187 protein-coding genes (2 of these 187 only partly in view) are annotated in these 230,686 nt (G+C 65.1%); 101 read left to right on the top strand and 86 right to left on the bottom strand.

The features are described from left to right. The 5 genes from BMX85_RS15990 to BMX85_RS15975 all read left to right on the top strand — a co-directional run. On the top strand, window positions 1–505 hold the 3' portion of the coding sequence (locus BMX85_RS15990; RefSeq protein WP_229210496.1) for a carbohydrate kinase family protein. 254 nt of this gene lie to the left of the window's left edge; 505 of the gene's 759 nt are visible here — the last part of the coding sequence; the start codon falls outside the window, past its left edge; the stop codon is at window positions 503–505. 51 nt (window positions 506–556) lie between these two features. Further along, window positions 557–682: a hypothetical protein gene (locus BMX85_RS31310; protein WP_255372384.1), complete on the top strand. Its 126-nt coding sequence runs from the start codon at window positions 557–559 to the stop codon at window positions 680–682. 88 nt (window positions 683–770) lie between these two features. After that, entirely contained in the window at window positions 771–3,638 is a 2,868-nt protein-coding gene (locus BMX85_RS15985; protein WP_090319905.1) for a TonB-dependent receptor, read from the top strand. 106 nt (window positions 3,639–3,744) lie between these two features. Further along, on the top strand, window positions 3,745–6,057 hold the full coding sequence (locus BMX85_RS15980; RefSeq protein ID WP_177196777.1) for an FdhF/YdeP family oxidoreductase: 2,313 nt from the start codon (window positions 3,745–3,747) through the stop codon (window positions 6,055–6,057). 51 nt (window positions 6,058–6,108) lie between these two features. Then, window positions 6,109–6,342 carry a hypothetical protein gene (locus BMX85_RS15975; RefSeq protein WP_090319899.1) on the top strand — a complete coding sequence of 78 codons (234 nt, stop codon included), beginning with the start codon at window positions 6,109–6,111 and terminating at the stop codon, window positions 6,340–6,342. A 70-nt stretch (window positions 6,343–6,412) separates the two neighbouring features. Here the strand turns inward: BMX85_RS15975 and BMX85_RS15970 are convergent, their stop codons facing one another. Beyond that, a complete protein-coding gene (locus tag BMX85_RS15970) occupies window positions 6,413–6,649 on the bottom strand; it encodes a hypothetical protein (protein WP_090319896.1) in 237 nt (78 codons plus the stop codon). Between the two features lie 198 nt (window positions 6,650–6,847). On the opposite strand from BMX85_RS15970, the gene BMX85_RS15965 reads away from it, so the two are divergent. Next, window positions 6,848–7,162 carry a hypothetical protein gene (locus BMX85_RS15965; RefSeq protein ID WP_143067994.1) on the top strand — a complete coding sequence of 105 codons (315 nt, stop codon included), beginning with the start codon at window positions 6,848–6,850 and terminating at the stop codon, window positions 7,160–7,162. Window positions 7,163–7,256: 94 nt separating this feature from the next. Further along, window positions 7,257–9,266 (top strand): TonB-dependent receptor, encoded by a 2,010-nt coding sequence (locus tag BMX85_RS15960; protein ID WP_090319890.1) that lies wholly within the window; start codon window positions 7,257–7,259, stop codon window positions 9,264–9,266. A 24-nt stretch (window positions 9,267–9,290) separates the two neighbouring features. Here the strand turns inward: BMX85_RS15960 and BMX85_RS15955 are convergent, their stop codons facing one another. The 7 genes from BMX85_RS15955 to BMX85_RS15925 all read right to left on the bottom strand — a co-directional run bounded on the left by BMX85_RS15955 (window position 9,291) and on the right by BMX85_RS15925 (window position 20,828). After that, window positions 9,291–9,746, bottom strand: a complete 456-nt coding sequence (locus tag BMX85_RS15955; protein WP_143067993.1) for a hypothetical protein — start codon at window positions 9,744–9,746, stop codon at window positions 9,291–9,293. 225 nt (window positions 9,747–9,971) lie between these two features. After that, window positions 9,972–14,174, bottom strand: a complete 4,203-nt coding sequence (locus tag BMX85_RS31580; RefSeq protein WP_143067992.1) for a carboxylesterase family protein — start codon at window positions 14,172–14,174, stop codon at window positions 9,972–9,974. An 85-nt stretch (window positions 14,175–14,259) separates the two neighbouring features. Continuing rightward, window positions 14,260–15,333 carry a WD40/YVTN/BNR-like repeat-containing protein gene (locus tag BMX85_RS15945; protein ID WP_229210495.1) on the bottom strand — a complete coding sequence of 358 codons (1,074 nt, stop codon included), beginning with the start codon at window positions 15,331–15,333 and terminating at the stop codon, window positions 14,260–14,262. Window positions 15,334–15,415: 82 nt separating this feature from the next. Further along, window positions 15,416–16,777: a DUF1329 domain-containing protein gene (locus BMX85_RS15940; RefSeq protein WP_090319880.1), complete on the bottom strand. Its 1,362-nt coding sequence runs from the start codon at window positions 16,775–16,777 to the stop codon at window positions 15,416–15,418. Between the two features lie 13 nt (window positions 16,778–16,790). Further along, entirely contained in the window at window positions 16,791–18,494 is a 1,704-nt protein-coding gene (locus tag BMX85_RS15935; RefSeq protein WP_090319877.1) for a DUF1302 domain-containing protein, read from the bottom strand. A 55-nt stretch (window positions 18,495–18,549) separates the two neighbouring features. After that, window positions 18,550–19,317: a coniferyl-alcohol dehydrogenase gene (locus BMX85_RS15930; protein WP_090319874.1), complete on the bottom strand. Its 768-nt coding sequence runs from the start codon at window positions 19,315–19,317 to the stop codon at window positions 18,550–18,552. Window positions 19,318–19,346: 29 nt separating this feature from the next. Beyond that, complete coding sequence (locus BMX85_RS15925; protein WP_090319872.1) at window positions 19,347–20,828, bottom strand: benzaldehyde dehydrogenase; 1,482 nt, start codon at window positions 20,826–20,828, stop codon at window positions 19,347–19,349. 297 nt (window positions 20,829–21,125) lie between these two features. Between BMX85_RS15925 and BMX85_RS15920 the strand changes: the two genes are divergently transcribed. After that, window positions 21,126–22,934, top strand: a complete 1,809-nt coding sequence (locus tag BMX85_RS15920) for a sigma-54-dependent Fis family transcriptional regulator (RefSeq protein WP_090319869.1) — start codon at window positions 21,126–21,128, stop codon at window positions 22,932–22,934. 20 nt (window positions 22,935–22,954) lie between these two features. Here the strand turns inward: BMX85_RS15920 and BMX85_RS15915 are convergent, their stop codons facing one another. After that, window positions 22,955–23,875, bottom strand: a complete 921-nt coding sequence (locus BMX85_RS15915) for a LysR family transcriptional regulator (RefSeq protein WP_090319866.1) — start codon at window positions 23,873–23,875, stop codon at window positions 22,955–22,957. Window positions 23,876–24,009: 134 nt separating this feature from the next. Here BMX85_RS15915 and BMX85_RS15910 point away from each other — a divergent pair, with 134 nt between their 5' ends. The 9 genes from BMX85_RS15910 to BMX85_RS15870 all read left to right on the top strand — a co-directional run bounded on the left by BMX85_RS15910 (window position 24,010) and on the right by BMX85_RS15870 (window position 35,791). Further along, window positions 24,010–24,993 (top strand): aldo/keto reductase, encoded by a 984-nt coding sequence (locus tag BMX85_RS15910; RefSeq protein WP_090319863.1) that lies wholly within the window; start codon window positions 24,010–24,012, stop codon window positions 24,991–24,993. A gap of 70 nt (window positions 24,994–25,063) precedes the next feature. Then, the gene (locus BMX85_RS15905) at window positions 25,064–26,230 is read left to right on the top strand and encodes an argininosuccinate synthase domain-containing protein (RefSeq protein ID WP_177196776.1); all 1,167 of its coding nucleotides are present in this window, start codon (window positions 25,064–25,066) and stop codon (window positions 26,228–26,230) included. A gap of 17 nt (window positions 26,231–26,247) precedes the next feature. Continuing rightward, window positions 26,248–26,994: a sulfotransferase-like domain-containing protein gene (locus BMX85_RS15900; RefSeq protein WP_090319856.1), complete on the top strand. Its 747-nt coding sequence runs from the start codon at window positions 26,248–26,250 to the stop codon at window positions 26,992–26,994. Continuing rightward, window positions 26,991–27,692: an adenylyl-sulfate kinase gene (gene cysC / locus BMX85_RS15895; RefSeq protein ID WP_090319853.1), complete on the top strand. Its 702-nt coding sequence runs from the start codon at window positions 26,991–26,993 to the stop codon at window positions 27,690–27,692. The genes BMX85_RS15900 and cysC overlap by 4 nt, the downstream gene beginning before the upstream one ends. An 8-nt stretch (window positions 27,693–27,700) precedes the next feature. Further along, window positions 27,701–29,020 carry a diaminopimelate decarboxylase gene (gene lysA / locus BMX85_RS15890; protein ID WP_090319850.1) on the top strand — a complete coding sequence of 440 codons (1,320 nt, stop codon included), beginning with the start codon at window positions 27,701–27,703 and terminating at the stop codon, window positions 29,018–29,020. A 36-nt stretch (window positions 29,021–29,056) separates the two neighbouring features. Next, a complete protein-coding gene (locus BMX85_RS15885; protein ID WP_177196775.1) occupies window positions 29,057–30,334 on the top strand; it encodes an ATP-grasp domain-containing protein in 1,278 nt (425 codons plus the stop codon). A 92-nt stretch (window positions 30,335–30,426) separates the two neighbouring features. Continuing rightward, window positions 30,427–31,383 (top strand): hypothetical protein, encoded by a 957-nt coding sequence (locus tag BMX85_RS15880; protein ID WP_090319845.1) that lies wholly within the window; start codon window positions 30,427–30,429, stop codon window positions 31,381–31,383. 29 nt (window positions 31,384–31,412) lie between these two features. Continuing rightward, window positions 31,413–34,382 carry an amino acid adenylation domain-containing protein gene (locus BMX85_RS15875; RefSeq protein WP_090319842.1) on the top strand — a complete coding sequence of 990 codons (2,970 nt, stop codon included), beginning with the start codon at window positions 31,413–31,415 and terminating at the stop codon, window positions 34,380–34,382. 8 nt (window positions 34,383–34,390) lie between these two features. Continuing rightward, on the top strand, window positions 34,391–35,791 hold the full coding sequence (locus tag BMX85_RS15870) for an OprD family outer membrane porin (RefSeq protein ID WP_218147342.1): 1,401 nt from the start codon (window positions 34,391–34,393) through the stop codon (window positions 35,789–35,791). Here BMX85_RS15870 and BMX85_RS15865 read toward each other — a convergent pair whose 3' ends face one another. From BMX85_RS15865 to BMX85_RS15855, 3 genes are read right to left on the bottom strand one after another with little or no spacing between them, the layout of a single operon-like run. Continuing rightward, complete coding sequence (locus BMX85_RS15865) at window positions 35,792–36,262, bottom strand: response regulator (protein ID WP_090319837.1); 471 nt, start codon at window positions 36,260–36,262, stop codon at window positions 35,792–35,794. Further along, window positions 36,259–38,175 (bottom strand): ATP-binding protein, encoded by a 1,917-nt coding sequence (locus tag BMX85_RS15860; protein ID WP_090319834.1) that lies wholly within the window; start codon window positions 38,173–38,175, stop codon window positions 36,259–36,261. Before BMX85_RS15860 ends, BMX85_RS15865 begins: the two co-directional genes overlap by 4 nt. Further along, window positions 38,172–38,948 (bottom strand): response regulator transcription factor, encoded by a 777-nt coding sequence (locus BMX85_RS15855; RefSeq protein WP_177196774.1) that lies wholly within the window; start codon window positions 38,946–38,948, stop codon window positions 38,172–38,174. Before BMX85_RS15855 ends, BMX85_RS15860 begins: the two co-directional genes overlap by 4 nt. Before the next feature lie 158 nt (window positions 38,949–39,106). Between BMX85_RS15855 and BMX85_RS15850 the strand changes: the two genes are divergently transcribed. After that, complete coding sequence (locus BMX85_RS15850) at window positions 39,107–39,601, top strand: SgcJ/EcaC family oxidoreductase (protein ID WP_090319831.1); 495 nt, start codon at window positions 39,107–39,109, stop codon at window positions 39,599–39,601. A 48-nt stretch (window positions 39,602–39,649) separates the two neighbouring features. Here the strand turns inward: BMX85_RS15850 and BMX85_RS15845 are convergent, their stop codons facing one another. Next, window positions 39,650–39,973 (bottom strand): hypothetical protein, encoded by a 324-nt coding sequence (locus BMX85_RS15845; protein ID WP_090319828.1) that lies wholly within the window; start codon window positions 39,971–39,973, stop codon window positions 39,650–39,652. Window positions 39,974–40,268: 295 nt separating this feature from the next. On the opposite strand from BMX85_RS15845, the gene BMX85_RS15840 reads away from it, so the two are divergent. Together BMX85_RS15840 and BMX85_RS15835 are read left to right on the top strand one after the other, a co-directional pair. Next, window positions 40,269–41,102: a hypothetical protein gene (locus tag BMX85_RS15840; RefSeq protein WP_090319825.1), complete on the top strand. Its 834-nt coding sequence runs from the start codon at window positions 40,269–40,271 to the stop codon at window positions 41,100–41,102. Window positions 41,103–41,138: 36 nt separating this feature from the next. Further along, window positions 41,139–43,388 (top strand): penicillin acylase family protein, encoded by a 2,250-nt coding sequence (locus BMX85_RS15835; RefSeq protein ID WP_229210494.1) that lies wholly within the window; start codon window positions 41,139–41,141, stop codon window positions 43,386–43,388. A gap of 74 nt (window positions 43,389–43,462) precedes the next feature. Here BMX85_RS15835 and BMX85_RS15830 read toward each other — a convergent pair whose 3' ends face one another. Continuing rightward, window positions 43,463–45,724, bottom strand: a complete 2,262-nt coding sequence (locus BMX85_RS15830) for a PhoX family protein (RefSeq protein ID WP_090319822.1) — start codon at window positions 45,722–45,724, stop codon at window positions 43,463–43,465. Between the two features lie 188 nt (window positions 45,725–45,912). Here BMX85_RS15830 and BMX85_RS15825 point away from each other — a divergent pair, with 188 nt between their 5' ends. After that, window positions 45,913–47,091 (top strand): M23 family metallopeptidase, encoded by a 1,179-nt coding sequence (locus BMX85_RS15825; RefSeq protein WP_090319819.1) that lies wholly within the window; start codon window positions 45,913–45,915, stop codon window positions 47,089–47,091. Between the two features lie 11 nt (window positions 47,092–47,102). Here the strand turns inward: BMX85_RS15825 and BMX85_RS15820 are convergent, their stop codons facing one another. The 3 genes from BMX85_RS15820 to BMX85_RS15810 are packed head-to-tail and all read right to left on the bottom strand — an operon-like array spanning window position 47,103 to window position 50,058. After that, window positions 47,103–47,468, bottom strand: a complete 366-nt coding sequence (locus BMX85_RS15820) for an HNH endonuclease family protein (RefSeq protein ID WP_090319816.1) — start codon at window positions 47,466–47,468, stop codon at window positions 47,103–47,105. Window positions 47,469–47,518: 50 nt separating this feature from the next. Continuing rightward, entirely contained in the window at window positions 47,519–48,694 is a 1,176-nt protein-coding gene (locus tag BMX85_RS15815; protein ID WP_090319813.1) for a trans-sulfuration enzyme family protein, read from the bottom strand. Further along, entirely contained in the window at window positions 48,691–50,058 is a 1,368-nt protein-coding gene (locus tag BMX85_RS15810) for a pyridoxal-phosphate dependent enzyme (protein ID WP_090319811.1), read from the bottom strand. The genes BMX85_RS15815 and BMX85_RS15810 overlap by 4 nt, the downstream gene beginning before the upstream one ends. Window positions 50,059–50,267: 209 nt before the next feature. Here BMX85_RS15810 and BMX85_RS15805 point away from each other — a divergent pair, with 209 nt between their 5' ends. After that, window positions 50,268–50,822, top strand: coding sequence for a thymidine kinase (locus tag BMX85_RS15805; protein ID WP_090319808.1), 555 nt, complete (start codon window positions 50,268–50,270; stop codon window positions 50,820–50,822). Between the two features lie 119 nt (window positions 50,823–50,941). Continuing rightward, complete coding sequence (locus BMX85_RS15800; RefSeq protein ID WP_090319805.1) at window positions 50,942–52,117, top strand: acetyltransferase domain-containing protein; 1,176 nt, start codon at window positions 50,942–50,944, stop codon at window positions 52,115–52,117. A 140-nt stretch (window positions 52,118–52,257) separates the two neighbouring features. Here BMX85_RS15800 and BMX85_RS15795 read toward each other — a convergent pair whose 3' ends face one another. Further along, window positions 52,258–53,610, bottom strand: a complete 1,353-nt coding sequence (locus tag BMX85_RS15795; protein WP_090319803.1) for an MFS transporter — start codon at window positions 53,608–53,610, stop codon at window positions 52,258–52,260. 315 nt (window positions 53,611–53,925) lie between these two features. On the opposite strand from BMX85_RS15795, the gene BMX85_RS15790 reads away from it, so the two are divergent. After that, window positions 53,926–54,486, top strand: a complete 561-nt coding sequence (locus BMX85_RS15790) for a hypothetical protein (protein WP_090319800.1) — start codon at window positions 53,926–53,928, stop codon at window positions 54,484–54,486. Here BMX85_RS15790 and BMX85_RS15785 read toward each other — a convergent pair. The 5 genes from BMX85_RS15785 to BMX85_RS15765 all read right to left on the bottom strand — a co-directional run bounded on the left by BMX85_RS15785 (window position 54,461) and on the right by BMX85_RS15765 (window position 59,236). After that, window positions 54,461–54,898 (bottom strand): copper chaperone PCu(A)C, encoded by a 438-nt coding sequence (locus BMX85_RS15785; protein WP_090319797.1) that lies wholly within the window; start codon window positions 54,896–54,898, stop codon window positions 54,461–54,463. The genes BMX85_RS15790 and BMX85_RS15785 overlap by 26 nt on opposite strands. Beyond that, window positions 54,895–55,518 carry an SCO family protein gene (locus BMX85_RS15780; RefSeq protein WP_090319794.1) on the bottom strand — a complete coding sequence of 208 codons (624 nt, stop codon included), beginning with the start codon at window positions 55,516–55,518 and terminating at the stop codon, window positions 54,895–54,897. Before BMX85_RS15780 ends, BMX85_RS15785 begins: the two co-directional genes overlap by 4 nt. 86 nt (window positions 55,519–55,604) lie before the next feature. Continuing rightward, the gene (locus tag BMX85_RS15775; protein ID WP_090319791.1) at window positions 55,605–55,964 is read right to left on the bottom strand and encodes a DUF2946 family protein; all 360 of its coding nucleotides are present in this window, start codon (window positions 55,962–55,964) and stop codon (window positions 55,605–55,607) included. A gap of 35 nt (window positions 55,965–55,999) precedes the next feature. Further along, a complete protein-coding gene (locus BMX85_RS15770; protein WP_177196773.1) occupies window positions 56,000–58,003 on the bottom strand; it encodes a TonB-dependent receptor in 2,004 nt (667 codons plus the stop codon). Between the two features lie 198 nt (window positions 58,004–58,201). Further along, on the bottom strand, window positions 58,202–59,236 hold the full coding sequence (locus tag BMX85_RS15765; protein WP_229210492.1) for an AraC family transcriptional regulator: 1,035 nt from the start codon (window positions 59,234–59,236) through the stop codon (window positions 58,202–58,204). A 176-nt stretch (window positions 59,237–59,412) separates the two neighbouring features. On the opposite strand from BMX85_RS15765, the gene fabF reads away from it, so the two are divergent. Further along, window positions 59,413–60,681, top strand: coding sequence for a beta-ketoacyl-ACP synthase II (gene fabF / locus BMX85_RS15760; RefSeq protein ID WP_090319784.1), 1,269 nt, complete (start codon window positions 59,413–59,415; stop codon window positions 60,679–60,681). Between the two features lie 148 nt (window positions 60,682–60,829). On the opposite strand, the gene BMX85_RS15755 is transcribed toward fabF, so the two are convergent. Continuing rightward, window positions 60,830–62,857 carry a methyl-accepting chemotaxis protein gene (locus BMX85_RS15755; RefSeq protein ID WP_177196772.1) on the bottom strand — a complete coding sequence of 676 codons (2,028 nt, stop codon included), beginning with the start codon at window positions 62,855–62,857 and terminating at the stop codon, window positions 60,830–60,832. 485 nt (window positions 62,858–63,342) lie between these two features. Between BMX85_RS15755 and BMX85_RS15750 the strand changes: the two genes are divergently transcribed. The 3 genes from BMX85_RS15750 to BMX85_RS15740 all read left to right on the top strand — a co-directional run bounded on the left by BMX85_RS15750 (window position 63,343) and on the right by BMX85_RS15740 (window position 68,497). Beyond that, on the top strand, window positions 63,343–65,598 hold the full coding sequence (locus BMX85_RS15750) for a carboxy terminal-processing peptidase (protein WP_090319778.1): 2,256 nt from the start codon (window positions 63,343–63,345) through the stop codon (window positions 65,596–65,598). Between the two features lie 209 nt (window positions 65,599–65,807). Next, entirely contained in the window at window positions 65,808–66,707 is a 900-nt protein-coding gene (locus BMX85_RS15745) for a phosphatidate cytidylyltransferase (RefSeq protein WP_090319775.1), read from the top strand. After that, the gene (locus tag BMX85_RS15740) at window positions 66,704–68,497 is read left to right on the top strand and encodes a bifunctional alpha/beta hydrolase/class I SAM-dependent methyltransferase (RefSeq protein ID WP_090319772.1); all 1,794 of its coding nucleotides are present in this window, start codon (window positions 66,704–66,706) and stop codon (window positions 68,495–68,497) included. The genes BMX85_RS15745 and BMX85_RS15740 overlap by 4 nt, the downstream gene beginning before the upstream one ends. Here the strand turns inward: BMX85_RS15740 and BMX85_RS15735 are convergent. Continuing rightward, window positions 68,448–69,065 (bottom strand): CDP-alcohol phosphatidyltransferase family protein, encoded by a 618-nt coding sequence (locus tag BMX85_RS15735; RefSeq protein WP_090319769.1) that lies wholly within the window; start codon window positions 69,063–69,065, stop codon window positions 68,448–68,450. The two genes, BMX85_RS15740 and BMX85_RS15735, sit on opposite strands and share 50 nt — an antisense overlap. After that, window positions 69,062–70,324 (bottom strand): phosphatase PAP2 family protein, encoded by a 1,263-nt coding sequence (locus BMX85_RS15730; RefSeq protein WP_177196771.1) that lies wholly within the window; start codon window positions 70,322–70,324, stop codon window positions 69,062–69,064. The genes BMX85_RS15735 and BMX85_RS15730 overlap by 4 nt, the downstream gene beginning before the upstream one ends. Before the next feature lie 88 nt (window positions 70,325–70,412). On the opposite strand from BMX85_RS15730, the gene BMX85_RS15725 reads away from it, so the two are divergent. The 3 genes from BMX85_RS15725 (at window position 70,413) to BMX85_RS15715 (ending at window position 74,465) form a co-directional block, all read left to right on the top strand. Next, a complete protein-coding gene (locus tag BMX85_RS15725; protein ID WP_229210491.1) occupies window positions 70,413–71,504 on the top strand; it encodes a patatin-like phospholipase domain-containing protein in 1,092 nt (363 codons plus the stop codon). Further along, on the top strand, window positions 71,501–72,244 hold the full coding sequence (locus tag BMX85_RS15720) for an SDR family NAD(P)-dependent oxidoreductase (protein ID WP_090319764.1): 744 nt from the start codon (window positions 71,501–71,503) through the stop codon (window positions 72,242–72,244). Before BMX85_RS15725 ends, BMX85_RS15720 begins: the two co-directional genes overlap by 4 nt. A 94-nt stretch (window positions 72,245–72,338) precedes the next feature. Further along, entirely contained in the window at window positions 72,339–74,465 is a 2,127-nt protein-coding gene (locus BMX85_RS15715; RefSeq protein ID WP_229210490.1) for a gluconolaconase, read from the top strand. 4 nt (window positions 74,466–74,469) lie between these two features. Here the strand turns inward: BMX85_RS15715 and BMX85_RS30510 are convergent, their stop codons facing one another. Together BMX85_RS30510 and BMX85_RS15710 are read right to left on the bottom strand one after the other, a co-directional pair. Continuing rightward, window positions 74,470–74,640 (bottom strand): hypothetical protein, encoded by a 171-nt coding sequence (locus tag BMX85_RS30510; protein WP_177196770.1) that lies wholly within the window; start codon window positions 74,638–74,640, stop codon window positions 74,470–74,472. 8 nt (window positions 74,641–74,648) lie between these two features. Beyond that, window positions 74,649–75,074 (bottom strand): hypothetical protein, encoded by a 426-nt coding sequence (locus tag BMX85_RS15710; protein WP_090319758.1) that lies wholly within the window; start codon window positions 75,072–75,074, stop codon window positions 74,649–74,651. A 388-nt stretch (window positions 75,075–75,462) separates the two neighbouring features. Between BMX85_RS15710 and BMX85_RS15705 the strand changes: the two genes are divergently transcribed. Next, entirely contained in the window at window positions 75,463–77,292 is a 1,830-nt protein-coding gene (locus BMX85_RS15705) for a glycoside hydrolase family 16 protein (RefSeq protein WP_090319755.1), read from the top strand. A 173-nt stretch (window positions 77,293–77,465) separates the two neighbouring features. Here the strand turns inward: BMX85_RS15705 and BMX85_RS15700 are convergent, their stop codons facing one another. Further along, window positions 77,466–78,698: an MFS transporter gene (locus tag BMX85_RS15700; protein ID WP_229210489.1), complete on the bottom strand. Its 1,233-nt coding sequence runs from the start codon at window positions 78,696–78,698 to the stop codon at window positions 77,466–77,468. A gap of 123 nt (window positions 78,699–78,821) precedes the next feature. Here BMX85_RS15700 and BMX85_RS15695 point away from each other — a divergent pair, with 123 nt between their 5' ends. The 6 genes from BMX85_RS15695 (at window position 78,822) to BMX85_RS15670 (ending at window position 84,494) form a co-directional block, all read left to right on the top strand. After that, window positions 78,822–79,274, top strand: coding sequence for a winged helix-turn-helix transcriptional regulator (locus BMX85_RS15695; RefSeq protein WP_090320181.1), 453 nt, complete (start codon window positions 78,822–78,824; stop codon window positions 79,272–79,274). A 115-nt stretch (window positions 79,275–79,389) separates the two neighbouring features. Beyond that, window positions 79,390–80,580: an acyl-CoA dehydrogenase family protein gene (locus tag BMX85_RS15690; protein WP_090319749.1), complete on the top strand. Its 1,191-nt coding sequence runs from the start codon at window positions 79,390–79,392 to the stop codon at window positions 80,578–80,580. 9 nt (window positions 80,581–80,589) lie between these two features. Then, on the top strand, window positions 80,590–81,729 hold the full coding sequence (locus tag BMX85_RS15685; protein ID WP_090319746.1) for an acyl-CoA dehydrogenase family protein: 1,140 nt from the start codon (window positions 80,590–80,592) through the stop codon (window positions 81,727–81,729). After that, window positions 81,726–82,757, top strand: coding sequence for an alpha/beta hydrolase (locus BMX85_RS15680; protein ID WP_090319744.1), 1,032 nt, complete (start codon window positions 81,726–81,728; stop codon window positions 82,755–82,757). The genes BMX85_RS15685 and BMX85_RS15680 overlap by 4 nt, the downstream gene beginning before the upstream one ends. Before the next feature lie 590 nt (window positions 82,758–83,347). Further along, the gene (locus BMX85_RS15675) at window positions 83,348–83,809 is read left to right on the top strand and encodes a cupin domain-containing protein (protein ID WP_090319741.1); all 462 of its coding nucleotides are present in this window, start codon (window positions 83,348–83,350) and stop codon (window positions 83,807–83,809) included. Between the two features lie 199 nt (window positions 83,810–84,008). Further along, on the top strand, window positions 84,009–84,494 hold the full coding sequence (locus BMX85_RS15670) for a hypothetical protein (protein WP_143067991.1): 486 nt from the start codon (window positions 84,009–84,011) through the stop codon (window positions 84,492–84,494). Window positions 84,495–84,547: 53 nt separating this feature from the next. On the opposite strand, the gene BMX85_RS15665 is transcribed toward BMX85_RS15670, so the two are convergent. From BMX85_RS15665 to BMX85_RS15585, 17 genes are all read right to left on the bottom strand, one after another. Next, complete coding sequence (locus BMX85_RS15665) at window positions 84,548–85,561, bottom strand: OmpA family protein (protein WP_229210488.1); 1,014 nt, start codon at window positions 85,559–85,561, stop codon at window positions 84,548–84,550. Between the two features lie 91 nt (window positions 85,562–85,652). After that, a complete protein-coding gene (locus BMX85_RS15660; RefSeq protein WP_090319735.1) occupies window positions 85,653–86,570 on the bottom strand; it encodes a diguanylate cyclase domain-containing protein in 918 nt (305 codons plus the stop codon). Continuing rightward, the gene (locus BMX85_RS15655; RefSeq protein WP_229210487.1) at window positions 86,567–91,135 is read right to left on the bottom strand and encodes a PAS domain-containing protein; all 4,569 of its coding nucleotides are present in this window, start codon (window positions 91,133–91,135) and stop codon (window positions 86,567–86,569) included. Before BMX85_RS15655 ends, BMX85_RS15660 begins: the two co-directional genes overlap by 4 nt. Before the next feature lie 119 nt (window positions 91,136–91,254). Then, window positions 91,255–91,827, bottom strand: a complete 573-nt coding sequence (locus BMX85_RS15650; RefSeq protein WP_229210486.1) for a prepilin-type N-terminal cleavage/methylation domain-containing protein — start codon at window positions 91,825–91,827, stop codon at window positions 91,255–91,257. A gap of 55 nt (window positions 91,828–91,882) precedes the next feature. Next, entirely contained in the window at window positions 91,883–92,611 is a 729-nt protein-coding gene (locus tag BMX85_RS15645) for a hypothetical protein (RefSeq protein WP_229210485.1), read from the bottom strand. Next, on the bottom strand, window positions 92,608–93,375 hold the full coding sequence (locus tag BMX85_RS15640) for a hypothetical protein (RefSeq protein WP_090319729.1): 768 nt from the start codon (window positions 93,373–93,375) through the stop codon (window positions 92,608–92,610). Before BMX85_RS15640 ends, BMX85_RS15645 begins: the two co-directional genes overlap by 4 nt. A 31-nt stretch (window positions 93,376–93,406) precedes the next feature. Then, window positions 93,407–94,129 (bottom strand): type II secretion system protein, encoded by a 723-nt coding sequence (locus tag BMX85_RS15635; protein WP_229210484.1) that lies wholly within the window; start codon window positions 94,127–94,129, stop codon window positions 93,407–93,409. A 20-nt stretch (window positions 94,130–94,149) separates the two neighbouring features. Continuing rightward, window positions 94,150–94,902 carry a hypothetical protein gene (locus BMX85_RS15630; protein ID WP_143067990.1) on the bottom strand — a complete coding sequence of 251 codons (753 nt, stop codon included), beginning with the start codon at window positions 94,900–94,902 and terminating at the stop codon, window positions 94,150–94,152. Next, window positions 94,892–95,347, bottom strand: coding sequence for a hypothetical protein (locus tag BMX85_RS15625; protein WP_143067989.1), 456 nt, complete (start codon window positions 95,345–95,347; stop codon window positions 94,892–94,894). The genes BMX85_RS15630 and BMX85_RS15625 overlap by 11 nt, the downstream gene beginning before the upstream one ends. A gap of 140 nt (window positions 95,348–95,487) precedes the next feature. Beyond that, window positions 95,488–96,180 (bottom strand): hypothetical protein, encoded by a 693-nt coding sequence (locus BMX85_RS15620; RefSeq protein WP_090319718.1) that lies wholly within the window; start codon window positions 96,178–96,180, stop codon window positions 95,488–95,490. After that, a complete protein-coding gene (locus BMX85_RS15615; RefSeq protein ID WP_090319715.1) occupies window positions 96,177–97,772 on the bottom strand; it encodes a hypothetical protein in 1,596 nt (531 codons plus the stop codon). Before BMX85_RS15615 ends, BMX85_RS15620 begins: the two co-directional genes overlap by 4 nt. 7 nt (window positions 97,773–97,779) lie before the next feature. After that, a complete protein-coding gene (locus BMX85_RS15610) occupies window positions 97,780–98,982 on the bottom strand; it encodes a type II secretion system F family protein (RefSeq protein WP_090319712.1) in 1,203 nt (400 codons plus the stop codon). Beyond that, complete coding sequence (locus tag BMX85_RS15605; protein ID WP_090319709.1) at window positions 98,982–100,688, bottom strand: GspE/PulE family protein; 1,707 nt, start codon at window positions 100,686–100,688, stop codon at window positions 98,982–98,984. The genes BMX85_RS15610 and BMX85_RS15605 overlap by 1 nt, the downstream gene beginning before the upstream one ends. 29 nt (window positions 100,689–100,717) lie before the next feature. Next, a complete protein-coding gene (locus BMX85_RS15600; RefSeq protein WP_229210483.1) occupies window positions 100,718–102,397 on the bottom strand; it encodes a tetratricopeptide repeat protein in 1,680 nt (559 codons plus the stop codon). Next, entirely contained in the window at window positions 102,394–104,262 is a 1,869-nt protein-coding gene (locus tag BMX85_RS15595; RefSeq protein ID WP_090319703.1) for a type II secretion system protein GspD, read from the bottom strand. The genes BMX85_RS15600 and BMX85_RS15595 overlap by 4 nt, the downstream gene beginning before the upstream one ends. 62 nt (window positions 104,263–104,324) lie before the next feature. Further along, on the bottom strand, window positions 104,325–105,263 hold the full coding sequence (locus BMX85_RS15590) for an ExeA family protein (protein WP_090319700.1): 939 nt from the start codon (window positions 105,261–105,263) through the stop codon (window positions 104,325–104,327). Window positions 105,264–105,268: 5 nt separating this feature from the next. Beyond that, complete coding sequence (locus BMX85_RS15585) at window positions 105,269–105,985, bottom strand: ABC transporter ATP-binding protein (protein WP_090319697.1); 717 nt, start codon at window positions 105,983–105,985, stop codon at window positions 105,269–105,271. A gap of 179 nt (window positions 105,986–106,164) precedes the next feature. Here BMX85_RS15585 and BMX85_RS15580 point away from each other — a divergent pair, with 179 nt between their 5' ends. From BMX85_RS15580 to BMX85_RS15505, 16 genes are all read left to right on the top strand, one after another. Beyond that, window positions 106,165–107,871, top strand: a complete 1,707-nt coding sequence (locus tag BMX85_RS15580) for a GspE/PulE family protein (RefSeq protein WP_090319695.1) — start codon at window positions 106,165–106,167, stop codon at window positions 107,869–107,871. A gap of 1 nt (window position 107,872) precedes the next feature. Next, the gene (locus BMX85_RS15575; protein WP_090319692.1) at window positions 107,873–109,102 is read left to right on the top strand and encodes a type II secretion system F family protein; all 1,230 of its coding nucleotides are present in this window, start codon (window positions 107,873–107,875) and stop codon (window positions 109,100–109,102) included. Between the two features lie 17 nt (window positions 109,103–109,119). Next, window positions 109,120–109,641: a type II secretion system protein gene (locus tag BMX85_RS15570; RefSeq protein ID WP_218147341.1), complete on the top strand. Its 522-nt coding sequence runs from the start codon at window positions 109,120–109,122 to the stop codon at window positions 109,639–109,641. Between the two features lie 53 nt (window positions 109,642–109,694). Next, window positions 109,695–110,225, top strand: a complete 531-nt coding sequence (locus BMX85_RS31430; RefSeq protein WP_304529056.1) for a type II secretion system protein — start codon at window positions 109,695–109,697, stop codon at window positions 110,223–110,225. 26 nt (window positions 110,226–110,251) lie between these two features. After that, window positions 110,252–110,836, top strand: coding sequence for a pilus assembly FimT family protein (locus BMX85_RS15560; protein WP_255372383.1), 585 nt, complete (start codon window positions 110,252–110,254; stop codon window positions 110,834–110,836). Then, window positions 110,826–111,470, top strand: a complete 645-nt coding sequence (locus tag BMX85_RS15555) for a type IV pilus modification PilV family protein (RefSeq protein ID WP_090319680.1) — start codon at window positions 110,826–110,828, stop codon at window positions 111,468–111,470. The genes BMX85_RS15560 and BMX85_RS15555 overlap by 11 nt, the downstream gene beginning before the upstream one ends. 4 nt (window positions 111,471–111,474) lie before the next feature. Further along, window positions 111,475–112,392: a PulJ/GspJ family protein gene (locus tag BMX85_RS15550; protein WP_177196769.1), complete on the top strand. Its 918-nt coding sequence runs from the start codon at window positions 111,475–111,477 to the stop codon at window positions 112,390–112,392. An 8-nt stretch (window positions 112,393–112,400) separates the two neighbouring features. Beyond that, complete coding sequence (locus tag BMX85_RS15545) at window positions 112,401–112,868, top strand: pilus assembly PilX family protein (protein WP_229210482.1); 468 nt, start codon at window positions 112,401–112,403, stop codon at window positions 112,866–112,868. A gap of 136 nt (window positions 112,869–113,004) precedes the next feature. Next, the gene (locus BMX85_RS15540) at window positions 113,005–113,949 is read left to right on the top strand and encodes a pilus assembly protein PilM (RefSeq protein ID WP_090319670.1); all 945 of its coding nucleotides are present in this window, start codon (window positions 113,005–113,007) and stop codon (window positions 113,947–113,949) included. Continuing rightward, a complete protein-coding gene (locus BMX85_RS15535; RefSeq protein ID WP_090319667.1) occupies window positions 113,946–114,656 on the top strand; it encodes a hypothetical protein in 711 nt (236 codons plus the stop codon). Before BMX85_RS15540 ends, BMX85_RS15535 begins: the two co-directional genes overlap by 4 nt. Then, window positions 114,653–115,399 carry a hypothetical protein gene (locus tag BMX85_RS15530; protein WP_090319664.1) on the top strand — a complete coding sequence of 249 codons (747 nt, stop codon included), beginning with the start codon at window positions 114,653–114,655 and terminating at the stop codon, window positions 115,397–115,399. The genes BMX85_RS15535 and BMX85_RS15530 overlap by 4 nt, the downstream gene beginning before the upstream one ends. Further along, on the top strand, window positions 115,384–115,773 hold the full coding sequence (locus tag BMX85_RS15525; RefSeq protein WP_229210481.1) for an MSHA biogenesis protein MshK: 390 nt from the start codon (window positions 115,384–115,386) through the stop codon (window positions 115,771–115,773). Before BMX85_RS15530 ends, BMX85_RS15525 begins: the two co-directional genes overlap by 16 nt. A 10-nt stretch (window positions 115,774–115,783) precedes the next feature. Beyond that, complete coding sequence (gene mshL / locus BMX85_RS15520; protein WP_090320170.1) at window positions 115,784–117,565, top strand: pilus (MSHA type) biogenesis protein MshL; 1,782 nt, start codon at window positions 115,784–115,786, stop codon at window positions 117,563–117,565. A 2-nt stretch (window positions 117,566–117,567) separates the two neighbouring features. Continuing rightward, the gene (locus BMX85_RS15515; RefSeq protein ID WP_090319661.1) at window positions 117,568–118,470 is read left to right on the top strand and encodes an ExeA family protein; all 903 of its coding nucleotides are present in this window, start codon (window positions 117,568–117,570) and stop codon (window positions 118,468–118,470) included. Further along, entirely contained in the window at window positions 118,467–119,672 is a 1,206-nt protein-coding gene (locus BMX85_RS15510; RefSeq protein ID WP_229210480.1) for a tetratricopeptide repeat protein, read from the top strand. The genes BMX85_RS15515 and BMX85_RS15510 overlap by 4 nt, the downstream gene beginning before the upstream one ends. Window positions 119,673–119,873: 201 nt before the next feature. Beyond that, entirely contained in the window at window positions 119,874–122,642 is a 2,769-nt protein-coding gene (locus tag BMX85_RS15505; RefSeq protein WP_143067987.1) for a PEP-CTERM sorting domain-containing protein, read from the top strand. Window positions 122,643–122,649: 7 nt separating this feature from the next. Here the strand turns inward: BMX85_RS15505 and BMX85_RS15500 are convergent, their stop codons facing one another. The 3 genes from BMX85_RS15500 to BMX85_RS15490 form a co-directional block, all read right to left on the bottom strand. Next, a complete protein-coding gene (locus tag BMX85_RS15500; RefSeq protein ID WP_090319655.1) occupies window positions 122,650–123,630 on the bottom strand; it encodes an HD-GYP domain-containing protein in 981 nt (326 codons plus the stop codon). Between the two features lie 15 nt (window positions 123,631–123,645). Continuing rightward, the gene (locus tag BMX85_RS15495) at window positions 123,646–124,836 is read right to left on the bottom strand and encodes a pyridoxal phosphate-dependent aminotransferase (RefSeq protein ID WP_090319652.1); all 1,191 of its coding nucleotides are present in this window, start codon (window positions 124,834–124,836) and stop codon (window positions 123,646–123,648) included. Window positions 124,837–124,904: 68 nt separating this feature from the next. Then, window positions 124,905–125,354 (bottom strand): putative toxin-antitoxin system toxin component, PIN family, encoded by a 450-nt coding sequence (locus tag BMX85_RS15490; RefSeq protein WP_090319649.1) that lies wholly within the window; start codon window positions 125,352–125,354, stop codon window positions 124,905–124,907. A 52-nt stretch (window positions 125,355–125,406) separates the two neighbouring features. Between BMX85_RS15490 and yaaA the strand changes: the two genes are divergently transcribed. Further along, window positions 125,407–126,177 carry a peroxide stress protein YaaA gene (gene yaaA / locus BMX85_RS15485; protein WP_090319646.1) on the top strand — a complete coding sequence of 257 codons (771 nt, stop codon included), beginning with the start codon at window positions 125,407–125,409 and terminating at the stop codon, window positions 126,175–126,177. Between the two features lie 57 nt (window positions 126,178–126,234). Here yaaA and BMX85_RS15480 read toward each other — a convergent pair whose 3' ends face one another. Next, the gene (locus tag BMX85_RS15480) at window positions 126,235–127,035 is read right to left on the bottom strand and encodes an outer membrane protein assembly factor BamD (RefSeq protein ID WP_090319643.1); all 801 of its coding nucleotides are present in this window, start codon (window positions 127,033–127,035) and stop codon (window positions 126,235–126,237) included. Window positions 127,036–127,124: 89 nt separating this feature from the next. Here BMX85_RS15480 and BMX85_RS15475 point away from each other — a divergent pair, with 89 nt between their 5' ends. Beyond that, window positions 127,125–128,168, top strand: a complete 1,044-nt coding sequence (locus BMX85_RS15475) for an RluA family pseudouridine synthase (protein ID WP_229210479.1) — start codon at window positions 127,125–127,127, stop codon at window positions 128,166–128,168. A gap of 23 nt (window positions 128,169–128,191) precedes the next feature. Beyond that, on the top strand, window positions 128,192–128,956 hold the full coding sequence (gene pgeF, locus BMX85_RS15470) for a peptidoglycan editing factor PgeF (RefSeq protein ID WP_177196784.1): 765 nt from the start codon (window positions 128,192–128,194) through the stop codon (window positions 128,954–128,956). 17 nt (window positions 128,957–128,973) lie between these two features. Here pgeF and BMX85_RS15465 read toward each other — a convergent pair whose 3' ends face one another. After that, entirely contained in the window at window positions 128,974–129,213 is a 240-nt protein-coding gene (locus tag BMX85_RS15465) for a hypothetical protein (RefSeq protein WP_090319634.1), read from the bottom strand. A 61-nt stretch (window positions 129,214–129,274) separates the two neighbouring features. On the opposite strand from BMX85_RS15465, the gene phaC reads away from it, so the two are divergent. The 8 genes from phaC to BMX85_RS15425 all read left to right on the top strand — a co-directional run bounded on the left by phaC (window position 129,275) and on the right by BMX85_RS15425 (window position 140,245). Then, window positions 129,275–131,011, top strand: coding sequence for a class I poly(R)-hydroxyalkanoic acid synthase (phaC, locus tag BMX85_RS15460; protein ID WP_090319631.1), 1,737 nt, complete (start codon window positions 129,275–129,277; stop codon window positions 131,009–131,011). A 203-nt stretch (window positions 131,012–131,214) separates the two neighbouring features. After that, on the top strand, window positions 131,215–131,787 hold the full coding sequence (phaR, locus tag BMX85_RS15455) for a polyhydroxyalkanoate synthesis repressor PhaR (RefSeq protein ID WP_090319628.1): 573 nt from the start codon (window positions 131,215–131,217) through the stop codon (window positions 131,785–131,787). 168 nt (window positions 131,788–131,955) lie between these two features. Then, entirely contained in the window at window positions 131,956–133,338 is a 1,383-nt protein-coding gene (locus BMX85_RS15450; protein WP_090319626.1) for a GH1 family beta-glucosidase, read from the top strand. A 49-nt stretch (window positions 133,339–133,387) separates the two neighbouring features. Continuing rightward, on the top strand, window positions 133,388–134,659 hold the full coding sequence (locus BMX85_RS15445) for an ABC transporter substrate-binding protein (RefSeq protein ID WP_090319623.1): 1,272 nt from the start codon (window positions 133,388–133,390) through the stop codon (window positions 134,657–134,659). 3 nt (window positions 134,660–134,662) lie between these two features. After that, the gene (locus BMX85_RS15440; RefSeq protein ID WP_090319620.1) at window positions 134,663–135,559 is read left to right on the top strand and encodes a carbohydrate ABC transporter permease; all 897 of its coding nucleotides are present in this window, start codon (window positions 134,663–134,665) and stop codon (window positions 135,557–135,559) included. Between the two features lie 11 nt (window positions 135,560–135,570). Continuing rightward, the gene (locus BMX85_RS15435) at window positions 135,571–136,536 is read left to right on the top strand and encodes a carbohydrate ABC transporter permease (RefSeq protein ID WP_373923703.1); all 966 of its coding nucleotides are present in this window, start codon (window positions 135,571–135,573) and stop codon (window positions 136,534–136,536) included. Between the two features lie 12 nt (window positions 136,537–136,548). Next, entirely contained in the window at window positions 136,549–137,634 is a 1,086-nt protein-coding gene (locus tag BMX85_RS15430) for an ABC transporter ATP-binding protein (protein ID WP_090319617.1), read from the top strand. A 166-nt stretch (window positions 137,635–137,800) separates the two neighbouring features. After that, entirely contained in the window at window positions 137,801–140,245 is a 2,445-nt protein-coding gene (locus tag BMX85_RS15425; protein WP_177196767.1) for a TonB-dependent receptor, read from the top strand. 78 nt (window positions 140,246–140,323) lie between these two features. Here BMX85_RS15425 and BMX85_RS15420 read toward each other — a convergent pair whose 3' ends face one another. Then, window positions 140,324–141,355 carry a LacI family DNA-binding transcriptional regulator gene (locus BMX85_RS15420; RefSeq protein WP_090319611.1) on the bottom strand — a complete coding sequence of 344 codons (1,032 nt, stop codon included), beginning with the start codon at window positions 141,353–141,355 and terminating at the stop codon, window positions 140,324–140,326. 128 nt (window positions 141,356–141,483) lie between these two features. Here BMX85_RS15420 and rimO point away from each other — a divergent pair, with 128 nt between their 5' ends. The 5 genes from rimO to BMX85_RS15395 all read left to right on the top strand — a co-directional run bounded on the left by rimO (window position 141,484) and on the right by BMX85_RS15395 (window position 148,000). Further along, the gene (gene rimO / locus BMX85_RS15415; RefSeq protein ID WP_229210478.1) at window positions 141,484–142,893 is read left to right on the top strand and encodes a 30S ribosomal protein S12 methylthiotransferase RimO; all 1,410 of its coding nucleotides are present in this window, start codon (window positions 141,484–141,486) and stop codon (window positions 142,891–142,893) included. A gap of 76 nt (window positions 142,894–142,969) precedes the next feature. Next, window positions 142,970–144,139: a cystathionine beta-lyase gene (locus tag BMX85_RS15410; RefSeq protein ID WP_090319608.1), complete on the top strand. Its 1,170-nt coding sequence runs from the start codon at window positions 142,970–142,972 to the stop codon at window positions 144,137–144,139. Next, window positions 144,136–145,194 (top strand): histidinol-phosphate transaminase, encoded by a 1,059-nt coding sequence (hisC, locus tag BMX85_RS15405; protein WP_090319605.1) that lies wholly within the window; start codon window positions 144,136–144,138, stop codon window positions 145,192–145,194. Before BMX85_RS15410 ends, hisC begins: the two co-directional genes overlap by 4 nt. A gap of 149 nt (window positions 145,195–145,343) precedes the next feature. Continuing rightward, complete coding sequence (locus BMX85_RS15400; protein ID WP_090319601.1) at window positions 145,344–146,573, top strand: putative DNA modification/repair radical SAM protein; 1,230 nt, start codon at window positions 145,344–145,346, stop codon at window positions 146,571–146,573. Continuing rightward, complete coding sequence (locus tag BMX85_RS15395) at window positions 146,570–148,000, top strand: UdgX family uracil-DNA binding protein (RefSeq protein ID WP_090319598.1); 1,431 nt, start codon at window positions 146,570–146,572, stop codon at window positions 147,998–148,000. The genes BMX85_RS15400 and BMX85_RS15395 overlap by 4 nt, the downstream gene beginning before the upstream one ends. Here the strand turns inward: BMX85_RS15395 and BMX85_RS15390 are convergent. After that, window positions 147,997–148,359 carry a DUF4870 family protein gene (locus BMX85_RS15390; RefSeq protein WP_090319595.1) on the bottom strand — a complete coding sequence of 121 codons (363 nt, stop codon included), beginning with the start codon at window positions 148,357–148,359 and terminating at the stop codon, window positions 147,997–147,999. The genes BMX85_RS15395 and BMX85_RS15390 overlap by 4 nt on opposite strands. Before the next feature lie 138 nt (window positions 148,360–148,497). Further along, entirely contained in the window at window positions 148,498–149,466 is a 969-nt protein-coding gene (locus BMX85_RS15385) for an AraC family transcriptional regulator (protein ID WP_090319592.1), read from the bottom strand. Window positions 149,467–149,547: 81 nt separating this feature from the next. On the opposite strand from BMX85_RS15385, the gene BMX85_RS15380 reads away from it, so the two are divergent. Continuing rightward, a complete protein-coding gene (locus BMX85_RS15380) occupies window positions 149,548–150,024 on the top strand; it encodes a low molecular weight protein-tyrosine-phosphatase (protein ID WP_090319588.1) in 477 nt (158 codons plus the stop codon). 1 nt (window position 150,025) lies between these two features. Then, on the top strand, window positions 150,026–150,583 hold the full coding sequence (locus BMX85_RS15375; protein WP_090319585.1) for a GNAT family N-acetyltransferase: 558 nt from the start codon (window positions 150,026–150,028) through the stop codon (window positions 150,581–150,583). Window positions 150,584–150,609: 26 nt separating this feature from the next. On the opposite strand, the gene serB is transcribed toward BMX85_RS15375, so the two are convergent. The 3 genes from serB to BMX85_RS15360 all read right to left on the bottom strand — a co-directional run bounded on the left by serB (window position 150,610) and on the right by BMX85_RS15360 (window position 156,057). Further along, window positions 150,610–151,452, bottom strand: coding sequence for a phosphoserine phosphatase SerB (serB, locus tag BMX85_RS15370; protein WP_090319581.1), 843 nt, complete (start codon window positions 151,450–151,452; stop codon window positions 150,610–150,612). A 68-nt stretch (window positions 151,453–151,520) separates the two neighbouring features. Beyond that, complete coding sequence (gene mfd, locus BMX85_RS15365; protein WP_090319578.1) at window positions 151,521–154,973, bottom strand: transcription-repair coupling factor; 3,453 nt, start codon at window positions 154,971–154,973, stop codon at window positions 151,521–151,523. A 139-nt stretch (window positions 154,974–155,112) separates the two neighbouring features. Then, the gene (locus BMX85_RS15360; RefSeq protein ID WP_090319575.1) at window positions 155,113–156,057 is read right to left on the bottom strand and encodes a 5'-nucleotidase; all 945 of its coding nucleotides are present in this window, start codon (window positions 156,055–156,057) and stop codon (window positions 155,113–155,115) included. 160 nt (window positions 156,058–156,217) lie between these two features. Between BMX85_RS15360 and BMX85_RS31425 the strand changes: the two genes are divergently transcribed. The 3 genes from BMX85_RS31425 (at window position 156,218) to BMX85_RS15350 (ending at window position 158,489) form a co-directional block, all read left to right on the top strand. Further along, window positions 156,218–157,351, top strand: a complete 1,134-nt coding sequence (locus BMX85_RS31425; protein WP_304529055.1) for a GGDEF domain-containing protein — start codon at window positions 156,218–156,220, stop codon at window positions 157,349–157,351. Between the two features lie 243 nt (window positions 157,352–157,594). Next, window positions 157,595–157,765: a hypothetical protein gene (locus BMX85_RS30505; RefSeq protein WP_177196766.1), complete on the top strand. Its 171-nt coding sequence runs from the start codon at window positions 157,595–157,597 to the stop codon at window positions 157,763–157,765. Between the two features lie 43 nt (window positions 157,766–157,808). Continuing rightward, on the top strand, window positions 157,809–158,489 hold the full coding sequence (locus tag BMX85_RS15350; protein ID WP_229210477.1) for a TetR/AcrR family transcriptional regulator: 681 nt from the start codon (window positions 157,809–157,811) through the stop codon (window positions 158,487–158,489). Between the two features lie 90 nt (window positions 158,490–158,579). On the opposite strand, the gene BMX85_RS15345 is transcribed toward BMX85_RS15350, so the two are convergent. Further along, a complete protein-coding gene (locus BMX85_RS15345) occupies window positions 158,580–160,904 on the bottom strand; it encodes a penicillin-binding protein 1A (protein ID WP_090319572.1) in 2,325 nt (774 codons plus the stop codon). 216 nt (window positions 160,905–161,120) lie between these two features. Between BMX85_RS15345 and glpD the strand changes: the two genes are divergently transcribed. Next, complete coding sequence (glpD, locus tag BMX85_RS15340; protein ID WP_090319569.1) at window positions 161,121–162,656, top strand: glycerol-3-phosphate dehydrogenase; 1,536 nt, start codon at window positions 161,121–161,123, stop codon at window positions 162,654–162,656. A gap of 73 nt (window positions 162,657–162,729) precedes the next feature. On the opposite strand, the gene BMX85_RS15335 is transcribed toward glpD, so the two are convergent. From BMX85_RS15335 to BMX85_RS15325, 3 genes are all read right to left on the bottom strand, one after another. After that, on the bottom strand, window positions 162,730–163,665 hold the full coding sequence (locus BMX85_RS15335; RefSeq protein WP_090319566.1) for a lipase secretion chaperone: 936 nt from the start codon (window positions 163,663–163,665) through the stop codon (window positions 162,730–162,732). 9 nt (window positions 163,666–163,674) lie between these two features. Further along, entirely contained in the window at window positions 163,675–164,589 is a 915-nt protein-coding gene (locus BMX85_RS15330) for a lipase family alpha/beta hydrolase (protein ID WP_090319563.1), read from the bottom strand. A 227-nt stretch (window positions 164,590–164,816) separates the two neighbouring features. After that, window positions 164,817–166,316: a peptide MFS transporter gene (locus tag BMX85_RS15325; RefSeq protein WP_090319561.1), complete on the bottom strand. Its 1,500-nt coding sequence runs from the start codon at window positions 166,314–166,316 to the stop codon at window positions 164,817–164,819. 267 nt (window positions 166,317–166,583) lie between these two features. Between BMX85_RS15325 and ppnN the strand changes: the two genes are divergently transcribed. Next, the gene (gene ppnN / locus BMX85_RS15320) at window positions 166,584–167,954 is read left to right on the top strand and encodes a nucleotide 5'-monophosphate nucleosidase PpnN (protein WP_090320151.1); all 1,371 of its coding nucleotides are present in this window, start codon (window positions 166,584–166,586) and stop codon (window positions 167,952–167,954) included. Window positions 167,955–168,061: 107 nt separating this feature from the next. On the opposite strand, the gene BMX85_RS15315 is transcribed toward ppnN, so the two are convergent. The 5 genes from BMX85_RS15315 to prfB form a co-directional block, all read right to left on the bottom strand. After that, window positions 168,062–169,936 (bottom strand): glycoside hydrolase family 15 protein, encoded by a 1,875-nt coding sequence (locus tag BMX85_RS15315; RefSeq protein WP_090319558.1) that lies wholly within the window; start codon window positions 169,934–169,936, stop codon window positions 168,062–168,064. Next, window positions 169,936–170,733, bottom strand: a complete 798-nt coding sequence (locus BMX85_RS15310) for an SDR family oxidoreductase (protein ID WP_090319555.1) — start codon at window positions 170,731–170,733, stop codon at window positions 169,936–169,938. The genes BMX85_RS15315 and BMX85_RS15310 overlap by 1 nt, the downstream gene beginning before the upstream one ends. Before the next feature lie 151 nt (window positions 170,734–170,884). Continuing rightward, window positions 170,885–172,417, bottom strand: a complete 1,533-nt coding sequence (gene lysS / locus BMX85_RS15305) for a lysine--tRNA ligase (protein WP_090319552.1) — start codon at window positions 172,415–172,417, stop codon at window positions 170,885–170,887. Between the two features lie 26 nt (window positions 172,418–172,443). Continuing rightward, the gene (locus BMX85_RS15300; protein WP_090319549.1) at window positions 172,444–173,157 is read right to left on the bottom strand and encodes an HAD family hydrolase; all 714 of its coding nucleotides are present in this window, start codon (window positions 173,155–173,157) and stop codon (window positions 172,444–172,446) included. Window positions 173,158–173,162: 5 nt separating this feature from the next. Next, a protein-coding gene (gene prfB / locus BMX85_RS15295) for a peptide chain release factor 2 (RefSeq protein ID WP_143067986.1) occupies window positions 173,163–174,267 on the bottom strand; the annotation gives its coding sequence in 2 pieces (ribosomal slippage) (window positions 173,163–174,185 and window positions 174,187–174,267; 1,104 coding nt in all). Between the two features lie 279 nt (window positions 174,268–174,546). Here prfB and BMX85_RS15290 point away from each other — a divergent pair. From BMX85_RS15290 to BMX85_RS15265, 6 genes are all read left to right on the top strand, one after another. Further along, window positions 174,547–176,547: a bifunctional 2',3'-cyclic-nucleotide 2'-phosphodiesterase/3'-nucleotidase gene (locus BMX85_RS15290; RefSeq protein WP_090319543.1), complete on the top strand. Its 2,001-nt coding sequence runs from the start codon at window positions 174,547–174,549 to the stop codon at window positions 176,545–176,547. A 23-nt stretch (window positions 176,548–176,570) separates the two neighbouring features. Then, a complete protein-coding gene (locus BMX85_RS15285) occupies window positions 176,571–177,092 on the top strand; it encodes a tetratricopeptide repeat protein (RefSeq protein ID WP_229210476.1) in 522 nt (173 codons plus the stop codon). A gap of 261 nt (window positions 177,093–177,353) precedes the next feature. Beyond that, entirely contained in the window at window positions 177,354–178,511 is a 1,158-nt protein-coding gene (locus tag BMX85_RS15280; RefSeq protein WP_090319540.1) for an ABC transporter substrate-binding protein, read from the top strand. Window positions 178,512–178,606: 95 nt separating this feature from the next. Next, window positions 178,607–179,497 carry a branched-chain amino acid ABC transporter permease gene (locus tag BMX85_RS15275; RefSeq protein ID WP_090320146.1) on the top strand — a complete coding sequence of 297 codons (891 nt, stop codon included), beginning with the start codon at window positions 178,607–178,609 and terminating at the stop codon, window positions 179,495–179,497. Window positions 179,498–179,500: 3 nt separating this feature from the next. Next, a complete protein-coding gene (locus tag BMX85_RS15270) occupies window positions 179,501–181,450 on the top strand; it encodes a branched-chain amino acid ABC transporter ATP-binding protein/permease (protein WP_090319537.1) in 1,950 nt (649 codons plus the stop codon). An 11-nt stretch (window positions 181,451–181,461) separates the two neighbouring features. After that, window positions 181,462–182,184, top strand: a complete 723-nt coding sequence (locus tag BMX85_RS15265) for an ABC transporter ATP-binding protein (RefSeq protein ID WP_090319535.1) — start codon at window positions 181,462–181,464, stop codon at window positions 182,182–182,184. 54 nt (window positions 182,185–182,238) lie between these two features. On the opposite strand, the gene BMX85_RS15260 is transcribed toward BMX85_RS15265, so the two are convergent. Beyond that, a complete protein-coding gene (locus BMX85_RS15260) occupies window positions 182,239–183,114 on the bottom strand; it encodes a transposase (RefSeq protein WP_090319532.1) in 876 nt (291 codons plus the stop codon). A gap of 139 nt (window positions 183,115–183,253) precedes the next feature. On the opposite strand from BMX85_RS15260, the gene BMX85_RS15255 reads away from it, so the two are divergent. From BMX85_RS15255 to BMX85_RS15240, 4 genes are all read left to right on the top strand, one after another. Continuing rightward, window positions 183,254–184,093, top strand: a complete 840-nt coding sequence (locus BMX85_RS15255) for an aldo/keto reductase (RefSeq protein WP_090319528.1) — start codon at window positions 183,254–183,256, stop codon at window positions 184,091–184,093. A 14-nt stretch (window positions 184,094–184,107) separates the two neighbouring features. After that, on the top strand, window positions 184,108–185,181 hold the full coding sequence (locus tag BMX85_RS15250) for a DUF4272 domain-containing protein (protein ID WP_090319523.1): 1,074 nt from the start codon (window positions 184,108–184,110) through the stop codon (window positions 185,179–185,181). Between the two features lie 64 nt (window positions 185,182–185,245). Continuing rightward, window positions 185,246–187,270, top strand: a complete 2,025-nt coding sequence (locus BMX85_RS15245) for an alpha/beta hydrolase domain-containing protein (protein ID WP_090319520.1) — start codon at window positions 185,246–185,248, stop codon at window positions 187,268–187,270. 199 nt (window positions 187,271–187,469) lie between these two features. Further along, window positions 187,470–189,323, top strand: a complete 1,854-nt coding sequence (locus tag BMX85_RS15240; RefSeq protein ID WP_229210475.1) for an alpha amylase C-terminal domain-containing protein — start codon at window positions 187,470–187,472, stop codon at window positions 189,321–189,323. A 6-nt stretch (window positions 189,324–189,329) separates the two neighbouring features. On the opposite strand, the gene BMX85_RS15235 is transcribed toward BMX85_RS15240, so the two are convergent. The 5 genes from BMX85_RS15235 to BMX85_RS15215 form a co-directional block, all read right to left on the bottom strand. Next, window positions 189,330–189,659, bottom strand: a complete 330-nt coding sequence (locus BMX85_RS15235) for a DUF2288 domain-containing protein (protein ID WP_090319517.1) — start codon at window positions 189,657–189,659, stop codon at window positions 189,330–189,332. Window positions 189,660–189,671: 12 nt separating this feature from the next. Further along, complete coding sequence (locus tag BMX85_RS15230; RefSeq protein WP_090319514.1) at window positions 189,672–190,361, bottom strand: RES family NAD+ phosphorylase; 690 nt, start codon at window positions 190,359–190,361, stop codon at window positions 189,672–189,674. Beyond that, window positions 190,362–190,799 carry an antitoxin Xre/MbcA/ParS toxin-binding domain-containing protein gene (locus BMX85_RS15225; RefSeq protein WP_090319512.1) on the bottom strand — a complete coding sequence of 146 codons (438 nt, stop codon included), beginning with the start codon at window positions 190,797–190,799 and terminating at the stop codon, window positions 190,362–190,364. An 81-nt stretch (window positions 190,800–190,880) separates the two neighbouring features. Beyond that, complete coding sequence (recJ, locus tag BMX85_RS15220) at window positions 190,881–192,575, bottom strand: single-stranded-DNA-specific exonuclease RecJ (RefSeq protein WP_090319509.1); 1,695 nt, start codon at window positions 192,573–192,575, stop codon at window positions 190,881–190,883. Beyond that, window positions 192,572–193,648 (bottom strand): hypothetical protein, encoded by a 1,077-nt coding sequence (locus BMX85_RS15215; RefSeq protein ID WP_177196765.1) that lies wholly within the window; start codon window positions 193,646–193,648, stop codon window positions 192,572–192,574. Before BMX85_RS15215 ends, recJ begins: the two co-directional genes overlap by 4 nt. A 421-nt stretch (window positions 193,649–194,069) precedes the next feature. Here BMX85_RS15215 and BMX85_RS15210 point away from each other — a divergent pair, with 421 nt between their 5' ends. The 11 genes from BMX85_RS15210 (at window position 194,070) to BMX85_RS15160 (ending at window position 209,815) form a co-directional block, all read left to right on the top strand. Continuing rightward, on the top strand, window positions 194,070–198,740 hold the full coding sequence (locus BMX85_RS15210) for an SdrD B-like domain-containing protein (RefSeq protein ID WP_177196764.1): 4,671 nt from the start codon (window positions 194,070–194,072) through the stop codon (window positions 198,738–198,740). 61 nt (window positions 198,741–198,801) lie between these two features. Then, window positions 198,802–199,494 carry a PEP-CTERM sorting domain-containing protein gene (locus BMX85_RS15205; RefSeq protein WP_090319501.1) on the top strand — a complete coding sequence of 231 codons (693 nt, stop codon included), beginning with the start codon at window positions 198,802–198,804 and terminating at the stop codon, window positions 199,492–199,494. 132 nt (window positions 199,495–199,626) lie between these two features. Beyond that, window positions 199,627–200,892, top strand: a complete 1,266-nt coding sequence (locus tag BMX85_RS15200; protein ID WP_090319498.1) for a lipoprotein-releasing ABC transporter permease subunit — start codon at window positions 199,627–199,629, stop codon at window positions 200,890–200,892. Window positions 200,893–200,986: 94 nt separating this feature from the next. Further along, complete coding sequence (locus BMX85_RS15195) at window positions 200,987–202,252, top strand: lipoprotein-releasing ABC transporter permease subunit (RefSeq protein WP_090319495.1); 1,266 nt, start codon at window positions 200,987–200,989, stop codon at window positions 202,250–202,252. Further along, entirely contained in the window at window positions 202,245–202,976 is a 732-nt protein-coding gene (lolD, locus tag BMX85_RS15190) for a lipoprotein-releasing ABC transporter ATP-binding protein LolD (protein WP_229210474.1), read from the top strand. Before BMX85_RS15195 ends, lolD begins: the two co-directional genes overlap by 8 nt. 4 nt (window positions 202,977–202,980) lie before the next feature. Continuing rightward, a complete protein-coding gene (locus BMX85_RS15185) occupies window positions 202,981–203,775 on the top strand; it encodes a TatD family hydrolase (protein WP_090319488.1) in 795 nt (264 codons plus the stop codon). A gap of 95 nt (window positions 203,776–203,870) precedes the next feature. Next, the gene (locus BMX85_RS15180; RefSeq protein ID WP_090320140.1) at window positions 203,871–204,671 is read left to right on the top strand and encodes a CsgG/HfaB family protein; all 801 of its coding nucleotides are present in this window, start codon (window positions 203,871–203,873) and stop codon (window positions 204,669–204,671) included. Between the two features lie 332 nt (window positions 204,672–205,003). Continuing rightward, entirely contained in the window at window positions 205,004–207,511 is a 2,508-nt protein-coding gene (locus BMX85_RS15175; protein WP_090319485.1) for a DNA internalization-related competence protein ComEC/Rec2, read from the top strand. A 75-nt stretch (window positions 207,512–207,586) separates the two neighbouring features. Next, window positions 207,587–208,435, top strand: coding sequence for an alpha/beta hydrolase (locus tag BMX85_RS15170; RefSeq protein WP_090319482.1), 849 nt, complete (start codon window positions 207,587–207,589; stop codon window positions 208,433–208,435). Window positions 208,436–208,490: 55 nt separating this feature from the next. Beyond that, a complete protein-coding gene (gene dcd / locus BMX85_RS15165) occupies window positions 208,491–209,057 on the top strand; it encodes a dCTP deaminase (protein ID WP_090319479.1) in 567 nt (188 codons plus the stop codon). A gap of 17 nt (window positions 209,058–209,074) precedes the next feature. Beyond that, window positions 209,075–209,815 (top strand): hypothetical protein, encoded by a 741-nt coding sequence (locus BMX85_RS15160; protein ID WP_143067985.1) that lies wholly within the window; start codon window positions 209,075–209,077, stop codon window positions 209,813–209,815. A gap of 5 nt (window positions 209,816–209,820) precedes the next feature. Here the strand turns inward: BMX85_RS15160 and BMX85_RS15155 are convergent, their stop codons facing one another. Continuing rightward, a complete protein-coding gene (locus BMX85_RS15155; RefSeq protein ID WP_090319472.1) occupies window positions 209,821–211,350 on the bottom strand; it encodes a sensor histidine kinase in 1,530 nt (509 codons plus the stop codon). A 3-nt stretch (window positions 211,351–211,353) separates the two neighbouring features. Next, complete coding sequence (locus tag BMX85_RS15150) at window positions 211,354–212,046, bottom strand: response regulator transcription factor (protein WP_090319468.1); 693 nt, start codon at window positions 212,044–212,046, stop codon at window positions 211,354–211,356. A gap of 206 nt (window positions 212,047–212,252) precedes the next feature. Here BMX85_RS15150 and BMX85_RS15145 point away from each other — a divergent pair, with 206 nt between their 5' ends. Then, window positions 212,253–212,795 carry a Spy/CpxP family protein refolding chaperone gene (locus tag BMX85_RS15145; protein WP_090319465.1) on the top strand — a complete coding sequence of 181 codons (543 nt, stop codon included), beginning with the start codon at window positions 212,253–212,255 and terminating at the stop codon, window positions 212,793–212,795. Window positions 212,796–212,867: 72 nt separating this feature from the next. Continuing rightward, a complete protein-coding gene (locus BMX85_RS15140; protein ID WP_090319462.1) occupies window positions 212,868–213,752 on the top strand; it encodes a dioxygenase family protein in 885 nt (294 codons plus the stop codon). Between the two features lie 17 nt (window positions 213,753–213,769). On the opposite strand, the gene BMX85_RS15135 is transcribed toward BMX85_RS15140, so the two are convergent. The 4 genes from BMX85_RS15135 to BMX85_RS15120 all read right to left on the bottom strand — a co-directional run bounded on the left by BMX85_RS15135 (window position 213,770) and on the right by BMX85_RS15120 (window position 217,634). Then, window positions 213,770–213,961, bottom strand: coding sequence for a YqaE/Pmp3 family membrane protein (locus tag BMX85_RS15135; RefSeq protein ID WP_090319459.1), 192 nt, complete (start codon window positions 213,959–213,961; stop codon window positions 213,770–213,772). A gap of 109 nt (window positions 213,962–214,070) precedes the next feature. Continuing rightward, window positions 214,071–216,329, bottom strand: coding sequence for an arginine/lysine/ornithine decarboxylase (locus BMX85_RS15130; RefSeq protein ID WP_090319456.1), 2,259 nt, complete (start codon window positions 216,327–216,329; stop codon window positions 214,071–214,073). Between the two features lie 211 nt (window positions 216,330–216,540). Next, window positions 216,541–217,107 carry a DUF4337 domain-containing protein gene (locus BMX85_RS15125; protein WP_090319453.1) on the bottom strand — a complete coding sequence of 189 codons (567 nt, stop codon included), beginning with the start codon at window positions 217,105–217,107 and terminating at the stop codon, window positions 216,541–216,543. A 32-nt stretch (window positions 217,108–217,139) separates the two neighbouring features. After that, complete coding sequence (locus tag BMX85_RS15120) at window positions 217,140–217,634, bottom strand: dihydrofolate reductase (protein WP_090319450.1); 495 nt, start codon at window positions 217,632–217,634, stop codon at window positions 217,140–217,142. 163 nt (window positions 217,635–217,797) lie between these two features. Here BMX85_RS15120 and BMX85_RS15115 point away from each other — a divergent pair, with 163 nt between their 5' ends. After that, window positions 217,798–220,683: an insulinase family protein gene (locus tag BMX85_RS15115; protein WP_090319447.1), complete on the top strand. Its 2,886-nt coding sequence runs from the start codon at window positions 217,798–217,800 to the stop codon at window positions 220,681–220,683. Between the two features lie 124 nt (window positions 220,684–220,807). On the opposite strand, the gene BMX85_RS15110 is transcribed toward BMX85_RS15115, so the two are convergent. From BMX85_RS15110 to BMX85_RS15075, 8 genes are all read right to left on the bottom strand, one after another. Continuing rightward, a complete protein-coding gene (locus BMX85_RS15110) occupies window positions 220,808–221,518 on the bottom strand; it encodes an alpha/beta fold hydrolase (protein ID WP_090319444.1) in 711 nt (236 codons plus the stop codon). Then, window positions 221,515–222,489: a thymidylate synthase gene (locus tag BMX85_RS15105; protein WP_090319441.1), complete on the bottom strand. Its 975-nt coding sequence runs from the start codon at window positions 222,487–222,489 to the stop codon at window positions 221,515–221,517. The genes BMX85_RS15110 and BMX85_RS15105 overlap by 4 nt, the downstream gene beginning before the upstream one ends. A gap of 143 nt (window positions 222,490–222,632) precedes the next feature. Next, window positions 222,633–223,802 carry a sulfatase-like hydrolase/transferase gene (locus tag BMX85_RS15100; protein WP_090319438.1) on the bottom strand — a complete coding sequence of 390 codons (1,170 nt, stop codon included), beginning with the start codon at window positions 223,800–223,802 and terminating at the stop codon, window positions 222,633–222,635. 15 nt (window positions 223,803–223,817) lie between these two features. Beyond that, complete coding sequence (locus BMX85_RS15095) at window positions 223,818–225,365, bottom strand: DEAD/DEAH box helicase (protein ID WP_090319435.1); 1,548 nt, start codon at window positions 225,363–225,365, stop codon at window positions 223,818–223,820. 61 nt (window positions 225,366–225,426) lie between these two features. After that, window positions 225,427–226,512 (bottom strand): threonine aldolase family protein, encoded by a 1,086-nt coding sequence (locus BMX85_RS15090; RefSeq protein ID WP_090319432.1) that lies wholly within the window; start codon window positions 226,510–226,512, stop codon window positions 225,427–225,429. A gap of 33 nt (window positions 226,513–226,545) precedes the next feature. Beyond that, complete coding sequence (locus BMX85_RS15085) at window positions 226,546–228,381, bottom strand: ABC transporter transmembrane domain-containing protein (RefSeq protein ID WP_090319429.1); 1,836 nt, start codon at window positions 228,379–228,381, stop codon at window positions 226,546–226,548. A 50-nt stretch (window positions 228,382–228,431) separates the two neighbouring features. Further along, window positions 228,432–229,523, bottom strand: coding sequence for a lipocalin-like domain-containing protein (locus tag BMX85_RS15080; RefSeq protein ID WP_090319426.1), 1,092 nt, complete (start codon window positions 229,521–229,523; stop codon window positions 228,432–228,434). Then, window positions 229,523–230,686, bottom strand: partial view of an FtsX-like permease family protein gene (locus BMX85_RS15075; RefSeq protein WP_090320137.1) — the end only. Its footprint extends 1,389 nt past the window's final position; 1,164 of the gene's 2,553 nt are visible here — the last part of the coding sequence; its start codon lies beyond the right edge, outside the window; it ends in the stop codon at window positions 229,523–229,525. The genes BMX85_RS15080 and BMX85_RS15075 overlap by 1 nt, the downstream gene beginning before the upstream one ends.

The raw sequence follows: 230,686 nt of genomic DNA, 5'->3' as shown, positions 1-230,686 counted from the left end.
CACCATCGATGTCGACGCCGATGGCGTGCCGGCCTACACCTTGTACGGCGACCAGACCGCCGACCGGTCCGTGACCGTCGCGGACCTGGAGCGCGTGCCGCCGGATGCGGCGGTCATCCATGTCGGCTCGTATTGCATGGCGATCGAACCGGTCGCATCGACCTTGCGGACGCTGGTCACGCGCCAGCACCGCCGCAGCCTGATCGCCTTCGATCCCAACGTGCGGCTGACGATCCAGCCGGACCGCCAAATATGGACCGACGCCATCGCGTGGATGCTGCCGATGACGGACCTGTTGAAAATCAGCGACGAGGATATCGGCCACCTGTATCCCGGCCTGCCGCCGCGCGCCTTCATCGACATGGCGCTGGATGCCGGCGTGGCGCTGGTGGTGGTCACGCGCGGCGGCGAGGGCGTGCTGGCCGGTACCGCGACACTGGCGCTGGAACTGCCGGCCGTCAAGGTCGATGTCGTCGATACCGTCGGCGCCGGCGATACCTTCTAGGCGGCGCTGCTGGCGCACCTGGGCGAACGGGGGCTGCTGACGCGCGCTTCCTTGAATCAACTGGACGGGCTGGCGCTGCAATCGGCGCTGGCCTTCGCCGGCCGCGCCGCCGCCATCACCTGTTCCCGGCGCGGCGCCGATATGCCACGGCTGGAGGAGGTGCGCGACCAGCGATAAAGCCCTTTACCCCTCATGACAACGTTAGACAACCGAAACTTACACAAGCCGTCGAAGCGCGGCTGATAATCATAAAAGGAGATGCGAAATGACCTATGCAATCAATCGTTATAACCGCTACATCGTTCGTTCGGCGGCCCTGGCGATCTGCCTGGCGCCCGCGCTGGTGTTCGCGCAGCAGAACAGCAGCGCCACGGCCACCCCCGCCCCCACCGCCGCCGTCAGCGGCCAGCCGGCTGCGGATGCCAACGGCGCCGATCCGCAGGCGGTCGTCATCGTCACCGGCGTGACCAAGTCGACGACCAAGAAGAACGCGACGTTCTCGATCAACACGCTGACGGCCGAGGAGATCCAGCGCCTGGCGCCGATGAGCACCGCCGACATGCTGGCCAATTTCCCGGGCATCTACTCGGAAGGCGGCAGCGCCGGCGAGGCCAGTAACAACATCACGGTGCGCGGTTTGCCCGTCACCGGCGGCTACCGCTTCGCGCCGCAGTTGATCGACGGCTTGCCCGCCTTCGAGGAGCCGGAAGCGCCGTTCATGAACAACGACATCTTCATCCGCGACGACCTGATGACCGAGAGCGTGGAGCTGGTCAAGGGCGGTCCGGGCGGCATACTCTATTCGAATGGCCTGGGCGCGACCGTCAACCATGTGACACGCACCGGCGGCGACAAACTGGCGGGCGGCTACAAGATCGAATACGCCGACTACGGCTTCATCCGGCAGGACGCCTTCGTATCCGGGCCGCTGAGCCCCAACCTGACCGGCGCCGTCGGCGGCTTCTATCGCCGCAGCGACGGCGTGCGCGACACCGGCTACACCGCCGATCGTGGCGGCCAGGTACGCGGCAATCTGGTCTACACCAGCGACGACCGCAAGACCACCTTGCGCGGTGACGCGCTGGTGATCAACGACCGCACCGCGTTCTATCAGAACCTGCCCATCTCGGTGCCGCGCTTTGCCAACCCCGGCACGCCGTCCAATCCGACCAAGATCAACCAGGACAACATCGAGCCGCTGGGCATCGACTTCGCGCACGGCACCACCGCCTCGCAGTACAACCGCAGGTTCAACATGATCGGCGAGTACGGCACGCGCACGATCGACCAGGCCGACGGCATCCACCCCGATTTCAAGATCTTCACGTTGAGCGGCTCGCACGAACTGAAGGACGGATGGAAGCTGTCCGCCGGATTGCGGCACACCACCGGCAGCAACGGCTTCAACGCCGTCTTCACCGGCAATGACACGGCGACATCGACCAACTTCCTCAACTCACGCTATCAGAACGACGTGATCTCGCCGGCGCACGGCGCGGCGCTGGCCTGCAACCTCGATAACGTCAAGCTGAAAGGCTTTTTCAACGTGCCGGCCAGCCAGGCCTGCGGCGCCTTCGCCAACATCAGCCGCGAAGACTTCATCAGGCGCTACGCCAAGGCCACCGGCGTGGCGGGACGCTATCTGAACGACGGCAGCGCGGTGCCGGCATCGGCGAACCTGAACTTCATGATTCCGTTCGTCGCCGACGTCGACGCCTCCAGCACTTCGCTCGACCTGAAGACGCAGAAGTCCTTCGAATTGAAGGGCGCGCACGATCTGACGTTTGGCGTGTACAAGAGCCGCTACAGCTACAAGCCCAACTTCCAGCAGGCGTTGTTGGTCAGCGACGTCTCGAATCAATCGCGTCCGGTCGATCTGATCGCGGTGGACGCGCAGGGCAACCAGGTCGGCCCGAGCCTGACGCAGGGCGGGGCGATCCTGCCGGGATGGGGCGGTTTTGTCAGCGACATCCACGGCGACGGCAACGCCGCCTATCTGCTCGACCACTGGGAAACCATGGGCAGCAAGCTGAAGATCGATGCCGGCGTGCGCTGGCAAAACCTGAAGGCGGACGGCGTGCGGCGCGACCGCAACGTCATCACCGATCTGACGCCAGCCAATGTGGTGGCCGGCTCGATCCAGGATACGACGGCGGACAATGAAGTGAGTTTGCCAGGCGCCGCGCAGACATTGAACAAGACGTATCACGGTTTCGGCTGGTCGCTCGGAGGTAACTACAGCTTCAGTAAAGCCTTCGCAGTGTACGGGCTGGCGTCGGACTCGTTCCGCCTGCCGAGCCTCGAGGATATCAACAACCTGACCACGGCGACGGCCACCGTTGTCAACGGCAGGACGGTGGAGGTCAGCGCGGTGGAGCATATCCGCCAGTACGAAATGGGTTTGCGTTATCTGACGCGTGGTTTTGGCGCGTCGGTGGCGGCGTTTTATAACAAATTCTCGCCGCGCAGCGCCGTCAATATCTACAAGGACATCCAGTCGTCGCAATGCACCAGCGCCGGTGGCGTCACGCAGATCAATTCGTGTCCGGACGTGGCGCAGTTGTACCAGCGCGGCATCCAGAACGTTGGCGCGGAAGTCGAGTTGTCGTGGCGTCCGGCCGCCGTCCAGGGCCTGGAGTTGAAGGGCAATCTGGTGATGCAAAATCCGAAGGTCAAGGGCGCCAATTACACCACCACGCAGGAGGACAAGGACGCGCAGGGCGTCATCACCGGTTACCACTACGTGCAGGTGAGCGAGGACGGACGCCGTCCGCGCCGTTTGCCGAAGGTGATGTTCAACTTCATGCCGTCGTTCGACCTCAAGCCGCTGACCGACATCCCGGTAAGCGTGTACGCGCAGTACCAGCATTACGGTTCGCGCTTCTCCGAGGCGTCCGACAGCAACGTGACCTTGTTCCCGTCGTATCACATCATCAACGCCGGCGCGCAGTACCAGATCACCGAGCGTTTGAGCGCGCACCTGCACGTGGCCAACCTGACCAACCAGCTGTCGTTCACGGAAGGCGACCCGCTGTTCAACGACCTGCTGTCGCCGGACGGTTCGCGCAACCGTGGCGTGGCCAGGCCGCTGTTCGGACGGACATTGCGGTTCAGTCTCACCTATATGTTCTAAGTTGACCCGGAACGCCGGCCTCGATGTCGCGGCTTCGTGCGTTGACATACAGAGACCGGCCGTCCCGGGACCTAGAATGGGCCGATACTCTTATCAAGGACGGTCCATGAAATCCACCACGCCCGAACCCTATCCACATCCCGCCGGCGGTTGGGGTTCGGTGAAAAAGGTCGCCACGGCGCTGCTGCACGAGCATGTGCCGTTCGAGGGCAGCAAGCTGCTGATCCACTTGAACAAGACCGACGGTGTCGCCTGCGTCAGCTGCGCCTGGGCCAAGCCGGCCAATCCCCATCCATTCGAATTTTGCGAGAGCGGCGCCAAGGCCACCGCGTGGGAAGTCACCGGCAAGCGCTGCGACGCCGGTTTCTTCGAACAGCACACGGTCGGCGAGCTGCTGGGCTGGAGCGACCACCAGCTGGAGGCGGTGGGCCGCCTGACGACGCCCCTGCGCTGGGATGCCGCCAGCGACCGTTATGTGCCGGTCGACTGGGATAGCGCATTCGCCGAGATCGGACGCGAACTGAAGGCGCTGGCGCCGCAAAGCGCCGTGTTCTACTGCTCCGGGCGCGCGTCGCTCGAGGCATCGTATATGTACCAGCTGCTGGCGCGCCTCTATGGCTGCAATAATCTGCCGGACAGCTCCAACATGTGCCACGAGAGTACCTCGGTGGCGCTGCCCAAGACCATCGGCGTGCCGATCGGCACGGTGTCGCTGGCCGATTTCGAGCAGACCGACTGCATCCTGTTCTTCGGGCAGAACGTCGGCACCAATAGTCCGCGCATGCTGCACCAGTTGCAGGAGGCGCGGCGCCGGGGCATCCCCATCATCACCTTCAATCCGCTGCGCGAGACCGGGCTGCTGCACTTCGCCAATCCGCAGTCGCCGGCCGAAATGCTGACCGGCGCCGAAACCGCCATCAGCACGCACTATCTGCAGGTGCGGGCCGGCGGCGACAGCGCGGCCATGCTCGGTTTGTGCAAGGCGCTGATCGCCGCCGACGACGCCGCGATCGCGCTCGGCGCGCCGCGCGTGCTCGATGCCGACTTCATCGCCGAGCATACGGCCGGGCTCGAGTCGTTGGTCGACCGCGCGCGCGGGGAGAGCTGGAGCGAGATCGAGCGCCACTCGGGCCTGTCCCGCCGCGACCTGGAGCAGGTGGCGGCCGTCTACGCCGGCGCGAGCAAGGTGATCGGCGTGTTCGGCATGGGCCTGACGCAGCACCGGCTTGGGGTGCAGAATGTCGAGATGCTGTCCAATCTACTGCTGTTGCGCGGCAATATCGGCAAGCCTGGCGCCGGCATCTGTCCGGTGCGCGGCCATTCCAATGTGCAGGGGCAACGCACCGTCGGCATCACGGAGAAGCCTGAGCTGGCGCCGCTCGACCAGCTGGCGAAACAATATGGCTTCGAGCCGCCGCGCGGGAAGGGACTGAACACGGTCGAGACTTGCGAGGGCGTGCTGGACGGCTCGGTGCGGGCGTTTGTCGCGCTGGGCGGCAATTTCGTGCGCGCCGTGCCGGACACCGTGCGCGTGGAGGCGGCGTGGTCGCGGCTGCGGCTCACCGTGCAGGTGGCGACCAAGCTGAATCGCAGCCATCTGGTGCACGGGGCCGTGTCCTACATTCTGCCCTGCCTGGGACGGTTGGAGGTGGACCAGCAGGCCGGCGGCGAGCAGGCGGTGTCGGTCGAGGACAGCACCGGCCACATGCACGGTTCGAAGGGCAGAGCGCAGCCGGCCGGCGAACTGCTGCGCTCCGAGCATGCGATCATCGCCGGATTGGCGAAGGCGACCTTGCCGGTCAATCCCAAGATCGATTGGGATGCGTGGGTGGCCGACTACGCCACCATCCGCGACGCCATCGCCGAGACGTATCCGGAGATTTTCCACGACTTCAATGCGCGCATGTGGACGCCGGGCGGATTCCGCCGGCCGCTGCCCGCCGCGGAGCGCCAGTGGAAGACGCCGAACGGGCGCGCCAACTTCATCGCGCCGACGGTGCTCGATGCCGATCCCGACCAGTTGCTGCCGCGCGGCGACGTGCTGCGCCTGTTCACGGTGCGCAGCGACAGCCAGTTCAACACGACCATCTACAACGAGAACGACACGTTTCGCGGCGTCCACGGCGGCCGGCGGGTGCTGCTGATCAACGCGGCCGATATTTCGCGTCTGGGGATGCGGGAGGGGGATCTGGTCGATGTCAGCGCCGTGACCGGCGATGGCGTGGCGCGCAGCGTGGCCGGGCTGCGCCTGGTGCGATACGAGGTGCCGGCGGGATGCGTGGCGGGATACTTCCCGGAATGTAATCCGCTGATGGCATTGGAGCATCATGCGTTGGAGAGCATGGTGCCGGCGGCCAAGTCGATCGCGATACGAATCCGCCCGGCAGGCGGCGGCGTGAACTGGCGAACATACGGATGACGCCGGCAGGCGTACACTGAATCTGTTAAATATTTTTAGTGGAATTGAAAAATGCCTTTATCAGACCGCCGAAAACCCACCGCCACCGCATCCATCCTGGACGAGGCATTGGAACTCCTTCCGCAGGAAGGTTTGCAGCCCGCAGCGGAATATGCCATGAGCCATGGCGTGCCGAGGCATGTCGTCAACAAGGTGCTGAGCGCGGCGCCGGAGAATCTGCGCAGCAATCTGTCGCGCAGGAAGCAGGATGAGGAGGGGGTTTTGGGACAGGCGGAGGCCGCCTGATCGATCCAGTCGGGCGGCCTCTTGACGCTTAGTGCTCAGTGCTCAGTGCTCAGTGCTGAGTGCTGAGTGCTTAGTGCGATGCCGGCGTGTTTGCTTGCGGCATAGGCATCGGGGCAGGGGCCGGCGCTGCCGGAGCCGGCAGTTCGTTGCCCGGCACCGGCGGCGTGATGTTGCCGGCATCCGGCGTTGCGCCGATCTTCGTTTCCGGCGTGACCGGATCGGCATCTTGCTTCTTGCAGCCGGTGACGGCGGCTGCGGTCAGGATCATTGCCAAGGCAAATTTGGCCGGTGCGGTGAGCTTTTTCATGGTTTTTCCTTATGGATGGACGTGTCCCATCTTATCCACTGATGAGCTTGGGCACTGTCGGCGTGCAAGCGGCTTGCATGTAGGACTGACCCCCCTTGCTTCGAGGCAGGCCCCTTTTTTCGTGCGTTGCGGGTAGAATGACGCCTTCGTTCCCTCACCGACCGACTCCGACCGATGCATCGCCGTCCGATCATTCATGTGTTTCTCGCATTTCTGCTGCTCTTCACGCAGCAGATCGGGGCGGCGCACGTCTATTCGCACTGGATCGACGTAGCGCAGTCCGGCGCGGAATTCGGCAGCGGGGAACAGTCCGAAACCCGCAAACGCATCGCGGTGCACAAGGTTTGCGCCGAATGCGTCACGGTCGCCCAGGTATCGGCGGCGCTGACCTCGCCGGCAATGACCGTCGCCGTGGTCGCCATCGGCGGCGGCGTGATCGCCACCCCCGCCACCCTTACCGCCTGCGAACGCACCGTTTGCGTCTTCCAGTCCCGCGCGCCCCCTCTGGCCTGACAGCCGAAATCCGTCCTGAATTTTGCGTCACCGTGGTCCGGCTCCGGCCATCCACGGTGCGACCTGTCATGTTTTTTTAGCTAGAGGTTTACCCATGAATATCCCACGCACGCTGCTGGCCAGCGCGATCCTGTCCGCCTTGTCCACCCTGGCGCACGCCCAGTCCACGCAGTCCACCACCGCCAAGCCCACCGACGGCGCCGTCCCGCGCGTGATCGTCACCGCCACGCCTTTCGGCGATTCCGACAGCGACCAGATTCTGGCGCCGGCCAAAGTGCTGTCGGGCGACGAGTTGCGCGACAAGGTGGGCAGCTCGCTGGGCGAGACGCTGTCGCAGGAACTGGGCGTGTCGGCATCGGCCTTCGGCGCCGGCGCCTCGCGTCCGATCATTCGCGGCCTGGAAGGCGCGCGCGTCAAGATGCTGGAGAACGGCATGGCCGTCTCCGACGTCTCGGGCCTGTCGAACGACCACGCGGTGGCCGGCGAGGGCGCGGTGGCGCAGCAGATCGAGATCCTGCGCGGCCCGGCGGCGCTGCTGTATGGCTCGGGCGCCATCGGCGGCCTGGTTAACGTCGTCAACGAACGCATTCCGACGGTGCTGGAACCTAAGCTTACCGGTCAACTGGAGGCGCGCGGCAGCACGGTCGACGACGGCCGCAATGCGTCCGGCACGTTGGACGGCTCGGTGGGCAAGATGGCCTGGCACGTGGACGGCAACGCGCGCAACACCGGCGACTATAAAATCCCCGGCAACCGCGTGCTGAACGATCCCGATTCGGCGTCCGGCCGCCTGCCGCATTCGGATACGCGCCAGCGCAACGCCGGTGTCGGCTCCTCGTACGTCGACAGTTGGGGCTTCGTCGGCGCGTCGGTGTCGCACCTGACCAATCTGTACGGCATCCCGAGCGACGAAGGCTCGAGGATCGACCAGAAGCAGACCCGCTACGATATCGACAGCCTGGTGAAAGCCCCGCTGGCGGGATTCGAAACGTTCAAGTTCAAGGCCGGCTACACCGACTATGAACACGCGGAGCTCAATGACGAAAACCAGCCGGAGGTGATCTTCAAAAACCGTTCGCTGGAAACGCGCGCCGAATTGACGCACAAACCGGTCGCCGGCTGGCACGGCACATTCGGCGTGCAGACCGAGAACACCCACTTCTCGGCGCTGAGCGCCGAAGGCGGCGCCGATACCGTGCCGGTCACCCACTCGACATCGACCGCCGCCTTCCTGGTCGAGGAGACCGACGTCGGCGTGGTGCGCGTCAACGCCGGCGCGCGCGTGGAGCGCGTCAAGCGCAAGCCGGTCACCGGCGTCGATCGCTCGTTCGATCTGAAATCGGCGTCGGTCGGCGGCATGTGGCCGTTCGTGCCGGGTTACGGCCTGGGCGCGACCGTGTCGTACGCGCAGCGCGCGCCGGCCACCGAGGAACTGTATTCGGCCGGTCCGCACGACGCCACCGTGACCTTCGATATCGGTAACGCCGATTTCAACAAGGAGACCTCGCGCAATATCGAGCTGTCGCTGCAGAAGACCACTGGGCTGGTGCGCTGGAAGGCCAACCTGTTCCGCAACAAGGTCAGCGATTTCATTTACGGCCAGATCACCGGCCAGCTGGTGGACGAGGAGGGCAATCCGGGCGACGAACTGCGTCAGCGTATTTTCCTGCAGGCCGACGCCACCATCCAGGGCGCCGAGGCGGAGCTGGAATACAACCCGCACGGCGCCGGCTGGTCGGGCCGCGTATTTGCCGACACCACGCGCGGCAAGCTGGATCAAGGCGGCAGCCTGCCGCTGCAACCGGCCACGCGCGTCGGCGCCAGCACCGGCTACAAGATGGGGCAATGGCGCGCCGGCCTGTCGCTGGTGCACGCGCAGTCGCAGGATCGCCTGGCGACGTTCGAGAATACCGAAACGCCGGGCTACAACCAGGTCAACGCCAATGTGTCGTACACCCAGAAGGTAGGCGCCTACGATTTGACGTGGTTCCTGTTGGCGAAAAATCTGACCAACGACGAAATCCGCGTATCGACGTCGGTGTTGAAGGATATCTCGCCGCTGCCGGGCCGTAACGTGGTGTTCGGCGTGCGCGCCAAGTTCTAAGCGCCGGCTTGGGCGGCATCGGCATCAATCCGTGATGCCGATGCCGTGGTTGATCGATTCGACGATCATGTTTTCCGCCGCGTGCGTGATGTTCTCGTGGCGGAAAAAGTTGTAGACGAAGACGCCGCTCGGCGTACCCTTCAAATCGCCGTCGCAGTAGACGCGCGCATTCCAGTCGGCGCCATGGCCGACGCTATACGTGCCCAAATACGAAAACGTCCGTCCGTCGGTGGCGCGGATGTAGCAGCCCTTGATCGGCCATTGATCGAGCCAGTAGGTCGCCAGTTCGGCCGCGTAGCGGTTGGCGTCCGGCGCCGAACCGAATTCCTCCGACGGGTAGGTCTGTTCGTGGACCATCTCGCAGGCCGACGTGGTGCCGCGATAAATACGGAAGCGCGGGCGGTACTTTCCATCCTCGGACTTCAGCGGTGTGCAGACTATATAGTGACCATCGCGTGCGAATGAACTTGACTCAGCCATGTGGACCCTCGCCTCAAAGAAACACTGGATTTTCAGTCTGCTTGTCGCGCTGCACAAGATAACGCCGCGCCCGCTTCCTACCGGCATAAAACCCCGGTTTTATGAGGGTTTGCCGGTATGTGTGCAGAAAGAGTAGCATAAAGATGCGTTGTAATTCAATCGGGACATGACATAACTACAAAAATAATATTGCAGCGCAGCATTGCTATTGCGCGGTGCGAGACTTCAGGGCCAATACGTCGGCTTTAGCATTTCCGGCCGTCCCGTGTAGCCGTGCGTGCGGGCGAAGGCCGCCAGCACCGGCTGCGCTTCCCGGCCGCCGAAGATCGACCACAGGAACATCCGGCCATACAATTCGCTGCGCTCGCGCGGATCGTTTTGCATCGACGGGTCGCGGCCCAGCGAGGTTTTCAGCGCGGCGACGCTGCCATCGTGCGCCACCATGCGCGTGCCGCCGTCCCGGCTGGTGTCGAACACCATCAGGCGCGGTTGCGACGCGTCGGCACTCCAGCGGCGCCACTCCGGCAGCGCGGCGCCGCCAGGCACCCCATGGCGGGCGAAATGGGTCCAGTAGCCGGCCATCGCGTCCGACACTTCTTTGCGTCCCGGCAGATTGGCCGCCGTGAAGGAGCGGAACGGATCGAACTCGCCATCCAGATCGCGGAACACGAACGCCACTTCCAGCACGTGCGCGGCGCCCAGCAGGATGTGCGGCTGGATCAGCGGTATCGCCGGCTGCTCGTCCCAATCGAAGCGATAGACCCAGACATCCGGATGGCCGGAGGCGTTCATCGCGCTGGCCGGGCCGAGCGCGCAGTTGGCCTGCCACAGCGCGGACATGTAGGCCGCGTGGCGCTGGTAGCGCGCGCGGTTGCGCATCAGCGGCAGCTTCCCGAACAGCATGCGCACGTAGTCGGGATTATTGGACATGAAGGTCTTGTACTCGTCGCGGTTGGTGCCGACGATGAACGGCACCGCATGATAGCGGCTACGGTCAGAAAACACCTCGGCCAGCGGCCCGGCCGGCAGCACGTAGCCGTCCTCCATCACCGTGGGCGAGTCGTAGAAATTGAGGGCGCCCTGTTCGAGCGGCGCCAACAGGGCTTGCGGCGGCAGGCCACGCGCGAACGCGTCGATGTCGGCCGCCGCCATCGACGCGATCAGCGCCTTGGCGGTGGCGCGGTCGGCGGCCCGGCCGTCCCGTTGCAGCCATTCGCACAACAGCTCCCGCGAGCTGACGGCGTGGCCCGGCCGGGCATCGTCGGTGTAGTTGCGCGCCTGGGCAAGCGTGTGGCTGGCCGTGATCGGCGACTGCGCGATCGCCTTGTGGAACAAGTCCGAGGCCAGCGGACTGGCGAGCAGCGTGTAAACATTCCAGCCGCCGGCCGATTCGCCGAAGATGGTGACGTTGCGCGGATCGCCGCCGAACGACGCGATATTCCGCTGCACCCACTCAAGCGCCGCGATCAGGTCCAGCGTTCCGAAATTGCCCGAGCGGTCGGCCGGCGTGTCGTCCTCCGTCGCCAGCTCCTTCAGGTTGAACCAGCCGAGGATGCCGAGGCGGTAGTTGGCCGACACCACGATCACCTGGTCTTGCCCCGCCAGGTTGCGCAGCGTGGTGTAGGTGGCGGCGGTGCCGGAGGAGTTGGCGCCGCCGTGTATCCAGAACATCACCGGCAGCGCTGCCGGGGGGTGTCCGGGCGCTCCGCCGGCGCGCCGCGGCGCGAAGATGTTGAGCGACAGGCAGTCCTCGGAACCGGCCGGCAGGCCCCAGCGTTCAGGCGGCAGCTCCAGCGTGACGCCGCCCGGCTGCACCGCCGCCGGTCCGCAGGCGGTCGCCTGGCGCACGCCTTCCCACGGCAGCGCGGGGCGGGGCGCCTTCCAGCGCAAAGGACCGACCGGCGGTTGCGCGTACGGCAGGCCAAGCCAGGCGTACGTGTCGTGCCTGTCCTCGCGGCCGATCACGTCGCCCGTCTCGGTGTGGCGCAGCGTTTCGGGGGCCGGCTTTGGAGGCCGCGCCGGATCTGCCTCGGCGTCCGGTGGCGACGGCTGGCGCGCCTGGTTCCCCGGCATCAGGAAGTGCGCCAGGGCAGGGACGAGCACCAGGGCGCCGACCATGTTCCACAAGAACATGAAGGCCAGCAGGATGCCCATGTCGGCCTGGAACTTGATCGGCGAGAACAGCCAGGTCGCCACCGCCACCGCCAGGGTCACGCCGGTCAGGATGACCACCCGGCCGGTGAACCGCAGCGCGTGCAGGTAGGCCGACGACAGGCTGTCGCCGGCGCGCATGCGGCTCAACATCACGCTGAGCACATACAGCGCGTAGTCGACGCCGATGCCGACGCCCAGCGCGATCACCGGCAGCGTGGCCACCTTGACGCCCATGCCCAGCACCACCATCAGCACCTCGCACAGGATCGACGTGAGCACCAGCGGTAGCACCGCCACCAGCACCGCGCGCCAGGAACGGAAGGTGGCGTAGCACAGCAGGATAACCGCGCCGTAGACCCAGAACAGCATGTCGCGCATGGCCTTCTTGACGACGATGTTGGTGGCGGCCTCGATGCCGGCGCTGCCGGCCGCCAGCTGGAACTGCACTTCCGCCGTGTTGTGGGCGGCGGCGAAGGCTTCGACGGCGTCCACCACGCGGGTCAGCGTTTCGGCCTTGTGGTCCTTCAGGTAGACGTACAGCGACAGCAGCGAGCAGCTTTGGTTGAACAGCTCGCGCGGCGCGCGGGTCTGCACGGCGCCCAGCGCGCCGGCGTTGGGGATCAGGTCAAACCACTTGAAGTTGCCCTCGTTGTAGCCGGTGGTGGCCAGCTTGCTCAGCGCCGCCATCGAGTTGGTCGAGTCGACGCCGGGCAGCTGTTCCAGCTGCCACGCCAGTTCGTCCACCTTGGCCAGCGTGCCGTATTGCGTACATTGGTCGGGCGGCGTCTTGATCATGACGACGAAGATGTCCGAGCTGGCGGCGTAGTTGGAGACCAGGTAGCCGTTGTCGCGGTTGTAGCGCGAGTCCGCGCGCAGCTCCGGCGCGCCGGGATCGAGATCGCCTACCTTGAGATTGAGGCTGTAGGCGAATCCGAGGCCGCCCAGCAGCACGCTGGCGGCAACCGTGACGGCCGCCCAGCGGCGTTGCGTGAAGCGGTCGAGGAAGATCCACAGCCATGGTTGTTGCTTGCCGTCGCCATCGGCCTGCAGACTGAGTTGCGCCGCCCTGGCGCTGACGCCGGTGTACGACAGCAGCACCGGCAGCAGCACCAGGTTGGTGAAGATCAGCACCGCCACGCCGATGCTGGCGATGACGGCCAGATCCTGGATCACCTTGATCTGGATGCTGACCAGCACCAGGAAGCCGACGGCGTCGCACAACAGCGCGGTCAGGCCGGCGGCGAACAGGCGGCGGAAGGTGTAGCGGGCGGCGACCACGCGGTGGGTGCCGCGTCCGACGTCCTGCATGATGCCGTTCATTTTCTGCGCGCCGTGGCTCATGCCGATGGCGAACACCAGGAACGGCACCAGGATGGAGTAGGGATCGAGCTCGTAGCGCAGGGTGGCGAGCAAGCCGCATTGCCACAGCACCGCCACCAGCGAGCACACCACGACCAGCGTGGTGCTGCGCCAGCAGCGCGTATACCAGAACAGCACACCGCCGCAGATGGCAATCGCCAGCACGAAGAACAGCACCACCTGCCGCAGGCCCGCGATCAAGTCGCCGACGATCTTGGCGAAGCCGGTGATGTGGATATGGACGCCTTCCTTTTCGTACCTGGCGCGGATCTTCTCCAGGCTTTCGGACAGTACGCGGTAGTCCAGCGCCTCGCCGGTTTGCGCCACCTTGTCCATCAGCGGTACGAAGACGATGCTCGATTTGAAGTTGGACGCCACCAGTTGGCCGATTTCGCCGGAACGGGCGATGTTGGCGCGCAGCTGCTCGAGGCTGGCCGTGGAACCGTCGTAGCCGTCCGGGATGACGGTGCCGCCGTCAAGGCCATCCTCGGTCACGGCGGCCCAGCGCGTGCTCGGGGTCCACAGCGATTTCATGAAGGGCCGGTCGACAGCGGGCAGCAGGAACAATTCGTCGTTGAGGCGTTGCAGGGTGTCGAGGTAGGCGCGGTCGTAGATGGTGCCGTTCCTGGCTTCCACGGCGATGCGCACCGAGTTGCCCAGGCCATTGAGATCGCCTTTGTTGGCAAGGTAGTTGACCACATACGGGTGGGCGCTTGGGATCATCTTTTCGAAGCTGGCATTGAGCTTGATGCGCGTGGCCTGGAAGCCCAGCACTATCGTCGCCAGCAGGCAAAGGAAAATGACCAGCGGCCGGTGGTTGAATAGCGCGCGTTCGCCGAGATTGCCGGAGGCGGTGTCGAAGTCCTCGAGTCGCCGTATGACCGGCTGTTGTTCCAAGTCGTTATCTGTGTTCATGATGCTCCAACCATGTTCGTATGAATAAGGGCGTGATCCCGGAGACGTTGTCCGGTCATTATTTCGCCAACGGCTTCGACTCCGGCTACGGAATCCTGCGCACCCCGCGTAATCCGGCCACCACCAGCGCGCCGTCGCCTGCCTGCGCGACGGCTGCCAGCGGCAGCGCGGTGCCGGGCTGCGGAACGAAGGAGCGACCGTCGTCGCGGCTCACCAGGACATCGCCGCCCTGGCTCACCAGCACCACCGCGCCGTCGCTCATCACGGTGCCGCCGGCCAGCGAGGACTGGACCCCGGTCTCGACCTGGTTCCACGTCGCGCCCTGGTCGGTGGAGCGGAACGCATTGCCGCGCAAGCCATAGGCCAGCAGCACGCCGCCGCGCGCCGCGAGCAGCCCGAAGTAACTGCCCTTGTATGGTGTCGGCAGGGCCTTGAAGCTGTCGCCCTTGTCGGTGGAGCGCAGCAGCAGCCCCTGTTCCCCCGCCAGGTAGATGGCGTTGGCGGTGCCGCGCATGCCGTACAGGTGCAATCCCTTAGGATTGGCGACGCGGCTTTGCCACGGGAGCCAGGTGGTGCCGCCATCGGCGGTGCGGAACATCATGTTGTACGCGCCCAGCACATAGCCACTGGTGGGACCATCGAAATACAAATCGAGGAAAGGCTTGTCCGGACCGTCGTCGACCAGGCGCTGGGCGTCCGCCACCGCCTTGTCGCGTTCCGGCCCGAAGGAGGCGGCGGCGTCGTTCAGCACCAGCGCTGCGGCCCGGACGCCGTCCAGCTGTTTTTTCCATGTGGCGCCGCCGTCCGTGGTGTGCAGCACCACGCCCTGATGGCCGACCGCCCACCCGTTCCTGCTGTCGACGAACTGCAACGCAGTGAGGCTCACACTGACCGGCACCGACGCCTGGCGCCAGGATTTGCCGGCGTCGTCGGAGTACAGGATGATGCCCCGTTCGCCGGCCGCCACCAGCCGCGCGCCGGCCGCGCCAACCGCCAGCATCGCCCCCTGCAGCGCCTTGGGTGTCACCAGCGCCGGCTGTGCAAGGGCCGCGGGCGCCGCCACCTTGGCGGCGTCGCTGGTGTCGCTGATGTCGCTGGCATCGCTGGCATCGCTGGCATCGCTGGCATCGCTGGCGCCGGCGCCAAGCGCCAACGCCATGGCCGCCGCCATTGGCGCGACGCGGATAAGCGGGAAGAGTGCATTCGATCTGACCATCGTTTACCTTTCAGTGGGCTTAGGCTTAGCGCGAGCCTTGATTTGCCAGCTCTTCAGGGCCGAAGTAGCTGGCCGGCAGGCGCGGAATGACTTTGTACTGGGTCGGCATTTCATTCGATGCCTCGTTCAGCAGATAGGCGCCGGTTTGCACGTTGTAGGTGCCCCACATGACATTGCCCAGCACCGCCGGGATGTCCGGCGCCAGCAAGGTCAGGGTGTAGTTGCCGCGCCAGATCTGGCCCTGGGCGTCATAGCCGTCCACCAGGATGATCTGCCAGGTGTCCTCGTCCAGGTAGTAACGGCGCTTGGCCACCACGTGGCGTTTGCCGGGGATCAGCGTCGCTTCCACCTCCCACACGCGGTGCAGTTCCCAGCGCACCAGGTCCGGATTGAGGAACTGCGGGCCGACCAGATCGGCGATCTTGGCGCCGCCGGCGCGGTTGTTGTTGTACGGGATGTACATCTCTTTTTTGCCGACCAGTTTCAGCTCGTGGTGGTCGATAGGCCCGAACAGCATGAACGCCTCGTCGAACAAGCCGATGCCCGAGGTGACCGAATCCGGCGTGTCGTACGACACCGACGGCGCCCGGCGCACGCGGCGCTGGCCTACCAGGTACTGCCAGATGGCGCGCGGCTTGGCTTCGTTGATGCCGTCGTGGACCAGGATGCCTTCGCCCGCTTTCGAGGCCGGGGCCCGCGTGATCAGGCGGCCGAACTGGTAGATGCCGTCGAATTTATCCAGGGCGCCGTCCTTGAAGTAGTAGGGGCGCATGAAGGTCTGTTCGGCTTCGGTGGCGGTGGCGCGCTTGCCGTCGGGCGTGACGATGACGGTCCGCAGCGGCATGATGGCCGTCTCGCCGGTCCATGCCAGCCGGTGGTTCATGATCGCCTCGTAGCCGCTCTTCGGGATCGGGAACGGAATGCCGCCGTAAGCGCCTTCGGCGCCGTAGCCGCCGTCGACCGATTTGGCGCGGGTAGCGTTCTTGAAGGTGTTTTCATAAACCCAGGCCGGCGCGCCGCCGGTGCGGTGGGTTGAATAGATGTCGAGCCGGTAGTTCGGGTACTTTTTCAGCATCGCCACCGTGGCGGCGGACAGCCTGGCGGCGTATTGGTCGACGTTTTTGCCTGTGATGGCGAGCACCGGCTTTTCGGCCGCGAACGGGTCGGCGCGGAAGTCGCCCGGTTTGAAGCCCGCCTGCACCTTGGTGTAGGCGCCTTCCCAGGCCGGAATCGAGCCGTCCTTGTTGCCGGCTTTTTCGGCGCCCAGCGGCGTCAGGGTGGTTTGCAGCTTGGCCGCTTCGTCGGCGGTGACGGCGGCGCCGGCGTGCAGCGGCAGCGCGGCAGCCAGGGTCAGGGTGGCGGCGGCCAGTTTCAGGGATGTCTTCATTTTGGTTATGTCCTTAGAAAGAGCGTTTGATGTTGAAGGAGATGTAGTCGCGGTCCTTCAATGACTGGGCGTAGCTCAGCATCGGCGTGTTGGTGGCCGGATTGTTCTTCAGGAAGGTGCCGGTCCCGCCGAGGAACTTGACGTAGCTGATGCCGAACTTCCAGTCCTGGTGGTAGGTGGCGTTGATGCCGATATTGAAGTCGCCGCCATGTTCGGCGCCGCCGTTGAAGTTGAAGATGGCGCGCGAGCGGCCGTCGATGTTGTAACCGACGCCGATCGGGATCGTCAGGTCCAGGCCATCGATGACCTGGAAGTAGGCCGGTTCGAAGATGACGCGGGCGGCGGTGGCGTCGCGCGTGGTGTTCGGATCGAGCGCACCCTGGAAGTCGACGCTGGTGGCGCGGTTCCATGCGATTTCGCCCAACAGCGAGGCGCCCTGGAAGAACGGGTTGGTCGGCATCACATAGATCGCCGACAGGTTCACGTGCGCCGTGTTGCCGACGGCGTAGGCGGGATTGGCGCTGTTGTTGGCGATGGCGCCGGTGCCGTTACGGGACAGGAAGTTGGGCGTCGGGTCGCTGACCAGCGGCGTGTTGCGGCGGATCGAGGCCTCGGCGGCGACGTTCACGCCCAGCATCACCGTGCTGGCGCTGACGCCGAAAGTGCGGATGTTTTCCGCGTACACGGCTTGCACGGTGGACGGCGCGCCCGGCGGGAAGGACGGCGCGAAGCCAAGGTAGAAGTAGGGCGACTTGTCGTGGTAGCGGGCGGCGTAGAAGCCGTATTCGACGTCGGAGTCGGAGGGCGACCATTTGAGCTGCACGCCGCCCTGGCCGGAATTCTTCGCTTTCATGTCCGGCTGCGTGATAAAGGCCGGTGCGCCGCTGTTGGTTGGCGCGACCAGGAAGGCGGCGGCGCCGGCGCCGGCGGCGTCGTAGGAACTGAGGTAGCTGCCGGCGCCCGGGATCTGCGTCGGCCGCCATTCGAACTGGTAGTAGCCGCCGATGGAGACCGTCGGCGCCACTTGCAGCTGGCCCGAGACCTGGTTGACGGGACGCAGGATCTCCTTGAACTGCGCGCCCGGTACGCTGAGCAGCTTGACCAGGTCGACCGGTCCCTGGGCGTTGGCGATGCCGTTGGCACCGAAGAACAGGCTCTCGCCATATTGCAGCGTGTGGCGGCCGGAGCGGATGGTGCCGGGCAGCTCGCCCAGGGTGCCCTTGGCGAAGACGAAGGCGTCCAGCAGTTCGGCGTTGCGGCCATGGAGCACCCTGGTGCCCTTGGCGAAGCGGTTGGCGCCCTGGCCGGTCAGCGTGATGGCATTGCTGGCGGAGGAGCCGTTGTCGTTGGTGCCCATATAGGCGTCGTCGTACCAGCCGGCGGCGCTGACGCGCATGCCCAGCGTGCGGGTGCCCATGTCGAATTCGGACAGCCAGTCGATACGGCTCGAGACGATTCCTTTCTTGCGGAAGTTCTGGTTGCCGTCGTCGAGGTTATAGCCGGTGAAGTCGCCCGGACCGGCAGCGGGATAGCCGCCCGCCAGCAGCCGCGAATCGGCGTCCTGGAGGCGATAGGCGCCGCTGTACTTGAAGGTGTTGTTCCAGCTGATCTTCAGTTCCGGATTGGCGGTTTCAAAATCGTAGGCGTGGGCGGCGGGAAGGGCCGCCGTTACCGCCATGGCCAGTATGCTCCGGCTCAGGCTTTTTTTTGTATGCATTGCTGTCTCCTGGTTTTAGTTTTATGGGTGGTTCTCGGTGCCGCGGTTTTGGATGTCAGATAAAGGTCGAGGCCAGTCCTCCATCGACAGGGATGTTGACGCCGCTGATCCAGCGCGACTCGTCGCTGCACAGGAAACCGACGACGGCGGCGATTTCGTCGGCGTAGGCCGGGCGCTTCATGCGGTGGGCGTCGCGCTGCACGCGCTCCTCGCCCAGCATGGAGACGAAGTCGCCGAGGATGGGGGTAAACACCGGGCCCGGGGCGATGCTGTTCATGCGCACCGAATGCTCCAAAAACCATTTCTGCGATTGGGCGTAGGTCCAGACGATCAGCGCCTCCTTGAAGTACTGGTAGCAGGTTTCCTCCGGCACCGGATGCTGGTCCAGCCAGGCCTGGCCGGCCGCGAAGCCCTCGGTGGCCGCAAGTTCCTTGTGCAGGTCGAGGCGCGTCGGCCATTCGGCGCCGAGGATGGAGGCGACGTTGACGATGGCGCCGCCGGCCGGCATGCGCGGCAGCAGGCCGGAGGTCAGGTAGCGCAGGCCGAGGTAATTGACCTTGGCCAGCAGCGCCGGATTGGCGGTGCCCGGCACGCCGGCGATATTGCATAAGGCGTCCACGCGCTGCGGCAGTTTGGCGATGGCGTCGTCGATGCTGCCGGTGCTGCTCAGGTCCACGGCCACGAAGCCGTCCAGCGTGAGGCCAGGATCGTTGCGGTCCATGCCGATGACGGTGGCGCCCTCGAAGCGCGCCAGCCGCGCCACCTCGGCGCCGATGCCCGAGGCGGCGCCGGTGACGACGACGGTCTTGTTACGTAACTTCATGCTGTCTCCTTGTGGTTATTGGTGTGATGTCAGAACGGGTAGCGCGGCGCTTCCGTCTTGATCGTGAGCCATTGCAGCTGCGTGAATTCGTCCCAGTCGACGTTGCCGCCATGGCGGCCGCCGTTGCCCGAGGTTCCGCCGCCGCCGAACGGCGCGTGCGCCTCGGCCAGCACGGTCTGGTCGTTGATGTGCACGTGCCCGGATGGCACGCTGTCGGCGATGCGCATCGCGCGGGCGAGATTGGGCGTGATCACGCCCAGCGCCAGGCAGCCGGTGGTGGCCGAGGCCAGCGCGATGCCTTCTTCGTCGGTGTCGAACACGGTGATCGACGCCACTGGGCCGAACAGCTCCTCCTCGAAGCAGCGCATGCCGGGGCGCACGCCGGTCAGCACGGTGGGCTTGTAGAACTGCCGGTCATAGGTGCCGCCGGCCAGCAGGGTGGCGCCGTCGCCGACGCTGTCCTCGACGATGGAATGCAGGCGCTGGACCTGGCGCGCGCTGATCAGCGGCCCGAGCGCGACGTCGCCGCCCATCGGATCGCCGACCGGCAGGTGGCGCGCCTTGTGGGCCAGGCGCTGGATCACCGCGTCGGCGATGCCGCGCTGGAGCAGGATGCGGCCGGCGCACATGCAGATCTGGCCCTGGTGCAGGAAGGTGGCCCAGGCCACGTTGGAGGCGGCGATGTCCGGATCGGCGTCGTCGAGGATGATCAGCGAGTTTTTTCCGCCCAGTTCGAGCGACATCTTCTTCAGGTGGCGCCCGGCCAGCTCGCCGACGCTGTGGCCCGCCGCCGTCGATCCGGTGAAGGCGATCATGCCGATATCCGGATGGCTGCACATGGCCTGGCCGGCGTCGGCGCCGCCCGGCAGCACGTGCAGCAGGCCCTTGGGCAGGCCGGCCGCCTCGAAGATGCGGGCGATCAGCACGCCGCCGCTGATCGGTGTTTGCAGGTCCGGCTTATGGACCACGGCGTTGCCGGTGGCGAGCGCCGGCGCGATCGAGCGGATCGACAGGATCAGCGGGAAGTTGAACGGCGAGATCACGCCGACCACGCCGTGCGGCACGCGCCGCGCGATGCTCATCGTGCCGGTGGCGGAGGCCAGCAACTGGCCCTTGGGCTGCGTCAGCATGGCCGCCGCCTCCTGCAGGTGGGCGGTGGCTTCGCGCAGTTCCAGGTCCGCCTTGGGCCGGATGGCGCCCGTTTCGCGCACGATCCACGTCGACAGCTCGTCGTGGTTTTGCGCGATCAGGATGGCCGCGCGGCGGAAGATCGCCGCGCGTTCCTTGTAGTCCGCCTTGGCCCAGGCTTTTTGCGCCGCGCGCGCCCGGACGCCGGCGGCCAGCACGTCGGCAGCGTTGGCCAGGCCGATGCGGCCCAACTGCTCGCCGGTGGCCGGCTCCGTGAATACGTGGGCGCCTCCCTGGGCGGCGATCCATTCGCCGTTGAAGATGCGGTCGCGCCAGATGGCTGGGGTGAGGAAGGCGCCGCCGGCGCCGGGGATGTCGCTCATGTCTGTCTCCTTGGTTGATTGGACGGGGCAAATCGGAACTCCCAACGCGCCGGCTAGCACGCTAGTTGCATAAGGTCCGCTTGCCGCTCTTTGCTTAGCTATTACAAGTTGCGTGCCAGCGTTATGTGGTTTTGCATTAGTGCGACGCACCATGCGCGGTTCGCCGGGCTGGCGGGCGAATTCGAAACGCGCGGTTGCGCGCCGCAGCAAAATTGCGGCGGTCCGGCCGCTTGATCAAATGATCAACCAGGAGAATTACCGATGTATGATTTGATAAAAAATGAAGAAGGCGGAGACATGAGCAAGCGTGAACGCGTTTCGCTGGCGGAGGTATCGCAGGCCACCGGCAAGATGCTGCACCGGGGAGACAGCGCCCACTTGAACGAGGGCGCGGCGCCGACCCTGGACGACATCACCCAAAGCCTGCATTTTTCGCCGGGCGATGGACGCATCTGGTTGAATGGCCAGCGCATGCAGCTGGTGCACATGACGTCACTCGGTTCGCTGCGGCGCGAACTGCTCGAGAGCATAGGGGCGGAGCGCACGCGCGGCTTGTTGACGCGGGTCGGTTATTCGGCCGGCGCGCGCGACGCCCAACTGCTGCGCGAGCGCTGGCCGGATGCCGATCCGGCGGCGCTGTTTTCCGCCGGCCCGCGCATGCACTCGCTGGAGGGCGCGGTCAAGGTCGAGGCGCTGCACTTCGAATTCGACGTGGAACTGGGCACCTATCGCGGCGAATTCCTTTGGCACCACTCCGGCGAGGACGAGGTGCATACCGCCGATTTCGGCATCGGCACCGAGCCGGCGTGCTGGATGCAGACCGGCTACGCGATCGGCTACACCAGCGCGATGATCGGCCGCCTGACGATCTATCGCGAGATCGAATGCATGTCGATGGGGCACAAGCACTGCCGCCTGATCGGCAAGCCGGCCGACGAGTGGGACAACGTCGAGGAGGACTTGCGCTTCCTGAACGCCGAGGCCTTTGTCAGCACCACCGCCTACAGCGAACCGCACGCGCACCAGAAGGCGGCGATACTGGCCGGCGACGACGAGCGGCCCTACGCGGACAAGGAGATGGTGGGCGTGTCGTCGGCTTTCAACGCCGCCTGCCATATGCTCAAGCGGGTGGCGCCGACGGCGGCCACGGTGCTGTTCACCGGCGAATCCGGCGTCGGCAAGGAGCTATTCGCCTATATGCTGCACCAGATCGGCAAGCGCAAGGAGCAGCCCTTCGTCGCCGTCAACTGCGCGGCGATACCGGAGACACTGATCGAATCCGAATTGTTCGGCGTCGAGCGGGGCGCCTTCACCGGCGCCACGCAGTCGCGGCCCGGGCGTTTCGAGCGCGCCAGCGGCGGCACCTTGTTCCTCGACGAGATCGCGACTTTGAGCCTGGTCGCGCAGGGCAAGCTGCTGCGCGCGTTGCAGGAGGGGGAGGTCGAGCGGGTCGGCGGGGTGCGCAGCGTCAAGGTCGATGTGCGGGTCGTGGCGGCGACCAATGTCGATCTGCGCGAGGAAATTCGGCAGGGGCGCTTCAGGGAGGATTTGTTCTTCCGCTTGAACGTGTTCCCGATCCACCTGCCGCCGCTGCGCGACCGCCGCGACGACATTCCGCTGTTGATGGGGTATTTCATGCGGCATTACGGTCAAAAGCATCAGCGGCGGTTGACCGGGTTCACGGCGCGCGCGGTCGACGCGCTGCTCACTTATCACTTCCCGGGGAATATCCGGGAGCTGCAAAACCTGGTCGAGCGCGGCGTGATCTACGCCAACGAGGATGGACCGATCGATTTGCCGCATTTGTTCACCAGCGGGGAGGAATCGCAGGCGTCGTATTTTTCGCTGGCGCAGACGGGCAGGTTGACCAGCCAGGGCGCAATGCCCGCGGCGACGGTCAGTTCGGAGCTGTTGGATGTTCTGCCGGGGATGCTCGGCGACGCCGCGAACGGCAAAGCGCAGGAATGGTCGCTGGACGCGCTGGAAAGCACGTTGATACTGGCGGCGGTGAAGCGCGCCGACGGCAACCTGTCGGCCGCCGCGCGCATGCTGGGCCTCACGCGCCCGCAGCTGTCGTACCGAATGAAGAAATTACAGGAAGGATGAAGCGCGGGCACATTTGATCATCAACTCGCGGTGATCGCCTCCAGCTCCGTGCTGATTTGCCGGCAGCTGTGATGCAGCGCGTCGATGAAGCGGTTGACGCTCTCCGAATCCGGCCGGAACAGCGGCGTCACCAGATTCACCGAATACGGCACCGGATGCGAGAAGCGGCGTATCTGCAGCCCGCTCCTGGCATACTCCAGCGCCGTCAGCGGATTGACGATCGCCACCCCGACACCCAGGCTCACCGTGGCGCACACCGCCGCCGCGCTGTGCGTCTCGACCACCATCCTGCGTTCGACGCCATGCTCGCGGAACGTGTTGTCGACCATCTTGCGATACGGGTCGCCGGCCGCCAGGTACACGAAATCGATGCCCGCAAAATCCTGCGGCGTCAGCGTGCGCTTTTCGCACAGGCGATGGCGCGGCGGCAGCACGCACACCACATCCATCGTCAGCAGCGCTTCCATCTTGGTCCCCGGTGGAATACCCGGCTCCTCGGTCAGCCCCAGGTGATAGCGCTGGCTGGTCAGCGACTCCTGCAAGGCGGGACTTTCGAGCGGCGTCACATTCAAGCTCACCCCGGGGAACTTGCTGCAGAAATGCTGGCTCGCGCGCGGCAGCAGCGTGCTTGAAAACGCCGGCAGGCAGGCCACGGCGATCTGGCCCTGGCGGAAATGGCGCAGCGCCTCGATCGCGTTGCCGATCCGTTCCAACCCCAGATAGCTGCGCTGGACCTCGTCGAACAGCATCAGCCCATGCTCGGTCGGCACCAGCTTGCCGCCGCTGCGCTTGAACAGCGTCAGCTGCGACAGCTTCTCGAACCGGCTCAATTCCCGGCTGATGGTCGGTTGCGAGGTGTGCAGGATTTCGGCCGCGCCGGTCGTGCTGCCCGACGTCATCACCGCCCAAAACACCTCGACGTGGCGAAAAGTGAAGCCCATAAAAGTCCCGTTTGAATTCAGATCACTGAACTATATCAGGAATGAATAGGGTGTGAACATATTGATATTATGTTTTCGTTGCTAAAACTTTCATACTAAACGCACTGGAATTTCAACGAAAAGCGGATGAGCTTATGAGATATCGTCGTTTTGGCCGGTTGGCCTGGCAGGTTTCCGACGTCGGTTATGGCATGTGGGGCGTGGCCGGCGGCGAGGGCGGATGGACCGGGTCGAGCCCCAGCGCCGGCATGGAGGCGCTGCACCACGCGATCGCCGCTGGCTGTAACTTCTTCGACACGGCCTGGATCTACGGGCGCGGCGAGAGTGAGCGCATGCTGGGCAGCGCGTTGCGCGACCATCCGGAAAAGAAGCTGTACGTGGCCACCAAGGTGCCGCCGAAAAACCGCGAGTGGCCGTCGCGCCGAGGCGACCGTATCGAGGACATCTTCCCGGCGGCGCACATCCATGAATACGTCGGCCGCAGCCTGGAATGCCTCGGCGCCGATTCGATCGACCTGCTGCAGTTCCACGTCTGGGAAGACGCTTGGGCCGGCGAGCAATCCTGGCAGCGCGCGGTCGAGGACTTGAAGCGCCAGGGGATGATCGGCGGCGTCGGCATCAGCGTCAATCGCTGGGAACCGGCCAATGTGCTCGACACGCTGCGCACCGGATTGATCGATTCGGTGCAGGTGATCTACAACATCTTCGACCAGGCGCCGCAGGACCAGCTGTTCCCGTTGTGCCGCGAACTCGATATCGGCGTCATCGCCCGGGTGCCGTTCGACGAGGGCTCGCTGACCGGCATGCTGCGCGAAACCACCACCTGGCCCGAAGGCGACTGGCGCGCCAGCTATTTCGTCCCCGAGAACCTGGCGCCGACGTTGGCGCGGGTGGAAGCGCTGCGCGCCGCGCTGCCGGCTGACGCGAACATGGCGCGCATGGCGCTGCGCTTCATCCTCGCCAGCGATTCGGTGGCCACCGTGATTCCCGGCATGCGCTCGGTGGCGCACGTGGACGCCAACCTGGCTTGTTCCGGCGCCGAGCCGCTCGACCCGCACACGCTGGAGCTGCTGCGCCGGCATCGCTGGGACCGCGAGCCGACCTGGTGGTCGCAGTAGCCCTTTAGCCGTAACCGTTTCGTCTCCCGCGGCGCCCGCGCCGTCAACCGCAACCCTCAAGGACATCATCTTGAAATTCTCAGAACTCAAAGGTAAAAAAATCGGCATCTGCGCTTCGGGCGGACTGGTTAGCTTGTTCATCACACAGCGCCTGAAGGAAGAGGGCGTGGCCTACGACCAGTTCACCGTCGACATCGGACAGCCAGGCGACGAGGGGCACGACTACTGCGCCGGCAATATCGATCTGATGCAGGACACCAAGGTGATCGACCTGAGAGAGGAGATCGCGCAAGTCTTCCTGCAGGCGGTGCGGGCCCAGGCCCAGTACGACGGCGGTTATTGGAACACCACCGGCATCGCGCGCGCGGTGACCGTAAAGGGGCTGGTCGCGGCGCTGCGCGAGCAGCAGTGCAATGTGCTGGCGCACGGCGCGGTCCACGGCGGAAATGACGAATTCCGCTTCACGTATTACCTGAAGATGTTCGCGCCGGAGATCCTGCCGTTCTCGCCGTGGGAAGATCCGACCACCGCGGAGCGCTTCCGCAGCCGCGTGGCGATGAGCGATTTCGTCGCCGACGCCGACCAGACCCTGATGCTCGGCAAGGCGCACCACTCGGTCGACGCCAACCTTGGTGGCGTCTCGCACGAGAACCGCGAGGTCGAGCTGCTGTCCAATCCGACCGACTCTGTGACGCCGATCATGGGCGTGCGCGTGGCCGACTCGCCGGACCGGCCGGAGCGCTGCTCGATCACCTTCAAGCACGGACTGCCGGTCGCCATCAACGACGTGGAGTTGAGCGCCCACGGCGCCATCGCCATGGCGAACCAGATCGCCGGCCGCAATGGCGTGCTGCTCAAGAACGTACTGGAAAACCGCATGAACGGCACCAAGGGCCGCGGCTTGTACGAGTCGCCGGGGCTGGACCTGCTGGGCACCGCCGCGCGCCACCTGTTCCAGGCAACCGTCGACAAGGACGGTTGGGAGTTGCTGCGCTTCCTGTCGCCGTTCATCGCGCGCCAGACCTATGCCGGACGGCTGTACGACCCGGCCACGCAAACCGCCATCAGCAGCGCCGAGGAATTGACCGCCAACGCCAGCGGCGTGGTGGAGATGATCTGCTTCAAAGGCAGCTACACGGTCGATCGCGTGCACGATTACGCCAAGTCGCGCTTCACCGCGCAGCAGTTCCGCTTCGCCCACGGCGGCCAGAAGTGGATCACGGAAGCGGTGGCCTGAGCGCCGGGAATTCCACCATGACCTCCACCGCACACCGTCTGTTCGTGATGTGGGCGCCACCGCGCTCGCTGTCGACCGCTTTCGTCCGCGTGATGGCCGCGCGCGGCGACTTCACCATCCTGCACGAGCCGTTGTGCGATCTGGCCGCGTGCGGCCATTTCGTGCACCGCCGCGCGGGCGCAGAGCCGCGCCGGCTCGATTCCGCACCGGCCCTGTTCGAGCATGTCGGGCACTTGCTGGGCGAAGGCCCGGTCTTCGTCAAGGATACCTGCGAGTACGACTACCGTGACATGCTTGACGGTACCGGCTACCTGCGCGACGCCATCCATGTCTTCATGTTGCGCGAGCCGGCCAGCGTGATTAACTCGCACTACCACATCAATCCCGACATGCGCTGCGAGGATGTCGGGTACGAGCACCTTGCGCGCGTCTACGATCTGGTGCGGTTGCAGGCACGCGCGCGGCCGCTGTTCATCGACGCCGAAAGGCTGGTGGCCGATCCCGCCGGGACGGTGGCGCGGTTTTGCGAGAGCGCCGGCCTGAAACACCTGCCCGAGTCGCTGCAGTGGGAGGGCGGCCACCTGGATATATGGGAACGTACCAAGCGCTGGCACCTGGATGCGGCCAACAGCAACCGCATCGCGCCGATCGATCGCCAGTACGCGGTCACCGTCGACAACCACGAACAGCTGCGCGGCTTTTACCAGGCCAACCGGCCGTTCTACGATTACCTGCGCCAGCAAGCGGGGAGCGTACAGCAATGAGCGCCTTGTCATCCCCGCTCACCTGGCATGACTTTCCGGTGGTGCGCGGCATGCGCGCCGCGCGGCTGCGCCAGAAACCATGCGTGTTGTGGTTCACTGGCTTGAGTGGCTCCGGCAAAAGCACCCTGGCGGGACTGGTCGAGGGGACCTTGTTCAGCCAGGGCTACCTGACCTATGTGCTCGACGGCGACAACCTGCGCCATGGCCTGTGCCGCGATCTCGATTTCAGCCACCAGGCCAGGAAGGAGAACATCCGCCGCGTCGGCGAAGTGAGCAAACTGTTCGTCGACGCCGGGATGATCGTGCTGACCGCCTTCATCTCGCCGTTCCGCCAGGACCGGGCGATGGTGCAAGAAATGATCGGCGACGCGCAGTTCATCGAAATCTATCTCGAGGCGACGCTCGACGTCTGCGAGCAGCGCGATCCCAAGGGCTTGTATCGCAAGGCCAGGGACGGGCAGCTACGGCACTTCACCGGCATCGATTCGCCGTACGAAGTGCCGCAACAGGCCGACATCGTGCTCGATACGTCGAGCGCGTCGCCGGCGCGCTGCGCGCAAACCATTATCGACTTTTTGCAGAAAGGCGGTTGGTTGCTGCCGCACGCGCCGGCCCAAGCACCGGCAACTGCGCCGGCGTCGGTGCCGGCGGTGAAATTCTCAACACATTTAGCAGTAAATTCAGCAGTAAATTCCTAAGGAACCAGATGGACCATTTTCATTATGTGAACGGCGAGCTGCACATCGAAGGCGTGCCGGCAAGCGCGATCGCCGAGGCGCACGGCAGCCCGGTATATGTTTACAGCGCGCAGACCTTCAAGCATCACTGCGCGGTGGTGCGGGATGCTTTTTCCGGCATTGATCCATTGATCTGCTTCTCGGTCAAAAGCTGCAGCAACCTGAGTGTGCTCAAGCTGCTGGTGGAGCAGGGCTGCGGACTCGATGTGGTCAGCGGCGGCGAGTTGTACCGCGCCTTGAAGGCCGGCGCCGCGCCGGAAAAAATCGTCTTCGCCGGCGTGGGCAAGTCGCGCGACGAGTTGACGTACGCGATCGATGCCGGCGTGTTCCTGTTCAACGCCGAATCGGAGGGCGAGCTGGCGCGCATCGACGAGGTGGCGCGGGCGGCGGGCAAGCGGGTCAAGGCGGCGGTGCGCGTCAATCCCGACGTCGCCGACGCCGACACCCACGAAAAAACCTCCACCGGCGGACGCCAGACCAAGTTCGGTGTGCCGCTGCTGCGCGCCGAGGCGCTGTTCGAGCGCAATCTGTACCGCCATGTCGACGTGGTCGGCATCCATGTCCATCTGGGGTCGCCGATCGCCGCCACCGCCACCTACCTGGCCGCCATCGACAAGGTCGAACAACTGGCGGACCGCATCGAATCCAGTGGCAGCAAGATCGAATTCATTAACATCGGCGGCGGCTTCCCGGCGCAGTACCGCGTCGACGAGGCACAGGCTTCGTGCTCGCTGGGGCAGATGGGGGCGGCGATCTGCGACCGCCTGCAGGGGCTTAAACGGCGCGGCAAGCACTTCATCATCGAACCTGGCCGCTCGATTAGCGCCAACGCCGGCATTCTGCTCACTTCCGTGGAATACATCAAGCAGGGCTGGGAGCGCAAGATCGCCATCGTCGACGCGGGCATGAACGTGCTGCTGCGTCCGACCCTGTACGGCGCCAGCCACGTGATCTGGCCGGCCAGTTTCGGCGATTTCGAAGGGCACTGGAGCGGCTTGCCCGGCCAGGGCGCGCCGGAGGGCGACGCGCAAGGTTTCGACACGATCGACATCGTCGGTCCGATCTGCGAAACCGGCGACTATTTCGCGCTTGGACGCCCCATGCCGGCGCTCGACGGCGGCGGCCTGCTGGCGATTTTCTCCTGCGGCGCCTACGGCATGAGCATGGCCAGCCAGTACAACTCGCGCGGCAGGCCGGCCGAGGTCCTGGTCGAGGGAGATCTGCAGCGCTTGATACGCCACCGCGAATCCTATGCCGATCTGGTCGCGCACGAGTTGTGCGGTATTTAATCAGCTTTTACCTCAGCCCTGGCGATGGAGTCCACCATGTCCCAACCCTTTGCAGTGATTGTCGACGCCTATTCGACCGGCGCCGAGCTGGCGCCGAAATTCGCCGCGCGCGGCATCCCGAGCATCCACGTCCAGAGCGCGGCGACGATCCCGCCCAGCTATGTGCCGAGCTTTCAGCCGGACAGCTTCGCCGCCAGCATCGTCTACCGCGACCTGGACGACTGTGTGAGCAAGCTGGCGGCGGCGCTGGGTGGCGGCCACGCGGCGTGGGTCATGGCTGGCGCGGAGACCGGCGTCGAATTGGCCGATTTGCTGGCCGCCGAGCTGGGACTGGCCGGCAACCCGGTGGCCAGTTCGCGCCGCCGCCGCGACAAATACGAGATGGCGCAGGCGCTATGCGGGGCCGGCCTGGCCGCCGCCGACAGCATGCGCACCGACGATGTCGGCGCGCTGCTGCAATGGGCGGGGGACGGGCGGCGCGGCTGGCCGATCGTGGTCAAGCCGCTGGCCAGCGCCGGCAGCGACCATGTGTTTTTCTGTTCCAGCGCGGGCCAGTTGCAGGCCGCATTCGACAGCATGATCGGAAAGCGCAACCGGATGGGCGCCATCAACCGCCAGGTGCTGGCGCAGACCTACCTGGCCGGCACGCAGTACGTGGTCAACAGCGTGTCGGTCGACGGCCGGCATTATTTTTCCGATATCTGGATCGACCGCCGCAAGACGCTGTCGGGCGCCTCCAACCTGTATGACTGCGAAGAGCTGCTACCCGCCGTGGGGCCGGTGCAGGACAGCCTGACAAGCTATATGCGCCAGGTGCTCGACGCGCTGGAGGTGCGCAACGGTCCGGCGCATTCCGAGGTGATGATGACCGAGCGCGGTCCCGTGCTGGTGGAAACCGGCGCCCGTCTGCAAGGCAGCATGCTGGAACAACCGGTGATCGGCGCCCTGGGCGCGAGCCAGATCACGCTGGCGGTCGAACGCTGCTGCGATTCGGTGGCGTTTTCGCGGCGCCTCGACCAGCCGTATGTGCTGAACCGGCACGTCATGTGCGTGGCCCTGATCTCCGACCAGAGCGGCACGGTCGAGGATATATCCGGTTTGGACAAGATACGCGGGTTGCCCTCGTACGCCTGCCATTTCCATACGCCGGAGGTGGGCGACCGCATCATGCGCACCACCGACTTGTTCTCGATTCCCGGTGTCGTCTATCTCACCCATGTCGACCAGCAGGTGCTGCGCCGCGACTACGAAACGATCCGTGAGCTGGAGCGCGGCCGTCGCCTGTTCTCGGTGCGCCAGGCGGAGGCGGCATAATGGGCGCGTCGGTTATCCGGCCCACGGCCCATGCTCCCGAAACAGCCGAACCGTCTTCGACGCCGGCGTCCCCCGCGTCCCCGGCGCCGGCCGTGTCGCCGCCGGCGACGGTATACCGCCCGCTCGCCGCGCTGTGCTTTGTCGCCGCGTATGCGGTGCTGGCCGCCGCCAACGGCGTCACGGCGGCCATGCTGCTGCAGGAAATCGACATCGCGGCGTTCACCTTTGTCAGTTTCCTGTGCGCCGCGCTGATGTTCTACGGAGTGCGCCGCTACCGCGAGCGCAACGGGCCGTCGCAGGTGCTGGCGCTGGGCCTGGGCAGGCGCGAGATCGCCGCGCTCAACGTCACCACGGGCTTGAGCTGGACGTTGATGTATGTCGCCTACGCCAACCTGGAACCGGCCGTCGCCGCCACGTTAATGTGTTCGGTGGGGCCGTTCGTGGCGATCGCGTTCGAAAACGGCAGCTCCACGCGGCGGACGCCGGCGCGTTGGGCGCTGGCGGCCGGATTTGTGGCCGGCGGCGCGGTGCTGTTCTACGGCAGCCTGTCGGGTCGCTCGGCGGTGGTCGGCTTCGAGCAATCGCGCATCCTGCTCGGCGCCGCCGCCGCGCTGGGCTGCGGCTACTTCATGACCGTCAGCACGGTGTACCTGAAACGACTGAGCGTGCGCGGCTTCCGCACCGACCAGGTGATGGCGCACCGCTTCTATATGCTGCTAGCCGTCACCGGCGGCTACGCGCTGTCTCAAGGCACCTTGATGGAGACGGTGCTGGCGCACGGTGCGTTGATCGTCGGCCTTAGCGTGGTCGGCGTGGTGATTCCGATGGTGCTGCTGCAACGGGGTATCACGCTGGGCACGCCGTTCCTGACGATGGTGGTGATGGCCGGGGCGCCGCTGGTCAGCGTCGTGCTCCAGCTGTTCGATGGCCGGCTTGCCGTGTCGCCGATATCGCTGATCGGAGTCGCCATGACCTTTGCCGTCAGTGTCGCGGCGATCCGGATCGTTCTCGCGCCCGTACCCAAAGCCGCACCCGCCCGCGCCACATAGCGTAATTCTAACTTTCTGAGGTTGACTGTATGCTCAATACCGGGTTTGACCACGCGCGCGCCTACGCCGCCGACAGCGTTCTGGACATGGTGCGCGCCGCCGCCGCAGCGCACGGCGCCGGCATCGCCGTGCGCTGCGGCGCCAGCGAAATAACGTACGCCGACCTGATGGCGGCCGCCGAAACCAACGCCGCCATGCTGCGGGAGCAGGGTGTGCGCCGCAAGGACATGGTCCTGTGCGCGCTCGGAACAGGGATCGAACTGCCGGTGGCCTGGCTGGCGACGATGATGCTGGGCGCCGTTATCGTGCCGATCGATACCGGCTGGCCGGCGTTGCGGCTGCGCGCGGTCGCCGCCACCACCGACGCGGCCATCGCGGTCGCCGGCGACGACGGCCACGCGGCGCTGCTGGCGGCGGGCGTACGGGTTGTCGGCATTCGTTTGGGACCGCACGAGGACCGGGCGACGCCGGCGGCATGTGCCGGCCCTGACGGGGCGGGCCCCGATCTGGTGTATGGATTCTTCACCTCCGGTTCCACCGGCATGCCGAAATGCGCGCTGAACCATCATGCCGGGCTGGCCAACCGCTTCCGCTACATGACGCGCCGTTTCGGTCAACGCCAAGTGGTCTACCAGAATAGCGCGCCGCTGTTCGATTCGTCGATCTGGCAGATGCTGTGGCCCTTGACCGGCGGTAGCGTCTCGGTCTTGCCGGCGCAGCGCGGCCGCTGGGACCTGGATACCGTGGTTGAAGACATTGCCCGCCACGGCGTGACGATGACCGACTTCGTACCGACGCTGTTCAAGCTCCTGGTGCGCGGCCTGGAAAGCGGCAGCGTCGCCCGCGCCAAGTTGGACAGCCTGCGCCATCTGCTGATCGGCGGCGAGGAGATCGACGCTCCGTCGGTGCACAGCTTCCGCCGCCTGCTGCCACAGTGCCGCGTGATCAACACTTATGGCCATACGGAGGCGTCGATCGGCATGGTGTTCCATGAGGTCCACGACCAGGACGGGCAGCATATCCCGCTCGGGCGGCCGATCGACAACACCCACGTGCGCATCGTCGATCCGTCGATGCGGGTGCTGGTCGACGGCGAGATTGGCGAAATCGTGGTCGGCGGCGTCTGTGTCGGCGCCGGCTACCTGAACCAGCCGCAATTGACCGCGCGCGCCTTTGTGGCCAATCCCTTCCCGGACGTCCCGGGTGCGATCGTGTACCGCACCGGCGACATGGGCCGCGTGCGCGCGGACGGACTGCTCGAATATGCCGGACGGGCGGACGACCAGGTCAAGGTGCGTGGGGTGCGGATCGAACTGGGTGAGTTGTCGCTGGCGATAAAAGCCTGCTTCGACGACGTGAGCGACGCTGTTGCCCTGATGGCGACGGCGGCGAACGGCGAGCCCGAATTGGCGCTCGCGTACGCGGCGCCTGCGGAGATCGAAGTAGCCCGCCTGCGCCGCGCGCTGGCGGGCCATCTGCCGATGACGCATATGCCGCGCCGCGTTCTGTGGCTGCCATCGCTGCCGGTTTCGCCCAATGGCAAGCTGGATCGCAAGCGCATCGCCGATACGATGACCGCGCAGAACGCGCCCGCCAACATTGCGCCTTTCGCCACGGTCGCACGGGATGGCGCGGCCGGCATGCTGGAGACGATCGTGCACTGCTATCGCGGCGTTCTGCTGATGAACGACATCGGTCCAGACACGAATTTCTTCGACAACGGAGGCGATTCGCTGGCGGCGGTGAACCTGTCGCTGATGCTGGCGCATGCGGGCGGCGTGACGGTACCGGTGACAAGGCACTATGAATATCCGACGCCGCGCGCGCTGGCGGCATTCCTGAACGCGGGCGGCAACGGGTCCGGGCGGGGTCACCTTCCGCTGCCGGAGGTCGAGTACAGCAACACCGGCGCGCCAGCGGCCGTCAGCCGCCGGGTGCTGCTGACCGGCGCCACAGGCTGCGTTGGCGTGCATGTGCTGGAATGCCTGTTGCGCACCACGACGCTGGAAGTGTCGGTGCTGCTGCGCGGCGCCAGCAGCCAGGCCGCGCTGGACCGGCTGGAGTGCGCCTACCGCGCCGCGCATCGCGGCCAGGTGCTGCCGCTGGCCCGCATCAAGGTGCTGCTGGGCGACCTGGCCGCGCCGATGTGGGGCCTGCCAGAGCCGGTGTGGGAGCATCAGGCGGCCGAGATCGACGAAGTGATTCATTGTGGCGCGGCGGTCAACTTCCTGCTGCCGGCTTCCCAGCTGTTCGCGCCCAACGTCCTGGGAACGGCTAGCCTGATCCGGTTTTGCCGCGAGGGCAGGGCCAAGCGCGTGCACCATGTGTCCTCGCTCGCGGCCAAATTGAAGGCGGTGGAGGTGCAGGCCGGCGTGCCGGCCGGCGCCACCGGCTATGGCTATACCAAGTACCTGGCGGACCGCCTGATCGTGCGCGCGCAGGCGCAGGGCCTGTCGGCGCGCATTTACCGGATAGATGATGTCATGCCGTCGATTTGTACCGGCCATGTCAATCCGCAGTCACTGGTGCATATGCTATTGAGTTGCTGCTTGCGGCTCGGTGTCGCGCCGGCCGGTTGCGGCGAGCTTGGCCTGCTGCCGATCGACGCGCTGGCGCGCTGGCTGTGCGGATTTGTCGGGTCGCAGGCCAATTTTGGCAACGCGCCGGCGTTGGTGGACGTGGTGGGGCAGCAGTTCGTCCCGTTCGATATGCTGGTCTGGGCGGTCGCCGGCAAACTGGGTCGCGCATCGGCGCCGATAGGCTACGACGCGTTTCTGGCGCTGTTGCGCCGGACCGACGATCCACGCGCCGCGCTGCTGCACGACATGCTGCCGCCCGCGGCGAGCGGGCGGGTGGCCTTCACCCACCCGCTGCCGGCCGCCGACAGGCAGGCCAGGTGCGCCGCCGTGCCGGATGGCCAGCAGTTGGTCGCCAATCTGGGCGACTTCGCGCTGTATCTGGAATCGCTGGCGCGGACGCTGGACGGGCCGGCGGGATGATAGCGGTATTGCTGACCACTGTGGCCGGCCTGTCCGGCCAGGCCGGCGCCGCTGACCCGATGGACGCTTCGGCCGCGCACGGCGCCCCGGAAATGCTGGCGGCGGCGACGCTGCCGGCGATGCGGGGCGGCGATGCGCGTCAAACCGCGCCGCCCTTCGCCGCTGCCGCTGCCGCCGCGGAGCCGCCCAGCGTGCCGGCCGGCGGCACGCTCAATATCCTGTTCAGGAACTACCGCGACAGCCTGACCATCAACGGCCACGGCACGCAGCGCGGCTGGGTGCAGGGCGCCCAGGCAAACTTCGTCTCCGGCTTGAGTTCGGGGCAAGGCGGTTTTGGCGTCGACGCTTCGCTCTTCGGCGCCGTCAAGCTCGATGGGGACGGCGCCTCCGGGGACATGGTGCACGTGGACCGCGATGGCGGCGGTGGCGAAAGGCGCAAGGCCTGGGCCTACATGGGCGGATACGCCGTGAAAGCGCGCTACGGCGGCATGCTGCTCAAATACGGCCTGCAGCAGGTGGAAAATGTATTCCTCGAGTCGAAGGACAACCGCGCGCTGCCGCCGGCGTTCCGTGGAATGACGCTGACCGGAGAACCCGCTGGTGGCGTGGGCGTGGAGGCCGGCAGCATCGATGCCGTCGACCCGCGCGGGCGCACTGGCTTGGTGGGGTTGAAAAGCGCGTATGGCGGCACGCCGATCTCGCGCCTCAGTTACGGCGGGGTGAACCTCACTTCCGAGTCCGGGAAGGTATCGGTCTACGCGGCGCAGGCGCGCGATGTCTGGAACCAGCTGTTTGTCGCGGGGAGGCATAGCGCCGGAGCGTCGGAGGCGAGCAAGTGGACCGTCAGCGGGGCGGCGTATTTAACCCGCGAGCAGGGCGCGGCCTTGCAGGGGCCGATCGGCGGCAAGGCGTACAGCGTGGCGTTGGCCAGGCAGCTTGGCGCTTCCGAGCTGGCGGTCTCGTTCCAGCATGTGATGAGCGACCAGTATCTGGACTATGTTCAGGAAGCCAACGGGCTGTATCTGGCCAACGGCATGGTGGCCGACTACAACGCGCCGCGCGAGAAGTCGCTGCAGCTGCGCTACACCGCGAACGGCGCGGATTTTTCATTGCCCGGGATGAGCGTGATCTTATGGGGCATCGCCGGCCGCAGCAAGTCGCCGCAGCAGCCGATGCGAGCGGCGCCCGATGCGGGAACCTGGCGCGACGCCTATTGGCGCGGTGGCGCCCATGTCCACGGCAATCATCACGAGCTTGGGCTGAAAGCCAGTTATGTATTCGATCGGGGCGACATCAAAGCGATCAGCCTGGCGTTCATCGCGCTGGTCCATCGTGGGTCGCCGCACTACGTCGAACCCAGTGAGCGCGAATACCGCTTGATCCTCAATGTGCCGGTGAAGGTGTTCTAGTCAGGATGCGCGGCTGCGGTAGCTTTGCGGGGCGAGGTCCTCTTTCGGCGCCAGCGCCTGCAGGCGTTTGTACAGCACCCGCGTTTCAAGCAGGTTCCAGACGCGCAGCATCGCTTCGAGCGTGTCGAACGGTTTGGTGAGGAAGTCCTTGGCGCCCAGGGCCAGCGAACGGCGCTTGGCTTCGGCGGTGGCGTCGGCGGTGATCACCAGCACCGGACGGAAGTCGTAAGGGTCGCCGCGCCGCTTGAGCCGCTCCAGCACCGCGTAGCCGTCCAGGTCGGGCATCATCAGATCGAGCACGATCAGGTCTGGATCGAAGGCGTTGAACAGATCGAGCGCGGTCCTGGCGTCGGTGGTGCCGACGACGTGGGTCAGTCCTTCGCCGATGAACATGTCCTCCAGCAGTCGCAGATTGGCCGGCTGATCGTCGATGATCAGTATGCGCGAGGCGAGGACTTCGTTTTCCATCATGGTTTTTGCTCCGTGGTGTCGAGTAGCGCGAAAAATTCCGGGATCTTCAGCGGCTTGCCCAGATGGCGGGGCGCGTCGGCGGCAAAATCGTATGCTTCGCCGCCGGCGTCGCCCGGTACGCCCAGCACGACCAGTTCCCCCGGCAGCGCGCGCACCGCGTCGTCGGCCAGCTCGCGGGCCACCAGCAGCAGGTCGGGCGGCGATTGCCGCGCCAGCGCGATGCCGCTTGCCTGGTCGGCGGCGGCCGCGACGCGCCAGTTGGGCCGCCGTTGCATCAGCGTGGCGATCAGGGCGCGGGTGCCGGCGTCGGCGTCGATGCAGATCATGCTGTGCGTGGTGGCCGCCGGCGCCGGCGTGGGCGCCGTCGGCGCGGCCTGGCCGATGGCGGCATCGGCGGGCGCGATGGCGACGGCGCCGGCGTCGGCGGCGGGCAGGGTGAGTGTGAAACGGCTGCCCCGGCCAGCCTTTTCGTCGAGGCGGATATCGCCCTGCATGGCTTGCATCAGCGCCTTGGACACGGCCAGACCCAAGCCGGCGCCTTCGGTCTTGCCACTTTCGGCGCCGAGGCGGTCGAATGGCGCGAACAGGCGCGTACGCAGCGCCGGCGTGATGCCCGGGCCGGCGTCGTCGATGTGGATGCTGACGGTGCCGGTGGCCGGATCGCTGCCGAAGCCGATGTCGACGTCGCCGCCTTGCTCGCCGTATTTGATCGCGTTCGATAGGAGGTTGAGCACCACTTGTAGCAGGCGTTGGCGGTCGGCCATGACGGCGCCGGAGATGGCCGCGCTGTCATGGCGCAGGCGCACCGCGCGTTTCTGCGCCATCGGCGCCATCAGCATCACCGCTTCGTCGATGAGCGGCGCCAGCGCCGCCGGCGCGCATGCCAGGGTCAGTTTGCCGGCCTCGATGCGGCCGATGTCGAGCACCTCGTCGATCAGCGACAGCAGATGTTGGCCGGCCTGGCGGATATGCTCGGCGTGTTCGCGCTCGCGCGGCGCCTTCAGGCCCGCTTCCAGCAATTGGGCGTAGCCGAGGATGGCGTTCAGGGGCGTGCGCAGTTCGTGGCTGGTGCGGGCCAGGAACTGGGTCTTGGCCTGGCTGGCCGCCTGCGCCGCCGACGCCCGCCCGGCCAGCAGCACGCTGGCCTGGTGCAGCCGCTCGGCCAATTGGCCCAGTTCATCCTTGGTCTCCGGCGCAGGGATCAGCGGCAGGTCGCTGTTCAGCCGCTCGGCGTTTTCGGCCGCCAGGCGCACCCGCCGCACCAGCCCGACGGTGAAGGTCAGCGTCGCCATCGCGCCGGCCAGGCCGGCGGCGGCGACGGCGATGGTCATCCACATGTTGCGGTTGGAGGCCTGCTGCAGCGCCAGCGCGCGCTGCTCCAGCAGCGCCGATTCGCGCAGGCTCATGACGCCGATTTCGGCGCGCAGCTGGTCGAGGATGCCCTTGCTGCTGCGCAGATGCTCTTGCAGCTCGGCGGGGCTGGCGTTGCGCTGGCCGCGCATGATCTCCAGGCTGGCCAGCTTTTTGTTCAACAGCGGCGTGATGCGCCGCAGGCTGGCGGCTTGTTCGCTGTCCCGCACCTTGGCCTGCAGGCTGGCCAGGGTGGCTGGCAGCTGCTTGACCGCGACGCCATAAGGCGTGAGGAAGTCGTCGCGGCCCGTCAGCAGATAGCCGCGCACACCGGTCGCCGCCTCGGCGATCTGCGTGTGCAGGCGCTGGATGTCGGCCTGCGCCTGCATGGCGCGCAGCATGTCGGCGGTGGCGGCGGCGGTTTTGCGCTCCAGCGTATAGCTGGTGGCGGCGGAACCGAGCAGCAGCGCCAACGAGGCGGCGATGATGACGCCGCCCTTGAAGCCGAGCGACCAGTGGCGGGGATGGAAGGCGCCGCCGCGCCCGCTGGCGGCGCCCGTCATGCGCCCAGTCCCAGGTCGGCGGCGCGCACCGCCGCCTGCGTGCGGTCGTTCAGATCGAGCTTGTGCAGGATGCGCTCGACGTGGACCTTGACGGTGCCGGCGGCGATGCCCAGGTGTTCGCCCATGGCGGCGTTGGTCCAGCCGCTGGGCAGCAGCGCGAACACCTGCAGCTCGCGCGGGGTGAGCACCTTGAGCATCTCCGCCGCCTCCGGCGCCCCCACGCGCGGCGCGTTTTGCGGCACCGCCAGCACCGCCGCCAGCATCGTCGCCAGTGCCTGCAGCGTTAGCAGGTCGTCGGGCGTGGGCGGGGGCGCGGCCTGGGTGCTGAGCAGCGCGAGCAGGCCGCGATTTTTCCCTTCGAGGCACAGCGGCACCAGCACTTCGAGACCGACCCGCTGTTCGCGCCCGATCCGCAGCCCGCTGGCGATGTCCTGCCGCACCAGCGGCGCGCGCGGACCCGGTTGCAGCACGGCCTGCAGCGCGGCCGCATAGGCGAGGCGCGCGCCCACCGGCGGCACCTGTCCCTGGCTGGCCAGCACTTGCAGCGCGTCGTCCTTGAGCACCAGCACGGCGCCGTCCTCCAGCGACAGGAAGGCCAGGGCCTTCGACAACGCCGTCGACAGCGCCGACGCGCACAGCCCCTCGCCGGCCAGCGCGCTGGCGGCGTCGGTCAACAGGCGCCAACGGGCCGCGCTGCCTTCGATCTGCCGATAGCGGTTGCGGACCGCGCGCGCGCTGTCGCCGGAAGGGGGCAGGTGGGTGATGTTGGTCATTTTGGCTGCGGCATAGTCGAATAAGTGGCGATTATATGCCACCCGGCATATGCGAATACCCCCGACCAGCAGATTTTCGAATCGCCCGCGACCATGATACTGGATTCATTGGCGGGCAACGGCCCGGCAAACTTCCTAAACAACGAATGGAGCATACGATGAAAAAGATTCTTATTTCCCTGGCACTGGCGGCTGCAAGCACCCTGGCTTACGCCGATGGCGCGCCGAAGGTCTACAAGGAAGTGGCGGCGGTGCCGAGCAACGCGCAGGAAGCGGAAATCGCGGGCCTGTTCGTCAAGTGGAACGCGGCGCTGGCGACCGGCGACTCGGCCAAGGTGACCAGCATGTACGCGCCCAACGCGGTGCTGGAACCGACGGTGTCGAACGTGGTGCGCTCCAATCCGGCCGCGATCAAGGACTACTTCGACAAGTTCCTGAAACTGAAGCCGCAAGGGACGATTAACTATCGGTACATCCACATGCTGGGCGCAGATTCCGCACTGGACACCGGCGTGTACACCTTCCGGGTGACCCAGAATGGCCAGCAGCAGGACATCCAGGCGCGCTACACCTATGTGTATCAAAAGGTCGGTGGCGAGTGGAAGATCCTGAACCACCACTCGTCGGCGATGCCGGAAATCGCGGCCAAGTAAGATCGGCCAGGCCTCATCGCCGCCGGTCAACAGGAGCCACCCCGGGTATCATCCCCCGGTGGCTTTTTGTTCTTCGACCGGTTCGACCGCTTCGACTGGATTAAGGCCGCTCCACGAGACGGTCGTCGCCTCGGTCACCAGCACGGACGAACCGGCGCTGATGGTTTGCGCGAAGCGGTGGATGGCGTCGCGCACCTCGTTGATCGGCTCCACGCCGCTGTAGCAAAATTCGCCCGGTGGCAGGTAGTAGCCTTTGCCGTCGTCGGCCTTGATGGCGCCGGCGATGTTGTACTTGGCCAGTTCCACCGCCAGACGGTGGTAGGTTTGGCTGTCCGGATCATCGAAGGCGACGCGAATGATGTAGTTGACCATGTCTAATCCTCAAAATTGGTGGGGAATCATGGCATAGAAAAGCGGCCGTCGACTATTTTTTTGACAAACCCCCGGACAAAGCAAAGCCCCGAACAAGCAGCAAACTTGTCGGGGCTTTTGGTCAATTACCGGAGAAAGCATTTGACTGAGACGAATCATAATGAAGAAAACTTAAAATTAACTTAGTTTCATCGCTAAACCCGGGGCTTTGGCTCGGTGGCCGGATGGTGTAGCATGTCGGACGGCGATTTGGCAGGGTGCAGTGGCCCCCGCCCGCCGGTATTCAAGGACAGATATGCAAATCAAAATTAATGAAGTGCTGCGCGCCTACATCGAACCGCTCACCGAGAGCGAGTACACGGCGCTGGAACGCAGCATCCTGGTCGAAGGCTGCCGCGATGCGCTGGTGTTGTGGCAGGACGTGCTGGTCGACGGCCATAATCGTTATCAAATATGCCAGCAGCACGGCATTCCGTTCAAGGTCACGGAGAACACCAGCTTCCAGAGCCTGGACGACGTCAAGCTGTGGATGATCGATAACAATCTGGGTCGCCGCAGCATTTCCGACTACCAGCGCGGCGTTCTGGCGCTGCGCAAGAAGGAAATCGTCGCCGCGCGCGTGGCCGACCTGATGGCGGAAGCCGCCGCCGAGGACGCGCTGATCGCGCCGCCCGAAGGCGATGTGGCCAAGGCCAAGCCGGCGGCCATGCCGCTGACGTCGCGCGAGGACATCGCCCGCGCGGCCCGTTTGAGCAGCGCGACCATCAGCCAGATCGAAAAGATCCAGAAGACGGCGACGCCGGAGCTGGTGGAGGCGGTCCGCTCGGGCACGATCTCGATCAACGCCGCCGCCACGGTGGCCTCGCTACCGGAAGCCGACCAGGTGGCCGCGGTCGCCGGCGGCAAGAAGGAATTGCAGAAGGCGGCCAAGGAGGTGCGCGAGCTGCGCGCCGCCTCGCGTCCGGCCAAGGAGCCGAAGGAGGGCAAGGACGGCGGCGATTATCGTCCGATGACCGAGGTGGACGAGCTGCGCGCCGAGAACGCGTCGCTCAAGGAGAAGAACGCGGCGCTGCGGGCGGAGATCACCGCCCTGCAACTGCGGATTTCGGAGTTGGTCGACGCCAGCTGATGTTGTAACAACCTTCCACCGCCCGGAGTCCAGTTCATGCCCAGTATGCGTTCGATGATGTGCTCCCTGCTGCCGTTGATAGGTTTTGTCTCGATGGCGGCGGCGGCGGCGCCAACGCCGGTATCTTTACCGGCGCGCGAGATGCCGGCGGTGGAGGCCAAGCGCCTGAAGGCGCAGGCGCAGCGCGTCACCATCCTGCGCGACAACTGGGGCATCCCCCACGTCTACGGCAAGACCGACGCCGACGCGGTGTTTGGCTTGATGTACGCGCAGGCGGAGGACGATTTCCGCCGCGTCGAACGCAATTACATCAACGCCATGGGACGCCTGGCTGAAGTGGAGGGCGAGGCCGAGCTGTATCGCGACCTGCGCATGAAGCTTTTCATCGACCCGGCCGATTTGCAAGCGCAGTACAAGCAAAGCCCGGCGTGGTTGAAAAAGCTGATGGTGGCCTTCGCCGACGGCTTGAATTATTACCTGGCCACGCATCCGGAGGTGACGCCGGCGCTGATCACGCGCTTCGAGCCATGGATGGCGCTCAGCTTCAGCGAGGGCAGCATCGGTGGCGACATCGAAACCATCGACCTGAAGCAGCTTGAGGCCTTGTACGCGAGCGGCGCCAGGTTTCCTCTGGCGCCGCCCGTGCTGCTGTCGTCGGCGTCGATGGAGCAGGGCAGCGACCTGGATAAGGAGCCGGGCGGATCGAACGGTTTCGCCATCGCTCCGGCACTGACCAAAAACGGCCGCGCGCTGCTGCTGATAAATCCGCACACGTCGTTCTACTTCCGTCCCGAGGTGCAGGTGCAAAGCCGGCAGGGACTGAATGCCTATGGCGCCGTCACCTGGGGCCAGTTCTTCGTCTACCAGGGCTTCAACGACCGGGTGGGCTGGATGCACACGTCCGGCGGCGGCGACGTGATCGACGAGTACCTGGAAACGATCATCGAAAAAGATGGCCGCTTCTTTTACCAGTACGGCGCCGAACAGCGCGCGCTGAAGGCGGTCGACATCACGCTGCCTTACAAAACCAGTGACGGCATGGCCAGCAAGGTGGTCAAGGTCTACTACAGCCACCACGGCCCGATCGTGTGCGCCAAGGACGGCAGATGGATTTCCGTGCGCTTGATGAACGAGCCGCTCAAGGCCCTCACGCAATCGTTCATCCGCACCAAGGCGCGCAACTACAGGGACTTTTACAAGTCGATGGAGCTGCGCACCAATTCGTCCAACAATACCGTGTACGCCGACGCGGACGGCAATATCGCCTACTTCCACGGGAACTTCATCCCCAGGCGCGATCCGAAGTTCGACTGGAAGCATCCGGTCGACGGCAGCGATCCGGCCACCGAGTGGCGGGGACTGCACACCGTCAAGGAGACCATTTCGCTGTTCAACCCAAAGAACGGCTGGATACAGAACACCAACAACTGGCCTTACACCGCGGCCGGTCCGTATAGCCCGAAGGCCAGGGACTATCCGGCTTACATGTCGATGAATCCCGAGAACCCGCGCGGCATCCACGCGGTGCGGGTACTGGAGAACAAAAAGGACTTCACCATCGCCAGCTTGATCGATGCCGCCTACGACACGCAACTGACGGCCTTCGAACCGCTGTTGCCGCAGTTGTTCGTCGCCTACGACGAACTGCCGGCCGATGACGCGCTGAAGGCAGCGCTGGCGCCGCAGATCGCCGCGCTGCGCGGCTGGGACCTGCGCTACTCGCTGGAGTCGACGCCGACATCGCTGGCGATCTACTGGGTGCAGGATTTGACCGCGACGTACGGGCCTGTCGCCAAGAGCACGGAGGTGCTGGTGCTCGATTACATCCAGGCGGCGCTGACGCCGCGCCAGCGGCTGGAGGCGCTCGAACGCGCGTCAGCCAAGCTGACCGCCGATTTCGGCGCGTGGCAAACGCCGTGGGGCGAGATCAATCGCTTCCAGCGCCTGACGGGAGATATCGTGCAACTGTTCGACGACAGCAAACCGAGTTTGCCGGTGGCGTTCGCGTCGGCCAACTGGGGATCGCTGGCGGCGTACGGCATGACGTCGAAGCAGATCACGAAGAAGATCTACGGCGAGCGTGGCAACAGCTTCGTGGCGGCGGTGGAGTTCGGGCCGCGCATCACGGCGCGCAGCGTGCTGGCTGGAGGGCAAAGCGGCGATCCGGCGTCGCCGCATTTCGCCGACCAGGCGCAGATGTACGCACGCGGGGAATTGAAGGATGTCTTGTTCTACAGGAGCGATGTGGAGAAAAACCTCGAACGCCGTTATCGTCCCGGTGACTGAAAAGGCATCCATGCTCCCAAAAAAAACCGCCCGGTCGCGCTACACGACCGGGCCGTTTTCACTTCAGATCAGCATCAGCTGCCGATACGACCGCCATCGTTTTTGGTGATGACGATGGTGGCCGAGCGTGGACGCTTGCCGGCGCCGTAACCGGCGTTCGACGGCCACTGGCTGGTGTATTTGGTCGGATCGTTGATGTTCGCCACCGACGTGGTTTCACCCGGATGCTGGATGTTGATGAACATCGTCTTGCCGTCCGGCGTTTCGGTGATGCCGGTGATTTCCGAGCCCGCGGGGCCGACCAGGAAGCGCTTGAGCGTATCGGCGGTCGGCTTTTTGCCGATGAAGGTGTCCACGGCCAGGCTGCCGCCGGCGGTGGTGGTGTAGTTCAGCGTGGACTTGGCGCCGTCGCCGACCTTGCCCGGTATCGCCGCCAGCATCATGCAGTTGGTGACATCGGTGTAGGCGCCGTCGTCGGTCTGGATCCAGCAGATGCCGGTGTATGGGCTGAACGCCAGGCCGTCGGGGCTGGAGAAGTCCTGGTCGGCGGTGAGGCTCGACAGGTTGATCTTGCTGCTGTCGGCGCCGCTCTCGGCGCCGAACAGGTACACGTCCCACGTGAAGCTGGTGGCCGCCGCCGCGCCGGTGCCTTCCTTGAAGCGGATGATATGGCCGTTCGGATTGCCGTTTTGCGCGCTGGTGCCTTTCATGTCGGTGTAGGCGCGCGGGTTGGCGCTGTCCGGGGCCAGCTGCGACGAACCGGTCGGATTGACGGTGCGGTTCGAGTTGTTCGTCAGCGTGTAATAGATCTCGCCATTGGCCGGGTTGACCGAGCACCATTCCGGACGGTCCATTTTGGTGGCGCCGACGGCGTCCGCCGCCAGGCGCGTGTTGACCATGATGTCGGCCAGGTCGGCGAACTTGTAGGCGGTGTAAGCCTGGATCAGCGCGTTCGACATCGACAGTTCGATCCACTGGCCGGTGCCGTCGGCGGCCAGCTTGGCCACATACAGTTTGCCCGAGTCGAGGTATTTGTCGCCGGTCGCCATGCGGTCGGTCGGGTTGGCGTCCGCCGCCAGCCAGGTGGCGTTGGAGACGAACTTGTAGATGTATTCGTTGCGCGAGTCGTCGCCCATGTAGACGGCCAGCTGCTGGCCGACGGCCGGCACGCTGAAGGCGGCGCTTTCGTGCGCGTAGCGCCCCAGCGCCGTGCGCTTGCGGATAACCTTGGTCTTGTCGTAGGCGTCCATCTCGACGATGTAGCCCATGCCGTTCAATTCATTGCGGTAGTCGTCGCTGCCGTCGGCCGACGCGCCTTTTTTGCTGATGTCCCAGCGCGCGTACTTGTCGTCGGTGCCGCCGGTTTCCCAGCCGTGGCGCGAGGTGGAGCCCTGGTTGCGGCCATAGCGCTTCAGCGCGACGACCGATTTGTCGCCACGGGCGGCATCGTCGGCGGCGCCGCGCGCGAAGTAGCCGGCCCAGTTTTCCTCGCCGCTCAGGTAGGTGCCCCATGGCGATTTGCCGGTGCCGCAGTTGTTCAGCGTACCGCGCATTTTGGTGCCGGTCGGCGAGTACTTGGTCACCACCAGCGCGTTGCCGCGCACCGGGCCGGAGATCTCGATGTCGCTCAGCGGGGTGACGCGGCGGTTGAACGCCGAGTCGTTGACGGTGGCCCAGGTGGTGCCGGTCTTTTTGACTTCGACGACGCTCAAGCCGTGGACGGCCACTTCCTTGTCCACTTCGGCGGCGGGACGCGGCAGCGAGGTGGTGCCGCCGTTCACGTGCAGGAAGTGTGAGGACAGTTTTTCGTCGGTGGTCGCTTCGTGGTTCATCGCCAGGATGCCGCGGTCGGCGCCGGAGGCCAGCGGCGTGCCCGTCGCGGACAGGCCGAAGTATTCCATGCCGTCGTGGTGATCGCCGGCGCGGTTTTCGAAGTCGCTGTCGGTGCCGTCGTTTTTGTAGGCCGGGGTGGCGGCGCGCAGCGAGTCGCCCAGCGCGTAGATCGCGGTGGCGGTGTAGCCGGCGGGGACCGATACCTGGTCGGCCAGGCTTTTCGGCACGGCGGCGAAGGCCAGCAGTTTTTCGGTCGCGACCGGCGGTGGCGTAGGCGTAGGCGTTGGCGTGACGGCCGGGCCGACATTGTCGCTGCCGCCGCAGGCGCTCAGGCCCATCGATCCCATGATCGCCGTGGCGGCCGTGACGGCGCCGCCGCGCAGCATGTTGCGGCGGCTCATGCGCGCGGCCAGGATCGTGTTGAAGTGTTCGCTCGGCGAGGCGTGGCTCTCGATATCATCCGCATTGAGGGAAGTGCGGACCAGATCGTTTGGCTTGTTCATTGGGTGGGTTGTCCTGTATTGACATGGTTAAAATGGCAAGCGCATGATAGCTAGCCTTTATGACGTGACCATGACAAGGTGATGACAAAATAGTGACAGTCGGTTGGTTTGCGTTCTAGCACCGAAATTAATAATGCTTGTCTAAAGGTAATGACTTAAGATCGTATTTTTTAGTCATTAAGGCGAAAATGTTAATTCGTGCGATGCAGGTGGTGGTTTTGAGCGCCTTGGCGGGCTTGTCGGCCCGGGCGCAAACGGCGGCCGATTTCCCCGCGCCGCAAGGATGTGACGTAATCGCCAAGGGCACGGGCGGTTCCACCGCCGAGGCGCGCGTTTTGCCGTTCCCGCCGACCCAGCTCGAAGTGCGCACGCCAGCGGCGCCGACGCTGTTTGCCGCCGCCGGACGCGACTATCTGCTCTACGAACTGTATCTGAGCAACTTCTCCGACGAAGCCATGACGGTGCGTGGGGTCGAGATTCTGAATGCCGACGACGACAAAATGCGGGTCGTGTCGGTGCTGGACGAGGCGCGAGTGAAGGAGCGTCTGCGGATGGTCGGCGGCGAGCCGCAAGGCGGAGCCACGCGGCTGGGCGCCGGGCAGGGGGCGATCGTTTCGCTGTGCCTTGCGTTCGACAAGACGGCGGCGCCGGCGAAGCTGCGCCACCGCGTGCTGCTCGATGGCGCCTTCGCCGACGGTCCGGCGATCGCAACGCGTTCGACCAGGCTGCAGGTGCTGGGCCCCCCGTTGACCGGATCGGATTGGACTGCCGACAATGGTCCGAGCCTTCATTCGCATCATCGCAAGGGTGTGTTTGTCGCCGGCGGCCTGGCGCGGAATGCACGCCGCTATGCCTTGGACTGGAAGATCTACCGGGACGGGGAGATCTACCGCGGCGACGCGCGTGACGTCCGCGCCTACCATGCGTATGGCCGCGACGTCATCGCCGTGGCCGGCGGGTGGGTGGTCGGCGCCAGAAATGGCATGCCGGATAATATCCCGCGCACCAAGGACGGTTTCACCCCGGCCGTGCCGATGACGATGGATAACCTCGCCGGCAATTTCGTCGTCGTCGATCTGGGGAACGGACAGTACGCGCAGTATGCGCATCTGCAGCCGGGGAGCGTGTTGGTCAAGACGGGCTCCAGGGTCCGCAAAGGGCAGTTGATCGCGCGTGTCGGCAATTCGGGCGACGCGCGGGTGCCGCATTTGCACTTCCAGGTGACCACCGGCACGGATATCCTCGACGGCGAAGGCTTGCCCTATCTGATCGACCGCTTCCGCATGCGGGTGGGCGAGGGCAAGTGGGAAGTGCGGACGCGCGAGTATCCGCTCGATGGCGCGGTCGTCGATTTCGGCGCGGACTAGCCGGCAGGCGGCTAGCTGACGATGGCCTGCTCCTGCTGGACCCATTCCAGGTTGGCGATCGTGTTGTTGCGGACGTTGCCGTCCTTGTGGCGCACGCCGGTCAGCCGCCCGGGATTGGGCAGATAGGCTTCGGCCACCAGTTCATGGACCCAGAACTCGCCCACGCGGCTGCCGCCGCGCAGTTTGACCTTCAGCCCTTCCGGATAGATCACCGGGCGCAGCACGTTGACTTTGGTGCCGCCGGCGACCATCACGCGGCCATCCCTGGAGACTTTGTAAAAGCCGCTGCCCGGGATAGGCCTGGCGCTGGCGACGCCTATCGAATAGACACAGGCGATGACGACGACGCCGATCAGGATGAAGACGAATTCCAACATGGTTGCGATCTGGTTTCAGGCATGATTGTTCACGTTGCCGATACTAGCACCTAAATCGCGTCGAGCGAACCGCGAATATCGGCCCTTAAATCCTCTATATCTTCGATTCCGACCGACAGCCGTATCAGACCGTCGCCAATTCCCAACAGCGCGCGCTGCGCCGGCGGGATGGTGGCATGCGTCATCAACGCCGGATGCTCGATCAGGCTCTCGACGCCGCCCAGGCTTTCGGCCAGCGCGAACACCTCGCAATGCTCGAGGAAGCGGCGCGCGCCGGCCAGGTCGGTGTTCAAGTCGATCGAGATGATGCCGCCGAAGCCCTCCATCTGGCGCTTGGCCAGCGCGTGCTGCGGGTGCGATTCCAGCCCGGGGTAGTAGACGCGGCGGATTTCCGGCTGCTGTTCCATCCAGCGCGCCAGCTCCAGCGCGCTGCGGCAGTGGCGTTCCATGCGGATCGCCAGCGTTTTGACGCCACGCAGCGTTAAAAAGCTGTCGAACGGCCCGGCAATGGCGCCGACCGAGTTTTGCAGGAATCCCAACTGTTCGCGCCATGCCTGCTGGTGCGCCTCGGCGCCGACGATGGCGATGCCGCCGATGACGTCGGAGTGGCCGTTCAGGTATTTGGTGGCCGAATGGACGACGATGTCGAAGCCGTGTTCCAGCGGGCGTTGCACCAGCGGGCTGGCGAAGGTGTTGTCGGCCACGGCGATGATGCCGCGCTCGCGGCAGATGGCGGCGATGGCTTCGAGGTCGGCCAGCTTGAGCATCGGATTGGTCGGCGTTTCGACCCAGACCATTTTGGTCTGCGGCTTGATCGCGGCCAGCAGGTTTTCCGGGTTGGTCAGGTCGACGTAGGTGAAATCGTGGCCGGCGCTGCGGCGGCGCACCCGTTCGAACAGGCGGTAGGTGCCGCCGTACATGTCGTCGCCGGCGATGATGTGCGAGCCGGCGTCGGCCAGCTCCAGCACCGTCGATATCGCCGCCAGGCCGGAGGCGAAGGCGAACGCCTGCGCGCCGCTTTCCAGGTCGGCGACGCAGCGCTCCAACGCCCAGCGCGTGGGATTGTGCGAGCGGCCGTAGTCCAGCCCCTTGTGCACGCCCGGGCTCTGCTGCACGTAGGTGGAGGTGGCGTAAATCGGCGGCATGATGGCGCCGGTCGACGGATCGGGCGACTGGCCGGCGTGGATCACGCGCGTCGACAGGGCTTGGGCGGCTTTTTTGTTCAAGATAGCGTCCTTCGGAGATGGTTGAGCAGGTCGAAGCGGGTGATCAGGCCGTAGAAGATGTCGCCGTCGGCCACCACCGCCGTCAGGCCGCGATCGAGCACCGCGCGCAGCGCGTGCAGGTCGGCCGACGGATGCAGCGTTTCGAGGCGGCGCGTCATCGTCGCGCCGACCGGGTTGGCGAAGCGCTCCGGTTGCGTGTCGACCGTCAGCAGCAGGTCCGATTCGTCGATGATGCCGACCAGCCGGCCGGCGGAGATCACCGGCAGTTGCGCCAGGTCGGCGGCGCGCATGCGGTTGAAGGCGATCAGCAGCGAGTCTTCCGGCGAGACGCTGACCACCTGGCCGGCGTCGTAGCGGCGGCCGATCAGGTCGCGCAGGTCGCGCTCCTGCGGGCGGCGCAGCAGGCCCTGGTCCTGCATCCAGCCGTCGTTGTAGACCTTGGACAGGTAACGGGTGCCGGTGTCGCAGACGAAGCTGACCACCCGCTTGGGCGTGGTCTGCTCGCGGCAGTACTTGAGGGCGGCCGCCAACAGGGTGCCGGTCGACGAGCCGCCCGGTATGCCTTCCTCGCGCAGCAAGGTGCGGGCGCTGTCGAAGCTTTGCTGGTCGGTGATGGTGTAGGCCTTGCGCACGCCGGTCATGTCGGCGATGGCGGGGATGAAGTCCTCGCCGATGCCTTCGACCGCCCACGAGCCGCTGGTGTCGGCCACGCGGCCGGTTTCGATGTATTCGGTCAGGATCGAGCCTTGCGGGTCGGCCAGCACGAATTCCAGATTCGGCGCGACGCGGCGGAAGTAGCGCGTCAAGCCCGTCAAGGTGCCGGAGGAGCCGACGCCGACGACGATGGCGTCGACGTCATGGCCGGTCTGCTCCCAGATTTCCGGGCCGGTGGTGGTTTCGTGCGCCAGCGGGTTGGCCGGGTTGTTGAACTGGTCGGCGAACCAGGCGCCCGGGGTTTCGGCGGCCAGGCGCGCGGCGAAGTCCTGGTAGTACTCGGGATGGCCCTTGCCGACGTCGGAGCGGGTGGTGCGCACCTCGGCGCCGAGCGCCTTCAGATGCAGCACTTTTTCGGTCGACATCTTGTCCGGCACGACCAGTAGCACGCGGTAGCCCTTGAGCCGGCCGACCAGCGCCAGACCGAGGCCGGTGTTGCCCGCGGTCGCCTCGATGATGGTGCCGCCGGGCTTGAGGCGGCCATCGGCTTCGGCCGCCTCGATCATCGACATGCCGATGCGGTCCTTGATCGAGCCGCCGGGGTTTTGCGATTCCAGTTTAAGGAACAGTTGGCAGGGGCCGGTGTCGAGACGGGTAATCTCGATCAGTGGCGTGTTGCCGATCAGGGTAAACAGTGCGGGGGTGCGCATAAGGTCTCCTTGCTGCTTTTCCGGCAAGTATGCGCTTTTTTCCGTCGATGGGTGCGTCTCGTAGCGGCGGCGATATGCGGCGGCGCAAGCGCGGTGGGGATGTGGAGGGGAAATATGCCGGCTTCAACGATCATAGCGTTGCCCAATCGGGCGTTTCCCCGGTTTATAATTCCGTCCTCAAGACGGTACATAGGTGAAGGCAGGCGGCAGTGGCAAAACTCTATTTTCGATACTCTGCGATGAACGCGGGCAAGTCCACGGCGATGCTGCAAGTGGCGCACAACTATGAAGAGCAGGGTCAGCAGGTGCGCCTGTTCACGGCGGCCATCGACAACCGCTACGGCGTGGGACAGGTGACGTCGCGGCTGGGGCCGCAGCGCCAGACCGAGGTGTTCGACGCGGACACCGATTTCCTCGTCCAGATCGACCAGAAGATCGCCTGCCTGCTGATCGACGAGGCGCAGTTCCTGTCGACGGCGCAGGTGCAGCAGTTGCACCAATTGGCGCAAGTGCGCGGCATTCCCGTGATCAGCTACGGCCTGCGCACCGATTTCCGTGGCGAGCCGTTCCCGGGTTCCGCCTACCTGCTGGCGCTGGCCGACGACATCGAGGAACTCAAGAACATCTGCACCTGCGGCAAGAAGGCGACCATGAACATCCGCGTCGACCAGCATGGCAAGCGGATGAAAGAGGGCGAACAAATCAGCATCGGCGGCAACGAGACCTACCGGCAGGCCTGCGGGCGTTGCTTCTACTCGGAATAGGCCGCCGCTAGCCTCGCGGCGCCCCGCGCAGCGGATACCTTCAATACGCTTTAACGCAAGTCAATTGCGTTGACATGTATAATGCAAGTCCATTCTTAGGTATAGGTGCAGCGGGTGACATGAGTGTGAATGCGACTGTAAGCGACAGCAGGGCGCCGGCGTTTGGCGGACGCGTGGCGTCGATCGACGTGATGCGCGGGCTGATGATGATGGTGATGATGCTCGATCACGTGCGCGAGCGGTTTTTCCTGCGCTGGCCGGTGCCCGATCCGATGGACATCGCGACGATCGAACCGGCGCAGTTCTTTGGCCGGTTCGCGGCGCACTTTTGCGCGCCGATCTTTGTGTTCCTCACCGGCTTATCGGCGTGGCTATATGCGCATCCGGCCAGCGGAGCGCGCCCGGCCACCGGCTTCCTGCTCAAGCGCGGCCTGTTCCTGGTGGCGCTGGAAATCTTCGTCATCAATATCTCCTGGAGCGGGCGCTTGCCGCCGGCGACTATCTACCTGCAGGTGATCTGGGCGATCGGCTTGTCGATGATCGCGCTGGCGCTGCTGCATCGGCTGCCGCGCAAGGTGCTGGTGGCGCTCGGGTTGCTCATCGTGTTCGGACATAACCTGCTGACGCCGATCTCGTTTGCGCCGGGTGACTGGGGCTTCGTGCCCTGGACGATTCTGCACGACCGCGGGTACCTGGTGGCGGAAGGGGCGCTGAAGATCAAGGTCAGCTACCCGCTGCTGCCGTGGATCGGCGTGATTGTGCTGGGTTACGCGGCCGGCCCGTGGTACGCCAGGTCGCAGTCGCCGGCGGACCGCCGCAAGGCGCTGCTGATCGCCGGATGCGTGTCGGTGGCGCTGCTGCTGGTGCTGCGCGGGCTGAACATTTATGGCGAAACGCTGCACTGGGCGCCCGGCGAGACGGCGGTCAGGACGGTGATGTCGTTCCTGAACGTGACCAAATATCCGCCGTCGCTGGCGTTCCTGCTGATCACGTTGGGAGGCGGATGCCTGGTGCTGGCGTGGCTGGAAGGGCGCGACAACGGTTTCTTGCGCGTGGCGGCGGTGTTTGGCGGCGTGCCGATGTTCTACTACCTGCTGCACCTGTTCACGCTGCTGTTCCTGCAGGAAGCTGCGCTGGCGCTGTTCGGCGCCAATTACGGCGGGCGCTACGAGTTCGACGACTATTGGGCGGTGTGGCTGATGTCGGCGCTGCTGATACCGCTGCTGTACTGGCCGTGCAAGATGTTCGGCCAGTTCAAGCGCCGCACGACGATGGCTTGGGTCAAATATCTTTAAAGCCGCCGCTAAAGCACGTGGGGTGGATTAGCGAAGCGTCATCGGCCATGCATGCGTGTCGATGACGCGTGCATGGACGATGACGGCGTTCCGCCTAATCCCCCTGCGTGGCTCTTGGGCGATGCGGTGCCGGTCCCGGGTTACGCCGCCAGCGGCAGCTTGGTGAGCACCGGCGTTTTGAACTCGAAACGCTTGATTTCGCCCACCATCAGCACGTAGCAGAGGATGGCGACGGCGGCGTTGGCGCCGACGAAGACCAGCGCGCCGGCGAACGAGCCGGTCTCCTGCAGGATGTAGCCGATCACGATCGGCGTGGTGATGCCAGCCGTGTTGCCGAAGGTGTTGAACAGGGCGCCGCTCAGGCCGCCTGCTTCCTTCGGCGACGTGTCCGCCACCACGGCCCAACCCAGCGCGCCGATCCCTTTGCCGAAGAACGCCAGCGACATCACGGTGATGACCAGCCAGTCGGTTTCGACGTAGTTGCAGATGATCATGGACATCGCCAGCAGCAGGCCGCAGACGATCGGCGTCTTGCGCGCCACCGACAGCGAGAAGCCGCGCTTGATCAGACGGTCCGAGATCACGCCGCCCAGCACGCCGCCGAGGAAACCGGCCACCGCAGGCAGCGCGGCGACGAAGCCGGCCTTCAAAATCGTCATGTGACGCTCGGTCACAAGATAAACCGGGAACCAGGTCAGGAAGAAGTAGGTCAGCGTGTTGATGCAGTACTGGCCGATGTAGACACCCAGCAGCATGCGGTTGCCGAGCAGCTGGCGGATCGCCGAGCCGGTGTCGAGCTTGGTCGTGGCGACCGCTTTATCCTTGCTTTCCAGATCGATCAGCGCGCCACCTTCCTTGATGTAGGCCAGCTCGGCCGCATTGATGCGCGGGTGGTCCTTCGGGCCGTACACCATCTTGAGCCAGATGAAGGACATCAGGATGCCCAGGCCGCCCATGACGTAGAACACGCTTTCCCAGCCGTGGGTGTGGACCAGCCAGCCCATTAGCGGACCGAACAGCACGGTGGCGAAATATTGCGCCGAGTTGAAGATGGCGGCGGCCGTGCCGCGCTCGGCGGTCGGGAACCATGACGAGGCCAGCCGGCTGTTGCCGGGGAAGGAGGGCGCCTCGGACGCGCCCACTGCCAGGCGCAGGCAGAACAGCGCGGTCAGCGCGGCGGCGCCGGTCAGGAAGCCGACCGTCCCCATCAGCAGGGTGAACAGCGACCACATGAAGATGCTGAAGAAATAGGTGATCTTGGTGCCGAAGCGGTCGAGCAGCCAGCCGCCCGGCAATTGCGCCAGCACGTAGGACCAGGCGAACGCCGAGAACACATAGCCCATCTGCACCGGCGACAGTCCCAGCAGCTTCTTCAGCTCGGGGCCGGCGATGGCGATGGTGGCGCGGTCGGCGTAATTGATGGTGGTGACTGCGAACAGTATGGCCAGAATGAGCCAACGTACCCGCGTTGCTGGTGCTTGCTGCGTCGTCATGCGATCTCCTTGCTGATGTTGTGTGCGCAGATAATAGCGCAGATATCAGACATCATACAACCAGATATCTAAAATTCGTATCGCGGTTATACCGATCCGTGGCGGCTACAACTAAGTTCAAGTAAATCAACTAGTTAAACGTTTTCCTCGGTTGATTTTAGTTGTACGATGACGTATGTACAAGACGATATGTGGCGAGTTTTCGCTGGCGCGGCGGCGGCCGGCGAGCGCGCGTAGCGGGCCGGGTTGCGCAGCCTGGCCGGCCCGGGGCGGGATCGGAATTGACGTGGGATAGCCACCGTGCGACGATGCCGTATGAGCAGCCTGTTTGAATGTAGCCTACTCGCGCCGGCCTGGCTGTGCCACCATCGCGATCTTCTGATCTACCTGGTGCCGTCCCTGCTGCTGGCGCTGTTGATCCGCGCCTTGTCGGCGCGGCATCCCTTCTTTTTCCTGTTCACATTGGCGGGCACGGTTTGCCATGAACTGGCCCATTTCGTCGCGGCCAAGTTGACGGGCGCCCGCCCGGCCGCCTTCACGGTGATACCGCGCCGGGTCGGGCAGGGCTGGGAATTGGGCTCGGTACGGCTGACGCGCGTGCGCTGGTACAACGCGGCGCCATCGGCGCTGGCGCCGTTCGTGGTGGTGGTGCTGCCGTTTCTGGTGGCGTGGTGGCGCACCCGCTACGGCCTGCATTTCCAATGGATCGACGTGGCGCTGGCGTTCGGCGTGGCGCCGCAGTTCCTGGCCTTCTGGCCGTCCCCCGTCGACTGGAAAATCTCGCTGCGGTCGTGGCCGTACTTGCCGATCGTTGGCGCCGGCTGGTGGGTGGCCGGCGTCACGGGGATGACTAGTGCTGCATGGCTGCCGTACTGAGCGGTTTGACCGGCGCCTCCACCACGATCTTGCTGCGCACCTTCTGCGCGTTTTCGATCTCCAGCGTCAGCGGCACGGTGGCACCTGCCTTCAGCGGCTGCTTCAGTTCCAGCAGCATCAGGTGATAGCCGCCGGGGCTGAGCTTGACCGGTTTGCCGGCCGGCAGCTCCAGCGCCGTGATCTGGCGCATGCGCATCACATCGTCGACCATTTTCATCTCGTGCACTTCGACCACGCCGGCGGCCGGCGAGCTTACGCCGACCAGTTTGGCGCCCTGCGTCGAGGTCAGTGTCATGAAGGCGCCGGTGGCTTTTTGCGCGGCGACGGTGGCGCGCACCCACGGTTCGCCGACGGTCACCTGGGCCAGGGCGGGAAGGGCGGCGAGCAGCAGCAGGGAGAGCAGTTTTTTCATTGGAAGAGTCCTTTCAGGAAGCTGGTTGGTCGTGCGGGCGCCATCAGTTTGCGCAGGTCGTCTGCGCATTGCTGGGCGGATTGGTCATGTTTGAAGGCGAGCCGGATCTTGCTGTCGGCGTCGAACACGTAGGTGATGGCGGTGTGGTCCATCGTGTACGAGCTGCCGCTGGGAACCTTGCGGTAGAAGATCTTGAAGTCGGCGGCGGCCTTGGCCGTCTGCGCGAGGTTGCCGCGCACGCTGACGAATGTTGGATCGAAGGCGCGCATGTATTCGGCCAGCAGCGGGCCGGTGTCGCGCTCGGGGTCGACGGTGGCGAAGACGATTTGCAGCTTGTTGCCGTCGGCGCCCAGCAGGCGTTTGATTTCGACGGCGCGCGACAGCGCCGTCGGGCAGACGTCCGGGCACTGCGTGAAGCCGAAGAACAGCATCACGTATTTGCCTTTGAAGTCGCGCAGCGACGCCGGCTTGCCGTCGGCGTAAAACAGCTGGTAGTCCGGGCCGATGGCGGCGCCGGTGACGTCGATGCCGTTGTAGGCCGGCGCGGCCATGCCTGGCGCGGCCGTGGCCAGCACGGTGAGCGCGGCCGCGAGCGTGGAGATGAAATACCGTCTTTGCATAGATATCCTGTCGATGATGAAAAAGCGTGCGCACGCGCGGCGCCCGACGTGGGGCAGGGCGGCGTATCGTGCGCGTCAAGCGAGGGTCAGGACAGCGACGGCGGGCCGCGCGGCTTGGCGCCGGACCAGGCAGCCAGCGGGGAAGGCGACAGATAACTGAGGGATGGATAGACGTCGTGGCCGTCGAGCAGCGCGACCAGCGTTGGAATCGACGGCGGCGGCGCGGCCGGGGTTGCGTGGGTGGCGCAAAACACGCAGTGCTTCATGCCGGCGGCCGGCATGTCCTGCGTGCGCTTGGCCGGGGTGGCGCTGCAAATGTCCAGCGTCAGCGGATCGCGCAGCAGCGTCGACATCGCCTGGCCGAGCGCCGGCGTCAACAGGTTCAGCAAGATCGCGATGCAGACGATCAGGCTGGTGCGGCGCCGGTGGTGGAAGAAATTACCCATGTGCTAATTATAGGTGAAAACGCCGCGGCGCCGGTTCACTCGATCTTTTTCACCAGGCCCACGTAAAGTCGCCGCGCGATGAAATGGTCGAAGCCGGTCTGGCGGAAAGTGCTGGTGTCGGTCGCGCAGGTGCGCCGGCTGCCATCGAAAATGTCGTTGGCGTTGACGGTCAGGCTGAGCGTCTTGCTCAGCGCGTGCTTCCAGCTCAGGTTGACGCTGCTGGTGGCGCCGAACCGGCCCAGCGGCGAAATGCCGGACGACTGACGATGCGCATCGAGGGACAATTGGTCCGGTCCGACGCCGTACGCCGCCCGCAGGTTCAGATAGCCCGCAATATCGCTTTGGCGCACGAGACCGGAAAGGTCCGGGGTTCGCAGCATCACCCGATAGACGCCGCCGTCCATGCCCAACTGCAGCTTGGCGTCCGGCGTCCAGGTGGCGGCGCCGCTGATGCCGGCCGAGCTGGCCTGCCCGCCATTTTGCTTCGAGGTGACGATCACATTGTCGGCGAAACCGCGGGCATCGGTCACCGTGTTGCTGCTGGTGCGATAGAAGGCGTTCAGGCCGGCGGTGAATTGCGCGACGCTCGCATCGGTGCCGATTTCCCAGGAAGTCAGCTGTTGCGGCGTCAGGCCGGGGTTGCCACGGCTGAGGTTTTGGGCGTCGACATAGGTGGTGAACGGGTTGAGATCGCGCGGATCGGGCATTTGCAGGCTGCGGCGGTAGCTGAGCGTCAGGTCGGCCTTGTCGCTCACGGCATAGCGCAGGTGCAGGCTGGGGTTGAACGCCTGCCAATGTCGCGTCCGCATGCCGCTTTCCGCCGGGTTCACGCGCAACGCCATGCGCTCGGCGCGTCCGCCCACCAGCGCTTCCCATTTGCCGTGCGTGATCTGGTCGGTCAGATAGGCGGCGCTCACGGTTGTCGTCACGGCGTAGCCGTTGGTGGTGGCGGGATCGGCCGTCTCGGCGCCTGCCGCGGCATCGACGGACGCCTGATAGTTGTCGATGTTGTCGACCTTGTCGTGGATATCCAGCCCCATGCCCAGTTTGCCGTAGGCCGACGGGCGGCTCCAGTCGACCGTGGCCTGGTTCAGGCGGCGCGCCAGCCTGGTGGCGCCGCGACTGTGGTCGGTGGCGCTTGCCGGCACGATGAAGACGTCGCGGTAGGATTTGTCGATCAAGCCTTTTGTATCGCTGTGCTGGAACATCGCTTTGAGCGCCGTGCCGCCACCTTGGTGGTTGTAGCTCAGGCTGGCGATGCCGTCGGATTGCTCGTTGGGGCCGGTGGAGATCCGGTGATAGACGGTCTCGGCGGCGCCCGTGCGGTTCTCGTTGAGCACGTCGAACACGGGGCGCGAATGGCGCTCGTTATATTTGGTTGACAGGCTCAGGCTATCGGTATCGCTGAGCGTGTAGTCGACGCCGACGGCCGCGCTTTGAACGGTGCGGCGGACGAATACTTCCGAGGTCTGGCGGGTCCGCCGTGTCTCGCCGCCAAAGTTATTCCAGTCCACCGTCGATTCGCGGATTTTGTCCGTGCCGTCATGGCGCAACGCCAGGTTGCCGTGCACGCTGATGTTCCTGGTGGTGACATCGCCCGACGCGCCGACGTTCCAAAGGCCGTGGTCCGCCGCGCTGCCCTGGACCTGTGCGCGGGCGCCGGGCTTGCGGTCGCGCTTCAACACGATATTCAGGATGGCGCCGCCATTGGCGTTGTAAGCGGCGGAGGGATTGGTGATGACTTCCACGCTGGCGATGTCGGCGCCGCTCATGGTTTGCAGCGCCGTCGCCCGCTCATCGGCCGATCCGGACATCATCGCCGTCGGCTTGCCGTCGATCAGTACCGTGACCTGGGCGTTGCCCTTGACGGCGATTTGTCCGTCGGCCGACACCGATACCTCGGGTGTCGACTGCAAGACATCCTGCGTGGTGCCGTTTGCCGCCCTCGGCATGTTGGCCGTGTCGTAGACGGTCTTGTCGATTTTTTTGACGACGGATTGTTTTTTTGCCGTGACCGTCACCGTCGGCGCAGGTGGCAATAGTTGTGTTTCCTGGGCGTGCGCTGCTAGCGGCAGCGCAACGAGCATGCTGAAGATGCGGAGCCATGGCGCGGCCGGCCGGCTTGGCCGGGTAATCGATTGAATGGGCATGATCTCTGGTTGTGCGACTAACATGGCAATAATGCGACATATGTCGCATACGGTCAAGCCGTTATTTTGTGCGCTGGTCGCCCATCATCATTCGCCTTGGCGCGTGTCCTTTCGATAGTCGGAGGGGCTGCTGCCGGTCCAATGCTTGAACGCGCGGCAGAAACCCGTGGCATCGGCGAAGCCGAGTTCGAATGCCAGCGTCGCCACGCTTGTGTTCGAATTGGTGAGGCGGTGAACCGCGATGTCGCGTCGCAGCCCGTCTTTCACCGCCTGGAAATGCGTTCCTTCCTCGGCAAATCGGCGGTTGAGCGTGCGAACCGAGGTGTGCAATGCCTGCGCGAGATGCTGGATCGTCTCCGGCTGTGCCAGATTCTGTTCGAGATGCCCGCGTGCCCGGGCCGCGATGGAGGCGCGGTGGAGCGCGCTGAAGGTCCAGTCTTCGGGCGCGCGTTTGAGGAACGCCCAAAGCTCGTGCTTTTCGCGTTTGTATGTTTCCGCGCAGTCCTGATAGGCGAAATGGATACTCGTTGCTTCGGCATTGAAGCGCACTTCGCCGGGATACAGCACGGCGTAGTCCGCCACATGCCTGGGCTTGGCGAAGCTGAACGCCACGCAGTGCAGTCCGATCTCCCTGCCGAGCAGCCAGGACGCGATCCCGTGGATCAGCTTCATCATCAACTCGTGCCCGAGCGGCTTGGCCTGCGTGCCGGGTATTCGCTCCACCAAGGCCAGCCGGACAAGATTGTTTTTGGTCGAGATATGCAGCCGGTAATCGTCCAGCAACAAATTCCAGAAGCGCACGAAGCGATTCAACGCGACCAGCACGGTTGGCGCGTCCAGCAGGCTGAGCATGAGGTATTTCAGGGTGCCGGTTCGGATCGGCCGCGACCACAGTCCCAGCATCTCGTCGTCTAGCGTCGCCGCGACGGTCCGGTAGAGCGCGACGTATTGCTGGCGCGTCAGTCGCGCATCCGGTTGCTGGAGCAGGGACTCGGGGATGGCGGCGCTTGCGAGCACCTGCGCTACCCGAGCGTCGCCGTGCCGGGTGCGGACGAAGTGCAGCATCCCGTGCAGGAAGTGCGCGGAAACAGTGGTGGTGCTTTGCCAGGATGGTGTCATCATTCCTGCATTATGGCGCGTATTGCATATTTAATGGCGTGATGCGCCAGCCTTTTTGCCGTCGCCTCCCTATACTACGGCTTGATTACCAGGATGTCTAACTCGACCGCGTGACGTTGCATGGCGTATTTTGCCAATCGCAATGGGTGTTGTTTCGTCGGTCAAAAGAGGAGCTTGATGTGAATACAAGACGAATTGTGGTGACCGGGATGGGCCTGGTGTCGCCGCTGGGTTGCGGAGTCGAGACCGTGTGGCGCCGCCTGCTGGACGGCCGGTCGGGATTGATCGCCCTGCCGGAAGATGTCACGGAAGGGATTGCATCCAAGGTCGCCGGCGTCGTGCCGGCCCTGTCGCCGGACCACCCGTGGGGATTCGATCCGGCGCGCTGCGTGGAGCCCAAGGATCACAAGAAAATGGATCGGTTCAGCCTGTTCGCCCTGGCTGCGGCCGACGAGGCCCTGGGCCAGGCCGGCTGGCGGCCCGGGTCCGACAGCGAGCGCGAAAGAACGGCGACCATCGTGGGCTCGGGCGTGGGCGGCTTCGGCGCGATCGTGGAGGCGGTGAGGACCACGGACGGACGCGGGCCGAAGCGGCTTTCCCCGTTCACCGTTCCAGGTTTCCTGGCCAATATGGCGGCCGGACACATTTCCATCCGCCACGGCTTTCGCGGCCCGCTCGGCGCGCCGGTGACCGCATGCGCCGCCAGCGCACAGGCGATCGGCGACGCCGCGCGCCTGATCCGTGCCGGCGAAGCCGACATCGCCTTGTGCGGCGGCGCCGAGGCCTGCATCGATCGCGTCAGCCTCGGCGCGTTCGCCGCCGCCAGAACCATGTCCACCGGCTTCAACGATCTTCCCATGCAGGCATCGCGCCCCTTCGACGCCGGCCGCGACGGCTTTGTCATGGGGGAGGGCGCCGGCATGCTGGTGATCGAGGAACTGGAGCATGCATTGCGCCGTGGCGCCACGCCGATTGCCGAGCTGCTCGGGTATGGCACCACAGCCGACGCCTATCACATGACGTCGCCGCCCGAAGACGGCGGCGGCGGACGGCGCGCGATGGAACTGGCGATCCGGCAGGCCGACATCGCGCCAGAACGGATCGGGCATTTGAACGCCCACGCGACGTCCACGCCGGTCGGCGACGCCAGCGAGCTGGCCGCCATCAAGGCGATCTTCGGGACGGGCTGCGGCCCGGCGCTGTCGGCCACCAAGTCCTCGACCGGACATTTGCTCGGGGCCGCCGGGGGCGTGGAGGCGATCTTCACCGTGCTGGCCCTGCGCGACCAGATGGCGCCGCCGACGCTGAATCTGGCGCGGCCAGATCCGGCGGCGCAGGGCCTCGACATTGTCACCGGCTCGGCGCGCAAGTTAACAACCGACTATGCCATGTCCAACGGCTTCGGTTTTGGCGGGGTCAACGCCAGTCTGGTGTTCCGGCGGCTCTGATCGCCGCCGGATGCGGCACCGGGCGGTGGTTGCGGGTTTGACGGCTGAGCGCGTGTCCGATTGCCAGACTTGACCCCGGGGGTTTTCAATAAAAAAGCCGCCAGCGCTTTCACGCTGGCGGCTTTTCGCGCAGGCTGCTTTACCGGCCTTATTTCAGCGCCAGATATTCGCGCTTGTCGTTGCCCAATGCGGGCGCGGCCTTGTGGCTGCCCAGCTTGAAGATGCGCACCACCTGCTCCAGCTCGTGCGCCTGGTCCTGCAGCGCATGCGCGGCGGCGGCCGCTTCCTCGACCAGCGCGGCGTTCTGCTGCGTGACCTGGTCCATCTGGGCGATCGCTTCGTGCACCTGGCCGATGCCGCTGCGCTGCTCTTCGCTGGCGCTGCTGATCTCGGACATGATGTCGGTCACGCGGCGCACGCTGTCGACCACTTCCTGCATCGTCGTGCCGGCCTGTTCGACCTGGCGGCTGCCGATGTCGACCTTGCTGACGGAGTCGTCGATCAGCGCCTTGATTTCCTTGGCGGCGGTGGCCGAGCGCTGCGCCAGGTTGCGCACCTCGGAGGCGACGACGGCGAAGCCGCGGCCTTGTTCGCCGGCGCGCGCCGCTTCCACGGCCGCGTTCAGCGCCAGGATGTTGGTCTGGAAAGCGATGCCGTCGATGACCGAGATGATGTCGACGATCTTGCGCGACGATTGATTGATCGAGCCCATCGTGTCGACCACTTGCGCGACCACTTCGCCACCCTTTGCGGCGATGCCCGAGGCGGCCAGCGCCATCTGGTTGGCCTGGGCGGCGTTGTCGGCGTTTTGCTTGACGGCGCTGCTGAGCTGCTCCATCGACGCTGCGGTTTCTTCCAGGCTCGACGCCTGTTCCTCGGTGCGCGACGACAGGTCCAAGTTGCCGCTGGCGATCTCGCCCGAGGCGCTGGTGATCTGCTCGGCGCCGGCGCGCACCTGGCCAACGACGTTCGACAGGTTGCTGCTGATGCCGTTGAGGGCGCGCAGCACCAGGCCGATTTCATCCTTGTTGTCGATTTCCAGATGCACGTCCAGGTCGCCCTGGGCGATGCGGGTGGCCGCTTCCTCGGCGCGCGCCAGCGGACGCGAGACCACCGAGCGCACCAGCAGGAACAGCACGCCGGCGAAGACGAGCAGCGCGGTCAGGCCGAGCGCGGCGTAAGTGTTGCGCAGGGTGGCCGCTTCACGGGTGATTTCCTCGGTGTAGGTGCCGCCGACGATGAGCCAGTTCCAATCCTTGAAGGTCTTGAATTCGACCATTTTTTCGCGCGGTTCCTTGCCGTCGGCGTCCGGCCAGTCGTACGTCATGCTGCCTTGCTTGGCGGTCAGCATTTCCTGGATGAACAGGCGGCCGTCGGCGCTCTTGCGCTCGAACAGGTTTTCGCCTTCGCGCGAGCGGTGGATCAGCATCTTGCCCTGGTCCTTGCCCGGCGCCGCGTTGAGCACATAGATGTAGCCGGTCTCGCCGATGGTGATGGCCTTGATTTTTTCCTTGAGCATATTCATGTTCTTGGAGATGTCGAGGCCGATGAACAGCACGCCGATGACTTTGCCGGCATCGTTCTTGATCGGGTCGTACTGGGTGATGTATTGCTTGCCGAACAAGGTGGCCAGGCCGATGTAGCTGTTGCCGGCGCGCAGCGGGGCGTAGCTCAGGTGGGCGTGGTCGAGCTGGGTGCCGACGGCGCGGTCGCCGTTTTCCTTCTTCAGCGAGGTGCTCACGCGCACGAACTCGTCGCCATCGGCGGCGAAGATGGTGACGATCACGCCGGTGTCGCTGGTGAATTTGTCGGGGATGGTGAAGTCAAGGTTGAGCGGCTTGCCGTCGTGCAGCAGGGTCGGGGTCGGCTTCCCGGCGATCTCGACCTTGGTGGCCGGATCGAGCGTGAACTTGCCGGCGCCGAAACCGGCGGCGAACAGGCGGGCGAAGCTGGACGCTTCGTTGGTCATGGCGTTGTTGAACACCTCGACCGTGTTGCTGATGCCGTTGAGGGAGTTGGCGACGTTGGACTTGGCGCGCTCCTTGAGCATGGACGACGTGCTCATGTTAATCAGCGTCAGCAGAATTGCGAGGATCACGCTGATCAGCGCGAACGTGAAAACGGTGATTTTGGTGCCAACGCCCCAGTTACGGGTATTCATAGTAAATGTGCTCATGGATCTCTTCAGAGAAAAAGTCTTGCTATTGGGATGCTCGTAGACGAGCGCGCTCCGGGGAGCGACTGGGTGAGGCGGCTACGAACTACAAGCGCCTCACCAGTGGAGGCGTGCGGGCACTGCCGAATCATTGCCTGGCAGGCCGTGAAATTACTGTACTAGACAGGATGATAGCATAATTTTGCTGCATGGCAATATATATTTGCGAAATCCGTGGCGATTTTCTTTTTGAAAACAGTAACTTAAATAAAATTTTCACGGCGCGGGGCGGGATTTTCGTGGGCAACGCCAGTCCAATTGCTGGACAGAAATCGATTTTCAGTTACTCTTAAGCTTGTACAGCGAAACTCGGGTCGTACGCTGCCGTGGCGCGGCTGCTATCCTGTAGAATAAAATCGTGCGGTTTGTTACCTCCGCATGACGAACCGCCGAATTACCGAATTGCGTCACCGATAAATGAGTTATTACGTTCCGGAGTAAAGCCGATGAAGAAGCAAATGCTGTTGGTGGCCATGATGTCGGCCCTGTCAGTCCAGGCCGGCGCAGCCGCGCCGGAAAAAACGGCAGATACCCCACTCAAGCCCCAGGCGGGTCAAACCCAGGCGGCCGTGTGGGCGTCCCGGGTGCTGGGCAAGTTACATTACAAGGCCGTGCCGCTCGACGACGCGATGTCCGAAAAGATCTTCGACCGCTACTTCAAGTCGCTGGACTCCGAAAAGCTGTTCTTCACGCAGGCCGACGTCGACCAGTACGCCATCGTGCGCACCCGTCTTGACGACGCCATCAACGGCGAGAACCTGAGCGTGCCGTTCGCCATCTTCAACCTGTACCAGCAGCGCCTGACCGAGCGCATCGCCTATGCGCGCGAGCTGGTCAAGACCAGCAAGTTCGAATTCAACTCCGACGAGAGTTACCAGTACGACCGCGAAAAGGCCGAGTGGACCAAGAGCGACGCCGAGGTCAAGGACCTGTGGCGCAAGCGCGTCAAGAACGAGTGGCTGCGCCTGAAGCTGGCCGGCAAGGATGACAAGAGCATCCGCGAGACGCTCGACAAGCGCTACGAGAACTACCTGATCCCGTCGCGCAAGCCGACCAACGAGGACGTGTTCCAGATCTTCATGAACGCCTACGCGATGTCGATCGAGCCGCACACCAACTACCTCGGCCCGCGCGCGGCCGAAAACTTCGATATCGCCATGCGCCTGTCGCTCGAGGGCATCGGCTGCGTGCTGCAAAGCCGCGACGACTACACCGTCGTGCGCGAGGTGGTGCCGGGCAGCCCGGCCGGCCTGTCGGGCAAGATCAAGGTCGGCGACAAGATCGTCGCCGTCGCCAAGGACGAGAAGACCGCGCTGACCGAGGTCATGGGCTGGCGCCTGGACGACGTCGTCGCGCTGATCCGCGGCCCCAAGGATTCGACCGTCAAGCTGGAGATCATCCCGGCCGACGCCGGCCCCGACGGCAAGCATTCCTTCGTCTCGCTGGTGCGCCAGAAGATCAGCATGGAAGAGCAGTCGGCCAAGAAGACCATCTACGAGGTCAAGGACGGCAACGTCAAGCGCCGCGTCGGCGTGATCGCGCTGCCGACGTTCTACCAGGACTTCGAGGCCCGCCGCAAGAACGAGAAGGACTTCAAGAGCGCCACGCGCGACGTGGCCCGCCTGCTGGCCGAGCTGAAGAAGGACAAGGTCGACAACGTGCTGATCGACCTGCGCAACAACGGCGGCGGCTCGCTCAACGAGGCGGTCGAGCTGACCGGCCTGTTCATCGACAAGGGACCGGTGGTGCAGCAGCGCAGCGCCGACAACAAGGTCGAAGTGGAAAGCGACACCAACGCCGGCATGGCGTGGGACGGCCCGATGGGCGTGCTGATCAATCGCGGCTCGGCGTCGGCGTCGGAAATCTTCGCGGCGGCGATCCAGGATTACGGCCGCGGCATCATCATCGGCGAGCCGAGCTTCGGCAAGGGCACGGTGCAAACCCTGTTCGGCCTGGACCGTTTCTCGCAGAGCGAAAAGGTCAAGTACGGCGAGTTGAAGTTCACCGTGGCGCAGTTCTTCCGCATCAACGGCGGAACCACGCAGCTGCGCGGCGTCACGCCCGATATCAAGCTGCCGACGATGTCGGACGCCGATTCGTTCGGCGAGTCGAGCTACGACAACGCCTTGCCGTGGACCTCGATCAAGCCGGCGATCTACATTCCGGCCGGCGAGCTCAAGGAAATCGTGCCGATGCTGGACAAAAAGCATGACGCCCGCGTCGCCAAGGACAAGGACTTCCAGTATCTGGCCGAGGACATCGCCCTGGTCAAGAAGCAGCGCAAGGAAAACTCGATCTCGCTGAACGAAACCGTGCGCCGCAAGGAGCGCGAGCAGCAGGAGGCGCGCGCCAAGCTGCGCGAGGCCCGCCTGCTGGCCAACACCCCGGGCGCCGACGATCCGATCCTGGTGCCGGATCCGAAGGACGCGCTGAACAAGGCGATTTCGGCCAAGCCGGCCAGCGGCAAGACCGCGCCGGTACCGAAAGTGGCCGGCGTGCGGGGCGCGCTGCGTAGCGACGACGGCCTGCAAGGCGCCGAGCGTTCGCTGGCGGCCGAGCTGGAAGCGGAAAAAGCCGCCAAGGCGGCCAAGGACGTGCTGTTGAACGAGGCGGTGCACATCATGGCCGACGAGGTGGCCTTGCTGAAGACCGATACCCGCATGGCGTCGCGCGTGCTGCCGTACGCGGCCAACGCCAAGTAACCGGGGACCACAGCCCTATATTGCTGCAAAGACACACGTTATGCCTTTGGTGAATATCCACCATTATGAAGATAAATTGGATATATATCGGACCCTAAGGCATCATTCTTCTGTCTCCTCTATTCTCCTCCAAGGAAATAGATTTAGCCCGCTCTCGTAGCGGGCTTTTTTTTAGGCATATAATTGCAAACTCATTAATTGAGGTTTTTATGCAATTTATTGTGGCTTCGCTCGGCACGGAGATCGTGACTTCGCTGGCGATGCTTTATCTGCTGCTTGGCATGGCGTCGCTCAGTGTCGGCTGGACCTTGCGCGCCAGGCCGCACAGTCAGTTGCGGCTGCAAGTCAATTCCTGGTGGTTCATCTTTCCGGTGCTGACCGCCAGCCTGCTGCTGCATCCGGCCGGCACGGTGCTGCTGGTGCTGGCCATCGGCGTGCTGGCCTTGCGCGAGCTCACGCCGTTCGGCGGGCCGCGTTTCGCGTCGCTGGCGGCCATCGCGCTGGCCGCCGTGGTCATTTCGACCTATCTGCTGCCGCCCGCGTTCGACCTGATCATGCCGGCGGTGCTGGCGCTGCAGTTGCTGCTGTATGCGCGCCAGCGCGCGCCGGCGATGCTGGCCTGGCTGCTGTGGCTGACGCTGTGCTACAGCTGCGGCTTCCTGATCCGCTACGACAGCTTGCCGCTCGACGCGCACCAGCGGCTGGCGTGGCTGTTCTACCTGTACGCGCTGACCGCGCTCAACGACGTCGCCCAATTCATCAGCGGGACCGTGTTCGGGCGCCACCGCATCGCCCCCGGCATCAGCCCGAACAAGACGTGGCAGGGACTGGCGGGCGGCGTCGCCGTCACGCTGGCGCTGTCGCTGCTGCTGGGACGCCATCTGCATCTGGCCGGCGCGCGCGATCTGGCGCTGTACGCCGTGCTGCTGTCGGTCGGCGGATTTTGCGGGGACATGATGTTCTCGGCCGCCAAGCGCGCCTACGGCGTCAAGGATTTTTCGCAGCTCATCCCGGGACACGGCGGCATCCTCGACCGCGTCGACAGCCTGGTGGTCACCGCGCCCCTGCTGTATTTCCTGATCACCCACCTTTACGAAAGCACCCCATGAAAGCTGAACGCTCATTGGCATGGAATACAAGCGAATCCGGCTTCGCGTGCGATGACGGCACGCGGCTGTTCTACCGGACCTGGCACCCGGCATCCCCGCGCCAGGACGGCCCGAAGCGGGCGCTGGTCTTCCTGCATCGCGGCCACGAGCACTCCGGCCGCATCCAGCCGCTGGTGGAACAGTTCGGTTTCACGCAGGACTGGGCGTTCGCCTGGGACGCGCGCGGCCACGGCTATTCACCCGGCGAGCGCGGCGACGCGCCCGGCTTCGAGACGCTGGTCGGCGATTTCGACGCCTTTATCCGCCACATCGCCGCCACCCACGGTATCGCCGTCGAGAACATCCTGGTGGTCGCCAACAGCGTCGGCGCGGTGATCGCGGCGACCTGGTTGCACGACTACGCGCCCCGCGTGCGCGGCGTCATCATGGCTGCCGCCGCGTTCGAGATCAAACTGTACGTGCCGCTGGCCAAGCCGGCCTTGCGCTTTGCGCGCCGCTTCAAGCCGGAACTGTTCGTCACCAGCTATATCCGGCCCGGTATGCTGACCCATTCGGCGCAGGAGGCGGCCGCCTATGGCGCCGATCCGCTGATCGCCAAGGCCATCTCGGCCAACGTGCTGCTCGGATTGGCGGACACGGCCAAACGCATCGTCGCCGACGCCGCCGCCATCGATGCGCCGATCCTGATGCTGGCGGCCGGCAAGGACTTCGTCGTCAAGGAGGGCCCGCAGCAACGCTTCTACGAGCGTCTGAGCTCGCCGCTGAAACGCTACGTGCGCTTGCCGGACGCCTTCCACGCGCTGTTTTACGAGCAGGACACCACGGTGGCGCTGGAAGAAAGCCGCCGCTTCGTCGACGCCTGTTTCGCGCGCGCGCCGACGCCGGCGTCGTTCTATCTGACCGCCGACCGCGACAGCGACAGCGCGCGCCGCTACGCCGCCCTCAAGGCCGGCCAAAGTTGCGGCGCGCTGACCAAGGCCTGGTTCGGCCTGCAACGCGTCATGCTGGGGATGATGGGGCCGGTTAGCGACGGCATGAAAATCGGTCTGCGCCACGGATTCGATTCCGGCGCCTCGCTCGACTACGTGTACCGCAACCAGGAGGGCGGCCGCTTTATTTTCGGCAAGATCATGGATCGCGGTTACCTGGATGCGGTCGGCTGGCGCGGCATCCGTCAGCGCAAGCGCCAGTTGCAGCGCATGCTCGAGGATCGCATCGCCGCCCATCGGGGCGAGGCGCCATTGCGCATCCTCGACGTCGCCGCCGGCTCGGGCCGCTATGTGCTGGAGAGCGTGAAGCGCTTCCAGGACAAGAACATCGAGGTCACGCTGCGCGACTTCACCCAGCACAACCTGGACCAGGCGCGCGCGCTGGCGCAGCACTTGCAAATGAACGCCAAGGTCGAGTACCAGCTGCGCGACGCCTTCAGCCCCGACAGCTATCGGGTCGCCGAGGGGCAATACGATATCGTGGTGGTTTCCGGCTTGTATGAACTGTTCAGCGACAACGCGCCGGTGTCGGCCTCGTTGCAAGGCGTGTTCAGCGTGCTGCGCGACGGCGGCTATCTGATCTACACCGGCCAGCCCTGGCATCCGCAGCTGGACATGATCGCGCTGACGTTGACCAGCCATCGCGGCACGCCGTGGCAGATGCGGCCGCGCCCGCAGGCGGAGATGGACGGGCTGGTGGCGTCGGCCGGTTGCGACAAGCTGGCCACCAGCATCGGGCTGGAGGGGATCTTTACGGTGTCGCTGGCGCGCAAGCCCGCAGCGCCTGTTTCAGCCGGTTGACCACCGTCCACACCGACAGCACCGCCACCAGCGACGGCACCGCGTGCAGCAGCGGCGCGGCGCTGTCGAGTCCGATCAACAGCCCGAGCAGGCCGAACCAGAAGGCGCGGTCGCTCTTGCCCATCGGGCCGTCGAAGCGGCGCGTGGCGCCGACCGCGAGCGCGACGACGCCTGCGAACTCGGCCAGCAAGCCGCCGATCACGGCCAGCAGCACCAGCGCCGGCGCCACGCCGGCCGCCAGCATGAACGGCAGGTACAGCGCGACATCGGACACCTGGTCGCATAGTTCGTTGAGCAAGGTGCCGAGGCGGGTCTTTTGCCCGGTGGCGTTGGCCAGCATGCCGTCGATGGCGTTGAGCGCCATGCGCAGCAGCAGGAAGGCGGGCAGGCCCAGCCACAGCCCGGCGCGATGCGGCTGCCAGGCCAGCGCCGCGCCGTAGGCGAGCGACAACAGCATCGTCGCCAACGTGATCTGGTTGGGCGAGACGCGCCAGCGCACCAGCGCGCGCATCAGCGGTTGCAGCAGGCGCTGGAATTGTGGCTTCAACTGGTAGATCGAAAAACTCATTGCTGGCTGTGCTCCTGATAAAGTTGGGCGATTTCGCGGCTGCGCCGGTAGCCCATGGCGCAGTGCATATAGATGGGGCGGCCCTGGCCGGCGTGGATGGCGATGGCCTCGACGATGTGCCGCGCCGATTGCAGCGTCGGCGTTTCCAGGTCCAGCAGCGGGAAGTGGTGGTAGATGTGCCGGCGCAGCGCCGGGGTTTCGCTCAGCTCGTTGGCAAGGTCGATGACGACGCAGTCCGCCGGCAAGCGCGCCGCCTCCGCGTTGCTCAGGCGGCGCCCCACCCACAGCCCGCCGCCATGGTCGGCGAACGGCGGGCGGTGGCGTTCGCGCAGCCGCACCAGCTGCCAGGTCAGCAGGTAGCCGGCCAGATAGGGCACGTACAGCAGCCAGATCCATAGCGGGTAGCTGCCGTGGCGCTTGCGCAGGAAGCCGGCCGAGCGGGTGTGATAGGCGCGCGCCACCAGCAGCAGGCTGGCGCACAGATACAGCCACCACGGGCCGCCGAGCGCGAGCCAGGCCAGCAGCGACAGCGCGGCCAGCATGGCGTAGACCAAGCCGACGGGTTTGCGCGATTCGGCGCCGGCGCGAGGCGTCGGCAGCAAGCGGATCGCCAGCACGCCGAGCAGCGCGCCGCCGGCCACGTCGAGCACATGGTGTTGATAGGTGAACACGGTGCTGACGGCCACCAGCAGCAGCCAGCCGGCCAGCGCCGCGCGCTGACAGGGCGCGCGCGCGACGGTGCGCAGTGCCGGCCAGAATATGACGCAGTAGGCCACGTGCAGCGACGGCAGCTGGTTGTACGGCCGGTCCACGAGCGACAGTTGGGCGAACAGCCACGCGGGCAGGGCGGCGTCGACGGGCGGGCGGACCAGCTCGAAGCGCAGCGGAAAGGCGGCGAAGAGCAGGCAGGCGACGAGGGTGGCGAAGGCCACGCGCCGGCTCAAGGCCGATAGTTCGCCGCGTCCCCGCACCAGCAGGAAGCTGAGCGCGAACAGCAGGCCCGAGGTCATGTACGGCACCACCATCCACGGCATGAACGGCAGGGACGCTTCCCACGCCATCGCCACGCCGCCGAGGCCGCCCTGTTGCTGTTCGAGCTGGCCGAGGTAATTGGTGGCCGGATAGCAGGCGCCGAACAGCGCCGCGTTCAACGCCAGCGACAGCCAGCGCCCGCCGGCCGCCACGCCGCCGCGGTCGGCCGCGCCGGCGGCGGCCAGCGGACCGCGCGCGCACGTGCCGGGGGCTGACGGGCGATACATTGCAAAAGCGTCCTTGTTAATAACTATGTAATTGTGCATTATGTCACGCATGACGCGAGCTGAGCTATACCCAAAATACGAACGCTGCATGGTGCTGGCCGGCGGCGGTTTCCGCTTCGGCTACTACCTGGGCATGCACGCGGCGGCCATCGATGCCGGCCGGGAGCCGGACTTGCTGCTCGCCACCTGTGGCGGCGCGGTCGCCGGCGCCATCATCGCCGGCTTGCCCGACACGGCCGCGCGCAAGGCGTGGCTGCTGTCGCGGCCGATGTATGAATTCCTTGGCGAGATGCGCTCCAGCGACCGGGCCACGCCGGCCCGCGCGCTGCTCGATGTGGCGCGGCGGCGCCTCAAGGCCGGTCGCGCCGGGCGGCTGCCGGACCTGTTCAATGACTACCTGTTCGATCTGCCGGCCTTGCCGCTGCCGCCGGCGGGCGGCGCAAACGCGAACGCAAACGCGAACGCAAACGCAAACGCAAACGGTCCGGCGCTGGCCATCATCGGCGGCAAGCTGTTGTTCGGCCCGCACGAGGCGGGAACGGCCCGGGACGGGCGGGCGATCTACAACGTCGTGCTGTTTGGCGACGGACGCGCCGCCGCGCTCGCCGATGGCTTGCCCTCGGCGATGGGCGCGGACGGCTGGACCGACGCCGTCGCGCCGGATTTGCTGGTCGATACCGCCATGCCGGTGGCCGACGCCGCCCGCATCTCCATCGCCGACATGGTGTACTTCCGCTGCCAGAGGGCGCGCGGCGCCGACTATACCGGCGGCGTGATCGACCTGTTCCCGGTCGAGCTGGCGCGCGGTCTGGCGCGCCACGTCACCATGGAGATGAAGGAAGCCTACGACGAGTCGCTGGCCGCTCCCGCCCTGCGAAACGTCTTCGGTGTCGACGGCAACCGGCGGCTGCGCCACGTGCACGCGCAGCCGGTCGATGTGTGGGTCGACACGTCCGACGTGCGGCGCGTCATGCAAGGACGCGGCGTGCGCAAGCGCGTGGACTGGCGCGCCAACCGGGTCAGGCTGGTCGCCCCGGTCAGCTACGACCGTTACGTGGCCGACGCCAGCGCGTTGTGGGACTACGGCTACCAGCGCGCGCGGGAGGCGTACGCGCTGGCGGCGCAGGGACGCCGTGCGCCGATGCGCAACGGCAGCCGGCTGAACGAGGCGGCGCGATGACCGTTCAACACGTAATGATCATCGGCGGCACCAGCGGCATCGGCCTGGGGCTGGCGCGGCACTATGCCGGGCGCGGCGCGCGCGTGGCCGTCTGCGGGCGCCATCCGGACAAGGTGGCCGGCCTGCCGCTGTTGCGCGATGGCCGCGTCACCGCGCATGCCTGCGACATCGCCGACCGCGACCGCGTGGCAGCGGTGGTGGCCGAGTTCGCGGCCGGCGGCCTCGACCTGTTGATCGTCACCGCCGGCCAGTACACCGACGCGGCGGCCATCGCGCGCGATCCGGCCGCCACGTTGCCAGTGTTGCGGGTCAATGTCGGCGGGCTCGATCACGCCTTTAGCGCGGGCGCCGAGGCGATGCTGGCGCGCGGCCACGGCCACCTGGTCGCGGTCGCCTCGATCGCCGGCTTGCAGCGGGACTATCCGGGCGGCTCCGTCTACAGCGCCAGCAAGCGCGCCGCGATCGCCATCGGCGACGCCTGGCGCAAGGCGCTGGCGCCGTTCGCCATCGCGGTGACGGTCGTCGTGCCGGGCTACGTCGACACCGCCCGGCTGCGCGAGTTGAACGGCGGCGACGCCAGCGGCAAGCCGTTCCTGATGTCGGAGGACGAAGCCGTTCAACGCATCGCCGCCGCCATCGCGCGGCGCGACGAACGCTGCGTTTTCCCGTGGCAGATGCATGCGCTGGTGCGGCTGTTCAACCTGCTGCCGCTGGCGCTCAAGCGGCTGCGCAGCAAGTGAGCGGCTTGTCAAAAAATGTACGAATGCAATAGTATGGCATCCGTCAAATCAACTTCAGATCAACTTCAGGCTGCATAACGTGTCTCCAACTCGATTGAAATTCATAGTGGCCGCGCTGGCGCTCGGTGGCGCGGCCATCGGTGGTGGCGTCGCTTATAAGCTGGCGCGGCCGTCGGCGGAGCAGGCCGCGGTCGCCGCCGCCGCCGTCAAGGGCACGCAGCGCCAGTGGCGCGCGCGCGTGACCACCATCGCCGGCGACGGCTTGCCGGGCATGAGCAACGGCAGCGCACGCCGCACCCGCTTCGCCGATCCGTTCGGCGTGGTGCTCGACGCGGCCGGCAATTTGTATGTGGCCGATGGCGGCGACAACAACAGCATCCGCAGGATCGGTGTGGACGGCGTCAGCACGACATTCGCCGGCGCGGCCGAGGGCTACGCGGAGGGGCTCGGCCAGGCGGCCTCGTTCAACACGCCGTCCGGCCTGGCGATCGACGGCGCCGGCAACCTGTACGTGGCCGACACCGGCAACAACGCGATCCGCAAGATCACACCTGACGGCAAGGTGTCGACGCTGGCCGGCGACGGCCTGGCGGGCGACAAGGATGGACGCGGCGCGGCGGCGCGCTTCAACGGTCCGATCGGCGTGGCGGTCGACGACGGTGGCGTCGTGTACGTGAGCGACACCTATAACGACCGTATCCGCCGCATCACACCGCAAGGCGACGTCACCACCATCGCCGGCGGCGGCCGCGCCGGCAAGGCCGACGGTCCGGCGGCGCAGGCCTTGTTCGACTTGCCCACCGGGCTGGCCGTGGCCGCCAACGGTGACTTGTATATCGCCGACACCGGCAACCACGCGATCCGCAAGCTGGACAAGCTCGGCGTCGTCACCACCGTCGCCGAGGCCGTGGACGGCGAGCGCGCCTCGCTGCTGCGCTCGCCCGTGGCGGTGGCGCTGACCGCCGACGGCTATCTGTACGTCGGCAGTAATTCGCACGGCCGCCTGGCGCAGATCACGCCGGCCGGCGAGGCGCTGGCGCTGATCGATGTCGACCATGTGGCCGAGCCGGGCTACGGCCCCGATGGCGGCGTGCGCCTGTATGCGCCGCGCGGCATCGCGCTGGCCAGGGACGGTTCCTTGTTCGTCACCGACGGCGCCACCTATCGCCTGCACCACGTGGGCGCGGCGGTGGCCGGCCGGCCGGCGCCGCCGGACGAGTCCACGCCTGCCGCGCCGGCGCACGGCGCGACCATGTTGTGGCCGGTCAAGCCGCAGGACAAACGGCACGAGGTGGTCGGCTTGATGGGCGAGGTGCGCGGCGATTTCAATGGCGAGAGCCGCCACCATTTCCACTCCGGACTGGATGTGCGGGCGCCCATCGGCGCCCCGGTATTGGCGGTCACGGCCGGCAAGGTCGCCGACCCGCGCGCGACGTGGGGCTATGGCGAGCTGTCCGAGGGGATCGCCTTCAATGGCATGCAGTACATCCACATGCGTGTGGGGCGCGACGGGCGCGACAAGGTGATCGATGCACGCTTCCAGGTGGTGAAGGACGACCAGGGGGCGCCGGACGCGGTGCGGGTCAAGCGGGGCACGCGCTTCGTCGTCGGCGAGACGCTGGGCACCGTCAACCGCATGGCGCATGTGCATCTCGACTACATGCCGAACGGCGACGCGCTCAATCCGCTCAGTTTGCCGTTTATCGATCTGGAGGATACCATCGCGCCGAAGATCCAGAGCGTCACGCTGAGCGACGCGGGCGGCAAGCAGCTCAAGGAGATGGCTGGCGGGCGCTTGCTGGTGCGGCGCAGCCTGGGCGAGGTGCAGATCGTCGTCGATGCGTTCGATCAGATGAACGGGGTGCAGGCGCGCCGGCGGTTGGGGCTGTTCAAGCTGGGGTATCAATTGCTGGATGCGCAAGGGGAGGTCATGCCCGGCATGGAGCAGCCGGTGATCACGCAGTTGTACGACCGGATTCCGCGCAACCGGGAGGCCGTCAAGCTGGCGTATATGGCGGGCAGCGGCATCACGGTGCACGGCAATGCGGAGACACGGTTCGCTTACGCGATCAACAATTCGCTCATGCACGGCAAGCTGACGCCGGGGGCGTGGAAGGTCGGCGCGCTCGAGCCGGGCAAGTACACGCTGCGCATCACGGCCGAGGACTACGCCGGCAACGCGGCGGTCAAAGGGCGCGACCTCGGGATCACGGTCGAGTAGCGGTTCAGGGTTTGCCGCGCAGGCGGCGGCGCAGCCGGTAGTTGTCGGCCGCCAGCGCGATGAGCGCGATCACCGTCAGCGTCCCCAGCCCTTGCTCGCCGAGGTAATGCCAGAATGCCCAGGCGAACCCGGCGCATGCCAGCGCGGTCAGTAGCAGTAGCAGATCGTCTCTCATAATTTCGCTCACCTTTGGATGGCCGCGTATTTGTGCGTCGCCTTGCCGGCCACCTTTGCTTGGTAGATGCCGGGTGCGCGGTAAAGTTCCGCCGCCAGCCACGGGCGGTGCAGGTGGCGCGTGCGCGCGTATAACAAAACGTCGGCGACGCTGGCGCCGCCCGACATCGAGCGTCCGGTGGCCACGGCCAGACTGCCGATGCACGCGCCGGCGTAAAACGCTGCCGACAGCGTGCCGGTCATCCCCAGCTTTTCCAGCCGCGTGCCGGCCGCGATGAGCTCGGCCACGGTGACCGTCTTGCCGAATTTGTCGATGCTCGCCAGCAGCACGGTCACCGTGGTCAGGCTGCTCTGCAGCGTGCCGAACAGGCTGTCCGGCGCGGGCAGTCCGAGGGCCTCCATGTTCTCCTTGAAATACTTATAGAAGTCGGACATCGGCCCCTCCGCTGTTGTCAATTCGATCTTAGGCGCCAGCATAAGCGCGGGTCGGGACCGCGCGTTTGACGCGCATCATCCGGCGCACGTTTGCGCATTGGCGTTGACAAAAAAAGTTTATCGGAATATATTTTCTGCAGGAATTGGAATCGTTTCCAAATCTATCCAGAATTAGTGTCCGGACAGTGATCCGGACCGGCAAGGGGACTGTAGTGACTAGCAAAACGCCTCGTAGCGAAGGCGCCCGTGCGTCCGGCTTTTTTGTACACGGCGCCGCGTCCTTTCCCTCTCGCCGCAACGCAAGCGCCGACACCGACCGTGCCGGCATGGAGCGGGCCGGATCATTGTCCGGTTCGAATTTGAGGAAGTATCGATACGAGGAGTCATTGTGAATAAACAGAAATTCGTTCTGTCCGCCGTCGCCACCAGCATCGTGCTGGCATACGGCGCGCCGGTGTCGGCCAGCGTCACCAGTCCCGTCATCGGCACGCTGTTGTGGTCCGAGGAATTCAACGGCGCGGCGCTGAACACGAACCTGTGGAATGCCTACGACGGCAACGGCTGCCAGATCGGCCTGTGCGGCTACGGCAACCAGGAGCTGGAATACTACAGCCCCAACAACCTCTCCATCGTCAACGTGCCGTTCGAAACGAACACGCGCGCGCTGGCGATCAAGGCGCAGAACCAGACCGTCGGCAGCAACGTCTTCACGTCCGGCAAGATCGACTCGGCCAACAAGGTGCAGGTCCAGTACGGCATGATCGAAGCGCGTATCGCCACGCCGCCGCTGGGCATCGGCCTGTGGCCGGCCGCGTGGATGCTGGGCACCAGCCCGCAGGCGTGGCCGCGCAAGGGCGAGATCGACATCATGGAAATGGGGCACAAGGCCAGCAGCCGGGCCGCCGCCTCGCCGACGCCGGGCATCGACAACTTCACCGCCTCCAATGTGATCACCTGGCAGCAGGCCGCCTGCGTGCCGGGCAACGAAAGCTGCGCCGCCTCGACCGCGTGGCAGACCAAGAGCTGGTACACGCCGGGCCAGTCGCTGGCCAACCGTTTCGTCCTCTACCGCTTCTACTGGACCGAATCGCAGATGCGCTTCACGGTGGTCGACAACGGCGTCGAGCACGATATGTACAACGGCCCGCTGCCGGTCAACTCGACCGCGCTGCAGGCGCCGTTCTACCTGCTGTTCAACCTGGCCGTCGGCGGCAACTTCACCGACGCCGCCACGCCGGCGCAGGTGACCGCGCCGCTGCCGGGCACGATGTACGTCGACTATGTGCGGGTCTACCAGCTCGACGGCAAGGGCTCGGTCAAGCTCGGCAACCAGACCGTGCCGGAAGTGGGCAAGTTCGGCGTGTTCACCGACAACACCGTGGTCAACAACAAGCTGGTGGCCGGCACCACGTCCGACATTTTCGTGTGGAACAACGCCTCGGTCTCGGCCGGCAACTTGCCGCCGTATGAGGGCAGCAACTCGATGTCATGGAGTTACAACACGCCGGGCCAATGGTTCGGCGGCAGCGTGCAATCGCGCGCCGTGCGCGACCTGAGCAACTTCCGCAACGGCACCGTCAAGCTGAAGATCAAGATCCCGGCCAATGTCGCCTTCACGATCGGCATCGGCGACACCTACACCAACCAGCACTCGGTCAAGTTCCCGGCCAACGCCACCACGTACGGCCTGGTGCGCAACGGCGACTGGGGCACCGCCACCATCCCGGTGGCCGACCTGGCCGGCCCGCTGGTGGCGTTGCAATCGGTGGCGGACGTGTTCCAGATCGCCAGCGACAGCACGGCCTTGCCCACGACCGCCTTCCAGATGGCGATCGACGACATCATCTGGGACACCGGCGTGCCGACCCCGACGCCGACCCCAACGCCAACGCCAACGCCAACTCCAACGCCGACGCCGACGCCAACGCCAACGCCGACTCCAACGCCAACGCCAACGCCGACGCCAACACCGGCCGTCAGCCAGACCAGCGCAACGATGTTGAAGTTCGCGTGGAACTCATCGTCTTGGGCTGACGTGCACTACAGCGTCAACGGTGGCGGCCAAATGAATGTGCGCATGACGCAAAGCGGTGGTGTCAACAGCTACACCGCCAGTGGCCTGAAGCTTGGCGACGTGGTCCGCTACAACTTCACGTATTGGAACGCGGCCAACAACTACGCAGTCGACACCGCCCCGCAGACCTACACAATGAAGTAAAAGAAACCCCGGGGGTCAGTGCCGACATTCGGACACGAGCACAACAGGGATGTCGTTCAGCTCGAAAAAAATCCCCGGGGTCAGTGCCGACATTCGGACACGAGGACAACAGGAATGTCGTTCAGCTCGTGTCCAAATGTCGGCACTGACCCCGCTGTTTGGCCGCTGTTTGTTCAGCTCGTGTCCGAATGTCGGCACTGACCCCGGGGTTGGGGGCTGAGGGCGGGCTTCGCTTTGGACGGGTGTAACGTCGTCGCCCAGAACAGCAGGGCCGCGGCGCTGACCGCGCCACCGAGCAGGCATACGCCGGTCCAGCCGGCCACTTCGTACATCGATGTCGCGGCGATCGCGCCACTCCCACTCCCGACCGCGTAAAACAACATGTAGCAGCCCACCAGCCGGCTGTGCGCCTCCGAACTGGCGCGGAAAATCAAACTTTGATTGGTCACCTGCAGCGCTTGCACGCCGAGGTCGAGCGCCACGATGCCGACGATCAGCGCCACCAAGGCAGCCGGCCCGCTACTGACGCCGAACAGTCCGAGCGGCAGCCACGACAGCAGCAATAGCAGCAAGGCGCCGCCGCTGGCCCTTTGCGCCCAGCCGCGATCGGCCCACCGTCCCGCCCGCGACGCCGCCAGCGTGCCCGCCAGGCCCACCAGCCCGAAGGCGCCAATGGCGGTATGCGAGTAGTTGTAGGGCGGCGCGCTGAGCGGCAGCACCAGCGCGCTCCAGAGGATGCCGAACGCGGCGAACATCAGCATGGCGATCGTGCCGCGCACCCGCAGCACGCGGTCGCGCTTCAGCAGCGTGGCCATCGAGGCGATCAACCGCGGATAGGGCAGCGGCCGCGCCGGCGCCGGCAGCATCGGCAGCGTGCGCCACAGCAGCGCCGCCATCGCGATCATGGCCAGCGCCGAGCTGGCGTAGACGGCACGCCAGCCGGCGAGGTCGGCGATCAGCCCGGCCAGCGCGCGCGCCAGCAGCAGGCCGGCCACCACGCCGCCTTGCGCGGCGCCGACCACGCGGCCGCGCTCCGACTCGGCCGAGGCGCTGGCGGCATAGGCGATCAAGCCTTGCGTCATGGCGGTGCCCAACATCCCGACCGTCAGCATGCCCATCATCAGCGTGGCGGCGCTCGACGCCATGCCGACGCCGGCGAGCGCCGCCGCCAACGCCAGCAATTGCGCCAGCATCAGGCGCCTTCGCGGCAGCAGGTCGCCCAGCGGCACCAGCAACAGCAGCGCCAGCACGCTGCCCACCTGCGTGACGGTGATGACGGCGCCGATGGCGGCGCGGCCAATGGCGAAGTCGGCGGCCAGCGCGTCGAGCAGCGGCTGGGCGTAGTAGACGTTGGCCACGCTGAGTCCGCTGGCGCAGGCGAACAGCGCGACCAGCGGACCGGACATGGAGCCTGATACGGGATGGGGTGGGGAGTGCATGGCGGCCCTTAAACTGGTTGCAAATCAAAACCAGTTGAAGTCTAGCCATTCCGGTTTTAAAATGCAACCAAAGAATTCGAGGATATGCCGATGGCAAAACGTAAGTCGATGCAGGATGACGCTTGTCCGGTGGCGCGCTCGCTGGACCTGGTCGGCGACCGCTGGTCGATGCTGATCGTGCGCGACGCGTTCGACGGCATCAGCCGCTTCAGCGATTTCCAGCGCAATCTCGGCGTGGCCAAGAACATCCTGTCGGACCGGTTGAGCGCGCTGGTCGAGCAGGGCGTGCTGACGGTGCAGCCGGCGTCGGACGGCACGTCCTACCAGCAATACGTGCTCACGCCGAAAGGGGAGAGCCTGTTTCCGGTCGTGGTGGCGCTGCGCCAGTGGGGCGAGCGCCATCTGTTCGCCGGCGGCGAGCCGCATTCGCTGCTGGTCGAAAAGGCCAGCGGCAAGGCGGTCGCGCCGATGCTGCCGCACGACCACGCCGGGCATGTGCTCCAGCCCGCCCATACGCAGGTGAAGAAAATCACGGTAAAGTGAACAAAACCGCCGATTCTGTCGCCCTATGTAAATGCACACGTGCGGCGTGGCGTCTTGGGGTAGAATTATTTGAAGAACGGTCGTGCTTTTCAGCGGCGAACCACATGGAGACAGCATGGATTTGAATTACACGGCGGCGGACTTGGCGTTCCGCGATATGGTGCGGGCTTTCCTCGACGCCAACCTCCCGGCCGACTTGCAAAAGAAGGTCCGCAACCATCTCCGCCTGGGTCGCCGCGACTACGTCCGCTGGCACCAGATCGTCGCCAACCAGGGCTGGGCCGCGCCGTCGTGGCCGGTCGAATACGGCGGCCCCGGCTGGACGCAGACGCAGCGCCACATCTGGGAAGAGGAGTGCGGCCGCGCCGGCACGCCGCCGATCCTGCCGTTCGGCGTCAACATGGTGGCGCCGGTCATCATGGCCTTCGGTAACGACGCGCAAAAAGCCTACTACCTGCCGCGCATCCTCAATTGCGAGGACTGGTGGTGCCAGGGCTACTCCGAGCCCGGTTCCGGCTCCGACCTGGCGTCGCTCAAGACCACCGCCGAACGCGTGGGCGACCATTACATCGTCAACGGCCAGAAGACCTGGACCACCCTGGCGCAGCACGCCGACATGATCTTCTGCCTGGTGCGCACCGACAGCACCGTGCGCAAACAGGAGGGCATCTCCTTCCTGCTGATCGACATGGACTCGCCGGGCATCACGGTGCGCCCGATCATCATGCTCGACGAGGACCACGAGGTGAACGAGGTCTTCTTCGACAACGTCAAGGTGCCGGTGCAGAACCTGATCGGCCAGGAAAACAAGGGCTGGACCTACGCCAAATATTTGCTCGGCCACGAGCGCACCGGCATCGCCGCCGTCGGCCGTTCCAAGCGCGAGCTGCTGTTCCTGAAGAAGATCGCGTCCGAGCATTTCAAGCACGGCAAGCCGCTGCTGCAAGACCCGGTGTTCGCCGCCAAGGTGGCCAACCTGGAGATCGAGTTGATGGCGCTGGAGACGACGGTGCTGCGCGTGATCACGCGCGAATCGCACACGCCGGGGCCGGAGGCGTCGCTGCTGAAGGTGCGCGGCACCGAGATCCAGCAGATGCTGACCGAGTTGATGGTCGAGGCGCTGGGGCCGGACGCTTTCGCCTTCGACACCGACTACCTGGAGGGCCGGTCCGACCATGCCGTCACCGGCGATGACGCCGCCGCGCCGCTGGCGGCCTACTATTTCAACTTCCGCAAAACGTCGATCTACGGCGGCAGCAACGAGATACAGAAGAACATCATCACCCAGATGATCCTGGGACTGTGAGGGAACGGCATGGATTTCAATTTTAAAGAAGAGCAGTTGCAGTTCGCCGATGCCCTGCGTCGCTGGATCGACAAGGATTACGGCTTCGAGGTGCGCAAGCGCGTCGTGCATTCGGCGACCGGCGTCTCCGACGACGCCTGGAACACGCTGACCGAATTGGGCATGCTGGCGTTGCCGGTCCCGGAAGCGCAGGGCGGCTTCGATGGCAGCGCCGTCGACATGCTGGTGGTGATGCAGGAACTGGGTCGCGGCCTGGTGGTCGAGCCGTACTTTGCCACCGTGTGGGGCGCGCGCTTCCTGGCGTTGGCGGGCAACCAGCATCGCCTGCTGGAGGATGTCGCCAAGGGCGAACTGAAACTGGCCTGCGCGCTGGGTGAAAAACAATCGCGCCACGACCTGGCCGACATCAAGACCATCGCCGGCATCAACGGCGAAGGCTATCGCATCGACGGCACCAAGACGGTGGCGATCCACGGCGGCCAGGCCGACGCCTTGATCGTCTCGGCCCGCAGCGCCGGCGCCCAGCGCGACGCCAACGGCATCAGCCTGTTCGTCGTGCGCACCGACACGCCCGGGGTGACGGTGCGCGACTACCGCACCATCGACGGCCTGCGCGCGGCCACCGTGCAGTTCAGCCATGTGGCGGTGCCCGCATCGGCGCTGCTGAGCAAGTTGGGCGGCGGTTGCGAGATGCTCGACGAGGCGGCCGACTACGGCACCGCCTTGTTGTGCGCGGAGGCGCTTGGCGTGATGGACGCGCTGTTCGCCGCCACGCTCGAATATATGAAGACCCGCAAGCAGTTCGGCACGCCGATCGGCAGCTTCCAGGCGGTGCAGCACCGCATGGCCGATATGTACATTCACCTCGAGCAGGCGCGCTCGATGGCGATGCTGGCGGCCGCGCGCATGTCCTGCGGCGACATCGAGGAGCGGCGCCGCGTGGTGTCGGCGGCCAAGGTGCGCATCGGCCACGCGGCCAAGTTCATCGGCCAGCAGTCGGTGCAACTGCACGGCGGCATGGGCGTGACCGACGAACTGCCGGCGGCGCACCACTTCAAGCGCCTGACGACGATCGAGGCGACGCTCGGCGACGTCGATCACCACCTCGAACGGTTCATCGCGCAACGCGGGTTCGGGCAGCATTCATGATGCGCGCGGTACGACTAATCGCGGCCGCCTGCGCCGCACTGATGATGCACGGCGTCGTCCACGCCGCCGAGGACTGCGTCGAGCCGACGCCGGACCCCACCAACACGTACGACGCGCAGCACACATACGAAAAGCTGGCGCCCAAATATCCCCAGATCCGCATCGCCAGCGCCAAGGTGCCGGCCGATGTGCGGCTGGTCGCCGATCAGACATATGTCCAATACGGGACGCATTGCCTGAAGTTGGATATGTACCTGCCGACGGACGCCAAGCAGGACGTGCCGGTGGTGGTGTTCGTCCACGGCGGCGGATGGCGTTCCGGTTTCCGCTCCGAGTTCGTGCCGATGGCGCTGAGGCTGGCGCGCAATGGCTATGCGTCGGTCACCATCACCTATCGGCTGGCGGGGGAGGCGATGTATCCGGCGGCGGTGCACGATGTGCGCGCGGCGGTGCGCTGGGTGCGCGAGCACGCCGGCGAGTACGGGCTTGATCCTCGGCGCATCGCGCTGGCCGGTGGCTCGGCCGGCGGGCAGATCGCCAGCCTGGCCGGCGTGACCGGACATATGAACCAGTTCGACCCGGGCGCGCAGAGCAGCGATATCTCGAGCGCCGTGCAGGCGATTGTCAATATCGATGGCTTGTCCGACTTCACGTCGGAGGCGGCGCGGGTCAACGAGGACGATCCGAAGAAGCCCGTGTCGGCGGCGGGGTACTGGTTCGGCGGGCGCTATGCGGAGAAGGCGGCCTTGTGGCGGGAGGCGTCGCCGATCCAGTACGTGAATTCGAGCATGCCGCCGATCCTGTTCATCGGCAGCGCGCAGCCGCGCTTCGCGGTCGGCCGGGAGGAGATGGTCGAGAAAATGACGCAGCTGCGCGTGCCGAGCAAGGTGGTGCTGCTGCCCGATACGCCGCATTCGTTCTGGTTGTTCGATCCGTGGCTGCAGCCGACCGTCGACGTGACGGTGGCGTTCCTGAACGCGCAGATGCCGTCGCGCCAGGCCAAGCGGTTTTCGCGGAAGGCGGAGTAGGGGCTTGCCACTCGTGAGTTGCGTTCGTATCGAAACCATTTTACCTGCTTGGAGAAACGGTGCGTCTAACGGTCAAGTCCGTATTTCGTAGCATGTCGATGCTTGCGGTTGCCGCCGTCATTGGCGTGACGGCAGCTACATCGACCACCTGTGGCGTCGGACTTGCCCACGGGACCTCGACTTGGTGCGGGTTGCCGCTGGTTTGGTTCATCGGCTTTCCTTTCGCCATAGCTGCGGCGCTGATCTTCGGCTTGCCTCTCGCGCTCTTGTTTTGGCGATTACGCTTAACGCGTTGGTGGCAGTTTGGGATGGGTGGCTTTATCTCCGCGATACCGTTCTGGATGGAGCTTGCAGAACCTTTTACGTCCGTCCGCTGGGCACGATCGGGGCTGTATGATTCTCTGAACTATCTTGGCTCAGGGCTGGCGGGAGGGCTCGTCTACTGGTGGATATGTCAAAAAGCAGCCGCGCGTGATGGCGCTGATGAGGTATCTCCAGAACCGACTCGGTCTGCATGAGGATGTCAGTATTACGTGAGGAAATCTGACGTAACACTAAGCGGTTGCACTTTAGCCTATGGGGAATCACCTATGCCTGTTTTTACACCTGACCAGTTAGTGCGCGAAGTCAGTCCAGTGGAAGGTTCCACTGAACCGAACCAGACGCTCTGGATCAGCGAGGCGGGAGCGCTGACGCAGTTCGGTGCATTTGTTGAGGTCCTGCAGCCCGGCTGCAGATCCTCGATCAAGCATTGGCATAGCGCGGAAGATGAGATGGTCTATGTCCTTGCCGGCGAGATCACCGTGGTCGAGGGCAGCGCCGAGAAGCTCATGCGTGCCGGTTGCGCCGCCACCTTCCGCGCCGGTGTGCAGGTCGGGCACTATCTCGAAAATCGGAGTTCTTCCGAAACCCGCTGTCTGGTCGTCGGCACGCGCGCGCCGGTAGATCAAATCACCTATCCGGAGCACGATCGGATTTGTTTACGAGATCGATCGCTGCCGGACGACGTATGGACCGACTTCGCCGGCCAGCCTGCATCCAGCCCATACTAGCGGCCGGTGCGGATTTCCGGGAACGCCGCGCCGGCTGCCACTGGGCTCGCCAGCTGGCATGGGAGCGCCCGCAAGCCATGGTTCAAGACGGCCTGGCGGTACGTATTCGTTATTTGCCCCTTGATTCTCATGGAGCTTTCATATTGGCGCTCAGGGCGGGTTCGATTAGCAAATTCCCCATAACTCGAAATTCTATCAAATGACAAAAATAATTAACGTTCTAGGTCTGGTGATATCCGCCATTTGCGTGGCAGGGTGCAATACGATGAGCGAGGTGCGGCTCTATGACGGGCCGGCCCAAAACCAAAGTCAAATCGCAGGGTTGTACCTGGACCCGCATGTGATGGTGACCGATGTGGATAATGTCCATTCGCACCCGACGGACAAATCCAGGGTGCTCGCCCACTCCGCAGGGAAGCGGCGGGAATATATTTCTCTTGCTCCCGGCCCGCACAAATTAAATGCCGGTTTTTTTGTTCTTTGCCTTCGGACGGAAAAAGTATATCCCCTGGAATTTAATGCAGAGGCCGGAAAAAAGTATCGATTAAAACCCAATGTGGATGCCACCTTGAAGAAGTGGCAGCCTGAGATCGTGGAATTCGATGGCACGGAGGTTGAGAATGATTTTCCGTGGCTCAAAGCGATGTGTCCGCCGAATGTGACGGTGGTACGACTCGGCCGTTAGTCTCCTTCGACTATGGTTTCAACCGGTGAGTCGTCGAAACCGTCTTCCACCGGCTATTGCTTGACCAGCTCAACCCTGCGGTTCTTCTCGCGGCCGGCGTCGGCGTCGTTCGAGGCCACCGGCGAATAGGAGGCGACGCCTTTGGCGCTCAGGCGCTTGGCGTCGATCTTGTACTCCGCCGCCAAGGCTTTGACCACGGCTTCGGCGCGCTTTTGCGACAGCTCGACGTTGTGCGCCAGTCCGCCCTGGTTGTCGGTGTGGCCGACCACGTACACCTTCAGCTTGGGGTCTTGCTGCAGCAGCTTGGCCATCTCGGCCAGCGCCGCCTTCGAGTCCGGCTTGACGTCGGCCTTGTCGGTGTCGAAGTAGACGCCGTACACGGCGACCTTGCCTTCGGCGGCGATGCCCTTGGCCATGTCGGCCGCGTCCAGGCTGGCGGAGACCTTGCCGCCTTCCATGGCCTTCGCTTCGACGATCTCCAGATACACGCCGCCGTTCTTGTCCTGCACCGGCGCGACCACGTACACGCCGACGTGCACCAGCGCGCCATCCGGCCGGGTGCCCTTGGCGACCAGGTAACGGATGTCGTTGCGGCCGTAGTTGAACGGCGACCAGTTCGCTTCGCCACCCTTGATGAAGTTGTCGCCCACACGCTTGTCGAGGAAGAACTGGCCGAAGTCGCCGCCGCACGCTTCCTTGACGCAGGTAAACAGCACCTTCAGGCCGGCCTTGTCGAGCGCGGCCTGGTAGTTGCGCAGCACTTCCAGCGACGAGCGCTCCTTCGGGTAGTTGTAGGCGATGCGGGTGTACCTGCCTTCCAGTTGCAGCGCGCTGTCGAAGGCCGCCTTGCCGTCCTTGTTGGCGACGCGCTTGCCGGCGGGGAGCATCACTTCGTCGAATTCCTTGACGCCGTAGCCGACCAGCCTGGAGCCTTCGAAGCGCGACAGCAGCGGATGGTCCTTGGCGCCCTTGACCGTGTCCTGCGTCGGCATCTGGGCGTGGGCGGCCGGCGCCAGGGCGGCGCTGCCGGTCAACAGTGTGAAGGCGAGAAGTCGAGGCGTGCGCACGTGGGTCCCTTGTCAAGAATGAATGTCAGTCCGATTCTAGGGGGGAATTGCAATAAGATCAATCCAGCGATCCTACCGTGCGGCCCGGCGCTCAGTCGGCGAAGTAGCGGTTGCGGCCGCCCTGCTTGGCGACGTACAGGCGGGCGTCGGCGGCGCGCACCACGGCGATCGCGTCCTGGCTGTCGAGCGGCGGCACCGCCGTCGCCAGCCCCATGCTGATCGATACGTAGGGCGCCGTCGGCGAGGCCGCGTGCGCCAGGTTGAGCTTGCGCACCTCGTCGATGATGCGGCTGGCGACCACCTGCGTGCCGTCGGCGCCTTCCTGCGGCAGCAGCAGGATGAATTCCTCGCCGCCGTAGCGGGCCAGCAAGTCCTGCGGCCGCGAGGCGCAGCCCTTCATCGCCGCGCTGATCCGCTGCAGGCAGGCGTCGCCGGCCTGGTGGCCGTAATGATCGTTGTAGAGCTTGAAGTGGTCGATGTCGATCATGATCACCGACAGCGGCAGGCCGGCGCGCGCGCAGCGGCGCCATTCGGCGTCGATGGTGTCGTTGAAGTGGCGGCGGTTGGCCACGCCGGTCAGCGGGTCGGTCAGGCTCAGTTCGCGCAGGGCGTCGGCCTGGCGCTTGATGGTCAACTGGCTGCGCACGCGCGCGCGCACCACGGCCACGTTGAACGGTTTGCTGATGAAGTCGACCGCGCCGGCCTCGAGCGCGCGGGTCTCGTCCTCGGGCTGGCTCAGGGCGGTGACGAAGATGACCGGGATGTCCTGTAGCCGGGGCGAATTGCGCAGCGCGCCGCAGACGGCGTAGCCGTCCATGCCGGGCATGACGGCGTCGAGCAGGATCAAGTCCGGTTGCTGGGCCAGCGCGATGTCGAGCGCTTTTTCGCCGTCGAGCGCGAACAGCACTTCCTGTTCGTCGCGCAGCGCATGGTGCAGGATCTGGATGTTCTCCATGGCGTCGTCCACCACGAGGATGCGTCCGTTCCTGGCCAGGTCGGTCCAACTCATGCACTTTCCTTTCGCTGCAACATAATATCCACCAGTCTATCCGCGGTACTGAAATCGAGCGCGCCGACCGCCTCGGCCAACGCGTCGGCCTGCGCCATCCCCGCGATGGCCGGCCGCAGTTCCCGGAAGTGCTCCAACGCTTTCAAGTTGTTATTCTGAAGCAAACTTTGCAGCTCCGCCAGCTTTACAGGCAAATCAACGAGATTAGTGTTGCCCGATGGCATATCCGGTCCCACCCACGCCATGCCGCGCACGGCGGCGGTGATCACGCCGAGCGCCGCCGCCAGCTGGTCGAGCGTGGCGTCCAGCGCGCCGCCGCCGGCCGCGTTGCCGTGGTGCAGGGCCGTCTCTATCAGCGCACTCAGGCGGGCAACGTCGCCGGCGCCGAGGTTGGCGGCCACGCCGCGCAGCCGGTGCAACGCCTGCGCCGCCTGTTCGCGCCGGCCGCCGGCCAGCAGCGCGCGCACCTCGTCGACGGTGCCGCCCTGGGATTGTTCGAAGCGGCGCAGCAGCGCGTTCAGCGCTTCGCGGTCGCCACCGAGGCGCGCCAGCGCGGCGTCGATATCGATGCCGGGCAGCGTGCCGGCGGGGGCGTCGTTCGCCTCGGCCGCCGCCGGGACCGCCGTGGCGGCCGGCGCCGATGGCGCGCCAGCGGCCGCGGGCGGCGGCGCCGGCGGCACCAGCCCGGTCAGCACGCCGATCAGGTCCTCGACGTCGATCGGTTTGGCGACGTGGGCGTTCATGCCGGCGGCCTGGGCGCGGCGGCGGTCGTCCTCCATGACGTTGGCCGTCATCGCCACCACCGGCAAGGCCAGGCCCGCCGCGCGCAGCGCCGCCGTGGCGTCGTAGCCGTTGAGCACCGGCATTTGCACGTCCATCAGCACCACGTCGTAGCGCTCCGGTTCGGCCGTCAACAGGTCCACCGCCAGCTGGCCGTTGCCACGCACGTCGACCGTGGCGCCGGCGTGCAGCAGGATGTACTGCGCCACTTCCTGGTTGATCTCGTTGTCCTCGACCAGCAGGATGCGCATGCCGGCCAGCCGGCCGTGCAGCGGCGACACCGGCGCCGCGTCGCCATCCCCGCCGTGGCCGGCGCCGGCGGCGTCGCCGGCCACCAGCGCGGCGACGCGCTTGAGCAGCCGCGCCGGGGTGAGCGGCTTGGCCAGGATGCCGGCCAGCCCCAGGCTGCCGGCGTGCTGCGCCTCGGCCGCCGCCAGATGCTCGCTGACCATCATCAGCACCGGCGGCAACGGCAGCGCCATGCTGGCGTGGATGTGCTGCAGCAGCGCGGGGCCGTCCATGCCGGGCATGTCGCGGTCGAGCAACAACAGGTCGTACGGGCGGCCCGCCTGATGGCTCTGGTGCAGCATGGCCAGCGCCGCCGCCGCGTCGGCGGCGACGGCGGCGCTCCAGCCCAGGTGGGCGCAGTCGGCCCGCAGCGCGGCGCGCACGCTGGCGCTGTCGTCGACGATCAGCAGCGACAGTCCGGCGGCGGCCGGCGGGATTGCCGGCGCGGCCGGCGCGGCCAGGCATTCGAACGGGCAGGCGAACAGGAACTCGGCGCCGTGGCCGGGCTCGCTGCGCACGTCGATCGCGCCGCCCATCATGTCGGCCAATTGGCGGCAGATCGCCAGCCCCAGCCCGACGCCGCCGAACTTGCGGCTGGTGCTGCTGTCGGCCTGCGAGAAGGCGTCGAAGATGTGGGCCTGTTGCTCGGGCGGGATGCCGACGCCGGTGTCGCGCACGCGGAACTCGATCAGCAGCGCGCGCTCGTCCGGGCGCGCGGTGGCGGCGCGCCGCGCCGACAGCACCACTTCGCCCTCGGCGGTGAACTTGACGGCGTTGCTCAGCAGATTGAGCAGCACCTGCTGCAGCCGCATCGGGTCGCCGGCCAGCTCGTTGGGCAGGCTCGGGTCGATGTCGAACACCAGCTCGATGCCCTTGTCGGAGGCGCTGCCGCTGATGAGCACGCTGATGCTGTCGAGGATCTGTTCCAGCTGGAAGTTCGCGTGTTCGAGCGCGAGCTGGCCGGCCTCGACCCGCGAGAAGTCCAGCACGTCGTTCACCAGGCTCAGCAGCGACTGCGTGGCCAGCTGGATCTTGTCCAGGTAGCCGCGCTCGCGCGGCCCCGGCCCGGCCTCCTGCAGCAGCCGGGCCAGGCCGGTGATGGCGTTCATCGGCGTGCGGATCTCGTGGCTCATGTTGGCCAGGAACTCGCTTTTGGCGCGGCTGGCGGCCTCGGCGCGGTCGCGCGCGAGCACCAGCTCGACGTTGAGCTCCTGCAGGTGCAGCTCGGTCTCCTTGAGCTCGGTCACGTCCGACACCAGCACGAAGAAGCCGCGTACCTCGCCGTACGGGCCGACGTCGGGGATGTAGTTGACCCATGTGTAGCTGAGCTGGCCGGACGGCCAGCTCAGCTCGCTGGCGAAGCCCTGCGGTTCGCCCTGCAGCGCGGCCTGCACATACGGCGCGTTGTCGGCGTATTGCCGCTCGCCGAGCACGTCGGCCATGCGCGCGCCCATCATTTGCTCCTGGCTCATCTGGTGCCAATCGAGGAAGTACCGGTTGGCGAAGCGGCAGCACAGGCCGGCGTCCCAGTAGGCCACCATGCCCGGCAGGTTGTCGGTCACCGTGCGCACGAACTGCTCGCTCTCGCCCAGGCGTTCGATGGTGGCGCGCAACGCCTCCCTGGCCTGCTTGCGCTCGGTGATGTCGAGCGAGATGCCCAGCACGTGGGTGGCCGCGCCGTGCCCGTCGCGCAGCGCCACCTTGCGCGTGGTCAGGTAGCGGGTCTGGCCGGCGCTGTTGGTGATCGGCTCCTCGGCGATCTCGGTGATCTCGCCGGGCGCCGAGGCCAGCACGCCGCGGTCGCCGACGGTGAACGCGTCGGCCTGCTCGGCCGGCACGAAATCGTAGTCGTTCTTGCCGATCATTTCCTCGCCGCTGCCGCGGCCGAGCAGCAGCGCGCCGTAGCGGTTGACCATGGCGTAGCGCAGGTCGGCGGCGCGTTTGAGGAAAATCATCGCCGGCATGTGCTCGACGACCGAACTGAACAGCTGGCGCGACTGCAGCAGCTCGGCCGCCACGCGTTTTTGGTCGGTCACGTCCAGCAGCAACCCGGTGATGGCGCTGATCTTGCCATCCTGGTCGAACTGCGGATAGTAGCTCAGCACCCAGTGCGACAGCTGGTTGGGATTGGCCGCCGTGTAGCCGGCGCGCTCGATGCCGGTCAGCGGCCGGCCCGTGTCGAGCACGGTGCGGTAGTCGGCCAGCACGCCTTGCCGCACGCCGGGGTCGGTGATCATGTCGCCAAGCTGGCGGCCCAGGTGGGCCACCACTTTTTGGCCGTTCAACGCGGCCATGTAGTCGTTGATGCGGATCACCCGCAGTTCGCTGTCGACATAGCTCAGCCCGACCGGGGCGGTGGCGTACAGCGTTTCGAGCTGGGCGCGGGATTTTTCCAGCTGCGCGGTGCGCTCGTCGACCAGCTTTTCCAGCTCGTGGCGGTGGGCCCGCAGGTCGCCCTCGAGCGCGAGGAAGGCGTCGGCCACCGCCTGCGCCTCGCGAAAACTCATCGGCGGCACGACGAACGGCGCGCCGCCGGCCAGCGCCTCGGCCGGGCCGACCAGGTCGCGCACCGAGCGGGCGATGCGCCCGCCGACCATCCACGCCAGCGCGAAGCCGGCCAGCATGACCAGGCCCATCGCCAGCGAGATGGTGGTGACGGCGCGCAGCAATTCCTCCAGCGCCTTGGCCTGCGGCGTGGCGATGGCGACGGTGGCGCCGCTGACGGGCGAGCGGCTGTAGCCCAGATAGACCGGCGTGCCCTCGGTGTCCTCGGTCACCAGCAGCGCGTCGCCCGCCTGCAGCAGCCGGGCACGCAGCGTCGCGTCCGCCGGCTGGCCCAGCACCTGGCGCACGCCGCCGGCCTGGGCCACGAGGGTGCCGTTGGCGTCGTACAAGGTCATCGACTGGTGCGGCTTGATCCGTTCGTCGGCCAGGATGGTCGTCAGCCGCTCCGGCTTGAGCAGCACCGTCATCGCGTACGCCACGTGGGTGTCGATGAACACGGGCACGTCGACCGCCAGCAGCGCGCTGCCGGCCACGTAGATGATCGACAGCTGGGGACGCGCGCTGTGGAACAGCGGCATCAGCCGCTTGCTGTTGTTGACCTGGTTGAAGGTGTCCGGCAGCGGCGCGCCCACGTGCATGGCCACGCCGCCGGTCTCATCGCTCAATAGCAGCTGCGACGCGGGAAATTGCGGCCCCAGCAGCCCTCCGGCCTGGACCCGCAACGCGCCCTTGTCGATCTCGCGCATGCTGGGCGAGGTCGCCAGCGCCAGGGCCGCGCCCTCGCTCTGGATCAGGTCGCGGTCGATGGCGGCGGCCACCATGCGCGCGGCCTGGCGGGTGTCCTCCATCAGGGTGGCGCGTTCGCGGCTGTAAAGCTGCCGCACCACCGCGCCGAAGCCCACCGCCGCCGGCAACGCGCAGGCCAGCACCAGCAGCGCGATCTGCGAGCGGATCGACGGCAGGGGGGAATCGGCTTTTTCTGGCACTGGCACGTGGGGGGCTCCCGGTAACCGGTTGGTCTCGGCTGGCAGAACGATAGTAGCCGAGCCTGGCCGTTTCAGAAAGTGTTTTGTCCTGGACTAAGGGGGGAGGGCGCCGATGACGCCGCCGTCTAGAAGAACAGCGCGGTACGCTGAATCACGCTGCCGTCGTTGGTGTACGGCCCGGTGGCGCGCACCGAGCCGGTGTTGAACTTGCCATCGTCGAGCTTGCTGTCGACCTGTTCGGCGAACGAATCGGGCAGATTGTCGAGCCGCACGCCGTTGCCGCCGCGCCCGCCGACGACGTCGTTGTAGATGTACACGGCGCCGCCCTGGGCGCTGGTCATGAAGTCGGTGGTGCCGTTGAACGAGCCGGTGATGAAGCCCGACAACGCCAGATGCTGCGGCGCCAGCTGGTATTCGGCGATCTGGCCGTCGCCGTTGCCGTTGCCGGTGGCGCCGGGGGCGTGGCTGGTGCCTTGCACGTCGTCGCCCGGCAGCGCGCGGAACTTGTCCTGGTAGGCGTTGACGGCCGCCGTCAGCGACGTCGATTGCTGGATGATATTCTTGACGCGGGCGCTGTCGATCAGGCCCTGTCCCTTCAACACGCCGCCCAGCAGCAGGCCGATGATGACGAGCACGATGGCGATTTCAACCAGGGTAAAGCCGCGTTGGCGCGGAAGGATCGCGGGGGACGTACGCATGGGGTGGTTCCTTTCTTCAGTACAGCAATTTGTTGATGCTATATTACAGCAAGGTTTATGGCTTGGGACCGCTGTCCCGTTGGTTCAGTCGATCCAGCCGGTCCGATAAAAACTTCAGCTCGTGCGGATCGGTGATCAAACCGTCGCGCAACAGGCCGCCGATCAGCGCGCGGGCGCTGTCGAGCTCATTCATGTCCTCCAGGATGAACACTTCCATTTCGCGCGCCCAGGGCGGCACGTGCGGGCCGGTCGCGCGCAGCCGGATCGCCTGCGCGTAGCGGCGCGCCAGCGGCAGGTCGTGCAGCCGGTGCCGCGCCACCAGCGCCGCATGCGCCAGCCACGGCCAGCGCCGGTCCGGGTCCTCGGCGAAGCGCGCGTACACGAAGTCGAGCATGGCGCGCGCGCGCGCCGGATCGGCCACCGCGCCATACACTTCGCTCGCCGCCAGCAGCGGATACTGGCCGCGTGGATCGAGCTCGAGCACGCGTTGCAGCCACGCGGCCACCTTGCCGTAGTCGAGCTCGCGCCAGGCGATGCTGGCGCCGGCCTGCTCGTCGAAACCCTGCACGTACAGCATGGTCAGCTTGGACAGCGCCACCGGTTCGCCCAGCGCCGCCAGCCGCAGCGCCGCCGGCGACGGCGCCGGCGGCAAGTCGCGCGCCCGCGCGCGCGGCGGCGCGGCGCCGGCCTGCCACAGCACTTGCAGCACCAGGGTCAGCGCCAGCAGCGCCAGCACCGCGCGCGGCACGGCGGCGACCGGTTTGACGTCGGCGCGCATGGTCATATCTGCTTGCGGTACAAATCGAACAAGCCGGCGGCCGCCATCAGCGCCACGTAAATGCCCGTTTGCGCGGCGATGGCCAGCAGGTCGGCGGCGCCGCCGTCGTGGTAGACCAGCCAGTCGCTGCGGGTGAAGCGGTCCAGGTGCGGCAGCAGCAGCGCCAGCCCGTCGATGGCCGTGCCCAGCGCCTGCTGGCCGGCGCCGTGCGCGGCGCCGGCGCCATGGCCGAGCAATTGCAGCGTGCCGATGGCGCGCGCCAGCACATAAAAGGCGAAGGCGGCGGCCAGCGCCGGCAGCACCTGGTTCAGGGTCAGCATGCACAGCAGGCTGAAGGCGGCGACGATCCAGCATTCGCACAGCAGCGACACGGCCCACAGCGCGGCCTGCGCCGGCGGCGCGAAAAACAGCGCCAGCGCGCCGAACAGCGCGGCCGGCAGCACCGCCAGCGCGGCGAAGCCGGCCAGCTTGCCCAGCAGGTAGACGGCGCGCGGCAACGGCAGCGCCATCAGCAGTTCCAGGCCTTTGTCGCTCGCTTCGCGCACCATGCTGGTGACGACGAAGGTGGCGATCAGAAACACCGCCGCCAGCCGCAACACCGCGCCCAGCAACGCCGCTTGCAGTTGCCGGCTCTCGGTCAGCGCCAGTTCGTTGAGGAAGCCGCTGATGGCGACCGCGCCCAGCGCCATCGCAAGCAGCAGCCACAACAGCCGGTTGCGCAGCGCTTCGATCAGCGTGTAGCGGGCGATGGTGAAGGCGGCCAGGGTCACGGTGTGGTCATCAAGTAAAGCGTGGGGCGCGTCATGGCAGCTTCTGCGCCGCCACCATGCGGTTGTACAGGATGTTGGGCGAGATCCAGATGACGATATCGTCGAACTCGCCGCCCGCGCCGCGCGGATCGGTACTGGCGGGACGGCTGATCAGCGCCACGCCGCCGCTCTGCAGGTTGGTCTTTTCGTCGACGTTGTTGTTGCCGGCGTCGAGGATGCGGGTGTTCTGGTCGCTGGTGCCGCCGTAGCCGTTGCGTCCGAACGACATGATGGCCGCCGGAATATCCTCGACATCGGTGGACGGCGCCAGGTCGCCGCTCACGCCGCGCGTGGCGATGGTGATGTCGCGCTTGGTTGCGAGCGTGAAGAAAGCGGTGCTGTCGGCGAACGCCGGCGTGACCGTGTAGGCCAACACCCGGCCCCAGCCGTCGAGCCGGCCCACGCCCAGGGTCGCCCACGGCAGGTAGCCGAAGCGCTTGTTGCAGGTGGCGCCGGCGCGGTCCTCGCGGCCGTCGGCGGCCGAGATGGCTGGGCAGGGCAGATAGCCATTGCGCAGGGCAAAGCCCATCAGCGCTTCTTTCGCCTCGTCCATGGCGCGCACCGTTTCGCTCACGCGGCGTTGTTCCAGCTGCGACGACAGGGGGGCGACCAGGCCGCCGATCATCAGGCCGACGACCAGCAGGACGATGGCGATTTCGACGATGGTGAAGCCGGATTGTCGTTGGCGTGGGGGCATGTAAGGGAAAGAAGTCATAGTGGTCGAAACGAGGCCGCTCAGCGCTTGGGCGCCGAGGCGCGCACGCGGTTGCGTATCGTCGGCAGCTGCACCCAGCTGACCACGTTGCTGAAGCTGCCGCCGATGCTGCGCGGCTCGCCGGTGGCGGCGCGCGCCATGAAATCGCGCACGGCGACCTCGTTGGCCTGCTCGTCGAGGTTGTCCAGCACGCCGCTCTGTTGCGGGATGCCGTCGACGCTGACGCCCAGATGCTTGCCGCTGGAATAGATGACCGCCGGCGCGCAGCGGTCGTCGACGCGGCAATTGGCCGAGCCGACGCGGTAGAACACGGTGCCGTCGTCGTTGCGGTCGAACACGGTTTTGTCCGCCTCCACGCTGTCGTCCAGGTTGCCGTTGGCGAAATCGCGCGACACGCTGTAGCGCAGCAGCTTATTCCAGCCGTCGCCCGGCACCACGCCCAGCGTTATCCACGGCAAAAAGCCGGTGCAATCGGCGTCGCTGGCGCAGGGGCGTGGATTTTCGCGGCCGTCGGTGGCCGACAGCGCCGGGCGAGGCAGGCGCCGGTGCAGGATGGCGTAACCCAGCAGCGCCTCGCGCGCCTGCGCCAGCGACTCGCGCGTCAGCGCCTGCGGACGCAGCTCGCCGGACGGCGGACTGAATAAACTCATTAACAAAGACGAGGCGCCCAGGCCCAGCACCACCAGCAACAGCAATAGCGCGGCGCCGCGCTGGCGCCGGCGCAAGGACGGACGCCGCCGCCGCCGGAAGGGCTGGGGGCGCTCACGGTTCATTGATATCCTTGACGCGGCCATCGGCCAGGTCGTAGCGCTGCCCCGGCCGCAGCAGGATCTTTTTGCCGGAGGGCAGGGTGACGGTCAACGCCTTCTGGTTACGGTTGCTGAATTTGTTCCGCGGACCACTCTGCGGCACGTTGTTCAGCCACACGGTGCTGCGCCCGCTGCTACTGCGCACCACGCCGTTCATCTCGAGCTGTTGCGGGGCGGGCGGCGGCGCCTCGGGATCGATGCCCGGCGCCGCGCCGGGTGGCGTCATACCGGGCTGCATGCCCGGCGCGCCGGCCGGCGGCATGCTGCCCGGCACCCCGGGCGGCAGCGCGTAGTCCGACGGGAACCCGGGCTGTGCCACCGGCGGCCCGCTGACGGTGGTGGACACCACCTTGCCGCGATTGGCATCGAGCGCCAAGCGCTCCGCCGGCGTGTTAAACAAGCGCCCCAAGCCAGGATCGGCGTGCGCGAAGTGACACGCGGCCAACAAAACCAGCCCCGCGACCTGTGCGCGCCACGGCGACACGCGGGGCGGATTAGCGCAGCGTAATCGGTCAAGTTCCGCCAGCACCCGATGATTGACAATCAAACTCATGCCTTCCCCTTCCTACGCTCAACCACCGGCGCCACCTTCGGCGCCGGCGCCATCGTAATCCAGTTCAGCGTGCAATCCGCGCCCAAGGTCGGCCCCGGCGCCGCGCCCGGCGCCCCGGCCACCACCCCCAGCCGCTTGATCGAACAATCCTGCACCGCGAAGAAACCGCGCTCGCGCAAATCCCCCAGGAAATCGAACAAATCCATCTCGTGCAGCAACTCCATATGCAAGCGCATGCGACTGCCCTGCAGTTGATACTCGCCCAGATCGAGCGCCGACTCCAGCCGTACCGGCTGCTGCGGATCGATCTCATAGCTCAGCGGCAGCAATTTGCGCTGCTCCTGCGTCTGGCGGATCGCATCAACCCACTCCAGGCGCTTCTCATCGCCGATCAGCCCGCGCTCGCGCAACTCGATATAGCGCTGCTGGAAGTTGCGGATGTCGCGTTTTTCATTGTCCACATGCGCGTAGCGCGAATAGGCGGCGTCGCGCACGCGCCGCACCCGCTGCAGCTCGGCGTCGGCGTCCTGCTGGCGCCAGCCGGTGACGAGCAAGCAGGTCATGCCGATGGTGACGGCGGCGACGGCGGTCAGCACGGCCGTGCGGATCAGGCCGAACTCGTTGATCCAGTAGGGCAGCGCGACCCGGGCGCGCGCCGGCTTTTTACCGGTGACGGGATTGTTGCTCATGGCTGCCACACAAGGTTCAGGGAGAATTTGGCGCGCGTCTCGGCCGCCTGCACGCCGGCCTTGCCGTTGAGCTTGACGGAGGAGCGCGTGTCGAGCGGCGGCTTGTCGACCTCGACGACCAGGCGCGGATGGCTGGCCAGTTGCTGCGCGAACAGGTTCATCGTGTTGACGGCGTTGCGGTAATCGTCCTGCTCGGTCATGATTTCCGCCTCCAGCAGCAGCGCCTGCGGCGGCCGCCCCGGGATGCCCGCCAGCAGCGACGACATCGGCGCCACTTGGCCGGCGCCGGCCATATCGGCCGCGCCAGCCTGGACGCCGGCCTGGCCGCTGACTGGCGCGGCCGGCAGGTTGACCTTCCAATCCAGTTGCAACAGCCGGATCTGCGGCGATTGTTCGAGCGCGGCGCTGACGATGCCCATCAATTGCTGCGGGCCCGGTCCCTGCGTCACCAGCATGCGCTCGACATTGACGGCCGCCCGCATATTGGCGGTGGTCGTCACGCGCGGCGGCATGGCGGCCATCACGGCGCCGTAGCGCTGGTCGTACAGCGACGCCTCGGCGGCCAGCCGCGCGGCGTCGGTCCTGGCCTCGTCCAGCTGCCACAGGTTGATGCCGGCGAGCACCGCGCAGCCGGCCGCCAGCATGCCGCTGAACAGATACAGGTTGACGCGCGCGCGCCACAAGCGAAAGTAGCGTTGCAACGGTCCCAAGGTGTAGTGGCTGGGCGGATGCGTGCGCGCCAGGAAGGCCAGCATCAGCGGATCGGTCAGGCGGCCGGCCAGGTCGGCGACGTCGGCGTCGCCGGTCCTGATGCCGAGCCGGTCGGTCACGCCCTCGAGCGGAATGAAGCGGAACGCCGTCTCGGCGCCTTCCTCGCATTGCGCCTCCAGCGCCGGAATGGCGGCGGCCGGGGCGATCACCGCCGTCTCCAGCACGTTTCCGCGCGCCATCAGCCGCACGCTGGTCAGGAATTGCTGGGTCTTGCCGGTCTCGGTGCCGATGTTGACGGCGTCGCCGTCGCGGTCGATGGCCGGCGTCAGCCGCGAGAATTTCAGCTGGCCGTTCTGGAAGTAGCTCTGGCGCCAGCCGGCCGACTGCTGCGTCACCAGCAGCAGGTGCTGGTCGCGCATGGCCAGCTTGCGCACCAGCGCCTCGCTCAGCAAGGTGGTCGAGTACAGGCCGGCCAGCGGGATTTTCAGTTGCTCGAGCGCCTCGGCCCACGGCTGCACCGACGACGGGTTGGTCAGCGCCGACAGCAAGACGATGTCGTCGCGCCGGCCCAGCGCCTCGCGCCCTTGCACCTCGTGGTGGCGGAACGGCGTCTCGCGGTATTGCTGCAGCAGGCGCCGCCGCATCAGCTTGGCGCCGGCGCGGCCGCCCACGTGCGGCACGTGCACGCGCTGGAAGTCTTCCTCGATCAGGTCGGCCAGCAGGTAGACCGGCGCGTGGTTGCCGTGGTCGATGTAGTCCATGAAATCGTCGACGCCGGCGCGGTCGTTGTTGAAGCGCGCGCCGCCCGTCAAGCGGCCGTTGCGCCACTGGTAGGCGTGCAGTTGTTCGCTGCTGAGATAGAGTAGGTGTTTGCTCGTCACGGCAGCCTCAGGTTCTGATCTTGCTGATCGTGTCGTAAATCGGGCCCATCACCGACAGCATGATCCAGCCGACCATCACGCCGAGGATCACGGTCATGGCCGGCTCTATCATCGCTTGCACCTTCTCGATCATCTCCTTGACTTCGCGGTTGTAGAAGTAGCTGACGTTGCGCAGCGCGCCGTCGAGCGCGCCGGTGGTTTCGCCGACCTTGAGCATGCGGATCACCAGCGGCGGGAAGATGCCGGTGTTCTGGAACGCCGCCGTGATGCCCTGGCCTTCGGAAATCAGTTGCCCGGCGCGGCGCAGGCCGGCGGCGATGACGCGGTTGCCGACGATGCCCTCGGACAGGCGGATGCATTCGAGGATGGTGATGCCGGAGCCGTACATCATCGCGAAGAAGGTGGCGAAGCGGGCCAGGATGATCTTGTGCAGCACCGGGCCGATCATCCAGATGCGCAGCTTGAAGCCGTCGGCGGCGTAGCGTGCCTGCTCGCTGCGCGCCAGCCAGGCGCGGCCGGCGAAGAAGGCGATCAGCGGCACCGCCACCAGCAGGTACCAGTAATTGATGAAGATGTTGGAAACGAAAATCAGCGCCTTGGTGTGCAGCGGCAAGGTGTTGCCCATGTTTTTGACGAACGAGGTCAGCTGCGGCACCAGGTAGATCATCAGGAAGAAGGTGACGGCGGTGACGAACACGCCCACGGCGGCCGGGTACATGACGATCTTCTTGGTCTGCGAGGCCAGCTCGTCCTGCCACTTCAGGCTTTCCGACAGGTTCTTGAAGACCTCGGCCAGCTTGCCGCTTTGCTCGCCGGCGGTGATCAGGCTGGTGAAGGTCAGGTCGAACACCTCCGGATAGGCGGCCAGCGCCGCCGACAGCTGCTGGCCGCCTTCGATGTTCTCGATCAGGCCGGTGATCATCTCGCGGAAGCGCGGGTGGTCGATGCTCTCGCGCAGGTCGTTCAAGCCTTCGAGGATGGGCACGCCCGCGCCGGTCAACTGTTCCATGTGGAAGCAGAAGTTGATCAGGTCGCGGCGGGTGATGACCCTTTTGAGCGCCACCACCTTGGCGCGCGAGACGCGGCAATCGATCAGGTCCAGCCCCATGCGGTGCAGGCGCAGCTCCAGGTCCGGCTCGTTGGCGGCGTCCATGTTGCCGGGCGAGATCTGGCCGCCGGCATCCATCGCGCGGTAGAAATATTGGGGCATCAGTTGGCCAGCCTTTCGGTCAGGTCCACTACGCGGCCGACTTCTTCCAGCGTGGTGACGCCTTCGAGCACGCGGCGCACGCCGTCGTCGATCAGGCTGTGGAAGCCGCTGTTGGCGGCCGCCGTCTTCAGTTCGCGCGACGAGGCGCGGCGCGCCACCATCTCGTCGAGCGCCGGCGTCATCTTCAGCAGTTCGATGATGGCGATGCGGCCCTTGTAGCCCTGGTGCGCGCAATGGTCGCAGCCGACCGCGCGGTACAAGGTTTGCGGACCGGCCGTCTCCGGCAGGCCGAGCAGGCGGCGCTCGACGTCGTCGGCGATGTGCGGCTCGCGGCACGCCGTGCACAGCTTGCGCACCAGCCGCTGGGCGATGATGCCGATGATGTTGCCGGCCATGATGTCGGGCACGACGCCGATGTCGAGCAGGCGCGGGATCGAGCCGATCGCCGAGTTGGTGTGCAGGGTCGAGTACACCTGGTGGCCGGTCATCGCGGCCGAGAAGGCCATCTCGGCGGTTTCCTTGTCGCGGATTTCGCCGACCAGGATGATGTCAGGGTCTTGCCGCATCATCGAGCGGATGCCCTCGGCAAAGCCCATCTTGGCCGATTCGTTGACCGAGGTTTGCCGGATCATGTTCATCGGATACTCGACCGGGTCTTCCAGCGTCATGATGTTGACGCTCTCGGTGTTGATGTGGTTCAGGATCGAATACAGGGTGGTGGTCTTGCCGGAGCCGGTCGGGCCGGTCACCAGGATCACGCCGTCGGGACGGGCGATCATCAGCTTCAGCAGGTTCAGTTCGGCCTCGCCCAGGCCCAGGCCGTCGAGCGGCACCAGGCCTTTTTGGCGGTCGAGCACGCGCAGCACGAAGTTCTCGCCGTGCGTGGTCGGCTGCGCCGAGGCGCGGAAATCGATCTGCCGGCCGGAGAACTTGATCGAGATGCGGCCGTCCTGCGGCGCGCGCGTCTCGGCGATGTTCATGTTCGACATGACTTTCAAGCGCACGGCCATCGCCGGCCAGTACGATTTGTGCAGGCTGCGGATCTGGCGCAGGATGCCGTCGATGCGGTAGCGGATGCGCAGGAACGACTGCTCCGGCTCGAAGTGGATGTCGGAGGCGCTGTTTTGCACGGCGTCGGCCAGGATGGCGTCCATCAGGCGCACCATCGGCTGGCTGTACTCGTCGGACGTGGTGCCCAGGCTGGCGTAGTTGACCTCGCCTGTTTCGATCTCGTGCAGGATGCCGTCGATCGACAGCTCGAAGCCGTAGTATTGGTCGATGGCGCGCTGGATGTCCGATTCGTTCACCAGCAGCGGGCTGATGGTGATGCCCTTGACCAGCATGGCGCTGATCTGGTCGAGCGCGACGATATTGCTGGTGTCGGACATGGCCAGGATCAGGTTGTCGGTCTGGCGCTCGTAGACGATCGGGAACACGCGGTAGCGCTTGGCCACCTCCTTGGGGATCAGCTTGAGGGCGATGGCGTCGACCACCAGGCTGGTCAGGTCGGCGCTTTGCTGGTTCAGGTTTTCCGACAGCGCCATGCGCACCGTGGCCTCGGTGACGAAGCCCAGCGTGATCAACAGTTTTCCCAACGGCTCGTTGCTGCGTTTTTGTTCGATCAGCGCGATGCGCAGCTGGTCTTCGCTGATGACGCCTTTCTGGATCAGCAGTTTGCCGAGCGGGAGTTTTGCTTGTTCTGCCATCGATTGTGGTTGGTGGTGTTCTTATGTTCTCATTGCGCGGCCGGCGCGGCCGACGCGCCCAGCTCGTGCATGCGGATGCGCAGCGCGTTGCGGTCGAACGCGGCCGCCTTGTCCTGCGACAGCACCAGCGCGCGCTGGTAATACGTCAGCGCGAGCCGGCCCTGGTTCAGACGGTCCAGGCCGATGGCCAGGTTGTAGGCGTAATCCGGGTTGTCGGGCGAGGCGCTGTAGGCGCGGAAGAAGGTTTGCTGGGCGTCGGGCCAGCGGTTCTGCTGCGCGTACAGGTTGCCCAGCGCGAACAGCGCCGGACCGGCCTCCGGATTGGTGGCCAGGATCGCCTTGAGGCGGCCTTCGCTTTGGGCCGCGTCGCCCGAACGCATGCCGACCAGGCCGGCGACGGCGGTGGAGTCGTTCGGATCGAGTTCGAGCATGCGCAGGTAATACGATGCCGCCTGCGCGCCCTGGTTCTGGCGGGTGTGCACCATCGCCAGGCCCAGCAGCGCGTCGCGGCTGGTCGGTTCCTGGCGCAGCGCCGCCTCGTATTGCTTCTGTGCATTGGGCAAATCGCCGTTGGTGAACGATTGATAGGCCGTTTCCACGGCCGGCGCGATCTTGGCCGGCTGCACGGCGCGGGCCACGCGGATCTCGGCGTTGTTGTCGGGCGCGGCGACCGGCGGCAATTTTTCCACGCGCGGCGCCGAACCGGCCAGCTGGCTTTGGATCGCTTGCTGGGCGGCGGCCAATTCCTGTTCGGTGCGGGCCAGGCGGCGCTCCAGATCGTCGCGGCCGCCACGGTTGACGGACGGCGCCAGCATGGCGCTGCCGCTGGCGTCGACCGCCATCGGATCGACAAAACCGCCGGCGGCGGCCTGGCCGCCCGGCGCGCCCGGCGCGGCGCCGATCACCTGCACCGGCGTGGCGCCGGTGGCGCCCGGAGGCGGCATCGGCACCGGCGGCAGGCGCGAGCCGGCGCCGGGCGCGACCACCGCCTGCCAGTAGTAATAGCCGAAGCCGGCGACGATCAGCGCCAGGATCGACAGCAGGCCGATCAGGCGCAGGCGTTCCGGGTCCATGCCGACCGGCTCGTTCGTCGAGGCGGCGGCGGCACGCGCGCGCGCGGCGCCGCGCGGCTTGCCGGCGCTGCTGTCGCCGGCCGGCGGTTTGGCCGGGGCCGACGCTTTGGCGCTTGCCGTTGGCTTGGCGGCGCCGGCGGCGTTGGCGCCGGCGGCATGCCGCGCGTGGTTCTGCGCCGCTGCCGCTGCCGCTGCTGCTGCTGTTGCCGCCGGGGCTGCCGCGCCGGCGCTCGACGAAGCGCTCGACGAAGCTGCCGTGGCCGACAACGGCGCTGGCGGCTGCACGCGCTGGGCCGGCGCCGGCGCCACCGGTGCGGACGGATCCGGCGTCAGGTCGAAGGTCAATCCGGCGTCCAGATGGTCGCTGGGCGGCGGCAACGGGCTCGGCGACGGACGCGGCGTCAGGCTGGCGGCCGGCGCTTCGGGCGCCAGCGGTTCCAGGCTGAACTCGGCCATCGGCTCAAGGTCCAGGCTGAGCTCGCGCTTGGCGGGCGGCACGGCGGCGTGCGGCGCCGGCTCGGGCGTGAGCGCCAGTACCGCGTCGAACTCCTCCGACGGCTTGTCCGCCTCGTCCTCGACCGCCGAGCTTTGTTTGGCGCGCTCGGCTTTCTTCAGCGCCTGCATCAGTAAGCTCATGATCCGTTCCCGTTGGTGGTGGGGGCAGGGGGCGCTTGCGGGACGGGGTAGGGCTCGGTGTCCGGCTTTTCGCCCGGCAGCAGGTAGCGGTAATCCTTGTAGTCGCCGTTGACGCTGGCGTCCTTGACCACGATCGGGCGCATGAAGATCACCAGCTCGGTTTTGGTGCTTTTCTCGTTACGGAAGGAGAACAGGTCGCCCAGCACCGGCATGCTGCCCAGCAGCGGTATCGAATCCTTGGCGTTGTCGACCGAATCCTGCATCAGCCCGCCCATGACGGCGATCTGTCCGCTCGGAACTTTCATCAGCGACTCCAGTTCGCGCGCCTGGATCACCGGGACCAGGCTGCGCACGTTGGCCGCGGCCAGCGCCGGATTCGGATCTTCGACGGTGCCGACGATGCGGGTGATGGTCGGGCGCACATTGATGGTGACGTCGTCGTTGTCGGCGATTTGCGGCGTCACGCTCATGACGAAGCCGACCGGCACCGTTTCCAGCTTGGACTCGTAGGTGGCCGGCGAGGTTGGCGTGCCGTTCAGGCCCAGCACGGCCGGCGTGACCTTGATCGAGAAGAAGACGTTGTTGTCGACCACCTTGAGCAGCGCGGTCTGGTTGTTCATCACGCTGATCTTCGGGCTCGACAGTACCTTGACCTTGCCGAACGATTCCAGCAACTCGAGCGTCGCGGAGATGCTGCCCAGGCTGGTGATGGGGTTGTTATATTTCAGCAGGAAAATGCCGGGGCTGCTGCCCGGATTGACGGCGCTCGGCAGCGTGGTGGTGCCGACCTGGCCCTGGGTCATGCCCAGGCGGCCCGAACGCGACAAGGTCGACCAGTTGATGCCCTGCTGGTAATTGTTGTTAAGGCGGACTTCGATCACGGTCGCCTCGATCAGCACCTGGCGCTTGGCCGCGCCCAGTACGATATCGACGAACTCGCGGATCTTCTCGTGCTGGCGGCTGGTGGCGCGCACGGCGATCAGGCCGCCCTCGGCGTTGACGATGACCGAGTTGGGACGGTTGTTATTGTTGCGCGATTGGCCGAAGGCGCCGGTATCGAAAGCGGCCGGCGCCTGCTGGGCCTGGCCCGCCTGGCCGCCGCCCTGCGGTGTTTGTTGGTTTTGTTGGACGCCGGCCAACGGATCGACCGGGTTGTCGGCCAGGTTGGAGTTGCGCAGCATGTCGCGGATGTTCTTTTCCAGCGTGAACCAGAAATTGTTGTCGGACCGGTTGTTGACCACGGTCGTTGAATTGTTGCTGCCGTTGCTGGTGCCGTTGTTGTTCGACGATTGATTGCTGCCGCTGCCGCCGCCGGTGCCGCTGCCCGACGCGGTCGCGCCGACCGGGTTGGAGGCGCCGCCGCCGCCGCCGGTGGTGGAGATCTGCGTGGCGATGTTGACGCTGCTGCTGGTGCTGCGCGCGATGTTGACGTAGTCGATCTTGTAGTTGCGCCACTCCGGCGTGTCCGGCAGCACGGTCAGGGTGCCGTTGTTGATTTCGTAACGCATATCGACCTGGCGCTGGATGCGGCTCAGCAGCTGGGGCAGGGTCTGGTCCAGCGCGTTGAGCGTGACCATGCCTTCGATGCTCGGGTGGACATCGACGTTCAGGCCGGCGTCGCGCGCCAGCGCGAACAGCAGCGACTGCACCGGCACCTTGTGCACGGTGACGCTGTAGGTTTCGACCTTGGCGGCCGGCTTGGGCGGCGGCAGCACCGCGCTTTGCCGCACCGGCTCGGGGATCGAGCCGGCCGGACGCGGCGCCTCGCTGACGTGGGTGGGCGAGGTCGGCAGGGTACGCGTGGCGCAGGCGCCAAGGAACACACTGCAAGCCACGGGAACGATGGTCAAGGCTAGTTTATTCATTGTTTCTTCCGGCCCCGGGGGAACGCAGGATGTTGTGCATATGCAATATAGCTAGCATGATCTTACAAATTCGGTGCCACCGCAAGGACGCTCAACCATATTGCGCCAATTAAAAGCCCCAGCAAACACCCGATTGCAACAGTGCGGTTAAACAGGCGGGCCGGGCGCCGATTTAACAATGTGCCGGCGCGGCCCCGGCCGAACGGCGATTCGCTGATCGCCGCGCGCACGTGGCGCTTGTCGACGACGTCGGCGTCGTCGGCGAAGGCGGCCAGCAGCGCCTTGTCGGCCAGGATGTTGATGCGGCGCACGATGCCTTCCGAGCTGTCGCCGATCATCTTGGCGGCGGCCGCGCTGAACACGGCCGGACCGTCGTGGCCGGCCGCGCGCAGCCGGAAGTCGAGGAACTCGGCCACCAGCCCCGGCGCCATGGCCGGCACGTGGAAGCTGTGGGTGATGCGCTCGCGCAGTTGGCGCATGCTCGACAGTTCCAGGTGCTGGTCCAGCTCCGGCTGGCCGAACAGCACGATTTGCAGCAGCTTGCTGCGCGCGGTCTCCAGATTGGTCAGCAGGCGGATCGCCTCCAGGGTTTCGAGCGGCATCGCCTGCGCCTCCTCGACCAGCAATACGACCTGTTGGCCCTGGCCGTGGCGCTCGATCAAATGGGCGTGCAGGCCGCGCTGGACCTCGTCGACGCGGAAGCCGCGGGTCGGCAGTCCCAGCTCGGCGGCGATCGCGAACTGCACTTCGACCGGGCTCAGATTCGGGTTGACCAGGTAGATGACCTCGATATGCGGCGGCAGCCGGCTCTCGAGCATGCGGCACAGCATGGTCTTGCCGGCGCCCACTTCGCCGGTCACCTTGATGATGCCTTCGCCGTGGCAGACCGCGTACAGCAGCGCTTCGAGGATTTCGCCACGGGTATTGCCGGAGTAGAAAAAGGCCGGATTCGGCGTGATGCCGAACGGCGATTCGCGCAACTGGAAATGGGACTGGTACATGCTGCTCACGCGATGCAGGCCAGGAACGCTTGTTCGAGGCTGTCCGCGCCGTATTGGTCGCGGCACGCGGCCGGCGTGCCGGTAAAGCGGATCTGGCCGTCGTGCAGGATGGCCATGCGGTCGCACAGCTCGTCGACATCGGCCAGCGCGTGCGAGGTCAGGAACAAGGTGCTGCCGGCGCGGTGCAGGCTGCGCAGTTGTTGTTTCAACAGCGCGCGGGCCTTCGGGTCGAGGCCGCTCATCGGCTCGTCCAGTATATACAGGGGCTTGCGCGCGAGCAGGCAGGCGGCCAGACCCAACTTTTGCGTCATGCCTTTGGAATAGCCGCGCACGGTGCGCGTGAGCGCGTCGGGGTCGAGGTCGAGCGCGCGCATCATCGCGTGGACGTCGGCGGCGTCGTAACGCAGGCCTTGCAAGGTCAGCAGATAGCGGATGAAGTCGGCGCCGGTCAGGTAGTACGGCGGCGTGAAGCGTTCCGGCAGGAAGCCGAGCGGCCGGCGGCTGGCGGGGCGGTGGTGCGGCTGCCCGAAGATGTCGATGCTGCCGCCGTCGAGCGCGCAAAAATCGAGCACGCATTTGATCAGGCTGGTTTTGCCGGCGCCGTTGACGCCCACCAGGCCGAAGCATTCGCCCGGTTGCAGTTCCAGATTCACGCCCCGCAAGACGCTGGTGTGGCCATAGCGTTGAACCACTTGTTGCAAGCGCAGGGCGGGTACGGTCATGAAAGGGAATAGTGGCGACAGGAAACGAACCACAACTGTAGCGCATTCGTGCGAAGAAAGCGACATCCTGTGCGGAAAGGCGAGCTTGGCATTGGGGAAGTGGGGTAATCTGCACTAGAATGGCCGCAAGTTGTCGTGTGGCATCATCGCCGCGCGGGTTGTCTCATCAAGGAGCAGGTATGGCAAGGCCGGAGAAAGTCAGGCTGGGAGAAATTCTCGTACAGCAAAAGCTGCTGTCGGAAGAACAACTGGGGCTGGCGTTGACCGAGCAAAAGCGCAGCGGGCGCAAGCTCGGCCGCGTGTTCATCGAGAACGGCTATGTCACCGAGGAGCAGATCGCCAACGCGCTGGCGCGCCAGCTCAGCATCCCGTACCTGAACCTGAAGTTTTTCAACGTCAATCCCGAGATCGTCCGCATGCTGCCGGAGACGCAGGCGCGGCGCTTCCGCGCGCTGGTGCTGGAGGACCGGCGCGGCGTGCTGCTGGTGGGCATGTCCGACCCGACCGACCTGTTCGCGTACGACGAGATCGCCCGCATCGTCAAACAGAGCATCGAGCTGGCCGTCGTCAACGAGACCGAGGTGCTGGCCGTCATCGACCGCATCTACCGCCGCACCGAGGACATCTCGGACCTGGCGCGCGAGCTGGAGCAGGACATCGGCGACGTCTCGGTCGACTTCGGCGCGCTGGCGGCGGCCAATCCGAACCTGGAAGAGGCGCCCATCGTCAAGCTGCTGCAGTCGGTGTTCGACGACGCCGCCCAGGTGCGCGCCTCCGACATCCATATCGAACCGCAGGAGGGACGGCTGCAAATCCGCTTCCGCATCGACGGCGTGCTGCACCTGCAAACCGAGACCGATATCAAGATCGCACCGTCGCTGGCGCTGCGCCTGAAGCTGATGTCCGACCTGGATATCTCGGAAAAGCGGCTGCCGCAGGACGGCCGCTTCGCCGTGCGGGTGCGCAACCAGCGCATCGACGTGCGGATCTCGACCATGCCGACCCAGTACGGCGAATCGGTCGTGATGCGTCTGCTGAGCCAGGGCGGCGCCCAGTTGCGGCTCGACGCCATCGGCATGCCGCGCGGGCTGGTGGAAAAATTCCGCGCCATCATCCAGCGTCCGAACGGCCTGGTGCTGGTGACCGGGCCGACCGGTAGCGGCAAGACCACCACCTTGTACTGCGCGCTGTCGGAACTGAACTCGGTCGAGAAAAAGCTGATCACCGTCGAAGACCCGGTCGAATACCGGCTGGCCGGCATCAACCAGGTGCAGGTCAACGACAAGATCGACCTGAACTTCGCGCGCGTGCTGCGCTCGGCGCTGCGGCAAGACCCGGACATCGTGCTCGTCGGCGAGATGCGCGACCAGGAAACCGCGCAAATCGGCCTGCGCGCCGCCATGACCGGTCACCTGGTGTTGTCGACCTTGCACACCAACGATGCGATGAGCACGCCGCTGCGGCTGATGGACATGGGCGTGCCGCGCTACATGGTCGGCAGCTCGCTGCAGGCGGTGCTGGCGCAGCGGCTGGTGCGCATGATCTGCGAAAGCTGCACCACGCCATACGAGCCGACGCCGCCCGAGCGTGAGTGGCTGAGCTTGGAACTGAACGACAAGGTGGACAAGGCGCGTTATTTCCATGGCAAGGGCTGTTCGCATTGCAACGGCATGGGCTATCGGGGCCGTACCGGCGTCTACGAGTTGCTGGAGATGACGCGGGCGGTGGTCGACGCCGCCAACGATCCCGATCCGGCCCACTTCCTGAAGGTGGCGGCGGCGCAGATGGCCGGCGAAACCCTGCGCCGGCACGCGGTGCAGCTGGTGGTGCAGGGCCGCACGACGGTGTCGGAAGCGATGCGCATCAGTAACCAGATCGAGGATTGACGTGCCGTTCTTCGCCTATAAGGCCCGCAACGCGCGCGGCGAATTGATGCAAGGCGTGCTGGAGGGGCCGGACAGCGGCGCCGTCGCCGATCAACTGTTCAATACGGGCGTGACGCCGATCGAGATCACCGTCACGCAAAAGGCGGTCGCCGCCAGCGGCGAGAGCTGGCTGTCGCGGTTGCTGGAGAAGAAGGTCACGTCGATGGACGTGCAACTGTTCAGCCGCCAGTTGTATACGCTGCTCAAGTCCGGCGTGCCGATCATGCGCGGACTGGCGGGCTTGCAGGAGTCGGCGGTCAGCAAGTCTTTCGGCAAGGTCATCAAGGATTTGCGCGAGTCGCTCGATTCGGGACGCGAGCTGTCGGCCGCCATGCGCCGCCATCCGGACGTGTTTTCGCCGTTTTATTTGTCGATGGTCCGGGTCGGGGAGATGACCGGGCGGCTGGAGGAAGTGTTCCTGCGCCTGTTCGATCACCTCGAGTTCGACCGCGACATGCGCGAGCGCGTCAAGACGGCGACCCGCTATCCCAGTTTCGTGCTGATGGCCATGGCGGCGGCGATGGTCGTGGTCAATATGTTCGTGATACCGGCGTTTGTCGGCGTGTTCAAATCGCTGCATGCCGAGTTGCCGCTGATGACCCGGATATTGATCGCCACTTCCGACTTTACGGTGCGCTACTGGCCGATGATGGTGGTGGCGGTCGTGGCCGGCGTGTTCGGCTTCCGCGCCTGGGTCGGCACGCAGCGCGGCTTGTATCAGTGGGACAAGTTCAAGCTGAAGATTCCGGTCGCGGGCAAGATCATCCTGAAGGCCACGATGGCGCGCTTCGCCCGCAGCTTCGCGCTCTCCAACCGCAGCGGCGTACCGATCGTGCAAGGGTTGACGGTGGTGTCGCAGACGGTGGACAACGCCTACCTGTGCGCGCGCGTCGAGCAGATGCGCGATGGCGTCGAGCGCGGCGACAGCATTTTGCGCACGGCGGCGGCGGCCGGGGTGTTCACGCCGGTCGTGCTGCAGATGATCGCGGTGGGCGAGGAAAGCGGTTCGATCGACGATTTGATGGACGAGATCGCGCAAATGTACGAGCGCGAGGTCGATTACGAGCTCAAAACGTTGTCGGCGCAGATCGAGCCTATCCTGATCGTGTTCCTCGGCATATTGGTGTTGGTGCTGGCGCTGGGGATCTTCCTGCCGATCTGGGACTTGGGCAAGGCCGCCTTGCATAAGTGATGCCGGAAACGAGGCGTGTGGTGATTTTCTTACCAACATTTGTGACGCAGAAACAACGCGGCGTTGGCTTGCTGGAATTTGCGTCGGTCCTCGTAATCGTGGGCATCTTGACCACGGTTCTGCTGCATCGGATTTGGCGTTACCACGGCGAGGCGGATGAGGCCGCCATGCGCGTGACGGTCGCGCACTTGCGCACCGCCTTAGAAATTAAGGTTGCGCATGGGAAATTGCCCGGTGGAACGATAGATTTAACGATTTTGGCCGAACAAAATCCGTTTGATTGGTTGAAAGATAAGCCGGCCAATTACGCCGGCGAATACTTTTCCCCAAGCGACGCCGACATCGGTGCCGGGAATTGGTGCTTCGATCGACGTGACAAATCGGTGGTTTATTTGTTAAATCTTCGCAGCGGATTTTTAGATGCCTCAACGAAACGTTTGAAATTCAAGGTAAAATTACTTCGCTTGCCCCACCGCCCCGCCAAGCCGCCAGGCGCACCAGAAGCCCTCGGTGTGGCCTTCGAGCAAGCGAAAGATTGATGCACTGTTGCGCGGTCTTTCTTCAACTACATGGACGACCTGGAGAAGTGAAAATGAACAAGGCAGCGATGAGCGCATTCCGTAAACCAGCAGCCCAGTCGGGCTTCACGCTGATCGAACTGATCGTCGTGATTGTGATCCTTGGCATTCTGGCGGCGACCGCGTTGCCACGGTTTACCAACCTGGCCGGTGATGCCCGCGCCGCTTCCATCGGGGCCGCGCGCGGAGCAATGTCTTCCGCGGCGTCGCTGGCTCACGGCCAGGTCTTGATCAATCCCGCGATCGTCGTCAGCAACGCCATGCCGATGGAGGGTGTCAGCGTGGCCATGGCCAACGGGTATCCGTCCGCAACGGGTATCGCCGCCGCTGCTGGCCTGAGCAATTCGGACTACGCGATCCTTCCCGCCGGTACCGCCCTCAGCGCCAACAACCCTGCGGTGGGAACGGGTTCGGTTGCGATACAGCCCAAGAGCATCGCCGGTACCGCAACCGGGTTGAAGTGCTACGTGATGTATACCGAGTCGACTGGCGCCAACGTCGCGCCGATCATCACCAACACCCCTCCCGTCTCCGACTGTCAGTAAAGACATAACGTCCGGCCGGTGTCGCTTTGACTCGCCATCACGATCGGCGCCGCTTTGCCGGCGCCGCCGGACGCCCCATCGACGCTGGCTTTACAATGGTTGAGCTTGTGACGGTGATCGTTGTCATGGGCATACTCGGCGCGATCGGCGCGTCGCGTTTTTTTGATGGCGATATTTTTGCCGGCCGCGCCTATTCGGATCGTGCCAAGTCCATCATCCGCTCCGCCCAAAAACTCGCCATTGCGCAGAATCGACTCGTCTTCGTGCGCTTCACGCCAACCAACTTCGCTGTCTGCTTTAACGCCGCGTGCAATAACGCGGCAGCGCTCGCGTTCGCGCCCGGCGGAAGCAACAGTGGCAGCACCGCCACCCGCGCCGCCTGCGTCCTGGGGGGCAATTATATTGCCAGCTGGATGTGCGAAGGCACGCCCCCAAACGTGGCGGTGACCGGGGTTGGCTCCGGCGGCTTGTTTTTCGACCGTATGGGCCGTCCGTACAACACCAACGACGTCGATGGCGCGTCGACATTCCAGCCGCTGACGTTGACCGTGACCAGCGGCGCCAGCGTTTACCAGTTCACGGTGGAAGCCGAGACCGGCTATGTTCGCTAAGCATCAGCGCGGTCTGACCCTCATCGAACTGGTGCTGTTCATGGTGATCATGGGGGTTGCCGCCGCCGGCATCATCGGCGTTCTGAACATTGGCGCCAAGGCCAGCGCCGACCCGTTGCGCCGCAAGCAGGCGATGCTGATCGCCGAAGCGTTTATGGAAGAGGTGCAACTGGCCCGCTTCACGTTCTGTGTGCCGGGTGACGCCAATGAATCCACCGCGACCGATCAGAACGGCTGTTCCACTCCGGCCAATGCCGTCGCGGTTCGTCCGCGCCCGGCGGGCATGGCCCGTCCTTACGAAAACGTGGCCGACTACGCCACCGCGCTCAACGCCGAGGAGCATACGTTCGCCGTAAACGGCGTCGACACCGATGTCAACCTCCGTGCGCTCGGGCGGGATGCGGCACTGAACCAGATGGGCAACAGCTCGCTGGGGCCGATCACCACGACCGTGACGCTGAACCTGGTCCCGGCCGGTGCGCCGTTGGGGCCGACGGCTGGCCCGGCCAACCTTAGGATCGATTCCGCCACTTCGCTTGAGGTGCTGCAAATTACAATCATCACCAGATACGGCGGCCCCAACGATGTTATCCGCCTGGACGGTTTCCGTACCCGCTATGCGCCGAACAATTAACGCCGTGACGACCAACCCGCGACGCTACCCGCGTTCGACGCCTCCGCAGCGCGGTTTCACGCTGGTGGAGGCGGTCGTCGTCATGGTCATTACCGGGATACTGGCCGGTATCATGGTGTTGTTCATCCGCAGGCCCGTGCAAAATTACACCGACGCGGCCGCGCGCGCGGAGGTGAGCGACGCCGCCGATCTGGCGCTGCGCCGCATGGCGCGTGAACTACGTTCGGCGTTGCCCAACAGCGTACGCCTCACGGTCGTCGGCAATGTCTGGTGGCTCGAGTTCATCCCCACCGTCTCGGGCGGGAAGTACCTGGCGATGGAGGACAACCCTGGCAGTGCCGCTAGCCCGCTGAGCTTCACGAACCCGGTCGCCGCGCCGTTCAACGTGATCGGGCCCATGCCGGCTTTGGCGCAGACGGGCTCCAGCTATATCGCCATCTACAATCTCGGCCCCGGCTTCGTCAACGCGGATGCCTATAACCGCGATAATCTGGCGCTCGTCACTGGTATGAACATCGCCAACCGCACGATCTCCTACGAAAGCGCGGCAGCGGGAGAGCCCGCCAACAACGGCAAAAATCCGTATGCCCTCGCACCGCAAAATCCTTCGCCCGACCAGCGGTTCCAGGTTGTCACCACGCCGGTCACGTTCCGCTGCGACGGCCAGGCCAACGGCAGCGGCACCCTGACCCGGTTTGTCGCCGCCAATTTCGCCGCTGTACAGCCGCAGCCGACGGCTGCGGCTGGTCGCATGCTGGCCAATAACGTTGTCGCTTGCACCTTCACCATCGGCACGGTAGCCAGCCGGCAGAGCGCGTTGATCGGGTTGACGCTGGTCCTGGGGCGAGCCAGCCCAGGCGCTGCAAACGGTTTGGAAACGGTCACGCTGACCCACCAGATTCACGTGGACAATACGCCATGACGCGCAGGATGACACGCAAATCGGGCGGGGTCGCGCTGGTGACCGCCATCTTCCTGTTGGTGGTGCTCGCCGGGCTGGCGGTGGCGGTGGTGTCGCTGACGACCTCGCAGCAAAGCGCGGCCACGCAGGACGAGCAGGGCGCGCGCGCCTATCAGGCGGCGCGCGCGGGTATCGAATGGGCGTTGTATGTCAGCCTGCGGACCGGCGGCGGACTGGCGAACAATCCGTTGGGTTGCCCCGCCACCCACACGATGGCGATGCCGGCGCAGACCTTGTCCTCCTTTACCGTGACCGTGACCTGCGGCCAGCGCGCGGCTGGATACGGCACTGGCGTGCCGGCCAACGATCCAACGGCCCGCAGCATACTTGTCCGCTCGGTCGCGTGCAACCAGCCCGACCCGGTAACGGGCGTTTGCCCGAACACCACCGCACCCGGCCCCGATTATGTGCAACGGAGGATCGACGCGCAGCTATAAAGAAACAAGCCACACGACAATGTAAGTATTTTTGTGGCATTACTATTAATTTTTGGTAAACGAGCGGTGTAACTTGAATATAATCAACCAACTAGCGCGTAAACCTCGTGTGCTGGTAACCATTTAGGTCGCTGGTATGGGATTCCTCAAAAGAAGCAAAAAAAAGGATGGCTGGCTGACCGTCTCGTTCCAGCGCGACGGCATTTGCGCTGGCCGCGTGCAGCGCGTGCCCGACGCCAAGGCGGTGGTCGAGCTGTCGTCGTTCTATCCGTCGAACGCCGCTCCGTCCGCCGAATCGCTGGAAAAAGTGAGCAAGGATTTGAAGGCCGCCAATTTCCTGTTCGGCACGATGCTGAGCGGCGGCGAATACCAGATGCTGACCGTCGATGCGCCCAACGTCCCGCAGGATGAATTGAAGACCGCCGTGCGCTGGCGCTTGAAGGATATGCTCGACTTCCATGTCGACGACGCCACCATCGACGTGCTCGATATTCCGGTCGATCCGAACGCGCCGTCGCGCGCCCATTCGATGTTCGCCATCGCCGCCCGCAACGCGTTGATCCAGTCGCGCCAGGGCCTGTTCGCCGAGGCGAAGATCGAACTGAACGTCATCGACATCCCGGAGATGGCACAGCGGAACATCTCGGCGCTGCTGGAAACCGAGGGCCGGGGCCTGGCCATGCTGTCGTTCGACGGCGACGGCGGCCTGCTGACGATCACCTTCAAGGGCGAGCTGTATCTGTCGCGCCGCATCGACGTGACCTTGCCGCAGTTGCTGGAACCGGACACCGACAAGCAGCAAGCCTTATTCGACAAAATCACATTGGAGTTGCAGCGCTCGCTCGATCACTTCGACCGCCAGTTCAATTACGTCAACGTGATCAAGCTGCTGCTGGCGCCGACCGGCGCGCAGGGCTTGCACGAGTATCTGGCGGCTAATCTCTACATGCCGGTCGAGGCGATGGGGCTGGAGGACGTATTCGATCTGAGCCAGGCGCCGGCGCTGCTGGACGTCGAGCAGCAGCAGCGTTTCTTCCTGACCCTGGGCGCGGCCCTGCGGCACGAGGAGGTGGTGCTGTGAGCCAGCAGATCAACCTGTTCAACCCCATCTTCCTCAAGCAGAAGAAGGTGTTCACGGCTCTGCCGATGGCCGAGGCGCTGGGCGTGATCGTCGCCGGCGCGCTGCTGCTGACGTGGTATGCCGGCGAGCGCGTGGCCGCGCTGGAGCAATCCGCCGCGTCCGGCAAGACCTTGCTGGCCGACCGCGAGCGCCGTCTGGTGGAGGCCAATAAACAGTTCGCGCCGCGCCAGAAAAGCGCCACCATCGCGACCGAGGTCGCGCAGGCGGAGGCGGAACTGCGGTCGCTGCAACAAGTCGAAGCGGTGCTGCGTGACGGTACGCTGGGCAACGCGGCCGGCTATGCCGAGTATTTCCGGGCGTTCGCGCGGCAGAACGTCAGCGGGCTGTGGCTGACGGGCGTGTCCATCGTGGGCGCCGGCAACGATATCGGCGTGCAGGGACGCGCGATGCAGCCGACCTTGATCCCGGCCTACATCGCGCGCCTGAAGTCCGAACCTATCATGCACGGCAAGAGTTTCGCCAGCCTCGATATTTCACGGCCGGAGGCGCAACTGATGCCGGCCGCCGCGCCGCCATCCGCGCCGGCGGCCATCGCCGGTGGCGCCGTTCCAGCCGCCGCTCCGATGGCCGCGCCGCCGGCCTCGGCCACGGCGCCGTTCGTTCAATTCAGCCTGCAATCGACCGCCGTGGCGAGGACCGAGCAATGAAGCAGCAACTACAACAGCAATGGCTCAAGCTGAGCACCAGGCTGGACGCGCTGACCTTGCGCGAGCGGGCGATGGTGTTCGTGGCGGTGACGGCGGCGGTCCTGTTCCTGATTTATACGATGGCGGTCGAGCCGATGCTGGTCAAACAAAAACTGCTGCTGGCGCAGATCCGGCAGCAGCAAAACCAGATCGCCGGCATCGACATGGAAATCACGGCCAAGGCGCAAGGCTTCAACCTCGATCCCGACGCGCAGGAGAAGGCCAGGTTGCACACCGCGCGGGCCGAGATCGACCGTGTCAGCGCCGGCCTGCTGGCGGTGCAAAAGGGATTGGTGGCGCCGGAGAAGATCGCGCCGCTGCTGGAAAACCTGCTCGGCGGCCACGGAAAATTGCGGTTGATGGCGATGAAGACGCTGCCGGTGACCGGCATGAGCGAGAGCTTCGCGGAATCCGCGCCGCCGGCAGCGACCGTCGCCGCCCCGGCCGCCGCGCCATCTCAGGCAAATCCGCCTATCCAGCCGGCCGCCGCGAACAAACCGCGCGAGTTGCTGTATCGGCACGGCGTGGAAATCGTGCTGCAGGGCAGTTATCTGGATATGGTCAGCTATATGGCGGCGCTGGAGGCATTGCCGGTGCAGCTGTTCTGGGGTAAAGCCAGCCTGGACGCGCAGCAGTATCCGAATTCGCGCCTGACCTTGACCTTGTACACACTGAGTCTGGATCAGAAATGGATGAAGCTATGAGCGCCGCCGTGCGGCATGCGTGGTTGGCCGGCGCGCTGTCGGCGCTGCTGCTGGCGGCCTTGCCCGCGCGCGCGCAGAGCTTGGCCGATCCGACCCAGCCGCCGCCGGAATCGCGCCTGCTGGCGCCGGGCGCGGCCGATGCGCCAGTGGTCAGCGCCGGCCCGCGCCTGCAGTCGATTCTGATCGGCACGCGCGGACGCGAGGTAGCGGTGATCGACGGCCAGACCCTGCGCAAGGGCGACAAGATCAACGGCGCCGTGCTGGTCCAGATCGACAAGAATCAAGTGGTGTTGCAACACGGACGGGCGAGACAGGTGTTGACCCTGTTCCCCGACACCGGGACGGGCGGCAAGACGCCCGTTCATCAACGTTAAACGAATGCATATGCAAAAAATACTGACCATCGCCCTCCTGACGACGCTGCTGCTGAACGGCTGCTCGACGCCGCCCAAGCGCGATACCTACAACAAGATCAACGCCGAGGTCGATGCGGCGCTCAAGGCCAAGCCGCCGGCCGCCGCGCAGGCCGACGCCGTGGCCAGCGCCTTGCTGCCGCCGGTGTCGCAGCTGGCCGATCATTTGCCGAAGGCGCGCGCGGTGCTCGAGGAGCGCTTCAACGTGTCGTTCAACAACGTGCCGGTGCAGCAGTTCTTCAACTCGATCGTGGCCGGCACCCGCTACAACATGCTGATCAATCCGGAAGTGACCGGCAACATCACCGCCAACCTGAAGGATGTGACCCTGGTCGAGGCGCTCGACGCGGTGCGCGAGCTGTACGGCTACGATTACAAGATCGAAGGCACCCGCATCTATATCCGCCCGCTGACGATGCAGACCAAGATGTTCAAGGTCAATTACCTGACCGCGATCCGCAAGGGCGTGTCGAGCCTGCGCGTGTCGTCGACGTCGGTGGCCAGCGCCGGCACCAGCAACAGCGGTTCGCAAAACGGTTCGGGCAGCAACAATAATTCGGGCAACAATAACAACGACAACTCGGGCAACAACGGCAACAACGCCGGCGGCAACCAGAGCCAGCGCGACGCGGCCAACGTGCAAACCACGTCCGCCAGCGATTTCTGGCTGGAGCTCAAGACGGCGCTCGAGGCGATCATCGAGCCGGGCAAGGACGGCCGCAGCGTGACCATCAGCCCGCAGTCGGGCGTGATCGTGATCCGCGCCATGCCGGAGGAGCTGCGCAACGTCGACCAGTACCTGCGCGCGACCCAGTTGTCGGTCGACCGCCAGGTGATCCTGGAGGCGAAGATCCTCGAGGTGGAGTTGAACAGCAACTTCCAGAGCGGCATCAACTGGGCGGCCTTCGGCAAGCTCAGCACCAACAGCCGCATCTCGGCCGGCCTGGTGCAGCCGGGCTCGTCGTTGACGCCGCTGGGCGTGAGCGCGACCGGCTCGCTGGGCAGTTCCGGCCCCGTCGGCACGGTGGCCGTGCCCGGCGCGTCGATCGGGGCGGTGTCCGACGCGGTCGGCTCGCTGTTCGGCCTGGCGTTCCAGACCAGCAATTTCGCCGCGCTGATTTCCTTCCTCGAAGGGCAGGGCACGGTGCACGTGCTGTCGAGCCCGCGCATCGCGACGCTGAACAACCAAAAGGCGCTGCTGAAAATCGGCACCGACGAGTTTTTCGTCACCGGCATCAGCACCACGACCACCACCAGCGGCACCGGCAACGGCGTGACCACGCCGACGCTGACGTTGCAACCGTTCTTCTCCGGCGTGGTGCTGGACGTGACGCCGCAGATCGACGACCACGGCAATATCATCCTGCACGTGCACCCGTCGGTGAGCCAGGTATCGACCGTCAACAAGGGCGTCAACCTGGGCACCCTGGGTAACTTCAGCCTGCCGCTGGCGGCGTCGTCGACCTCGGAGATGGACAGCATGGTGCGCGGCCAGGACGGCCAGGTGGTCGCCATCGGCGGCCTGATGCGCCAGGCGACGACGTCGGACCGCTCCGGCGTGCCGGGCGCGAGCGACATTCCGGTGGTCGGCGCCCTGTTCCGCGCCAGCGGCGAGGTGATCCAGAAGCGCGAGCTGGTGGTGCTGATCAAGCCGACCATCGTCGAATCGAGCGCCGACTGGAACCAGGACTTGCTCGACAGCAGCCGCCGCATCAAGGAACTCGATCCGCGCCGCGCCAGGGAGCGCAATTAATCATGTACAGCAAACACTTCGGCCTGCGCGAAGCGCCGTTCAGCATCACGCCGGATACCAGCTATTTCTTCACCAGCCCGCATTCGCAGGAGGCGTTGAACACCTTGCTGGTGGCCGCCAAGAGCGGCGAGGGCTTCATCAAGATCACCGGCGAGGTCGGCACCGGCAAGACGCTGCTGTGCCGTAAGTTCATCGCCACGGTCGGGCCGGAGTTCGTCACCGCCTACATCCCCAATCCGTTCCTGGAGCCGCGCACGCTGATGCTGGCCCTGGCCGACGAGCTGGAGGTGACCTTGGCGCGCGATGTCGACCAGCACCAGATGCTCAAGTCGATCACCTACCGCCTGATCGAGCTGGCGCACGCCGGCAAGCAGGTCATGCTGTTGCTCGACGAGGCGCAGGCGATCCCGGTCGAGAGCCTGGAAGCGTTGCGGCTGCTGAGCAATCTGGAGACGGAAAAGCGCAAGCTGCTGCAAATCGTGCTGTTCGGGCAACCGGAGCTGAACCAGCATCTGCAGGCCAATTCGATCCGCCAGCTGGCGCAGCGGATCACCTTCCATTACCACCTCGGCCCGCTGAGCCGGGACGACATCGAATACTATCTGGCGCACCGCTTGCGGGTGGCCGGCTACACGGGCGGGCGCCTGTTCAGCCGCGGCGCGATCGGCAAGCTGTTCCGCGCCAGCGGCGGCATTCCCCGGGTGGTCAACATCATGGCCAACAAGTCGCTGATGCTGTGCTTTGGCGAGGGCAGGCAGCAGGTCACGCGCCGCCACGTCGGCCTGGCCGCGCGCGACACCAACGAAGTCGTCGGCGCGCGCGCCGGCGTGCGCTGGCCGTGGCTGGCCGCCGGCGTCAGCGTGCTGGTGGCGGCGTGCGGGCTGACGTGGGCGCTGACCAAATGAGCCTGATCAATAAAATGTTGCAGGATCTGGACAAGCGCGGCGGCGCCGGCGACGGCGCGGTCAACCCCCAGGAATTAAAAGCGGTGCCGGCGCTGGAGCACGAGCGCCGGCCGCTGGTGCTCGCGGGCGCCGGCGTGGCCGCCGCCGTGCTGGCTGCCTGCGGCTGGTATGGCTGGCAGTACTGGCAGAGTCATCGCGCGCCGCCGGCCCCGGTGCCGAAGGTGGTGGTCAACCAGCGTCCGCCGGGCGCGGCCAGCGCGCCGCCGCCGGCGGCGCCGGTGATCGATACGGCCAGGCCGGCGGCGCCGGAATCGGCCGCGCCGCCGGCCGAACCGCTCGCAGAACCGCTTGCCAACCCGCTTGCCAACCCGCTTGCCAACCCGGCGCGCAAACCCGCCCAGCCGATCCAGTTTGACGCACCGCCGGCCATATCCGCTGCGCCGCGCGCGTTGGCGGCGCCGGAGCGGCCGTCCGGCGCCGTGCCGGCGGCCGGCGACGCCATCGCGCCCAGGCCGCGCCGGCCGCTGCCGGAGAGCGACGCGCGCCGTCCCGAGCGCAAGCCGGCACAGGCGGAAAGCGTTAGGGAAAACGTTAGGGAAGGCGTGCGGGAAGGCGTGAGCCGGCGCGAATTGACGCCCAAACTGGAATCCGACGGCGCCTATCGCCGCGCGCTGGTGGCCTTGCAGGAGGGACGACTGAGCGTGGCGATGGCCGACCTGGAACGCGCGCTGGAGATCGATCCGCGCAACGAGGCCGCGCGCCAGACCTACGTCAGCCTGCTGCTGGAGAATAAACGCACCGACGAGGCGATCCGCCAGTTGCGCCTGTCCCTGGGCATCGATCCGCGCCAGCCGGGGCTGGCGATGGTGCTGGCGCGGCTGCAACTGGAGCGCGGCGGGCCGGCGCTGGAAACCTTGATGGCGACGCTGCCGTATGCCGGCAACAACGCCGACTACCTGGCCTTCCTGGCCGGCGTGCTGCAGCGCGGGCAACGCCACGCCGAGGCGGCCCGCTATTATCGCGACGCGTTGCAACTGGCGCCGGACAACGGCGTCTGGTGGATGGGCCTGGCTATTTCACTGCAGGCCGACGACCACCTGCCGCAGGCGCGCGAGGCCTATGTGCGCGCGCGCGCGGCGGCCGGCATGACGCCGGAATTGCTGGCCTTCATCGACCGCAAGCTGGAGCAGCTGGCGCGTTAGCCGGTGCCGGTCCGGCGTCGCGCGCCGCCGCGCCGAAGCGGTGGCGTGACCGCGCGCGCACATGTTCACATTAAAAGTTAAATTTTTCTGACGTTACAAATCTTATAATTAAATTGAGATAAGATGGCATTCTTGGCAATGCCATCGGGCAGGCGGCCAAGTCCGCCTGCATCTCTAAGAATATTATTCGGGGTCAGCTTAATGAATACTTTGGACTTACGGACATGCTCCGTTACACCGTCGCGCCATATTGCCGGCATCGCACCGCTGCTGTTGTCGCTGGTGGTCAGCCAGGCGTACGCGATCGACCACAAGGTGACCGGCGCCAACGGCGCCGTTGGCGCGCCGGGGACCGCCGCCACGCCGCACGGCGGCAAGGGCGGCAACGCGCTCGACCTGACCCACACCTTGCTGACGTCCGGCACCCCCGGCCGCCTGTTCTTGACGGGCGGCAACGGCGGCGACGGCGGGATCGGCTTGCCGCCCGTGCCGGACCCGACCAGCCCGGATTGCGGCTTTGGCGGTTGCCAATACGGGTTCGGCGGCCTCGGCGGCAACGGCGGCAACGGCGCGGCGGCGCTCGGGCGCTCGACCGCGTTGTCGGTGACCGGCGCCATCGGCGCCGAGGCAAACGTCGTCGGCGGCAACGGCGGCCACGTGGGGGCGGGGGAGCAGTTCGCCTTCGGCACCGACCCGGCGCTGAGCAACGGCGGCGCCGGCGGCAACGCCTCCAGCTTCGCCAGCGGCACCGCCGTGTCCGGCGCGGTCTCGGCCCGCGCTTACGCCACCGGCGGCAATGGCGGCGACTCCGTCGTCATGGGGGCCGGCCGGGGCGGCGACGGCGGCCAGGCCACCGCGCGCGCGTCGGCTTATTCGGCCACGGGCAACGTGTCGGTGCTGGCGCAGGCGACCGGGGGCAATGGCGGCAGCGCCAACAACTTCAACGCGCCGGCCGGCGCCGGCGCGGCCGTCTCGCTGCAAAACATGGTGGCGGGGGCGACCAGCGGCGTGCTGTCGCTGCTGCAGCACGCGATCGGCGGCAACGGCGGCGCGGCCGCCTTCAACGGCTATGGCGGCGTGGCCCAGTTGCCGGTGCCGCCGACCAACAACGCCGGCGGCAACGCCGTCTCGACACTCGCGCTCAAAGACAGCCAGGCCGGCGCGCTGAAAGCCGGCGTCACCGCCAAGGGCGGCAACGCCGGCGGCTACACCGAGGCGGCGGCGCCGGCAGCCGGCAGCGGACGGGCCGAACTGTATCTGACGTCGACCCGGGCCGGCGCCGACGTCGACGGCAGCGTCAAGGCCAGCGGCGGCGACGTCACCGGCTGGATCTTCCGCGTCAACGGCGGCGACGCCGGCGCCGCCACCGCCATCGCCAAGCTGGCCGGCAAGGCGGCGGTCACGGGATCGGCCGAGGCCCTGGGCGGGCAAAACGGCGGCGCCGCCGGCGCCGGCGCCACCGGCCTGTTGACCATCGACGCCGGCGGCCTGGCGACGGGCACGGTGCGCGCGGTGGGCGGCGAGATGGGCGGCCCGCGCCACAGCTGGGAATACGGCGACGGCGACGCCAGCGCCACGCTGGAACTGGTCGGCGCCGGCGCCAGCGGGGCCAGCTATGCCCGCGGCGGCAACGCCAACAGCAGCGTCAACGTCGCCACCACCGGCGCGCGCGCGGTCAATGTGGAATCGCGGGCGATCGCCGGCCTGGGCGACAACTCCTCGTCGCGCGGCCACTACGGCGCCGCCACCGCGCGCACCGTCGTCAACGCCGGCAGCGCCGGGGGCACGGCCGCCGTGACGGCCGGCGCCTACGCGATCGGCAGCGGCGCCAGTCAAAGCGCCTTTGCCGACCTGCGCATCGATGCCGGCGGCGACATCACCGGCACGGCGCAGGCCGAAGGAGGGGTGTTCTACTACTTCTACACCGAAAGCGGCCGCGCCGAGGCCAACGCCAGCGGCGTCACCAGCGGCGCGCACGACGTCACGTTGACGGCGATCGCGCGCAACACGTTCACCCCGCAACCGAACCAGAACATCTACAGCCCCGCCGCCGCCAGCGCGTACGGCGCCTCCGGCAGCGGCGTGGTCAGCGTCGCGGCGCAAGCCCTGAGCGGCATGAACTACAGCACCAGCCCGTACCTGTCGGCGGCGCGCGCGGTCGCGCAGACGTCGTCGCTGGGCGGGGTGAGCAACGCCAGCGCCAAGGCCAGCGGCGAGCAGATGAGTGCGCTCGCGATCGCGACGGCCGTCGGCGCCAAGGGTACCCCGGTCGCCTTCTACGCCAACGTGGGCGGCGGCTATGCGCACGGCACGGCCGTGGCGTCGAGCCGCTTCGACGCCGCCGGCTTCGCACTGGCGGCCGGCGACGGCGCGGTCGGCGACAACCAGCTGTTTTCCTACGCCGGCGCGGCCCCGGCCGGTGGCGCCGCCGCCCTCGGCGTGGGCGCGGCCGTCGCCGCCGCCATGCCGGAGCTGTACGGCGTCGGCATGCAGGGCGCCTCCGGTGGCGACGATCCGTCGCAGCCATCGCCGGCGCTGGGCAGCAACTCCAACTCGTTCCACTTCGTGTCGGCGGTCGACCAGCATTTGCTGATCGCCTTCCTGGCCGCCGGCGGCACCGGCTTCGACACGCTCGACCTGTCGATCAGCAGCGGCGGCAACTTGCTGTTCAGCCGGTCGTTCACGTCGCTGAGCGACGCCAACCGGTTCTTCAACGGCGGCGTGCTCGATCTCGGCTGGTTCGGCGCGGGCGAGCAGGACATCTACGTCAGCTCGTCGCTCGCCGGCGCCGCGTACGGCTACGCGTTCAACTATGTGCTGGGTGGCGGCCCTGTTGGCTACGGCACGCCGACGGGCGGTCCGGGCGCGTCGGCCGTGCCGGAAGCGTCGAGCTGGATGATGATGATGATCGGCCTGGGCGGGATGGCGATCGTGGCGCGGCGCCGCAAGGCGGTCGGCGCGCGCGCTTAACCGGGCGCTACAGGCTGGCCTGCGGGCCCCAGATCTGCTTCATGCTGAAGCGGATCGCGGCCTGGTCCTCGCTGAGCGCCTCGGCGATCGTGTGGCGCTCGCCGGCGGCGCCGCGCTGGTCGGCCGGCGGTATCGGCGCGCCGGAAGCGTCGCGCAGGCGGTGCACCTGCAACGCGTCGCCGCCGGCCAGGCGCTGGCTGACGACGCCGATCTCGCCGCTGGCCAGCCGCACCAGGCAGCCGGGCGGGAAGTCGCCCAGTTCGCGCTGGAAATGCAGGGCCAGCGCCGGATCGACCGGCGAGCCCTTGTCGCCCATCAGGTTGCGCAGCGCCTGGTCCGGCAGCACCGAGCGCCGGTAGTTGCGCGCCGACACTTGCGCGCAATAGCGGTCGGCCAGGCTGAGCAGCTTGGCGTTGAACGTCACCTGCGGACTGGCGATGCCGGCCGGGTAGCCGCTGCCCTCATCGTTCTCGTGGTGCAGCAGCACGCACGAAATCCATTCCTCGTCCTCGATGCCGGCGCACTTGAGCAGGTCGGCGCTGTCGGCCGGGTGGCGGTGCACGATGGCCATTTCTTCCGTGCTCAGGCTGTGCTTGTTCTGGAAACTCTCGTGGTGGCGCAGCATGCCGACGTTCATCGTCAGCGCGGCCGCCGTGACGGTCAGGGTGTCGGCGTCGGCCTTGCCGAGGCTGCGCGACATGACGACGATGACCACCGCCGTCTCGATGCAGTGGCGCACCGCGTAGCTGCCGGCGATCTGGCACAGGAAGATGCAGGCGAGGGCGACGTCGGGATTGAGGTCGACGGCGCGCACCACCTCGCGGGCGATGTCGCGCAGCTCGCTTTCGGCGTCGTGCTCGTTGCGCAGGTTTTGCAGCAGCCGCTCCAGCCGCCGGTTCGACACGTTCAGTTGGTGCAGCACCGACGGCGGCGCCGCTTGCGCCAGCGTGGCGACGCCCGGCGGGTCGCGGTGTTTGGTATCGGCCATGATGATGTCCCCGATTTATACTTTGCCCAGCCGCTCCAGCGCGAGCGCCAAGGTCTCGTCTCGTTTGGCGAAGCAGAAGCGCACGATGCCGGACTCCTTGCCTTGCTGGTAAAACGCCGACACCGGGATCGCCGCGACCTTGATCTCGGTGGTCAGCCACTCGGCGAATTCGGCCTCGGTCCGCGTCGAGATTTTGTCGTAGCGCACGCACTGGAAATAGGTGCCGTCGGCCGGCAGCAGTTCGAAGCGGCTGCCGGCCAGGCCGTCGCGGAACAGGTCGCGCTTGCGCTGGTAGAACGCCGGCAAGGTCAGGTACGGCGCCGGATCGGCCATGTAGCCGGCCACGCCATGTTGCATCGGCGTGTTGACGCTGAAGACGTTGTACTGGTGGACCTTGCGGAACTCGGCCGTCAGCGCCGGCGGCGCGGCCACATAGCCGAGCTTCCAGCCGGTCACGTGGTAGGTCTTGCCGAAGCTGGAGACGACGAAGGCGCGCGCGGCCAGCTCGGCGTGGCGGCACACGGACTCGTGGCGCTGGCCGTCGTAGACCATGTGTTCGTAGACTTCGTCCGACAGGATCAGGATGTTGGTGCCGCGCACGATGTCGGCCAGCGCGTGCATGTCGGCGCCGCGCAGCACGCTGCCGGTCGGGTTGTGCGGCGTGTTGATGACGATCAGCCGCGTCTTGCCGCTGACGGCGGCGGCCACCTTGGCCCACGGCACCGTGTAGCCGGTCGGCCCCATCTCCATCTGCACGCCGACGGCCACGCCGCCGGCGAGATTGATCGCCGGCACATAGCTGTCGTAGACCGGCTCGATGACGATCACCTCGTCGCCCGGATGCACGCAGCACAGGATGGCCGTGGTCAGCGCCTGCGTGGCGCCGGCGGTGACGGTGATGTCGGTGTCGACGTCGTACTGGTGGCCGTACAGGGCCGCGATCTTGGCGACGATGGCCTTGCGCAGCACGGGCGCGCCGCTCATCATCGGATACTGGTTGAAGTCGGCCTGCATGGCGTCGGTGACGGCCTGCAGCAGGCTGCGCTCGCACGAAAAATCGGGGAAGCCCTGGCCCAGGTTGACGGCGCCGGACTGCGCGGCCAGCGTCGACATGCGCGTGAAAACGGTGGTGCCGACGGCCGGCAGGCGGCTGGTCAGGGTCGGCGTCAACGGAAGATCGGTATGGAGATCGTTGCGGCTATTCATGGCGGCTGGAGAGTGAACGAATGACCTATTCTAGCTCAGCGCGCGCGCTTTGGTGTTGCGTAAAAAATCTATCGTTCGAGCCGCCACGCCTCCGGCACGACGACCTTGAACATGCCCGCCTTGGCGAGGCGGCGCGCCAGTTTGAGCAGCGCCTTGTCCTTGGTGATGAGCACCTCGGCGCCGGCGTCGCGCGCCACCTCGAGGAACTTTTGATCGTCCTTGTCGGTGCAGACGGGCAGGCGAATGCCGGACTCGGCCGGCGCGACCACCTTGATCAGCGCGTCGAAGCGCGCCGCCGCCAGCGGCCGGCTGGCCTCGTCGAGCGGCAGGTGGGAGTAGTGCAGCACGATGTTGTATTCGTCGCGGCAATCGGCGCGGGTGACGGCTTCGACGGCGCCGCTTTCGAGCGCGGCCAGCAGGTCGGCCCAGCGCGGATCGTGGAACACGAACAGGTCGAGGCAGACGTTGGTGTCGATGACGATGCGGGCCGGTGCGGGATTTGTTGGAACAGGTATCATGTCGGAAGTTAAGTAGGCTTATTTGAAATTATTTGGACTTCGTAGAAATCTTATGCTGATAGTGCTTTCGCCCGCCAAAAGTCTCGACCTGGAGACGCCCCCGACCACCAAGCTGCACTCCCAACCCGCTTTCCTCGACCACTCGGCGCAACTGATCGAGCGCCTGCGCGAATTTTCGCCGGTGCAGATCGGCGAGCTGATGGATCTGTCCGACAACCTGTCGGCGCTCAACGTCGCCCGCTACGCATCGTGGACGCACGACACCGCCGAGGGCCGCCAGGCCGTCATGGCCTTCAACGGCGATGTCTACGGCGGACTGGAGGCGCGCACCTTGACGCCGAAGCAACTGGACTACGCGCAGTCGCGCATCCGCATCCTGTCCGGACTGTACGGCATGCTGCGTCCGCTCGATTTGATCCATCCGCACCGGCTCGAGATGGGCACGCGCCTGAGCAACCCGCGCGGCAAGAACCTGTACGACTTCTGGGGCGACACCATCACCCGGGCGCTGAACAAGACCGCCGGCGAGCAGGGCGCCGGCACCCTGGTCAACCTGGCGTCCGAAGAATATTTCAAGTCGGTCAAGCCCAAGCTGCTCGATGTGCCGGTGATCACGCCGCAATTCGAGGACTGGAAGAACGGCAAGTATAAAATCATTTCCTTCTACGCCAAACGGGCGCGCGGCCTGATGGCGCGCTACGCCGCCGTCAAGGGCATCACCGATCCGCAAAAATTGAAGAAATTCGATGTCGACGGTTATGCGTTCGATAAGAAGGATTCGACCGACGGCACCTGGATTTTCCGCCGCAAGGTGGCCGCGTAAAAATGGGTAAAGGCGCCGTGCGCTAACAAAAAACCGGGAGCGCATCCCGGTTTTTTGTTAATTCCAGAGTTTCCACCAGTGACGTTCGGCTTTTTTGCCTTCGTCGAGGAATTTGCTGGTCGGGTAGTTCAGCTTGAACACGCGCATGGTGTCGTCGCGCAATTCGGTCATGCCCAGCTTGTCGTAGCTGCGGATCATGATGAACAGCGCCTCTTCAATCGCCGGCGAGTCGCGGTAGTCGCTCATGATGCCCATCGCCCGGTTGGCCGCCGCCAGATAGGCGCCCCGGCGGTAGTAGTAGCGCGCCACGTGCACCTCGTACGAGGCCATGGCGTTGGTCAGATAGCGCATGCGGTCCAGCGCGTCCGGCGTATACTTACTGTTCGGGAACTTATCCACCAGCTGCTTGAACGCGGCGTAGGCTTCGCGCGTGGCCTTCGGGTCGCGCTCGGTCGTGTCCTGGGCGTAGATGAAGTTCAGGAAGCCGATCTGGTCGTTGAAGTTGATCAGCCCGCGCAGGTAGTACATGTAGTCGACGTTGTTGTGGTTCGGGTGCAGCTTGATGAAGCGCTCCACGGCCGCCAGCGCCTGGGCCTGGTCCTGCGCCTTGTAATAGGCGTAGGCGATCTGCATCTGCGCCTGCTGGGCGTAGGTACCGAACGGATAGCTCGATTCCAGGCGCTCGTACAGCTGAATCGCGCGCTCGTAGTGGGCACCTTCGAGTTCTTCGGTCGCCTCCGAGTATAATTTCGAAGCTGTCCAACCTTTTGTCTCGTCAACTTTATCCGAGAAAATGCCGCAAGCGGACAAACTAAGCAGAACCAACGTTGCTGCGACTACCGATAATTTTTTTTGCATATGTTTTGCAAGAAGCTGTTTAACCAAAGTTTTACAATAGGCTGATTATAGCCGATGGGAATGCCGTGATATTAACTCCAAAGCCGAATTTGGCCGAATCCTCCACCACGCACGAGCACAACCGCCAATCCGACGCCGACCTGCCCGCAGAACTCGAAGTCCAGGATGGCGACTACGGCGACGACGATGACGGCCTGGCTCCGATCGAACTGGAACTGACACCGGAAGCGTGCGGCCAGCGCCTGGACAAAGTCATTTCCAAGCTGGTGCCGCAGTTTTCGCGCGGCCGCCTGCAAATGTGGATCGACGACGGCTTCGTCACGGTCGATGGCAAAGTGGCTAAAAGCAACAAGGACACGGTCTACGGCGACGAGAAGATCGTCATTCTGCCCCAACCGGCGCCGGAAGACGAGGCTTTTAAACCGGAAGCGATGGAACTTAACATCGTTTATGAAGATGAGCACCTGATCGTCATCAACAAACCGGCCGGCCTGGTGGTCCATCCGGGCGCCGGCAACTGGTCCGGCACCCTGCTCAACGGCCTGCTGCACCATTGCCCGCAGCTGTCGGGCGTGCCGCGCGCCGGCATCGTCCACCGCTTGGACAAGGACACCAGCGGCCTGATGGTCGTCGGCAAGACCTTGCCGGCCCAGACCGATCTGGTGCGCCAGTTGGCCGCGCGCACCGTCAAGCGCGAGTATTTCGCTTTGGTGTGGGGCACGCCGCGCGTTAGCGGTACTATTGACGCATCGATGGGACGCCACCCGAAGGACCGCATCAAGATGGCGGTGTCGAACAATTTTTCCGCCAAGCCGGCCATCACGCACTACGAGTTGCTGGCCAGCGGAGATCTGGACCGGCGCCCCGTCAGCCTGATGCAGTGCCGCCTGGAAACGGGCCGTACGCACCAGATTCGCGTGCACATGATGTCGATCGGCTTCTCGCTGGTTGGCGATGTGATGTATGGCAAGCAGCATTTGGCCAGTGTCTTTCCGCGTCAGGCCTTGCAGGCGCGGCGCCTGGGCCTGGTGCACCCGGCCACGGGCGAGCAATGTGAGTGGCTGGTGCCGCTTGCCGAGGATTTCGCCGAGCTCATCGCCAAGGCCGGCATCGAGGAACCGGAACAAGTTTGAACGCTATCCATCAGCAATGGTTGATGCCGAAATGGCCGGGCCTGCCCGCCAATGTCGGCACCCTGTCGACCACCCGGCGCGGCGGCGTCAGCCCCGCGCCCTATGACGACGGCATGGGGCAGGGCGGCCTGAACCTGGGCACCCACGTCGGCGACCAGCCGCACAACGTCGCCCACAACCGCGCGCTGCTGCGCGGCATGCTGCCGTCCGACCCGGCCTGGCTGACGCAGGTGCACGGCACCGCCGTGGTCGACCTGGCGGCGCTGCCGCCGCAACAGGTGCCAGAAGCCGACGCCAGCGTCACCAACGTGCGCGGCAAGGTGTGCGTCATCATGACCGCCGACTGCCTGCCGGTGCTGCTGTGCGACGTCGGGGGCAAGACCGTCGGCGCCGCCCATTGCGGCTGGCGCGGCCTGGCCTCCGGCGTGCTGGAGAATACGGTCGAATCGATGCGCGCGCTCGGCGCCGGCGAGTTGATGGCGTGGATGGGGCCGGCGATCGGCGCCTACCAGTTCGAGGTCGGGCCGGACGTCAAGCAAGCCTTCCTCAACGGCGCATTGGACGAGTCCGGCGTGCGCCATGTGACGGCGGCGTTCTCGCCCGTCGAGGGCAAGCCCGGCAAGTATCTGGGCGACCTGTACGCGCTGGCGCGCTATCTGCTGCACCGGGCCGGCGTGATGCAGGTGCATGGCGGCGAGTACTGCACCGTCTCCAATTCGGGCCGGTTTTATTCCTACCGGCGCGACGGCGTCACCGGCCGCCAGGCCTCCTTGATCTGGCTCAAATGAAGCGACGCGGCGCGGGCTTAGTCTTCGCCCTTGGCCGCTGGGGTGGCCTCGGCCGCGCCGGCGGCGCGCGCGTCCCTGGCCGCCTGTTCCTCGGCGCGGCGGCGGGCCTTGCGCTTGCCGCTGCCGGCGATATACATCAAGGTGCCCAACGGCAGCACGCAGTAGAACAAAAACGTTACAATTCCCGCAACGACGGTGGGCTCGGTGAGCGCCATCAGTCCCACGACGTAAACCCACGCAATCGCAACGATCAGCATAAAGAATTCAGCATTGAGCAGTCCAGGTAAAGATATTTAAACTATTTTTAGGGAATCAAACATGAATGTGCCCGATCCTCAAGCCATTGCCAACGCCTGGATGTCGCAGATGAGCGACCCGGCCCAGTGGCAATCCTGGTTCAGCAAGCTCCCCGCCCCGGACGCCAATCCGCTGGCCGCCATCATGCAGGACGCCGGCGCCACCGTGCAACCCCAGGCCATGGAGAAACTGAAGAACCAGTATCTGGAAGACTTCGGCGCGTTGTGGCAGGACTTCTTGGCCGGCAAAACCCCGGCGCTGCAGGATCGCCGCTTCAGCTCGCCTGCCTGGCAGGGCAATCCGATGTCGTCGTTCAATGCGGCATCATACCTGCTCAACGCCAAATTCCTGACCGCGATGGTCGACACCGTCGAGACCAGCCGTCATCAAAAACAGAAGATCCGTTTCGCCGTGCAGCAGATCGTCGACGCCATGTCGCCGGCCAATTTCCTCGCCACCAATCCGGAAGCGCAAGAGAAGCTGATCGAGACCAAGGGCGAGAGCCTGACCAAGGGCCTGGCCAATATGCTGGCCGACATGAACAAGGGGCATATTTCGCTGTCCGACGAGCGCGCGTTCGAGGTCGGCCGCAACCTGGCGACGACTCCGGGCACGGTGATCCACGAGAACCCGCTGTTCCAGCTGATCCAGTACACGCCGGCCACCGCCACCGTGCACCAGCGCCCGCTGCTGATGGTGCCGCCATGCATCAACAAGTTTTACATCCTCGACCTGCAGCCGGAAAACTCGCTGGTGCGTTATGCGGTCGAGCAGGGCAACACCGTGTTCATGATTTCCTGGGTCAACGCCGACAAGTCGCTCGAGGCCACCACCTGGGACGATTACATCGAAAAGGGCGTGATCGAGGCGATCCGCGTGACGCGCGAGGTCAGCGGGCAGGACAAGCTGAACCTGTTCGGTTTCTGCATCGGCGGCACGCTGGTGTCGACCGCGCTGTCGGTGCTGGCCGCGCGCGGCGACAACCCGGCCGCCAGCCTGACGCTGCTGACGTCGCTGCTGGACTTCAGCGACACCGGCGTGCTCGACGTGTTCATCGACGAGACCCAGGTGTCGATGCGCGAGCAGCAGATCAAGGAGGGCGGCCTGATGCTCGGCCGCGACCTGGCCAGCACCTTCTCGAGCCTGCGTCCGAACGACCTGGTGTGGAATTATGTGCAGTCGAACTATTTGAAGGGCAATGAACCGCCGCCGTTCGACCTGCTGTACTGGAACTCGGACAGCACCAATCTGCCGGGCCCGATGTTCTGCTACTATCTGCGCAATATGTACCTGGAGAACCGGCTGCGCGAGCCGGGCAAGCTGACGGTGGGCGGCGCCACGGTCGACCTGTCGACGATCGACGCCCCGGTGTTCGTCTACGGTTCGCGCGAGGACCACATCGTGCCGTGGACGTCGGCGTTCGGGTCGATGAACCTGCTCAACCCGGGCAAGCCGAAGGCCAACCGCTTCGTGCTGGGCGCCTCCGGCCACATCGCCGGCGTGATCAATTCGCCGGTCAAGAACAAGCGCAGCTACTGGATCAACGACAAGCCGGCCGGCCGCGCCGCCGCCAAGCCGCTCGATCCGGAAGCCTGGATGGCCGGCGCGACCGAGACGCCGGGCAGCTGGTGGCCGCAATGGGCCGCCTTCCTCGCCGAGCACGGCGGCAAGGATGTCAAGCCGAAGGCCATGCCGGGCAACGCCACCTACCAGGCCATCGAGGCGGCGCCGGGCCGTTACGTCAAGGTCAAAGGCTGAGGCAGGGGAGGGGAAGGGGGTCTTGCTTTCTGGCTTATAAAATTAGTTGCGTTGCAATAAAAGCCAAAAGTTATTCCAGTTAGTGCAGGATATCCTTTTTCCCCTCTATAATAGGGTGGTAGGTTAGTCGGAAAGCGGACCTCACGTTCGCTTTTTTTTCGAATTGTTTGAGGACGCGCTGCGGCGCAATAAACGGACTTGTGATGAGTAGTGCGAAAAAAAATGCTGAACGCCTGATCAAGAAATACCCGAATCGCCGTCTGTATGACACGCAGACCAGTTCGTACATCACGCTGACGGACGTCAAGCAGCTGGTGCTGGACAACGAGGAATTCACCGTCGTCGATGCCAAGAGCAACGAGGACTTGAGCCGCAGCATCTTGCTGCAGATTATTCTGGAAGAGGAGGCGAGTGGCGCGCCGATGTTCTCCAGCGACGTGCTGGCGCAGATCATCCGCTTCTACGGCCACGCCATGCAGGGCATGATGGGTTCCTACCTGGAAAAGAACGTCCAGGCGTTCACCGACATCCAGCGCAAATTCACCGGCACCACGGTCGGCGGCCTCGAAGGCAAGCCCTTCAGCCCGGAGATGTGGACCCAGTTCATGAACGTCCAGGGCCCTATGATGCAGGGCATGATGAACAACTACATCGACCAGAGCAAGAGCTTGTTCGTGCAGATGCAGGAGCAAATGCAAAACCAGAGCAAGACCATCTTTGGCACGTTCCCGTTCGTTCCCGGCGTTCCCGGCGTTCCGCCGACGGACAAGAAGTAATCGCGTGACGTTTCCCGCCGGTCGGCGGGGAACGTTGACGTTGACCCCACCTCTGTAGCAAAGCTACAAAAATCCCAGATTCCCGTTGACACCCGAATTTCATCGGTAGTACTATCGATAACATCTTGTGGAAGCGCTTCCACTCACAATCAAAACAAGGGAGTCGCTGTGGTCCTGGATGCATCCGTCACATTGGAAGAGAGTTTTTCCCCGCCGGCCGATTCGGTCTTGTGGCGTCCCGAATTCCTGCTGGGCGCGGCCACCGCCGCCTATCAGATCGAGGGCGCGATCGCCGAGGACGGCCGCATTCCGTCGATCTGGGACACCTTCTCGGCCACGCCCGGCAAGACGCTGGCGGGCGACACCGGCGACATCGCCTGCGACCATTACCACCGCTGGCAGTCGGACGTCGAGCTGCTCGCCGACCTGAACGTGGGCGCCTACCGCCTGTCGATCTCGTGGCCGCGCGTGATGACGCGCGACGGCCAGCCGAACCAGAAGGGCATCGCCTTCTATCGCAACCTGCTGACGGCGCTGCGCGCCAAGGGGCTGAAAACCTGGGTCACGCTGTACCACTGGGATCTGCCGCAGCACCTGGAGGACAAGGGCGGCTGGGTCGACCGCGACACCGCCTACCGCTTCGCCGAATACGCTGACATGATCAGCCGCGAGCTGGCCGGCCTGGTGGACGCCTGGGCCACGCTCAACGAGCCATGGTGCTCGGCGATGCATGGCTACGGCACCGGCCACCACGCGCCCGGCAAGACCGACGTGGTGTTCGCCACGCAGGCGATGCACCACCTGCTGCTCGGCCACGGCCTGGCGGTGGCGCAATTGCGGGCCAACGATCCGGCGGCGCAGGTGGGCATCGTCGCCAACGTCGGTCGCGGCACGACCACCGGCAGCGGCGCCGCCGACCAGCGCGCGGCATGGCTGTTCGAACTCCAGCACAACAACTGGATACTCGATCCGCTGCTGAAGAAATCCTATCCGTCGGCGCTGTGGGCGCTGTGGCCGGGCGCCGAGCCGATGGTGCTGGACGGCGACATGGACATCATCGGCGCGCCGCTCGATTTCCTGGGTATTAATTACTACTTCCGCACCAACGTCGTCAGCGACGGCAAGAACGGCTACACCGAAGTGGACCTGGAAGGCGTGGAGCGCACGCAAATGGGGTGGGAGGTGCATCCGGACGGCTTGCGCCACCTGCTGGTCGGCTTCCACCGCGATTATCCGAACCTGCCGCCGATTTACATCACCGAGAACGGCATGGCCTCGGACGACAAGGTGGTGGACGGCGAGGTCGACGACCGTTCGCGCATCTCGTTCCTGAACCGCCACCTGGCGGCGGTCGACCAGGCGGTGAAGGCGGGCGTCGACATCCGTGGTTATTTTATCTGGTCGTTGATGGACAATTTTGAATGGGCCTTCGGTTATGAGCGCCGATTCGGTATCATCCACGTGGATTACGCCACGCAGCAACGCACGCTGAAGCGCAGCGCGAAGCTGGTGGCGCAGTTCCTGGCGCAAAGGGCGGCGACCACCGCGTAGCGCTCGGCCATCCAATAAAAATGGGCGCACGACGCCCACAGGAGACAGAATGAAGAAGGCGATAAATATGGCCCGCGCCACCGCGCTTGTCCTGGCCGTGGCCGGCCCGGGCGCTTTCGCGCAGGGCGCGCCGGCCGCCGCGGCGGGCGGCGTTCCGCTCAAGGCGACCGTGATCCACTGGTGGACCTCCGGCGGCGAATCCCAGGCCGTCAAGCAGTTCGCCGACGCCTACAACAAGGCTGGCGGCCAGTGGATCGACCAGGCGGTGGCCGGCGCCGATCAGTCGCGCGCCACCACGATCAACCGCATCGTCGGCGGCAATGCGCCGACGGCGGCGCAGTTCAACACCTCCAAGCAGTTCCGCGATTTCGTCGAGCAGGGCTTGCTCAACAACGTCGACGACGTCGCCATCGCGGGCAAGTGGGACCAGGTCATGCCGGCCTCGATCCTCGCCGCGATCAAGATCGACGGCCACTTTTATGCCGCGCCGGTCGACATCCATATGCCGGCGTGGTTCTTCTACTCCAAGGCCGCCTATAAAAAGGCCGGCATCGCCGCCGAGCCGCAGACTTACGACGAGTTCCTCGCGCAGCTGGCCAAGCTGAAGGCGGCCGGACTGGTGCCGCTGGCCTTCGGCGGCCAGGTGTGGCAGGAGAAGATCACCTTCGACGCCATCTTCGCGATGGTCGGCGGCGCCGACCTGTATTTGAAGGTGTACCGCGACCGCGACCAGAAGGCGGTGATGTCGCCGGCCTTCAAACAGGTGCTGGTGGATTTTAAAAAACTCAAGGCTTTTGTCGATGCCGGCTCGCCGGGGCGCAACTGGAACGACGCCACCGCGATGGTCGTCAGCGGCAAGGCCGGCGTGCAGATCATGGGCGACTGGGCCAAGGGCGAGTTCTCGTCGGCAAAACAGGTCGCGGGCAAGGACTTCGGCTGCTTCCCCGGCTTCGGCCCCAAGGCGCCGTATATCGTCGCCGGCGACGCCTTCGTCTTCCCCAAGACCAGCAACGCCGCCGCCATCAAGGCGCAAAAACTGCTCGCGACGGTGGTGACGTCGCCGGCCGCGCAGGTGGCCTTCAACTCCCGCAAGGGCGCCATTCCGATCCGCGGCGACGTCGACGAATCGTCGCTCGACATCTGCGCGCGCCAGGGCCTGGCGATCATCCGCGACAAGAGCCGCCAGTTGCCCAATTCCGAAATGCTGGCCACGCCCGACACCACCGGCGCGCTGCAGGATGTGCTGACCAATTATTGGAACAAGAACCAGTCGGCCGACGACGCCCAAAAAGCCTTCGCCCGCGCGCTGAAGGATCAATAGGCCATGGTCCCCGCCCTTGTGAAGAAACGCCAAAGCGTCTCGGTCGCCGCCTACATCGCGCTGATACCGATGGCGTTGACCGTGCTGCTGGCCTATCTGGGAACGATGTTGTGGACCGCGCGCGTGTCGGTCAGCAGCTCGCGCACCTTCCCCAACAGCGATTTCGTCGGCGCCTCGCAGTACATCCGCCTGTTTAACAACGAGCGCTGGCTGCTGTCGCTGCAAAACGTCGCCGTCTACGGCATGCTGTTCATCGCCGCCTGCCTGATCATCGGCTTCCTGCTGGCGGTGTTCATCGACCAGAAGGTGATGGCGGAGGGCGCGCTGCGCACCATCTTCCTGTATCCGTACGCGATGTCGTTCGTCGCCACGGGCTTGATCTGGCAGTGGATACTCAATCCGGAGCTGGGCATCCAGGAGGTGCTGCGCAAGCTGGGCTTCACGGAGGCCAAGTTCGACTGGATCGTCGACCAGGACATGGCCATCTACACCATCGTCATCGCCACCGTATGGCAGGCTTCCGGGCTGGTGATGGCGCTGATGCTGTCCGGCCTGCGCGGCATCGACGAGGAATTGTGGAAGGCCGCCCGCATCGACGGCATTCCGCGCTGGCGCGTGTACGTGAGCATCGTGCTGCCGATGCTGGGACCATCGGTGTCGACCGCGTTCGTGCTGCTGTTCGTAATGGTGGTGAAGGTGTTCGATTCGGTCGTCGCGATGACGCAGGGCGGTCCCGGCACCGCCAGCGAGGTGCCGGCCAAGTTCATCATGGATTATCTGTTCGGCCGCGCCAATATCGGCCTGGCCTCCGCCGCATCGATCGTGCTGTTGGCCACCGTGCTGGCCATTGTCGCGCCGCTGTATTACGTGCGCACCCGCCGCGCCGACAAGGGGATGTGATGGGATATGTCGTGAAACAGGAGAAGGCCGTCATCGCCGTGGCCGAGGCGTCCCGCGCGGCCGCCAACGACGGCGGTAGCGCCGGCGCGAAGGCGCCATCGCCGGCGGCGGGCCGGCGCAGGTCGCTGGCATGGACCCCGGCGCGCGCCGGCGTCTACGCGTTTTTGATCGTGGCGGCGCTGTTCTTCCTGCTGCCGCTGTATGTGATGCTGGTGACGTCGGTCAAGCCGATGGAGGAGATCCGGCTTGGCACCTTGTTCGCGTTGCCGGTCAACCTCACGCTGGAACCGTGGGTGCAGGCCTGGCGGTCCGCCTGCACCGGCCTGGAATGCGAAGGCATACGCGGCGGCTTCTGGAACTCGGTCGCCATCGTGGTCCCGAGCACCATCCTGTCGATCGCCATCGGCGCCGTCAACGGCTATGCGCTGTCGTTCTGGCGTCCGCGCGGCGCCGGCGCGCTGTTCGCGATCCTGATGATGGGCGCCTTCATCCCGGTGCAGGTGATGGTGTATCCGCTGGTGCGGGTGCTGGCGGCGGTCGATCTGTTCAGTTCCTTGCCAGGCATCGTCCTGATCCACACGATCTTCGGCATGCCGGTCATGACGCTGCTGTTCCGTAACTACTACGCGGCGCTGCCGATGGAGTTGTTCAAGGCGGCGCGCATCGACGGCGGCGGTTTCTGGCGCATCTTCCTGCAGCTGATGCTGCCGATGTCGACGCCGGTGATCGTGGTGGCCGTCATCATGCAGGTCACGGGCATCTGGAACGACTTCCTGCTTGGACTGGTGTTCGCCGGCTCGGAGCACCTGCCGATGACGGTCCAGCTGAATAACATCATCAACACCACCACCGGCGAGCGGCTGTACAACGTCAACATGGCGGCGACGATACTGACCTCGGTCGTGCCGTTGGCGCTGTACTTCATTTCGGGCCGCTGGTTTGTGCGCGGTATCGCCTCCGGCGCGGTCAAGGGTTAAGGGAAGATCATCATGTCTAATGTAGCGATACGCAATCTGCAAATTGAACTGGGCGGCACCAAGGTCATCGAATCGCTCAACCTCGACGTCAAGGCCGGCGAGTTCGTTGTCCTGCTCGGGCCTTCCGGCTGCGGCAAATCGACGCTGTTGCACAGCATCGCGGGCCTGATCGACACCTCCGCCGGCCAGATCGAAATCGGCGGCAAGGACATGACGTGGGCCGACCCCAAGGATCGCGGCATCGCGCTGGTGTTCCAGTCGTACGCGCTGTATCCGACCATGAACGTCGAGAACAACATGTCGTTCGGCCTGCGCATCAGCGGCACGCCGAAGGCGGAGATCGCGCGGCGGGTGTCGCGCGCCTCCGACATGCTGCAGCTCGGGCCTCTGCTCAAGCGCAAGCCGGCCAACCTGTCCGGCGGCCAGCGGCAGCGCGTGGCCATCGGCCGCGCCATCGTGCGCGAGGCCGATGTGATGCTGTTCGACGAACCCCTGTCCAATCTGGACGCCAAGCTGCGCACCGAACTGCGGCGCGAGCTCAAACAGCTGCACAAGCAGCTGGGCGCGACGATGATCTACGTGACCCACGACCAGGTCGAGGCGATGACCCTGGCGCAGCGCATGGCGGTGATGAAGGGCGGAGTGGTGCAGCAGTTCGACACGCCGGCCAATATCTACAACGAACCGGCCAACCTGTTCGTCGCCACCTTCCTCGGCTCCCCCGGCATGAACCTGTTCAGGGGCCGGCTGGAGCAGCATGGCGGCCGCACCCTGTTCCGCAACGAGCACCTGGCGGTCGACGTCACGGACTATCCCTTCGGCCAGCCGCAGGTCGGCACGCGCGACTGCGTGCTCGGCGTGCGGCCGGAGGACATCGATGTCGGCAACAGCGACGGCGCCGACGGCGTCGTCAGCGCGACCGTGTCGCTGGTGGAGGCCATGGGCGCGCACCGGGTGCTGTGGCTGGACTTCCACGGCACGCAGATCGCCGGCATCGTGCAGGACCAGCAGGCGATCGACAGCGACAAGGACATCAGCTTCTCAATCCGCACCAAACGACTTTCCCTGTTTGACGGAGCCACCGAACAACGGCTCTAAGACGGCAATCGCCGCGTAGCGCAGTCACGTAGTCATGTGGCCATGCCGTCACGGCATGGCCCGTCGCATCCCTGCGTCCTGCGGTGGTACCGGTTCCACTCGTGCGTATGTCGCCGTCAGAGCGATGCACGATCACCCTAACGATGGAAGAAGTGAGGAAGACAAAATGAAGAAAACGATCCTGGCGCTGAGTATCGCGCAAATAGCGCAACTGGCATTCACGGGCGGCGCGGCGATGGCGCAGCAGGCCGCGTCCACTGCCGCGAGCTCCCAGGCCGCACCGGCCAATGGCGGCGACATCGAGAAAATCATCGTCACGGCGACCCGCCGCGACACGCTGGTGCAGGACACGCCGCTGGCCATCACCGCCTACACCCAGGACACGCTGGCCAACAACCAGGTCAAGGACCTGGCGTCGATGACGGCGATGGTGCCCAGCCTGGTCGTCGAGCCGCACAGCGACTCGGGCGGCGTGCATGTGTACATGCGCGGCGTCGGCTCTGCCAACCACACGGAGCTCGGCGATCCGGCGGTGGCCTTTTACGTCGACGGCATCTACGTGGCCCGTCCGCAGGGCGCGACGGCGCTGATGTATGACCTGAGCCACGTCGAGGTGGCGCGCGGCCCGCAAGGCACGCTCAATGGCCGCAATTCGACCGCCGGCGCGGTCAACCTGATCTCGGGCGCGCCCAATCCGGCCAAGATGTTCGGCTCGGCCAGCATCACGGTGGGGGACTACCACCGCATCCAGACCCAGGGCATGATCAACATTCCGCTCGGCGACGATATCGCGCTGCGCATCGCCGCCATCCAGGACCGCCGCGACGGCTACGTCGATTTCCGCAAGGGTTCCAACGTGGCGCCGGGCACGCGCAAGTACGGCGCCGGAGACCAGAAGGGCGCGCGCGCCTCGCTGCTGTGGCGCTTCACGCCGGACCTGAAGGCGACCTTCATCGCCGACTATTACAGCGACACCGGCGCCGGCAACATCTACCTGGCGGCCGAACCGGCCCCCGGACAGGATCTGCGCTCGGCGCTGATCGATACTCCGGGCGCGCTCGATCAATCCATCATCACCGGCAAGGCCAAGGTGCAATGGCGGCCGATCGAAGGCATCGAGACGCAGTACCTGGGTTCGTGGAGCCGTTTAAAGCGCACCAACGCCAGCGACGCCGACGCCGGTTTCTACCCAGGCTTCAAGGCCGAGAACCGCACCGAGTGGGGCCAATTCGACAGCCTGTCGAACGAGCTGCAGGTGCGCTCCGATTCGGAATCTGCGCTGCAGTGGGTTGGTGGCCTGTTCTTTTTCAAGGAGAAGAACAAGATCCGCTTCGACATCGACCGCAGCCAGATTTCGCAGGCGATGCTGGAGCAGGACGTCGCCAACGGCAACGTGATCTTCGTGCAGCCGACCGTGGGCCAGTACGCGTCGGCGATGTCCTTCATCCAGGGCGACCGCCAGCTGCATTCGAAGGCCGCCTTCGCGCAGGCCAGCTACGACATCGATCCGTTGTGGAAAGTGACCGCCGGCGCGCGTTACACCAAGGACCACAAGTACGATATCGGCGGCCAGAACTGGGCTTGCCCGAACTGGCCGGACAATCCGCCGCGCGGCACCGTCAACCTGACGCCGGGCCAGATCGCGCAGCTGGTCACCCCGGGCACCGGCACCATCAACACGCACAACATCGGGCCGGGCGGCGTGGTCAACCAGGCCACCTGCGGCAACACCTACGGCGACAACACGGCCGACCTGGCGTACGGGCAGGCGACGTGGCTGGGACGCGTGGAGTACAAGGTCACCAAGGACATCCTGACCTTCGCCTCGGTCACCACCGGCTTCCACTCGCCGGCCATCGGCGACGGCGGCGCCACCACCAAGCCCGAAAAGCTCACCAGCTACGAGATCGGCTTCAAGTCCGACCTGTTCGACCGCAAGCTGACGCTCAATCTGGACGCGTTCTGGATGACCTACAAGGACAAGCTGGAATCGCAGGTGGTCAACAACACGCTGCAGAACTTCAACGCGGCCGGCGCGTCGGTCAAGGGCGTCGAGGCGGAATGGAACTTCCGTCCGACCAGCGTCGACCGCTTCAGCGGCAACGCCACCTGGCTCAAGGCGCGCTACGACGACTTCCTGTCGTGCGACGTCGACGCGGCGCGCGCCAACGGCCAGTCCTGCGGCACGACCGCGCCGACGGTCAACGTCGGCGGCAGCGTGTTGAAACACGCGCCGACCTTCGCCACCACGCTGATGTACGAGCGCGATTTCGACATCGGCAAGGGACGCCTGACGCCGCGCGTGTCGGCCCACTACGAGACCGAGTCGTTCGTCGGTTCCGGCGCCTTCAACAACGATGTGCCGGGCCATCCCGGCGTCAAGCAGCAGCAGGCCTACACCACGCTGGACCTGAGCTTGCGTTTCGAGCCGCGCAACAAGGCTTACACGGCCGAGCTGTTCGTCAACAACGCCACCGACCGGGAAGTGAAGTATGACGCGGTGGAGGTTTGCACCCAGGTCGGCGCGCCGTGCCAGCCCACCCAGCAGATCTGGGCGGCGTACTACAACAATCCGCGCACGGTAGGCGCGCGGGTGTCGATGAAGTTCTAACGCCGGCGGTCTAATGGACGGAATCTAACTCAGGGAAAGTCTCCGTGGTCTTGGGCCGGCAGCGATGCCGGCTTTTTTTTATCGGCGCGACAGGTCGGCGACCGAGCCGCGCTTCGACATCGTGACCGGAAAATCGCGCTCGATGGCATGTTCGGTGCCGTAGCATTGATTGAGCAGCCAGCGCACGGCGTTCTGGGTCAGCTGCTGCATCGGGATGTGCACCGACGTCAGGCCGGGCGACGAGTATTCGGCCGAATAGTCGTCATCGTAGCCGACGATGGACACCTCGTCCGGGACGTCTATGCCGGCGCGGTGGCAGGCCGCCATCGCGCCGACCGCCATTTCGTCGTTGGCGCAAAACAGGCCGGTGAACCGGCGGCCTTCTTCGCCCGCCTGGCGCGCTTCGATCAGCCGGCGCGTCGCGGTGAAACCGCCTTCGCGGGAGAAATCCGATTCGATCGACTGCACGGCGAAGCGCCCGACGCCATGGCGCTCCAGCTCCTCGAAGAAGCCTTCCATGCGCGCCTGGTTGTCCGACGTGCCGGCCGGGCCGGAGATGACGGCCAACTGGCGGTGTCCCGCCTCGAGCAGGGTTTGCGCCGCCAGCTGGCCGCCGCGGCGGTGGTCGGGGCAGAACGAGGCTTCCTCCAGCTGCGCGCTGTGGCGATTGAGGAAGGCCAGCTTCGGATGCATTTTGCGCAGCGCCAGCATGTCCTCGTCGTGCAGGTCGTGGCCCAGCACGACGATGCCGTCGCAATCGCGGCCGATGAGGAACTTGACCGCTTCGATCGCCTCGTCGCGCGGCGTGCCGTCGCCGCAGCCGGTGGCCACCACCACGTGGCGGCGCACGGCGCGCAGTTCGATGTCGGTCTGTTTGAGGATGGTGCCGTAATACGCGCCGAAGAACGACGGCACGTAGATGCCGATGATGCCCAGCGACTGGGCAGACAGCGAGCGGCCGATGGAAGAGGGGCGGAAATTGAGCTGCTCGATCGCCGCCTGGACCTTCTTCATCGACTCGGCGGACACGGGGCCGGCGCCCGAGATGGCGCGCGATGCCGTCGACATGCCCACACCGGCCAGCATTGCGACGTCTTTCAGCGTTGCCACGTGTTCTCCCGAGCTTCTATCGATATTGATGAAGCGCTATCCTAGCATGATCTCCCTATGAGAATAGGGTATAATCGTCGATTGCTCGTAATTTTCATGGCGCATTTAGCAACCCCAGGCAACCTATCATGCAATCGCAACCACTCTCCCGTATCACCAAGCCCGCCGCCGCCAGCACCTCCGTGACGGGTGCCGCACCGAAGGTCGGCTTCGTCTCGCTCGGCTGCCCCAAGGCGCTGGTCGACTCCGAACAGATCCTCACCCAGCTGCGTGCCGAAGGCTACGAGACGGCCAAGTCGTATGATGGCGCCGATCTGGTGATCGTCAACACGTGCGGCTTCATCGACGCCGCCGTGCAGGAATCGCTCGACGCCATCGGCGAGGCGCTGGCCGAAAACGGCAAGGTGATCGTGACCGGCTGCCTGGGCGCGAAAAAAGACGCCGCCGGCGACGACATCATCATGAAGGTGCACCCGAAGGTGCTGGCCGTGACCGGCCCGCACGCGCTGGCCGAGGTGATGGATTCGGTCCACTTCCACCTGCCGAAACCGCATGAGCCGTTCATCGACCTGGTGCCGGCCCAGGGCATCAAGCTGACGCCGAAGCACTACGCCTACCTGAAAATCTCGGAAGGCTGCAACCACCGCTGCAGTTTCTGCATCATCCCGTCGATGCGCGGCGACCTGGTGTCGCGTCCCATCGGCGAGTTGATGGTGGAAGCGGAGAACCTGTTCAAGTCGGGCGTGAAGGAACTGCTGGTCATCTCGCAGGACACCTCCGCCTACGGCGTCGACGTCAAGTTCCGCACCGGCTTCTGGAACGGCCGCCCGGTCAAGACGCACATGACCCAATTGACCGAGGCGCTGGGTGAGCTGGCCAAGTCGTATGGCGCCTGGGTGCGTCTGCATTACGTCTATCCGTACCCGCACGTCGACCAGATCATCCCGATGATGGGCGACGGCCACATCCTGCCTTACCTGGACATCCCGATGCAGCACGCCCATCCCGACGTGTTGAAGCGCATGAAGCGCCCGGCCAGCGGCGAGAAGAACCTCGACCGCATCCAGGCTTGGCGCAAAATGAATCCGGACCTGACGATCCGTTCGACCTTCATCGCCGGCTTCCCGGGCGAGACCGACGCCGAATTCGAGTACCTGCTGGACTTCCTGAAGGAAGCGCAGATCGACCGCCTGGGTTGCTTCGCCTACTCGCCGGTCGAAGGCGCCACCGCCAACGAACTGGCCAACCCGGTGCCGGAAGAACTGCGCGAAGAGCGTCGCGGCCGCGTGATGCTGCTGCAGGAAGAAATTTCCAAGAACCGCCTGAAGGCCAAGGTCGGCAAGACCGTGCGCGTGTTGATCGATGAAGTCAACCGCAGCGGCGGCATCGGCCGCTCCAGCGCCGACGCGCCGGAAATCGACGGCGTGGTGTATGTCAAGCCGCCGTACGAGCCGCACAAGAAGCTGGTCGTCGGCCAGTTCATCGACGTCAAGATCACCACTTCCGACGCCCACGACCTGTGGGGCGAGGCGCAGTAAAATCAGCATCAAGGCGGACCCGCTGTGGTCCGCTTTTTTTTCACCTGGCTTTTCACTTGATTTACGTATTCAGGACATGACGATTAAAAAATCTCCGCAGACAGCACTGATCCACTCCGACTACCGGGCGCCGGAAGGTTTCGCCGCGTTCCCCAGCGCGATCCATCACGCGTCGACGGTGCTGTTCGAGAATGTCGCCGCCATGCGCTCGGGCGACTGGAAAGAGAAGAACGCCTATACCTACGGCCTGCACGGCACGCCGACCACCTTCACGCTTGAAGCGCGGCTGGCCGAAATCGAGGACGGCAAGCACTGCCTGCTGGCGCCGAGCGGGCTGGCGGCGATCGCGATGGTCGATTTTGCCGTGCTCAAGGCGGGCGACGACGTGCTGCTGCCCGATAACGTCTACAACCCCAATCGCGAACTGGGACGCTGGCTGTCGGCCGATTTCGGCATCACGGCGCGCTACTACGATCCACTGATCGGCGCCGGCATCGCCGCGCTGATCCAGCCCAACACAAAGCTGATCTGGACCGAGGCGCCGGGATCGGTGTCGATGGAGGTGCCGGACCTGCCGGCCATTTGCGCGGCGGCGCACGCGCGCGGCGTGCTGGTCGCGCTGGACAACACCTGGTCGGCCGGCCTGGCGCTGCGCGGCTTCGATCTGGGCGTCGACATCATCATGCAGGCGCTGACCAAGTACCAGTCGGGCGGCTCGGATGTGCTGATGGGCGCCGTCATCACGCGCGACGCCGCGCTCAACGAGCGTCTGAGCCTGGCCCATATGCGGCTCGGCATGGGCGTCGGCGCCGACGATGCCTATCTGGTGCTGCGCGGCCTGCCGACGATGCGCCTGCGCTTCGACGCCCATGATGTCGCCGCGCGTAAACTGGCCGCATGGCTGCAGGCCCGGCCCGAAATCACCAAGGTACTGCATCCCGCCTTCGTGGATTGCCCGGGGCACGATATCTGGAAACGCGACTTCAGCGGCGCGGGGGGCTTATTCTCTGTGCTGTTCGATCCGCGCTTCACGGAAGAACAGACCGACCGCTTCGTCGACGCGCTGGAACTGTTCAAGATCGGTTACAGCTGGGGCGGCGCCAATAGCCTGGTGATGCCGTACCGGATACAGCACATGCGCAAGGACTGGAACGACCGGGGCATTCTGGTGCGCTTCAACGTCGGCCTCGAAGACGTCAACGATTTGATCGCCGATATCGAACGCGCGATGGGAGTAATGCTGTGAGCCGTTTTTGGAGTGACATCGTTTACGAACTGACGCCGTACACGCCGGGCGAGCAGGTTCGCATGCCCAATCTGATCAAGTTGAACACCAACGAAAATCCATACGGGCCGTCGCCGAAGGCGCTGGCGGCGATGCAGGCCGCCGTCGGCGATGGGCTGCGGCTGTACTCCGATCCCGCCAGCGCGGCGGTCAAGGATGCCGTGGCCAACCGCTTCGGGCTGACGCGTGCGCAGGTCTTCGTCGGCAACAGCTCCGACGAAGTGCTGGCGCACACCTTCCACGCGCTGCTCAAGCACGACAAGCCGCTGCTTTGCCCGGATATCAGCTACAGCTTTTATCCGACCTATTGCAGCCTGTATGGCATAGCGGCGCGCCAGGTGCCGCTCAACGCGCGGTTCGAGATCGACGTCGCCGACTACATGCAGCCGTGCGGCGCGATCATCATCGCCAACCCCAACGCGCCGACCGGCATCGCGCTGCCGCTGGAGCGGATCGAGGCGCTGCTGGCCGCGCATCCGGACCAGGTGGTGGTGATCGACGAAGCCTACGTGGACTTCGGCGCCGACAGCGCCATCGCGCTGCTGGACCGGTACGACAATCTGCTGGTGGTGCAAACCTTGTCCAAATCCCGTTCGCTGGCGGGCCTGCGGGTCGGCTTCGCGGTTGGCCACCCGGATTTGATCGCAGGGCTGGAGCGGGTGAAGAACAGCTTTAACTGCTATCCGCTGGGGCAGGTGGCGCAGGCTGGCGCGGTGGCGGCCATCGAGGACACGGCTTATACGGAGCAGACGTCGCAAGCCATCATCGCCACGCGCGCCTGGTTGACGGCGCGCATGGTGGAGCTGGGCTTCGAGGTGCTGCCGTCGCGGGCGAACTTCATCTTCGCCCGTCATCCTGGCCACGACGGCGCCGCCCTCGCGGCAGCGCTACGCGAACGGGCCATTCTTGTGAGGCACTTCAAGCAGCCGCGTATCGACCAATTCCTGCGGATTTCGATCGGCACCGACGAGGAGTGCGCGGCGTTGATCGATGCGTTAAAAGCGATAGTTGTCTGAACCGCGTAGGGCCGATCACGGCGTTCCGCCTGATCCGCCCCGCGTAAACATTAGCGGGTCAATATCCGGACAAAGCGCACACCGGACCCCTTTCGACCTCGAACATTGCTATACTGTGTTTTTATACAGTATCAATAGCCGAGGCAAGCATGGAGTTGACGGACAAGCTGGAGATCCTGGCCGACGCGGCCAAGTACGACGCGTCCTGCGCCAGCAGCGGCGCGCCCAAGCGCCACTCCATCGGCAAGGACGGTTTCGGCGCCACCACCGGCATGGGCATCTGCCACAGCTATACGCCGGACGGCCGCTGCGTCTCCCTGCTGAAGATCCTGCTGACCAATTACTGCTTGTATGACTGCCAGTACTGCGTCAACCGCCGCACTTCTAACGTGCCGCGCGCGCGCTTCACGGTGGCGGAAGTGGTCAAGCTGACCACCGATTTCTATCTCCGCAATTACATCGACGGGCTGTTTCTCAGTTCCGGCATCATCCAGTCGGCCGACTACACGATGGAGCAGCTGGTGCAGGTGGCGCGCGAACTGCGCGAGGTGCACCAGTTTCGCGGCTATATCCACCTGAAGACCATCCCCGACGCCGATCCGGCGCTGATCGCGGCGGCGGGGCGCTACGCCGACCGCTTGAGCGTCAATATCGAGCTGCCGACGCAGGACAGCGTGCAAAAGCTGGCGCCGGAAAAAAGCGTTCACACCATCAAGCTGGCGATGGGTTCCATCCGCCGCAAGCTCGATGAAAAGGCCGAGGAACCCAAGTCGCCGCGCTTCGCGCCGGCCGGGCAAAGCACGCAGATGATCGTCGGCGCCGACGCCAGCGACGACCAGCAAATTTTGACCACGGCGGAAACGCTGTACGGCAGCTACAAGCTCAAACGCGTTTACTATTCCGCCTTCAGCCCGATTCCGCAAAGTCCGAAAAGCGTGCCGTTGGCGCCGCCGCCGATGATGCGCGAGCACCGGTTGTACCAGGCCGACTTCCTGCTGCGCAGCTATGGCTTCCAGGTCAAGGAGCTGCTGCCGGCGACCGGCAACCTGGCGCTGGACATCGATCCGAAGCTGGCGTGGGCGCTGGAGCACCGGGAGCATTTTCCGATGGACCTGAACCGCGCGGAGCCGCACATGATCGCGCGCATTCCGGGCATCGGCCTGCGCAACGCCCAGCGCCTGATCGATCTGCGGCGGCTGCGTCAAATCCGCTATGCCGATCTGTCGCGCCTGCGCTGCAGTATGAAGAAGATTTCGCCCTTTATTATCACGGCCGACTACTTCCCGACCAACGACGCCGGCCCGTCCGAGCATCTGCGCCGTGCCATGGCGGACGCGCCCCAGCAGATGAATTTGTGGCCGGAGTTGCAGGCGGCATGATGCGGCGGGTGGTCCAGTCGTTCGATGAATGGCGCGACGCGGCCCGCGAGCTGATCGCGCGCCAGGTCGCGCCCGAATTCGTCGAATGGTTGTCGCAGCCCGGGGATGGTGATTTGTTCTCGGCCGCGCCGGCGGAGCAGGGCGGCGCCGCCCCGGGCGCCAACGCCGCGCCGCAAACGAACTTGCGGCTGCCGCGCCAGTTGATGGAGCTCCTTGTCAGCGCCGCCTGTTTCAGCGCCGCGGACCGCTGGTCCTTTCTGTACAAGGTGGTCTGGCGCTGGCACCTGGGCGAGCGCGATGTGATCTCGCCGGCCGATCCCGATGGCGCGCGGCTGAACGGGATGGTCAAGGCCGTTCATCGGGAGGAGCACGACATGCACGCGTATGTACGGTTTCGCGAACGCAAGGAGGAGGACGGCGCGCCGCGCTTCGTCGCCTGGTTCGAACCGACCCACGAGGTGCTGCCGCAGGTGGCGCGGCATTTCGCCCGCCGCATGGGCAACGTCACGTGGATGATCGCCACGCCGGCCGCCGCCGTGCTGTGGGACGGCGAGCACCTGCACGAGGCGCCGTCGCTGATGCGCAGCGCGGCCGACATCGAGGATGCCGGCGAGGCGCTGTGGCTGACCTATTACCGCAGCATCTTCAACCCGGCGCGCCTGAACGCCGATCTGCTGCGCAGCCATATCCCGTCGCGCTTCTGGAAGAATCTGCCGGAAGGGGCGATCGTGCCGGCGATGGTCAGCGCCGCCGCCAACGGCGAGCGGCGCACCGGCCAGACCGGCACCGTGGGCCGGCGCGGCGGCGCGACCACCATCCCGATCGCGCCCGAACGCGCGCAGCCGCAACGCGGGCAGCCGACCACCCTCGATCAATGCCGCCGCTGCGACCTGTGGGAAAACGCCACGCAGGCGGTGCCCGGGGTGGGGCCCGAGCGGGCGCGCATCATGCTTGTCGGCGAGCAGCCGGGCGACCAGGAGGATTTACAGGGCTTGCCGTTCGTCGGCCCGGCCGGCGCGGTGCTGGAAAAAGCGATGGCGCAGGCGGGCATGGAGCGCGACGGCATCTACCTGACCAACGCCGTCAAACACTTCAAATGGGAGCTGCGCGGCAAGCGCCGGCTGCACAAGACGCCGGCGCAGAAGGAAATCTCGGCCTGCCACCTGTGGCTGGAGGAGGAGCTGGCGCGGGTGCGCCCGGACGTGGTGGTGGCGCTTGGCGGCACGGCGTTGAAGTCGGTATTACAGGATGGCGGCGTGACGATGAAATCGGTGATGGACGCGCCGGTGCGGCATGACGGCCGCTGGGTGGTGACGGTGTACCACCCGTCGTATGTGCTGCGCGCGCCGGACGAGGCCACGCGCCGCGAGGCCTACGAGGTGATCGTCGAAGGCCTGCGGCAGGCGCGGCGCCTGCTGGGCGATTAAACGGCCGCCGCCGAGTTTTCGTTCAGGCGGAGGAAGCCGACGATCAGACGGTAGGCTTTCCAGATCCAGGCGCCGACCCACACCAGCCAGGCGACCGGAATGCCGATGATGGTGACGGCCAGCAGGCCGCCGACGGCCATCCAGACGACATACCACCAGAACGAGCGGATCATCCACGTGTGGTGGCTGTGGACGAAGGTGCCCTCGGTGCCCGGGCGCTGTACGTAGTTGACGATCAACGGGATCACCGAGAACAAGCCCAGCGAGAAGACGAAGCTTACGCCATGGACTACGTAGAGCCACCACGCGGTGGTCTTAGCCGAACCAATGCGGCTATCCAGAACCAATTCCTGCGACATGGCATTTCCTTTCATGTTGATGGATCTGATTACGATTATAGCAACGCGATTTCAGCTTGGGGGTACAAATCGCGCCCGGGGACCGGCGATGGCCGGCAAACGTGCGGCGCCGCACACTTGCCGGCGGTGTGGCTGCCGCTACAGCGGCCGCACCGGGATGCAGATGTCGCACACCATCAGGCCGTTTTGCGGATTGGTCACGGTGTCCGGCCGGAACATCTCGAAGCACGGCCGGTCGTCGCATTGCAGGCCGCTTTCCGGCAGCCAGTTGCGCGTCAGCCAGGTCCAGGCGTCGGCGATGGCGGCCGGCCGGCCCTCGAAGCGGGCGACGGCGTAGCGCCCGCCGGGCAGGGTGGCGATGTCGGCCGAACCGGCGGCGTCGAAGCCGTCCGGCACGGCGACGCAGGCGTCGTAGCGGCACTTGCCGGGCGGCGTGACGCTGGGATCGTCGAGACCGACACCGTAGCAGGTTTGCCCGCCGAGGCCGTGCGATTGCAGCCACGGCGATACCGTCGCGCGCCAGAAGGCGCCGATGGCGGGGCCGTACGGGCCGATGTAACGGTGGTAGGCCACGCGCGCGGCCGGCAGGTCGATGATGCTGACGTTCATGGGATCTCCTGGATCGTTGCTGGAGACGTCATCGTCGTCGATGCCGCGTTGCGGCGTCTGATCGAACTTGCCGAGTACCTGATCCGGATTGCTGTCGGCGTGCCGGCCGCCGGCCGGCAACGCCAGCGCGGCCAGCCGCTGGCGCGTGTCGCGGCGCCATTCGGTCGGCGTGCAGCCGAACTTGAGCTTGAAGGCGCGCGCGAACGCTTCGCCGGAGCCGAAGCCTGTCGCCAGCGCCGTTTCAAGCACCGATGCCGCCGGCTTGCAGCTGAGCCGGAAGGCGGCCTTCTCCAGCCGCCGCCGGCGCGCGTAGTCGCCCAGCGTTTCGCCCATCCAGCCGGCGAACACGCGGTGGAAATGGTAGGGCGAGAAATTGGCGACGTCGGCCAGCTGCCGCAGGTCGAGCGGCTGGTCCAGGTGCTGGTCGATATAGTTGAGCACGCGGTTCATGCGCCGGGTGTATTCGGCGCGCGGCGCGGGCTGGGAAGTGTTGGTCATATGCTAATTATAGCAATGCGATGGCGTTCCTCTGGCGACTGGCGTAAAGTAGCCGCTTCTGTCATTTTTTTGAATGTCGCCATGGGCAAAGCTGTTTCGGTGTTGTTTGTTTGTATGGGCAATATCTGCCGCTCGCCGACGGCGGAGGGCGTGTTCCGTCACCGCGTGGAGGCCGCCGGCCTGGGCGGGCTTTTCGTCATCGACTCGGCCGGCACCCACGGCTACCACGTCGGCGAGCCGCCCGACACGCGCTCGATGGAGTTCGCCGCCAAGCGCGGCTACGACCTGTCGGCCCAGCGTTCGCGCAAAGTGGCGGCGGCCGATTTCGAAGCCTTCGACCACGTGCTGGCGATGGACCACGACAATCTACGCCTGCTGGAGGCGGCCTGTCCGCCGCGGCACCGGCATAAACTCGGGCTGTTCATGGCGCACGCCAGCCGCAGCGGGTCGGACGTGGTTCCCGATCCGTATTATGGCGGCGGCCGCGGTTTCGATCTGGTGCTCGACTATATCGAGGACGCCTCGGACGGCCTGATCGCATCGCTGCGGGCGAAGTAGCATGGCGATCCTGACCGGCGACCGCCTTTGTCTACGTCCGCTGCTGATGGCGGACGCGCCGGCGTTGACGCGGGCCGCGCTGGAATCGGTAGCGACGGTGGGCGTCTGGCTGCCGTGGTGCGACGCCGCCTTCACACAGGGCGACGCCGAGCACTGGGTGCAAACCTGCGCCGCCGATCGCGCCGAGGGCAGCGCCTTCAGCGTGGGGATCTTCGACGCCGCCGGCGGCGACTACCTTGGCGGCATCGGCATCAACCATATCAATCGTGAACATGACTTTGCCAACCTGGGTTTCTGGGTGCGGCAATCGCGCCAGGGCGAGCGGATCGCGCCGCGCGCGGCGCGCCTGATGGCCGCCTACGGGTTCGGGAAACTGGGCCTGACGCGGCTCGAAATCGTGGCGGCCGAGCAGAATACGCGCAGCCGCAAGGTCGCCGAGAGCGCCGGGGCTCGCTTCGAAGGCATCCTGCGCAATCGCCTGGTCATCCGCGGCGTGGCGGTGCCGGCGGCGATGTATTCGCTGCTACCGGTGGTCGGCGCGGCGACCGGGGTGGCCTGAACGACGCCGCCGACCCGGTACCAACATCAGGTCAGCAGCGGCAGGATGCCGTCCAACCCGACGAAATTCAATGCCACATTGGCCTGTTCGCGCACCACGGGCTTGGCGCGGAACGCCACCGACATGCCCGAGATGCCCATCATTTTCAGGTCGTTGGCGCCGTCGCCCATGACGATCGCCTGCGACGGGGCGATGCCCAGTTCCGTGCACACGCGTTCCACGGTGCGCTTCTTTTCCTCGGCGTCGACGATGATGCCGACTACCTTGCCCGTCAGCCGGCCGTCGACCACTTCCAGTTCGTTGGCGTGGGTGTAGTCCAGCTGCAGGCGCGTTTTCAGGCGTTCGGTGAAGAAGGTGAAGCCGCCCGACACCAGCAGCGTCTTCAGGCCGGCCTGGCGCACCGCCGCCAGCATGGTCTCCGCGCCCGGCGACAACCGCAGGCGCTCGTCGTAGACGCGCTCCAGCGCCGACGCCTCCAGTCCTTCGAGCAGCGCCACGCGGCGCTTGAGGCTTTCGGCGAAATCGAGTTCGCCGCGCATGGCCGCCTCGGTGATCTCGGACACTTGCGGCTTCAAACCCTGCATGTCGGCGATTTCGTCGATGCACTCGATGGTGATCAAGGTCGAATCCATGTCCATGGCGACGAGCCTGAATTCGCTCATCTTGTGCATGCCGATCGAGTACGTGGCGTCGAGTTGCGCCGCCTGGGCGGCCACCTCGATGGTCTGGCGCAGCGCCGGCGAGAAGGTGATGCCCTCGCAGCGCAGCGCGCGCTCGTTGATCCAGGTGATGGTTTTCGGCGCGGTGAGGGCGGCGATGCGTTCGAGCCGGGCCTTACAATCGTCAAGCCCCTGCAAAACCAGGTTCATAGTATCTTTTGCGTTTTTCATAAAATTTAGCGTTGTTTAGGCTATTGCATCAAGGTACGACGCCAGCCTCAAACGGTCAACTGTTTGATCGCACCTTTGATCTGCGCGACGCGCGCGGCAAGATCCGGCATGTTGGCGGTGATCTTGAGTTTGTCCTGGCCATTGAGCTTGATCTGGCGGTTTTTTTGTATCAGCTCGATGATGCGCATCGGATCGATCGGCGGTTTGGCCATGAACTGCAAGGTGGCCGCCTCGCCATGCGCGTCGATTTTGATGATGCCTACCGTTTTGGCGGCGATGCGCAGGCGGTGGGTTTCGATCAGCGCCTTGACGGCGTCCGGCAGCTTGCCGAAGCGGTCGATCATCTCTTCCTGCATGTCGTCGATCTTGTCCTGGACCGTGCAGTTGGCCATGCGTTTATAAATGGATAAGCGTTCGTGCACATCGCCGCAGAAGTCGGCCGGCAGCAGCGCCGGCACGTGCAGGTTGATCTCGGTGGTGGTGGCCAGCGGCGCGGCCAGGTCGGGCTCCTTGCCCGCCTTGAGCGAGCGCACCGCCTCGTTGAGCATGTCCGAATACAGCTGGAAGCCGATTTCGGTCATCTCGCCGGATTGGCTGTCGCCGAGCACTTCGCCGGCACCGCGGATTTCCAGGTCGTGCATCGCAAGATAGAAGCCGCTGCCCAGTTCTTCCATCTGCTGGATGGCGTCGAGGCGGCGCTGCGCCTGTTTGGTCAGCGACTGCACGTCCGTCACCAGCAAATAGGCGTAGGCCTGGTGGTGCGAGCGGCCGACGCGCCCGCGCAGCTGGTGCAGCTGCGCCAGGCCGAATTTGTCGGCGCGGTGCATGATGATGGTGTTCGCGGTCGGGACGTCGATGCCGGTTTCGATAATCGTGGTGCACAGCAGGATGTTGAAGCGCTGCGCCACGAAGTCGCGCATGACCTTTTCCAGGTCGCGCTCGTGCATCTGGCCGTGGGCGACGGCGATGCGCGCCTCCGGCAACAGCTCGGTGAGCATCGCCATGCGGTTCTGGATGGTCTCGACTTCGTTGTGCAGGAAATACACCTGCCCGCCGCGTTTCAGTTCGCGCAGGCAGGCTTCGCGGATGATCGATTCGCCCTCGCTGCGCACGAAGGTCTTGATCGCCAGCCGCTTTTGCGGCGCTGTGGCGATCACCGAGAAGTCGCGCAGGCCTTCGAGCGCCATGCCCAAGGTGCGCGGAATCGGCGTGGCGGTCAAGGTCAGCACGTCGACCTCGGCGCGCAAGGACTTGAGCGCCTCCTTCTGGCGCACGCCGAAGCGGTGCTCCTCGTCGATGATGACCAGGCCGAGGCGGGTGAACTTGACGTCGTCCGACAGCAGCTTGTGGGTGCCGATGACGATGTCCAGCGTGCCGTCGGCCATGCCCTTGATCGCCTGCGTGATCTCCTTGCCGGTGCGGAAGCGCGACATTTCGGCGATGCGCACCGGCCAGTCGGCGAAGCGGTCGGCGAAGGTTTGCGCATGCTGCTCGGCCAGCAAGGTGGTCGGCGCCAGGATGGCGACCTGGCGGCCGCCCATGACGGCGATGAAAGCCGCGCGCAGCGCCACCTCGGTCTTGCCGAAGCCGACGTCGCCGCACACCAGCCGGTCCATCGGCTTGCCCGACGTCATATCCTTGATGACGTTGTTGATCGCTTCCTGCTGGTCCGGCGTTTCGTCGAAGCCGAAGCTGTCGGCGAAGCGCTCGTAGTCGTGCGCCGAATATTCGAACGCGTGGCCTTGGCGCAGCGCGCGGCGGGCGTACAGGTTCAAGAGCTCGGCGGCGGTGTCGCGCACCTGCTCGGCGGCCTTGCGCTTGGCCTTTTCCCACTGGCCCGAACCGAGCGAATGCAGCGGCGCATCCTCCGGCGAGGCGCCGGAATAACGCGAGATCACGTGCAACTGCGACACCGGCACATACAGCTTGGTGTCCTTGGCGTACTCCAGGTGCAGGAACTCGGTTTCGCCTTCGCCCAGGTCCATGCTGGTCAGGCCCATGTAGCGCCCGATGCCGTGGTTGATGTGGACCACCGGATCGCCGATTTTCAGCTCCGACAGGTCGCGCACCATCGACTCGACCTGGGTGACGGCTTCCTGCTTCTTCTTGCCGACGCGGCGGCCCGAGCCCGCATACAGCTCGGTCTCGGTGATGAAGATCAGGTTCTCGTTCGGCGTCGACAGCTCGAAGCCGGCGTGCAGCGGCGCCACGCCCAGGGCCAGTTTGGCGTTGGAGGTGGCGAAGCCTTCGAAGCCTTCGACCGGCGTCAGTGTCAGGTCGTATTCGGCGAAGTACTGCTGCAGCGTTTCGCGGCGGCCGTTCGATTCGGCGCAGATCATCACGCGGCGGCCCGCCTGCAGCAGGTAGGCGCGCAGGTTGGTCAGCGGGTCTTCACTGTGGCGGTTGACGGCGATGTTGGGCACCGGCGCCGACAGCTCGGAGGCGCCGAGGCTATCATCCTTGGCATCCTTGGAGATCGCCAGCCGGGCATACGGCTTGGCCAACGTGAAGAACTGCTCGTCCGACAGGAACAGCGCTTCCGGCGGCAGGATCGGACGTTCTCGGTCGGCCTTCAGGAAGCGGTAGCGCGAGCCGGTGTCGGTCCAGAAGCGTTTGATGGCGGCGTCGATGTCGCCCACCAGTGCCAGCGCGGCGCCTTGCGGCAGGTAGTCGAACAGGGTGGCCGTGTCTTCGAAAAACAGCGGCAGATAGTATTCGATACCGGCCGACGCGATGCCGCTGGAGATGTCCTTGTAGACCACCGAGCGCGAAGGATCGCCTTCGAACTGTTCGCGCCAGCGGCTGCGGAAGGTGGTGCGCGCCGCCTCGTCCATCGGGAATTCGCGGCCCGGCAGCAGGCGCACCTCGTTGACCGGGTACAGCGAGCGTTGGGTGTCGGCGTCGAAGGTGCGGATGGTTTCGATGGTGTCGCCGAACAGGTCGAGCCGGTAGGGCAGCGCGGAGCCCATCGGGAACAGGTCGATCAGGCCGCCGCGCACCGAGTATTCGCCGGGCGACATCACCTGCGTCACGTGCGTATAGCCGGCCAGGGTCAGTTGCGCCTTCAGGCGCGCCTCGTCAAGCGACTCGCCTTTTTTGAAGAAGAAGGTGTACCCGGCCAAAAACGACGGCGGCGCCATGCGCACCAGCGCCGTGGTGGCCGGCACCAGCATCACGTCGCACTGGCCGCTGGAGATTTCGTGCAGCGTGGCCAGGCGCTCGGATACCAGGTCCTGGTGCGGCGAGAAGGCATCGTAGGGCAGCGTTTCCCAATCCGGCAGCAGGTGGCAGCGCAGCTTGTCGCCGCCGAACCATGGAATCTCGTCGAGCAGGCGCTGGGCGTCGCTGGCGTTGGCGACGATCACGGCCAGCATCTGGCCCTGCGACTTCAGTTCGAGCGCGGTGAGCGCGAGCGCGTAGGCATCCGACGAGCCGTGCAAAGTGGGCAGGGCGAAGCGGTTACCTGGTTTGGGAATCGATTTGGCTAAGACTAAGGGCACAATAGGGACGACGCAGATTTAACGGTTACGGGTGGTTAGTCAACGGTCAGGCGGCGTCGCGATGGCAACGCCGGTGCCGACATTATAGACGATGCCCGACAGCGCCGTGCTCCGGCCTGACGCGGTGTCGGACGCCCGCTCAGATGGCCAGCTTGGGCGGCCGGTTGGCCACGCCGAACGGCACGTGCACCATCGGGATGTTACCGCCGACCGACTTCAGATGACTAAGCTGGTCGTCGAAGAAGATATGCGGCTTGAAAATGGCCAGCACCCGCGATTTCTCCATGCCGCCGAGGAAGAACGTCTCGTTGGCGGACACGCCCCAGCTTTTCAGCGTGGTGACGACCCGTTCGTGCGACGGCGCGCTGCGCGCCGTGATGATGGCGATGCGCAGGATCTTTTTGTAGCCCGGATCGCGCCGTTGCGCGCGCTCCTCCAGCCGCTGCATCAGCGACAGCTTCTGGAACAGGTCGGCCAGCGGCCCCGGCTGGTGCGGGATGGCCACCCGCTCGCGCTCGTGGGCGTGGAATTCGTCGACGTCGTTGTTGCGCTTGAAAACGGTTTCGGATTCGTCGTCGGCGATCACGCCGTCGAAGTCGAAGGCCACGCGCAACTCGCTGTCGTCATCGTCGTCCTCGGTGCGCGAGGGCAGCACCAGGCCGGCCGGATAATTGGCCTCGAGCGCGTTGCGCACGTCTTCCTCGTTGGCGCTGAGAAAAAGCGAGGTGTTGAACGCGGGCAGGTAGGTGTACGGCGACTTGCCGGTGACGAAGCAGGCGCGCGAGATGTCGAGCTTGTAGTGGGCGATCGAATTCATCACGCGCAGGCCGGTCTCGGGGGAGTTGCGCGACAGCAGCACGACCTCGACCGGCGACGATTGCGCGTAGTGTTTGTTGATGCCGAGGAAGCGGCGGATGAATGGAAACGCCACCCCCTTGCCCAGTATCACGTCGATATGCTGTTCCTGATACTTGCGGTACTCCTCGGCGCCGCCTTCCAGATAGATCTGGTGGGATTCGGTCAGGTCGAACAGCGCGCTGGAGGCGATGCCGATAACCAGTTTGTGTTCAATTGGGTAAGCCATGGTGACGGTGGAAAGATTGCTGTGCCGGGTTGCTAGAAGTGCCACTCTACCCGATTCACGCCGTCCACGGCGGGCATATCGGAAATTTCATCGCAGCAACTGTCGATTGGTTCTATACTGCGCTGTTTTTGACTAACCGCGTTCATCGCGGACATCCGGCGTGCTCCATCTCGAAACCTTGTTACTGGTTCACTTGTGCGTGACCCTGCTGACCACGGCGCTGGTGGCGGCGTCGGCGAACTATGCGGACAGCCCGCCCGAACTGCGCTGGTGGGCTGCGGGCAATGTCTGCGTGTCGGCGGGCGTGGTGGTGACGCTGGTCGAGACGTTGCCGCCGTTGCTCACCAGCGTGGCCGGTTACGGCATCATCGCCTTCGGCCTGGCGCTGGTGCTGCGCGGCTTGCGCGTGTACAGCGCGGCCACGTTGTCATGGCCGATGATCGCGGCGATCGCCGGCGTCGCGCTGCTGGTTCCGCTGTACTACACTCTGGTCGAGCCCAGCCGTGGCGCACGCCTGGTGTTCAGCGGATTCTATTTCGGCGTGCTCAACTTGTGGTGCGCCGCCGCCATCGCGCGGCATGGCGGCTGGCGGGTCAACTGCATCGGTGTGACCGGATTTGTCGCGCTCGGCTGCGCGCTGCTGCTGCGCGGTATGCATATGTGGCTCGATACGGACCTGTCCGATCCGACCAACGCGCTGCTGATGGGCGTGACGGCCCTGGTCATTCCGTTGGCGCAAATCTGTATCTCGTTCGGGCTGATCGTGATGGTGATGCGGCGGTACGCCGAGCGTCTGCGCCGGCTGTCGACGCTCGATACCTTGACCGGCACGCTCAACCGCGCCGGCCTGGAGTTGCAGGGTAAACGGGTGCTGCTGCGCGCCCAGCGCGGCGGACGCAGCCTGGCGGTGGTGATGATCGATGTCGACCACTTCAAGGTGATCAACGATAGCCACGGCCATCTGGTCGGCGACGAGGTGTTGCGCCATTTGTCGGCGTTGCTGAGGATGGAGCTGCGCCCGCATGATGTGCTGGCGCGCTTCGGCGGCGAGGAGTTCGTGCTGGTGCTGGACGATCTGGACCTGGCCGACGCGCTGCGGCTGGCCGAGCGTTTGCGGGCCGGCATCGAGCTGACCGTGGCGGCGATGGACGATGTGACGGTGCGCTTCACCGCCAGCCTGGGCGTGGCTTGCTCGGACCAGCACGGCTACGACCTGATCCGCTTGATCTCGGCCGGCGACGCGGCCTTGTACGAAGCCAAGCGGGCCGGGCGCAACCGCGTGACCGCCGGTTAAGTTATCACGCTGATGCGCCGGTTGCGTTTGTTCCAGGCGCGCCACACTCTGTGCGATAACTGTTGACGTGAAATCGACTCGCCCGCATATTGTGTGTGATTCGAACAATAAGCAAGCCACCTCGTGGCGTAGCGGTACAGTGAAGCAGCCCCCCGTGGCTGCTTTTTTTTTGTGATACGCCTCAATCGAAGCGCGGAGAGCATCTGTTAACTTCGTCGGTCCGCCCATCTCCGAGGAGCGATCATGCCAGCCAACAACGAAGAAAATCCGATTGAAAACGCGCCCCGTGGCGCCCATGATGGGCGTGTCGAAGTACGCCTCGCCGTGATCGAGAAACGGATGTCGGCCATTGAACCGCTGTCGCGCGGCGGTGCTGCGCGCCCCCGCCTTCGGACGGCGGGTGGCCTGTGCTAAGATGAAAGGATACGTTACTAATAACACCACATCAGAGACTATCTTGCGGGCACAATTCGACTTGGAACAATTCCAGAGCATGACGCCGCTCGACGGCGTCAACATCTGGTCGTATCTGCTGGACCGCAATGCCGAGCGCATCACGGTAAAGCGCCGCAAGCCGGCGCTGGAAAACCTTGAACGCATCTTCAACGCCACCTTCAAGCTGGCCAACGAGGTCGGCTTCCGCGCGATGAATTTGCGCGACCTGTGCCACGAGACCGGCCTGTCGATGGGCGGCCTGTACGGTTACATCAGCAACAAGGATCAACTGGCCGAGATGATCGAGGACGTGGTGCGCCACGCCACCCACGAGATGCCGCGCCTGTTCGACGACCTGGTCGAGCCGCTCGATAAACTCGAGGCGCTGATCCGCGCATCGATCTACGTGTCCGAGATTTTGCAGCCCTGGTTCTATTTCGTCTTCATGGATTCGCGGGTCCTGCAGGCGCAGCACCGGCACACCGCCAAGGCATCGGAGCTGTATGTGCAGTCGCTGTTCGCCGATGTCATCGCGCGGATACCGGGCCGGCCGCCGGGAAGCGCGGACCTGGTCGCGGCCCACATCATGGCCACCTTCCAGGACTGGTACGTCAAACGCTGGAAGTACCGCGCCGCCAACGTCACGCCCGACATGTTCGCCGACAGCGCCGTGCGCATGATGCGCGGCTACCTGTCGGCCTGACGGTCGCTGTCGCCAGCTAACTGGCGACGTTACTGGCGACGTCACTGGCCGTGTTACTGGCGGCGTTACCGGCCAGCCTTGCTGGTGACCCTACTGGCCGCGCGGCGGCGGCACCGGCGCGATATTTTCCGCTCCCGTGGCCATCGGCACCATGTTTTCGGCGCCCGCCGGCGTGTCCTCGATGTCGAGCGAGGTGCGCGCGGCGTCGCCGGTGAATTCGTCGTACAGCCACTCGCCGCCGACCTGCGTCATGCCGGCAGGGACCGGGCGGTCCTGCGGCGGACGGCCCTTCATCGCCACCTTCATGTAATCGATCCAGATCGGCAGCGCCACGGTGGCGCCGAACTCCTTGCCGCCCAACGATTTCGAATCGTCGTAGCCCATCCACGATACCGCCACGATGCCGCCGCCGTAGCCGGCGAACCAGCCGTCGACCGCTTCGCTGGAGGTGCCGGTCTTGCCGGCCATGTCGTGGCGGCCCAGGCGCGCCACCGCGCCGCCGGTGCCCGTGCGCGTCACTTCGCGCATCATGCTGTCGGTGACGAAGGCATTGCGCGGATCGATCACGCGGGCCTCGTCGGGCAGGGTGGTGCGCGGCTTGGCCTCGCTGATGATCTTGCCCTCGCCATCGACGATTTTGGCGATCAGGTATGGCTCGACCGCGTAGCCGCCGTTGGCGAACACCGAGTAGGCGCCGGCCATCTGCGCCGGCGTGACCGAGCCGGTGCCCAGCGCCATGGTCAGGTTCTTCGGATGCTTGGCCAGGTCGAAACCGAACTTGCCCAGGTAGTTGTGCGCATAAGGCACGGTGATCGAACGCAGGATGCGCACCGAGACCACGTTCTTGGACTCGGCCAGCGCATAGCGCATGGTGATCGGGCCGTCGAACTTGCCGTCGTCGTTGCGCGGGCTCCATGGCTCGTTGCCGGTTTCCGCGCTGGTCAGGTCCAGCGGCGCGTCGTTCAGCAAGGTCGCAGGCGAAAAGCCTTTTTCCAGCGAGGCCGAATAGACGAAAGGCTTGATCGCGGAACCGGGCTGGCGCCAGGCCTGCGTGACGTGGTTGAACTTTTGCAGGTTGTAATCGAAGCCGCCGACCAGGGCGTGGTAGCCGCCGCTGACGGCGTCGATGGAGACGAAGGCCGCCGCCACCAGCGGCACTTGCGAGATCGACCAGGCCTCCTTATTGCCCTGCATGATGCGGATGACCGCGCCGGGACGCAGGCGCACGGCGTCCTTGGCCTTGTCGGTGAGGGCGTTGGCGGCCAGGCGCAGGCCGTCGCCGGTGATGGTGATCTCCTCGCCGGCGGGGTTCTGCACCTTGACCGCCTTCGGACCCGCTTCCAGCACCACGGCAGGAATCAGACGGTCGCTGCTCGGGCGCTTCTGCAGCGCTTCCTCGATGGCGTCGTCGCGCTCCTCCTCACCGGGCGGCAAGGTGATAAAGGCTTCCGGGCCGCGATAGCCGTGGCGCTGGTCGTAATTGAGCACGTTGCGGCGCACCGATTCGTAGGCCGCGTCCTGGTCGGCCTTGAGGATGGTGGTGTAGACGCTGATGCCCTTGGTGTACGAATCCTCCTTGAACTGGGCGTAGACGGTCTGGCGCGCCAGTTCGGCCACGTATTCGGCGTGGGTCTCGAACTGCTGGCCGCGGGTACTCACGCGCAGGGTCTGGTGCAGCGCCTTCTGATACTGGTCCTCGGTGATGTAACCGAGGTCGCGCATCGACGTCAGCACCACGCGCTGGCGTTGTTTGGCGCGTTTCGGATTGACCGCAGGGTTGTGGCGGGCCGGATTTTGCGGCAGGCCGGCCAGCATGGCCATTTCGGCGACGTCGAGTTCCTTGATCGATTTGCCGAAATATGTCTGCGCCGCGCTGCCGAAGCCGTACGAGCGCTGGCCCAGGTAGATCTGGTTCATGTACAGCTCGAGAATCTCGTCCTTGCTTAGCGCCGCCTCGATCTTCAGGGCCAGCATGACTTCATTGAGCTTGCGGCCGTAGAATTTGTCGCGGGTCAGGAAGAAATTGCGGGCCACCTGCATGGTGATGGTGGAGCCGCCCTGGCGGCGCGACCCGCCGCCCACATTGGCGCGCGCCGCGCCCAGCGCGCGGCGCCAGTCGATGCCATTATGGTCATAAAAACGCTTGTCCTCGATGGCCAGCACCGCTTTCTTCATCAGTTCCGGCATGTCTTTGATCGGGACGAAGTCGCGGTGTTCCTCGCCGAATTCGCCGATCAGGGCGTTATCGGCGGTGTAGACGCGCAGCGGAATCTTGGGCCGGTAGTCCGTCACGGCGTCGAGCGCGGGCAGATTGGGGGCGACGATCAGCAGCAAATAGGCCAGCAGCAGGCCGCCGGCGATCAGGGCGGCCACGCCGGCCACGATGAAACCTCGGATGGCGTTACGGCGGGTCATCCACTTGGGTAGTGCGATAGGGGGAGCGGTCAAGGCTTGATCTCATGAGGTAACGGTTGGCCCGATTATAGACCATCAAAATTTGCGCCCGCTTAAACGGAACGTGGCTTTTTGGGCTGGAATGGGTGCCGCACACTATGAGGAATGGCAAAATTCACGTAACGTAGAGTAACTTAGAAGGTTTACAGTTAATTTGGCTATACAACCGGGGAAGACATGGCGGAACCGCAGCACACACTCGATTGCGATGTCCTGATAGTGGGCGGCGGCATCAATGGCGCCGGCATCGCGCGCGACGCGGCGGGACGGGGGCTATCGGTGGTCTTGTGCGAGAAGGACGACCTGGCGTCGCACACGTCGTCGGCGTCGACGAAGCTGATCCATGGCGGCCTGCGTTATCTGGAATACTACGAATTCAACCTGGTGCGCAAGGCGCTGATCGAGCGCGAAACGCTGCTGCGCGCCGCTCCGCACATCATGTGGCCGATGCGTTTCGTGATGCCGCACGCGAAAGGACAGCGCCCGGCGCTGCTGATCCGCGCCGGCTTGGTGCTCTACGACCTGCTGGCCAAGCGCGAGCTGCTGCCCGCGTCGTCCGGCGTCAACCTGCGCTGCCACGCGGCCGGCAAGCCGCTCAAACCCGAGTTCCAGCGCGGTTTTATCTATTCGGACGGCTGGGTCGACGATGCGCGGCTGGTGGTGCTGAACGCCATCGACGCCTGCGAGAAGGGCGCCACCATCCTGACCCAGGCGGTCTGCAATGCGCTGGTGCGCAAGGCCGCCGGCTGGGAGGCGACCTTGTACAAGCCCAGTTGCGGCAACATCCGCGTCAACGCCCGCTACGTGGTCAACGCCGCCGGCCCGTGGACCGCCGACCTGCTGCACGCGGCGCTGCCCAAGGAGGGGGGCGGCACCCTGCGCCTGATCAAGGGCAGCCATATCGTCGTCAAGCGCATCTTCGAGCATGACAACGCCTATATCTTCCAGCATCCGGACGGGCGCATCGTCTTCGCCATCCCGTATGAGCGCGACTTCACCCTGATCGGCACCACCGACCTCGATTACCACGGCGACGCCAACCAGGTCGCCATCGGCGAGGACGAAATCGCCTATTTGTGCGAGTTGGCCAGCCAGTACTTCGTCGAGCCGATCGTGCCGGCGGACGTGGTGTGGACCTACTCGGGCGTGCGCCCGCTGGTCGAGGACGGCGCCGACGCCAAGGCCGTCACGCGCGACTACCGGCTGGAGGTCGACAGCGACGGTCCGCCGATGCTCAGTGTTTTCGGCGGCAAGATCACCACCTTCCGCAAGCTGGCCGAGGAGGCCGTCGATTTGATCGCCAAATCTCTGGACAACCACCATGGCGGCTGGACCCACAATGCCTGCCTTCCCGGCGGCGACGTGTACGGCGCCGAGCCGCAGAACAAATCGGTGCTGCAGTTCGACGCGTGGGTGCGCACCATGCAGGCGCGCTATGCGTGGCTGCCGCCGCTGCTGGTGCTGCGCTACGCGCGCGCGTACGGCACGCGGATTCACACGCTGCTGTGCGACCGCAGCGAGGTGGCGGACATGGGCGAGCAGATCGCGCCCGGGTTGTATGCGACGGAGGTCGAATACCTGCGCCGCTACGAGTGGGCGCGGACGGCGCAGGATATCTTGTGGCGCCGGTCGAAACTCGGGTTGCACCTGCCGGCGGACACCGCCGACGCGTTACAGGCGTGGTTGAACGCCAATCCGATGCGGCGCACCTGATGTTGGTACAGTGGTCGCATAGGGCCGATTAGGCTTCGCTAATCCGTTCTACGTGGTTTAGGTTGACGATTGATTATTCGTAGGCGCTCAGGCGGCGTTGCTCGTCCGGGGTGAAGCTCGTGTCGCGAAGTTGTTGTAGCGCGGCGTCGCGCTGTTGCGCAGGTTGCGCCATCAATGCCGCGCGCTGCGTTTGATAGGCGCCGATGCGCGCTTTCCACGCCGCCTCGTCGCGGTCGACGTCGGCCAGGCGCGCGGCCGCTTCCGGCGAAAACGCCGCCGCGCGCAGGCTGTAGACCTCATTGTCGCCCGCGCCGCCAGCCCTGAGCCGCGCCACCGATTCCTCCAGGCGAATGATTTTGGCCGGCGCCTCGCGCTCTTCGCGCAACGCCGGCGGCATGCGCCGGTCCAGCTCCGCCACTTTTGCTTGTTTTCGCGCCTCGCTCAAGGTCTTGTCGACCGCCACCTCCAGCCGCGCCACGGCATCGTCGTCCGCCACATCGGTGGCGCCGAACAGACCCGCGCTTTGCTCCGGCGTGAAAAACGCCGAGCGCAAGGCGCGCATCGCCGCCAGCCGCGCACCCGCCGACCGCGCCACGTCGCCGGACGGCGCCAGGTTCGACTCGATGCCCGCCAGCGCTTGTTTATAGGCCAGGTAACTTGACAGCAGCTGCTTGGCCTGCCGCGCCGGTCCGGGCTTGAGGCGCCGATCGAGCTCCCGTTCGATCTCGGTTCGGATCGCGTCCAGGCCTTTCTCGCCCAGCCCGGCCAGATAGTAGTCGAACAAATGCCCGAGCTCCGCGTCGACCACCAGCCGTTCACCGGCCAGCGTTTTGAGGTCGCCGTCCGGGCGGGTGCCTGCCATCGACGGCACGAACGCTAATGCGCCCGGGCCGGCGCCGGCCTGGCGGGGCTGCGCCGGCTTGGGCGCCTCCACGTCCCGGCCGAAATACAGCGCGCAGCCGGCCAGCAGCAAGGCGGCCAGCCCGGCTCTCTTCGCGTTCGCGTTCATGCCGCGCTCCTACAGGCCCAGGCCCTGCAGGCGGTTGGCCTGCTGGCGGTATACCGTCACCGGATTGGTTTCAAACAGGCTGACGAGACCCGCCGTCTGATTGACCTCGTCGAGGTGGTTCATCGCGTAATCGTCGCGGATCACGCGGCCAAGATGGCTGGAGCAGCTGCCGACCAGGCCATCATTCTTCTCGCCGTCGAAGGCCAGCGCCGTCAGCGCCAGCGGGGCATCGAGCGGGTCGAGCACATTGGTGATCTGTTTGCCGCCGCTCCACGAGAAGTAGTGGACGCCGCGCGCCTGGTAGGCGCCCTCGCCGCAGGCCGACAACGGCACGCCGTCCGGATGGCGGACGTTGAACGCGAGCGCACCGGCGGTGGTGAGCGACGTCATGGCCGCCTTGGCGTCCTGCGGCCGGCCGGTGTTGCCGGACACGATGTCCATCAGATTCGCCACCGCGCCAAGCACCACGGTGCTGACGCCGGGAGCATTGTCCATCAGGATATCGGCCACCTTCGAGCCTTTGTTCACGCCGCCGACGCTGGTGACCGAGGCCACCAGGTCCGGCCTGACCGAGGCCACGTAGCGGGTGGTCGGCCCGCCGTGGCTATGGCCGATCAAATTGACCTTGGCGGCACCGGTCACCGCCAGGATTTGCTTGACCTGGGTGAGCAGCTGCTCGCCGCGCGCTTCGGTGCTGTTGGCCGCCGATACGGTCGTCACGTAGACGTTGGCGCCGCCGCTGCGCAGCCCCGAGGTGATGCCGTAAAAGTACTCGAGGGGACCGATGCTTTCGAAGCCCAGGAAGCCGTGCACCATCACGATCGGATACTTGGTTTGGGTATAGCCCGCAGCCCAGGACGGCGCGGGGAACGCGGTGATGGCGATCAGGGCGATCGATACGTATTGCCAGAAGCGATTCTTCATTTTGTCTCCGTTAGCTATTTTTTAGGAAATGAGAAGCTGGGAAGGCGCCGGCGCCATGATCGAAAACAAAGCAAGCGCTCGGTAAAGGAATGTAGCACCCTTATTCGCGGAAAGCATGACGCGGCGCAATAACGTGGTAAAAACGATGAAGGGCAAAAAAAATGCCGCCCAAGGCGACTTGGGCGGCATTGCGCTCCCTGGCGGGAGCGGGGTACAGGGCAGGCGGCTTACTTCACGCCGTGCATCAGCTTTTGAATCAATGGCGCGATCAGGAACAGCAGCACGCCGCCGGCCATCAGCGAGTAGAAGCCGAAGGTGTAGCCGGACAGCGCCGACGTCACCGACATGCCGCTTTCGCCGGACACCGCCGACGCGAAAATACCCGACAGGTTGTTGCCGATGCCGGTCGACAGGAACCAGCCGCCCATGCCCAGGCCGACCAGGCGCGTGGGCGCCAGCTTGGTCACCATCGACAGGCCGATCGGCGACAGGCACAGTTCACCGATCGATTGCAGCACGTAGACCATGAACAGGGTCCAGAACGGGATCTTGTTGTCGATATCGACCAGCATCGACAGCGCGTACATCAGCAGGCCGAAGGCGGCGCCGTTGAACAGCAGGCCGAGGCCGAACTTGCGCGGGATCGACGGGTTCTTGTTACGCATCGCCACCCAGATGAAAGCGATCAGCGGCGCGAAGGTGATGATCGCCAGCGAGTTCACGGTCTGGAACCACGCCACGGGGAAGGTCCAGTTGAACATTTCGCGGTCGACGATTTTCTCGGCCAGGAAGGTGAACGAGCTGCCGGCCTGTTCGAAGAACATCCAGAACATGATATTGAAGAAGAAGATCAGCAGCATGGCGATGACGCGGTCGCGCGCGACCTTGCCGTTCTTGATCCCCTCGATCATCAGCATGACCGCCAACAGGATGAACAGCACCGTCAGCACGGCCTGCAGGCTCTTGGCGCCGGCCGCGAGCAGCATGTAGACCACCGGGATCACGCACAGCGCGCCGATGATCACGTACAGCAGGCGTTTAGGGTCGCTGGTTTGCGCATCCGGAGCACCGATGCCTTGCAGGTTGCGGCGGCCGATGAAGAACCACACCAAGCTAACCAGCATGCCCACGCCGGCCGACATGAACACCACTTTGTAAGCGGGCATGCCGTTGGTGCCGAAGATCGCCGTGGCGAGCCACTCGGTCAGGACCGGGGCGACCATCGCGCCGGCGTTGATGCCCATGTAGAAAATGGTGAAGCCCGAATCGCGGCGGGTGTCGCCGGTGGAGTACAGCTTGCCGACCATGGTCGAGATGTTCGGCTTGAACATGCCGTTGCCGACGATGATGGTGGCCAGGCCGAACTTGAACACCGTCTGGTCGGGGAAGGCGATCATGAACAGGCCGGCGGCCATGAAGGCCGCGCCGACCAGGATCGAGCGCTGGTACCCCAGCACGCGGTCGGCGACATAGCCGCCGAACAGCGCGGCGGCGTAGACCAGCGCCAGGTAGGAGCCGTAGACCAGGTTGGCGGCCGATTCGCCGGTCGAATCGCCGTTATAGAATTGTGCGACGACGTAGAGCACGAGCGCCCAACGGATGCCGTAGAAAGCGAAACGCTCCCAGAATTCGGTCATGAACAACATCCAGAGCGGGGCGGGGTGGCCCATGATCTGTTTGAACTCGGGAATAGCGACTTCCGTGTTGGTGGTGGTAGCACCGCTCATGCGGCTTCTCCTAATTTATGATCGATTAAAAGTGTCTCCGGCTCCCTCGTGGGGGGCCAAATTGGGCGCCATTTTAATCTACAAACGCGGCGCAACCTACTTTTTGTAGCGGCCGCTGCAAGATTGTGACATTTGTGATAATAAATCCGGAAACGGCGAAGTTTATATGCGGCGCACAATCTCCGCCCCCACGGATTGCCGAGTTGTCGTATATTGGCATTGCAGGCCTACTACGTGACATCGAATCTGAATAAGGATTTACGCAACATGGAACATGACGTTATCGATACTTTGATTTCGCCCGAAGGACAGCTGGAAATCCTCTCGAAGGCGGAAGTGAACAAGCTGCTCGACACGAGCCAGGGCGGCCTATATAACGTCTTTCGCAATTGCGCACTGGCCGTGCTCAATTGCGGCAGCACCATCGACGACGGCAAGGAGCTGCTGGAGCGTTACGAGTCCTTCTCGATCAGCATCGTGCAGCGCGAGCGCGGCATCAAGCTCGATATCAAGGGCGCGCCGGCGATCGCCTTCGTCGACGGCAAAATGATCAAGGGCATCCACGAACACCTGTTCGCGGTGCTGCGCGATATCGTCTTCGTCAGCAACGAGGTGACCGATACGCAGAAATTCGACATGAACCGCACCGAGGACATCACCGACGCGGTGTTCCACATCCTGCGCAACGCCGGGGTGCTCAAGCCGATGCTGAATCCGAACCTGGTGGTGTGCTGGGGCGGACACTCGATCAACCGCGCCGAGTACAACTACTCGAAGGAAGTGGGCTATCAAATGGGCCTGCGCGACCTGGACATCTGCACCGGCTGCGGCCCGGGCGCGATGAAGGGTCCGATGAAGGGCGCCACCATCGGCCACGCCAAACAGCGCCTGTCCCATGGCCGCTATCTGGGCATCACGGAACCGGGCATCATCGCCGCCGAATCGCCGAACCCGATCGTCAACGAACTGGTGATCATGCCGGATATCGAGAAGCGGTTGGAGGCGTTCGTGCGCACAGGCCACGGCATCGTCGTGTTCCCGGGCGGCGCCGGCACGGCCGAGGAGATCCTGTACATCCTGGGCATCCTGCTGCATCCGGATAACGCGGAGATCCCGTTCCCGCTGGTGTTCACCGGACCGGAAACGTCGCGCGAGTACTTCGTGCAGATCAACCAGTTCATCCTCGACACGCTGGGCCCCGAGGCGCAGCAGCGCTACAAGATCATCATCGACGATCCGGAACTGGTGGCGCGGGAGATGCAGGCCGGGATCAAGCAGGTGCGCGAGTTCCGCAAGAGCCGCAGCGACGCCTATTATTACAACTGGGGTCTGAAGATCGACCGCGAGTTCCAGAAGCCGTTCGCGCCGACGCACGAGAACATGCGCAATCTGAGCCTGCACAAGAACCAGGAAGTGCATTTGCTGGCGGCGAATCTGCGCCGGGCGTTTTCGGGCGTGGTGGCGGGTAACGTCAAGGACGAGGGCATCCGCGCGATCGAGAAGTTCGGCCACTTCGAGATTCATGGCGACAAGGAGATCATGGGGCCGATGGATGCGCTGCTGGCGTCGTTCGTCGAGCAAAGCCGGATGAAGTTGGCGGGCAAGGCGTATACGCCTTGCTATCGGGTGATCCAGTAGCGGTGACTTGCCACGTGATCGGCCTTGCATCCGCCGCCGGCGGCTCATGGCCGATTACGCGCTGCGCGCCAATCCGCGCTACATGTCTCCGCGGTTAATCAAGGGCCCTAGGCCGGCCAATCCCGCCGGCCGCGCCCCTCCATCTCGCGATCGATATAAAACGCGGCGCTGACCAGCGCCAGATGCGTGAAGCCCTGCGGGAAATTGCCGATCAACTTCGCGCGCTCGTCGAACTCCTCGGCATACAGCTGCAGGTGGTTCGCATATCGCAGCAGCTTCTCGAAGATCATCCGCGCCTCGTCCATGCGGCCGGCGCGCGCCAGGCATTCGACGTACCAGAACGAACACGCCGAAAACGCGCCTTCCTTGCCCGGCAAGCCGTCATCGCGCTTGTAGCGGAACACCATGCCGTCATCGGTGAGTCGTTTGCCGATGGCGTCCAAGGTGGCGAGCCAGCGCGGATCGGTGGCGCCGACAAAGCGCACCAGCGGCATCAACAACAGCGACGCGTCGAGATCCTTGCCTCCGCGCTCGTCGACGAAGTGGCCCAGCTTCTCGTTCCAGAAATTGGACCAGATATCGTCGTGGATCGCGTTGCGCACCTTGATCCAGCGCGTGAACGGGGCCGCCAGCGAACGTTTGCTGGCCAACCGGATCGCCCGGTCGATCGCGACCCAGCACATGAGCCGAGAATGCAGATGGTGGCTCGGCGGCCCGCGTACTTCCCAGATGCCGGCATCGGCCTCGTTCCAGTGCTGGCATACGTAGTCGATCACCCTGCATACCCCGAGCCAGCGGTCGTGCGAAATCGCCTCGCCATACTTGTTACTCAGGTAGATCGAGTCCATCAACTCGCCGTAGATATCGAGTTGCAGTTGCGTGACGGCGTCGTTGCCGATGCGGACCGGCGCCGCGCCGCCGTAGCCGCCCAGATGTTCCAGCGTGGTCTCGGGCAAAATCTCGCCGCCGTCGAGCGCGTACATCACCTGCATCTCGCCGCACTTGCTCGAGTGGAGCGCCCGGTCGCCGAGCCAGCGATAGAAGTCCTTGGCCTCGTTGTGATAACCAAGCCGCATCAGCGCGTAGATCGAGAACGACGAATCGCGTATCCACGCGGCGCGGTAGTCCCAGTTGCGGACGCCGCCGCGCGCCTCGGGCAGGGCAAAGGTGCCCGCCGCCGCGATCGAGCCATGCTTGCGCGAAGTCAGCAGCTTCAGTACCAGCGCGGAGCGGGTCACGGCGTCGCGCCAGCGGCCCTTGTAGGTCGACTGCCCGGCCCAGAGGCGCCAGCGCGCGATGGTGGCGTCGATCAGTTGGCCGATGGCGTCGGCATCGATCAGTTCTTCATGCGGTTCGTCGAGCATGAAGGTCACGCTCTGGCCCGCGCGCAGGGTAACGCTGGCGGTCACTTCGCCGTCGCCCTTGGCGAAATCGGCCTCGCCGCTGAGGCGCAGCGATGGATTGCCTTTGCCGGAGAAGATCGCGCTGCCTTTTTTGAGCGCGACCGACGGCACCACGCGTGCATAGTCGTAGCGCGGCGCGCAGCGCAGGTTCACCGTCACCTTGCCACGGGTGACGCTCACGCGCCGCACCAGCCGGGTAGGGGCCTCGCCGACATCGTCCGTGTCGATCATCAGGTCGGTGATTTCGGCGCTGGCGTCGCTGCCCATCCAGCGTGTCAGCAGCACGTTGGTGTCGGGCATATACATCTGGACGATGCGCGCATCGTCGATTAGCGGCGACAGTTCGAACACGCCGCCCTTCGCCGCGTCCAGCAAGCCGGCGAAGATGCTCGGGCTGTCGAGGTTGGGCCAGCACATGTAGTCGATGGCGCCGTCGCACGCCACCAGTGCGATGGTGGCGAGGTTGCCGATGACGCCGTGGTCGGCGATGTCACGTTCCGCGCGGTCCTCATTTTTAGCGGGCGCCTTGGGCTTGGGTGGTGTTTTGGCCGCCTTACCGGCCTTTGCGCCCGCGGCCATCAGCCGTTGTCCTCGAAGCCCGGGTACAGCGACATGCCGCCATCGACGAACAGCGTGCTGCCGACCACGTAGTCGGCGAGGTCCGAGGCCAGGAACAGCGCCGCGTTGGCGACATCTTCCGGCTTGCCCACGCGGCCATACGGGATCAGTTTAAGCAGTTCCGGGCTGCCGCCGTCGGCGGTCACCTCGGCGTTGATCGGCGTCTTGATGGCGCCCGGCGCGATGGCGTTGATGCGGATTTTCTCGGGCGCGACCTCCTGCGCCATCGTCTCCATCAACAGGTGCACGCCGCCCTTGGATGCCGCGTAGTTGACATGGCCGGCCCACGGTATGCGCTGGTGGACGGAACTCATGCAAATGATCTTGCCGAGCGCGCGGGAGGCCTCGCGCCGGCCCTGTTTGCGGAACAGGCGCACCGCCTCGCGCATGCACAGGAATTGGCCGGTCAGGTTGGTTTTGAGGACGCCTTCCCATTGGGCCAGGGTCATGTCGGCGCTGGGCGCGTCGTCCTGGCGGCCGGAGTTGGCCACCACGATATCGACGCCGCCGAAGCGCTTGACGGCCGCGTCGAACAGGGCCAGCACGTCCGGCTCCTCGCCGACGTCCGCCTGGACGGCGATCGCCTGTCCGCCGTCGGCGGCGATCAGCGCGACGACTTCGTCGGCCTGGTCCTGGTGGCTGTGATAGTTGACGACGACGTTGGCGCCGGCCTTGGCGAATGCCAGCGCGATGCCGCGTCCAAGTCCGGAATTGGCGCCGGTGACGATGGCGGTCTGGTTGTGCAGCGTGAGGTGCATGACGGGCTCCTTGCGATGGAATTCGACCCATTCTAGGCCTGCCCGGCGATTCCTGCAGCGCGCCTATTATTTCGTAACGCTCCCACCGCACGCTTGCCGCAAAATCCCAGGCGAAAAAAAACCGCCCGGAAGGGCGGTTTTCGCGGAGCGCTTACTCTTCGCGGCGCAGGTGCGGGAACAGCAGCACGTCGCGGATGTTCGGCGAGTCGGTGATGATCATCATCAGACGATCGATGCCGATACCGCAACCGCCGGCCGGCGGCATGCCGTATTCCAGCGCGCGGATGTAGTCGGCGTCGTAGAACATCGCCTCCTCGTCGCCGGCGTCCTTGGCGGCCACCTGGGCCAGGAAGCGGGCCGACTGGTCTTCGGCGTCGTTCAACTCCGAGAAGCCGTTGGCGATCTCGCGGCCGACCATGAACAGTTCGAAGCGCTCGGTGATGCCCGCTTCCGTATCGGAGGCGCGCGCCAGCGGCGACACTTCGGCCGGGTAGTCGATGATGAAGGTCGGCTCCCACAGCTGCGCTTCGGCGGTTTCCTCGAACAGCGCCAGTTGCAGCGCGCCCAGGCCGGCGGTGGCGAACGGCTTGACGCCGAACTTGAGCAGTTCCGTCTTGATGAACTCGGCGTCCTTCAACTGCTCCGGCGTGTAGCCCGGCGCGTACTTGTTGATCGCTTCGACGATGGTCAGGCGGTGGAAGGCCTTGGCCAGGTCCAGTTCCTTGCCGCCGTAGGTCAGGGTGGCGGTGCCGTGGGCGTCGATCGCGGCCTGGCGGATGATCTCCTCGGTGAAGTTCATGATCCACTTGTAGTCGGTGTAGGCCGCGTAGAACTCCATCATCGTGAATTCAGGATTGTGACGGATCGACACGCCTTCGTTGCGGAAGTTGCGGTTGATCTCGAACACGCGGTCGAAGCCGCCCACCACCAGGCGCTTCAGATACAGCTCCGGCGCGATGCGCAGGAACATTTGCATGTCCAGCGCGTTGTGGTGGGTGATGAAAGGCTTGGCCGCCGCGCCGCCAGGAATGGCGTGCAGCATCGGCGTTTCCACTTCCATGAATTCGTTCTTTTCCATGAAACGGCGCATCGACGAGATCGCGGCGGTGCGCGCCTTGAAGGTGCGGCGCGTTTCCTCGTTCATGATCAAGTCGACGTAGCGCTGGCGGTACTTGGTCTCCTGGTCGGCCAGGCCGTGGAATTTGTCCGGCAGCGGGCGCAGCGACTTGGTGATCAGACGCAGTTCGCTGACCTTGATGGTCAGTTCGTCGGTCTTGGTCTTGAACAGCGTGCCGACCACGCCCAGGATGTCGCCCAGGTCGTAGTGGTGCAGCGCGGCCATCGCGGCTTCGCCGGTCAGGTCCAAGGTCGCGTAGATCTGGATGCGGCCATCGGCCTTGGCGCCGGACGAATCCTGCAGGGTCGCGAACGCGGCCTTCTTGCCGGCTTCGCGCTTCAACATCATGCGGCCGGCCAGCACCACGTTGACGGGATTGGCTTCCAGTTCCTCGCGCGACTTCTCGCCATATTGCGCATGCAGGTCGGCCGCCTTGTGCTCCGGTTTGAAGTCGTTGGGGAAGGCGATGCCCTGTTCGCGGATGGCTGCCAGCTTGGCGCGGCGCTCGGCGATGATCTTGTTCTCGTCCGGCGGGGTGGCTGCTTGTTCTTGAAGATCCGTAGTCATGGTCTGTTTCTAGGTTGAGGTGATGATTAGTTGGTGGTCGCGTCGTCGAGCACATAGGGCTCGGAGGCGAACAGCGCCGCGATATCGAGCTCGCTGAAGTCGCGCGCCACGGCGATGACGTTGTCGTAATCGGCGAAGGCTTCGGCCGGCAGGGTGGTCGTCAGCACCACCGCGCGCATGCCGGCGCGGCGGGCCGCCTCCACGCCCAGCGGCGCGTCTTCGAAGACGATGCTGTTGGCGGGCAGGGCGCCGGCGCGTTCGGCGGCCAGCAGGAACACGTCCGGATTCGGTTTGCCGCGCGCCACATCGGCCGCGCCGGCGATGGCGTCGAACTGCTTGCGCAGATCGAGTCCGTCGAGCGTGAAGGCGATGTTCTCGTTCGGCGCGGCGGTGGCCACGGCCAGCTTGGTGCCGGCGCTTTTGGCGGCGGCGATGAACAGGTCGAAGCCCTTGGTCACCGCCAGGTGCGGCGCGTACAGCTCGCGGTACAGCGATTCCTTCTCGAAGTCGAGCGCCGCGCTTTCTTCCCTGGTCAGGTGGTCGCCCAGGTAGGTGCGCATGATTTCATGGCCCTGGCGGCCGGCCGTGTCGCGGAAAAACGCGTCCGGGTCCAGCGTGTGGCCGCGACGCTCGAAGAAGGCCAGCCACGACTTGGTGTGGAAGGCCATGTTGTCGACGATGGTGCCGTCCATGTCGAAGATGAACGCGCGCTGCGATGAGGAAGAAGTTGGAGCTGTCATTAAATTTATACGCCTTGTTTGAGCGATGCCGAGATGAAGTCGTCCAGGTCGCCGTCCAGCACGCCCTTGGTGTTGCCGGTCTCGAAGTTGGTGCGCAAATCCTTGATGCGCGACTGATCGAGCACGTAGGAACGGATCTGGTGCCCCCAGCCGACGTCGGTCTTGGAGTCTTCCAGTTTCTGCTGCTCGCTCATGCGCTTGCGCAGCTCCATCTCGTACAGCTTCGCCTTGAGCATTTCCATCGCCTCGGCCTTGTTGCGGTGCTGCGAGCGGTCGTTCTGGCACTGCACCACGATACCGGACGGGCCGTGCGTCAGACGCACGGCGGAATCGGTCTTGTTAATGTGCTGGCCACCGGCGCCGGACGCGCGGTAGGTATCGATGCGCAGGTCGGCCGGATTGATCTCGATATCGATCGAGTCATCGACTTCCGGATAGACGAACAGCGACGTGAACGACGTGTGGCGGCCGTTGGCCGAGTCGAACGGCGATTTGCGCACCAGGCGGTGCACGCCGGTTTCGGTGCGCAGGAAGCCATAGGCGTAGTCGCCTTCGACCTTGATGGTGGCGGTCTTGATGCCGGCCACCTCGCCGTCGGACTGCTCCATGATCTCGACCTTGAAGCCTTTGCGTTCGGAGTAGCGCAGGTACTGGCGCAGCAGCATCGAGGCCCAGTCCTGGGCTTCGGTGCCGCCGGCGCCGGCCTGGATGTCGATGAAGCAGTTGTTCGGGTCCATCGGATTGTTGAACATCCGGCGGAACTCCATGCCTTCGATGACCTTGCGCACTTCCTCGGCGTCGGCGATCAGCGCTTCGAGCGTGTCGTCGTCGCCTTCCTCCTTGGCCATGGCGAACAGGTCGCTCATGTCTTTGAGGTCGGTGTCGGCCTTGGTCAGCGCGCTGACGATCGCCTCCAGCGATTTTTTCTCTTTACCGAGGTCCTGGGCTTTTTTCGGGTCGTTCCAGACCGTCGGGTCTTCCAGTTCTTCGTTTACTTGTTCGAGTTTCTCTGACTTTTTATCGAAGTCAAAGATACCTCCGTAGTTCGGCTTCGCGCGTGGTCAGATCGGCGAGCAGGGCGGAGAGGGCGTTGATGCGTTCGGCTTCCATGTTTTCTTCTTCTCTAGGCTGAAATCAAACCTTGGATTATACCGGATGAGGGGTGTTGCCGGGCGCTTGTCTGTCGGCGCCAGCAAAACGCCCTTCGCGAAATGCCTGGTGGGCACGGCTCTTGCATACCGGCAGTCAAGGCTAAGTTGTAAAATACTGACATTTCAGTCACAGACGGTATAAAATATGCACCCACTCGGTGCGTATATTGATGCAAAGAAATACCGTGCGCGCCCCGTGCTCCGGCCCAAACCATTGCCAGTTCAACCATTAATATCTATGCGCGCGTCCATCGTCCTGCCCATTTTGCTGATCGGCTGCGGCAGCCTGCCACAGCATGGCGCGACGCCGGCCGGCACCGAGGCAACCCTGGCGCTCTTGGAGACGACCGACCTGCACGCCAACGTGCTCGGTTACGACTACTACAAGCTCACCGCCGATCCGTCGATGGGACTGGAGCGCACCGCCACCTTGATCAGGCAGGCGCGCGCCGAATTCCCCAACAATCTGCTGCTCGATAACGGCGACGCGCTGCAAGGCACCGCGCTGGCCGACTACCAGGCGCTGGTCTCCCCGGTGGGCTGCGACCAGCCGCCGGCGATCTACAAGGCCATGAACCTGCTCGGCGTCGACGGCGCCGGCATCGGCAACCACGAATTCAATTACGGCCTGGCGTACCTGAACCAGGTCACCGGCAGCCATTTCGATGTCGACGGCGTCGCCGCCGACGCCCCGCGCTGCGCCGGCCCGGCCTTCCCGATCGTGCTGGCGAATATCTACAGCGCCCGCACCGGGCAGCCGCTGTTCGCGCCCTATAGCATCCTCACGCGCCGGATCGCCGCCACCGGTCCGGATGGCAAACCGGTGACGGCCACCATCAAGGTCGGCATCATCGGCTTCGCGCCGCCGGGCATCCTGTCGTGGGACAAGCACTGGCTTGACGGTAAAGTCTACGCCGAAGGCGTGCGCGAGACGGCGCTGAAGTACATCCCGCAGATGCGCGCGCGGGGCGCCGATCTGGTGGTGGCGATCTCGCACGGCGGGCTCGATGGCGACCCGTACAAGCCCGGGATGGAAAACGCCAATTACTACCTGGCGCAGGTGCCCGGCGTCGACGCGATGCTGATCGGCCACGCGCACCAGCAGTTCCCCGACGCCGCCAGCACGGTCGATTCGTTCAATTTGCCGGGCGTGGACAAGGCCCGGGGCACCGTGCAAGGCGTGCCGGCCGTGATGGCCAGCCTGTGGGGCAAGCATTTGGGCGTGATCGGCCTGCGGCTGAAGTACGACGGCAAGGCCTGGGTGGTCGATAAAAGCCGCACCACGGTCGAAGCGCGCGGCACCCGCAATGCCGATCGCACGTACATCGCCGCCGACCCGGCGCTCGGCGCGCTGATCGCCGACGAGCACGAGGCGACCATCCGCTATGTGAAGGCGCCGATCGGCACCAGCGACTTCCGCATGTCGTCGTACTTCGCCGATGTCGGCGACGTCAGCGCCATCGAGCTGGTGAACCAGGCGCAGACCGATTATGTAACGAACTACGTCAAGGCCAGCCTGCCGGATTACGCGGGTTTGCCGGTGCTGTCGATGGCGTCGCCGTTCAAGGCCGGCGCGGCGGGCGTGGGCGACTACACCGATGTCAAGGCGGGCGGCGTGGCGCTCAACAACGCGGCCGACTTGTATTTGTATCCGAACGCGCTGCACGCCGTGAAGGTGGACGGCGCCGGGCTCAAAGCGTGGCTGGAAAAGTCCGCCGAGCGTTTCAACCGCATCGATCCCGCCAGCGCCGCGCAGCAGGAGCTGGTCAATTCCTCGTTCGCCAGCTTTAACTTCGACATGCTGACCAGCGCCGATGTGCGCTACCGGATCGACGTCACCAGGCCGGCCGGCGATCGCATCGTCTCGTTGCACTATAAGGGTGCGCCGGTCGCGCCGTCGCAGGTGTTCCTGGTCGCGACCAACAACTACCGCGCCAGCGGCGGCGGCAATTTCCCCGGCCTCGATGGCGGCAAGACGGTGATTTCGGCGCCCGACAGCAGCCGCGATGTGCTGATCTCCTACATCAAGCTGGCCAAGACCCTGACCCGCGCGCGCCATGGCTCGACCCGGAGCTGGCGCTTCGCGCCGGTGGCGACCAAGGGCGCGGTGGTGTTCCACGCGCCGCCCAACATGATCGAAGTGGCCAAGGATGCGGGCCTTACTTCGGTCTCGCAGATCAAACCGGATGATGGCGGCGGCAAGGGCTTCGCGCTGTACGCCATCGACTTGTCGAAGTGAGTGGAGGATCCATGGTGCCTGTCGTGCGAAAGATATGTGCGGTATTGACGCTGCTGGCCGCGGTTGCGGGTGTCGGCCCGGCCGGCGCGGCCCCGGTGGACGAGGCGCGTTCGTACCTGCGCGGCGGCCAGGGCGTGAGTGCCGATTTGCCGAAGGCGTTTTCCCTGTTCTCGGCGGCCGCCAAGGCCGGCGATCCCCAGGCCGCCTATTATCTCGGCATGATGTACCAGAACGGCATGTCCGTACCGCGTGACGCCAAGGCCGCCGCGCAGTGGTTGCAGTTCGCCGCCAAGCGCCAGATGCCGGCGGCGATGTTCGCGCTGGCGAACCTGTATCTGAGCGGCGATGGCGTCAAACGCGACGAGCAGACCGCGCGCCGCCTGATTGAAAAGGCCGCCGATCTTGAGTATCCGGACGCGGTGATGGCGATGGCCATCGGCCTGCGCGACGGCTCGATGGGTTTTGAGCGCAATGAAGCGCTTGCCGAGACCCAGATGCGGTTCGCCAACCGCGCCTTGAAGCAAAAGTCCGCCGGCGGCATGTAGCATCCGGCGGCGCGCTTCGCCGTCGACCTTCGCCGTCAACCTTCGCCGTCATCCTCCGCTGCCATCTTCTCCCGGTCCTTCCTTACTGCTTGCTTACACGCGGCGGGCGGCCGCCATGGCCGCACGCGTGCTGCAATGCCGCACATGTATCTGTTGCTGGCCCCCGTTGTCTCCCCTACAATGAGTCATCGATGGGGGCAACTTTCCAGCCCGTTTTCCAGCGTACGACTACTATAAAAACGTTGTAACAGGAGATGACAAATGGATTTCAAACTGAATTTGCTGGCCGCTGCATTGGTACTCGGTTTCTCTTCTTCCGCCATGGCGGCGGACCCCATCAAGATCGGCGTGGCCGGTCCGTTCACCGGCGGCTCGGCGCCGATGGGCGTGTCCATGCGTGACGGCGTCAAGCTGGCCGTGGCCGACATCAACGCCAAGGGCGGGGTGCTGGGCCGCCAGTTGCAGATCGTCGAGCGCGACGACGAAGCCAAACCGGAACGCGGCGTGCAGATCGCCCAGGAACTGATCAACAAGGAGAAGGTGGTCGCCACCGTCGGCTACATCAACACCGGCGTCGCGCTGGCGTCGCAGCGCTTCTACCAGGAAGCCAAGATCCCGGTCATGAACAACGTCGCCACCGGCTCGATCATCACCAAGCAGTTCGCCGACAAGCCGGAGAACTACATCTTCCGCAATGCCGCCAACGATCAAATCCAGTCGCAGATGATCATCCAGGAGGCGGTCGACAACCGCAAGTTCAAAAAGGTCGCCATCCTGGCCGACTCCACCAACTACGGCCAGTTGGGGCGCGAGGATCTGGAGAAGGCGCTCGATAAAAAGGGCATGAAGGCCGTCGCCACCGAAAAATACAATATCAAGGACGTCGACATGACGGCGCAGCTGCTCAAGGCCAAGCAGGCCGGCGCCGAAGTGGTGCTCACCTACGGCATCGGCCCGGAGCTCGCGCAGATCGCCAACGGCATGGAAAAGCTGAATTGGAAAGTGCCGATGATCGGCAGCTGGACGCTGTCGATGGGGAACTTCATCGACAACGCCGGCAAGAACGGCAACGGCACCCGCATGCCGCAAACGTTCATCCAGGAGGCCACCACGCCCAAGCGCAAAGCCTTCATCGACGCTTACGTGAAGGCCTACAACCCGCCGGGCGGGCGCATGCCGTCGCCGGTGTCGGCCGCCCAGGGCTACGATTCGATCTTCCTGCTGGCCGCCGCGATCAAGCAGGCCAATTCCACCGAAGGCCCGAAGATCAAGGCGGCGCTGGAAAACCTCAACGAGAAGATCGAAGGCGTCGTCACGTCCTACAGCAAGCCATTCAGCAAGGATAACCACGAGGCCATTACCGCCGACATCACCGTCTTCGGTGAAGTCAAGGACGGCAAAGTCGTTCCGGTCAAGTAAGGCAAGTTGGGCAAATAAGGCGGCGCATCGTCACCGGCCAGTCTTGAGCGTTCAAGCCTGGCCTTTTTCTCGTGTTCCTCACCGTGGTGGACATCATGGAAATCCTGTTACAACTCGTCTTCAGCGGCATCGCGCTCGGCATGATCTACGCCGTCATCGCGTTCGGCTACCAGCTCACGTTCGCCACCTCCGGCACGCTCAACTTCGGCCAGGGCGAATCGCTGATGCTTGGCGCGCTGGTCGGCCTTAGCCTGGTCGGCACCATCCACGGCGGCCCTTACATGAGCTATCTGTTGATGATCCCCCTGGTTATCATCTTCGGCGCGCTGCAGGGCATGTTCGTCGAATGGATAGGCGTGCGGCCGGCTATCAAGATCAAGTCGGAGTTCGGCTGGATCATGTCGACCATCGCGCTGGCCATCATCTTCAAGAACGTCGCCGAGAACATCTGGGGCAAGGACGACCTGACGTTTCCATCGCCGCTCAGCTCCACGCCGTTCCAGATCTTCGGCGCCAACGTGCAGCCGATGCAGGTGGCGGTGATCGTCGGCGCGCTGGCCATCATGGCGGCGGTCGAAATCTTCAACCGCAAATCGATCTACGGCAAAGCCGTCGTCGCCACCTCCAACGACCGCGACGCGGCGGGGCTGATGGGCATCAACACCAGCATGGTGATCACGTTCTCGTACGCGCTGTCGTCGGCCACCGCCGCCTTCGCCGGCGTGCTGGTGGCGCCGCTGACCTTGACCGGCGCCACCATGGGCGCATCGCTCGGCCTCAAGGCCTTCGCCGTCGCCATCATCGGCGGCCTGACCTCCGGCGTCGGCGCCATCGTCGGCGGGCTGCTGTTGGGGATTACCGAAACCACGGCCGGCTACTACATCTCGACCGGCTACAAGGACGTGCCGGGATTGCTGCTGCTGCTCCTGGTGCTCGCGATCAAGCCGTCCGGCCTGTTCGGCAAAGCCGCCATCAAAAAGGTCTGACCCATGAACAAGACGATCGTCGCGGCAAGCGTGGTGGGTCTGGCGGTGCTGGCGCTGTATCCGGTGCTGATCCCGAACCCTTACTACATCCATCTATTTGAAACCATTTTGATTTACGCGATCCTGCTGTTCGGGCTCGATATCGTGGTCGGCTACACCGGCCAGGTGTCGCTCGGCCACGCCGGCTTGTTCGGCATCGGCTCATATGTCACCGGGGTGCTGGTGTTCAAACTGGGCGCGCCGTTCTGGATCGCGATTCCCGGCAGCGTGCTGGGGGCGGCGCTGTTCGGCGCCGTGCTGGCGCTGCCGGCATTGCGCGTGACCGGACCCTATCTGGCAATGGTGACGCTGGCCTTCGGCACCATCATCCAGATCCTGATCAACGAAATGACCTTCCTGACCGAAGGGCCGATGGGGCTGAAGTTGTCCAAGCCGGAGGTATTCGGCCACAAGCTGGATGAAGTCGAGTACTACTATATGTGCGCCGCGCTGATGGTGGTCTCCTTGATCGTGGTGCACCGGATATTGAAGTCCAACCTTGGCCGCGCCTTCGAAGCGCTGCGCGACAGCCCGATCGCCTCCGACTGCATGGGCGTCTCGGTGTACCGCTACAAGGTCTACGCCTTCATCATCAGCGCCGGATTCGCCGGGCTGGCGGGCAGCCTGTACGCGTATTCGGAGGAGTACATCTCGCCCAACACCTACAACTTCGAGTTGACCATACTGTTCCTGCTGGCGGTGATCATGGGCGGCCGCAAGACGCGCTCCGGGGCGCTGATCGGCGCGCTGATCGTCGTCATGCTGCCCAGCCTTCTGGCGGACATCGAATTGTTCCGCAAGATCGCCGTCGCCGCCGCCGTGCTGGGCGTGATCGGCTCCGCGTTCATGCTGGCCAAGAAGCGCGCCACGCTGCGCGGCGTGCTGGTGCCGCTGGTGGCGACGATCGGCATGGCCGCCTTCTCGTCCAAGCTGGAGAACATCGTCGACTGGCGCCTGACCGTCTTCGGTTTAATGACGCTATTCGTCGTCTACTATCTGCAGGACGGCATTGTCGGCTTCCTCAAAGGCTTGCTGGGCAGGGGGGCGGCGCACGCCAAGGCGGTGCAGGCCAGCGGCGCGGAAGCGTTCGCGCGCGCCAAGGGCGGCAACGCCGGAGAAACGCTGCTCGACGTGAACCAGGTGCTGATGCAGTTCGGCGGCCTCAAGGCGCTCAACCAGGTCGACATGCACGTGATCCAGGGTTCGGTGCACGGCTTGATCGGTCCCAATGGCTCGGGCAAGAGCACGATGATGAACGTGCTGACCGGGATCTACAAACCGACCGCCGGCCAGGTCAAGTTCTCCGGCGCGGTCATCTCGGGCCGCACGCCGTCGGAGATCGCGCTGGGCGGGGTCGCGCGCACCTTCCAGAACGTGCAGCTGTTCGGCGAGATGACGGCCACCGAGAACGTCCTGGTCGGCCTGCACAACACCTTTAAATCGAATGTGCTGGACGTGATGCTGCAAACGCCGCGTTACAAGCGCGAGGAGCGCGCCGCGCGCGACCGCGCCGCCAGCATATTGGAGTTCGTCGGCCTGACGGCGATGGCCAACGAGGAAGCGCGCAACCTCCCGTACGGCAAACAGCGGCTGCTGGAGATCGGCCGCGCGCTGGGACTCAGTCCGCGCCTGCTGCTGCTCGACGAACCGGCGGCCGGCCTGACCGCGCCGGACATCAAGGAGCTGATGGCGATCATCCGCAAGATCCGCGACCACGGCATCACCATCATCCTGATCGAGCACCACATGGACGTGGTGATGGCGCTGTCCGACACCGTCACGGTGCTGGACTTCGGCCAAAAGATCGCCGAGGGCGCGCCGGCGGCGGTGCAAAGCGATCCGAAGGTGATCGAGGCTTATCTGGGCGGCAGCAGCGAAGAACACGGCGGCACGGCGGCGCCTGCGGCACACTAACGAGGACAGACATGCTATCGATCTCCAATCTGCACGCCGCCTACGGCAAAGTCGAAGTCCTGCACGGCATTTCGCTGGACGTCCCCAAGGGCAAGCTGGTGACCCTGATCGGCTCCAACGGCGCCGGCAAAACCACCACCATGCGCGCCATCTCCGGCATGATCAAGCCGAAGGGCGGCAAGGTCACGCTCGGCGGCAAGGACATCACCGGCTTCGACTCGCACCGCATCGCCCGCGCCGGCCTGGCGCATTCGCCGGAGGGGCGGCGGGTGTTCGCCTCGATGACGGTGACGGACAACCTGCTGCTCGGCGCCTTCCCGCGCTTCACGCGCGCGCGGCCCAAGGGCGACATCAAGTACGATCTGGAAAAGGCGCTGGAGCTGTTCCCGCGCCTGAAGGAGCGGCAGGGGCAACTGGCCGGCACCCTGTCGGGCGGCGAGCAGCAGATGCTGGCGATGGCGCGCGCCATCATGCTCAACCCGGACGTGGTGCTGCTCGACGAGCCGTCGATGGGATTGGCGCCGATCCTGGTCGAGGAAGTGTTCCGCATCATCCTGCGGCTGAAGTCGGAAGGCGTGACGATGCTGCTGGTCGAGCAATTCGCCGCCGCCGCGCTGAACGTGGCCGACTACGGCTATGTGCTGGAGAACGGCAGCATCTCCGTCCACGGCCCCGCCGAAAGCCTGAAGACCGATCCGAAGGTGATCGCCGCCTACCTTGGTGGCGGCCACTGACCACCCCGGGGTCAGTGCCGACATTCGGACACGAGCCGATCTGTGTGGGCATAACTATTCCTCGGGGTCAGTGCCGACATTCGGACACGAGCCGATCGGTGTGGTCGCGTTCACCGCTCTGCTCACGGTCTTCGACGAGACGCTGAAATGGGCCGCTATCTGTTCCATCGTATAAGCGGTGGAGTGGTACGCGTGCGCCATGGCCTCGTGCCGATTTGGATATCGCACCTGATATTCCTCCAACGACAGGCTGACGGCACGCCGCTGCGCCTTGGCAACGGCAAGAAATTTCTCGCGCGGTGCGCTGCCCGAATTCTCGGTCACGAAGGCTTGGTCACCGAGCAGCAATTGATGACTAACGTTTTTCAGCGGGCTTTCGTGGCCGATCCCTTCCATGACGAAGCGGACATAAGCGTCCACCGCTGACGCGCGCTCCCTCCCGAACTGCCGTAACGTGGCGGCCGTATCCAGCCATGGGCGGGCCGGGACCGTTCCCATAACGCAATTGTGACTACTCCAGCGCCAGCTATCCGGCGACGTCACGAAGCCCGCACGCACCGGGTTCAACACCACGTATCTGGTGAGTTCGAGCAAATACGTCTCGCGCTGCACCAATATCGCCTTGTAGCGGCCTTGAAACAGGTGACCGACAAGTTCGTGTCGACGATTAAAATATTGCGAGTACAAGCCGTTGAGTAGCCGCATGCCTTGCGAGAGATTGCCCTCGACGGTCTCCACGATCAAGTGGTAGTGGTTTGTCATTTGACAAAATCCCAGCACCGAAAAGTTGTACCGCGTGCATACGAGTTCAAGGATGGCGATCCATCGAGAACGGTCGATATCGTCCCGGAAGATCGTGTTTTTTCGGTCGCCCCTTGAGGTTACATGGTAGATGGCGCCTGCGAATTCAAGTCGGAGAGGTCGGGTCATTTTATGATGCTAGCTTTTTCGCAGAACATCGAGCTGTGCGGTCTCAAATTGGTTCAATTTTGTCCGAATGTCGGCACTGACCCCCGTGGTTTTTTTTGGTGCGGTATGATTTGCGGGATCAGGTTTCGAGGAGTTTGCAATGAAGACAATCAGCTTTCCATCCGGCCGTAGCGTGCCGGCGCTCGGTCAGGGTACCTGGAACATGGGCGAGGACCCGGCCCGTAAACAGGATGAGATTCGTGCGCTGCAATTGGGGCTCGATTTGGGCATGACGCTGATCGACACCGCCGAAATGTACGGCGAGGGCGGCGCGGAGCTGGTCGTCGGCGAGGCGATCGCCGGCCGCCGGTCCGAGGTCTATCTGGTCACCAAGGTTTATCCGCACAACGCCAACCTGGAAGGCACGCAAGCGGCCTGCGAGCGTAGCCTCAAACGCCTGAAGGTCGATTGCATCGATCTCTATCTGCTGCATTGGCCCGGATGCTTTGCGCTCGACGAGACCTTCGACGCCTTCGAGGCGCTGAAGAAGGCCGGCAAGATCAAGGAGTACGGCGTCAGTAACTTCGACCTTGAGGGCATGCAGGACGCCGTCGATTGCGGCGCCGTGGCCACCGATCAGGTGCTCTACAACCTGATCAAGCGTGGGATCGAGTTCGATCTGCTGCCGTGGTGCCGCCAACAAGGTATGCCGGTGATGGCCTATTCGCCGCTGGAGTCGACCGGCCGCGAACAGGCGGCTCTGCTTGGCAATCCCGGCCTGCTGGCTGTCGCCGAGGCGCATGGCGTCACGCCAGCGCAGGTGGCGTTGGCGTGGGTACTGCATCAGGAAGGCGTGATCGCCATCCCCAAGGCCGTTGATCCTGTACACTTGCGCGCTAATCGCGCCGCCGCCGATATCCGCCTCGCCGCGGAAGACCTGGCGGCGCTGGACCGAGCGTTTCCACCGCCGCGCCGTCGCCGTGCGCTGGACATGCGTTAAATGATCAATCACTTATGCTAAACCGAATCAAACAATTCTTCGCCGCGAAAGACATCAGCCACCACATTCTGCTTAACGCCTACTGCACGGTGGCCGACGCGCCCAAGCTCGATTTCGCGCATGTGCTCAACGCGCGCCGCGATCTGTCCGATCCCGAATTGCAGCCGCATCTGAATGGTTTCATGAACTTCGTGGCGGACGCCGGCCAGGGCAACATGACGCGTGTGCGCTACCACGTGATCCGCCACCTCCAGCGCGTGCGCCAGCACGTCAGTTTGGCCGTCGAGGAGGGAGCGATGGATGGTTTCTCCGAGTGGGCGAAGGCGGCCAACGCCATCGTATTCATGGCCGACGGCAGCGTGCGCGATCCACAGGGACGCATTCTTTTACCCGCTGCCGGCGACGATGGCGATCCACAGGCCGTGGTGCCGTATCCGCCGCAGGCCTGGCAGCGCAAGGCCCGAAGCGACGAGCTGCTCGCCGCCCGCAGGGTCACTGTGCCGGCGGACCTCCCGCCGCTCGTGTCGGAGCCGGAATTGCGCTTGCGCGCGCCCGAAGATGTGCTGCGAAGGATGCTGGCCTTGTTCGTGGTGGCGATCCGCGCGGAATCCCTGAGCGGCGAGACGCCTATCGCCGCCGCCGACCTTCAACAACGCTTTCCGCCGGCGTTTGCCGGCCTGTCCGACGCGGAGCGTGCGTTCCTGGCGCAGGAGGCGCCCACGCAACAGGAGATCACGCAGTACTTGTGGCGCTATGAGGCGATCCTGGTGCTGCAGTGGGCCCTGGGTTTGCAGGATGCGCTGCCGTTCGCGGATGCGATCTGTGACGTGTCATCCATCTCCCGCACCGCCATCGAACGCGGAACCGAGGGCTTGCGCAAGCAGCCGGCAATGCGGTCGGCGACGGAGATTCTGGACGCTCTGGATCTGCACTATCGTCAGCATTGGGCAACTCGCCAGGCGCTGCTTAAGAAGTATGCTGCGCCGGCAAGCTTGAACGACGGCGTTTTGCAGGAGCGCCATCATGCGTTGAACTGGCTGGTTCGATTCGAGGACCGCGATTGGGACGACGTCGATACGCCCACATAACGGCTGTCTCGCCTGCGCGCCACGTCTGCTAGGATAGGCGTTTGCAAACGGAGAGGGGCGCAGGATGATCTACAGGCACCGGCTGGCACTGCTGGCAACCACGACCGCCATGGCGGCACTCTGCGCACCAGCGCGGGCGGCGGTCGAGCGTATCGAAGTGATCGAGCGCACGCCGTTCGCGGCGGGGATGGCTTTCGGCGAGGCCGGCGCCTATGAAAAGATACGGGGCGTCGCCTACTACGCGTTGGATCCCACGTCGAAGTCCAACGCCGTCATCGTGGACTTGAAGCGCGCGCCACGCGATGCGCGCGGTCGCGTGGTTTTCTCCAGCGAGTTCGTGCTGCTGCGGCCAACCGGCGCCCAGCCCTCCAGTTTGATCTATGACGTCAACAACCGTGGCGGCATCGCGATCATGGGCCAGGTCAATGGCCGCAGCCCGGTCAACAACGATCCGGCCACCGCCGCCGACGCGGGCGACGGCTTCCTGATGCGTCACGGTTACTCGCTGCTGTTTTCCGCCTGGACGTGGGACGTGGCGCCGCAGGCTGCCGGTGCGCGCCCGTTGGTGTTTGCGCCGCCGGTCGCCAAAGGCATCAAGGGCAAGGTGCAAAATGAATTCACCGTCAACGCGCCGGCCGACATCGCCGTCTACGCCGGCCAGCGTGGCCTTACCTACGAGCCGGCCAAGCCTGGCGATCCCAAAGCGCAGTTGACCCAGCGCGCGCGGCCCGCCGATAAGCGCAAGCCGATCCCGCGCAGCAGCTGGAGTTTCGTCGCGCCGGAGAAGAAGGGCGGGCCTGGCCGCGTGCGGTTGGACGGCGGCTTCAAACCGGATACGATCTATGAATTGACTTATGTGGCGAAAGACCCTTACGTCGCCGGCGCCGGGCTGGCAGGCATACGCGATCTGCTGGCCTATTTCCGCGATACGCCGTTTGAGGGCGCGTCGGTGCCCAGGGCTGTGCTCATGTTTGGCATCAGCCAGTCCGGCCGCGTGATCGGCCGCATGCTGCACGACGGGCTGAATGTGGATGAATCGGGGCGGCTGGCTTTCAGCGGCGCATATCTGCAAGTGCCGGGTGCCGGCGGTTCTGCCGGGTTTAATGGGCGCTTCGTACAGCCCACGCGTCACCCGTCGATGATGGAGGAGCATGAGTATCCAGCGGATGCCTTTCCATTCACCACGGCTCCGTCACGTGACCCTGTCAGTGGCGAGAGCGCGTCCACGCTGGATCGGGCGCGGGACAAACAGGGGAATTTGCCGAAGCTGATTTACGCGAATACGTCGACGGAATACTGGAATCGTGGGGCTTCGCTGATCACCACCACAACGGACGGCGCACGCGATGTCGCGCCGTCGGACAATGCGCGTGTCTATGGTTTCATGGGCGCGCAGCATTATGTCGGCCGTTCGCGCGTGCGCGCGCCGTTCACCGCTTGTGTCTCCACCAGCAATCACTATTTGCCGATGCGGGCCTTGATCGTGGGGCTGGAGCAGTGGGTGGTCGACGGCAAGCCGCCGCCGGACAGCGCCTATCCCCAACTGGCCGACGGTTCGTTGACGACGGTTGCGGACTACCGCGCGATCTTCCCGAAGGGATTGGGTTTGACGCCGCCGGAGCAGAATCTTCGCGAGCCCAGGTTGATCGGCGGCGCGGTGCCGGTCAAGCGCGGCGAGGAATTCGAGACGCGCGTGCCGACGCCCGATGCCGACGGCAATGACCGGGGCGGGGTGGGGCTGGTGGAGCTGCAGGCGCCTCTGGGGACGCATACGGGATGGAACTTGCGGTCGCCGGAGACGGGGTTTGCTTGGGCCACGTCGCGTTTCGATGGCAGTTTTGTGCCCTTTGCGAGGACCGAGGCGGAGCGGATCGCGGCGGGCGATCCTCGCCCTAGTTTGGAGGTGCGGTACCCGGCGCGGGATGATTTTGTGGCGGCTGTCCGGGCGGCGGCGCAGCGGCAGGTTGCTGCCGGATTGCTGCTGCCGGAGGATGTGGCAAGGACCATCGCGGAAAACTCTGGATTGTATGACCGGATATTGGCGCGCGATCCAGTGGATCAGGGTTGCGGGTATTTGTTCGCGCCTTGAACCGCATCCCCGGCATCTCAGTACTTCGACTACAAATATATTTGTAGTCGAGGTAAATAGCCTGTGACGTAACAGGAGAAAAATGTTGATATTTCGGTTGATGTTTACTGTAGTTCTGCTACATTTTGTGCGGGAGACAGCATTTCCCCAAACATAATGATAAGGACACATGATGATCAAATCGACACAACGCAGTCTGATGAAATCCCTTTGCGCAGCAGGCTTGTTGAGCGGCCTGATGGCCGTGCCGGCACATGCCGCGCTCAACGCACCGGATACCTCGGTGCAGATGTTCCGCTGGAAGTGGAACGACATCGCCAAGGAGTGCACCAACTGGCTGGGCCCCCAGGGTTACGGTGCGGTGCAGGTGTCGCCGCCGACGGCGGCGGCCAGCCTGGGGACCTGGTGGGATGTCTATCAGCCGGTCAACTTCAATTCATTCAAGAGTAATATGGGCACCGAGGCCGAGTTCCAGGCGATGGTCAATACGTGCCACGCGGCCAAGGTGCGGATCTACGCCGACGTGGTGGTGAACCACGTGGCGGCGGGCGCCGGCACCGCGACCGACGGTTCGACCTGGAATTCGACATCGCTGACGTATCCCTTCTTCAGCGGCAGCGATTTCCATCCGGCGTGCGATATCGCCGGCGGCGACTACGGTTCGCCGGGTAACCGCAACAACGTGATGTTCTGCCGCCTGAGCGGCCTGCCGGATCTGAAGACGGAAGGCGCGTACGTGCAAGGCCAGGTGAAAACCTACTTGAACAAACTGGTCGCCATGGGCGTGGACGGGTTGCGCTTCGACGCGGCCAAGCATATGCAGCCGTCCGATATCCAGGCCATCATGAGCGGCGTCACGCAAACCACCAAGTCCGGCGAGCCGCTGTGGGTCACGCAGGAGGTTATCCCCGACAGCAATGTGGTCAGATCGAGCTACTTCGCGGGCGGCACGCTCAACGAGTTCCAATACACGTATGCGATCAAGGCCGTGTTCCGCAACGAGAATGGCGCCAGCCTGTCGCAGATCCGCACCATCATGGGCACGCCGGGCAATTGGGGCGGCACCTGGGGTTTCATCCCGAGCGAAAAGGCGACGGTCTTCGTCAACAACTGGGACACGGAGCGTAACAACAGCTCACTGGTGGCCAGCAATTACGTCCCAGGTTCGCCCAACGACACGCAGGGCACCAAGCGCTATGACCTGGCGAATATCTTCATGCTGGCGTGGCCCTACGGCGCGGCGCAGCTGCACTCGGGCTACCGCTTCACCAGCTACGATCAGGGTCCGCCCGGCGCCAGCCCGTTCGACGCCGGCGGCGCGCCGCTGATCAACCAGCAGTGGGACTTCATCCACCGCTGGAGCGACATCTCCAACATGGTCGCCTTCCGCGCGGTCACGTCCGGCCAGGGTGTCGACAACTTCACCAACGGCACCGGCAACCAGATCGCCTTCGGCCGCGGCGCGAAAGGCTACGTCGCGATCAACAACGATGGCGCGGCGTGGAACGCATCGCTGCAAACGCAGCTGCCGGCGGGGACCTATTGCAACGTCGTACACGGACAGCTGAACGCGGCGGGCACCGCCTGCACCGGCGACAGCGTCACCGTGGGCGGCAATGGCGTGATCAGTGTCAGCATTCCCGGCAACGGCGGGTCGGTGGTGCCGGCGGTGGCGCTGCATATCAATCAGAAGGTGGGCGGTAGCGGCGGCGGAGGAGGAGGGACGTGCGCCACGGTGCCGGTGACCTTCCGCGTGGCGAACGCGAACACGGTGGTCGGACAAAACGTTTATGTGGTCGGCAACCGCGCGGAGCTGGGCAACTGGGTGCAGGGAACCAGCAACCAGCTGACGATCGAAGGCAGCGGCGCCAACGTGCCGTGGTCGCGCACCTTCCAGCTGCCGCCGGCGACCGCGATCCAGTACAAGTTCATGAAGTACGGCGTGAGCACCGTGTGGGAGAGTAACCAGTCCACCGCCAGCGGCAATCGGGAAGCGACGACGCCGGCGTGCGGCGGGACGCTGACCCTGGACGCGGGCAGCTTCAAGTTTTAACGAGGCTTAGTGTACGCTGGCTGGAACCGCTTTTTCCTGCTGCACGAGGATGAACGGGCTGACGACGACCGCCCACAGTTCGGCGTTGGCTTCCAGCCAGCCCTGCGCCTGCTCGTCGCTGACGCGCGCCAGCAGGCCGGCGTTCATCCATTGGCTGATATTGGCCTTGTCGTCGTGCGAGATGCGCACGGCGACATCGACCAGGTCGAGCGAGTTGGCGATCCACACCACGTTACCGGCGGCGAAGTGTTTGAGCAGTTCGCTCCATGGCAGGCGCGCGGTTTCGCGGTTTACTTTGAGGCGCAGTTCGGTGTCGTTTTCGGGTTTGGTTTGCATGGTAAAAATGAATCAAATAATGTCGATGGTCGGTTCCGGGCTGCCTTGCCAGGTCAGGCGATAAGCGGCGCCTTTGCGCACGTTGCCCACCAGCGCGGGGCGGAAGCAGGCCAGGTTGGTGCCGCTCGGGCGCCGCACGCTCGGGTAGATGATGCCGAGCGAGCCGCCGTCGAGCAGGCGTTCGGCCAGTGTCTGCGATTCGATGTAGCTGTCCGGCGACAGGCAGGCCTTGTAGCGCGGCTGGCCGCGCAGGTCGTGGAAGGTGGCGGTGAAGTCGGCCAGCATGCACTGATACTGCACGCTGTCGTCGAAGCGGTTGATCTCCGCGTATTCCACCGCCTTGTGAAAACTCACTTCCGCCAGCGCGGTCTCGACGTCGAACGCGCAGTACCAGGCGCCGCGCCGGCCGTCGTTGAAGCGGCTGCCCTGCGGATGCGCGTAGGTGAAGGCGGCGTTGACGATGCGGAAGTTCGGCACGCCGAACACCAGTTCATCGACGTTGATGCCGGCCGAGCCGCCGTTTTGCGTGCGCAGGCGGGCATTGGTGGCGTTGTCAAGGTCGAACAGGTCGCGCAGCATGTCGTCGCTGTCGGCCAGCGGCGACAGCACGGAATCCTCCAGGTCGGCGAACCTGGATGGCAGCAAACGGCAAGTGTCGAACTGGCGCAGCGTGGTAAGGGGTGGAATCAGGCTGACCGGCACTTACAATCCCCCGCGGCGCGCATCTAATAATTGACGCACGGTTTGCATCGCCAGCAAGCCGCCGCCCAGCATGTACGCCAGCGGCGTGCGGCCTTCAAAAATCTGGTTGTTGTTGGGCAGGTTGACCCATTCGTCGGCGAGCTTGTCGCCGTAGATGATGTGCAGCGCCTTGTAGATGCCCAGCAGGTAGGAGATGCGGGTGATACAGTCCACCTCCAGCGTGCGCTCCGGGTTCTTTTTCCATTCGTACAGGGCGCTGCTCGACAGCCCGCCCAGCAGCTGGCGGGCGTCCTCGTCGCGCACGTGCCACGTGGCGGCGAGCTTGAAAAAGCCCTTGAGGGCCGATTTCGATAACCGCTCGCGCTCGGCCTTGGCGTTCAGGTCCACCAAGACGGTCGGCTCGAAGCGGCTGCGAGGGTAAGCATAGGTCAGATTCATAGATCCTCCGTTAATGGAGTACTTATACTCCTTTTTCGGATGAATAGCAATCGGGGAGTGAATCGTGCCGCGCTTGGCGCCTCAGGCTGGCTCGGCGTGCTCCACCAACAGTTGCACTTTTGTCACGCCATTGTATTCATTGGCGTCCAGGCGGAAGGCGACCTTGGCCCGCTCGCCCAGCGAATCGACGTGGCCGAACCAGATGGCGTCGTAGCGGGCGCCGTTCTTTTCCAGCAGCAGTTTGAGGTGGCGCTCTTTCAAGATGCGCTGGCTGACCACGCGGAATTCGTCGCAAAACACCGGCGGTGCGAAGCCCTGGCCCCACACCTGGCCGGCCATCAGGTCGATGAAGGAGGTGGTGTAGTAGGCGTCCTCCAGCGGGCCGTCGGTCTCGACGATGCGCTCGAGCTGCTGCTTGCTCAGCCATGCCTGGCCCACTTCCTCGAAGGCGGCGGCGAAGGCGTCGAAGGCGTCGGCGCGCAGGGTCAGGCCGGCCGCCATCGCGTGGCCGCCGAATTTGTCGATCAGGCTCGGGGCCTTCTTGTAGACCAGGTCGAGCGCGTCGCGCAGGTGGAAGCCGGGGATGGAGCGGCCCGACCCCTTGATCCAGCCGTCGGCGCCGGGCGCGAAGGTGATCGTCGGGCGGAAGAATTTTTCCTTGAGCCGCGAGGCGACGATGCCGATCACGCCCTGGTGCCACGATTCGTCGAACACGCAGATGGTGCTGCTGTTGGCCGGTTCGAAGGTGTCGAGGTGCAGCAGCGCGGTGTCCTGCATTTCGGCCTCGATCTCGCGCCGTTTCAGGTTGATCTCGTTGAGGCGCTGCGCCAGTTCCCAGGCGCGGCCCTCGTCGTCGGTGATCAGGCATTCGATCCCGAGCGACATGTCTTCCAGGCGGCCGGCGGCGTTCAGGCGCGGGCCGAGCGCGAAACCGAGGTCGAACGGGCTGGCGGTGCGCGGCTCGCGCCCGGCCACGCGGAACAGCGCGGCCACGCCGGCGTGCATGCGGCCGGCGCGCATGCGCTTGAGCCCTTGCGCCACCAGGATGCGGTTGTTCGGGTCCAGCCGCACCACGTCGGCGACGGTGCCCAGCGCCACCAGGTCGAGCAGGTTGTCCAGCTTGGGCTGCGGCTGCGTCTCGTAGGCGCCGCGCTTGCGGAACTCGGCGCGCAAGGCCAGCAGCACGTAGAACACCACGCCGACGCCGGCGATATGTTTGCTCGGGAAGCCGCATTCTGGCTGGTTCGGGTTGACGATCACGCGCGCGGCGGGCAGCGTGTCGGCCGGCAGGTGGTGGTCGGTGACCACCACCTCGATGCCGCGCCGGTTGGCTTCGGCCACGCCGTCGATGCTGGCGATGCCGTTGTCGACGGTGATGATGATGTCGGGCTGCTTCTCGCGCGCGGTCAGCTCCACGATCTCCGGCGTCAGGCCGTAGCCGTACTCGAAGCGGTTGGGAACGATGAAGTCGATGTTGGCGCCCATGGCGCGCAGCCCGCGCAGCGCCACCGCGCAGGCGGTGGCGCCGTCGCAGTCGTAGTCGGCGACGATGACCATGCGCTTGCCGGCGGCGATGGCGTCGGCCAGGAAGACGGCCGCCGCGCCGATGTGCAGCAGCCCCGAAGGCGGGATCATCGCCGCCAGCTCGCTCGACAAATCCTTGATGTCGGTCAGGCCGCGCGCCGCGTACAGGCGCGCCAGCACCGGGTGGATGCCCCCCTGGCGCAGCATTTCGGATTCTCGGTAAGGGTAGGGACGGGTGGCGATACGGGTCATGTGCGGACGGTGCTCAATAAAGTGTTCAGGTTCTGCTGGCGCCAGAATTTGCGCTGGGCGAGCTTGGTGCTCGATACCGTCATCCAGCCGTGACGGTGGCTCAGCACCAGGGTGACGCGGCCGATGCGGCCATCCTTCAGCGCCGCCAGCAGCGGCGCGAACCACTCCTGTTCCAGGCGCTGTACGCGGGCCAGCCAGTCGGCCCAGTCGCCGGTTTGCGCCGACGGGATCAGTTCCGCCAGCACGGCGGTGGCGGCGGCGCCGTCGCGCGCATCGGCGATCAGCCGCGCCGCCTCCGGCTCGCGCCGTCCGGGCGCGGCCAGCGCCTGCATCCACGACGGCGCGCCGGCGCCGGCCACCCACAACGGCAGCGCCGCCGGCGTGACAGGCGCGGAGCCGCCCCACAGCCAGAACGAGTTGACCTGTTGCAGGCCGCGTTCATGGCGCGCTTCGTTGACCGGGTGTTCGTGCCACAGCATCTGGATCTCGTTTTGCAGCTTGCGGTAGTCGCGCGCACGTTCGCCCTCCGGCACCCAGTCGCTGATGTACTGGGTGGTGGCGGCGTCCGGCGAGGCGGTGCGCAGGCCGGACCAATCGTCCGCGCGGGCGAACCACAGTCCCGGCGTGGCGTACAGCAGCGGCTTGCCCAGCTCCTCGAAGTAGGGGCGGGCGAGGTCGTACAGGCCGCGCGATTCGTCCTCGGTCAGTTGCAGCGCGCGCGGGTCCGACAGCAGCGAGTGCGTGCGCGAGATCTGGATATTGGCCGGCTGCACGATGAACCAGTGGCCGCTGGCCGCCGCGGCCGCGAGCTCCGGGCCGCAACCACGCATGGCGGCGGTGGCCACCGGGGCGCCGGTGTCCGGGCGCTCGGGCGCCGGCGCCAGGCCGAGCGCGTGGCTGAGCCACGCTTCATGCGGTAGCACGCGGCTGTTGTTGTCAAAAACGGTGGTGTTGGCATCGCTGTGGCGCGCTATCAGCGCCGCCAGGGCGGGTGTTTGCAGGGCGCGGAGCAGGTCGCGGGCCATTTCCTGCGGGGGCAGGGCGTACGGCAGAACAAGGGTGATTTCAGTCATCCCGAGATTGTAGGGCATTGCGGCGGGGGCCGAAAAAATCTTTCAAGCAAAGTCGGGCCGAAGTTGTCAAGTTTAAAATACAACATTCCGAAAGGATATTGAAAAGAAAATCACGAACATGGATAAATATCAATTGTCCGAAATCAAATTTATATGTAATATGGGCAACTTAGATGATTTGCAGGCATCACTTAACGTCCGTGTATGCCTTCGCGTGCCGCGCCGCTGACCACCTTAACCATGTGACAGCAGCCGTTCAGCTCCCTCAATTTTTAGAAGAATACGAAGGCTTTACGACATGAGTTCGATCAACCTTGCTACCTCTATTCACATTTGCGAAGATACCGAAGGTACTTACGATGTGCGAGACATTCTGACCGCGGCGGGCTACGCGGCAAGCGCCTCACTCAATGTGAGCGCCATGTACGTTGTGCTGCCGGACGGCACCACGTCGACCAAGAACACCCCGCTGTTCGGCAAGGTCGATGCGGACACCGTCTATATCCGTCCGGGACAATGGCACGCCGATTACAACGGCCAGTTCACCACCATCGAATTCGTCGTGGACCAGGGCGGCGGCAATACCGTGACCATGACCCTGCAAGTGATCGTCGATCCGGTCAACGACGCGCCCACCGCCGCCAACAAAACCTTTAATCTTGACAACGGCAACGCCGTGGTGCTGTCGCAAAACGACTTCGGCTTCGTCGACGCCGTCGAGCACGACGCGTTCCAGTCCGTCATCATCACTTCACTGCCGACCGCCGGCAAATTGCTGCTCAACGGCGTGGCCGTCGCCGCCAACACCGAAGTGTCGGCCGCCGACATCGCCGCCGGCAAGCTCGCCTTCGAGCCGAGCCAGAGCACCTCCGGCAGTTTCGACATCGGCTTCAAGGTCCGCGACGCGGGCGGCCTGGTCGGCTGCAACGCCGCCGACACCAGCGCCACGCCTAACTACCTGACGTTCAAGGTACCGCCCGCCCATCTGGGCGACTTCGTCTGGGAAGACGGCAACGGCAATGGCGTGCAGGACGCCGGCGAGGCGGGCATCGGCAATGTCGTGGTCGAGCTCAAGGACGGCGCGGGCACCGTGGTCGCCAGCACCACCACCGACGCCACCGGTAAATACCACTTCGACGTCGACGCCGGCACCTACTCGGTGTCGGTCAAGGCGCCGGCCGGCTTCAAACCGGTCGGCCAGGACCTGGGCGGCGACGACGCCACCGACAGCGACATCGACGCCGCCGGCAACACCGGCCCGATCGCGCTGGCCCCGGGCGAGACCAACAACAAGGCCGACGCCGGCCTGTACCGCGCGGCGTCGCTGGGCGACACCGTCTGGTACGACGCCAACCGCAACGGCACCCAGGACGCCGGCGAGGCGGGCGTGGCCGGCGTGCGTGTCACCTTGCTCGACGCCAACGGCAATCCGGTCGGCGCCGCCGTCAGCACCGACGCCAACGGCCACTACCAGTTCACCGACCTCAAGCCCGGCACCTACAGCGTGCAGTTCGACCAGGCCAGCCTGCCGGCGCACCACCTGTTCACCGCGCCGGGCCAGGGCGCCGACGCGGCCACAGATTCGAACGCCGACGCCACCGGCCGCACCACCCAGGTGACCCTGGCCTCCGGCGAGAACAACCAGACCGTCGACGCCGGCATCGTCGCCGAGCGCGCCACCCTGGGCGACCGGGTGTGGGAAGACAGCAACGGCAACGGCGTGCAGGACGCCGGCGAAGCCGGCCTGGTCGGCGTCAACGTCGAGTTGCGCGACGCCGGCGGCAACGTGGTCGCCACCACCACCACCGGCGCCGACGGCAACTACAGCTTCACCGTCGATGCCGGCCAGTACCAGATCGCCGTCACCGCGCCGGCCGGCATGACCGTCACCGGCCAGAACGCCGGCGGCAACACGGCCACCGACAGCAATATCGACGCGACCGGCCAGAGCGGCCTGGTCACGCTGACCCCGGGCCAGGTCGACAACACCATCGACGCCGGCCTGTACCGCGCCGCCTCGCTGGGCGACCGCGTCTGGCTCGACGCCAACCGCAACGGCGTGCAGGACGCCGGCGAAGCGGGCGTGGCCGGCGTCAAGGTCACCTTGCTCGACGCCAGCGGCAAGCCGGTCGGCGCCAGCGCCACCACCGACGCCAACGGCGGCTACAGCTTCACCAATCTCAAGCCGGGCACCTACAGCGTGCAGTTCGACAAGGCCACCTTGCCGGCCGGCCATACCTTCACCACCGCCGACCAGGGCGGTAACGACGCGGCCGACTCCGACGCCAACGCCGGCACCGGCGCCACCGCCCAGGTGACCCTGGTCTCGGGCGCCAACAACACCGACCTCGACGCCGGCGTGGTCGTGGTCCAGGCCAAGCTGGGCGACACCGTCTGGGAAGACAAGAACGCCAACGGGGTACAGGACAGCGGCGAGGCGGGCATCGGCAACGTGACCGTCGAGCTCAAGGACGCCAGCGGCAACGTGGTGCAAACCACCAGCACCGACGCCGCCGGCCGTTACAACTTCACCGCCGACCCCGGCAGCTACACCGTCTCGGTCAAGGCGCCGGCCGGTTATGTGTTCACCGGCAAGGATGCCGGCGCGGACGACGCCAAGGACAGCGATGTCGGCGCCACCGGCCAGAGCGACACCATCGTGCTGAAGGCGGGCGAGGTCAACAACACCATCGATGCCGGCCTGTACAAGACCGCCGCCGTGGGCGACCGCGTCTGGCTCGACACCAACAAGAACGGCGTGCAGGACAGCGGCGAAGCGGGCGTCTGCAACGTCAAGGTCAGCCTGTTCGATGCCGACGGCAAGCAGGTCGGCGCCAGCGTCACCACCGACGCCAACGGCAACTACCAGTTCTCGGGCCTCAAGCCGGGCAACTACAGCGTCGTGTTCGACAAGGCGAGCTTGCCGGAGGGCATGGCCTTCACCAGCGCCAACCAGGGCGGCAACGACGCCGTCGACTCGGACGTCAACGCCGCCGGCCGCTCGCACACCTTCACCCTGGCCTCGGGCCAGGTCGACAAGACCGTCGACGCCGGCGTCGTGGCGGCCGCCACCATCGGCGACCGCGTCTGGCTCGACAACAACGGCAACGGCCTGCAGGACGGCGGCGAAGCGGGTAAATCCGGCGTCACCGTCGAATTGCGCGACACCGCCGGCAAGGTGCTCAAGACCACCACCACCGACAACAACGGCAACTACAAGTTCAGCGTCGAGGCGGGCACCTACGCGGTCGCCATCAAAACCCCGACCGGCTACACCGTCACCGCCCAGGACGTCGGCGCCAACAACGACATCGACAGCGACGCCAACGCCAGTGGCAACCTCGGCACCGTGACCGTCGCGGCCGGCCAGAACGTCACCAACATGGACGCCGGCCTTTATCAGAAGGGCAGCATCGGCGACAAGGTCTGGTTCGATACCAACGGCGACGGCGTCCAGCAAAGCGGCGAAGCCGGCGCCAAGGGCGTGGGCGTGACCTTGTACAACGAGAAAAACGTGGCGGTCGGCACCACCACCACCGACGCCAGCGGCCTGTACTCGTTCAACGACCTCGGTCCCGGCAAGTATTCGGTCAAGTTCGCGGCGGTCGACGGCTATCTGTTCACCAAGCAGAACCAGGGCAGCAACGATAGCCTCGACTCGGACGTGGACGCCACCGGAAAAAGCGGCCAGATCACGCTGGCCTCCGGCGTCAACGACAAGACCCATGACGCCGGCCTGGTCAAGGCCGCCAGCATCGGCGACACCATCTGGGAAGACGTCAACTACAACGGCCTGCAGGACGCGGGCGAGCGTGGCGTCGACGGGGTCACCGTCAAATTGTACGACGCCAATAACGTGCTCAAGCAGACCGTGGTCACCGCCAACGGCGGCAAGTACCTGTTCGACGGCCTGCAGTCGGGCAATTACCAGGTCGAAGTGGTCAAAAGCACCGGCTGGTTCTTCACCAAGGCCGACGCCGGCGACTACACCAAAGATTCGGATGTCACCAGCGCCAGCGGCAACACCGGCCGCACCGACACCATCAACCTGGCCACCGGCGAACAGCTGCGCACGGTCGACGCGGGCATCTACCGCAAGGCCAGCATCGGCGACAAGGTCTGGCGCGACGCCAACCACAACGGCGTGCAGGACAGTGGCGAGGAGGGCATCGGCGGCATCACCGTGTCGCTGTACAACACCGCCAACACCAAACTGGCCACGGTCAAGACCGACGTCAACGGCAACTACAAGTTCGCGGACTTGACGCCGGGCAACTATTACCTGGTGTTCGACAAGTCCAACGTCATCTTCAAGAACTACAACATGAATGACTGGAAGTGGGGCGTGAAGAACACCGGCGGCAACGACGCCATCGATTCGGACGTCAACGGCGACATGGTTTCCAAGGTCAACGTCACCAAGACCGACACCATCAACCTGAGCTCGGGCGAAAACGACATGAGCTGGGACGCCGGCATCACGCCGATCGCCATCGACCTGAACGGCGACGGCATCCACACCATCGCCCGTGGCGACATGCAGGGCAGTTTCGACCTGCTGGGCAGCGGCAAGGCGATCCAGTCGGGCTGGCTGTCCAAGGGCGACGGTTTCCTGGCGGTCGACAGCAACGGCAACGGCAGCATCGACAACATCAGCGAACTGTTCGGCGGCACCGGCAAGGGCTCGGGCTTCGCCAAGCTGGCCAGCTACGACAGCAACGGCGACGGCGTGGTCAACGCCTCGGACGCGCTGTTCGGCAGCCTGCTGATCTGGCAGGACGCCAACAGCGACGGCAAGACCGACGCCGGCGAGCTGGTGTCGCTGAAGGCGGCCGGCGTGGCGAGCCTGAACGTGGGCTACACCGAACTGCCGTTCCTCGATGCCAACAACAACCTGCATCTGGAGCGCAGCAGCGTGACCATGAGCAATGGCAAAACCGCCGACATGACCGACGTCTACTTCAACGTCGCCGCGGCCGACGCGGCGGCGGCCGGCGTGACCCTGCCGAGCATGGCCGACCTGATGGCCGAGGGCGCGCAGGCGGTTCAACTGGTGGGTCAAAGCCAGCAGTGCCAGATCGAGTTCGCATAACTTTGGTTCAGTTTCTCCCTAAGCATTAAAACGACATTTACTTTATAGAAGAAAAAATATCATGCAAATCAAATTCAACGCCATCAAAGCAGCCGTCTTCGCCGTCTCCGTCGCCTTCTCGGGCGCCGCCTTCGCCGGCCAGACCTACAACTCCAACCCTATCATCGGCGCCGGCGGCCTGGTGGTCAACTTCGACGGTCAGAACTTCAACGGCACGCCTTTCGTCGGCATTCCGGTCATCGAGCTGACCAACACCGTCAACGCCCAGGACAGCTTCCTGGCGTTCTGCATCCAGCCCTACACCGATTTGCAGTCGCACACCGTCTACACCGGCGCCGCCGCCAAGCTGACGGACAATGTCAAGGCGCTGTACGAAACCTCGTACGCCAGCGCCATCAAAGACACCGACAGCCAGAAGGCGTTCCAGCTGGCGCTGTGGGAATTGGTCGCCGATGACGGCAATATCTACGACAACGGCGGCTCGCAGTACTTCGTCAGCGGTGCCGATTCGAGCGCCGACGCCGCCTTCAAGATGCTGGACCTGGCATCCAAGCACACCGTGCTGAGCAATACTTACACCTACACCAGCTTCACCGGCGTCGGTTCCAACGGCCTGGCGTCGCAGGAACTGCTGGGCGTGCAGATGGCCGCACCGGTGCCGGAAGCGAGCACCTGGGCGATGCTGGGCCTGGGCCTGGGCCTGGTCGGCTTCATGGGCCGCCGCAAGTCGGGCCAGAACCCGAAGTTCGCCTGATAGCCTGACCGTCGCGCCGCCGCCGTACCGGGCGGCGCGACGATTTGTCGGCGCCGCTATGGCGTTTCACCCATGAAATGCTATTTGTATGGCAAACTTCGGGCTCACTTCAGTTGATCGCCCCGTTAGCCCATGAGCATAGTCAAGAATTTACCGTTTGAATGGCTGGTCGGCCTGCGCTACACGCGCGCCGGCAAGCGTAGCGGCCGCAATAGTTTTATCTCCTTCATTTCGCTGATTTCCATGGCCGGCATCGGCCTGGGCACGGCCGCGCTGATCGTGGTGCTGTCGGTGATGAACGGCTTCGAAAAGGAAGTGACCACCCGCATGCTGTCGGTGCTGGCGCACGTCGAGGTGTTCGACCTGCGCGGCGCGATGCCGGACTGGGAGCAGCGCGCGCGCCAGGCCGCCGCCAATCCGCAGGTGCGCGCCGCCGCGCCGTTTGTCGAAACCGAGGGCATGCTGATCCGCGACGACATCCTGCGGCCGTCGGTGGTGCGCGGCGTACTGCCGTCGGCCGAGAAGAACGTTTCCGAGGTCGGCGAGCGCATGCGCGAGGGCAGCCTCGACACGCTTAAACCGGGACAATTCAACGTCGTGCTGGGCGCCGAGCTGGCCAGGGCGCTGAAAGTCAAGGTCGGACAGACCGTGACGCTGGCGCGGGCGCAAGCGCCGGGCGCGGGCGGCGCCATGCAGCCGCGCGTGCGGTCGCTGACCGTGAGCGGCATCTTCGAGGTCGGCCACAACCAGTTCGACTCCGGCCTGGCCTTCATCAATATCAGCGACGCTGAGCAGCTGGCGGGGGTGGCCGCGCCGTCCGGCCTGCGCCTGCGCCTGGCCGACATGCAGCGCGCGCCCGAGGTGGCGCGCCAGTTGAAGCAGTCGATGCCGGGCGATTTGTTCATGCGCGACTGGACCAGCGCCAATTCGACCTGGTTTGCCGCTGTGAAAAGCCAGAAGAACATGATGTTCATCATCCTGACCATGATTATCGCGGTCGCCGCCTTCAACCTGGTGGCCACCTTGGTGATGACGGTGACCGACAAGCAGGCCGACATCGCCATCCTGCGCACCTTGGGCGCCTCGCCGGCGTCGATCATGAAGATTTTCATGATCCAGGGCGGGCTGACGGGGGTGCTGGGCACCGGCTTCGGCATCGCGCTGGGTTCGGTGCTGGCGCTCAACGTCCACATCATCGTGCCGTTCATCGAGGGGCTGTTCGGCATGCATTTCCTGTCCAAGGATATTTATCTGATCAGCTCGGTGCCCTCGGACCTGCGCCTGTCCGATGTCACGCGGATCGGCGTGATCTCGGTGCTGCTGGCGTTCGTGGCGACGATCTACCCGAGCTGGCGCGGCGCGCGCGTCAAGCCGGCCCAGGCGCTGCGCTACGAGTGAGGCGCATCGACGCCGGCTGTGTGCCGCCCCGCACGCATGGAACGCTATTTATATGGCAAACTGCTGACTTCGCCGATTTTGTCCGCTGGAACACATGAGTATCATTAAGAATCTACCGTTTGAATGGCTGGTCGGCCTGCGCTATACGCGCGCCGGCAAGCGCAGCGGGCGCAATAGCTTTATCTCGTTTATCTCGCTGATTTCGATGGCCGGCATCGGCCTGGGCGTGGCCGCGCTGATCGTGGTGCTGTCCGTGATGAACGGCTTCCAGAAGGACGTGACGGGGCGCATGCTGTCGGTGCTGGCCCACGTGGAAGTGTTCGACGGGCGCGGCTCGATGCCGAATTGGCAGGCCGCCGCCGCCGAGGCCCGCAAGAATCCGGAGGTGATCGGCACCGCGCCGTTCGCCGAGACGCAGGGCATGCTGGTGCGCGACGACATCCTGCGCCCGGCCATCATCCGCGGCGTGCTGCCGGAGCAGGAGCCGAACGTCTCCGATGTCGCCAAGCAGACCCGCAGGGGCGATTTCAACGCGCTGCAGCCGGGCGCCTACAACATCGTGCTCGGGATCGACCTGGCGCGCGCGTTGCGCGTCAACCTCGGCGAGAAGGTCACCCTGGCGCTGGCCCAGGGCCAGGCCACGCCCGCCGGCGTGCTGCCGCGCATGCGCTCCTTCAATGTGGTCGGCATCTTCGAGGCGGGCCACAACGAGTTCGATTCCGCGTTCGCCTTCGTGCACCTGACCGACGCCGAAAAGCTGCTGCGCCTGGACGCGCCGGCCGGCCTGCGCTTGCGCCTGTCCGACATGCACCGCGCGCCGCAGGTGGCGCTGGACCTCAAGCGCACCATGTCGGGCGACCTGACCATGCGCGACTGGTCCAAACTCAACGCCACCTGGTTCGCCGCCGTGCAGACCGAAAAGCGCATGATGTTCATCATCCTGACGTTGATCATCGCGGTCGCCGCCTTCAACCTGGTCTCCACGCTGGTGATGACGGTGACCGACAAGCAGGCCGATATCGCCATCCTGCGCACCCTGGGCGCCTCGCCGCGGTCGATCATGAAGATCTTCATGATCCAGGGCGCGCTGGTGGGCATCCTCGGCACCATTCTGGGCGTGGCCGGCGGCGTGCTGGTGGCGCTCAACATCGACGTCATCGTGCCGTTTATCGAACATTTATTAGGAGTGCAGTTCTTGTCCAAGGATATCTACTACATCAGCGTCGTGCCGTCGGACATGCGCTGGCCGGACGTTTTCAAGATCGGCGGCGTGGCCGTGGTACTGGCGTTCGTCGCCACGATCTACCCAAGCTGGTGGGCAGCCCGCGTCAAACCTGCGGAGGCGTTGCGCTATGAGTGATCCAATGACCAACCCGGCGACCAAGCCGACGACCAATCCGGAACCGGTGGTCCTGTCCTGCCGCAACCTGGGCAAGACCTTCACGCAGGGCAGCTATTCGGTCAAGGTGCTGGGCGGGATCGACATCGACGTGCGGCGCGGCGAACGTGTCGCCATCGTCGGCGCCTCGGGCTCGGGCAAATCGACCTTGCTGCATCTGCTGGGCGGCCTCGATACGCCGACCACGGGCAGCGTGACTTTGCTGGGCAAGGACTTCGCCACGCTCAACGAATCGGCGCGCGGCGACCTGCGCAACGCCTCGCTGGGCTTCGTCTACCAGTTCCACCACCTGCTGCCGGAGTTCTCCGCGCTGGACAACGTCGGCATGCCGCTGATGATACGGCGCGTTAAACGCAGCGACGCCACCAGCGCGGCGCAGCAAATCCTGGCCCGCGTGAATCTGGCCAAGCGCGTGACGCACGTGCCGGGCGAGTTGTCCGGTGGCGAACGTCAGCGGGTGGCGCTGGCGCGCGCGCTGGTCACGCAGCCCGCCTGCGTGCTGGCCGATGAACCGACCGGCAACCTCGATCACGCCACCGCGCAGCAGATTTTCGACCTGATGCTGGAGCTGTCGCGCACCTTGGGCACGGCCTTCGTTATCGTCACCCACGACATCGAACTGGCGCGCCGCTGCGACCGCGTGCTGCGCCTGACCGACGAAGGCTTGAAGCCCTACCAGGACTGACATCATGTGGATCGACACCCACTGCCACCTCGACGCCCACGAATTCGGCAACGAATCCGTCGAACAGGCGCGCAAGGCGGGGGCGCAGGGTGTCGGCATGATCGTGATCCCGGCGGTGGAAACGGCCAACTTTTCCATCGTCGCGCAATTGGCGGCCAGCGTCGATAACGGCTGCTACGCGCTCGGCATCCACCCGATCTATGTGCCGAACGCGAAGGAAGACGACTTGCGCGTGCTGCGCGGGCAGGTCGAGGCGGCGCTGGCCGACCAGCGCTTCGTCGCCTTGGGCGAGATCGGCCTGGACTTTTTCATCCCCATGTTGACCGAGCCGGCGATGCGCGAGAAGCAGATCTTCTTCTTCCGCGAACAGCTCAAGATCGCCCGCGACTTCGAGTTGCCGGTGCTGATGCATGTGCGCCGCTCGCAGGACGTGGTGCTCAAGCACGCGCGCCAGATCCGGCCCGCCGGCGGCATCGCGCACGCCTTCAACGGCAGCTTCCAGCAGGCCCAGGGCTATATCGACCTCGGATTCAAGCTCGGTTTCGGCGGCGCCATGACGTTTACGCGCGCGCTGCAGATACGCCGCATGGCCGCCGAGCTGCCGCTCGACGCGATCGTGCTGGAGACCGACGCGCCGGATATTTCGCCCAGCTGGATCCACCCGGGCCGTAACAGCCCCGATCAAATACCGCGCATTGGCGCCGTGCTGGCCGAATTGCGCGGCATTTCCGTGGAGGAGGTCGCATCGACGACCACGGCCAACGCCAAGTCGGCGTTGTCACGAATGATAGTTTCTTAGGTGATAATTGATGTTGTGACATTTGGATAGAATTAATGATGAGTTGGCAGTGCATAATCGCCAATATTTGCCTGTACCAACTCACGGATATCCATATGAAACCAGACGTTCGCCTCGCCGCCGCCCTCCTGTTTGTTCCCGTTATGTGCTTCGCCGATACGAGCGAGGTCTCCGAGCGCCAGATCAACGTGCCGAAGTGCACGACGCCTGCGGCCAAGGTCGTCTTCACCGAATTCAAATGCAAATCCGCCGACTGCTCGTCGGGCGCCGGCCAGCAGGACCCGCGCCAGTACCGCTGGTGGGAGCGTTCGGGTACGGTGGCGCAGCCGAGTTACACGGGCGTGGGCACCGGCATGACCGAGATGCTGGCCACCGCGCTGACGCAGACCGGCTGCTTCGACGTGCAGGAGCGCGCCGAAATGGAAGAAATCAACAAGGAGCTGGCGCTGATCGGCAAGAAGGTCGAAGCCGAAGCGGCCGACTACATGATCACCGGCTCGATCACGTCGCTCGGCTTTGAGCAAAGCTCGACCGGCCTGGGTGGCCTGAGTTTCCTCAAAGGCCCGCTGAGCATGCTCGCCGGTGCGGTCGATTACAAAAAGTCCAAGGTGCACATGAACATGGACATCCGCGTGGTCGATGTTCGCCGCGCCAAGATCATCGCCTCCAAGACCTTCCAGGCCAACAATGAGAAGACCGGCTTCGGCGTCTCGGCAATGGGCTGGGGCGGCGGCACCGGGCTCGGCGGCAATCACGCCAGCATCAGCGGCTCGCCGCTGGAAGAAGTGGCGCGCGACCTGCTGGTGAAATCGACGTCGTTCCTGACCGAGACCATCGCCGCGAAAAACATCAATGAGCGCATCGCGGTGAAGGCGACCGACGTTTCTCCGAAATAAGCGTTACATTTTCTTCAGCCAGTAGCGAGCGCCGGCAGGGTTATTCCTGCCGGCGTTTTTGATTGTTTTTCCTGCACCGGAATGAAGGTCGCGTGCGAGCCTCTCGACGCGCTGGTATTGATTGGGTGATAGCTGCAGGAGTGAATCCGATCATTTTGCCGTTTTGGCTGAGCGACTATGCGGACCACTCGGCAGACAGCCTTTCATTGATTCGTATCAAAAACCGCATCGACGATGCTTAACGGCGCGGAGAGCTTGCATAGTATCGCTCTGTCGGCCGGACGGGCTGGCCGAATGCTCTAATGCGAGGGCGACGTACTGGCGGGGTAGCGATGCGATTGGCGATGATCGGCTTTGCGGCGGGGGCGGCGTTCATGCAAACGCAAGCGTTTCTACCTGTCGTCTCCATCATTGCGTGGGCCGCAGGTATTTTATCAATCTGGCTGGCGTTATGGCACGTGGTGTTCAAGTGCAAATTTCTCGCCGATGGGAAATTCCGCTATCAGACCTTGCGCGCCGTGCATGGTTTACTGGTCGGCGCCATTGTCGGGTTCTATTGGGCGGCCTGGCTGGCGCACGGGGCGCTGTCCTCGCAACTGGCAAGCGCGGACGAGGGCCGGGATTTTACGGTCATTGGTACCGTCGACAACTTACCCTATCGTTTCGCGCAGGGCGTGCGCTTCAATTTCGCGGTGGAGCGCGTACTGGATGGAAGCGGCGGGGCGCAGGCGACGATGCCTGGGCCCTCGCCGGTCCCGCCGCGTATTGCGCTGTCCTGGTATTCAGGCTTTCGCGATCAGATTACGCAAGTCGGCGACGTGCAGCCGGGTGAGCGCTGGCAGCTCACGGTGCGTCTTCAACGGCCGCATGGCAACGCCAACGAATATGGTTTCGATTACGAGGCATGGTTGCTGGAGCAGGGCGTGCGCGCGACCGGTTATGTGCGGCCGAACCAAGGCAACCGGCGTCTGGAGAGCTTTGTCTTCAGCGCCCGCAACGTCATCGAACATTGTCGCGCCGCGCTGCGGGCGAGGATTCTGGCGGCGCTTCCGGATAAACCGTACGCTGGCGTGATCGTCGCATTGGTCGTCGGCGACCAGCGCGGCATCGATCAAGCGGATTGGAAGGTCTTCACCAATACCGGTATCGGTCACCTTGTCAGCATCAGCGGATTGCACATCACAATGGTGGCGGGGTTGTTCGCGCTGATCGCCTTTACTTTGTGGCGGCATTCGTTTTTCACGCGTGCGCAGTTGCCGTTGATGCTGCCGGCGCAAAAGGTCGCGGCGCTGGTCGGCGCGACGGTGGCGTTGTTCTACGTGCTGCTGGCCGGCTTCGGGGTGCCGGCGCAGCGTACCCTGTACATGCTGATCGTAGTCGCCGTCGCGCTGTGGCTGAACCGCATCGCCAGCGTTTCGCATGTGCTGTGCACTGCGCTTGGCGTCGTGGTGCTGTTGGACCCGTGGGCGGTGTTGTGGCCGGGGTTTTGGCTGTCCTTCGGCGCGGTGGCCATCATTCTGTATTCCACTGTAGGCCGTACCGTGCTGCGGCCAGCCAGACCGGCGTCGGGCGACGTCGAACCGTCGCAGGCCGAGGCGCGGCCCATGCAGACGCTTGCTGCGCGGTGCTGGCAGGCCTTGCGCATTGGCGCGCACACCCAGTACGCCGTCACGCTTGGACTGGTGCCGCTGACGATGCTGCTGTTCGCGCAGGTGTCCGTCATCAGCCCGTTGGCGAACGCGGTGGCGATTCCGTTGATTAGTCTTGTCGTCACGCCGCTGGCGCTGGTCGGCAGCATGCTGCCGATGTCATTGGCAGGCTGGGTCCTCGGTGTGGCGCATCTGCTGGTCGAGTGGCTGACCATTTGCCTGCAATGGTTCAGCGCTTTGCGCTACGCGGTCTGGCGCGCGCCGACTCCGCCTTTGTGGTTGTTTTGCTGGGCGATGTTCGGCACCCTGTGGCTGCTCGCGCCGCGCGGGTGGCCGGCGCGCTGGCTTGGCCTGGCGACTTGGATACCGCTGCTGGCGGCCGAACCATCGCACCCGCAACCGGGCCGCATGACCGTGACCGCCTTCGATGTGGGGCAGGGCATGGCGCTGCTGATCGAAACCAGCCATCACCGTCTGCTTTACGATACGGGCCCGAGCTACGGCCCTGAGATCAACGCCGGCATCCGTGTCATCCTGCCGTATTTGAGGGCACGCGGTATTGCTTCGCTCAATGGCATGATCGTCAGCCACAGCGACATCGATCATGCCGGCGGGGCCTTGTCCGTGCTGGATGGATTGCCGGTCGATTGGGTGCTTGGATCGCTGATGCCCGATCATCCGATAGTGGCGGCGGCCCCGCGGCATGTGCAGTGCGCCGCCGGGCAGGCGTGGACGTGGGACGGTGTGCGCTTCGAGATACTGCATCCGCTGGCCGCCAGCTATGCGGACCACACGCTCAAACCCAACGCCCGCGGCTGCACGCTGAAGATCACCGCAGACGGCAAGTCGATGCTGCTGGCCGGCGATATCGAAGCCTTGCAAGAGTCGCAACTTGTCTCGCGCGATCGCGAACGGTTGCGTGCCGATGTCCTGCTGGCGCCACACCACGGCAGCGGCACCAGTTCGACCCCTGATTTTTTAAAGGCGGTGAACCCGCAGGCGGCCGTATTCCAGGTCGGCTACCGCAACCGCTACCAACATCCCAAACAGGAAGTCTACGACCGCTATGGGGAAGTGCACATCCAACGCTTGCGCACCGACCATTCGGGCGCCTTGACCGTCAGCTTCGGCCAGTCGATCGACATCGTCAGCTACCGTGAAACGCACGCCCGTTACTGGTATGGCCGCTGAATTAGAGCCTTCCCACCAGCCGTCGACCGCAACTGCCGTTACAATTGGCCGACAATAACTATACGGAGACCGCTTGTGAGCAAGCCCAAGCTGCATTTCGCCCATGCCAACAGCTACCCGGCGGGCGTGTACCGCCAGTTCTTCGAGCGCTTGAACGACCAATTCGACATCCAGGCGCTCGATATGCATGCGCATAACCCGAAGTACCCGGTCACCGACTGCTGGCCCCGGCTTGTGGACGAATACATCGCCGAGCTGACCGCGCGCTACACGGAACCGGTGATCCTGGTCGGACACTCCCTGGGCGGCATGCTGAGTCTATTGGTCGCCCACGCGCGGCCGGACCTGGTGCGCTGCGTCGTCATGCTCGACGCGCCGGTGGTCGCCGGATGGCGCGCGCTGGTCTGGCGCACCATCAAACTGGTTGGCAAGGCGTACGACGTCCCGCCGGCCAAATTTTCCAAGCGCCGCCGCAATGTGTGGCCGAGCGCCGCCGCCGCGTATGAGCATTTCGCCAGCAAGGATATCTTCGCCGCCTGGGCGCCGGGCGTGCTGACCGATTACATCGACAACGGCCTCAAACCGCACGCGGAAGGCGTCCAGCTGCGCTATACCCGCGAGGCCGAGACGGCGGTCTACGCCACCTTGCCCCATCATCTGCCGAAAATTGTTCGCGGGCGCTTCCCGGTGCCGATCGGCTTCATTGGCGGCACCGATTCGTGGGAAACCAGCCAATCCGGCCATGAACATACGCAGGCGCTGGTGGGCCGCCACTTCCGCCTGATCCCGGGCGGCCATCTGTTCCCGATGGAGACGCCGGCGGCGGCGGCCGACGCCACGGCCGACATGATCGCCGGTCTGCTGGACGAACAATCCACCGCCGGCGGCGCTAAAAAAGTTCTTAAAAACGGGGCTTTCGCGTAAAATCTCGTCCATTCGGCGCGGTAGCGCCCCCCGGCAATTTTAGGAATACCTTGCGATGACGATTAAAAGCGATAAATGGATACGCCGCATGGCGGAGCAGCATGGAATGATCGAGCCGTTCTTCCCGGATCAAGTGCGGGAACAGGATGGCCGCAAAGTCATCTCTTACGGCACTTCGTCGTATGGCTACGATATCCGCTGCGCCGACGAATTCAAGATCTTCACGAACATCAACAGCACCATCGTCGATCCGAAGAACTTCGATTCAAACTCCTTTGTCGACGTCAAGAGCGATGTCTGCATCATCCCGCCGAACTCCTTCGCGCTGGCCCGCACCATGGAATACTTCCGTATTCCGCGCAGCGTGCTGACCGTCTGCCTGGGTAAATCGACGTACGCGCGTTGCGGCATCATCGTCAACGTTACGCCGTTCGAGCCGGAATGGGAAGGCTACGTAACCCTGGAATTCTCCAACACGACGCCGCTGCCGGCAAAGATCTACGCCGGCGAGGGCTGCGCGCAGGTGCTGTTCTTCGAAAGCGATGAAGTGTGCGAAGTGTCGTACAAGGACCGCAATGGTAAATATCAGGGCCAGCGTGGCGTGACCTTGCCGAAAGCTTAAGGGGCGCGGAACACGTAATGAAATCAATAATCTTTTGCACGAGCTATATTCGGGACGCCGACGCATGGAAGACCCGATATCAGCGGTGGCTGGATTATTACCAGGATTTCCCGCTCGATGTAGTCAAAAGAGTCATGATCGACGATGGGTCGCCGTACCTGCCGCCAGCGGAGATCATCAAGACCGTATCCCATACCGCGCCCCTGGCATCGCTGGAAGACAAGAATTTAATCGTTCGGTTCGACGATAACCTGGGGCGGCAAAGTATCAAGGACTATCCGGGTTGGTGGCGCAGCTTTCTGCATTCGGTGGAGGTGGCGCGGGAACTGGGCGCCGATAAAATCATCCATATCGAATCGGATGCGTACATCTTGAGTCCACGGCTGCGCGATTTCATCGACCAGGCCAGCAGCGGATGGCATGTCCTCTGGACCGAGCATAATAATTTTCCTGAAACGGCGATCCAGGTGATTTGCCGCGATCAGTTCGAGGTTTTCGAAGACTTCAAGCGGAAAAACCCCACCTTGCATTTCCCCGACATGGCCGAGCACATGCTGCCGTTTACAGCGGTGAACAAGGAATTCAAGGGTGACCGCTACAGTGAGCTGAAGCGAAATCGCGGGATATTCAAATCGAAGAAGTTCAACTTTTTACCGATCTTCCAGTGGAACTTCTTCAAGGTGCAAGTTCCGGCGGACGCCGACTTCGTCACGCAGGGCGTGAGCAGCCAGCATCTGGAATACCGGCGTCACGGATAACGCGCTTACAGCTTCACCGGCAGGATCATCTCCACGCACAGGCCACCACCCGCACGGTTGGTGGCTTTTATACTTCCGCCGTGCGCTTCGATGACATGCTGGGCGATCGCCAGACCTAGTCCGTGGCCCTCGGTGCCGGCATTGGCGGAGCGGAAGAAGGGCTGGAAGATGGTTTCCAGATCGGCCGGCGCGACACCCGGTCCCCGGTCCAGCACGCGCACGCACAATTGGCGGGCATCGGGCAGCGACCGCACTTGCAGCTGTACTTCGCCCCCTTCGGCGCTGTGCTTGATGGCGTTGCGCACCACGTTTTCAATCGCGCGCCCCAGCAAATCCGCCTGCCCGACCACCAGCACATCGGCGTCGCCCTCGCGCACCACCGTGCGTTGCTGGCTGGCCGCCTCGTAACTGGCGTCGTCGGCGATCTGTTCCAGCAGATCGGCCATGCTGATTTCCTCCTGGCTGGCCTTGATCGCCCCTGCCTCCAGACGTGCGAGCGTCAGCAGCTCGCCCACCAGTTTGTCCATGCGCACGCTCTCGCGCTCGATACGCTCCATCGACGCGGCGATTTTGTCCGGCTGCTGGTGCGCCAGGCCGATCGCCGCCTGCAGCCGCGCCAGCGGCGAGCGCAGTTCGTGCGATACGTCGTGCAGCAGGCGTGTTTGGCCGTCGATCAAATTGCGCAGGCGCGCCGTCATGCGGTCGAAGTCGCGACCCAGGTCGTTCAGTTCCGTGAGGCTTTTGCCGGATGCGCTGACGAAGCGCGGCGCCAGGTCGCCCCCGGCGGCGGCGTCGAAAGCAGCCCGCAGCGCGCGGATCGGCCGCGAGAAATACCAGGCCAGCAGCACCGAGAACAGCAGGCTGGCGAAGATCGCGGCGGCAATCGGTACCCACGGCTTGAGCGGCTCGAATCGTGGCCCCATCGGCCCGCGCTGGCCTTGCATGCCTGGTCCGCCATAGGCGCGGTTGCCGTCCTGCGCCTGCCCCTGGGGCGGGGCGGCGCCATCGGGGGGCGGCCCGCCAGGAGCGCCAGGACCGCCAAAGCCGCCGCCCATGCGCCGGTCCTCGAACAGCATCTGCTGGCTTTTCAAGCCGGCGAGCAGTTGGCGCGATTCGCTGTCGAAGCCGCGCTGGCGTTCGGCCCACGGCAGGAACAGCATGTAGCGATTGCCCTGCGGGTCGTAGACCTGGCGCACCACGCGGCGCTTGCCGTCGTCCTTGAGCAGGGCGCGCGACTCGCGCAGCATGGCCGGACTGACGATGCGGCCCAGCATTTCGCGGCCTTCGTCGTCGACCGCGTAGACGCGCCGCCGGTCCATATTTTCCAGCATGCGCCGCAGGGCGTTGGTGCCGCCGTATTCCAGGGTGGCGGCGGCCGCGTTGATGGCGATTTCGGCCGGCGGGCTGGTGTCGATATCGGCGGGGGTGGCGTTTTGGCTGCGGTCCTTGAGCCAGATGCCACCGAGGACGCCGACGGTCGCCGTCATCTGTGCCAGCAGTATGCACACGAAGAACTTCCAGAACAGGCGGCCCACAGGCTACTCCTTGATCAGCTGGTAGCCAAGGCGGTAGACCGTTTGCAGGCAGGAGCGGCCGTCGGCGATGGTGCCGAGTTTATGGCGCAAGCTGCTCAGGTGGACGTCGATATTGCGGTCGAAGCGCGCCAGCGGGCGGCCCAAACCCTGTTCGGACAAGGTGTTCTTGCTGACCGGGCGTCCGGCGTTGCGCGCCAGGACTTCGAGCAGGTTAAATTCGGTGCTGGTCAGTTCGAGCTTGGCGCCGGCCCAAGCGGCGCGGCGCTGTTCCGGCCACATGGTCAGCTGGCCGACGTTGAGGGCGGCCGGTGTGCCGTTGTCGGTCGGTGCGCTTTGCGCCCGGCGCAGGATGGCGCGGATGCGGGCCGTCAGTTCGCGCGGCGTGCACGGCTTGGTGACGTAGTCGTCGGCGCCCAGTTCGAGGCCGACGATGCGGTCGGTGTCGTCGCCTCGGCCGGTGAGCATCAGGATCGGCAGCTGGCTGTTGGTGCGGATGCGGCGCAGCGTTTCCAGACCGTTCATGCGCGGCATCATCACGTCGAGGATGGCGATGGCGTACTGCCCGGTGGCCGCCTCGGCGGTGCCGGCTTCGCCATCGTGCACGGCTTTGACGTCGAAGCCTTCCTGCTCCAGATACTCCTGGAACATGCCTACCAGTTCGATGTCGTCGTCGATCAACAGTACTTTGCTCTTCATTGCCGCGCAATTCTTTCTATAAGGATCGTCAATCATACCAGCCGGGCAGGACCCTCCAGCCCACTTTTACGCCGATTTACAACGGCTTGCCCACGCGCAATTCGACCACGAATGCGGCCTTTACGCCGATTTACGTTGTCCTTACGCTACTTAACATAGGGCAACTAGAGAATGGCGTCTTCCAGTTGAGATAAGGATGGATTTGCATGAAAACCAATAAAACAGGCTTGAAAAAGATATTGCTGGCGATGGCTGTGGCGCTGCCGTTGTGCGCCGGCGCCGTCGGCGCCAACGACATCGATGACCACGGCGCGGCCATGCCCCACGGCGGGCCGGATCGCGACGGCCCCGACGCCGGGCCACGCATGCAGGGCGGCATGCCGCCATTCGGTCCACCGGGCATGGTCGGCATGGCGGCGCGTCCTTTCTTTCTGCGCTCCATCGAGTTGAGCGAAGCGCAGGACGACAAGGTGTTCGCGATCCTGCATGAAGAGCAACCGTATCTGCGCGAGCAGGGCAGAGCCGCCGCCAAGGCGCAGGAAGCACTGCGCGCGCTGGCCGGCGCCGACAAGTACGACGACGCCAAAGCGGCATCGCTGGCACAAGCGGCGGCGACCGCCATGGCCAACATCTCGTTGCAGCGTGTGCGCACCGAGCAAAAGCTGTTGGCGGTGCTGACGCCCGAGCAGCGCAAGAAGCTGCAAGGGGACAAGGACGGCAGGGACAAACCGCGCCGCCCACGTTCCTGACGTATTTCGCAGCACCACCGAACCACCCCGGCCATCGCGGGGTGGCGGTTCAACCAAAAAAGGGGAGCAAGCATGGAACATCATGACGATAACGAACACAGCCTGGCGGCCGATCTGACCGCAATGCTCAACCTGAACAGCGACCGTCGACAGACGTTGCGCTGGCTGTTGGCGGGCGCGTCGGCGCTGCCGATGATGGGTTGCGGCGGCGGTTCGGACAGCGCCACCGATACCAGCAGCACGACCGCGACGGTCGCGACGCCAGCCACCACCACGCCCACGACCACCACCACGACCACCACCAACGGCTCGTGCTCGGTGATCCCGGAGGAGACCGGCGGCCCGTATCCGGGCGACGGCACCAACAGCAATTCGAGCGGCGTGGTCAATGTGCTGACGCAATCGGGCGTCGTGCGCAGCGACATCCGCAGCAGTTTTAATGGACCGACTGGCGTGGCGGCGGGCGTGCCGCTGACGATCAAGCTCCAGGTGGTCAATGTCAGCGGCAGTTGCGCGTCGCTGGAGGGTTACGCGATCTACCTGTGGCACTGCGACCGCGACGGCAACTATTCGTTGTATTCGAACGGCGTGACGACCCAAAACTATCTGCGCGGCGTGCAGGCGACCGACAGCAGCGGCGGCCTGACCTTCACCAGCATATTCCCGGGATGTTATGACGGCAGGGTGCCGCACGTGCATTTCGAGGTGTACCGGTCGCTCACCGCGGCGACCAGCGCGGCGAACCGGATCAAGACGTCGCAGTTCACCTTCCCGGTGGCCACCTGCAACGCGGTGTATGCGACGGCCGGCTACAGCGCCAGCGTCAGCAACATGGCGCGCATCAGTCTGGCGACCGATAACGTGTTCAGCGACGGGTATTCATTGCAGATGTCCACGGTCACGGGGAATGCCACCGATGGGTATGTGGCGACGTTGACCGTGGGTGTGGCAGGTTAAGCCCGGTTGGACCGACCTTAGCGGCCGCCCATGGCGTCGCGGATCTTCTGGTCGGTCTTGTACTGGCTCAGCGCGTACACCGCCCAGATCGCGGCCGGCAGCCAGCCGATCAGCGTGATTTGCAGGATCAGGCAGATGATGCCGGCGAACGGACGGCCGATCGTGAAGAAGGTCAGCCACGGAAGAATCAGGGCGATAATAAGGCGCATGTGTGTCTTGTCTCTCTATCTGATGACGACGGGGGCGTGCCGGCGGCACGCCCAAGCCGGAAATCTATCATATCGTTAGCATATCGGCCGGCCCATGCCGGCCAACCCATCAAGCGTCCAGCTTGACGCAATCGACGAAGTAGCCACGCTTGCCATCGACCTCGCGCTTGACCAGGCCGTGCACGTCCGTCTCGAAGCCCGGGAAGCGCTCGTTGAAGTCGCGTGCGAAGCGCAGGTAGTCGACGATGGTCTTGTTGAAGCGCTCGCCCGGAATCAGCAGCGGAATGCCCGGCGGGTAAGGCGTCAGCAGGATCGACGTGATGCGGCCTTCCAGCTCCTCGATCGCCACGCGCTCGATTTCGCGGTGCGCCATCTTGGCGAACGCGTCCGACGGCTTCATCGCCGGGATCATGTCCGACAGGTACATCTCGGTGGTCAGGCGCGCCACGTCGTAGGCCTTGTAGAAATCGTGGATCTGCTGGCACAGGTCGCGCAGGCCCATTTTTTCGTAGGTCGGGTTGGCGGCCGCGAATTCCGGCAGGATGCGCCACATCGGCTGGTTCTTGTCGTAATCGTCCTTGAACTGCTGCAGCGCGGTCAATAGCGTGTTCCAGCGGCCCTTGGTGATGCCGATCGTGAACATGATGAAGAACGAGTAAAGGCCGCACTTCTCGATGATCACGCCGTGCTCGGCCAGGTACTTGGTGACGATCGACGCCGGAATGCCGCTGTCGGCGAACTGGCCGTCGAGCGACAGGCCCGGGTTGACGATGGTCGCCTTGATCGGGTCGAGCATGTTGAAGTTCGGCGCCAGGTTGCCGAAGCCGTGCCAGTCGTCCTCGGCGCGGATGACCCAGTCTTCGCGCGAACCGATGCCTTCCTCGGCGAAGTCCTGCGGACCCCACACCTGGAACCACCAGTCCTTGCCCCATTCCTGATCGATCTTCTGCATGGCGCGGCGGAAGTCCAGCGCCTCCAGGATCGATTCCTCGACCAGCGCGGTGCCGCCCGGCGCTTCCATCATCGCGGCGGCGACGTCGCACGAGGCGATGATCGAGTACTGCGGCGAGGTCGACGTGTGCATCAGGTACGCCTCGTTGAAGGCGTCGCGGTCGAGCTTGACCGTTTCCGATTCGCGCACCAGCACTTGCGAGGCCTGCGACAGGCCGGCGAGCAGCTTGTGGGTCGACTGCGTCGAGAAGATCATCGATTCCTTGGCGCGCGGACGGTCCTTGCCGATCGCGTGCATGTCCTTGTAAAAATCGTGGAAGGTGGCGTGCGGCAGCCACGCTTCGTCGAAGTGCAGGGTGTCGATCTTGCCGTCCAGCAGCTCGCGCAGGGTTTCGACGTTGTAGACCACGCCGTCGTAGGTCGACTGCGTGATGGTCAGGATGCGCGGCTTTTTGTTCTTGGCTTCGCGGGCGAACGGATTCGCCTCGATTTTGCGTTGAATGCTTTCCATCGAGAACTCTTCCAGCGGAATCGGACCGATGATGCCCAGGTGGTTACGGGTCGGCATCAGGAACACCGGAATCGCGCCGCACATGATGATCGAGTGCAGGATCGACTTGTGGCAGTTGCGGTCGACGACGACGATGTCGCCCGGCGCCACGGTCGAGTGCCACACCATTTTGTTGGACGTCGACGTGCCGTTGGTGACGAAGTAGCAGTGGTCGGCGTTGAAGATGCGCGCGGCGTTGCGCTCGGACGCGGCCACCGGGCCGGTGTGGTCGAGCAGCTGGCCGAGTTCCTCGACGGCGTTGCAGACGTCGGCGCGCAGCATGTTCTCGCCGAAGAACTGGTGGAACATCTGGCCGATCGGCGACTTCAGGAAGGCCACGCCGCCCGAGTGGCCGGGGCAGTGCCACGAGTACGAACCGTCGTTGGCGTAGTGCACCAGCGCGCGGAAGAACGGCGGCGACAGGCCGTCCAGGTAGGACTTGGCCTCGCGGATGATGTGGCGGGCGACGAATTCCGGCGTGTCCTCGAACATGTGGATGAAGCCGTGCAGCTCGCGCAGGATGTCGTTGGGGATGTGGCGCGAGGTGCGCGTTTCGCCGTACAGGTAGATCGGGATGTCGGCGTTCTTGTAGCGGATTTCCTCGACGAAGGCGCGCAGCGATTTGAGCGCGGTGTCGGTTTCCTCGACCGAGCCGGCGCCGAATTCCTCGTCATCGATCGACAGCACGAAGGCCGACGCGCGCGATTGCTGCTGGGCGAACTGGGACAGGTCGCCGTAGCTGGTCACGCCCACCACTTCCATGCCTTCTTTTTCCATTGCATCGGCGAGGGCGCGAATGCCCAGGCCGGACGTGTTCTCGGAACGGAAATCCTCGTCGATGATGACGATGGGGAAACGAAATTTCATGCATGTCTCCAAAAAAGCAAGCCGCCCCTTACAAATGTGAAGGGGCGGACAGGGCGCGACACTATTGCTAGGAATCGCAGAAAAAAAATAAGAACGGGATTCTCGCAGAAATGCGCGCGCTGCGGGAAAAAAATATCATATAGAAAAAATGACCAAACCGCGCAGTAGAGTGCCTCAGCGGTGTGACGGGCGTATTACAGCCCGCCCGACCTTAATGGAGCCAGGCGAAGACGCCCATCGCGATGCCGACACCGGCCACGCCATACGCCAACCCCATCATCCATTTCTTTCGCGTGAGCAGCGTAATGGCCGCCAGCGAAATGGCGATCTGCTCGGCGGTGGTGGCCAAGGCCCACTGGTGGTGGTGGTGCATGGCCTCGTCGGACTTGTGATTCCATTCCTTCGACGACTCTTCCCACTTTTCCGCTTCCTTGCGGATATCGTCCTTTTCGGCCTTGTAGCGGGCCACCTCGGCCTCATATTTCTTAGGATCGACTCCCGGCAGCGTCATGGCCAGCTCGGCCAGGTTTTGCTTGCTCGACTTGGCCTGGTAGTAATTCCAGCTGTTGGCGGCCTGCGTCTTGTCGATCGCGGCGTTGTTCTTGAACATGGCCGCGTCGTTTTGCGTGGCCCCGCCCAGATAACCGAAGGCGGCGCCAACGGTCGCCAGGATGGCCGTCATGACGGCAATATTGTTCGAAAAGCCATCGTTTCCGTGGGCTGCATGTTCCACCGCGTGATCGTGCGGTCCGTGTACGTGAAATCCTTGGCCTGACATGATTGGTTGAATCCTTGAAGAGAAGTTAAACTTTACTGCGGTTGGACTTTGAGGCGATAGGTGACAAACGCGTATGGCAAGCCCGATGTTTCGGCAGTGTGCTGCTCGCGGGCGGTTTCCTCCCACAGCGCGCGGTCGATAGCCGGAAAGAAGGCGTCGCAGTCGAAGGTTTCGCCGACCTCGGTGACGATCAAACGGTCGGTCAGGGCCATGGACTGTTTGTAGATCTCGGCGCCGCCGATGACATAGCCTTCGGCGCCGTCCAGCAGCGCGATGGCCGCGTCGACCGAGTCCACCGCCTCGACGCCGTCATGGCGCCAGTCGGCGTTGCGGGTGATCACGATGTTGCGGCGGTTGGGCAGCGGGCGGCCAATCGAATCGAAGGTTTTGCGGCCCATGATGATCGGATGGCCGGTGGTCAGGCGCTTGAAATGGGCCAGATCCTCCGGCAATTTCCACGGCAAGGTGTTGTTGATGCCGATGCCGCCTTGCCGGTCGGTGGCGACGATGATGGTCAGTGTGCTCATGGATACTCTGTAAGGTTGGGTGAGAATTCCCGGTGGCTGGTATTATCGTTGAAATTGCGGTCCGCTTCCATGACCGTTAAGTAATTTGCCAGAGCGAGTAGCAAGCGCGAACGCTGGCGTGAACACCCTATGAATCCGGCCTTGATGGCCATACCGAGTACCTATGACGAATTTCGAAAAAACCGGCAGCCGTTCCATCCCGTCCCTGCAAGCGACCGTTGAAGAATATATCGAGCCGCGCAGCGGCGCGCGCCACATCCATCTGGCCAGCGACCAGCAGGAACTGGTGTTCCTGGTCGCCTTCCCGACGGTGCCGGACGTCAGCGATGGCCGCGCGCACATTCTGGAGCACCTGTCGTTGTGCGGCTCCGAGCGTTATCCGGTGCGCGATCCGTTTTTCTCGATGCTGCGCCGCTCCACCGCCACCTTCATGAACGCGTTCACCTACGCCGACCGCACCGTCTACCCGTTCGCCAGCACCGACCGCAAGGATTTCTTCAATCTGCTCGACGTGTATCTGGATGCGACCTTCTTCCCGAATCTGGACTACCTGAACTTCCGGCAGGAAGGCTGGCGCCACGTCATCAAGGACGGCAAACTGGCCTACCAGGGCGTGGTGTTCAATGAAATGAAGGGCGCCTTCAACGATCCGATGCGCGCGCTGTACAGCGGCATCGAAGGCACGCTGCTCAAAGGGACGACCTACGAGGTGGAATCCGGCGGCGATCCGCTGGTGATCCCGGAACTGACGCACGAGATGCTCAAGGAATTCCACGCCAGTCATTACCATCCGTCGCAAGCGGTGTTCATGACGGCGGGCGCGATCAGCGCCGAGGAAATCCAGGAACAGATCAAGCTGCGCGTGCTGTCCAAGTTGCCGGCCGCCGCGCAAGAGCGCATGCTGCCGCAGTTGGCGGAATACTGGACCGCGCCCCGCGTCAACGAGGTGCGCATCCCGTCGCAACAGGCCAAGGCCGACGAATACGGCCTGCAGTTTTCGTGGCTGCTGGGCGAATCGACCGACCCGATGGCGTATTACAACGCCTATCTGCTCGACGCCGGCCTGCTGGGCGACGCCTCGTCGCCGTTGATGAAGGCGATGGAATCGGCCGGTTACGGTCGTCCATCGCGGCTGAACGGCCATGATGATGGCCCGCGCCAGTTGATTTTCCACGTCGGCATGGAAGGCCTGACCGAGCCGCAGATCGAAAAAGCGCGCGTGCGCATCTGGTCCGCGCTGGAGCGCGCGGCCAAGCAGGGCGTGCCGACCGACGCGCTGCAGGCAGCGTTGCGCGACATCCGCTACAGCCAGCGCGATACCGCCAACTCGCATATGCCAAACGCCTTGAGCCGCCTGTTGCACGCGCTGCCGGTTGCCATGCGCAACGGCGATGTGTTCGACGCCCTCGACGGCGAAGCCCATCTGGCCAAGCTGGAAGAGGCCATCCAGGACCCGGATTACTTCAAGTCCCTGGTGCGCACGCTGCTGGAAAGCCCGACGCGCCTGACCACCAGCGTCATTCCGGACGCCACCTACTTCACGGCCCGCGACGCGATGGAAGAAGCGCAATTGGCCGTGCGCGACGCCGCGCTGACCGACGACGAGCGCGCCCGTATCGAAGCCGAAACCGTGGCCTTGGACAAGCACCAGCAATTGCCGTCCAACTCGGAGGTGCTGCCGCGCATACGTCCGTCGGACGTCAGCATCCATCCTGCGCCGGCGCTGCCGTTGCCCGAGCCGCTGGCCGCGCAGGCGGGCCGCGTGCTGCCGTTCGCCATCGCCTCCAACGGCTTGTCGTATGCGCGCGTGAACTACGACGTGTCGCATTTCGATGCAGCCGACTGGCCCTGGCTGCGCCTTTACGCGGACGTGGTCACCGAGATCGGTGTCGGCGACATGGATTACGAGGATGCCGACGCATGGCGCCAGCTGATGGCACCATCGTTCGACGTCGGCCTGGATGCGACCCAGCAGCCCGGCGGCGCCTTGAATCTGGAGCTGTGGTTCGGCGCCAGCGGCTTGCGCGAAGACCACGAGGGCATCGCGGAACTGATTTCGCGCACCTTGTCGGAGACGCGTTTCGATGAGCATGAGCGCCTGGCCTTCCTGATCGACAGCGAGGCGCAGGACCGCCTGACCGGCCTGGCGCAGGCGGGTAACCGTTACGCCATGCTGGCTGCGACCGCGCCGCTGTCGCCGCTGCGACGTTTCGACGACGTGGTGGGCGGCGCGGCGTCGCTGCCGTTCTACGGCAAGCTGCTGGAACAAAGTAAAACGCCGGAAGGCATCGCCGCCATCGCGGAGCGTCTGGGCGCGCTGCACAAGCGTGTCACCAGTGTGACGCCGATCATGCTGTCGGCCGGCTCCGGCGACGACAGCGCCGATCTGGCGCGCATGGTCAATCTGCCGGCATCGAAAGCCGAGTCGCCGGGTACTTCTCCGGCGCCGGAGGGATTGCCGCTGGCGGATGCGGCGCTGCATGCGGTCAGCCAGATCAATCATTGTGTGGTGGCTTGGCGCGCGCCGATGGTGCACGAAGCGGGGGCCGCCGCGCTGGCGGTGGCTGCGGAGCTGATGACCAACCAGCTGCTGCATGCGGCCTTGCGCGAGAAGGGCGGAGCGTATGGCGGCAGCGCTGGATACGGCGGTGGCAGCGGCACCTTCGTGATGGCATCGTATCGCGATCCGCGCCTGGCCGAGACCTACGCCGACTTCGACGTGGCGATCGACCAGATGCTGGAGCAAGACTTCTCGCAGGAGGAGTTGGAGGAAGCGATTATCTGCGTCATCAAGGGGCTGGATAAACCGAACTCGCCGCACGAGCAGGTCACGCACGCGTGGAGTTTGTATCGTCGCGGGATCAGCGAGGAATTGCGTCAGCAGTTCCGCAGCGGTGTGCTGAACTGCACGCTGGACGATATCCGCTCGGCGGTGCGCACCTGGATCAAGGATGGCAAGGCCAGTCGCGCCGCGTTCGTCGGCGATTTGTCGCAGGACTTGTCGGGATTGAAAACGGTGGATTTGGTCGAGTTGGCCAACGCCGCGTGAATTCGATCTGAAAGCCGTAGGGCGGATTAGGCGGAAAACGTCATAATCGGTCATGCATGCGTCAACGGGGCGCGTGGATGGCCGATTACGATTCGCTAATCCGCCCTATGTGGTTTATACGACCTTAGACGTTATGGTCGATGCTCTGATGGAAGGCAAGCATTTGCCGCGCCAGCGCCGCGGGCGCTTCCAGCGGAATCATATGCCCCGTATCGCCCGCGAGCATCTGCAGGGTGGCCTTTGGGAAGCGCTCGGCCATCTGCCGCAGATCTTCCGGTGGAACCAGATTGTCCGCCTCCGCGCCAACGATCAGCACCGGAAAACTCAACTCCGCCAACCGCTCCATTAAGTCCGGCCGGTCGATGGTCGTCGCAAACTGTGTCAACAACACCTCCTTGCCAAGATCGAGCGCCATCTGCTGGATCGGTCCGACAATCGCCTCGTCGTCCAGGTGCGCCGGATGCAGCAACTCGCGCAAGCGCTGGCGCGACATCCCCGCATACGCGTTCCGCTCCAACATCGCCACGATCCGCTCGCGTGCCAACACCTCCGCCGGCTTCAGCCCCTTGGCCGAATTGGCGATCAATATTAATGACTTCACGCGCTCCGGATGCGCCACCGCATGCTCGATCGCCAGGTAGGCACCAAGCGAAAACGCCACGAGATTGGCTTGCGGGGCGCTATGCGCCGCGATCAGCTCCTGCATTTGCAGCCGCGTGCGGGCCTGATGCAGCGGTACGTAGTTGAACTCGAAGGCGTCGCCCAACAACGGGGTGAGCCTGGACCACATCCGTGCGTCGCACAACGTCCCCGGAATGAAGTCCAGGCGCGTCATACCGCCATCGGCGCCGTGATCGGTGCGTGGTGCTGGTAGCCTTCGAGCGAGAAGTCGGTCGGTTCGATCTTCTCCAGCCATTCCGGCTCGTATTTGCCGGTCTTGGCGAAGTCCGGCACGCGGTCGGAGATACGCAACTGCGGCGCGGCGAAAGGCGTTCGGGTCAACTGCTCTTTGACCATATCCATGTGGTTTTCGTAGATGTGCGCGTCGCCGATAAAGTAGCTGAACCAGCGCGGCGTGTAGCCTGTCAGCCGGCCAACCAGATGCATCAGCGCCGCGCCTTCCGCCAGATTGAAGGGCGTGCCCAGACCCAGGTCGTTCGAGCGCACGTAGAGGCACATCGACAGCTCGCGCGTGGTCGGATTCGGGATGAACTGGTAGAGCAGGTGGCAGGCAGGCAGCGCGACCGCGTCCAGCACCGCCGGATTCCAGCCGTGGAACAGGATACGGCGGCTGCCAGGATTGTTGACGATGGTGTCCAGGCATTCGCGCAACTGGTCGATCGATTTGTGCAGCAGGACCTTGGGCACGCCGTTGTCGTCGAACTGCGAGATCAGGCGGAAACCGTTTTCCTGGGCGTCGGCGATTTGCGCCGGCTGATCGACTTCGATCAGTTTGAAGCCAGGCCATTGACGCCATTGAACGCCGTAGACCGGGCCCAGGTCATCTTCGCCGAGGCGATAAGGGTTGTCGAGCCATTGCTTGTTTTCGTTGGCGTTCTGGTCCCAGACTTTGCAGCCCAGCGCGCGGAAGTCGGCGGCGCTGCGGGAGGCGCGCAGGAAGGCGCACAGTTCGCCGACCACGGATTTGAAGGCCAGGCGCTTGGTCGTCACGGCGGGGAAGCCGTCGTTCAGCAGGTCGAAGCGCATCATCGCGCCCGGCACGCTCAGGGTGCGGATGCCGGTGCGGTTGTCTTGCCAGCTGCCCGTGTCGAGGACGGTCTGGATCAGTTCCTGGTATTGCTGCATATGTTCTCCAACGTGAGCGTTGCGGCTCTAAAGTCGGGTATTTTATCAGAGGCACGTATGGCGGATTGGGCGGAACGCCGTAATCGGCCAGGCATGCGTTGTCGGCCGCTCATGCTCGGCCGATTACGCTTCGCTGATTCGCCCTACGTATCTCCGTGGTGGCTCGCCAGCTGTTTGTCCAGGCGGGCGACGATGGCCTTCATCGCCGGAGCGGCCGCCAGATTATTGAGCTGGTACGGGTCAGTGCGGACGTCGTATAGCTCCGCAGCCGGGCGCTTGGCGGTCGCCAGGTCCAGCAGCCGGTCCATGGCTGGATTGCCACGGCCGACGATCATCGCGGTCTTGCTTGGACAAGGGGCGATGCCGGCGAAAGCCGCGCTGATGTCGCTGTCCAGTCGCGCTGGCGTGACGGCTTGTCGCGCTGGCGCGCCGGCGGGCCAGCGGTCCGGGAAGGCGTTGCGAATGTAGAGGTACTGAGGTGTTCTGATCGCGCGGGAAGGATAGCTTTCACTACCCGTCAGCACAAAGGTCCGCGCGTTGATCGTCTCCCGCTTGGCCGCGCCGGTGACGTCAAGGACGATTGCCGCCAGATCGGTACTGCCGACCAGCGATTTGGTTACGCGGCCGGCAGCGACTCCGCCCGGGTACATGACGACCAATGGCACGTGAGTGCCGGCGTCGTAAAGCGTCCCCGCACCACGCGGAAACGGAAAGCCGCCTTTGCCGGTCATGACAACCAGCGTATCGGAGAGCCGGCCCGCGCGTTCCAGCCGCTCGATCAGCAAGCCCGCTTCGTGATCGAAGCGCTCGATCTCCGAACGGTAGGCGCCGATGTCGCTACGCACCGCCGGCGTGTCGGGAAGGTAGGGCGGTACGACGGGGTTCGCGGTATCGATCGCTGCGTTCGACCGCCGGTGCGAACTCTTCGATTCAAGACAGAACAAAAGCGGCTTGCCGGCGGTTCGCTTGGCGAGGAAAGTGTCGAAATCGTCGCTGGCGACCGCGTAGCCGCTTTTCTTGAGCATGTCCACGCAGGGGAGTTGCGCGCCAGGCGATTCGGTAAAGGCATTTTCGAAGCTGATGCCGTCGCGCTGAAGGCGGGCGAAAGTCGGCATGCGCAGACCAAGTCTGTCGACCGCCTCGGAGCCTTGCCAACTCCAGCCGTCGGCGACCAGTAGCAGGATATTGGGACGTTGCGCGGACTTGGCGCCGGCCGGTGCGGCAAGCGCCAGACCCAGATTACCCAGTATCGCGGCGCCAAGCGCCATCGATGTCCGCGTGATCGCCTGGCGCCGCGTTATTTTTTTGCCCATTCCTGACCGGACCTCTTAGCGGCTGCCCGATTTGGGCTTGCGGCCGCCCGGCTGCGCGGTGACCTTGCCGGCCGCGCGGGCGAGCGATTTGGCGCCACGACCGCCGGTGACGACGACGGCGCCCTTCGGCGCCGCCGGCTTGCCGACACCGCCGTAGATGCGGCCCGTGCCGGCTTTGCCGCCAGCGGAGCGCGTTGCGCCGGCGCCCTTGCCCGCAGTTGGCACGGGTGGCGTCCAGGTGCCGAGGGAGGCGTCGCCGCCAGCCGGCCGCGCGGCCGCTTTGCTGGCGGTCGTCCCGCCCGAAGCCTTGCCCGCCGCCGTGCCACCGGCCGGACCGGTGAATGGACGTTTTTTCTTGGCCGGCGCTTCGGCGGCCGCTTTCTTCGCCAGCGCCGCCGCCACGCCTTTCGGGCCGGTTTCCGGCACGCGGTGATCCGCTTCGAAGCCCGGTTCCTCTTCACGCCTTATCACCTGGCCGGTCAAGGTCTCGATAGCCTTCAGAATTTCGACTTCGTCGGCGCAGACCAGGGACACCGCTTCGCCTTCCATGCCCGCGCGGCCGGTGCGGCCGATGCGGTGGATGTAGTCCTCCGCTACGGTCGGCAAATCGAAGTTGACCACCTGCGGCAGCGCTTCGATATCCAAACCGCGCGCGGCGACGTCGGTCGCCACCAATAGCTGGACTTCGGCCTGTTTAAAGCGCGCCAGCGCCTTCAGGCGCGCCGGCTGGGTCTTGTCGCCGTGGATCGAGTCGGCGGAGATGCCGTGCTCCTGCAGCGTTTTGACCAGCGTCTCGACGCCTTTGCGCGTTTTGACGAACACCAGTACCTGGCCCCACTGGAGCTTTTTCAGCAGATGCAGCAGCAGTTCCGGCTTGCGGCGCTTGTCGGTGGGGATCAGCCATTGCTTGACGCTTTTGGTGGTGGTGTTGCTGGCGCTGACCTGGATCGATACCGGGTCCTTCAACATGCCTTTGGCCAGCTGGCGGATCTCGTCGGAGAACGTGGCCGAGAACAGCAAGGTCTGGCGCTTTTTCGGCAGCGCCGCCAGCAGGATGTCCAGATCGCGTTCGAAGCCCAGGTCAAGCATGCGGTCCGCCTCGTCGAGCACCAGCGTTTGCAGCAGCGTGAAGCTGATCGCGCCCTGGTCGTGCAGGTCTTTCAGGCGGCCGGGCGTCGCCACCAGCACGTCCAGGCCTTTGCGCAGCTTGGTGATTTGCGGCTCGATCGGCACGCCGCCGTACGCCACCGCGCAGCGCAGCGGCAGATTGCCGCCATAGGTGCGGAAGCTTTCGTAGACCTGCTCCGCCAGTTCGCGGGTCGGCACCAGCACCAGGCAGCGCACCGCTTTCGGCGCAGTCACGCCGTCCATCGTCAGACGCTGAAGGATGGGCAGCGCGAAGCCGGCCGTCTTGCCGGTGCCGGTTTGGGCGGCGGCCATCAGGTCGCGGCCCGCCAGGACGACGGGAATGGCTTGTTTTTGGACGGGCGTCGGCTGTTTGTAGCCCAGGGTGTCCAGCGTACGCTGGATTGGATCGATCAGGCCGAGTGCTTGGAAGGTCATTGTATGTGCAGTAAAACGAAAAGAGGGCGCAGTGTAGCCGGTTGTCCCGGCTTGTGCGAAATTAGTTGGCCAGTGCGGCGGACCACAGCGACAGTATCTCGCGCACGCGGTCGTCCGGCATATTGAGCAGGTTGTCGCCGATGTACAGCTCCACCGAGCTGCGGTCCTGCAGCGCGCCGTGGCTGGCGCCATTGAACAGCCAGACGCCGTGCCGCTCGGCGATCAGGTTGCGGATGTTCAGCGCGCGGTCGCGGCTCACCGGCAGATGCAGATGCAGCATGCTCGCTTGCGGGCGCGCCGGATTGGGCGTCAGCAGCGGATAGTCGCGCAGCGTCTCGTAGAGCCACAGCGTGCGGCGGAAGTAGTCCGGCATCGCCGCCAGCCGCGCATCGAACTGCATCGCGGCGGCCACCACGTACGGCGTGCGCTGGTAGACATTGCCGCCCTGGCGGCGGTACCACTCTTGGGCCTTGGCGACGAACGAGGCGGAGCCGAGCAACATGGCGCCACCCATACCGCCGATGCCTTTATACAGCGACACGTAGACCGTGTCGAAGCCGGTGGCGATTTCGCCGGCCGTGCGTCCGTACGCGGCGGCGGTCTCCCACAGGCGCGCGCCGTCCAGGTGCAAATGGATGGCCTGCTCGCGGCAGTAGGTCTTGATGGCCGCCAGATCTTCCCACTCCGGGCACTGGCCGCCGATCTCGCGCATCGGCAGTTCCAGCGTGGCTGCGCCCAACTTGTCCGGGATGCCCTGGAGTTCTTCAAGCGTCCACGGACGGTTCTGGTCACCGATTTGCAGCGCGTGGAAGTGGTCGAACAGTTGATGATTGGCGCGTTCGTGGCGCAGGATGTGCGACGTCGGGTGCAGCGCCACCAGCTTGCTGCCGCGTTCCTCGCAGGCGATGCGCAGCGCGGTCGCTTGCGTCATGGTACCGGTGATGCAGAACAGCGCCGCCTCGAAACCGAGCAGTTTCGCGACTTTTTGCTCGAATTCCTGGATCAGGGCGCCGTTGCCGTAGGTGTCGTGCTCCACGCCGTTCGCCTCGCACCACGCCGCCATCGCCGCGAACAGTTGCGCGGGCGAGGGTTGGCGATGGCCGGGAAGGTGGGTGCGGCAGCGGAGGCGCAGTTCGGCGTCGGTCAATTCATTCTCCTGAAAGAATGAATGATACCCCGATCAATGCGCGGTGTGGACGTTGTGGAACTGGAGTGCGGCCAGGTTGGCGTAGATGCCACCCAGCGCCACCAGCGACGTATGGGTGCCGGTTTCGACGATTTTGCCGTCTTCCATGACGATGATACGGTCCGCGCGCTGCACCGTGGCCAGGCGGTGGGCGATGATGACGGTGGTGCGGCCGACCATCGCCGCCTCCAGCGCCTTTTGCACCAGGCGCTCGGATTCGGCGTCCAGCGCGCTGGTGGCTTCGTCGAGCAGCAGCAGCGGCGGATTTTTCAGCAAGGCGCGCGCGATGGCGATGCGCTGGCGCTGTCCGCCGGACAGGCGCACGCCGCGCTCGCCCAGGAATGATTTGTACCCTTGCGGCAGGCGTTCGATGAATTCGTGGGCCGCGGCCAGCTTGGCGGCCTGGATCACTTCCTCGTCGGTGGCGCCGGCGCGGCCGTAGCGGATGTTTTCCATCGCGTCGGCCGAGAAGATCACCGTATCCTGCGGCACGATGCCAATGGCGTCGCGCAGCGTGTGCAGGCCGAGCTGCGTGATGTCCACGCCATCGAGCTTGATGCTGCCGCTTTGCGGATCGTAGAAACGCAGGAACAGCTGGAATAGCGTGGTCTTGCCGGCGCCGGAAGGACCGACCACCGCCACCGTTTCACCGGGCCGGATATCCAGCGACAGGTGGCCCAGCGCCGCCGTCTCCGGCCGCGACGGATACGAGAACGTGACGTCGTGCAGGCTCAATGCCGCGCCGTTGGCGGCGCGCGGCGGCAGCGCCAGCGGCTTGGCCGGCGACTGGATGTTCGATTTGACGGCCATCAGTTCTAGCAGGCGCTCGGTGGCGCCGGCGGCGCGCTGCGCCTCGCCCATCACTTCGGACAGGGCGCCGATGGCGCCGGCCACGATCGAGGCGTACAGGATGAACTGCCCCAGGTCGCCGCCGGTCATGTCGCCCGACAGCACCGCGTGGGCGCCGAGCCACAGCACGAAGACGATGGTGCCGAACACCAGCACGATCGCGATCATGGTCAGCAGGGCGCGGGCGCGGATGCGGCGCATCGCGGTCTTGAAGGCGCCTTCGACCGAGGCGCCGAAGCGGTTCGATTCGATCGTCTCGTGCGTGAAGGCCTGCACGGTGGGCATGGCGTTGAGGATTTCGCCGGCCATGGCCGAGGCGTCGGCCACGCGGTCCTGCGAATCGCGCGAAAGCTCGCGCACGCGGCGGCCGAACATCACGATCGGCAGTACCGTCAGCACCAGCAGGCCGATGATGATGGCCGACAGCTTGACGCTGGTCACGAACAGCATCACCAGGCCGCCGATGAACAGCAGCACGTTACGCAGCGCCATCGAGATGCTGGTGCCGACGACAGCCTGGATCAGCGTGGTGTCGGTGGTGATGCGCGACAGGACTTCGCCGGTCTGGGTGGTTTCGAAAAACTCGGGGCTTTGGGTAACCACGTGCTTGTAGACGGCGCTGCGGATATCGGCGGTGACGCGTTCTCCCAGCCAGGAGACGGTATAGAAGCGCGCCGCCGTCGCCAGCGCCAGCACGGTGGCGACACCGAACAGCGCCAGGAACACCAGGTCGACGTGCTTGATGCTCTTGTCGCCGGTGCCGCCGAAACCGAGATCGATCATCTGCTTGAAGGCGGCCGGAATCGCCAGGGTGGCGCAGGCGGCGACCACCAGCGCGATACCGGCCATGACGAATTGCCGCTTGTACGGCGCCAGGAACGGCAGCAAGCCGCGCAGCGTCGACAGGCTGCCTTTCTTTTGTTCCCGGGTGACGTTGGGCGCGACTGCGGTCTGGGTGCTGGCGGTGGTGCTGTTGGTCATCGTGTGGCTGCGGTTTCGGTAAATATGCTTTGGGTTGTTCTAATATTCTTCTACAGTTTCATCGGGCTGACATATCCCGTCAGTTCCAGATAGGCGCGGCCGGCCGGCTTGCCGTCGCGCGTCAGCGTCACCGCGCCTTCCCAGTACACCGCGCCGGTCGAACGGCGCGAATCGAGCTCCTGATCGTCCTGCAATGGGACGATCCGCCATTCCACGTTGCCGGTGGTGAGCCGGCTTTCGACCGGATATTCGGCGTTGGTGCGGGGCGAGCGCCAGCGCCGCTGCGCGGCAAAGCCGACCTGCTCCGGCGCGAACTGCGTGATCTTACCGGATGCGTCGCGCCATGTCGCGTGCGACCATAGTTTAGCACCTGTCTTGTCGCGGAGTTGGAAAGCCATCAGCGCCCCGCCGTCATCGAGGTTGGCGCCTATCCAATCCCAGCCGACGGCGGCCGAATCGCCGCCCAGGATCTGGCTGGACCACTCGTGATCGAGCCAGCTGGCGCCCGTCACCGCCGCCGCCTTGCCATTGCGCGTGATAGTGCCGGTGGTCTTCAGTTGCGGCTCGCTGTAGTAGTAGCTGGCCTGCTCCGGGCGCGGCCCCTTGCGCGAGTAGCCACGCTCGCCCTGGAGCAGCACCGGCTGCGACGGCGCCAGTTTCAGGTTCAGCGCGAAGCTGGCGGCGTCCACGCGGATGGCGTAGCTGCCGTCGGCGTTGCGCGTCATGCGCCAGTCGTCGAGCTTCACGTCGGCGTCGCCGACCTTGGCGTAGGCGATGTCGAAGCCTTGGCGCGCGCTGCGCTGGTCGTGCAGCAGCTTGCCGTGGGCCGGGTCGGACACGGCGGCATGGCCGATGATCAGCTGCTTGGGCGCGAACTTGCTTGGGTTGGCGCGGTCATGTTCGGTCCCGCTGCGGAAGAAGGTGACCTGGAATCCCAGCGGCTTGCCATCGGACGTATTGAGCCAGCCGGTGACATACCACCATTCGGTTTTGTAGTCCGGGTGCGCGCCGTAATCGGCCGGGAAGCGCAGCGAGGCGCCGGCCGGCAGCGGTGGGACCGGTGAGTATCCGGGCGCCGCCGCCCGCGACGACAGGCCGCACAACAACATCAGGAACACCGCGCAGTATCGTATCGAGTGCATCACCAGTCCTCCCTGACCGCGCGTATCGGGCCACCGGACAGCGATTGCCGACCCGCCAGCAAGGCCGTGAGCGCGGACGCGGCCAGCAACAGCCCGGCGACGGCGGCCAACAAACCCCAGGGCAGGTGCAACTGCATGGTCCAGTGGAACGACTGCGGATTGACGACGAAAACCAAAATCATGCTGATGACCCATCCCAGGGCGAAGCCGGTGGCGATGCCAAGGCCGGTCAGTGCGCCGCCCTCGATGGCCAGGATCGACAGGATCTGGCCGCGCGTGACGCCGACGTGGCGCAGCATGCCGAACTCCTTGGACCGCGCCAAGGTCTGCGCCGAGAAGGTGGCGGCGACGCCAAACAGGCCGATGACGATGGCGATCGCCTCGAGCAAATAGGTGATGGCGAAGCTGCGGTCGAACACCTTCATGCTCATTTCGCGTATTTCGGACGGGGCGCTGGTCTCCAGCGCGGCGGCGAACGGCAGCCGCTTCAACGCTCGCACGGTATCGTCGGCCTTGGCGCCGGGTTGGAGCCACAGTGCTGCGCTGCTGGCTTGCTGGTCGCCGGTGATGGCGCGGTAGTCGCGCAGCCGCATTTGAATCGACCCGGTGGGGCGGGCGTAGTCGCGCCACACGCCAGCGACCTGGAATGGATGGAGCTTGCCGTTGAGGGGGATTTCCACCCGTTTGCCGACCGTCATATCGTACAGATCGACCATCGCCTCCGAGACCCAGACCGGCGGCGGTCCGTCCGGCGCGGGCGGCATCATGCGGCCGACGATGGCCAGCGATTGGGCCGGATCTTGCTCGTTGACGATGCTGGCCAGCAGCGCAACGGGCGGGCGGCCCGGCGCCAAAGAGATGGCGCGCACCCGCAGGAAGCTGGATCTTTGCACGCCGGGCAGGGCGGCGATGGCCGCCTGTTCCTGCGGCCGCAGGCCCGCCGTGGTGCCCGCACCGACCGTGCTGACGTAGACATCCGCCGGCAGCACCTGGCGCAGCCAGTCGTCGAGCGACACGCGGAAGCTGGCCACCATGATGGCCATGGCGACCATCAGGCTAAAGCTCGACAGCACGCCGCCGAGCGCGATGCCGGCCTGGCTGGAGGCGTTGGCCAGGCGCGATAAGGTCAGCGTCAACACGGGCGAGGCGCCGGGCCGGTCGGC

The organism is Duganella sp. CF517 (assembly GCF_900110275.1).
In the GTDB taxonomy this organism is placed as follows: Bacteria; Pseudomonadota; Gammaproteobacteria; order Burkholderiales; family Burkholderiaceae_D; genus Rugamonas.
Note: the sequence above shows the minus strand (reverse complement) of the source record. Positions and strands in the feature narration are given on the sequence as shown.

What these genes read in the sequence shown, in the direction of transcription:
- BMX85_RS15255 (WP_090319528.1), top strand. Translation starts at nt 183,254, where the DNA reads ATGAAGACAATCAGCTTTCCATCCGGCCGTAGCGTGCCGGCGCTCGGT.
- BMX85_RS15605 (WP_090319709.1), bottom strand. Translation starts at nt 100,688, where the DNA reads ATGGCAGAACAAGCAAAACTCCCGCTCGGCAAACTGCTGATCCAGAAA.
- BMX85_RS15500 (WP_090319655.1), bottom strand. Translation starts at nt 123,630, where the DNA reads ATGGCCGATACCAAACACCGCGACCCGCCGGGCGTCGCCACGCTGGCG.
- BMX85_RS15985 (WP_090319905.1), top strand. Translation starts at nt 771, where the DNA reads ATGACCTATGCAATCAATCGTTATAACCGCTACATCGTTCGTTCGGCG.
- BMX85_RS15275 (WP_090320146.1), top strand. Translation starts at nt 178,607, where the DNA reads ATGGAAATCCTGTTACAACTCGTCTTCAGCGGCATCGCGCTCGGCATG.
- BMX85_RS15465 (WP_090319634.1), bottom strand. Translation starts at nt 129,213, where the DNA reads ATGCTGATCGTTGCGATTGCGTGGGTTTACGTCGTGGGACTGATGGCG.
- BMX85_RS15215 (WP_177196765.1), bottom strand. Translation starts at nt 193,648, where the DNA reads ATGACTGAAATCACCCTTGTTCTGCCGTACGCCCTGCCCCCGCAGGAA.
- BMX85_RS31430 (WP_304529056.1), top strand. Translation starts at nt 109,695, where the DNA reads ATGAACAAGGCAGCGATGAGCGCATTCCGTAAACCAGCAGCCCAGTCG.
- BMX85_RS15515 (WP_090319661.1), top strand. Translation starts at nt 117,568, where the DNA reads ATGTACAGCAAACACTTCGGCCTGCGCGAAGCGCCGTTCAGCATCACG.
- BMX85_RS15795 (WP_090319803.1), bottom strand. Translation starts at nt 53,610, where the DNA reads ATGACGACGCAGCAAGCACCAGCAACGCGGGTACGTTGGCTCATTCTG.
- yaaA (WP_090319646.1), top strand. Translation starts at nt 125,407, where the DNA reads ATGCTGATAGTGCTTTCGCCCGCCAAAAGTCTCGACCTGGAGACGCCC.
- BMX85_RS15635 (WP_229210484.1), bottom strand. Translation starts at nt 94,129, where the DNA reads ATGACTTCTTTCCCTTACATGCCCCCACGCCAACGACAATCCGGCTTC.
- serB (WP_090319581.1), bottom strand. Translation starts at nt 151,452, where the DNA reads ATGAACCTGGTTTTGCAGGGGCTTGACGATTGTAAGGCCCGGCTCGAA.
- BMX85_RS15785 (WP_090319797.1), bottom strand. Translation starts at nt 54,898, where the DNA reads ATGAAAAAACTGCTCTCCCTGCTGCTGCTCGCCGCCCTTCCCGCCCTG.
- BMX85_RS15910 (WP_090319863.1), top strand. Translation starts at nt 24,010, where the DNA reads ATGAGATATCGTCGTTTTGGCCGGTTGGCCTGGCAGGTTTCCGACGTC.
- BMX85_RS15395 (WP_090319598.1), top strand. Translation starts at nt 146,570, where the DNA reads ATGATGCGGCGGGTGGTCCAGTCGTTCGATGAATGGCGCGACGCGGCC.
- BMX85_RS15865 (WP_090319837.1), bottom strand. Translation starts at nt 36,262, where the DNA reads ATGATGGAAAACGAAGTCCTCGCCTCGCGCATACTGATCATCGACGAT.
- rimO (WP_229210478.1), top strand. Translation starts at nt 141,484, where the DNA reads ATGCAATCGCAACCACTCTCCCGTATCACCAAGCCCGCCGCCGCCAGC.
- BMX85_RS15210 (WP_177196764.1), top strand. Translation starts at nt 194,070, where the DNA reads ATGTACGTTGTGCTGCCGGACGGCACCACGTCGACCAAGAACACCCCG.
- BMX85_RS15780 (WP_090319794.1), bottom strand. Translation starts at nt 55,518, where the DNA reads ATGCAAAGACGGTATTTCATCTCCACGCTCGCGGCCGCGCTCACCGTG.
- BMX85_RS15695 (WP_090320181.1), top strand. Translation starts at nt 78,822, where the DNA reads ATGGCAAAACGTAAGTCGATGCAGGATGACGCTTGTCCGGTGGCGCGC.
- BMX85_RS15505 (WP_143067987.1), top strand. Translation starts at nt 119,874, where the DNA reads ATGAATACTTTGGACTTACGGACATGCTCCGTTACACCGTCGCGCCAT.
- BMX85_RS15525 (WP_229210481.1), top strand. Translation starts at nt 115,384, where the DNA reads ATGGATGAAGCTATGAGCGCCGCCGTGCGGCATGCGTGGTTGGCCGGC.
- BMX85_RS15360 (WP_090319575.1), bottom strand. Translation starts at nt 156,057, where the DNA reads ATGGCTTACCCAATTGAACACAAACTGGTTATCGGCATCGCCTCCAGC.
- BMX85_RS15555 (WP_090319680.1), top strand. Translation starts at nt 110,826, where the DNA reads ATGTTCGCTAAGCATCAGCGCGGTCTGACCCTCATCGAACTGGTGCTG.
- BMX85_RS15235 (WP_090319517.1), bottom strand. Translation starts at nt 189,659, where the DNA reads ATGCAAACCAAACCCGAAAACGACACCGAACTGCGCCTCAAAGTAAAC.
- BMX85_RS15205 (WP_090319501.1), top strand. Translation starts at nt 198,802, where the DNA reads ATGCAAATCAAATTCAACGCCATCAAAGCAGCCGTCTTCGCCGTCTCC.
- BMX85_RS15140 (WP_090319462.1), top strand. Translation starts at nt 212,868, where the DNA reads ATGGAACATCATGACGATAACGAACACAGCCTGGCGGCCGATCTGACC.
- BMX85_RS15380 (WP_090319588.1), top strand. Translation starts at nt 149,548, where the DNA reads ATGGGCAAAGCTGTTTCGGTGTTGTTTGTTTGTATGGGCAATATCTGC.
- BMX85_RS15145 (WP_090319465.1), top strand. Translation starts at nt 212,253, where the DNA reads ATGAAAACCAATAAAACAGGCTTGAAAAAGATATTGCTGGCGATGGCT.
- BMX85_RS15745 (WP_090319775.1), top strand. Translation starts at nt 65,808, where the DNA reads ATGCAATTTATTGTGGCTTCGCTCGGCACGGAGATCGTGACTTCGCTG.
- lolD (WP_229210474.1), top strand. Translation starts at nt 202,245, where the DNA reads ATGAGTGATCCAATGACCAACCCGGCGACCAAGCCGACGACCAATCCG.
- BMX85_RS15980 (WP_177196777.1), top strand. Translation starts at nt 3,745, where the DNA reads ATGAAATCCACCACGCCCGAACCCTATCCACATCCCGCCGGCGGTTGG.
- BMX85_RS15835 (WP_229210494.1), top strand. Translation starts at nt 41,139, where the DNA reads ATGCCCAGTATGCGTTCGATGATGTGCTCCCTGCTGCCGTTGATAGGT.
- BMX85_RS15425 (WP_177196767.1), top strand. Translation starts at nt 137,801, where the DNA reads ATGAAGAAAACGATCCTGGCGCTGAGTATCGCGCAAATAGCGCAACTG.
- BMX85_RS15250 (WP_090319523.1), top strand. Translation starts at nt 184,108, where the DNA reads ATGCTAAACCGAATCAAACAATTCTTCGCCGCGAAAGACATCAGCCAC.
- BMX85_RS15490 (WP_090319649.1), bottom strand. Translation starts at nt 125,354, where the DNA reads ATGATACCTGTTCCAACAAATCCCGCACCGGCCCGCATCGTCATCGAC.
- BMX85_RS15825 (WP_090319819.1), top strand. Translation starts at nt 45,913, where the DNA reads ATGTTAATTCGTGCGATGCAGGTGGTGGTTTTGAGCGCCTTGGCGGGC.
- BMX85_RS15700 (WP_229210489.1), bottom strand. Translation starts at nt 78,698, where the DNA reads ATGTCCGGTCCGCTGGTCGCGCTGTTCGCCTGCGCCAGCGGACTCAGC.
- recJ (WP_090319509.1), bottom strand. Translation starts at nt 192,575, where the DNA reads ATGACCCGTATCGCCACCCGTCCCTACCCTTACCGAGAATCCGAAATG.
- BMX85_RS15775 (WP_090319791.1), bottom strand. Translation starts at nt 55,964, where the DNA reads ATGGGTAATTTCTTCCACCACCGGCGCCGCACCAGCCTGATCGTCTGC.
- BMX85_RS15660 (WP_090319735.1), bottom strand. Translation starts at nt 86,570, where the DNA reads ATGAGTTGGACCGACCTGGCCAGGAACGGACGCATCCTCGTGGTGGAC.
- BMX85_RS15430 (WP_090319617.1), top strand. Translation starts at nt 136,549, where the DNA reads ATGTCTAATGTAGCGATACGCAATCTGCAAATTGAACTGGGCGGCACC.
- BMX85_RS15175 (WP_090319485.1), top strand. Translation starts at nt 205,004, where the DNA reads ATGCGATTGGCGATGATCGGCTTTGCGGCGGGGGCGGCGTTCATGCAA.
- BMX85_RS15115 (WP_090319447.1), top strand. Translation starts at nt 217,798, where the DNA reads ATGACGAATTTCGAAAAAACCGGCAGCCGTTCCATCCCGTCCCTGCAA.
- BMX85_RS15310 (WP_090319555.1), bottom strand. Translation starts at nt 170,733, where the DNA reads ATGCACCTCACGCTGCACAACCAGACCGCCATCGTCACCGGCGCCAAT.
- BMX85_RS15740 (WP_090319772.1), top strand. Translation starts at nt 66,704, where the DNA reads ATGAAAGCTGAACGCTCATTGGCATGGAATACAAGCGAATCCGGCTTC.
- BMX85_RS15185 (WP_090319488.1), top strand. Translation starts at nt 202,981, where the DNA reads ATGTGGATCGACACCCACTGCCACCTCGACGCCCACGAATTCGGCAAC.
- BMX85_RS15710 (WP_090319758.1), bottom strand. Translation starts at nt 75,074, where the DNA reads ATGTCCGACTTCTATAAGTATTTCAAGGAGAACATGGAGGCCCTCGGA.
- BMX85_RS15390 (WP_090319595.1), bottom strand. Translation starts at nt 148,359, where the DNA reads ATGTCGCAGGAATTGGTTCTGGATAGCCGCATTGGTTCGGCTAAGACC.
- BMX85_RS15260 (WP_090319532.1), bottom strand. Translation starts at nt 183,114, where the DNA reads ATGACCCGACCTCTCCGACTTGAATTCGCAGGCGCCATCTACCATGTA.
- BMX85_RS15845 (WP_090319828.1), bottom strand. Translation starts at nt 39,973, where the DNA reads ATGGTCAACTACATCATTCGCGTCGCCTTCGATGATCCGGACAGCCAA.
- BMX85_RS15735 (WP_090319769.1), bottom strand. Translation starts at nt 69,065, where the DNA reads ATGAGTTTTTCGATCTACCAGTTGAAGCCACAATTCCAGCGCCTGCTG.
- BMX85_RS15765 (WP_229210492.1), bottom strand. Translation starts at nt 59,236, where the DNA reads ATGATGACACCATCCTGGCAAAGCACCACCACTGTTTCCGCGCACTTC.
- BMX85_RS15670 (WP_143067991.1), top strand. Translation starts at nt 84,009, where the DNA reads ATGACAAAAATAATTAACGTTCTAGGTCTGGTGATATCCGCCATTTGC.
- BMX85_RS15680 (WP_090319744.1), top strand. Translation starts at nt 81,726, where the DNA reads ATGATGCGCGCGGTACGACTAATCGCGGCCGCCTGCGCCGCACTGATG.
- BMX85_RS15925 (WP_090319872.1), bottom strand. Translation starts at nt 20,828, where the DNA reads ATGAGCGACATCCCCGGCGCCGGCGGCGCCTTCCTCACCCCAGCCATC.
- BMX85_RS15530 (WP_090319664.1), top strand. Translation starts at nt 114,653, where the DNA reads ATGAAGCAGCAACTACAACAGCAATGGCTCAAGCTGAGCACCAGGCTG.
- ppnN (WP_090320151.1), top strand. Translation starts at nt 166,584, where the DNA reads ATGGAACATGACGTTATCGATACTTTGATTTCGCCCGAAGGACAGCTG.
- BMX85_RS15445 (WP_090319623.1), top strand. Translation starts at nt 133,388, where the DNA reads ATGAAGAAGGCGATAAATATGGCCCGCGCCACCGCGCTTGTCCTGGCC.
- BMX85_RS15160 (WP_143067985.1), top strand. Translation starts at nt 209,075, where the DNA reads ATGAAATCAATAATCTTTTGCACGAGCTATATTCGGGACGCCGACGCA.
- BMX85_RS15245 (WP_090319520.1), top strand. Translation starts at nt 185,246, where the DNA reads ATGATCTACAGGCACCGGCTGGCACTGCTGGCAACCACGACCGCCATG.
- BMX85_RS15960 (WP_090319890.1), top strand. Translation starts at nt 7,257, where the DNA reads ATGAATATCCCACGCACGCTGCTGGCCAGCGCGATCCTGTCCGCCTTG.
- BMX85_RS15200 (WP_090319498.1), top strand. Translation starts at nt 199,627, where the DNA reads ATGAGCATAGTCAAGAATTTACCGTTTGAATGGCTGGTCGGCCTGCGC.
- BMX85_RS15940 (WP_090319880.1), bottom strand. Translation starts at nt 16,777, where the DNA reads ATGAAGACATCCCTGAAACTGGCCGCCGCCACCCTGACCCTGGCTGCC.
- BMX85_RS15900 (WP_090319856.1), top strand. Translation starts at nt 26,248, where the DNA reads ATGACCTCCACCGCACACCGTCTGTTCGTGATGTGGGCGCCACCGCGC.
- BMX85_RS15580 (WP_090319695.1), top strand. Translation starts at nt 106,165, where the DNA reads ATGGCAAGGCCGGAGAAAGTCAGGCTGGGAGAAATTCTCGTACAGCAA.
- BMX85_RS15820 (WP_090319816.1), bottom strand. Translation starts at nt 47,468, where the DNA reads ATGTTGGAATTCGTCTTCATCCTGATCGGCGTCGTCGTCATCGCCTGT.
- BMX85_RS15955 (WP_143067993.1), bottom strand. Translation starts at nt 9,746, where the DNA reads ATGGCTGAGTCAAGTTCATTCGCACGCGATGGTCACTATATAGTCTGC.
- BMX85_RS15345 (WP_090319572.1), bottom strand. Translation starts at nt 160,904, where the DNA reads ATGACCCGCCGTAACGCCATCCGAGGTTTCATCGTGGCCGGCGTGGCC.
- BMX85_RS31580 (WP_143067992.1), bottom strand. Translation starts at nt 14,174, where the DNA reads ATGAACACAGATAACGACTTGGAACAACAGCCGGTCATACGGCGACTC.
- BMX85_RS15095 (WP_090319435.1), bottom strand. Translation starts at nt 225,365, where the DNA reads ATGACCTTCCAAGCACTCGGCCTGATCGATCCAATCCAGCGTACGCTG.
- BMX85_RS15410 (WP_090319608.1), top strand. Translation starts at nt 142,970, where the DNA reads ATGACGATTAAAAAATCTCCGCAGACAGCACTGATCCACTCCGACTAC.
- BMX85_RS15135 (WP_090319459.1), bottom strand. Translation starts at nt 213,961, where the DNA reads ATGCGCCTTATTATCGCCCTGATTCTTCCGTGGCTGACCTTCTTCACG.
- dcd (WP_090319479.1), top strand. Translation starts at nt 208,491, where the DNA reads ATGACGATTAAAAGCGATAAATGGATACGCCGCATGGCGGAGCAGCAT.
- BMX85_RS15970 (WP_090319896.1), bottom strand. Translation starts at nt 6,649, where the DNA reads ATGAAAAAGCTCACCGCACCGGCCAAATTTGCCTTGGCAATGATCCTG.
- BMX85_RS15650 (WP_229210486.1), bottom strand. Translation starts at nt 91,827, where the DNA reads ATGCGTACGTCCCCCGCGATCCTTCCGCGCCAACGCGGCTTTACCCTG.
- BMX85_RS15725 (WP_229210491.1), top strand. Translation starts at nt 70,413, where the DNA reads ATGGTGCTGGCCGGCGGCGGTTTCCGCTTCGGCTACTACCTGGGCATG.
- lysA (WP_090319850.1), top strand. Translation starts at nt 27,701, where the DNA reads ATGGACCATTTTCATTATGTGAACGGCGAGCTGCACATCGAAGGCGTG.
- BMX85_RS15105 (WP_090319441.1), bottom strand. Translation starts at nt 222,489, where the DNA reads ATGCAGCAATACCAGGAACTGATCCAGACCGTCCTCGACACGGGCAGC.
- pgeF (WP_177196784.1), top strand. Translation starts at nt 128,192, where the DNA reads ATGCCGAAATGGCCGGGCCTGCCCGCCAATGTCGGCACCCTGTCGACC.
- BMX85_RS15385 (WP_090319592.1), bottom strand. Translation starts at nt 149,466, where the DNA reads ATGACCAACACTTCCCAGCCCGCGCCGCGCGCCGAATACACCCGGCGC.
- BMX85_RS15540 (WP_090319670.1), top strand. Translation starts at nt 113,005, where the DNA reads ATGGGATTCCTCAAAAGAAGCAAAAAAAAGGATGGCTGGCTGACCGTC.
- BMX85_RS15935 (WP_090319877.1), bottom strand. Translation starts at nt 18,494, where the DNA reads ATGCATACAAAAAAAAGCCTGAGCCGGAGCATACTGGCCATGGCGGTA.
- BMX85_RS15100 (WP_090319438.1), bottom strand. Translation starts at nt 223,802, where the DNA reads ATGGGCAAAAAAATAACGCGGCGCCAGGCGATCACGCGGACATCGATG.
- BMX85_RS15440 (WP_090319620.1), top strand. Translation starts at nt 134,663, where the DNA reads ATGGTCCCCGCCCTTGTGAAGAAACGCCAAAGCGTCTCGGTCGCCGCC.
- BMX85_RS15495 (WP_090319652.1), bottom strand. Translation starts at nt 124,836, where the DNA reads ATGAATAGCCGCAACGATCTCCATACCGATCTTCCGTTGACGCCGACC.
- BMX85_RS15290 (WP_090319543.1), top strand. Translation starts at nt 174,547, where the DNA reads ATGCGCGCGTCCATCGTCCTGCCCATTTTGCTGATCGGCTGCGGCAGC.
- BMX85_RS15375 (WP_090319585.1), top strand. Translation starts at nt 150,026, where the DNA reads ATGGCGATCCTGACCGGCGACCGCCTTTGTCTACGTCCGCTGCTGATG.
- BMX85_RS15180 (WP_090320140.1), top strand. Translation starts at nt 203,871, where the DNA reads ATGAAACCAGACGTTCGCCTCGCCGCCGCCCTCCTGTTTGTTCCCGTT.
- BMX85_RS15720 (WP_090319764.1), top strand. Translation starts at nt 71,501, where the DNA reads ATGACCGTTCAACACGTAATGATCATCGGCGGCACCAGCGGCATCGGC.
- BMX85_RS15750 (WP_090319778.1), top strand. Translation starts at nt 63,343, where the DNA reads ATGAAGAAGCAAATGCTGTTGGTGGCCATGATGTCGGCCCTGTCAGTC.
- BMX85_RS15585 (WP_090319697.1), bottom strand. Translation starts at nt 105,985, where the DNA reads ATGACCGTACCCGCCCTGCGCTTGCAACAAGTGGTTCAACGCTATGGC.
- BMX85_RS30510 (WP_177196770.1), bottom strand. Translation starts at nt 74,640, where the DNA reads ATGAGAGACGATCTGCTACTGCTACTGACCGCGCTGGCATGCGCCGGG.
- BMX85_RS15595 (WP_090319703.1), bottom strand. Translation starts at nt 104,262, where the DNA reads ATGAATAAACTAGCCTTGACCATCGTTCCCGTGGCTTGCAGTGTGTTC.
- BMX85_RS15280 (WP_090319540.1), top strand. Translation starts at nt 177,354, where the DNA reads ATGGATTTCAAACTGAATTTGCTGGCCGCTGCATTGGTACTCGGTTTC.
- cysC (WP_090319853.1), top strand. Translation starts at nt 26,991, where the DNA reads ATGAGCGCCTTGTCATCCCCGCTCACCTGGCATGACTTTCCGGTGGTG.
- BMX85_RS15225 (WP_090319512.1), bottom strand. Translation starts at nt 190,799, where the DNA reads ATGAATCTGACCTATGCTTACCCTCGCAGCCGCTTCGAGCCGACCGTC.
- BMX85_RS15110 (WP_090319444.1), bottom strand. Translation starts at nt 221,518, where the DNA reads ATGACGCGCCTGGACTTCATTCCGGGGACGTTGTGCGACGCACGGATG.
- BMX85_RS15590 (WP_090319700.1), bottom strand. Translation starts at nt 105,263, where the DNA reads ATGTACCAGTCCCATTTCCAGTTGCGCGAATCGCCGTTCGGCATCACG.
- BMX85_RS15860 (WP_090319834.1), bottom strand. Translation starts at nt 38,175, where the DNA reads ATGACGGGCGCCGCCAGCGGGCGCGGCGGCGCCTTCCATCCCCGCCAC.
- BMX85_RS15240 (WP_229210475.1), top strand. Translation starts at nt 187,470, where the DNA reads ATGAAATCCCTTTGCGCAGCAGGCTTGTTGAGCGGCCTGATGGCCGTG.
- BMX85_RS15610 (WP_090319712.1), bottom strand. Translation starts at nt 98,982, where the DNA reads ATGCCCCAATATTTCTACCGCGCGATGGATGCCGGCGGCCAGATCTCG.
- BMX85_RS15830 (WP_090319822.1), bottom strand. Translation starts at nt 45,724, where the DNA reads ATGAACAAGCCAAACGATCTGGTCCGCACTTCCCTCAATGCGGATGAT.
- BMX85_RS15850 (WP_090319831.1), top strand. Translation starts at nt 39,107, where the DNA reads ATGAAAAAGATTCTTATTTCCCTGGCACTGGCGGCTGCAAGCACCCTG.
- BMX85_RS15840 (WP_090319825.1), top strand. Translation starts at nt 40,269, where the DNA reads ATGCAAATCAAAATTAATGAAGTGCTGCGCGCCTACATCGAACCGCTC.
- BMX85_RS15685 (WP_090319746.1), top strand. Translation starts at nt 80,590, where the DNA reads ATGGATTTCAATTTTAAAGAAGAGCAGTTGCAGTTCGCCGATGCCCTG.
- phaC (WP_090319631.1), top strand. Translation starts at nt 129,275, where the DNA reads ATGAATGTGCCCGATCCTCAAGCCATTGCCAACGCCTGGATGTCGCAG.
- BMX85_RS15400 (WP_090319601.1), top strand. Translation starts at nt 145,344, where the DNA reads ATGGAGTTGACGGACAAGCTGGAGATCCTGGCCGACGCGGCCAAGTAC.
- BMX85_RS15300 (WP_090319549.1), bottom strand. Translation starts at nt 173,157, where the DNA reads ATGACAGCTCCAACTTCTTCCTCATCGCAGCGCGCGTTCATCTTCGAC.
- BMX85_RS15975 (WP_090319899.1), top strand. Translation starts at nt 6,109, where the DNA reads ATGCCTTTATCAGACCGCCGAAAACCCACCGCCACCGCATCCATCCTG.
- BMX85_RS15620 (WP_090319718.1), bottom strand. Translation starts at nt 96,180, where the DNA reads ATGAGCAACAATCCCGTCACCGGTAAAAAGCCGGCGCGCGCCCGGGTC.
- lysS (WP_090319552.1), bottom strand. Translation starts at nt 172,417, where the DNA reads ATGACTACGGATCTTCAAGAACAAGCAGCCACCCCGCCGGACGAGAAC.
- BMX85_RS15325 (WP_090319561.1), bottom strand. Translation starts at nt 166,316, where the DNA reads ATGAGCGGTGCTACCACCACCAACACGGAAGTCGCTATTCCCGAGTTC.
- mshL (WP_090320170.1), top strand. Translation starts at nt 115,784, where the DNA reads ATGCAAAAAATACTGACCATCGCCCTCCTGACGACGCTGCTGCTGAAC.
- glpD (WP_090319569.1), top strand. Translation starts at nt 161,121, where the DNA reads ATGGCGGAACCGCAGCACACACTCGATTGCGATGTCCTGATAGTGGGC.
- BMX85_RS15080 (WP_090319426.1), bottom strand. Translation starts at nt 229,523, where the DNA reads ATGCACTCGATACGATACTGCGCGGTGTTCCTGATGTTGTTGTGCGGC.
- BMX85_RS15630 (WP_143067990.1), bottom strand. Translation starts at nt 94,902, where the DNA reads ATGAACCGTGAGCGCCCCCAGCCCTTCCGGCGGCGGCGGCGTCCGTCC.
- BMX85_RS15645 (WP_229210485.1), bottom strand. Translation starts at nt 92,611, where the DNA reads ATGACCATGCGCGCCGACGTCAAACCGGTCGCCGCCGTGCCGCGCGCG.
- BMX85_RS15510 (WP_229210480.1), top strand. Translation starts at nt 118,467, where the DNA reads ATGAGCCTGATCAATAAAATGTTGCAGGATCTGGACAAGCGCGGCGGC.
- BMX85_RS15480 (WP_090319643.1), bottom strand. Translation starts at nt 127,035, where the DNA reads ATGCAAAAAAAATTATCGGTAGTCGCAGCAACGTTGGTTCTGCTTAGT.
- BMX85_RS15690 (WP_090319749.1), top strand. Translation starts at nt 79,390, where the DNA reads ATGGATTTGAATTACACGGCGGCGGACTTGGCGTTCCGCGATATGGTG.
- BMX85_RS15810 (WP_090319811.1), bottom strand. Translation starts at nt 50,058, where the DNA reads ATGCGCACCCCCGCACTGTTTACCCTGATCGGCAACACGCCACTGATC.
- BMX85_RS15335 (WP_090319566.1), bottom strand. Translation starts at nt 163,665, where the DNA reads ATGAACGCGAACGCGAAGAGAGCCGGGCTGGCCGCCTTGCTGCTGGCC.
- BMX85_RS30505 (WP_177196766.1), top strand. Translation starts at nt 157,595, where the DNA reads ATGCCAGCCAACAACGAAGAAAATCCGATTGAAAACGCGCCCCGTGGC.
- BMX85_RS15195 (WP_090319495.1), top strand. Translation starts at nt 200,987, where the DNA reads ATGAGTATCATTAAGAATCTACCGTTTGAATGGCTGGTCGGCCTGCGC.
- BMX85_RS15730 (WP_177196771.1), bottom strand. Translation starts at nt 70,324, where the DNA reads ATGTATCGCCCGTCAGCCCCCGGCACGTGCGCGCGCGGTCCGCTGGCC.
- BMX85_RS15125 (WP_090319453.1), bottom strand. Translation starts at nt 217,107, where the DNA reads ATGTCAGGCCAAGGATTTCACGTACACGGACCGCACGATCACGCGGTG.
- BMX85_RS15875 (WP_090319842.1), top strand. Translation starts at nt 31,413, where the DNA reads ATGCTCAATACCGGGTTTGACCACGCGCGCGCCTACGCCGCCGACAGC.
- BMX85_RS15915 (WP_090319866.1), bottom strand. Translation starts at nt 23,875, where the DNA reads ATGGGCTTCACTTTTCGCCACGTCGAGGTGTTTTGGGCGGTGATGACG.
- BMX85_RS15315 (WP_090319558.1), bottom strand. Translation starts at nt 169,936, where the DNA reads ATGGCCGCGGGCGCAAAGGCCGGTAAGGCGGCCAAAACACCACCCAAG.
- BMX85_RS15265 (WP_090319535.1), top strand. Translation starts at nt 181,462, where the DNA reads ATGCTATCGATCTCCAATCTGCACGCCGCCTACGGCAAAGTCGAAGTC.
- BMX85_RS15885 (WP_177196775.1), top strand. Translation starts at nt 29,057, where the DNA reads ATGTCCCAACCCTTTGCAGTGATTGTCGACGCCTATTCGACCGGCGCC.
- BMX85_RS15855 (WP_177196774.1), bottom strand. Translation starts at nt 38,948, where the DNA reads ATGACCAACATCACCCACCTGCCCCCTTCCGGCGACAGCGCGCGCGCG.
- BMX85_RS15270 (WP_090319537.1), top strand. Translation starts at nt 179,501, where the DNA reads ATGAACAAGACGATCGTCGCGGCAAGCGTGGTGGGTCTGGCGGTGCTG.
- BMX85_RS15130 (WP_090319456.1), bottom strand. Translation starts at nt 216,329, where the DNA reads ATGAAATTTCGTTTCCCCATCGTCATCATCGACGAGGATTTCCGTTCC.
- BMX85_RS15085 (WP_090319429.1), bottom strand. Translation starts at nt 228,381, where the DNA reads ATGACCAACAGCACCACCGCCAGCACCCAGACCGCAGTCGCGCCCAAC.
- BMX85_RS15120 (WP_090319450.1), bottom strand. Translation starts at nt 217,634, where the DNA reads ATGAGCACACTGACCATCATCGTCGCCACCGACCGGCAAGGCGGCATC.
- BMX85_RS15945 (WP_229210495.1), bottom strand. Translation starts at nt 15,333, where the DNA reads ATGGCGTTGGCGCTTGGCGCCGGCGCCAGCGATGCCAGCGATGCCAGC.
- phaR (WP_090319628.1), top strand. Translation starts at nt 131,215, where the DNA reads ATGAGTAGTGCGAAAAAAAATGCTGAACGCCTGATCAAGAAATACCCG.
- BMX85_RS15600 (WP_229210483.1), bottom strand. Translation starts at nt 102,397, where the DNA reads ATGAGCTTACTGATGCAGGCGCTGAAGAAAGCCGAGCGCGCCAAACAA.
- BMX85_RS15150 (WP_090319468.1), bottom strand. Translation starts at nt 212,046, where the DNA reads ATGAAGAGCAAAGTACTGTTGATCGACGACGACATCGAACTGGTAGGC.
- BMX85_RS15755 (WP_177196772.1), bottom strand. Translation starts at nt 62,857, where the DNA reads ATGAGCACATTTACTATGAATACCCGTAACTGGGGCGTTGGCACCAAA.
- BMX85_RS15330 (WP_090319563.1), bottom strand. Translation starts at nt 164,589, where the DNA reads ATGAAGAATCGCTTCTGGCAATACGTATCGATCGCCCTGATCGCCATC.
- BMX85_RS15545 (WP_229210482.1), top strand. Translation starts at nt 112,401, where the DNA reads ATGACACGCAAATCGGGCGGGGTCGCGCTGGTGACCGCCATCTTCCTG.
- BMX85_RS15675 (WP_090319741.1), top strand. Translation starts at nt 83,348, where the DNA reads ATGCCTGTTTTTACACCTGACCAGTTAGTGCGCGAAGTCAGTCCAGTG.
- BMX85_RS15800 (WP_090319805.1), top strand. Translation starts at nt 50,942, where the DNA reads ATGAGTGTGAATGCGACTGTAAGCGACAGCAGGGCGCCGGCGTTTGGC.
- BMX85_RS15790 (WP_090319800.1), top strand. Translation starts at nt 53,926, where the DNA reads ATGAGCAGCCTGTTTGAATGTAGCCTACTCGCGCCGGCCTGGCTGTGC.
- BMX85_RS15920 (WP_090319869.1), top strand. Translation starts at nt 21,126, where the DNA reads ATGAGCAAGCGTGAACGCGTTTCGCTGGCGGAGGTATCGCAGGCCACC.
- BMX85_RS15930 (WP_090319874.1), bottom strand. Translation starts at nt 19,317, where the DNA reads ATGAAGTTACGTAACAAGACCGTCGTCGTCACCGGCGCCGCCTCGGGC.